At 51.7% G+C, this 230,686-nt stretch carries 177 protein-coding genes, 1 rRNA gene and 1 riboswitch (1 of these 179 cut by a window edge); of the genes, 27 read left to right on the forward strand and 151 right to left on the reverse strand.

The window, feature by feature from the left end; translation table 11 throughout:
• Positions 1 to 300 (reverse strand): 16S ribosomal RNA (locus J2Z18_RS00005); the annotation flags it as partial.
• Positions 301 to 783: 483 nt separating this feature from the next.
• Here J2Z18_RS00005 and J2Z18_RS00010 point away from each other — a divergent pair.
• Positions 784 to 2,040 (forward strand): MFS transporter, encoded by a 1,257-nt coding sequence (locus tag J2Z18_RS00010; RefSeq protein ID WP_210093939.1) that lies wholly within the window; start codon positions 784 to 786, stop codon positions 2,038 to 2,040.
• Between the two features lie 216 nt (positions 2,041 to 2,256).
• Here J2Z18_RS00010 and J2Z18_RS00015 read toward each other — a convergent pair whose 3' ends face one another.
• The 6 genes from J2Z18_RS00015 to J2Z18_RS00040 all read right to left on the reverse strand — a co-directional run bounded on the left by J2Z18_RS00015 (position 2,257) and on the right by J2Z18_RS00040 (position 13,756).
• A complete protein-coding gene (locus tag J2Z18_RS00015) occupies positions 2,257 to 2,451 on the reverse strand; it encodes a hypothetical protein (RefSeq protein WP_210093940.1) in 195 nt (64 codons plus the stop codon).
• A 135-nt stretch (positions 2,452 to 2,586) separates the two neighbouring features.
• The gene (locus tag J2Z18_RS30745) at positions 2,587 to 7,155 is read right to left on the reverse strand and encodes a S8 family serine peptidase (protein WP_276824970.1); all 4,569 of its coding nucleotides are present in this window, start codon (positions 7,153 to 7,155) and stop codon (positions 2,587 to 2,589) included.
• Between the two features lie 399 nt (positions 7,156 to 7,554).
• Complete coding sequence (gene ligA / locus J2Z18_RS00025; protein ID WP_210093941.1) at positions 7,555 to 9,570, reverse strand: NAD-dependent DNA ligase LigA; 2,016 nt, start codon at positions 9,568 to 9,570, stop codon at positions 7,555 to 7,557.
• A gap of 130 nt (positions 9,571 to 9,700) precedes the next feature.
• The gene (gene pcrA / locus J2Z18_RS00030; protein ID WP_210093942.1) at positions 9,701 to 12,031 is read right to left on the reverse strand and encodes a DNA helicase PcrA; all 2,331 of its coding nucleotides are present in this window, start codon (positions 12,029 to 12,031) and stop codon (positions 9,701 to 9,703) included.
• 174 nt (positions 12,032 to 12,205) lie between these two features.
• Positions 12,206 to 12,895 carry a heptaprenylglyceryl phosphate synthase gene (pcrB, locus tag J2Z18_RS00035; protein ID WP_210093943.1) on the reverse strand — a complete coding sequence of 230 codons (690 nt, stop codon included), beginning with the start codon at positions 12,893 to 12,895 and terminating at the stop codon, positions 12,206 to 12,208.
• 246 nt (positions 12,896 to 13,141) lie between these two features.
• Positions 13,142 to 13,756, reverse strand: coding sequence for a class I SAM-dependent methyltransferase (locus J2Z18_RS00040; protein ID WP_210093944.1), 615 nt, complete (start codon positions 13,754 to 13,756; stop codon positions 13,142 to 13,144).
• A gap of 147 nt (positions 13,757 to 13,903) precedes the next feature.
• Here J2Z18_RS00040 and J2Z18_RS00045 point away from each other — a divergent pair, with 147 nt between their 5' ends.
• The gene (locus tag J2Z18_RS00045; protein ID WP_210093945.1) at positions 13,904 to 14,182 is read left to right on the forward strand and encodes a hypothetical protein; all 279 of its coding nucleotides are present in this window, start codon (positions 13,904 to 13,906) and stop codon (positions 14,180 to 14,182) included.
• Positions 14,183 to 14,428: 246 nt separating this feature from the next.
• On the opposite strand, the gene J2Z18_RS00050 is transcribed toward J2Z18_RS00045, so the two are convergent.
• From J2Z18_RS00050 to J2Z18_RS00115, 14 genes are all read right to left on the reverse strand, one after another.
• Positions 14,429 to 15,301, reverse strand: coding sequence for a phosphatidylinositol-specific phospholipase C/glycerophosphodiester phosphodiesterase family protein (locus tag J2Z18_RS00050; protein ID WP_210093946.1), 873 nt, complete (start codon positions 15,299 to 15,301; stop codon positions 14,429 to 14,431).
• 130 nt (positions 15,302 to 15,431) lie between these two features.
• On the reverse strand, positions 15,432 to 16,832 hold the full coding sequence (locus tag J2Z18_RS00055; RefSeq protein ID WP_210093947.1) for an undecaprenyl-phosphate glucose phosphotransferase: 1,401 nt from the start codon (positions 16,830 to 16,832) through the stop codon (positions 15,432 to 15,434).
• Positions 16,829 to 17,740 (reverse strand): glycosyltransferase family 2 protein, encoded by a 912-nt coding sequence (locus tag J2Z18_RS00060; RefSeq protein ID WP_210093948.1) that lies wholly within the window; start codon positions 17,738 to 17,740, stop codon positions 16,829 to 16,831. Before J2Z18_RS00060 ends, J2Z18_RS00055 begins: the two co-directional genes overlap by 4 nt.
• 110 nt (positions 17,741 to 17,850) lie before the next feature.
• Positions 17,851 to 18,777, reverse strand: a complete 927-nt coding sequence (locus J2Z18_RS00065; protein WP_210093949.1) for a glycosyltransferase family 2 protein — start codon at positions 18,775 to 18,777, stop codon at positions 17,851 to 17,853.
• A gap of 133 nt (positions 18,778 to 18,910) precedes the next feature.
• Positions 18,911 to 19,786: a dTDP-4-dehydrorhamnose reductase gene (rfbD, locus tag J2Z18_RS00070; protein ID WP_210093950.1), complete on the reverse strand. Its 876-nt coding sequence runs from the start codon at positions 19,784 to 19,786 to the stop codon at positions 18,911 to 18,913.
• Positions 19,783 to 20,805 carry a dTDP-glucose 4,6-dehydratase gene (gene rfbB / locus J2Z18_RS00075; protein ID WP_210093951.1) on the reverse strand — a complete coding sequence of 341 codons (1,023 nt, stop codon included), beginning with the start codon at positions 20,803 to 20,805 and terminating at the stop codon, positions 19,783 to 19,785. Before rfbB ends, rfbD begins: the two co-directional genes overlap by 4 nt.
• Before the next feature lie 65 nt (positions 20,806 to 20,870).
• The gene (rfbC, locus tag J2Z18_RS00080; RefSeq protein ID WP_210093952.1) at positions 20,871 to 21,416 is read right to left on the reverse strand and encodes a dTDP-4-dehydrorhamnose 3,5-epimerase; all 546 of its coding nucleotides are present in this window, start codon (positions 21,414 to 21,416) and stop codon (positions 20,871 to 20,873) included.
• Positions 21,417 to 21,437: 21 nt separating this feature from the next.
• Positions 21,438 to 22,181 carry a sugar phosphate nucleotidyltransferase gene (locus J2Z18_RS00085; RefSeq protein ID WP_210093953.1) on the reverse strand — a complete coding sequence of 248 codons (744 nt, stop codon included), beginning with the start codon at positions 22,179 to 22,181 and terminating at the stop codon, positions 21,438 to 21,440.
• A 38-nt stretch (positions 22,182 to 22,219) separates the two neighbouring features.
• The gene (locus tag J2Z18_RS00090; protein WP_210093954.1) at positions 22,220 to 23,140 is read right to left on the reverse strand and encodes an NAD-dependent epimerase/dehydratase family protein; all 921 of its coding nucleotides are present in this window, start codon (positions 23,138 to 23,140) and stop codon (positions 22,220 to 22,222) included.
• Complete coding sequence (locus tag J2Z18_RS00095; RefSeq protein WP_210093955.1) at positions 23,137 to 26,448, reverse strand: glycosyltransferase; 3,312 nt, start codon at positions 26,446 to 26,448, stop codon at positions 23,137 to 23,139. The genes J2Z18_RS00090 and J2Z18_RS00095 overlap by 4 nt, the downstream gene beginning before the upstream one ends.
• Before the next feature lie 35 nt (positions 26,449 to 26,483).
• On the reverse strand, positions 26,484 to 28,205 hold the full coding sequence (locus J2Z18_RS00100) for a glycosyltransferase family 2 protein (protein WP_210093956.1): 1,722 nt from the start codon (positions 28,203 to 28,205) through the stop codon (positions 26,484 to 26,486).
• A gap of 10 nt (positions 28,206 to 28,215) precedes the next feature.
• Positions 28,216 to 28,857: a hypothetical protein gene (locus J2Z18_RS00105; protein ID WP_210093957.1), complete on the reverse strand. Its 642-nt coding sequence runs from the start codon at positions 28,855 to 28,857 to the stop codon at positions 28,216 to 28,218.
• A 40-nt stretch (positions 28,858 to 28,897) separates the two neighbouring features.
• Complete coding sequence (locus tag J2Z18_RS00110; RefSeq protein WP_210093958.1) at positions 28,898 to 30,112, reverse strand: ABC transporter ATP-binding protein; 1,215 nt, start codon at positions 30,110 to 30,112, stop codon at positions 28,898 to 28,900.
• A gap of 15 nt (positions 30,113 to 30,127) precedes the next feature.
• Complete coding sequence (locus J2Z18_RS00115) at positions 30,128 to 30,868, reverse strand: ABC transporter permease (RefSeq protein WP_245255796.1); 741 nt, start codon at positions 30,866 to 30,868, stop codon at positions 30,128 to 30,130.
• Between the two features lie 1,012 nt (positions 30,869 to 31,880).
• Between J2Z18_RS00115 and J2Z18_RS00120 the strand changes: the two genes are divergently transcribed.
• Positions 31,881 to 34,340, forward strand: a complete 2,460-nt coding sequence (locus tag J2Z18_RS00120; RefSeq protein WP_210093960.1) for an O-antigen ligase family protein — start codon at positions 31,881 to 31,883, stop codon at positions 34,338 to 34,340.
• 79 nt (positions 34,341 to 34,419) lie between these two features.
• Here J2Z18_RS00120 and galU read toward each other — a convergent pair whose 3' ends face one another.
• Positions 34,420 to 35,292, reverse strand: coding sequence for a UTP--glucose-1-phosphate uridylyltransferase GalU (gene galU / locus J2Z18_RS00125; protein WP_077568357.1), 873 nt, complete (start codon positions 35,290 to 35,292; stop codon positions 34,420 to 34,422).
• Positions 35,293 to 35,831: 539 nt separating this feature from the next.
• Here galU and J2Z18_RS00130 point away from each other — a divergent pair.
• Entirely contained in the window at positions 35,832 to 36,869 is a 1,038-nt protein-coding gene (locus J2Z18_RS00130) for an acyltransferase family protein (protein ID WP_210093961.1), read from the forward strand.
• A gap of 383 nt (positions 36,870 to 37,252) precedes the next feature.
• On the opposite strand, the gene J2Z18_RS00135 is transcribed toward J2Z18_RS00130, so the two are convergent.
• The 15 genes from J2Z18_RS00135 to J2Z18_RS00205 form a co-directional block, all read right to left on the reverse strand.
• Complete coding sequence (locus J2Z18_RS00135; protein ID WP_210093962.1) at positions 37,253 to 38,260, reverse strand: LacI family DNA-binding transcriptional regulator; 1,008 nt, start codon at positions 38,258 to 38,260, stop codon at positions 37,253 to 37,255.
• 246 nt (positions 38,261 to 38,506) lie between these two features.
• Positions 38,507 to 39,307, reverse strand: a complete 801-nt coding sequence (gene iolB, locus J2Z18_RS00140) for a 5-deoxy-glucuronate isomerase (protein ID WP_210093963.1) — start codon at positions 39,305 to 39,307, stop codon at positions 38,507 to 38,509.
• 136 nt (positions 39,308 to 39,443) lie between these two features.
• Positions 39,444 to 40,478 (reverse strand): inositol 2-dehydrogenase, encoded by a 1,035-nt coding sequence (iolG, locus tag J2Z18_RS00145; protein ID WP_210093964.1) that lies wholly within the window; start codon positions 40,476 to 40,478, stop codon positions 39,444 to 39,446.
• Positions 40,479 to 40,503: 25 nt separating this feature from the next.
• Positions 40,504 to 41,949, reverse strand: a complete 1,446-nt coding sequence (locus J2Z18_RS00150) for a CoA-acylating methylmalonate-semialdehyde dehydrogenase (RefSeq protein WP_210093965.1) — start codon at positions 41,947 to 41,949, stop codon at positions 40,504 to 40,506.
• Between the two features lie 94 nt (positions 41,950 to 42,043).
• Positions 42,044 to 43,057: a 5-dehydro-2-deoxygluconokinase gene (iolC, locus tag J2Z18_RS00155; RefSeq protein ID WP_210093966.1), complete on the reverse strand. Its 1,014-nt coding sequence runs from the start codon at positions 43,055 to 43,057 to the stop codon at positions 42,044 to 42,046.
• Positions 43,058 to 43,271: 214 nt separating this feature from the next.
• Positions 43,272 to 44,186, reverse strand: coding sequence for a myo-inosose-2 dehydratase (iolE, locus tag J2Z18_RS00160; protein ID WP_210093967.1), 915 nt, complete (start codon positions 44,184 to 44,186; stop codon positions 43,272 to 43,274).
• Between the two features lie 340 nt (positions 44,187 to 44,526).
• A complete protein-coding gene (gene iolD, locus J2Z18_RS00165) occupies positions 44,527 to 46,392 on the reverse strand; it encodes a 3D-(3,5/4)-trihydroxycyclohexane-1,2-dione acylhydrolase (decyclizing) (protein WP_210093968.1) in 1,866 nt (621 codons plus the stop codon).
• A gap of 136 nt (positions 46,393 to 46,528) precedes the next feature.
• Complete coding sequence (locus J2Z18_RS00170) at positions 46,529 to 48,763, reverse strand: glycoside hydrolase family 88/105 protein (RefSeq protein ID WP_210093969.1); 2,235 nt, start codon at positions 48,761 to 48,763, stop codon at positions 46,529 to 46,531.
• Positions 48,760 to 50,535: a hypothetical protein gene (locus J2Z18_RS00175; protein WP_210093970.1), complete on the reverse strand. Its 1,776-nt coding sequence runs from the start codon at positions 50,533 to 50,535 to the stop codon at positions 48,760 to 48,762. The genes J2Z18_RS00170 and J2Z18_RS00175 overlap by 4 nt, the downstream gene beginning before the upstream one ends.
• A gap of 25 nt (positions 50,536 to 50,560) precedes the next feature.
• Complete coding sequence (locus J2Z18_RS00180) at positions 50,561 to 51,436, reverse strand: carbohydrate ABC transporter permease (protein WP_007132248.1); 876 nt, start codon at positions 51,434 to 51,436, stop codon at positions 50,561 to 50,563.
• Between the two features lie 25 nt (positions 51,437 to 51,461).
• Positions 51,462 to 52,364: an ABC transporter permease gene (locus J2Z18_RS00185; protein ID WP_007132249.1), complete on the reverse strand. Its 903-nt coding sequence runs from the start codon at positions 52,362 to 52,364 to the stop codon at positions 51,462 to 51,464.
• 96 nt (positions 52,365 to 52,460) lie between these two features.
• A complete protein-coding gene (locus J2Z18_RS00190) occupies positions 52,461 to 54,083 on the reverse strand; it encodes an extracellular solute-binding protein (protein WP_007132250.1) in 1,623 nt (540 codons plus the stop codon).
• Between the two features lie 520 nt (positions 54,084 to 54,603).
• Complete coding sequence (locus J2Z18_RS00195) at positions 54,604 to 56,910, reverse strand: helix-turn-helix domain-containing protein (protein WP_244869235.1); 2,307 nt, start codon at positions 56,908 to 56,910, stop codon at positions 54,604 to 54,606.
• A gap of 277 nt (positions 56,911 to 57,187) precedes the next feature.
• Positions 57,188 to 59,701 (reverse strand): U32 family peptidase, encoded by a 2,514-nt coding sequence (locus J2Z18_RS00200; protein WP_210093971.1) that lies wholly within the window; start codon positions 59,699 to 59,701, stop codon positions 57,188 to 57,190.
• Positions 59,702 to 59,998: 297 nt separating this feature from the next.
• A complete protein-coding gene (locus J2Z18_RS00205; RefSeq protein WP_210093972.1) occupies positions 59,999 to 61,096 on the reverse strand; it encodes a DNA alkylation repair protein in 1,098 nt (365 codons plus the stop codon).
• A 424-nt stretch (positions 61,097 to 61,520) separates the two neighbouring features.
• Between J2Z18_RS00205 and J2Z18_RS00210 the strand changes: the two genes are divergently transcribed.
• Positions 61,521 to 62,738, forward strand: a complete 1,218-nt coding sequence (locus tag J2Z18_RS00210; RefSeq protein ID WP_210093973.1) for an MFS transporter — start codon at positions 61,521 to 61,523, stop codon at positions 62,736 to 62,738.
• Between the two features lie 116 nt (positions 62,739 to 62,854).
• Here J2Z18_RS00210 and J2Z18_RS00215 read toward each other — a convergent pair whose 3' ends face one another.
• The 6 genes from J2Z18_RS00215 to uvrB form a co-directional block, all read right to left on the reverse strand.
• Positions 62,855 to 64,810 (reverse strand): GTP-binding protein, encoded by a 1,956-nt coding sequence (locus tag J2Z18_RS00215; RefSeq protein ID WP_210093974.1) that lies wholly within the window; start codon positions 64,808 to 64,810, stop codon positions 62,855 to 62,857.
• Between the two features lie 419 nt (positions 64,811 to 65,229).
• A complete protein-coding gene (locus J2Z18_RS00220) occupies positions 65,230 to 67,161 on the reverse strand; it encodes a copper amine oxidase N-terminal domain-containing protein (RefSeq protein ID WP_210093975.1) in 1,932 nt (643 codons plus the stop codon).
• Positions 67,158 to 68,186, reverse strand: coding sequence for a S1C family serine protease (locus tag J2Z18_RS00225; protein WP_373872053.1), 1,029 nt, complete (start codon positions 68,184 to 68,186; stop codon positions 67,158 to 67,160). Before J2Z18_RS00225 ends, J2Z18_RS00220 begins: the two co-directional genes overlap by 4 nt.
• Before the next feature lie 422 nt (positions 68,187 to 68,608).
• The gene (locus tag J2Z18_RS00230) at positions 68,609 to 68,815 is read right to left on the reverse strand and encodes a hypothetical protein (protein WP_007132258.1); all 207 of its coding nucleotides are present in this window, start codon (positions 68,813 to 68,815) and stop codon (positions 68,609 to 68,611) included.
• Between the two features lie 437 nt (positions 68,816 to 69,252).
• Positions 69,253 to 72,120 (reverse strand): excinuclease ABC subunit UvrA, encoded by a 2,868-nt coding sequence (uvrA, locus tag J2Z18_RS00235; protein WP_007132259.1) that lies wholly within the window; start codon positions 72,118 to 72,120, stop codon positions 69,253 to 69,255.
• Positions 72,121 to 72,296: 176 nt separating this feature from the next.
• Positions 72,297 to 74,288 carry an excinuclease ABC subunit UvrB gene (uvrB, locus tag J2Z18_RS00240; RefSeq protein WP_007132260.1) on the reverse strand — a complete coding sequence of 664 codons (1,992 nt, stop codon included), beginning with the start codon at positions 74,286 to 74,288 and terminating at the stop codon, positions 72,297 to 72,299.
• A 307-nt stretch (positions 74,289 to 74,595) separates the two neighbouring features.
• On the opposite strand from uvrB, the gene J2Z18_RS00245 reads away from it, so the two are divergent.
• Both J2Z18_RS00245 and J2Z18_RS00250 read left to right on the forward strand, forming a co-directional pair.
• Positions 74,596 to 75,390, forward strand: a complete 795-nt coding sequence (locus J2Z18_RS00245; RefSeq protein WP_007132261.1) for a flagellar motor protein — start codon at positions 74,596 to 74,598, stop codon at positions 75,388 to 75,390.
• Positions 75,374 to 76,186 (forward strand): flagellar motor protein MotB, encoded by an 813-nt coding sequence (locus tag J2Z18_RS00250; RefSeq protein WP_007132262.1) that lies wholly within the window; start codon positions 75,374 to 75,376, stop codon positions 76,184 to 76,186. Before J2Z18_RS00245 ends, J2Z18_RS00250 begins: the two co-directional genes overlap by 17 nt.
• Positions 76,187 to 76,368: 182 nt before the next feature.
• Here J2Z18_RS00250 and J2Z18_RS00255 read toward each other — a convergent pair whose 3' ends face one another.
• Genes J2Z18_RS00255 through J2Z18_RS00265 form a run of 3 tightly spaced genes read right to left on the reverse strand, consistent with a single transcriptional unit; the run spans position 76,369 to position 79,694 of the window.
• The gene (locus tag J2Z18_RS00255; protein WP_210093977.1) at positions 76,369 to 77,532 is read right to left on the reverse strand and encodes an ABC transporter permease; all 1,164 of its coding nucleotides are present in this window, start codon (positions 77,530 to 77,532) and stop codon (positions 76,369 to 76,371) included.
• A complete protein-coding gene (locus tag J2Z18_RS00260) occupies positions 77,525 to 78,703 on the reverse strand; it encodes an ABC transporter permease (protein WP_210093978.1) in 1,179 nt (392 codons plus the stop codon). The genes J2Z18_RS00255 and J2Z18_RS00260 overlap by 8 nt, the downstream gene beginning before the upstream one ends.
• Positions 78,704 to 78,746: 43 nt before the next feature.
• Positions 78,747 to 79,694, reverse strand: coding sequence for an ABC transporter ATP-binding protein (locus J2Z18_RS00265; protein ID WP_007132265.1), 948 nt, complete (start codon positions 79,692 to 79,694; stop codon positions 78,747 to 78,749).
• A gap of 183 nt (positions 79,695 to 79,877) precedes the next feature.
• Here J2Z18_RS00265 and J2Z18_RS00270 point away from each other — a divergent pair, with 183 nt between their 5' ends.
• Both J2Z18_RS00270 and J2Z18_RS00275 read left to right on the forward strand, forming a co-directional pair.
• Complete coding sequence (locus J2Z18_RS00270) at positions 79,878 to 81,041, forward strand: sensor histidine kinase (protein ID WP_007132266.1); 1,164 nt, start codon at positions 79,878 to 79,880, stop codon at positions 81,039 to 81,041.
• Between the two features lie 52 nt (positions 81,042 to 81,093).
• Complete coding sequence (locus tag J2Z18_RS00275; protein ID WP_028405456.1) at positions 81,094 to 81,747, forward strand: response regulator; 654 nt, start codon at positions 81,094 to 81,096, stop codon at positions 81,745 to 81,747.
• A gap of 190 nt (positions 81,748 to 81,937) precedes the next feature.
• Here the strand turns inward: J2Z18_RS00275 and J2Z18_RS00280 are convergent, their stop codons facing one another.
• The 6 genes from J2Z18_RS00280 to ftsE all read right to left on the reverse strand — a co-directional run bounded on the left by J2Z18_RS00280 (position 81,938) and on the right by ftsE (position 89,068).
• On the reverse strand, positions 81,938 to 83,065 hold the full coding sequence (locus tag J2Z18_RS00280) for a hypothetical protein (protein WP_210093979.1): 1,128 nt from the start codon (positions 83,063 to 83,065) through the stop codon (positions 81,938 to 81,940).
• A 143-nt stretch (positions 83,066 to 83,208) separates the two neighbouring features.
• Positions 83,209 to 84,528: a PDZ domain-containing protein gene (locus J2Z18_RS00285; protein WP_007132270.1), complete on the reverse strand. Its 1,320-nt coding sequence runs from the start codon at positions 84,526 to 84,528 to the stop codon at positions 83,209 to 83,211.
• A gap of 58 nt (positions 84,529 to 84,586) precedes the next feature.
• Positions 84,587 to 86,056, reverse strand: a complete 1,470-nt coding sequence (locus tag J2Z18_RS00290; protein WP_007132271.1) for a S41 family peptidase — start codon at positions 86,054 to 86,056, stop codon at positions 84,587 to 84,589.
• 126 nt (positions 86,057 to 86,182) lie between these two features.
• Positions 86,183 to 87,457 carry a murein hydrolase activator EnvC family protein gene (locus tag J2Z18_RS00295; RefSeq protein WP_028405454.1) on the reverse strand — a complete coding sequence of 425 codons (1,275 nt, stop codon included), beginning with the start codon at positions 87,455 to 87,457 and terminating at the stop codon, positions 86,183 to 86,185.
• Positions 87,458 to 87,483: 26 nt separating this feature from the next.
• Entirely contained in the window at positions 87,484 to 88,392 is a 909-nt protein-coding gene (gene ftsX, locus J2Z18_RS00300) for a permease-like cell division protein FtsX (protein ID WP_028405453.1), read from the reverse strand.
• Positions 88,382 to 89,068: a cell division ATP-binding protein FtsE gene (gene ftsE, locus J2Z18_RS00305; protein ID WP_007132274.1), complete on the reverse strand. Its 687-nt coding sequence runs from the start codon at positions 89,066 to 89,068 to the stop codon at positions 88,382 to 88,384. Before ftsE ends, ftsX begins: the two co-directional genes overlap by 11 nt.
• 208 nt (positions 89,069 to 89,276) lie before the next feature.
• On the opposite strand from ftsE, the gene J2Z18_RS00310 reads away from it, so the two are divergent.
• The gene (locus J2Z18_RS00310) at positions 89,277 to 90,722 is read left to right on the forward strand and encodes a VanW family protein (RefSeq protein WP_144868631.1); all 1,446 of its coding nucleotides are present in this window, start codon (positions 89,277 to 89,279) and stop codon (positions 90,720 to 90,722) included.
• Positions 90,723 to 90,870: 148 nt separating this feature from the next.
• On the opposite strand, the gene J2Z18_RS00315 is transcribed toward J2Z18_RS00310, so the two are convergent.
• Positions 90,871 to 91,599: a polymer-forming cytoskeletal protein gene (locus J2Z18_RS00315; RefSeq protein WP_028406896.1), complete on the reverse strand. Its 729-nt coding sequence runs from the start codon at positions 91,597 to 91,599 to the stop codon at positions 90,871 to 90,873.
• Between the two features lie 375 nt (positions 91,600 to 91,974).
• On the opposite strand from J2Z18_RS00315, the gene J2Z18_RS00320 reads away from it, so the two are divergent.
• Positions 91,975 to 92,751 carry an alpha/beta hydrolase gene (locus J2Z18_RS00320; RefSeq protein ID WP_210093980.1) on the forward strand — a complete coding sequence of 259 codons (777 nt, stop codon included), beginning with the start codon at positions 91,975 to 91,977 and terminating at the stop codon, positions 92,749 to 92,751.
• A 107-nt stretch (positions 92,752 to 92,858) separates the two neighbouring features.
• Here J2Z18_RS00320 and argH read toward each other — a convergent pair whose 3' ends face one another.
• The 86 genes from argH to cls form a co-directional block, all read right to left on the reverse strand.
• Entirely contained in the window at positions 92,859 to 94,274 is a 1,416-nt protein-coding gene (gene argH, locus J2Z18_RS00325) for an argininosuccinate lyase (RefSeq protein ID WP_028406894.1), read from the reverse strand.
• Between the two features lie 203 nt (positions 94,275 to 94,477).
• Positions 94,478 to 95,710 carry an argininosuccinate synthase gene (locus J2Z18_RS00330; RefSeq protein WP_210093981.1) on the reverse strand — a complete coding sequence of 411 codons (1,233 nt, stop codon included), beginning with the start codon at positions 95,708 to 95,710 and terminating at the stop codon, positions 94,478 to 94,480.
• Between the two features lie 156 nt (positions 95,711 to 95,866).
• Positions 95,867 to 96,823, reverse strand: coding sequence for an ornithine carbamoyltransferase (gene argF, locus J2Z18_RS00335; RefSeq protein ID WP_210093982.1), 957 nt, complete (start codon positions 96,821 to 96,823; stop codon positions 95,867 to 95,869).
• A gap of 51 nt (positions 96,824 to 96,874) precedes the next feature.
• Positions 96,875 to 98,113 (reverse strand): acetylornithine transaminase, encoded by a 1,239-nt coding sequence (gene argD / locus J2Z18_RS00340; protein ID WP_210093983.1) that lies wholly within the window; start codon positions 98,111 to 98,113, stop codon positions 96,875 to 96,877.
• Positions 98,114 to 98,312: 199 nt separating this feature from the next.
• Positions 98,313 to 99,092, reverse strand: coding sequence for an acetylglutamate kinase (argB, locus tag J2Z18_RS00345; RefSeq protein ID WP_210094168.1), 780 nt, complete (start codon positions 99,090 to 99,092; stop codon positions 98,313 to 98,315).
• An 87-nt stretch (positions 99,093 to 99,179) separates the two neighbouring features.
• Positions 99,180 to 100,406, reverse strand: a complete 1,227-nt coding sequence (gene argJ, locus J2Z18_RS00350) for a bifunctional glutamate N-acetyltransferase/amino-acid acetyltransferase ArgJ (RefSeq protein WP_210093984.1) — start codon at positions 100,404 to 100,406, stop codon at positions 99,180 to 99,182.
• 18 nt (positions 100,407 to 100,424) lie between these two features.
• On the reverse strand, positions 100,425 to 101,477 hold the full coding sequence (gene argC / locus J2Z18_RS00355; protein ID WP_210093985.1) for an N-acetyl-gamma-glutamyl-phosphate reductase: 1,053 nt from the start codon (positions 101,475 to 101,477) through the stop codon (positions 100,425 to 100,427).
• A 207-nt stretch (positions 101,478 to 101,684) separates the two neighbouring features.
• Positions 101,685 to 102,260 carry a GNAT family N-acetyltransferase gene (locus J2Z18_RS00360; protein ID WP_210093986.1) on the reverse strand — a complete coding sequence of 192 codons (576 nt, stop codon included), beginning with the start codon at positions 102,258 to 102,260 and terminating at the stop codon, positions 101,685 to 101,687.
• 213 nt (positions 102,261 to 102,473) lie between these two features.
• Complete coding sequence (locus J2Z18_RS00365) at positions 102,474 to 103,379, reverse strand: YitT family protein (protein ID WP_210093987.1); 906 nt, start codon at positions 103,377 to 103,379, stop codon at positions 102,474 to 102,476.
• A 24-nt stretch (positions 103,380 to 103,403) separates the two neighbouring features.
• Positions 103,404 to 104,517, reverse strand: a protein-coding gene (gene prfB, locus J2Z18_RS00370; RefSeq protein ID WP_100085298.1) for a peptide chain release factor 2 whose coding sequence is annotated in 2 segments (ribosomal slippage) — positions 103,404 to 104,444 and positions 104,446 to 104,517 — 1,113 coding nt in all. Because the reading frame shifts where the segments join, the coding sequence is not laid out codon by codon here.
• 555 nt (positions 104,518 to 105,072) lie between these two features.
• Positions 105,073 to 107,586: a preprotein translocase subunit SecA gene (secA, locus tag J2Z18_RS00375; protein WP_210093988.1), complete on the reverse strand. Its 2,514-nt coding sequence runs from the start codon at positions 107,584 to 107,586 to the stop codon at positions 105,073 to 105,075.
• A gap of 695 nt (positions 107,587 to 108,281) precedes the next feature.
• Entirely contained in the window at positions 108,282 to 108,845 is a 564-nt protein-coding gene (gene hpf, locus J2Z18_RS00380) for a ribosome hibernation-promoting factor, HPF/YfiA family (protein ID WP_007132289.1), read from the reverse strand.
• Positions 108,846 to 109,239: 394 nt separating this feature from the next.
• Complete coding sequence (locus tag J2Z18_RS00385) at positions 109,240 to 109,437, reverse strand: cold-shock protein (protein ID WP_007132290.1); 198 nt, start codon at positions 109,435 to 109,437, stop codon at positions 109,240 to 109,242.
• A 236-nt stretch (positions 109,438 to 109,673) separates the two neighbouring features.
• Positions 109,674 to 111,092, reverse strand: a complete 1,419-nt coding sequence (locus J2Z18_RS00390) for a glycosyltransferase family 4 protein (protein ID WP_007132291.1) — start codon at positions 111,090 to 111,092, stop codon at positions 109,674 to 109,676.
• A gap of 15 nt (positions 111,093 to 111,107) precedes the next feature.
• A complete protein-coding gene (locus tag J2Z18_RS00395; protein WP_007132292.1) occupies positions 111,108 to 111,764 on the reverse strand; it encodes a class I SAM-dependent methyltransferase in 657 nt (218 codons plus the stop codon).
• 19 nt (positions 111,765 to 111,783) lie between these two features.
• Positions 111,784 to 113,523 (reverse strand): glycosyltransferase family 4 protein, encoded by a 1,740-nt coding sequence (locus tag J2Z18_RS00400; protein WP_007132293.1) that lies wholly within the window; start codon positions 113,521 to 113,523, stop codon positions 111,784 to 111,786.
• A gap of 3 nt (positions 113,524 to 113,526) precedes the next feature.
• On the reverse strand, positions 113,527 to 115,410 hold the full coding sequence (locus J2Z18_RS00405; protein WP_167324134.1) for a glycosyltransferase: 1,884 nt from the start codon (positions 115,408 to 115,410) through the stop codon (positions 113,527 to 113,529).
• Between the two features lie 44 nt (positions 115,411 to 115,454).
• The gene (locus J2Z18_RS00410) at positions 115,455 to 116,558 is read right to left on the reverse strand and encodes a tetratricopeptide repeat-containing glycosyltransferase family 2 protein (RefSeq protein ID WP_007132295.1); all 1,104 of its coding nucleotides are present in this window, start codon (positions 116,556 to 116,558) and stop codon (positions 115,455 to 115,457) included.
• Between the two features lie 58 nt (positions 116,559 to 116,616).
• A complete protein-coding gene (locus tag J2Z18_RS00415; protein WP_007132296.1) occupies positions 116,617 to 120,855 on the reverse strand; it encodes an IPT/TIG domain-containing protein in 4,239 nt (1,412 codons plus the stop codon).
• Between the two features lie 21 nt (positions 120,856 to 120,876).
• Positions 120,877 to 121,218, reverse strand: coding sequence for a hypothetical protein (locus J2Z18_RS00420; protein ID WP_007132297.1), 342 nt, complete (start codon positions 121,216 to 121,218; stop codon positions 120,877 to 120,879).
• A 3-nt stretch (positions 121,219 to 121,221) separates the two neighbouring features.
• Positions 121,222 to 121,605, reverse strand: a complete 384-nt coding sequence (gene fliS, locus J2Z18_RS00425) for a flagellar export chaperone FliS (protein ID WP_007132298.1) — start codon at positions 121,603 to 121,605, stop codon at positions 121,222 to 121,224.
• 45 nt (positions 121,606 to 121,650) lie between these two features.
• Entirely contained in the window at positions 121,651 to 123,150 is a 1,500-nt protein-coding gene (fliD, locus tag J2Z18_RS00430; RefSeq protein WP_007132299.1) for a flagellar filament capping protein FliD, read from the reverse strand.
• 11 nt (positions 123,151 to 123,161) lie between these two features.
• Entirely contained in the window at positions 123,162 to 123,494 is a 333-nt protein-coding gene (locus J2Z18_RS00435; RefSeq protein ID WP_007132300.1) for a flagellar protein FlaG, read from the reverse strand.
• A 77-nt stretch (positions 123,495 to 123,571) separates the two neighbouring features.
• Positions 123,572 to 124,399: a flagellin N-terminal helical domain-containing protein gene (locus J2Z18_RS00440; protein ID WP_007132301.1), complete on the reverse strand. Its 828-nt coding sequence runs from the start codon at positions 124,397 to 124,399 to the stop codon at positions 123,572 to 123,574.
• A 169-nt stretch (positions 124,400 to 124,568) separates the two neighbouring features.
• Positions 124,569 to 124,769: a carbon storage regulator gene (locus tag J2Z18_RS00445; RefSeq protein ID WP_312889535.1), complete on the reverse strand. Its 201-nt coding sequence runs from the start codon at positions 124,767 to 124,769 to the stop codon at positions 124,569 to 124,571.
• Between the two features lie 13 nt (positions 124,770 to 124,782).
• Positions 124,783 to 125,247, reverse strand: coding sequence for a flagellar assembly protein FliW (fliW, locus tag J2Z18_RS00450; protein WP_007132303.1), 465 nt, complete (start codon positions 125,245 to 125,247; stop codon positions 124,783 to 124,785).
• Positions 125,248 to 125,321: 74 nt separating this feature from the next.
• A complete protein-coding gene (locus J2Z18_RS00455) occupies positions 125,322 to 125,897 on the reverse strand; it encodes a DUF6470 family protein (RefSeq protein ID WP_007132304.1) in 576 nt (191 codons plus the stop codon).
• 12 nt (positions 125,898 to 125,909) lie between these two features.
• Complete coding sequence (gene flgL / locus J2Z18_RS00460; RefSeq protein ID WP_007132305.1) at positions 125,910 to 126,803, reverse strand: flagellar hook-associated protein FlgL; 894 nt, start codon at positions 126,801 to 126,803, stop codon at positions 125,910 to 125,912.
• 12 nt (positions 126,804 to 126,815) lie between these two features.
• Positions 126,816 to 128,387: a flagellar hook-associated protein FlgK gene (flgK, locus tag J2Z18_RS00465; protein WP_007132306.1), complete on the reverse strand. Its 1,572-nt coding sequence runs from the start codon at positions 128,385 to 128,387 to the stop codon at positions 126,816 to 126,818.
• A 19-nt stretch (positions 128,388 to 128,406) separates the two neighbouring features.
• On the reverse strand, positions 128,407 to 128,907 hold the full coding sequence (locus J2Z18_RS00470; RefSeq protein ID WP_007132307.1) for a flagellar protein FlgN: 501 nt from the start codon (positions 128,905 to 128,907) through the stop codon (positions 128,407 to 128,409).
• A complete protein-coding gene (gene flgM, locus J2Z18_RS00475; RefSeq protein ID WP_007132308.1) occupies positions 128,904 to 129,200 on the reverse strand; it encodes a flagellar biosynthesis anti-sigma factor FlgM in 297 nt (98 codons plus the stop codon). The genes J2Z18_RS00470 and flgM overlap by 4 nt, the downstream gene beginning before the upstream one ends.
• 86 nt (positions 129,201 to 129,286) lie before the next feature.
• On the reverse strand, positions 129,287 to 129,697 hold the full coding sequence (locus J2Z18_RS00480; protein ID WP_007132309.1) for a TIGR03826 family flagellar region protein: 411 nt from the start codon (positions 129,695 to 129,697) through the stop codon (positions 129,287 to 129,289).
• Between the two features lie 122 nt (positions 129,698 to 129,819).
• Complete coding sequence (locus J2Z18_RS00485; protein ID WP_007132310.1) at positions 129,820 to 130,722, reverse strand: ComFC family protein; 903 nt, start codon at positions 130,720 to 130,722, stop codon at positions 129,820 to 129,822.
• Between the two features lie 25 nt (positions 130,723 to 130,747).
• Positions 130,748 to 132,637, reverse strand: a complete 1,890-nt coding sequence (locus tag J2Z18_RS00490; protein ID WP_210093989.1) for an ATP-dependent helicase ComFA — start codon at positions 132,635 to 132,637, stop codon at positions 130,748 to 130,750.
• Positions 132,638 to 132,752: 115 nt separating this feature from the next.
• Positions 132,753 to 132,905, reverse strand: coding sequence for a hypothetical protein (locus J2Z18_RS00495; protein ID WP_210093990.1), 153 nt, complete (start codon positions 132,903 to 132,905; stop codon positions 132,753 to 132,755).
• Between the two features lie 105 nt (positions 132,906 to 133,010).
• On the reverse strand, positions 133,011 to 133,433 hold the full coding sequence (locus tag J2Z18_RS00500) for a hypothetical protein (protein WP_210093991.1): 423 nt from the start codon (positions 133,431 to 133,433) through the stop codon (positions 133,011 to 133,013).
• Positions 133,434 to 133,621: 188 nt separating this feature from the next.
• The gene (locus tag J2Z18_RS00505; protein WP_007133256.1) at positions 133,622 to 134,344 is read right to left on the reverse strand and encodes a response regulator; all 723 of its coding nucleotides are present in this window, start codon (positions 134,342 to 134,344) and stop codon (positions 133,622 to 133,624) included.
• Positions 134,345 to 134,348: 4 nt separating this feature from the next.
• Positions 134,349 to 135,503, reverse strand: a complete 1,155-nt coding sequence (locus tag J2Z18_RS00510) for a sensor histidine kinase (protein WP_007133257.1) — start codon at positions 135,501 to 135,503, stop codon at positions 134,349 to 134,351.
• Between the two features lie 45 nt (positions 135,504 to 135,548).
• Positions 135,549 to 138,251 (reverse strand): phosphodiester glycosidase family protein, encoded by a 2,703-nt coding sequence (locus J2Z18_RS00515; protein ID WP_210093992.1) that lies wholly within the window; start codon positions 138,249 to 138,251, stop codon positions 135,549 to 135,551.
• A gap of 338 nt (positions 138,252 to 138,589) precedes the next feature.
• A complete protein-coding gene (gene metK / locus J2Z18_RS00520; protein ID WP_210093993.1) occupies positions 138,590 to 139,795 on the reverse strand; it encodes a methionine adenosyltransferase in 1,206 nt (401 codons plus the stop codon).
• A 571-nt stretch (positions 139,796 to 140,366) separates the two neighbouring features.
• Entirely contained in the window at positions 140,367 to 140,651 is a 285-nt protein-coding gene (locus J2Z18_RS00525) for an alpha/beta-type small acid-soluble spore protein (protein ID WP_210093994.1), read from the reverse strand.
• 166 nt (positions 140,652 to 140,817) lie between these two features.
• The gene (locus tag J2Z18_RS00530) at positions 140,818 to 141,342 is read right to left on the reverse strand and encodes a hypothetical protein (RefSeq protein WP_210093995.1); all 525 of its coding nucleotides are present in this window, start codon (positions 141,340 to 141,342) and stop codon (positions 140,818 to 140,820) included.
• Between the two features lie 75 nt (positions 141,343 to 141,417).
• Positions 141,418 to 144,375 (reverse strand): Ig-like domain-containing domain, encoded by a 2,958-nt coding sequence (locus J2Z18_RS00535; protein WP_210093996.1) that lies wholly within the window; start codon positions 144,373 to 144,375, stop codon positions 141,418 to 141,420.
• Positions 144,376 to 144,744: 369 nt separating this feature from the next.
• Positions 144,745 to 145,089: a hypothetical protein gene (locus J2Z18_RS00540; RefSeq protein ID WP_007133263.1), complete on the reverse strand. Its 345-nt coding sequence runs from the start codon at positions 145,087 to 145,089 to the stop codon at positions 144,745 to 144,747.
• A gap of 238 nt (positions 145,090 to 145,327) precedes the next feature.
• Entirely contained in the window at positions 145,328 to 148,990 is a 3,663-nt protein-coding gene (locus J2Z18_RS00545) for an S-layer homology domain-containing protein (RefSeq protein ID WP_210093997.1), read from the reverse strand.
• A 217-nt stretch (positions 148,991 to 149,207) separates the two neighbouring features.
• A complete protein-coding gene (locus J2Z18_RS00550; protein WP_007133265.1) occupies positions 149,208 to 150,332 on the reverse strand; it encodes a glycosyltransferase family 4 protein in 1,125 nt (374 codons plus the stop codon).
• A 113-nt stretch (positions 150,333 to 150,445) separates the two neighbouring features.
• Positions 150,446 to 151,204 carry a WecB/TagA/CpsF family glycosyltransferase gene (locus J2Z18_RS00555; protein ID WP_007133266.1) on the reverse strand — a complete coding sequence of 253 codons (759 nt, stop codon included), beginning with the start codon at positions 151,202 to 151,204 and terminating at the stop codon, positions 150,446 to 150,448.
• Positions 151,205 to 151,211: 7 nt separating this feature from the next.
• A complete protein-coding gene (gene csaB / locus J2Z18_RS00560) occupies positions 151,212 to 152,474 on the reverse strand; it encodes a polysaccharide pyruvyl transferase CsaB (RefSeq protein ID WP_210093998.1) in 1,263 nt (420 codons plus the stop codon).
• Positions 152,447 to 154,468 (reverse strand): DUF5693 family protein, encoded by a 2,022-nt coding sequence (locus tag J2Z18_RS00565; protein ID WP_210093999.1) that lies wholly within the window; start codon positions 154,466 to 154,468, stop codon positions 152,447 to 152,449. Before J2Z18_RS00565 ends, csaB begins: the two co-directional genes overlap by 28 nt.
• 131 nt (positions 154,469 to 154,599) lie before the next feature.
• Positions 154,600 to 156,318, reverse strand: a complete 1,719-nt coding sequence (locus tag J2Z18_RS00570; protein ID WP_210094000.1) for a phospho-sugar mutase — start codon at positions 156,316 to 156,318, stop codon at positions 154,600 to 154,602.
• Positions 156,319 to 156,448: 130 nt separating this feature from the next.
• A complete protein-coding gene (gene fabZ / locus J2Z18_RS00575; RefSeq protein ID WP_007133270.1) occupies positions 156,449 to 156,880 on the reverse strand; it encodes a 3-hydroxyacyl-ACP dehydratase FabZ in 432 nt (143 codons plus the stop codon).
• Positions 156,881 to 157,294: 414 nt separating this feature from the next.
• Positions 157,295 to 157,543, reverse strand: a complete 249-nt coding sequence (locus J2Z18_RS00580; protein WP_028405636.1) for a DNA-directed RNA polymerase subunit beta — start codon at positions 157,541 to 157,543, stop codon at positions 157,295 to 157,297.
• A 9-nt stretch (positions 157,544 to 157,552) separates the two neighbouring features.
• Positions 157,553 to 158,374, reverse strand: coding sequence for a flagellar hook-basal body protein (locus J2Z18_RS00585; RefSeq protein ID WP_028405637.1), 822 nt, complete (start codon positions 158,372 to 158,374; stop codon positions 157,553 to 157,555).
• Positions 158,375 to 158,447: 73 nt separating this feature from the next.
• Positions 158,448 to 159,329, reverse strand: coding sequence for a flagellar hook-basal body protein (locus J2Z18_RS00590; RefSeq protein ID WP_007133273.1), 882 nt, complete (start codon positions 159,327 to 159,329; stop codon positions 158,448 to 158,450).
• A 321-nt stretch (positions 159,330 to 159,650) separates the two neighbouring features.
• Complete coding sequence (locus J2Z18_RS00595; RefSeq protein WP_028405638.1) at positions 159,651 to 160,649, reverse strand: rod shape-determining protein; 999 nt, start codon at positions 160,647 to 160,649, stop codon at positions 159,651 to 159,653.
• Between the two features lie 195 nt (positions 160,650 to 160,844).
• Positions 160,845 to 161,129 carry a sporulation transcriptional regulator SpoIIID gene (gene spoIIID / locus J2Z18_RS00600; RefSeq protein ID WP_007133275.1) on the reverse strand — a complete coding sequence of 95 codons (285 nt, stop codon included), beginning with the start codon at positions 161,127 to 161,129 and terminating at the stop codon, positions 160,845 to 160,847.
• Positions 161,130 to 161,557: 428 nt separating this feature from the next.
• Positions 161,558 to 162,295 carry a M23 family metallopeptidase gene (locus tag J2Z18_RS00605; protein WP_028405639.1) on the reverse strand — a complete coding sequence of 246 codons (738 nt, stop codon included), beginning with the start codon at positions 162,293 to 162,295 and terminating at the stop codon, positions 161,558 to 161,560.
• Between the two features lie 205 nt (positions 162,296 to 162,500).
• Entirely contained in the window at positions 162,501 to 164,111 is a 1,611-nt protein-coding gene (gene spoIID, locus J2Z18_RS30300) for a stage II sporulation protein D (protein ID WP_245255797.1), read from the reverse strand.
• 671 nt (positions 164,112 to 164,782) lie between these two features.
• A complete protein-coding gene (gene murA / locus J2Z18_RS00615; RefSeq protein ID WP_028405641.1) occupies positions 164,783 to 166,129 on the reverse strand; it encodes a UDP-N-acetylglucosamine 1-carboxyvinyltransferase in 1,347 nt (448 codons plus the stop codon).
• A gap of 488 nt (positions 166,130 to 166,617) precedes the next feature.
• Complete coding sequence (locus J2Z18_RS00620; protein WP_007128772.1) at positions 166,618 to 166,875, reverse strand: DUF1146 family protein; 258 nt, start codon at positions 166,873 to 166,875, stop codon at positions 166,618 to 166,620.
• Positions 166,876 to 167,491: 616 nt separating this feature from the next.
• Entirely contained in the window at positions 167,492 to 167,773 is a 282-nt protein-coding gene (locus tag J2Z18_RS00625; protein WP_007128773.1) for a hypothetical protein, read from the reverse strand.
• A 229-nt stretch (positions 167,774 to 168,002) separates the two neighbouring features.
• Positions 168,003 to 168,407 carry a F0F1 ATP synthase subunit epsilon gene (locus J2Z18_RS00630; protein WP_007128774.1) on the reverse strand — a complete coding sequence of 135 codons (405 nt, stop codon included), beginning with the start codon at positions 168,405 to 168,407 and terminating at the stop codon, positions 168,003 to 168,005.
• Between the two features lie 96 nt (positions 168,408 to 168,503).
• Positions 168,504 to 169,904 carry a F0F1 ATP synthase subunit beta gene (gene atpD, locus J2Z18_RS00635; RefSeq protein WP_007128775.1) on the reverse strand — a complete coding sequence of 467 codons (1,401 nt, stop codon included), beginning with the start codon at positions 169,902 to 169,904 and terminating at the stop codon, positions 168,504 to 168,506.
• 95 nt (positions 169,905 to 169,999) lie between these two features.
• Positions 170,000 to 170,860, reverse strand: a complete 861-nt coding sequence (gene atpG, locus J2Z18_RS00640; RefSeq protein WP_007128776.1) for an ATP synthase F1 subunit gamma — start codon at positions 170,858 to 170,860, stop codon at positions 170,000 to 170,002.
• 228 nt (positions 170,861 to 171,088) lie between these two features.
• The gene (gene atpA, locus J2Z18_RS00645) at positions 171,089 to 172,603 is read right to left on the reverse strand and encodes a F0F1 ATP synthase subunit alpha (RefSeq protein WP_007128777.1); all 1,515 of its coding nucleotides are present in this window, start codon (positions 172,601 to 172,603) and stop codon (positions 171,089 to 171,091) included.
• A gap of 18 nt (positions 172,604 to 172,621) precedes the next feature.
• Entirely contained in the window at positions 172,622 to 173,167 is a 546-nt protein-coding gene (locus J2Z18_RS00650; RefSeq protein ID WP_007128778.1) for a F0F1 ATP synthase subunit delta, read from the reverse strand.
• Complete coding sequence (gene atpF, locus J2Z18_RS00655; protein WP_007128779.1) at positions 173,164 to 173,652, reverse strand: F0F1 ATP synthase subunit B; 489 nt, start codon at positions 173,650 to 173,652, stop codon at positions 173,164 to 173,166. Before atpF ends, J2Z18_RS00650 begins: the two co-directional genes overlap by 4 nt.
• A gap of 95 nt (positions 173,653 to 173,747) precedes the next feature.
• Positions 173,748 to 173,960: a F0F1 ATP synthase subunit C gene (atpE, locus tag J2Z18_RS00660; protein WP_007128780.1), complete on the reverse strand. Its 213-nt coding sequence runs from the start codon at positions 173,958 to 173,960 to the stop codon at positions 173,748 to 173,750.
• Positions 173,961 to 174,062: 102 nt separating this feature from the next.
• Positions 174,063 to 174,824 (reverse strand): F0F1 ATP synthase subunit A, encoded by a 762-nt coding sequence (gene atpB, locus J2Z18_RS00665; RefSeq protein WP_007128781.1) that lies wholly within the window; start codon positions 174,822 to 174,824, stop codon positions 174,063 to 174,065.
• A 35-nt stretch (positions 174,825 to 174,859) separates the two neighbouring features.
• The gene (locus tag J2Z18_RS00670) at positions 174,860 to 175,237 is read right to left on the reverse strand and encodes an ATP synthase subunit I (protein ID WP_007128782.1); all 378 of its coding nucleotides are present in this window, start codon (positions 175,235 to 175,237) and stop codon (positions 174,860 to 174,862) included.
• A complete protein-coding gene (locus tag J2Z18_RS00675) occupies positions 175,230 to 175,463 on the reverse strand; it encodes an AtpZ/AtpI family protein (protein ID WP_007128783.1) in 234 nt (77 codons plus the stop codon). The genes J2Z18_RS00670 and J2Z18_RS00675 overlap by 8 nt, the downstream gene beginning before the upstream one ends.
• Positions 175,464 to 175,638: 175 nt before the next feature.
• Complete coding sequence (gene wecB, locus J2Z18_RS00680; RefSeq protein ID WP_007128784.1) at positions 175,639 to 176,796, reverse strand: non-hydrolyzing UDP-N-acetylglucosamine 2-epimerase; 1,158 nt, start codon at positions 176,794 to 176,796, stop codon at positions 175,639 to 175,641.
• A 92-nt stretch (positions 176,797 to 176,888) separates the two neighbouring features.
• The gene (gene upp / locus J2Z18_RS00685; protein ID WP_007128785.1) at positions 176,889 to 177,518 is read right to left on the reverse strand and encodes a uracil phosphoribosyltransferase; all 630 of its coding nucleotides are present in this window, start codon (positions 177,516 to 177,518) and stop codon (positions 176,889 to 176,891) included.
• Between the two features lie 312 nt (positions 177,519 to 177,830).
• Complete coding sequence (gene glyA, locus J2Z18_RS00690; RefSeq protein WP_144868394.1) at positions 177,831 to 179,081, reverse strand: serine hydroxymethyltransferase; 1,251 nt, start codon at positions 179,079 to 179,081, stop codon at positions 177,831 to 177,833.
• 283 nt (positions 179,082 to 179,364) lie between these two features.
• Entirely contained in the window at positions 179,365 to 179,949 is a 585-nt protein-coding gene (locus J2Z18_RS00695; protein ID WP_144868396.1) for a TIGR01440 family protein, read from the reverse strand.
• A gap of 115 nt (positions 179,950 to 180,064) precedes the next feature.
• Complete coding sequence (gene rpiB, locus J2Z18_RS00700) at positions 180,065 to 180,523, reverse strand: ribose 5-phosphate isomerase B (protein WP_007128788.1); 459 nt, start codon at positions 180,521 to 180,523, stop codon at positions 180,065 to 180,067.
• 112 nt (positions 180,524 to 180,635) lie between these two features.
• Positions 180,636 to 180,717: riboswitch (ZMP/ZTP riboswitch) on the reverse strand.
• Positions 180,718 to 180,851: 134 nt separating this feature from the next.
• Positions 180,852 to 181,439, reverse strand: a complete 588-nt coding sequence (locus J2Z18_RS00705) for a low molecular weight protein arginine phosphatase (protein ID WP_028405647.1) — start codon at positions 181,437 to 181,439, stop codon at positions 180,852 to 180,854.
• A 179-nt stretch (positions 181,440 to 181,618) separates the two neighbouring features.
• On the reverse strand, positions 181,619 to 182,182 hold the full coding sequence (locus tag J2Z18_RS00710; protein ID WP_210094001.1) for a manganese efflux pump MntP: 564 nt from the start codon (positions 182,180 to 182,182) through the stop codon (positions 181,619 to 181,621).
• 89 nt (positions 182,183 to 182,271) lie between these two features.
• Positions 182,272 to 183,333, reverse strand: coding sequence for an L-threonylcarbamoyladenylate synthase (locus J2Z18_RS00715; protein ID WP_245255814.1), 1,062 nt, complete (start codon positions 183,331 to 183,333; stop codon positions 182,272 to 182,274).
• 391 nt (positions 183,334 to 183,724) lie between these two features.
• The gene (spoIIR, locus tag J2Z18_RS00720; RefSeq protein ID WP_144877966.1) at positions 183,725 to 184,420 is read right to left on the reverse strand and encodes a stage II sporulation protein R; all 696 of its coding nucleotides are present in this window, start codon (positions 184,418 to 184,420) and stop codon (positions 183,725 to 183,727) included.
• A gap of 345 nt (positions 184,421 to 184,765) precedes the next feature.
• The gene (locus J2Z18_RS00725) at positions 184,766 to 185,956 is read right to left on the reverse strand and encodes an FtsW/RodA/SpoVE family cell cycle protein (protein WP_210094003.1); all 1,191 of its coding nucleotides are present in this window, start codon (positions 185,954 to 185,956) and stop codon (positions 184,766 to 184,768) included.
• A gap of 282 nt (positions 185,957 to 186,238) precedes the next feature.
• On the reverse strand, positions 186,239 to 187,129 hold the full coding sequence (prmC, locus tag J2Z18_RS00730) for a peptide chain release factor N(5)-glutamine methyltransferase (protein ID WP_210094004.1): 891 nt from the start codon (positions 187,127 to 187,129) through the stop codon (positions 186,239 to 186,241).
• A 4-nt stretch (positions 187,130 to 187,133) separates the two neighbouring features.
• A complete protein-coding gene (gene prfA / locus J2Z18_RS00735) occupies positions 187,134 to 188,201 on the reverse strand; it encodes a peptide chain release factor 1 (protein ID WP_007128795.1) in 1,068 nt (355 codons plus the stop codon).
• 233 nt (positions 188,202 to 188,434) lie between these two features.
• Positions 188,435 to 189,535 (reverse strand): redox-regulated ATPase YchF, encoded by a 1,101-nt coding sequence (gene ychF, locus J2Z18_RS00740; RefSeq protein ID WP_007128796.1) that lies wholly within the window; start codon positions 189,533 to 189,535, stop codon positions 188,435 to 188,437.
• Positions 189,536 to 189,791: 256 nt separating this feature from the next.
• Positions 189,792 to 190,892, reverse strand: coding sequence for a type 2 isopentenyl-diphosphate Delta-isomerase (gene fni / locus J2Z18_RS00745; RefSeq protein WP_376773047.1), 1,101 nt, complete (start codon positions 190,890 to 190,892; stop codon positions 189,792 to 189,794).
• A 282-nt stretch (positions 190,893 to 191,174) separates the two neighbouring features.
• Positions 191,175 to 192,677, reverse strand: a complete 1,503-nt coding sequence (cls, locus tag J2Z18_RS00750) for a cardiolipin synthase (protein WP_099478226.1) — start codon at positions 192,675 to 192,677, stop codon at positions 191,175 to 191,177.
• Between the two features lie 203 nt (positions 192,678 to 192,880).
• Between cls and J2Z18_RS00755 the strand changes: the two genes are divergently transcribed.
• The 5 genes from J2Z18_RS00755 (at position 192,881) to J2Z18_RS00775 (ending at position 199,558) form a co-directional block, all read left to right on the forward strand.
• Entirely contained in the window at positions 192,881 to 193,462 is a 582-nt protein-coding gene (locus J2Z18_RS00755) for a TetR/AcrR family transcriptional regulator (RefSeq protein WP_028405655.1), read from the forward strand.
• A gap of 112 nt (positions 193,463 to 193,574) precedes the next feature.
• Positions 193,575 to 193,922 carry a DMT family transporter gene (locus J2Z18_RS00760; RefSeq protein WP_007128800.1) on the forward strand — a complete coding sequence of 116 codons (348 nt, stop codon included), beginning with the start codon at positions 193,575 to 193,577 and terminating at the stop codon, positions 193,920 to 193,922.
• Positions 193,922 to 194,236, forward strand: coding sequence for a DMT family transporter (locus J2Z18_RS00765; RefSeq protein ID WP_210094006.1), 315 nt, complete (start codon positions 193,922 to 193,924; stop codon positions 194,234 to 194,236). Before J2Z18_RS00760 ends, J2Z18_RS00765 begins: the two co-directional genes overlap by 1 nt.
• 1,022 nt (positions 194,237 to 195,258) lie before the next feature.
• Positions 195,259 to 196,188, forward strand: coding sequence for a TetR/AcrR family transcriptional regulator (locus tag J2Z18_RS00770; RefSeq protein WP_007128803.1), 930 nt, complete (start codon positions 195,259 to 195,261; stop codon positions 196,186 to 196,188).
• A gap of 55 nt (positions 196,189 to 196,243) precedes the next feature.
• The gene (locus tag J2Z18_RS00775) at positions 196,244 to 199,558 is read left to right on the forward strand and encodes an efflux RND transporter permease subunit (RefSeq protein WP_210094007.1); all 3,315 of its coding nucleotides are present in this window, start codon (positions 196,244 to 196,246) and stop codon (positions 199,556 to 199,558) included.
• Positions 199,559 to 199,697: 139 nt separating this feature from the next.
• Here J2Z18_RS00775 and J2Z18_RS00780 read toward each other — a convergent pair whose 3' ends face one another.
• Complete coding sequence (locus J2Z18_RS00780) at positions 199,698 to 200,375, reverse strand: TorD/DmsD family molecular chaperone (RefSeq protein ID WP_210094008.1); 678 nt, start codon at positions 200,373 to 200,375, stop codon at positions 199,698 to 199,700.
• Between the two features lie 346 nt (positions 200,376 to 200,721).
• On the opposite strand from J2Z18_RS00780, the gene moaA reads away from it, so the two are divergent.
• Positions 200,722 to 201,726, forward strand: a complete 1,005-nt coding sequence (gene moaA, locus J2Z18_RS00785) for a GTP 3',8-cyclase MoaA (protein ID WP_007128806.1) — start codon at positions 200,722 to 200,724, stop codon at positions 201,724 to 201,726.
• Between the two features lie 273 nt (positions 201,727 to 201,999).
• Here the strand turns inward: moaA and mobA are convergent, their stop codons facing one another.
• On the reverse strand, positions 202,000 to 202,668 hold the full coding sequence (gene mobA / locus J2Z18_RS00790) for a molybdenum cofactor guanylyltransferase (RefSeq protein ID WP_210094009.1): 669 nt from the start codon (positions 202,666 to 202,668) through the stop codon (positions 202,000 to 202,002).
• A 182-nt stretch (positions 202,669 to 202,850) separates the two neighbouring features.
• Here mobA and J2Z18_RS00795 point away from each other — a divergent pair, with 182 nt between their 5' ends.
• Positions 202,851 to 204,086, forward strand: a complete 1,236-nt coding sequence (locus tag J2Z18_RS00795; RefSeq protein WP_034274253.1) for an MFS transporter — start codon at positions 202,851 to 202,853, stop codon at positions 204,084 to 204,086.
• 158 nt (positions 204,087 to 204,244) lie between these two features.
• On the opposite strand, the gene J2Z18_RS00800 is transcribed toward J2Z18_RS00795, so the two are convergent.
• Positions 204,245 to 205,978 (reverse strand): glutamine--tRNA ligase/YqeY domain fusion protein, encoded by a 1,734-nt coding sequence (locus tag J2Z18_RS00800; RefSeq protein ID WP_210094010.1) that lies wholly within the window; start codon positions 205,976 to 205,978, stop codon positions 204,245 to 204,247.
• 318 nt (positions 205,979 to 206,296) lie between these two features.
• Between J2Z18_RS00800 and J2Z18_RS00805 the strand changes: the two genes are divergently transcribed.
• Together J2Z18_RS00805 and J2Z18_RS00810 are read left to right on the forward strand one after the other, a co-directional pair.
• The gene (locus J2Z18_RS00805) at positions 206,297 to 206,557 is read left to right on the forward strand and encodes a DUF2164 domain-containing protein (RefSeq protein WP_210094011.1); all 261 of its coding nucleotides are present in this window, start codon (positions 206,297 to 206,299) and stop codon (positions 206,555 to 206,557) included.
• Positions 206,558 to 206,597: 40 nt separating this feature from the next.
• Positions 206,598 to 207,146, forward strand: a complete 549-nt coding sequence (locus J2Z18_RS00810; protein ID WP_007128811.1) for a GNAT family N-acetyltransferase — start codon at positions 206,598 to 206,600, stop codon at positions 207,144 to 207,146.
• A gap of 209 nt (positions 207,147 to 207,355) precedes the next feature.
• Here the strand turns inward: J2Z18_RS00810 and J2Z18_RS00815 are convergent, their stop codons facing one another.
• From J2Z18_RS00815 to J2Z18_RS00825, 3 genes are all read right to left on the reverse strand, one after another.
• Complete coding sequence (locus tag J2Z18_RS00815; protein WP_210094012.1) at positions 207,356 to 208,009, reverse strand: MOSC domain-containing protein; 654 nt, start codon at positions 208,007 to 208,009, stop codon at positions 207,356 to 207,358.
• 292 nt (positions 208,010 to 208,301) lie between these two features.
• Positions 208,302 to 208,796, reverse strand: coding sequence for a GNAT family N-acetyltransferase (locus J2Z18_RS00820; protein ID WP_210094013.1), 495 nt, complete (start codon positions 208,794 to 208,796; stop codon positions 208,302 to 208,304).
• A gap of 191 nt (positions 208,797 to 208,987) precedes the next feature.
• Entirely contained in the window at positions 208,988 to 209,902 is a 915-nt protein-coding gene (locus J2Z18_RS00825) for a serine hydrolase domain-containing protein (RefSeq protein ID WP_210094014.1), read from the reverse strand.
• Between the two features lie 503 nt (positions 209,903 to 210,405).
• Between J2Z18_RS00825 and J2Z18_RS00830 the strand changes: the two genes are divergently transcribed.
• From J2Z18_RS00830 to J2Z18_RS00860, 7 genes are all read left to right on the forward strand, one after another.
• Positions 210,406 to 211,173, forward strand: a complete 768-nt coding sequence (locus J2Z18_RS00830; protein WP_210094015.1) for an alpha/beta hydrolase — start codon at positions 210,406 to 210,408, stop codon at positions 211,171 to 211,173.
• 11 nt (positions 211,174 to 211,184) lie between these two features.
• On the forward strand, positions 211,185 to 212,144 hold the full coding sequence (locus J2Z18_RS00835; protein ID WP_007128816.1) for an ABC transporter permease: 960 nt from the start codon (positions 211,185 to 211,187) through the stop codon (positions 212,142 to 212,144).
• An 18-nt stretch (positions 212,145 to 212,162) separates the two neighbouring features.
• Entirely contained in the window at positions 212,163 to 213,077 is a 915-nt protein-coding gene (locus J2Z18_RS00840; protein WP_007128817.1) for a carbohydrate ABC transporter permease, read from the forward strand.
• Between the two features lie 51 nt (positions 213,078 to 213,128).
• Positions 213,129 to 214,733: a type 2 periplasmic-binding domain-containing protein gene (locus tag J2Z18_RS00845; protein ID WP_007128818.1), complete on the forward strand. Its 1,605-nt coding sequence runs from the start codon at positions 213,129 to 213,131 to the stop codon at positions 214,731 to 214,733.
• Between the two features lie 252 nt (positions 214,734 to 214,985).
• The gene (locus J2Z18_RS00850) at positions 214,986 to 217,145 is read left to right on the forward strand and encodes a glycoside hydrolase family 3 N-terminal domain-containing protein (RefSeq protein WP_007128819.1); all 2,160 of its coding nucleotides are present in this window, start codon (positions 214,986 to 214,988) and stop codon (positions 217,143 to 217,145) included.
• Between the two features lie 99 nt (positions 217,146 to 217,244).
• Positions 217,245 to 220,595, forward strand: a complete 3,351-nt coding sequence (locus tag J2Z18_RS00855; RefSeq protein WP_007128820.1) for a GH36-type glycosyl hydrolase domain-containing protein — start codon at positions 217,245 to 217,247, stop codon at positions 220,593 to 220,595.
• Between the two features lie 48 nt (positions 220,596 to 220,643).
• Positions 220,644 to 221,618: a LacI family DNA-binding transcriptional regulator gene (locus J2Z18_RS00860; protein ID WP_007128821.1), complete on the forward strand. Its 975-nt coding sequence runs from the start codon at positions 220,644 to 220,646 to the stop codon at positions 221,616 to 221,618.
• A 235-nt stretch (positions 221,619 to 221,853) separates the two neighbouring features.
• On the opposite strand, the gene J2Z18_RS00865 is transcribed toward J2Z18_RS00860, so the two are convergent.
• The 6 genes from J2Z18_RS00865 to J2Z18_RS00890 form a co-directional block, all read right to left on the reverse strand.
• Entirely contained in the window at positions 221,854 to 223,128 is a 1,275-nt protein-coding gene (locus J2Z18_RS00865; protein WP_007128822.1) for an MFS transporter, read from the reverse strand.
• A 254-nt stretch (positions 223,129 to 223,382) separates the two neighbouring features.
• The gene (locus J2Z18_RS00870; RefSeq protein ID WP_210094016.1) at positions 223,383 to 225,227 is read right to left on the reverse strand and encodes a cache domain-containing sensor histidine kinase; all 1,845 of its coding nucleotides are present in this window, start codon (positions 225,225 to 225,227) and stop codon (positions 223,383 to 223,385) included.
• Positions 225,224 to 226,804 carry a response regulator transcription factor gene (locus J2Z18_RS00875; RefSeq protein ID WP_007128824.1) on the reverse strand — a complete coding sequence of 527 codons (1,581 nt, stop codon included), beginning with the start codon at positions 226,802 to 226,804 and terminating at the stop codon, positions 225,224 to 225,226. The genes J2Z18_RS00870 and J2Z18_RS00875 overlap by 4 nt, the downstream gene beginning before the upstream one ends.
• Positions 226,805 to 227,100: 296 nt before the next feature.
• Complete coding sequence (locus J2Z18_RS00880; RefSeq protein WP_210094017.1) at positions 227,101 to 228,780, reverse strand: extracellular solute-binding protein; 1,680 nt, start codon at positions 228,778 to 228,780, stop codon at positions 227,101 to 227,103.
• A 67-nt stretch (positions 228,781 to 228,847) separates the two neighbouring features.
• The gene (locus tag J2Z18_RS00885; protein WP_144877950.1) at positions 228,848 to 229,747 is read right to left on the reverse strand and encodes a carbohydrate ABC transporter permease; all 900 of its coding nucleotides are present in this window, start codon (positions 229,745 to 229,747) and stop codon (positions 228,848 to 228,850) included.
• A 25-nt stretch (positions 229,748 to 229,772) separates the two neighbouring features.
• Positions 229,773 to 230,686, reverse strand: partial view of an ABC transporter permease gene (locus J2Z18_RS00890; protein ID WP_007128827.1) — the 3' portion only. The gene runs 64 nt beyond the window's last position; the window shows 914 of its 978 coding nt (coding positions 65-978); its start codon lies off the right edge, out of view; its stop codon occupies positions 229,773 to 229,775.

Raw genomic sequence — 230,686 nt, forward strand, 5'->3', positions numbered from 1 at the left:
GCTACGCATCGTCGCCTTGGTGAGCCGTTACCTCACCAACTAGCTAATGCGCCGCAGGCCCATCCTCAAGTGACAGATTGCTCCGCCTTTCATAAACCCGCCATGCAGCGAATTTAATTATCCGGTATTAGCTACCGTTTCCGGTAGTTATCCCAGTCTTGAGGGCAGGTTGCCTACGTGTTACTCACCCGTCCGCCGCTAACTCTCAGAGAAGCAAGCTCCTCATCAAGTCCGCTCGACTTGCATGTATTAGGCACGCCGCCAGCGTTCGTCCTGAGCCAGGATCAAACTCTCCAATAAAGATCGTCCGAAGGACGATGAATTGAAAGAGCGATTAAGCTCATTTAGAAGCCAACGTCTTCACGTTGCTTGTGTTTCATTGACGTGTTCCATTTGTTCAGTTTTCAAGGAACTTGATGTTTCGTCTTTCGCTCCGATCAATTCAATCAGCAGCGCAGGTTTATATCATATCAAGTTATCGACGTGATGTCAACACTTTTTTTCGACGCCGTTCGACAACCTGCAAAAGCGTTTGTCAAAAGCGACAATTAGTAATATACCACCTGGGCGAAAAATTATCAAGGCCTTTGCTAAAAAAAATCGATCCCCTTTTTATTCCATCATGTTTGCCTTCCGAACTTCGGATTTATTTGCATTTTGTTATTCGAATTCATTGATTTCCACACGAAAAGGTTTTAATGTTAGTTCACTGAAACGGCGCATGGTTCATGATTATGCCCACTACATAACACCACTCTATATAAAAAGAAAGGAGTTCCTTCAATGGCGGACAGAAGCGTAGCTCTCCAGAAACCCTCTGCCCCCCCAAGCCCCGTCCATGGCGGGACTCAACAGGCGACGGTATATCGGATACTGCTTGCGATCAGCTTCGTACACTTATTTAATGATTCGATTCAATCAGTCATCCCTGCGATCTTTCCTATTTTAAAAGACAATCTATTTCTAACCTTTACGCAAATCGGCTGGATTTCCTTTGCCATCAACTTTACTTCTTCCCTTATACAGCCGGTTATCGGCTATGCCGCCGACCGCAGGCCGACACCGATTCTTCTGCCGATCGGTATGTGCTTTACGTTCGCGGGCGTGTTTCTTCTTGCGCACGCGCATACCTATTTGCTTGTCCTGCTCGCCGTTATACTCATCGGCCTTGGCTCGGCAACCTTCCATCCGGAAGGAATGCGGGTCGCCCATATGGCGGCCGGTATGCGAAAGGGCTTGTCTCAATCGATCTTTCAGGTTGGGGGCAATGCCGGACAATCCCTGGCGCCGCTGCTTACGAAGTTTATTTTTGTACCCTACGGGCAAATCGGAGCGATGGCCTTCACCTTCGTCGCGGGGGCCGGCATCCTCGTTCAGAGCTATGTTGCCAAGTGGTATCACGGGATGCTGAAAGCAGGCTATACCTTCAAAAAGAGAACAGCCGGCAGAACGCTGGACCCTGCCCGCCGCAAAAGCATCTGGAACGCGACCGTCGTGCTCGTCGTCCTTGTGTTTATCCGCTCTTGGTACGGAGCAGCGATCAGCAGCTATTACGCTTTTTATTTAATGGAGGCTTACCGAATATCCATTGAAAATGCGCAAATTTATATTTTTCTATTCCTGGCTTCAGGAGCCGTAGGCACCTTCTTCGGGGGGCCGCTTGCCGATCGATACGGACGGCGGAATCTGATCATCTTCTCCATGGTCGGGACAGCGCCGATTGCGCTCATTCTGCCTTTCGTATCTTCATTCTGGGCAGGGGTGCTGCTAGTCATCAGCGGATTCGTGCTTTTATCCAGCTTCTCGGTGACCGTGGTGTACGCCCAAATGCTGCATCCCGGCAATATCGGAACGGTCTCCGGGCTGATCACCGGTTTTGCCTTCGGCATGGGCGGCATCGGCTCGCTGGTGCTCGGAAACCTCGGGGACGTCTGGGGAATTGCCAATGTCATGATTGCCGTTGGCTTCCTTCCTCTGCTGGGGCTTCTTGCCCTCTTGCTGCCAAGTGACCGAACGCTCGATCAGTGGTCGAAGGAATAACCGTTTCTGGCGATCCCCTTAAATCACTACGAATAAAGAAACAATGGTTCACACGGTGGCCATTAGCTAGATTAAATGTCCAAGACGCTCGCCATTCGCATGTTTGCGGATCGGATGAGCGTTTTTCTTTTTTTAATGTTAGGGATGGCAGATTGTGAGGGAGCTTTATATGAAAAGAGGTCCCGGTGGTCACCAGTGTCTCAGGGACATGCTTGTTTACTTTATTTTACGGACCAGCTTAATAAACCAATAGAGAAAGATCCACGGCAAAACATAGGTTGTCACCCATTCTATGCTTCGCTGGATCCCACCGCCTTCCGCCCCTTCGCCAACGTCACCCAACACAGTAAGTAGTACGAATACGGGTACGATCGCTATAACAAAATAAATGATGATCTTTTGGGTTTTCAACTTTGTTCGCCTCCCGTTATGCTCGTCCATTATCCTTATTACAAGCATTCGTTCATTGTTCTGTCAATAAAAAAGGGCCCGGCTGCTGCCAGCCGAGTCCCTCGATAATGATGAGTCGTTGCATCAAAACTAGGATCAGATTTTATTCAAGTAATCCAGCAGGCGGTACACGATGACCGATACTTGCGCCCGGGTCGAAGTCTCTTCAGGTGCAAAACGGTTTCCGTTCATCCCTTTGACGAGACCCTGTTCAACTGCAAAAGCGACGGCGGCACGTGCATCAGCCGGAATTTGATTCGCATCGCTGAAGGACAATTGGCCTCCTTCGGACTCCACCTTCAATGCGTCGGCAATCATCGTGACCATCTCTACCCGAGTCAGCGGGTTCTTCGCTCCCGCTTCCTTGCTGCGGGTATCCCAATCGATGCCTGTCTCAAAGATGCGGACCAAGAGGGTAGCGAACTCTGCACGGGTTATGGTTGTGTTCGGTGAGAAGCGTCCGGCCCCTGTGCCGTACGTGACGTGCTGTGAGGCGGCAACTTCAATCTCATCCTTGGCCCAGTGACCGCTGATGTCATTGAAGGTTACGCTGTTCTCGGCGGCAACGTAGGATGCCGGAACGTAGATCCGGAAGGTAATGGAGCCTTTTGCGGCAGAATGCAGTAAGCCTGCGGACACCATGTCTCCTGTTGCCGACTGCATGTAGGCGCCAACCTTGCGCGCATCCTTCACCTTGGCCGAATCATAGTTTAGTGTCAGCAAAATCGAATGCTTGAACTTATCGGCATGCTTCACCGTCACGAGCGGCGAAACAACATTCAAGCTTGCAGGATTTCCTGCCTTGCCGGCAGCTACGGACACCGTCAAATTGAATCCGCTGGCCGTCGTGAAATCATCCAGCGCATCGGCAGGCACCGTCAACGCAAAGCCGTTGCCTTGAATGACCAGCGGCTTGCCGGAGGCTTTTAGCTTATCAACGGTTGCCTTGTTTAAAGTAAATGCAACGTCGCTGTACTTCGTGAAGTCCAGCTTTGATACATCCAGCTTCACTTCCTTGCCGTCTCCGGCAATGCCTGCACTCACTGCGGTTTCAGACAATGCAGCGGTGGCGGATTCGGTGCCATCCGTATTTTTCTTCGTTGTTACTTTGGCATCGCCCGATACTTCAGGAGCCGGTGTGGATGGAGTCGTAGAACCGCCACCGGACGATGATCCGCCTCCTCCGCCGGAGCCACCGCCTGGGTTACCCGGATCCGGGTTGCCAGGACCCGGAGCACCGGTCAGCTGCAGATCAACCGTTGCCGTTCCTTCCAGACCTTGACGGTCCTTGACCGAAAGCTCTACCGTATAGTTGCCCGAGGACAGTCCATCAAGCGGAATGGTAAATGCCCCATCCTGCTCAACATCAAAGCTTCCTTCCTTGGCTACGGATTTGTTGGCTCTCTTGATCGTGTATTTGGCATCGAGCCATTCGCTTACGTCGAAGTCGATTGCCCATTCATCCCACATCGCCGGAGCAGCAGTTACATAGAGATCCTCGATTGTACCGCTTAAGGCAGGCTTATCCTTGCCTGAAAGCTGTACATCTTGTTCTGTATGGATAACCGGCGCTGCTCGTTTGACGAAGAACGGGATGGTGGAGTAATCGGAACTTACTTGCAAATTTGTACCCAAAGCTAAAAGTTCAATGGAGTATAATCCATCCTGAACTTCCACCTCTTGCTCGGTTGCATAATCGCCGTATTTTCCGTTCCAACCGATTGTAAAGGACGTGTTAGCATCAAAGTACCCCTGATTCCCGAAAATTTGGCCAATTATTCCATCACCTTCTACCCCCGCTCCTGGGTTCAGGCTGTCGTACAGATCAGCAATGACGATCTGCATCGGATTATAGAATTCGAATGAAACATTCAATTTCCCAAGATTTCCGTACTGATCCAATGGGAAATGCGGAATATATACCTCTGTATCGTTAAATACTTTGGTGTACTTAATTCCTGTAATCTCTAAATTGAAGTACGCTGCATACGGTACAGAATACGTCCGCGTTCCATTTGTCAGCGTAATATAGCCTTGCTGCTCCGAAACACCCGTAATGCCCTCCGGCACTTCCAGGGTAACGACCAGTTCCTCTTGGCCGTTCAGCGCGAAGGAGGCTTTATCTACCGTCACCGAGACGCCCGGCGTCTCAACAGTAGAATTGACTGCGACCTTAAACTCTCCCCCGTTTGCCCCCAGTTGCTCTACCCGGATTTTCTTCTGGACCTTTTTAGCTGTCGTCCCCGTAAAGTTGCCGAAACTGATGCTGCCGGTAATGTTGTCATACTCTTTGCTGGTTCCTTTCTCCTGATAAGTTGTCTTGTCGATGACCTTGACCAACGTGTCCGCTTGAATCGTCTGGAGCGCTTGTACGCGGCCTGCCCCCTGATCATTGACTTCGTACAATTCAGTGTTCAGAACCTTCGCATTGTTCATGAGCGCGACCTTAACATCAAACGGCGACCAATGGCTGTTCTTTTCCAGGATCAGAGCAGCGAGACCAGCAACGTGCGGAGACGCCATGCTCGTGCCCGTGAAGCGATCATACGCTTGGCTGTAATCCGCCTCTGGCGAATCCTTGCCGTATGCCGGTACCGTTGATAGGATGCTCGTTCCTGGCGCTACGACATCCGGCTTGATATCCAGCGTTTTCTTGGCTGGTCCTCTTGAACTCGAGGTGTACATTTCATCCCCTTCGGTTTGGGTCCGCTTGAAATCGGAGAACCGAACTTGAAGGTTCGGATGTTCGCCAAGCAGTGACTTAATCTGCTCCCCCACATCCTTGCTAGTACGGAAGGTCGGGATGAATTGGAAGCTGTCTCCAAGATACGCGATCGGATTATTAGGGTCATCCGTATTGTTGTAAATGATAATACCGATGGCTCCCGCTGCCTTCGCACTGGCGATCTTGTCCACGAATGGAATGACGCCTCTCTGAATCAATGCGATTTTGCCTTCAGCGTTTACCCCTTGGAAATCCTCAGGATAACCAAGTCCGGCATAGACCAACTCGAAATCTCCTTGAAGTACAACTTCAGGATCCTCTGCCAAATTCCAGGCCATCAAATCCATTCCATAAGTTGCTTCAACAACAGTCAACGGTCTGTTCTGCTCATCAACAGAACCGTTCCCCTCCTGTTCAAGCGGGAGTTGTCCGTCGGTCGACTCGGTTCCTTCGTCTGTTGACGGGGAGTCTACAGGAGTTCCCTGTTCCGAGTCTTGCTCAGTCGATGTACCGGTTGCTGGTACGCTTGTGTCTTCTTCCGTATGACCGGATAGGTTCGATGCCTCTCCATGGCTCTCGGCCTCCGGTTCTGACGTTCCTGCAGATGGTTCTTGTCCAAGATCGGCTTCACCTGCATCCTCTCCTTCTTCCGGAACTGGCTGTTGATCCGGCTGCGTTGCATTTCCCAGCTCTGCCGGAGGATCGCTCGGTTCCGTATTATCCGGCTGATCGATTTCAAGATCCTCTTCCGCGTAAAAATAACCGGTGGCTGCAATCTCATCACTTGGTCCCGTCGAGTTGCCTACAGTTATGGCAAATGCGGAAGTGGCCGGTGACCCGGCCGTCCAGCGGTTCGGACCGCTATTGCCGCTCGCGACAACCGGTGTTACGCCGGCCAAGGCGGCATTGTTAACCGCAACCGATGTCACATAATCCGGATCATTACGGGAATTACCCAGGGATAGGTTGATGACATCCATGCCATCCTGAACGGCGCGGTCAATGCCGCCAACCACCCAGCTGGAATAACCGCTGCCATATGGCCCAAGGACACGGTAAGCATAGATGCTCGCTCCCGGCGCAATTCCCACAACACCGAATTCGCCTGCTTCCCGTGCAGCAATCGTTCCCGCTACATGTGTTCCATGATCAGTCCAATAGGTGCTTCCATTGTCATCTACCGGAGCCGGATTGGTAGGATCGTTCTCCCAATCAAGAGGCGTTGCTTCATAAGGGTCATTGTCATTATCAACGAAGTCATATCCCCCCTTATAGGCGTCCTTCAAGTTCGGATGCTCGTAATCAATGCCGGTATCAATGACACCGACCTTGATGCCCTTCCCGGTGTATCCCAAATCCCACACGTCTGGTGCCCCGATAAAAGGACCCGTATCCTTCATGTAAGGCTTGACTTCGTCAACCTTCGGACCCGCCGTTACTTCCAGATCCGGATACACACCAAGCACACCAGGGATCTCAAGCAGTGCTTCGACTTGGCTCCCTTCGATCTCCATGGAAAGACCGTTGAATGCATAGCTATATTGATTTGAAACGTCGTGATCGATATTTTTGGAGTCCAGGCTGTCTATAAATTTCTGCTGCTGCTGTTCCACTTGGGCTTCCGCCTGTGCTTCCATCGATGACGTAAAAGATCTGCCCGACAGTGCGGAAATTCCCTTCTTTAACGCAACAGGCTCGGCCGATAATTCAACAATGACTCTGGTCGGACCTCCCGTTGATTTCCTTAGACTCTGATCGAGTTCAGGAAACTCGGCCAGCTTCGCCCGATGCTCTAACATCTGCTTCAATTGGAATGCTTCTTCGGTGCTTAACGAACTGCTAAGCTCTTGCGATCCTTCCGTAGGAGCCGCAGCTGCAGGTACGACTAGAGATAGCGCCAATAGTAAACTTAATAGAATAGATAACCATCTTTTACTCAAAGCTTTGCTCCTCCCCGAAACATAATGTATAAAGCCATGAAACAGGGTCTTGAAACTAGCAGCAAAAACGCCTCTCTATCACCTCTTTCTATGAAAGACTGACCCGTGGTAAATTACTTCGAGGTGTAAATTTTATATTCCTTCATCCTTTTCTGTATTTAATTGTTAAGTATTGTCGGAAGGATAGGAGGTTTTGGCGAATGCTCGAATAGTAGGGTCCAGCATCATTTCCATGCCTATAAGGCTGCATGGAGTTGCCATCGTAAATCGTCCTCCAGAGATTTTCACTGCAAAAAAATAGCGACACAGGAACCACTCCTGCATCGCTATTTCAAACTAATTTATTGAGCTGTTGAATTTGGCGGCCTCATCTCGCCGAGTTCAATCCATTCAGCTTCCTCAAGCCTCGTTCAAAAGCCGCACAAACTCTTCTTCATTATCCAAAATATCAATCCCGAGCTGCTGCGCCTTCGCCAGCTTGCTTCCTGCCTTCTCGCCGGCGATCAGCAGGTCCGTCTTCTTGGAGACGCTGCCCGTCACTTTGGCTCCCAGCGCCTCCAGGCGTTCGGTGGCCTCCTCGCGGGTGAGCAGGTGCAGCGTGCCGGTCAGCACGACCGTCTTCCCGCTGAAGAACGAGTCGGTGCTCACCGGCTTCGGCGCTTCCGGTGCTTTGGCCTGCACGCCGAGCGACAGCATCTTCTCAATGCTCGCCCGGTTGAACGGATCCGCGAAATATCCGGCAATGCTCTCGGCCACGATGCCGCCAACGTCCGGCAGCTCCACCAGTTCTTCGGCAGTTGCCTCCATCACGCGGTGAAGATCCCGGTAATGGTCCGCAAGCATTTTGGTCGTGGATTTGCCGGTATTCGGGATGCCAAGCGCGAACAGAAACGCCGCGAGATCCCGCTCCTTGCTCTTCTCGATCGCATCCAGCAGGTTTTGCGCCTTCTTCTCCCCGAACCGCTCCAGCTTAACCAAGCTGTCGAAGGACAGCGTGTACAGATCGGCCGGCTCTCGTACATCCAGCTCCTCATACAGCTGGATCGCCGTCTTGTCGCTGAACGTCTCGATATCCATCGCATCCCGCGAAGCAAAATGCGTAATCCGCGCGACGATCTGCGGCTTGCACCCCGTCTTGTTGTTGCAGAACAGGTGCGCGCCGCGCTGCTCCAGCGGGAATCCGCAGGACGGACATGCCTCCGGATACAGAATCTCCTCGCCGTCGTTCTCTTCCGTTACCTTGCCGAGGATTTCCGGGATGACGTCGTTCGAACGGCGGATAAAGACGCGGGTACCGAGGGCGAACTTGAGATTTTTGCGCTCAATATCCCCGATATTGTTCAGCGTGCAGTTCTGTACCGTAACGCCTGCCAGCTCGACTGGTTCGACGCGCGCAAGCGGGGTGATTTTTCCCGTGCGGCCCACGTTCCAGGATACCGACTGCAGCACCGTAGTTGTCTCTTCCGCTTCGAATTTGTAAGCAACCGCCCAACGCGGGAATTTATCCGTATACCCGAGCGCCTCGCGAGTTCGGAAATCGGTCACCTTCACGACGGCCCCGTCGATCAGGTAGTCCAGCTCGGAGCGGCGTTTCTCGATGTCGGCCAGCTGCTCCATCACGTCATCGAACTGCTCAAAATAGAAAATATACGGATTCACCTTGAACCGGTTCTCCCGCAGGAAATCCATCATTTCCTTGTGGTCCTTAAACGCGACGCCGTCCGAGTAACCAATGTTGTAAAAATAAGCGTTCAGCTTGCGCTCGGCCGTTACCTTCGGATTCAGGTTGCGCAGTGCGCCAGCCGCGGCGTTGCGTGCATTTTTAAGCGGCTCAACCGCCGTCTTATTGTATTCCTCAAGCACCGACAGATTCATGATGCCCTCGCCCTGCACTTCGATCGTTCCTTCCGTGAACGGAATCGTGAGCGGAACCGATTTGATTGTCTTCACCTGGGAGAGGATGCCCTCGCCCACCACGCCGTTCCCCCGCGTCGAGGCTTGGATGAGCTTGCCGTTCTGATACGTCAAATTCAGCGTAAGCCCATCGAACTTCAGCTCAAGCGCGTAGCAAGGGGTCGGCAGCGGGCTGCCGGGATTCTTCGTATTGTAGTCATTAACCAGCCGGACGACCCGGTCATGCCAGGTACGAAGCTGCTCGATGTTCTGGGCTTTGTCCAAGCTCCAGAGCGGCGCCAAATGGCGATGCGGCGTAAATCCCTTCAAAATCTCCCCGCCCACCCGCTGGGTAGGGGAATCCGGAAGCGTGACCCCGGTCTCTCTCTCCAATGCTACCAGCTGGTCATATAAGGCATCATATTCCTTGTCGCTCACGAGCGGCTGATCCAGCGTGTAGTAATGGTAATTGTATCGGTTGAGCTCCGCGATGAGCTTCTCCATCTGTTCCTTGAACTCCATGCAGGGGGAATCCTCCTTTAATATAATACGGGCATCATTCTTCGAACCGTCGAAGCAGGTTATTGCGAGCTTATGCTTGCAGTTACAGTGCTTCCTGCTTTCCTATCTCTTACGTCTCTAATTCTAGCCTTTATTCCACTTTCGTAATCGGAGCGAAGCCGGCCAGCAGCCGTTTTACGCCGACCGGTGCCGGGAACGCGATCTGCAGCTCCATGTCGTTGCCGCTGCCTTTGACCGCGACGATCGTGCCGGTGCCCCATTTGCCATGGGCTACTTTATCGCCGGCTTTGAAATCCGAGCTACCGCCGGCTGCAGCCTGACGGGCCGCCCCGCCTGTCGCCATCGTCACACGGCTCTTCGAAGCGGTCTGGGCGGATGCGGTTGAGCCTCCAAGCGACAGATCGCTCGTGCGGGATGCGCCGAAGTTGCTGCCTCCCCCGCCGCCAAAGCCGCGGCCGGCATACGAGCCGCCGACATTGCCGCCGCCTCCGCGGCGGTAGCGGTCATGGGCCATCTGCGTGTCTTCCTTCAGTTCATCCGGAATTTCATCCAGGAAGCGCGAAGGCGGATTGGCCGTGGTCCGGCCGAACAAAGTCCGCATGCGGGCACAGGACAGGAATAATTGCTTTTCCGCACGCGTTATGCCTACATAGGCAAGGCGACGCTCTTCCTCCAGCTCTTCATTGTCCATAAAAGCACGGCTGTGCGGGAATACGCCCTCCTCCATGCCAATAATGAAAACAACCGGGAATTCAAGTCCCTTGGCGCTGTGCATCGTCATCAGCACGACCGCATCGCTCTTGTCTTCCTCGTCGTCATTCATCGTGTCGATATCCGCGATCAAGGCGAGATCCGTCAGGAAGGAGACGAGCGACTTATCCTCATTGTTCTTCTCGAACTCCTGGGTTACCGACAGGAACTCGTCGATGTTCTCGAGCCTGGAACGGGATTCGAGCGTGTTTTCATTTTGCAGCTCAAGCCGGTATTCCGACATCTCCAGCATTTTCTCGGTAAGCTCCGTCACGGACAGGTACTCCACCATTTTGTTCAGTGCGTCAATCATATCGTAGAAGTTAACGAGCGCATTGCGCGTCCGCCCGGCGAAGCCGAGGTCATCCACAACCTCCAGCACACGGAAAATCGAGATGCCCCGCTCTCCGGCGGCAGCCGCAAGCTTCGCTACCGTCGTATCCCCGATGCTCCGCTTCGGTACGTTAATGATTCGCGTCAAACTGATATCGTCATCCGGGTTGGAAATGAGGCGCAGATAGGCCAGCATATCCTTGATCTCTTTGCGGTCGTAGAACTTGATGCCCCCGACGATCTGGTACGGAATATCCGACTTGATCAGAATTTCCTCGATCACCCGCGACTGGGCGTTCGTCCGGTAGAGAATCGCATGGTCCGCGTAGTTTTTGCCGGCCTTGATGTTCTTGCTGATCTCCGAAGTCACAAAATATCCCTCGTCATGCTCCGTATCCCCGCGGAACACCTTGATCTTCGGCCCTTCCCCCTGCTCGGTCCACAGGTTTTTCGGCTTGCGGCCGGTATTGAGGGCGATCACGTTGTTGGCGGCATTCAGGATGTTCGATGTGGAACGGTAATTCTGCTCCAGCAGAATCGTCCGCGCCTCCGGATAATCCTCCTCAAAATTCAGGATGTTCGTGATATCCGCGCCGCGCCAGCGATAGATGGACTGGTCGCTGTCGCCGACGACGCAAATCCGGTGATGGCTGTCGGCCAGCATCCGGCACAGCATATACTGCGCCCGGTTCGTATCCTGGTATTCATCCACATGGATATACTGGAATTTGCGCTGGTAGAAATCAAGCACTTCCGGCACTTCCTTGAACAGCTGGATCGTCGTCATGATCAGATCGTCAAAATCGAGGGAGTTGTTGCTCTTCAGACGCTTCTGGTAATCCACATACACCTTGGCGACCAAGCTCTCGAAATAATCTCCCGCTTTCTGCTCATATTGCTGCGGAGTAATCAGCTCGTTCTTTGCCGCGCTAATGGCGGCTTGTACCGCCTTCGGTTCAAATTTCTTAGGATCTATATTGTGGTGCTTCATCACATTCCGGATCACGGATAATTGGTCGGTCGAGTCCAGGATGCTGAAATTCGACGTAAAGCCAAGCCGCTCAATATCCCTGCGCAAAATACGCACACACATCGAGTGGAACGTCGATACCCAGATATCCTGCCCTTCCCGGCCGACGAGCTTCGAGACCCGCTCCTGCATTTCGCGGGCGGCTTTATTTGTAAAGGTAATCGCCAGGATGCTCCAAGGCGCCGCCTTGCGCGTGGCGATCAGGTACGCGATCCGGTGCGTCAGCACCCGCGTCTTGCCGGAGCCCGCTCCGGCCATGATGAGCAGCGGTCCGTCAGTGGCCTCCACGGCCTGCCGCTGCTGGGGATTGAGGCGCTTGATCGCCTCATGTATGTCAATGGAATGCATAAAGATTGCCTCCTAGGGTGTAAATTTGAGCAATGTGCGTCGTGGTGTGCTTTTTATAAAATAGGGTTGTACAAAAAATCCGGGGTCTGTTTAAGGAATGTTCGGCGGTCTAATTTGGCCTCTGTGGACTAATACTCATGTGCATCAAGACTATAGGAATCAGGTGTCAGGTTGTCAGCCCTTCACCGCATTGACCGTCGCCAGTGCCTGCTCCAGGTCATCATATACGATATTGCCCACGATGATGGTATCGGCGCATGCCGCAGCCTCAGCAGCCCGCTCTGCGTTCGTGATTCCCCCGCCGTAAAATAGACGGGCCTGATCAAGCGATCGGCGCACCTTGCGGACGGTCTCCATATCGCCGAACGCACCGCTGTATTCCAAATAGACGACCGGCAGCTGCATGAGCTTGTCCGCCACTTGGGCGTAAGCTGCGGCAGAGCTTGCATCCAGCGCGGTATTCGCACCTGTCAGCTCGGCAACGGCCGCATCCGGATTCAGCACAATATAGCCCTCCGCCACGACCAGCTCCCACGGAATCATATAACCATACCGCTCGATTCCTTCATGATGGCGGCCGAGTATCCATGTCGGATCCCCGGTATTCAGCACCATGGGAATCATGTATAGATCAAATCCGGGTACAACGGCTTCCAGATCGGACACCTCCTGCACGCACGGCAGCTCATAGCGGCGAACACGGGACAGGAGATCCACCGTATTTTCATAGGTAACGCCGGTCGAGCCTCCTACCATAATCGCATCGGTTCCTGACATGCATACCGCATCAAGGGCATCGTCGGCGATCTCCTTGTCGGGATCCAGCTTAAACACATGCCGCCAGGATTGTATCAAATCTTTCAAGCGTCATACCTCCACGTTCACGGGTTACTATTATACTAAATTAAGTCTATGCCAGCACGGTATGCAAGTCAATTTATGTTCGCATAAAATACGAACATTTTTTTGGTAATGGCGGGGAAGCGAGGGATGTGCGCTCAAACCGTTTCATGGCGGTTGCAGGGAACGGGACGCGATGAGCATAAAAATCCCAACCCTTCCCGTTAGCGGGAGAAGATTGGGCAAAGCTTCAAGCATCCGGTTATTGTGTTACTTTTTCGCGGTGTTGTTTGGTTTAAGTACGTGGATGTACCATTTTAAACCGGCTTTATGATTGAACAAGCTTACCTTATCCACTACCTCAAACGACCCGCAGGTCTCCATCTCTTGAATTTTGTGTTCCACCATGGCGTAATCGGGATCCTGCTGGTTTTTGTGCGAATACATCGATGTGACGATAACTCCGCCCGGCGTAAGAAACTCGGCGTATTCCAGCAGCTTGGCCGGCGTGTTCGGGACATACTGCAGCGATTCGTTAAAGACGATGACGTCGAAGGATCTCGGCGGCGTGTAATGATTGATGTCGGCGCAATGGAAAATAGGGCTGTCCGTTTTCCCCGAGGCGATTTTGATCGCTTCCTCCGACAGATCGACGCCTACATATGCCGGCTTTTCCTGCTCCGTCAGCAGATCGTACAGATTGCCCGCACCGCATCCCATATCCAAAATCCCCTCAGTCGCGGCAAACTTCCGAATGTAGCCGTATACGACGGAATACCGGGCGTACTCGGTCATATCGGATAAGTAATCCCACATCTGCGCTTTATACTCTTCGTCCCATTGCTGTTTGCTGCTTTCAATGAAATCTTGAATCATTTTTTCCATGGATGGATTCCCTCCCCATACGGAATGAATAGTAAGTCTTCAAGTATTCATGCTTGGACAAACGTACTGCAAAGTAACCAGTAACATCTGGATGTTAAGGAGCCTTCTCAAAAACATGGATTAGCGGGTTCTTAGGAAGCGTAGAAAGTGCAAAAAGTGCAAGAAGTGCTAGAAATGTTAGAAATGCTTGAAATGCTAGAAGAGCAAGAGGTACAGGAAGCACAGGAAGTTCAGAAAGTTCAGGAAGTTCAGGAAGTTCAGGTGGTTCAGATAGTTCAGGTAGTTCAGGTAGTTCAGGTAGTTCAGGAAGCACAAGAAGTTCGGAATTACAAGAAGTTCGGAAGTACAAGAAGTACAGAGTGTGATCAAACTTGCAGGATGGCTGCATGTGGGCACATGGCGAAGGTAAGTCGAGATTCATGCTAGTGAGGAATAAACATAGAGTCACATACTTTATTTTCGGTACAAACAATGCTTGCGGCTTCGTTATAATATCACAATCATCCATATTATGTAAATCGTACTGAAGTATGGAATATTAGTCGGCTGGGCATTTTTCGGACAAAGGTTTCGTCCAGGTTAAAATCCGGTAAGGGCTATGACCGGAAGGTAAGGGGAGAGGCGTCAGGGTCGCGAGCAGGCTCAGCACGAGGAGTCGCACAAGCAGTTCGGTTACTTTTGGAGTGCATAGCGCAGGCTAATCTTTTCCAGCTCCGGTTCGGTTAAAAGGTCGGAATAGACGCCGTACACGCCCCATTTTTCATAATTGTTCACCGTATTGGCGTCGTTGATGGTGTGCACATACGTGACTGCCCCCGCATCCTTCAGCTTCGCCACAAAGTTGGGATTTACCCGGTGCTCCGGCATGGTTACGGCGTCAATATGATTCGCTTTCACAAACGCAATGATCCGCTCCGGCGAGTCTGTTGTCGCATACAGCGTGTAAATGATGGAGGAAAACGGGTAGATCTCCCTCACCATATCCAGCATCGGTTCATTGTAAATCTGGATCACCACCCGATCAAGCAATGCCGGATCCCGAGCCAAGGCAGCCTCTGTCAGCTCCGTCAAGAGCAGGCGGATGTCTTCATCCTTCTGCTCTTTCGTATCGGTCACGATATAGATATCCGGAACGCCGGCCATCAAGTCCATCACCGCATCCACATCCATCGGCTGGTACCGCTCCAATATCGGTGTCTCCATAAACTCCTCGTGGGTCAGACGTGCCCCCTGCTTCTCCTTCGGCAACTGATCCACCTGGCCAAGCTGTTCGCTCATGCTCGCCGTCCACTCATGCCGTGCTACGACCTTTCGATCAGCCGTCAGCATAAAGTCGATCTCGAATACCCGGGTGCCCTGCTTATAATTAGCGACCATCGCCTCATATGCATTCGTATACGGCTGATCTCCGATACTCCCCGCTGCATGGGCAATTAGACGATAGGCCGTAAAGCCCTGCCGCTCTTCCGAACCATCTTGGATATAGCTCAGCATAAGTATCACTATTAACGAGAACAATGCACCAACCGCCGTCATTCGCCTCATAATATCCCCGCCTCACCGTAGACTAGTTGCGTATTGGTCTATTTGCTAGGTTAATACCCGTCAGTACGGGGAACCAAACGGAAAAACCCGCATTCGGCTTGTGCCAAATTGCGGGTTTTGGTTGAGATGATTAGTAAGCATTCTTGAAGCCATTGCGGATCGTACGAAGAATAATCTTGATATCAAACAGAATGGACCAGTTTTCAATGTAAAAAATATCATGCTTGATCCGTTCCTCAATCGACGTATCGCCGCGCAGCCCATTGCTCTGCGCCCAACCGGTAATGCCAGGCCGAACATGGTGCTTCACCATGTATTTCGGAATTTCCTCTTTGAACTGCTCCACGTAGTACGGGCGCTCCGGTCTTGGGCCGACGACGCTCATATGCCCAAACAGCACATTGAAGAACTGCGGCAGCTCGTCGAGACTGGTCTTGCGCAAGAACGAACCGAATTTGGTGCGACGCGGGTCATTTTCCACGGTCCATCCGGTGTCGACTGCGCCTGGCGGCAGCGGCTTCATGGAACGGAATTTATACATGTTGAACGTGCGGCGGTTAAGCCCTACCCGCTCCTGCTTGAAGATCGCCGGCCCTGGCGAGGTCAGCTTGATGCCGATGAAAATACCGACCATGACCGGGAGCGTCAGGATAATCGCCACCAGTGAAAAGACAATATCGAACGCCCGCTTAAATAGCCGGTTCGCGGCCAGATCCAGGGGAATATCCCGCACATTGATCATCGGCATGCCCGCAAAGTTGTCGAATACCGGCCGGGCCGGAAGATAATCGAAAAAGTCCGGAATAATGAGCGTACGCACGCCCGCCTTCTCGCAAGCTGCGATGATCTCGGGATATTTGTGATGGGCATTGAGCGGCAAGGCCAGCACAACTTCGTCGATGAGCTTTTCGTTCAACACATTGTCCAGGTCGCTGACCGATCCAAGGATCGGTTTGAAACGCCTCTCCTCCAGCTCGCTCCATTGCTGGTAATCGTCCAGGAACCCGATCACCTCGTAACCGAGTTCAGGGTACTGCTGCAGATTTTTATAGAACCGCTTGCCCAGCGTTCCAGCACCCACGATGAGGACGAACTGGCGATTGTAGCCTTTTTCCCGGAAATGCTTCAGCGTCTTCTTCAGAAAATAGCGGTACAGGATGATCGACGCTACGTTCAGGATCATGTAGATGGCGAGATACCAGCGGGAGATATTGACCTCCTTCACGAAGAACATCAAGCTGAGCAGGATGAACATCCCAATAAAATGCATTTGGAAGATCTTCATGAACTCGTCGGCAAAACGTTTCTTTCGCTTAGGCGAGTACAACGAAATCATGATGCCGACCGCGACGGCAACCCCGCCGTACACCAAACTCCACATTCCGTACGATTCGATGGGAAGCGGCCTTTCATATGGGAACCAGCCGCTTTCGAATTTGATCCACCATGCGAGCAGGAACGACAGCTGGATGAACACAAAGTCGGTCAGCATATAGACTCGGGTCAAGAAGCCCTGATTCTTGCGGATCATGATTTCACCTCCACTCCGCCGGAAGATGAGGGCATCGATGCCGGCCGAATCGGCTTCAGCCGGTTCGTGAGCAGGGCCAGAAGCATTTTCAATCCGACGCCTGCATATACCGCTCCGTTAACCAATATGTTGTACTTCTTCCGGTAATGCTTCCGATGGAACAAAATCATCGCCCGATGGAATTCATAAATAATTTTGAAGGGACGGCGCCGGGCGCTTCCGCCTTTGTAATGCACGATGGTCGTACGAGGATAGTAGTGGATCCCCCACCCGGCCTGCTTGATCCGGTAGCACCAATCGATATCTTCTCCATACATGAAAAATGTCTCGTCCAACCCGCCTACCTGCTCAATCGTCTCCCGCCGTACCAGCATGAACGCGCCCACCAGGCAGTCCACGGGATACTCCTGATCGGGATCGAGATAGCCCAGCTGATACTGATTGAAGCGCGGATGATGCGGAAACAGCTTGCTCAGGCCGAAAGCATAGTAAAAGGAAGCGGATGGCGTTGGAAAGCCTCTCTTGCACGCTTTGTCCAGGGAACCGTCCGGCAGAATGATTTTGCAGCCCGAGGCGCCCGTTATCGGATTACGGTCCATAAAAGCGACCATCGTTTGAAGCGTATCCCGCTGGATCACGGTGTCGGAATTTAAAAGCAGCACATAACGTCCCTGCGCCGCTGCCATCCCCTGGTTGTTGGCTTTGGCAAAGCCGGTATTTTCTGTATTCTCAATCAGCTTAACGAGCGGGAACTCCTGGCGAATCGCCTGCACGGAATCGTCCTTCGAATCGTTATCAATGACGATGACTTCATATGTAAATTCGGTCTCCGATGCGTATACCGATCGCAAACAATCCAACGTCAGCTGACGGGTATTGTAGTTCACGATTAAAATGCTAACATCCATTGCTGCATGGCTCCTGACAAATATAGTAATCTATCGACATTATAGCACATAGACGCATGGTTGGCAGGAATAAAGCACTTTAATTACTAGAATCTAGTTATCTTTCACTCTTATATGTAGCCCGCAAGTATTAAGAAGCGAAACAGTGATTGCTCTAAAATCGATTGACGATAAAGTTTCGATCTTTGAAGGAAATGTATTTTCTCCCTGAACCGTTGTCTAGGTGCAATAAAAAGTTCAAGTTGCTCCCTTTTTTCATCATCCAACAAATGACCATAAACTCGGTAGAACTCCCTCGCTTGACTGACAAGAAGATGTTCCCCTTTATGTTTTAAGTAACTGCGATACTTCTGGTTTAATTTGTCGAAAAATGAGTTGCTTCCTCCAACAACGTTATTTCCATGTTGTCTATAAAGCATGGAAGGACTTTGATCATAAATGACGTTACCGAATGCAGATACCAATAGGTAGAACCACCAGTCGTGCATAATGATCCTGCTAGGATCGACTCGGTATCTGTTAACAAACAAATCTCTAGCAGCCCGATTTATTGTTATCGTGGCCCCGACTGCAATGTTTTGAATTAATGCATTATAGAATGAAGGCTGCTTCGAAGGGGCCTTTGGCCAAGTACCCAAGGAATGCAGTTCTTTATCGACGAGCTTCGTTGCAGTGAATACCATAGCTGGAATATTGTCCGATTGTGAATCCAACATATTCACTGCCCGTTCAATTTTATGATCCAACCAGACATCATCCTGATCACAGAAACAGTAATAGTCAGCCTGGGGATCGGAATGCATAACAAGTTCAAAAAAACTTGGGACCACCCCTATGTTGCTTCCTTTAATCTGTTGGATCCTGTCAGGGTGGGATTCGATAAAAGGTTGAAGCTGTTCTCTCGTTCGGTCGGATGACCCGTCATCTCGAACGAGAATGGAAATGTGGGGATAGCTTTGGCGTAAAATACTCTTTATTTGTTCAGCTATATAGTCCTCTCCATTATAGGCGGACAGCAGAACCTGAACCTTTTTCATAAAATAAAGCCTCCAGGATAACGATTAACGGATCACACGAATATTACCATACGCCGATCGATAAACAAAGGCCTGCTCTGCTTCCGCAGTTCAGGCCCTAAATATTATTGATTTGTGGTGATATGATTACATGTTAGCGTATATCGTTTTGTTCCATTTCCAGTATAAACCGTTTCAAGCCGTCTCTCCAATGCGGAAGGTCTTCAAATCCGTTCAGACGTATGGCTAGATGCTCCAACACGGAATTAGCCGGTCTTGGCGCAGGCCGTGGAAACTGTGCCGTAGTGCAAGGTTCAAGCTTAGCAGTAACTGTTATGCCTAGCCGTTCCTTACCTTCCGCAAATATCGCCTCCGTAAACTCAAACCACGTGCAAGAACCACTGTTGGACGCATGATATATGCCGTATCTCTCCGTTGTTATCAATTGGACAAGAAACCGCGCCAGGTCAACGGTGTACGTAGGCGAACCCTTTTGGTCATTAACTACCTGTAACTGGTTTTTTTCTTGTCCCAGACGGAGCATGGTTTTCACAAAATTGCTTCCAAATAGTCCATACACCCAGGATGTCCGCACCACATACCAGCGAGAACAAAAATCTTTAACCATCTGTTCTCCAGCATATTTAGATTTTCCATATATCGTTCTCGGGTCCACAAAATCAAACTCCTGGTATGGCTTGTCGCTCTCACCGTTAAACACATAATCTGTACTTATGTACACGAGTTTCGCACCAACCATCTCCGCAGATAAGGCGACATTGCGTGTGCCTGTCGCGTTCACCAAAAAGGCTCCATCGATATCTGATTCAGCAGCATCAACTGCAGTATAGGCTGCACAATGAATAATACAATCCGGAGTGTAAGCCGATATCACTTGCCGGCATTGTTCCTCGTCTGTTATATTCAGCTCGGTCTTCTTGCAGCCTATTACCTCATGTCCTGCTTGGCTGAAAATGTTGACAACATCCTGCCCGAGCTGCCCATTTGCCCCTGTTACTAAAACCTTCATCCGATTTCACCTAACCGATTCCCGTACTGCCGGTCCAAGTAGTCGCGGTAAGCCCCCGATTGTATTCTAGTCCACCAGTCCTTGTTATCTAAATACCATTGAATGGTCTCCTTAATCCCGCTTTCAAAATGATACTTAGGCTGCCAACCTAACTCCTTCGTAATCTTCGTTGGATCAATGCCGTACCGGCGGTCATGACCTGGACGATCCTCCACATAAGTGATCAACGATTCAGGCTTACCGAGCTCCCTCAAAATAGTTTGAACAATATGCAGATTCGTGCGTTCATTATTCCCACCAATATTGTAAACCTCACCCACACGCCCTTTGTGGATCACGAGGTCAATAGCACTGCAGTGATCCTCAACATACAGCCAATCCCGGATATTTAAACCATCTCCGTAAACCGGCAATGGATCATTATTCAAAGCCCTTGAGATCATGAGAGGAATTAGCTTTTCGGGAAATTGATAAGGGCCATAGTTGTTGGAACAGCGAGTGACATTTACCGGCAAGCCAAAGGTCTCATGGTACGCTCTAACAAGTAAATCCCCGCCGGCCTTCGACGCCGAATAAGGACTGTTTGGCGCAAGCGGTGTCGTTTCGGAAAACAACCCCGTTTCCCCGAGAGATCCGTATACCTCGTCCGTTGAAACTTGAACGTACTTGGTTACACCATATTTTTTGGAGGCATCCAAAAGCACCTGGGTCCCGAGAACGTTCGTATTCACAAATACTTCTGGCTCCAGAATACTGCGATCCACGTGAGATTCCGCCGCAAAATTCACAACCACATCAATGCCTTGTTGGAAAATGCGATCAACCGCCTCTTTATCTGCGATATCGGCATGGACAAAAGAATATTTGGGTTCATTTTCAACGGACTTCAGATTCTCCAGATTTCCCGCATACGTCAAGGCATCCATATTCACGATCTGATAATCGGGATGCTGTTGCATCATATACAAAATAAAATTGCTGCCAATAAATCCGGCACCGCCGGTGACCAGAAGTTTCATAAGAGCCTCCCTAATACACTTTAATCAAATTATATTCATCGAGCGTATGAATGAGTGAATAAAATCTAGAAGTTCATTTCTGCATCTGCCAAAACCGGGTGCTGCTTATCCTTTTCCGAAAGAATGGGGTTAAAAGTTGGCCAGTCGATTGCAAGAGCAGGGTCATTCCATAAAATCCCTCTGTCATTCTCAGGAGAATAATATTCATCAACTTTATAAGTAACTTGCGTGTTCGGTACTAAAGTACAAAACCCATGGGCAAACCCCTTAGGCACAAGAAGCTGCCTCTTATTATATTCACTTAAAATGACCCCCACCCATTGTCCAAACGTAGCGGATTCCTTTCGGATATCAACTATAACATCATAAATAGCTCCAGAAATAACTCTCACCAGCTTTGTCTGAGCTTTGGGATTCAATTGATAATGAAGTCCACGAACGACCCCAGGCTCTGCCGACAAGGATTGATTGTCCTGTATAAAATTATGATTGATTCCATTGGCATGCATAACCTGTTCGTTGTAACTTTCCATAAAAAAGCCACGGTGATCTCCATGGACCACCGGCTCAATAATTTTTGCACCTTCCAGTTGCAAAGGGATCACCTTCATAACTACGAGGCCTCCTTGTCATTACAGCTTAAGTTTTCCAAATTCTTCTCCGAATACGATATCCTTAGCCAATTCGTTAGCTCTTGCTAGAGAAGCATGTGTACCTGCATCTGTCCACCAGCCTTTAAGAATATCAAATGTAAGAGTCCCCTTCTTAATATATGCATTATTTACATCTGTGATTTCCAATTCTCCTCGACTGGATGGCTTAAGTGTTTTAACAATGTCAAACACTTTATGATCAAACATATAAATGCCTGTAACTGCAAGATCACTCTTCGGCTCTTTCGGTTTTTCTTCAATAGAAACAATGCGGTCTCCTTGAAGCTCTGCTACGCCGAAACGATGAGGGTCATAAACCTTTTGCAATAACAGCTTTGCCCCTGTAACCTGCTTACGAAAGTTGTCGACAAACGGAGAAATGTCGTCCTTAAATACGTTATCACCGAGAATAACCACCATCTGATCATCGCCTACAAATTGCTCAGCCAAATCAAGTGCCTGCGCGATTCCACCGGCTTCATCCTGAACCTTATATGTAAAGGTTACTCCCATTTCATTACCGCTTCCCAAAAGGTTAACAACATCGCCCATGTGATCTTTACCCGTAACAATTAATATATCAGTAATATCTGCCTGCTTAAGTTTAAACACTGAGTGAAATATCATTGGATATTTTCCTACAGGTAAGAGATGTTTATTAGTTACTTTAGTTAGGGGATATAAACGTGATCCTGTACCACCAGCTAGTATGATGCCTTTCATCAAAAATCCTCCCGATTTCCTGTTAGTCATATCATTCATTAAACACAAATATTCTGATAGTAGTTGATTGTTTCTTTCAAGCCTTGGTATAAAGTGAACTGACTGGTCCAACCAAGGATGGATCTCGCCTGACGATTGCTTAATGAGCTGTACTTTATATCGCCTACACGCTCATCCATATATTTAGGAGACGCATCAATTTCCAGTATCTTACACATCATTTCAAACAATTCTTTCACCGAAATTTCTGTTTGTGTACTGATATTTACAATGCAATTTTCCCCTTTAGTAAGAGCAGCGATATTGGCGTTCACGATATCTTTCACATAAATGAAATCGCGAGTTTGGGTACCATCACCATGAATCTGAATCTCCTTTTGGGTAAGAAGATTATCCAGAAAAATCGAGATCACGCCACCTTCACCTCTAGGATCCTGCCGTTCACCGTAAGCGTTGCTGTAACGTAGAATCGTATATTTAAGTCCATGAAGATTGGAATACAACTGAATATAAAATTCAGGAGTTAACTTGGACAGTCCATAGGGCGACAGAGGAGAAAGCTTGGCGCTCTCTTCCACAGGAAGTTCTTCCGGATAGCCATACACTGCCGCAGAAGAAGCGTAGATAATTTTTCGCACGCCGGTTTTATAGCAACAATCCAAAATGTTGATCGTTCCGTTAATATTAATTGATGCGTCCAGTGAAGGATCGGAAACAGAATGCGCCACACTAATCTGGGCCGCATGATGTATTACAATCTGCGGATTAAAGTCCTCAAAAACTTCCAAAACGTGTTCACTGCGAATATCGAGATTATAAAATATAGCAGCAGGATTAATGTTTTCTTGCTTTCCAGTGGACAAGTTATCTACGATGCATACTTCATGTTGTTCAGCAATCAACCTGTCAACAATATGAGAAGCGATAAACCCAGCTCCTCCGGTCACTAATATTCTCATACCTCTACCTTTCCAATAATACTATGATTTTTGTAGTACAGTTCTTCCAAAATATCGATGCTCGGCTCCCATCTCCATTCTTCTGCTGTCTTTTTGCCATTCGCAGTCAGACGCTGTCTAAGTTCAGTATCTTCGATAAGCTTTTTAACCGCTTGCTTTGCTCCTTCAACATCCCCGATCTTCACAACCAGTGCGTTGTGGTTATCAACAATATACTCATCATGGCCTGTCACATCTGCAACTACGCAAGTTCCTCCACAAGCCATCATTTCAAGCGGTGGGCCAAAAAATCCTTCTACCCGACTCAGTTTAACGAGGATATCACAACTGGAATAGATTTGATTCATCTGACTCATTGGCACCTTTTCAAAGAATACGTCGCATTTCCATTCTTTTTTCGGTTTGCCCGCTGAGCTTACACACCATACTTCACAATCCAGATCACTAATAGCATTAAAGGCATCCTCCATACCTTTAAACGGTATATCGATTGGTCCTTCTAGCAGTACTCTTACTTTATCGCCTTTTTTTGTAATTGGATCCGTCTGGAAAATAATATTCTCATCTAATCCGTTAGGTACATAGGTAGCATCGTGACCAAACTTTTCTTTCAGCCATTTTTGAATCCATTTGGCTTCGGTCATATATTCATAATCAAATTTATACGAATCCCATGCTTTTTGACTTTCAAAAGATCCTGCAGGATAAAAGCGGCTCTCATCGGATTGAACAAAATATACTTTTCTCTTTGCAGGAATATCAGCGATGGTATAAGCAGTGCTCCAACCTGTTGCAACAAGAATATCCAAATTGTCCGGTGCTTCATCGACCCCGATAATCTCAACTTTTTGATTCGGGAACCAGTTGATTTCCCGCTGAATATCCTCAGTAATAAGCAACACATCATATCCACGATTTAACAAACGGTTGGCGTGCTGACATACTACTGCGATTCCGCCCGATATGCCGCATCCGGGAATAAGATAGGCAATCTTAGGCTTCATCTCTACAATGTTTTTGTGCTCTTCCAGCATCAGATTAAACCAGCGATTATCGTCATCTTTGAACGAAAGTTCTAGGTTGTTGCCATGTAATCTAAGATTGGTTAATATCAAAGGAATTGATTTGAACTTATATCCTTTATACGCCATTCTGAGCCATAATTCGTGATCCTCGCGATAACGCATACTTGTTTTTAGTCCACCTACTGCTCTGACAGCATCCAGCCGCAACATTACAGTACTTTGGCAAGGGACACACATTTTGAGCAATTCATCGTATCCGCAATCCGGGCTAAATACCTCCTGTCCATCCTTAATATCAATCATGCGTGATCCGTCCACAATAGCTCGCCAGCCGCCATAAACGACGTCCGCTTTAAATTCATTAATATAATTCAAAGAAATTTCCAGGCGATTCGGTTCTGCAATATCATCGCTATCCTGAAAAGCCAGAAACTCCCCGCGCGCCTCACGAATGGCTTTGTTCCGTCCGCGTACCGCGTTGCCGCTGTTGTTATAATATTTAAAAATACGAACTTTCTCGTGATCTGTATACTCATCTACAATTTTCAATGTTTCAGCCGGAGAACCATCACAAACGATGATCAGTTCAAAGTTTTGATACGTTTGATTCAAAATCGAATCTATACTTTGTCGTAACACATCTGTTCGGTCATATACAGGAATGACCACACTGATGCGAGGAATATCTCCAACTTCTTGTTCCACATCATTTTTAACGGGGATAGGAGCGGGAAGCGGCTGATTCCGATTGATCAATTTTTTAATCGCCCACTTTGGATCAGCTATGCCTTTTTTGACCCAACCTCTATATTTTTTGACTTTGGTAATGAATTTCCAGGAACGAGAACTATAAATACTTTCCAGTTCCATATCTTTTTCCCTTGTGAGATCAAGCAAGTATTTAGTATTGTTCTCTTTTTGTTCCAGCTGTTTAAGAAATCCTTCTCTTTCAAATTCCAGATTTTGAATTTGAGTATCTTTGCTGGTTGCCATCTGTGTTAGTGTAATAATCTCGCGATTCAAAGCCGCTTCAGTCGTTTCCAGTTCAGACTTTAATCGGGCCTGCTCCTTCGCTGCCTCGTCTCGTTCTTGCAGCAAAGTTGCTTCGGTCGTTTCCAATTCAGACTTTAATTGGGCCTGCTGCCTCACTGCCTCTTCTCGTTCTTGCATAAGTTTTGCTTGCTCAGCTTGCATCTTCGTCAGGCTTTCAGTCAATCTGACTTCATTGGCCTCATTGACTTTTTTAACTTCCAGCAAATACTTTAAGTTTTTCTCTTTTTGTACAATCTCTTTTCCAGCAAAAGTATATCCTTCTATAAGATACTCCATAATCTGCGGATCAATAGTAACAATACTACCTCTTTCTTGCTCTCCAAGTTTATAAAGCTCAAAATACTGTGCCGCACTTGTTCTAATGTCGTGGAATTGTACAGCAAGTTCCAAATTGGCTTCAATAGTCTCACGTGTGTAGTATTTTTGAATTAATTCAATAATTTGATCAGCAGTGTACTTTTCATTGTTTACTCTTCCAGAAAAATTCTTCTGACGAAAATCATAGTAAGTATCAGGTGTTACAATACCGTCGCCGCCATTATAATCAAACACAAGAGGAAGTCTGCCACAACTCATGGCTTCCAGTATGCCTCGTCCCAATGAAACAACCACATCGGAATTTAAAATTTCATTTTCCACATTCCACACATTGTTGTGTGATTGTCCAACAATTTTAAACTCCATGCTCGCTTTATTGGCTGCTTCTTCCAAAACCTCTTTAACATCAGGAGTATAACGGTTAGACAACAATAAGATGGTTTCGGGTTTTTCGTTAACCAGGGTTCTAGGATAGAACCGGGTTTGATCGATTCCATTACGGATAATAGATATTTTATCTTCTTGAATGTCCCAGTTTTGAATCAGGTGTTGTTGTACCTCTTCACTAACCGCTACGTACTTAACAATTGATGGAATAAAAACTGGCTTCTCTTGCCACGGAATAATGCCATGCGAAGTAAATACCATAGGTACAGAGGGATATTTATAATAAACGGAGATGGCTTCTGCACGATGCTGGGCATGGATAATGTCAACATCATCAGGTAAAGAAGCGATTTCGTCTGTGACAAATACACCGAGCTCGGTATATTTGTCTGCTAACTGACCAATTCGAGTCGAATAAAGAAAGATTTCATGGTTTTGCCGCAAAAATTCCTTGATGAGGCTGTAAGTGAAGGTTTCCGTCCCTCCACTGTATTGCAAATCATGAAGAGTAAATAAAATTCTCATTTGACCAGGCGCTCCTATCAAAATAAAGATTATATTCAAAGTTCTACATTTTTATATAAAAAATCAAGGGGATAATAATGATCCCTATCTAGCAGATAACCTTTATATTTTTTTAGCATAACATCCCGTTCATTTTCAGGCCACGAATAGGAATGGGGTTGTCGAGTATATAAAAGCTCATGATTCACCAGCTTTACGTGGCCTGAGTGAATATTGACACGCAGGCAATAATCCACAATGGTCAAATCTGTAGCATAGGTTTCATCAAAATCCCCATAATATTTGTAGGCATCTTTTTTCAACAGGAACAATTCGGGACTGATTGCCGTAACATTTTGCGCGATTTTGAGTCGACCAAAATATCCAAAAAAGCCGGGATTGATATTATCATACAGATTTATGATCCCTTTTTGGTTAACTGCAAGTCCATAACTGCTGATTTTATTTTTTTTGTTCAAAACTTTGGGAGCTATAATGGCAGACTTGGTAGTAGCAGCTTCTGCAATTAAAATCTTATACCAATCATCAGCCAGGGTTCGAATATCCGCATTCAAAACGATAAAATAATCAGCATTGCTCGTTTTAAATAAACTATTTAATGATTCAGCAACATTTTTATCACTGCAGTCATAGACCCTATAGTATGAGGACCGCTCTGCAATACTGTCTGAATCTTTATGAAAAGAAGCAAAATTCATCATCACTACATCAAGTTGCCGGTATTCAGAAGAGATATTCAGACTGGCATAGTACTCTTTTATAGATTGTGTATTTCCCCAATTGCCCAAGCAAAACAAAGTCGCTGTCTGTATCTCATTGAAAACTGGAGTTATATTAAAAGCACCATGAAATGCACCTTCATTCACTATCAATAATTCATTTCGGTTTGAAATATAATTCTGCAGGGCATTCTTCCCGGCCTGCAGAGCGTAAGACTTGGCTGAATAGCTGGCAGCTGTGGAACTTTCACTGATCCGCCAATGGTACAAAACTTTTGGAATATGATAGATACACTCTGCTCGTTCAGTCAATCTTAAAATAAAATCGTAATCCTGACTTCCATCGAATTGACTATTAAATAATCCCGTGCTTTGAAGCAATGAAGCTTTAAAAACCAAAAAATGACAAATATAATTATAGCTTAGCAGTGTATCCGGAGACCAGTCCGGTTTTTTATGGACACTTATATGTTGCCCGGTATTACCGACAATTTTGTCTTCATCGGAATAAATGACGTCTGCACCGTATCTGTTAATAGCATCTACGCATTCAAATAATGCATCTGGCGTTAATAAGTCATCATGATCAAGCAACCCTATATATTCTCCCGTTGCCATTTCAAGTGCACGATTGGTATTTTCAGAGATTCCATAATTAGTTTCCGAGCACGCATAGACTATTTTATCACTTCTAGCTATAAAATGGCTTATTACTTTCTCGACATCTTCATCAGTACTCCCGCCATTAAACAGGCACAATTCAAAATTGGAATAAGTCTGATTGATTACAGAGTCAATCATTTTTCCTAAAAACAGGTTATTCGTATTATAAACAGGGACGACAATACTGATTTTGGGTTGGTAGTCGAATATTTTGTTTTTCTGCTCTTCAAGCTGCTGTTCAGTCAAAGGCACAAAAGGGGGCTCTGAAAAAGATAAATGAAGCCATTTTTCATGAACCTTATCGATAAAGCTTTTTATGCCTTTATCTCGAATCAGGTGAACAGCACGCATGATTGCTCGGAACTTATTAATCATTAATTGTCCCCTACTTATTTTTTATGAATCGCAACAATTCAAACAGAATAATATTCAGAAAACTAAAGAAAAGACCGTTAATTATAATATCGATAACAGTGAATTGGTTCTGGTAAATAAGTTTTCCTACCAGACTGCCTTCCTGGTGCTTACCCGCAAATGACAGATTTCCGTCCGCCAGACTGTTGTTGTCCTTCCAAAAGGTTACTGCTTGGGATGGATCGTTTGTATTGGAAGTTATTTTCAAAATATACATTTTACCCTTTGAATTCTCTACAGGAGCAAAGGACAATTCGCTATATGCATTATCTTTGGCCTGAGCGTTATTGAGTTTTGCCTGTCTTATTAATTGGTTGGTATCCGCTTCATAAAGTGATAACAACGTTTCACTGTTATTTTTTCTATTGAATGTAGAAAAAAACAGATCGACTTTAGTAAGACCATCCTGCTTGGCGGAAAAGGACTGTTCAATTACTTTGCCATCTGTAACCTCACCAAAGTTAGCATTCAGATTTGTTCCCAGGTCAATCGTCTTCAGCTTAAATACTTCTGGTGCAAACAGGTTACTATTTTGGATAGCATACACCGAAGATACAAAAGCAAACGTGACGATTATTACAATAACATAGCGCAACATTCTTTTGATCATCATACACACCCAAACTCTCTAAATTATTCTGACTGGCACCATATCACTCCAGTATCTCCCATTCATGCTTGCATCTAAAATATCCTTCCGCAACAGGCAATCCGCGCCGGTTCTTTTTAGGCAATACTCTAAATTCGGATATATAATCATTACGATCATACGGATACATAACCATATCATCAGAGATATGAACGGAAATGAAATATCGTCCATCCAGAAAATCATTATTCTCCACTTTGATTTTGAATACGGAATAAGGCCGCTCTAATTTCATATCGTCACGAACAGTATTAAACAAAGTGACAATATCGCCCTTCTCATTATAAATGATCATCCCCACACCGTATTTCAAGCCGGATTCTCTGAATCCGAGTTCAATCGTGAATACAATATCTTCTCCGGTAACCACTACGTTTTTATTCATTTGAAAGTCTTTTACAAAAATCTTATTTTTAGCTTTACCGGCAGGAACATCGGCTGGTTCTTCTGCAACAGCGGTCTTTACAATTTCTTTTGTCTCTTTTTGTTCGATAAAATATTTGTATTTTTCGCAAATTTCGTCTGCCGGTCCCTCTTCTCTCAGTATGCCTTTTTCAATCCAGACTGCACGATTGCAAAAATTACGGATCGCGCTTAGACTGTGACTTACAAACAGGATGGTAGCTCCGCTTTGTACCATTTCCTTCATTTTTTCATAACATTTCTCCTGAAAAAACATATCACCGACAGCCAGCGCCTCGTCCACAATCAATATATCTGGCTCAACATTGATGGCTACTGCAAAAGCCAATCTGGCAAACATACCGCTTGAATAAGTTTTTACGGGCTGGTAAACAAAATCCCCAATATCAGCAAAGTCGAGAATTTGCTGCAGCTTCTTATCAATCTCGTCCTTCCCCAGATTCATCATGCTTCCGTTCAAATAAATATTTTCAATGCCTGTGAGCTCCTGGTTAAACCCTGCACCCAGTTCCAAAAGCGCGGAAATTTTACCATGAACGCTCACTGTACCATTCGTTGGATTCAATAGACCGGTAATAATTTTCAGAATCGTTGATTTACCGGAGCCATTTGTCCCAAGTATGCCTACAATTTCCTTTTTTCTGACCTGAAATGAGACATTGTCAAGAGCTGCATAATCGTTATGATATTTCTTTTTCATCGGATGTAATGCTTCTTTAAGCCGGTCAGATGGCTTGGTATATAACTTGTATACTTTGCTGATATTTTTTACATCAATGACAACTTCTGCACTCATCTTAACACTCCATCCTTATAAAACGTCAGCAAAATGAGGTTTTAATTTTTTGTAGAACAATACTCCGACCAGAAAAATAATAAAGGAAACACACCAGAAGTACAGCGTCATCTCTGGCTTTTGCCAGAACCAGACTTCACTTACCAGCGAGTCTCTGTATCCTTCTACAATGTAATACATAGGGTTCAGTTTCAATAAAGTCAAGTAATGGGCCGGAAACAAAGAGGGTTGCCACAAAATAGGAGACAGCCATATTCCAAATTGCAATACGATAGCCACAATTTGATTCAAATCTCGGAAAAAGATAACGCAGGAAGCCGTAATGTAAGACAAGCCCAGCAATAAAAAGCACAGTGCAAAAAGGTAATATAGCAGCTGCACAATATAAATAGTAGGCTCATAACCATACAGAAAATACACATACAATAAAAAAGCCATAAAAAATACGTGTACAAACAGCGCCGACATAATTTTGATGCTTGGCAAAATGCTGACTTTAAACACAACTTTTTTTACCAGATAACTGTACTCAATCAAGCTGTTGGTCGAGTTGCCAAGAGCCTCGGAAAAAAAGAACCATGGAATAAGACCACACATCAACCATAAAATATACGGGATATTGTTAAGCGGAACTACACGGAATCCTATTTCGAAAATGAACCAGTATACGAGAATCGTCATCAGAGGCTGGACAAAAGCCCATAAAATCCCAAATTGGGAATTGGCATATTTAACCCAAAAATCATTTTTAGCCAATCTTAAAACAAGGCCTCTGGAATTATAGAATTCTTTAAAAAGAGTTAAAATCTTAATCACTTCTTTCGCATGATATAATCCAATCATTTTATAGTTGGATATTATTAAAAGAACAATACGAATATTGTCCTCTTCACATAAAGACTAATAAACTATTGCTTAATATTATTGCACCAGTAAAAAGCTCATACACTATATAATGTTTGAGAATAAAATTGGTTGTGGGAACTCTTCTGCTCTCCTCTCCATCGTAGCTTGTGGGAACATAGGAGAATGATTCGAAACTTGATATGACTGTTATCCCTGCGTTACCGTTCCCCTGCTTGGATTTGAACATTGGTGTGGACAAGGTAAATCTGATGGATCAAGGGCCTGGTCGCAGCATTTTTAAGACGAAACTAGATGAGGAGTTCACGTGCCGCTTGTACCAAAGCGACGTTAGAAGGTCAATAAAAACGTATTAAAGTGTTTCAGAGCCTTCATTACTTTAAACGCCAGCCTTATCTCTATAAAGCAGGAATTCTCATCGTATGCAACCGTTACCGACTGGCTGGCTAACAGTCAAAAAATAACTTCTCCAATTTTGTCGTCTAGCAATCACTCGGGTTCCTTAAGAGCGTTTTTTAAACTGATCTATAATCTATGATAATATGAGTTATTTACTGTACAGCTGTAATAAATTGTTATGTTAAATTACACACGTATCTATAAGAAGAGGAGATTGTAAACCTTGTCGAATCCGGTATACGAAAACACAGTATCGACCCGTAAAGAAAAAGCTCGCCAGAACTTGGGAACTTCTAGGATTATGCGCTATTTTACTAGTTCCCCTATGTACAGATCAAATTAGACAAACCCCGCCCCCGTATAACCCAAACTTGCCTGGTCATAAACAGCGCATAATAAAATGGTAAAACCGATCCTTCTGACCGTAGTGTTAGACAAAATATAGCCCCTTCCTATGCATTATGCTAAAATATTGTCGTATCTACAAGAAAAGGAGCTAATTACGTTGTCGAAACCAGTATACGGCAAAAAAGCCGCGGAGTCGAGGAAGAGAGAGACAAGATCGGCATTATTTTGGGTGCTAGTAGCAGGGATCATCCTTTTTCTGGCATGGACGCCATTCCAAACGGCATTATTTAACGGACAAGAGATGAGTTTTGAAAAACCTATTTTTTGGGCATCGATTCTATCCTGCCTATTGCTGTTCCTATGGATCGCTCATTCTTTCAAAAGCATTCAATTAAAAGATCAACGTGACTGGTTAGCCGTTGGCGTAATTCTACTGCCTCTGACATACTTAATATCGTTACTCAGTGCAGCATCCCAGGTTCTTGCGATGAACATGGTGATCATCAACTGTATTTACGCGACGATGTTTGTCATTGGGTTATATACGCTTCGTGACAAGTTGGGAAATCGAATTATCCAGAATACGATCATGACGGTTGCCTACCTTATTGTTGGTTTTGGCTTCCTCCATTGGTTCGGCCAGGGCAAGACAGCCGGTGCCATCGCAAAATGGTTCTCCAACACAGTGCTTAACGGTACATACACTCATGCCGTCATGACAGATTCCAACGGTTTGCGTCTTACCTCTGTATTCCAGTATGCGAATACATACGCTGCCTTTTTGATGGCATTCCTATTTGCAGCTGTATTCTGCATTACGGCTTCACGAAAATGGTACGGCAAAGCGTTCCACAGCTTCATGATGGTACCGATCATTGTGTCGCTACTCTTGACGCTATCCCGTGGGGGCCTGGTCATGCTGCCGGTTGTATTTGTTCTGCTGCTCTTGTTCCTGAAGCCTGCTCAACAGCTGCTGTGGATCCTGTATTGCGGCATTGCCGGCATCGCATCGCTCTTAATCTCTAAATCCGTGACCGAACTGGGGCTTCAGCTTAATGAAACGTTTAGCGGCAGCAGCGCGTTAAAGGGATGGGGAATCCTGATCGGCATATCCGCGGTCGTTGGGCTAATCGGGTGGGCTATCCAAAGCTTTGTCGCTCCGAAACTGGACAAGATTCTGGGGAAATGGTCCTCTAAAAAAGGCTCAAGCCTATGGATTCCGATCGGATCTACGGTGATCGGCGGACTCTTGATCTTCCTGTTTATTGGGACAGGCCTCAAAAATATTTTGCCGCAAAACATTAGCGTCCGCTTGGAGAACATCAACTTTAATCAGCATAGTGTTCTCGAGCGTTTCACTTTCTATAAAGATGCGATGAAGGTTCTTGCGGACTATCCGATTATCGGTGCAGGCGGGGGTGCCTGGGCCTCACTTTATGAGCAATACCAGAACAACCCGTATACGAGCCGTCAGGCTCACAACTTCTTCCTGCAGTATCTCGTTGAGGTTGGTATTCTCGGCTTTGTGATTTTCATGGCATTTATCTTGTATATTTTCTATAAATATATTCGCGGTTACATGAAGGGGACCGAGGAGGATCGAAACAGCCACTTCCTGTATCTCATTATCGTACTTTCCATTCTGATGCATAGTATTTTGGACTTTAACATGAGTTACGTGTTCATGGGGATTCTCGTATTCCTGGGGCTCGGCGGTATGGCCGCAGTCATGGAACATAAAACGCTCGCCAAGTGGAAGGTAAAAGATTCAACGGCCAGAGGTGTTTATAGTGTAGTTGTCGGTCTCGGAGCCATTCTTGTCTTCATTACGTCGATTCGTTATGTGCAAGCAGCCGATGCAGCAATGGAAGCTCGCAGAGTTGTCCAGGTCAGCACATCATATGAGGAGATTAAAGCACCGATCGACAAGGACCTAAGCATTCGTCCAAGTCACCCAGATTCCGTGTTGCTGTTAGCCTCACTTTATCAGGCTGTATATCAGCAGAATCAGAACGAAGACTTCTATAACGCATCAGTTGGTTTATTGAATAAAGCACTGAAAGATGAGCCTCACAACAAAGCAATGCTTCGCAGCTTGATAAAGACATATGAAATGAAACAACAGCCGGAGCAAGCATATGATGTCTTGATTCAGAACGCGCCTAAATTCAATTGGGACATTGAATGGTACCAGGATATCATCCTGCAAGGTTACGAGCTTGGCATGAAAGCCCTCGGAACAGGCGACCACGCTAAAAAAGATGAGTACTTTAAGCACGCAACCGATGCTTTCGCCAAAGTACAGGAAGGTATTCAGCACCTGAAGACGCTGCCGGAAGGTCAGCTCCAAGGGAATCCTTTTGAAAATAGTCCGGAAATGATCCTCCATGCAGGCAAGATGCATTACATGATGAATCAGCCGGAGCAGGCAGTTAATGCGCTCAAAATCGGCATTCAGGACGATCTGTCACAGCCATCTGCTCAAGAGATTGTGAGATGGTACCTCGCTGCACTTCAGAAGCAAGGTCAGAGCGACGAAGCTCTGCTTGAGAAGTTAAAGCAGGCTGATCCGAATGCGGAGCAAAACATCAAGCAATTGGCGGAGCTTCAATTCTAAATCAAATAGCGGGCACGTTCCCGGTAGATCCTGTTCATCTACCGTAACGTACCCGCTATTTCTTTATTCATGTTAGAGACTATCTTACTTTCTCCATTATTTTACTCATGTAAGCTAGCAAGTCTTCTCGTAAATCCTCACGCTGCAGTGCATAGTGAATACCCGTCTCTATAAAACCAAGCTTGTCCCCTACATCATGCCGAAGGCCTTCAAAATGGAACGCGTAAATCGGATGCCGCTGAGACAGAGAATACAGCGCATCTGTCAGCTGAATCTCGCCATTCTTTCCTTCCTTCTGCCCTTCAAGCAGATCGAAAATATCCGGCGGCAGAATATACCTACCCATAATTGCTAGATTGGAAGGCGCCTCATCTCTCGAAGGCTTTTCCACCAGTTGGGTCGTCTTATAGATTCGATCACTCACCCTTTCACCATCCACAATTCCGTACCGATCCACTTCTCCCCAATCGACCGTCTGGACGCCTACAATGGCCGATTGATATGTATCGTAAACCTTCATCATTTGTTTCAGGCACGGCACTTCCGACTCTACAATATCGTCACCGAGCAGCACCGCAAACGGCTCGTCCCCTATGAATTTCCGAGCACACCAAATTGCATGCCCCAGGCCCTTAGGCTCTTTCTGCCGGATATAGTGAATATCGGCCATATTCGATGGCTTCCTTACTTCCTCTAGAAGCCCCCACTTCCCCTTTTCCGCCAAGTTATGCTCGAGCTCAAAGGAGGAATCGAAATGATCCTCGATCGCCCGCTTCCCTTTACCGGTTACAATAATAATGTCCTCGATACCGGAAGCGACCGCTTCCTCAATAATATATTGAATGGTCGGTTTGTCCACAATGGGGAGCATCTCTTTCGGCATTGCCTTCGTTGCCGGCAGGAAGCGCGTGCCGAGTCCAGCTGCGGGTATAATCGCTTTACGAATGTTCATCCTATCTTCTCCAATCCCGTGAATCTCCCGATTGATGACATTGTACCATGATCCGGCATCTCCTTCGATCATTATCGATTTTTAGACCTTCATGGATAATCCTTCACTTAAGAGACGTTAAATCCCCCAAACTTTTCGCCTCAATCTCCTCCCTCTCTCGTCCCCTCCATCGATCTCACCGTTTACAACAACCAACAAATTGGTTATTAGACGGTAACACGAAACGCCTGCAAACAAGTCGCAACCGACGAAGCATCTGTCTAGAAGACGATGAGTCTTAAATGGTGAACCCGTTGTAGGATACCTTCTCAAGGGTGGGCCACTCTTCACCAAACTCTGATGAGCCGTCACGAAATTGTTTACCTATCTTTTAATGGATATCTTCGCATATTCGTACATTACAGCTTAGAACACAACCCAAGATCAATACCGTAATCCAATCCACCCTTCCAACTTCAACCATGGAAAGCCCCACTGCCATCCGATATACTAATACGAAACTTCATTGGAACGTCAAACCCAAAGGAGCTGGTTGCCAGATGAAAGAGAGAGACGTCTATTTCGATAACCTCAAATTCATACTGATCCTGTTGGTGGTCGTGGGGCACCTCATCGAGCCATTTAACAGCGAGCGCTGGATGGGAACGGTCTATCAGTTCATTTACTCGTTTCACATGCCGCTGTTTATTTTCACGGCCGGTTATTTCTCCAAACGTATCCAATACCCCAAATACTACATTAGCCTGCTGTCGGGATTGGTCGTGCCATACTTCATTTTCGAGACGCTGTACACCTTGTTTGACTATTACATGCAGGGGCTGGATCGGCTCGACTTCACGTATTTCTACCCCTACTGGATTCTGTGGTTCCTTTTCAGCATGATGCTATGGAAAATGCTCCTACCGTACCTGCTAATGCTCAAATATCCGCTGATCATCTGCATCGCGTTGTCGGTCCTGCTCGGATACTCGATCGATGTGGATTATTACGCGAGCATTTCGCGCACGCTGTATTTTCTGCCTTTTTTTCTCATCGGATATTATTTCAAAAGGGAGTGGCTCAGCGCCTTCAAAACCCGATCATTTCAGCTGCTGTCCATTGTCATCCTCACCGGCGGATTTGCCTTTCTGTATGGCCTGTCACCCATTCTGCAAACAAACGCCAGCTGGTTCTACGGCGCGATGCCATATCTGGAATTTGGTTTGGATTCTTGGTACGCTGGGCTTTACCGAATACTGACCTATGCCTTCACAGCCCTGATGGGTCTATGCTTCCTTTCCATCATTCCGGAGACGAGGCAGCCCTATTCGGAACGGGGACTTTATACCATGTACGTTTTTCTGCTGCACGGATTTATCATTAAAACAATGCAGTATAACGGGTGGCTCGAGACCACCTTCCAGTCGACGGGAGGTAAACTGCTGCTGATTCTTCTCGGCGTCATCTTGACCTGGGTGCTGTCCTCGCCATGGATCAAACGCGGTTTCGGGTGGATCGTCGAACCGAACGTCGAGCCGCTGTTCAAGGAACAAATCCGCCGCCGACCGAAGAATGTCCTTAAACAAGAGGAATATTAGCATGAGGCATGACGCCGACCACCACACGCCGGGAACTCCGCCAATGCCTTATAAAACCTGAATTAGCCTGAGGTTTGACGCCGACCACTACACACTGTGAATTTCGAGGTACCCGAATAACCTGGTCACGTGTTACACCGATCCGTGTATTTGCTTCAAAGCCCCTACCAGCCCACGCAAAAAAGCCTTCCTGCAGCTCTGCTTTTACGCAAGCTTTGCGGGAAGGCCTCACCTGTCGAGGCGTAGAGTCAAGCAGATCAGCGCTCCAAGAACCCTGTAATACGTGGGTAATCCCCATTCATGCATCGTCTACAACGATACAAGCTGACAAGCTGGTAAGAGGAACGTGCATTGGAAGGCTACTTTAGATTATTAAAAAGTTTCTATGATAGCCGCGCTGTTGAGCCGCGGACGACCAGCTCCGGAGGAAGCACCATTCGCCGGGCAGGATCGCTCTGTCCGGACAGATCCTGTACCACCAGGTCGACCGCCAGACGGCCCATCTCCTCGATCGGCTGGGCGATCACGGTGAGCGGCGGATCGGTGACACGCGCCAGAATCGTATCGTCAAAGCTGACGACCGAGCAATCCTCCGGCACGCGCAGCCCGAGCTCGCGAATCGCCTGAAGGGCCCCGATCGCCAGCAGGTCGTTACAACAGAACAGCCCCGTCGGTTGCCCCGCCAGCTGCAGCATAGCTTTAGCTCTCCGGTATCCATCCTCGATCTTGTGGTCGCAGACTGCAATATGATCAGGAGGCAGTTCCACGCCGAACGAGGCTGCAGTCTCGACAAACCCTCTTACCCGCTCACCGCTGCTCGTCACCCGCTCATTCTCCGCAAGCACCGCCAGCCTGCGGTGGCCGAGGCGAAGCAAATGCTCGGCAGCCAGACGCCCGCCGTCGAGATCATGAACCCGAACGCAGCTCGCCCCAAGCTCCGGATGGTCCCGGGCGATGAGCGTGATCGCCAGCGAATGCTCCTGCAGCGGCTTAAGCAGCTCGCCGTGGGATACACCCGTGCCGATAATGACGCCATCCACTTGCTTTTGCTTCAGCAGACTGACATAGCGTTTTACCTTTTCTTCATTGTTGTCCGTGCTGCAGATGATGACGCTGTACCCAAGCTGATGTCCGCGGTCCTCAACGGCGCGCGCAATCTCGGCAAAAAACGGGTTGGAGATATCGGGAACGAGCAGGCCGAGGGTATAAGTTCTTTTGCTGGCGAGGGCGGAGGCAATCGCATTAGGCCGATAATTCAAGCGCTTCATGATATTCAAAATCTCTTCACGCCGTTGGCGGCTGATCTTGCCCTTGCCGTTAATGACATGAGAGACGGTCGCAATGGAGACGCCGGCTTCGCGCGCAACGTCATAAATAGTCGCTTTGATCATCCCTTGTGCTCCATTTGTTTAATTTTGGCATTTAAATCATTATGCGCTCCCAGCCCGCTTCGCGCAAGGCCATTTTAGCGTCGATCCCATTGATGCGGACCAGTCTCTTAAAACAATAAGTTAAAATGTATTTCACGATGCTTATCGTACAAGCATGGACTCCACTATCCTCGTTGCAGCAACCATCCTTTTGACAACACATAACCGAGGAGCGGCTGACGGGAAAAATAGACCAGCTTCTACCCCTTATTTCATTAGCCAGTCATGATCCGGATCGTTGCGGAACTTCCAAATCCGCTTCGGCCCCGCCATGACGTTCAGGTAGTAGACGTCATATCCGGGAGGTGCCGAAACTGGATGATAGCCCTCGGGCACCATAACCGCCTGGCCGTCCTTGACCGCCATCGTCTCGTCCAGCGAACGATCGTCGTTGTAGACCCGCTGTACGGCAAAGCCCTGCTCCGGCTGCACCCGGAAGTAGTAGGTTTCCTCCAGCCGGGATTCCTCAGGCAGCTCATCGCGGTCATGCTTGTGCGGCGGATAGCTGGACCATTTCCCTCCGTCCGTAAACACCTCGACCACCAGCAGGCTGTCCGCCGGCTTTTGCTCCGGAAGAATGTTGTGCACCAAGCGCGACATGCTTCCACTGCCGCGGTTTTCGACGCCGACGTCCTCCGGCGCGATCAGCCGCGCCTGATGGTTGCCTTGCCCCGGGGCAAGACAGACCGCCAGCTCCAGCTCGGTAAGCGCCGTGACTTCGTACTGTTCCTGCGAAGGAACATAAACCGTATAGGGCGGCGTCTTTTCAAACACGCTCATTCGCTGGCCAATGTTGTCCCAGCGCTCTCCTCCAGTCTTCACGTCCGCACGGCCGGACAGCAGAACAAGAGCCGCTTCCTTATCTCCCGTCCCCCGGCTAAGCGTCTGTCCTTCGCTTAAACGGTATACTTCAAAGCCTATATATTCCCAGCCTGCTCTTTCCGGCGTTATGGACAGCACGCATCCGTACCCGTCCGGAGCCGTAGAAGGCACAATTAGGTTCGGCATGATTCTTCCCCTCCTCTAAAATATCCTTTTTTGCAATTGATGAATGGAGCGAGACTGAGCGGACACTCATGTCATAGGATCGGTGTTCATCCCGCAGGCGCAGGCCTAGTGCCGCTCCGATACATCCTCTTCAGGCTTAGCTTACCGTGGAAATGCCGCTGCTTAGCTCGGCCAGCTTCACCGGGCGGCCTTGCTCCAGGGAGCGCTTAGCCGCCAAGGCAATCAGCTCCGCCTGCAGGCCGTCATGGCCGCTGACCGGCACGGGCGTACCGTTTTGCAGGCTCTCGATAAACTGACGCGTTTCGTTGATGTACGCTTCTTTATACCGCTCCAGGAAGAAGTACAACGGCTTGTCGCGGGTGACCCCCTCCGGGCCGCTGACGACAGCGGTACTCGGATAATCATTGTCGGCGGAAACGCTGCCTCCGGAGCCGAATACCTCGACCCGCTGATCATAGCCGTAAACCGCTTTGCGGCTGTTGTCGATGACGCCGAGCGCCCCGCTTGCAAACCGCAGCGTAGTAACGGCCGTGTCGATATCGCCCTGTTCTCCGATCGCAGGATCTACCAGCACCGCCCCCTGGGCGTACACTTCGACCACTTCACTGCCCGAAAGAAAACGGGCGATGTCAAAATCATGAATCGCCATATCCATAAACAGCCCGCCGGACACCTTAATATAATCCGGATGCGGCGGATTCGGATCGCGGGAGGTAATCTTGATCAAATGCGGCTCCCCGATTTTTCCTTCGGACACAATCTCGCGGACCCGGCTGAAATTATGGTCGAACCGGCGGTTGAAGCCAATCTGCAGACTCACGCCGGCAGCCTCCGCGGCCGCAAGCGCCTCGCGGGTTTGCTCTACGCTCATGCTGACCGGCTTCTCGCAAAAAATATGCTTGCCGCTCGCCGCAGCCTGCTTGATCAGCGGGACATGTGTATCCGTCGAGGAGCAGATGAATACGGCATCGATGTCCGGATGCTCCATGATCTCGGTACTGTTGTTCGTAACCAAGGGAATGCCCCGCTCCGCGGCCCAGTCACGCAGCTCGCCTCCGGCGTATAGATCGCTGATGGCCGCAATTTCTGCGCCCGGCATGTGCAGCAGATGATCCGCATGGATTTTGCCGATTCGTCCGGCACCGATAATGCCGATTTTAATGGTTTTCATATGAATGTCTCCTCCGCTTATGAGCTTACCAGCGTGCCGTTACCATTTTCTTTCGGGTATAGAATTCCACGCCGTCGGTGCCGTTCGCATGCAGGTCCCCATAGAAGGAGTTTTTCCAGCCGGAGAACGGGAAGAATGCCATCGGCGCAGGAACGCCGAGGTTCACGCCTAGCATGCCGGCATCAATATGTTCGCGGAACTGGCGCACGTCGCTGCCGTCCTGTGTGAACAGGCAGGCACCATTGGCGAAGTCCGAGCGGTTGGAAATTTCAATGGCTTCCTCCAGCGTTTCTGCACGCATGACGGATAGCACCGGCGCAAAAATCTCGTCCCTCCAGATCTTCATCTCGCAGGTCACTTCATCAAAAATCGTCGGTCCGACAAAATACCCCTTACCGTTCGCGGCATCATCCCTCCGTCCGTCACGGACCAGCTTGGCTCCTTCCTGCTCGCCTGCCTCAATGTAAGAGAGCGTCCGCTCCTTGTGGGCTTGCCGGATGACCGGCCCCAGGAAGACGCCTTCATCCGCCCCGTTGCCGATGGAGATTTCATCGGCCGCCTGCTTCAGCTTCCCGATCAACGGCTCCGCTACGTCCCCAACCGCTACCACCACGGAGCAGGCCATACAGCGCTCACCGGCCGAACCGAAGGCCGCGCTGACGATTTGGGTGACGGCTGCGTCCAAGTCGGCTGATGGCATCACGATGCTGTGGTTTTTGGCTCCGGCCAAGGCCTGGACACGCTTGCCGTAGGAGGAAGCGGTTTTGTAGACATACTCCGCCACCGGCTGAGAGCCTACAAAGGATATGGCAGCAATGCCCGGATGCTCCAAAATGCCGTTGACCACGTCATGCGCGCCATGAACAACGTTGAGCACGCCGTCCGGAAGGCCGGCTTCCGCGAACAGCTCCGCCAGGCGCTGGGCCAAGAGCGGCGTGCGCTCCGACGGCTTCAGCACGAACGCATTGCCGCAGGCGATGGCGAGCGGGAACATCCAGCACGGCACCATCATCGGGAAGTTGAACGGCGTGATGCCCGCTACAACACCGATCGGATAACGGTACATCCCGGACTCCAGATTGGTGGCGATGTCGGGAAGCTGTTTGCCCATCATCAGCGTGGGCGCACCGGCTGCAAATTCCACGCACTCGATGCCGCGCTGCACCTCGCCGTAGGCTTCGGCATAGCTTTTGCCGTTCTCCGCCGTAATCAGGCGGGCCAGCTCCTCCCAGTGCTCCACAAGCAGTTGTTGATACTTGAACAGAATGCGCGCGCGGCGAGGCACGGCGGTCTTCGCCCAGGAGCGCCCCGCTTTGGCTGCTGCCTGCACCGCCAGGTCTACCTCCTCCTTGGTCGAAAGCGGCACGTAAGCGAGAATCTCCTCCGTCGCCGGATTGTAGACGGGATCGGTTTTTTCGGATCGGGATGGCACAAATTGTCCGCCGATATAATTGCTCAGGGTTTGCGTCATGGCTGGTTGGCCCCTTTCGATTGAATCAGTTAGCGTTTTTGATTGGATCCGTTAGAATATTGGTTAAGATCAGTCAGGTGCACGTGCACGGTATCTAGGTATTAGCCGTGATTTCCCCGCGTTTGCAGCGCTCCATATAATCGTGAACCGCTTCGCTTGTCGGCATCGCATCGGAGCAGCTGTGGCTGGAGATGACAATGCTTGCCGCCGCGCTGCCGAATTCCATGGACCGCTCAATGGTCCAGCCCTGCATTAGACCGTACAGAAAGCCTGCGGCGTACGAATCCCCTGCCCCGAATGTCTTGATGACCTTTGCCGGAAAGCTTTGAGCCGTATGGCTGGTGCCGTCCGGTGTATATGCGATGGAGCCCTCCTTGCCGTGCTTGATAATGACGATCCTGGCGCTGTAGTCAAACCACTTGGCCGCCGTGATGCGGTCGCTCCGCTCCGGGTTCCCTCCAAATTGCTCCATCATGTCGAACTCCTCGCGCGTACCGAGGATGATGTCGCATTTTTCAGCCGCCAGATTATAATAGGTCGCTGTTTCCTGAGGGGATTTCCAAGTGTACGGACGGTAATCCAGATCAAACGCAATTACAGCGCCGTGGCGCTTGGCATATTCCAGAGCCAGAAACACCGCTTCCCTGGAAGGGCTGGCCGCAAGCGCGGTTCCGGAGATTAGCACCATTTTTGCGGTGGCGATCAATTCCTCGTTCACGTCCCCCGTCTCCAGCAGCAAATCCGCAGCGTTGTCGCGGTACATCAGGATGCTGCAGTCGGTCGGACTTTTAATTTCGGTAAAAGCCAGCCCCGTCACGGCACCGGTACGGTCGGTCGTTACGCCCTGCGTCACGATTCCGTTATCCTTCAGGTATTGGGTAATAAAACGCCCCATCTGATCGTCCGCCACCTTGCCGATGAAGCCCGTATTCAGGCCCAGTCGGGCCATCCCGATACAGATATTGGCCGGGGAGCCGCCCACATACTTGGTAAACGTGCTCGTCTCTTCCATCGGCCGGTTAATCTCATTGGCGTTCAAGTCGATGCACAATCTCCCCACGGCGACAAAATCCACCGGCTTTTCGTCGTTAAACGTGATTTCACTCATGGATGAACCTCCTTGATCAGATCGGCCCACGCTGAGCATTCATAGGAAAATATGGCTCCGCTTTTCAATGGCCGTAATCACTTGCAGCTCTTAATCCTAGATTTCTAAAAGAAACGGTTGTCTGGTGTCCGATAAACAAGCTAGTATCCTGCATTACATTTTGAACCTTCCGAATTAGCATCAGCCTGGTTTCGACTCACGACCGGGAACGCCTTCAGACCTGCGGCTTGAGCTGGCCTTCCAGACGATCCAGGTATTCGATCGCCCGCTGAGCATACGCCTTGGCCGGATGCAGCGCAGGATCCTGTTCTCCTTCCAGCATCGCCCAGCCGTTATAACCGCGCTCCATGAGCTCTCCGATAATCGGCGCAAAATCGATGCAGCCATCGCCGGGAACCGTGAACACGCCCCTGCGGATACAGCTCACGAAATCGCAGCCATCTAGACGTGCCTGCTCCAAGATTTCATGCCGGATATCCTTCAGGTGGATATACGCGATCCGGTCATAATGCTTGCGGAGCAGCTCGAGCGGATCGCTTCCCCCGTAATAGGCATGGCCGGTATCGTAAAGGAGAAGCACGAGCGAAGGGTCGGTCATCGCCATCAGCCGGTCGATTTCGGCCGGCTGCTCCACGACCGTGCCGCCATGGTGATGATACGTCAGCTTCATGCCGTAGCTCGCCGCAATTTCGCCGGCCTGGTTGAGGCCCTCCGCCAGGCTTTCCCACCCGGCGTCATCCAGGCGTAGAACGACACGCTCGTTCGGCGTCCGGCGGGGATCGAAGTGCAGCGAGCCTCCGACCTCCGCCGTGCTGATGACCTTGCTGCCAAAACCGGCCAGAAACTCCGCATGCCGGCGGTAGTCCTCCAGCTCCTGCTTCCGGTAAGCGGGATCGGAGAACAGCACGGACTTCCACTGCGAGACCAGTTGAATGCCGCGGGACTCCAGCTCCCGCTTCAGCACCGCCGGATCCTTCGGAAATTTCCTGCCCATCTCCGTGCCTGTCAAACCCAAAGCCGCAATATCATCCACAATCGTTTCAAACGTTGTGTCATCTCCATGCTCTCTGACATCCTCGCCGACCCAGTTGATGGGGTGGATCCCCAGCTTGAACAGCCTGTTGCTCATATCCAGCGCTCCTTTGCTTTGTTTGGTAGAGTGGCTTCCTTGCTCTAGACCCTTAGACCCTTAGTAGGGCCTTGCTTCCTTACTCCGGGCTCTTAGTCGAACCGGCTTCCTTCAGCCGAGATACTTGTAAAGCCTTCCTTGCCCGGACTTCTCTGCGCGAAGCTGCTTAGTACAGCCTCTGCCGCGCGTTACTAGGATCCTGCTCGCTTAGTTGCTCCAGCTGGCAGTATTGAGTTGCTTCCTCACTCCAAATCCCTTAGTCGGACCATACTTCTTACAGCGCGGCAATCGTATTACCTTCCTTGTTTCAGGACAATGAACATCGCTCCTATTCCAGCCGCTAGTAAGGCCTTGCTTCCTTGCTCCGGGCAGCCATCTCACGCTGGGCCTCCGTCACCTTGCTCGATACGGATACCTCCGGCACCTCCACACGCCACCAGGACTCGTAACCGTCGGTATTCGTTCCCGGAACGACCGGAATCTCGATCAGGGTCGTGACGGTTTCCTGCCGGGCCTGAAGCAGCGCTGCCCGCAGTTCCTCAGGCGTGCTGGCCTTGTAGGCTTTGGCGCCGAGCGCCCGCGCGTGCGCGGCGAAATCAATCGGGAGGTATTCGCCGGTCAGGCGGCCCGTGCCCTCCTCGCGGCGGCGGAATTCGTTGCCGAAGCCGTCGCTGCCGTTGCTACGCTGCAGATTATGAATGCATTGGAAGCCGTGGTTGTCGAACAGCAAGATCGTAATCTTGCGGCCTTCCTGCAAGCTGGTGACCAGCTCCGAGTGCATCATCAGATAACTGCCGTCGCCGACCAGCGCATAGACCTCGCGGTCCGGTTCTGCCAACGCCACACCAAGGGCGCCGCTCACCTCATACCCCATACAGGAGAACCCATACTCCATGTGATACGTCTTCGCTTCGGCGGCTCGCCATAACCGGTGCAGATCCCCCGGAAGACTGCCTGCCGCACAGACGATGACCGAGGACGAGGGGATGACCTCATTGATGACGCCAAGCACCCTCGTTTGAGATAAGCCGTCCGGATGCTCGGACGCGTACAACCGATCCACCTCGCGGTCCCACTCCGCTTTCAGCCCGGCGAGCTCGTCTTCTTCATAGGTGGCTTTATAGCCGTCCCGGGACAGCTTAGCATGCAGTGCCTTCAGCCCTTCCTTCGCATCGGCGACCAGCGCCTCACCGCCAAGCTTAACGCTGTCCGCACCGTTGACGTTCAGGTTCAGGAACGAAACATCCTCCCGCTGAAACGCCCATTTGGAGGACGTCGTAAAGTCCGTATACCGGGTGCCGATGCCGATGATCAAATCCGATTTTGCCGCGGTACGGTTAGCCGCCAGCGAGCCGGTTACGCCAATCGCTCCCAGGTTCAGGGGGTGATTCCAGGGAAGCGCGCTTTTGCCGGCCTGCGTTTCGGCGACCGGGATCCCGAAGGCCTCTGCAAAAGCAGCCAGGTCGCCAGTTGCATCGCTGTAATGCACGCCGCCTCCGGCGATGATCAGTGGGCGCTTGCTCGCGGCAATCCGTGCAGCTGCCCGCTGCAGCCCTTCTGCCGACGGCGGGCGGCGATCGATGACATGCACGGTTTTCTCGAACAGCGAATCCGGATAGTCATACGCCTCAGCCTGCACGTCCTGCGGCAGCGCCAGCGTCACCGCCCCCGTCTCCGCCGGATCGGTCAGCACGCGGATCGCCTGCCGGGCCGCTGCGATCAGCTGCTCAGGCCGGGATATCCGATCCCAGTACCGGCTCACCGGCTTGAATGCATCGGTGGCCGAAACGGTATAATCCGACGGAGCCTCGATCTGCTGCAGCACCGGATCAGGCTGACGGCAGGCGAAATTGTCGCCTGGGAGCAGCAGTACGGGAATACGGTTCACCGTTGCCGTAGCTGCCGCGGTAACCATATTCAAGGCACCGGGCCCGATGGATGAGGTGCAGGCCCAAATCTGCCGGCGATTCTTCTGCTTGGCATAGGCCGCCGCCGCATGCACCATACCCTGCTCGTTTTTGCCCTGCACATAAACCAGATCCCCCGCGCTTCGCTCCAACGCCTCGCCAATGCCAGTCACATTGCCGTGTCCAAAAATCCCCATCACCCCGTGCACAAATTTCGTCTCCACTCCGTCGACAGAAACATACTGTGCATCCAGAAACCTCAACAGCGCCTGTGCCATCGTTAATCGTGTCGTCGTCATCCGGTTCATCTCCTTTTCGCCTTTATCATCGTCTTGAATCCAACGGGAAAGCCATCTATGAATTAAGCGCTTAACCTAGTGCACCGAAGCGCTTATATCCTTTAGCGGATTAAGCGCTTTAACGAAAGTGTATGCCTTACTTAAGGCCTTGCATGCCTTTCATTTTCATAATTTCCACGCACGACAGCATCATGATGCCGATCCCGTGGTTGTCGTTCAGCACCGTAAGCAGATCATGCTTGTAATAGTCCCCCGTAAAGGAATAACGGGACCCGCTGCACACCCCATGCACGCTGCCGCTGCGATCGATGGCGTGCTCGGTCAGCCCCTGCCATGCCCGAATGGCGGCCTCGGCGAACCGTCCGGGATTCTCCAGCCAGCCAAACCTCACGCCTCTGGCAAAGGCGTAAGCGAACATCGCCGTGCAGGAAGCTTCCTCATAAGCCTCCGGATCGGTAATGACCTGTCTCCAGAGCCCTGACTCGCCCTGATAGGAAGCGATCCCGGCGCACAGCTCGCGGAAAAATCCAAGCAGCGCCGGGCGGTCCTTATGATCGTCCGGCAGACGCTCCAGCAGCTCGGATAGGGAGAACAGGCTCCAGCCGTTTCCGCGTCCCCACGGTATCCGGGTCGCCTTCCCGTATTTGAAATCAAATACGTGACTCATCACGCCTTCCTCCGGCATGAACAGATACTCCCGGTATCTCAGAAACTGCCTTGCCGCTTCGTCCAGATAGGTGGAATCGCCTGTAATCCCGGCGTACCGCGACAAGAACGGCGTGCTCATGTACAGATCGTCTGCCCACATCGTATCCGCGGAATACTCGGAAACGCACAGCCGGTAAAAAGCCCCGTCCTCCCGGCGTTCCAGGCGGTTCGCCATAAAATCCGCAATGACCTCCGCGACCTTCAAATCCTCCGGACTGCCGCCGCTTTCCGCATAGGCTTCCAGCATCGCGGAGCCGAAAGAACCGCAGTTGTCCAGCATTTTAATCAGCACCAGCTGATGGTTAATGGACGGAAAGCCGTACGTATCCCGGTCCCAGACCGCGTATTCGTACCATGACGTGCAGATGCCGATATGTGCCCGGGCATATTCCGCAATATCCGGCCGTCCCAACACTCGCGCGGTCTGCAGCAGACCGTACATCGTCACGCCCAGCGGATAGTCCCAACGCCCGAAGTTGGTGGCCGAGCCGGAGGTCCATTTGTTGCTCAGCATGGCGTTCTCATAGAACGGCCTGACCCGGCAGCCCGGCGCATCCAGGGACCATCCGGTCAAGCCGCGGCCGTCCGCGAGCCGGAACAGCCTCTTGACCGTGCACACCTCCTCCGGCGTTTCCTCCTTCGCTGCCGCCAGCGGGCCGGCATACAACCAAGGAGACGGCGCCCCCTGTACCGGAACCGGGAGCACGAATTCCAGCTCTTCCCCAGCATGATAGGCCTGAAGCTGAAATCCCCATCCGGACGGCCCGCTGGAGCAGCGGACCAGCAAATCCCCTCGGCAGCTCGCGGCAGGCAGCTCACAGCGGAAGTCTCCTCCCTCTTGAAGGTCTAGGACCGGTACAGGATGTCCGCCGATCCAGACCTGCAGCCTGCCCCAAGCACGGCCTCTAAGCTCAATCGGATCGTCTGCGGCAGGCACCTTCAATCGGCTCCAGGCATATCCCGATACCGCTGCCCCCGGCAAGCCGAACATTCGCTCAAAATTCGGCTTCATCGCTTCCTGCGCGCTCCAGCCTGTAACCGGGAGCCAGCTCACGCCCGTATCGTCTTCGCTTCCGTGAGCGTTCGGAAAGCGGCCGCTTTCGCCGAAAAGGCCGGCGGTCAGCGGCCCGGCATACGCCCAGCCGGCGGCCCCCTTCCGGTCCGCAAACGGGGACAGCACCTGCAGAATTCGGACCTTGCCCTCCTGAGCGCCAAAGCGACAGCCGAATCCGGCCTCAGTCCTGCGCGCCTCAATCAACAACGTGTTCCAGCCCGGATTCAATACCAGCGGAACGACAATCTTCGCATCGGGCTTCATCTCGTCCTCGGCTCCTGAACGGTACATCAGCTGCTCGTTCAGATAGAAGCGGACCGGGCTGAACGGCATGATCGCGGCATCCAGCGACCGTTCATCGTCGCTCCACACCAGACCAAGCGCAAAGGCAGCGTCCCCCTGCTTCGCATCTCGAAACCGGTCGCCGAAGTTAAAGTCGTAGAACCCTTCCTCGGTCTGAAGAATCCCCGTATCGGCGAACGACCGCAGCGCGAATGGAATTTCCGGGTTCGCCCCGATGTAGCGCCCGGCAATCGTCTTCAGAATGCCGGCATCATCATCGCCCAGCCAATACCGGATGCTCTCGCGGGCCTCGATATAGCTTGTCATGAAGATTCGCCTCCTTCCGTTCGGCCGTGCGCTGCCATCGGAGAAAGCTTGATGTCAATCTCCTTCACGAACGGAGTCACCACGTTCAGCAGTAGCGTACGGAACCCGAGCGGATACGCCGCTTCCCGGACGCCTGCCGCCGTGTGCTCAAATCCGGCGCCGCTGATCTCCATCCAGTCGCCGCCAGCTTCATACCGGATGCTCCCTCCCATCCAGAACTGGGTATCCACGCCCGCAGGAGCAAGCTCACCGCCGCTAAGGGCTCCGGCAGCCGGAAAAACAAGTGAGATTTGCGACACGACGTCCTCCGGCTCTGTCGAGGAAATGATAAGCCTCCAGCCTTCGCCCGTCTCCACTACATCCACCTCCACCTTGTGCCGCTGGACATGCGTCTGCGGGCGGCAGTGATGCGGCAGCAAATACCAAGGGCTGACGTCTTCGCCTGCGCTTGCAGGCAGATCGGCTTCCGGCACCGGGCCGTTGTAGCCCTTTTCCTGTTCGCCGGATAGCCGGTATCCCTGCTCCAGCGCTGCCATCCGGCTCATCTTGACGAAGCCGGGCTCGAAATACGAGGCAAACTGCACGCCGAGCAGGCGGGCCGCACCATGTCGAAGCGAAAAGAAGGAAGACATCTCCGTGCTTACCGTCACACTGGTATGGCCCTCGCGGATTCGCGCCACCGGAGCGCCAAAATCCGTGTGCATCCGGCTGTAGCGGATAACGCCGTGATGGCCGGCGTCTGCGAAGCCGGACAAATAGCGTTCCCTGGGAAAATCACCGTTCAGCACGATTCGGTAGTTCTCCGGCATCGGCTTCGTCTCCGCACCTTCACGCAGAAGCCCTGGATCCAGCAGCAGCCGCACGGCGGCATTCGTCGGCGCTCCGCCGGGATGCTTCAGCAAAGCCAGCGACTGTTCGGCCATGCCTTGGAATACCGGGTCCTGGTCCAGTGAAGCCATCATCAGACACGGCAGAAAATACCCCGACATATCGAAGCTTTGGCCGAAATCCTGCCGTCCGGAATATTCGGTGACGATCTCTCCGTCCGGGTGGACCAGATAGGACATCATCTTCAGGTTGGCCCGGACCGGCACCAGAAGCTCCGGACGCTTCAGCAGCCTGGCCGCATGAATCAGCATGACATCGCTGACGACGTTGTAAATCCCGTTGCTGCGCTCGGTCCACTCCCCGTCCGCCGTGGCATCCATGCCTTCCGCGAGCCACGCCCGGGCCCGCTTCAAGGCGTCCGGCGAATCAAAGAGCTCGTTCAAGAAGCCCAGCGCTGCGCAGATGACCCACCGATGATTCGGCGTATGGCAGCCTCCGGTAATCAGCGCGGGCAAGGTCCGTTCCAGGAACAGGAGCATATCCGCAACCGCACCCTTCAAGTCCTCCCAGCCGTCAGCCATAAGCAGCTGCGCGGTTTGCGCGTAACCAACCACCACGAAGGCGGTATCCGGCGGGGAATGGAAATTCGTCCAGCCGGGCGATATCGTGCCGTCGCTATGCTGAGCCGCAAGCATGTAACGCGCGGCAAGCGCAAATCGACGGGCCAGCTCGTGATTGCGGTAATATTCGGAGGCCGGATTGCAAAGCGCGGCGGCCCAGATGGCCATGGCGGTCGGCGTCCCGCTGTTATGGTTGGGCGAAGGCAGCCCGTTCTCGATCGTGCGGACCCCGCCGTACCAGCGGTGCTCCGGCTCCATGATCTGGCGGTCCATCGCCTCCCGCACCCAGCTGTCGTTCACTTCAAAAACCCTGTTATACATCATAAGCTCCCCCTGATCTCCGTCATCCTTAACCTTTTACCGCTCCCAGCATAACGCCGCTGACAAAGTAACGCTGCAGCCAAGGGTACACGATCAGAATCGGTACCGTGGCAAACACGACGCTCGCCGCTTTCAAGCTTTCCGTGGCTGCTCTGATACCTGCGGAAGGCCCCTCGTTGCGGGTCAAATCCGTAATCATGTTATTCTGCACCAGCTGGTACAGCTTCAGTTGCAGCGGATAGAGCTCTTCCTTCGTGATATACAGGAGCGTGTCCTGGAATCCGTTCCAGCGCCCGACGGCATAGAACAGGCTTAGCGTCGCGATCACCGGCAAGGATAGCGGCAAGATAATCCGCAGCATCGTCCCGATCTGGCTCGTGCCGTCAATCTCGGCCGCTTCCTCGAGGCTTTCCGGAATACCGTTGAAGAAGGAGATCAGGATGATGAGATAGAACGGACTGATCAATCCCGGAAGTACCAATGACCAGATCGTATTCAACAAATTCAAGTCTTTTACGAGGATGTACTCCGGGATGATGCCCCCGCTGAAGAACATGGTCACGATGATAATGAACATGAAAAATTTGCGGCCCTTCAGCTTCTTTTTCGTCAGCGGGTAAGCGGCAATAATCGTCATGATCATGCACATCACCGTCGTCAGCAGCGTCAGCATCACCGTAAAGCCAAGAGACCGGATCATGCTGGAATCGGAGAATACGGATTGATAAGCCTGAAGGCTGAATTCCACCGGAAACAACGTCACGTCCCCCGACGTTACCGCCCGGTTGGAGCTGAAGGATATCGCGATAATATGGAAGAAGGGTGCCAGGCAAATAAGAACGAACACCGCAAGCAGGATAATGTTTACGGTATCAAAAACACGGTTCGACACACGCTCGCTCATGAGTGAAGCTCCTTTCTGTACAACGTTAAATGATGGATTCGTCCGTCAGCTTTTTCGATGCATAGTTCGCGCCCAGCAGGAAGATCAGACCGACCACCGCCTGGAACAAGCCGACCACCGTCGCCAGCGTATACTGTCCGGATTCCAGACCCGTCCGGTACACATAGGTGCTGAGCACGTCGGAATAATCCATGACCGCTTTATTGCCGATGACGAACGGACGGTCGAAGCCGATCGCGATCATATTGCCGAGGTTGATGATGAGCAGCGTGACGACCGTGGTCTTCAGGCCCGGCAGCGTGATATGCCGTATCCGCTTGAACCGGCCCGCTCCGTCCACCTCCGCCGCTTCATACAGCTCCTTATTGATGCCGGTCAATGCCGCCAGATAGAGAATGGTTCCCCAGCCTGCGCTCTGCCACACGCCCGTCGCCAGGTAAGTAATAAGCCACGTGTCTTTGTCCGTCAGGAAAGGCACCGATTCAAAGCCAAGCGCCATCAGCACGTTGTTGATCATGCCGGATTGCGTGCCGAACACCTGGTACACAATGCCGCCTATAATAACCCATGAAATGAAATGGGGAATATACAAAATCGTTTGGGATAACCGTTTAAACCATCGGATCCGGAGCTCATGCAGCATAATCGCCAGAATCAAAGGCGCCGGAAATGAAACCAGGAGGTCTAACAGATTAAGCATCAGCGTGTTGCGCAATGTTTTATAAAAATCCTGGGTTTGGAAGACTTCACGGAAGGCATCCAGCCCGATCCATTCGCTTCCGGTAATGCCCTGGAAGAAGTTGAAATCCTTAAACGCGATCTGAACGCCCCACATCGGGCCGTATTTGAAAATGATGAAATAAACCAGCGGCAGAACAAGCAGTGCATATAATTGCCAGTACCGGCGCAGATAAACGGTTCCACTCATCTGAATCATCCTCTCCTTGCTCATGACGCCGGGAACGAAGGAACGGCCTCAACGTTGACAGCCGTCCTTCCCCATATCCCGCTGCGGATTATCTTGTTATTTAGACTGCATTTCCTGATAAACCTTGGTCCGCTCGTCGAGGATCGCCTGACCGCCGCTGACCATGTAATCCTTCATCGTGGTTTCGAAGGTTTTCTCGAAGTCTTCCGGTTTGGCCATGGCCGTCTTGACGATCATCTCTTCGTATTTCGCCTGCAGGTTCGTGCCGTACTTCGCTTCCGATTCGATCGGCCGGTCAAAGTTGACCGGCTTGAACGTATCCGTCGCGGCGATTTCCACCGCCTTGCGGTGCAGATCCTGGAATCGTTCCGGGAAGTTGGTGGTCAGCTTCTCCCGGTTTTGCGCATCGTCGCCGACAAAGTTGCCGTTGGCAATAATGGCAATATCGCCGGAGTTATACAGACGGTCAATCACATCCTGAGGGGCGTCCGGCTTGATGACGGGAATGCCGTCGACCATTTCGTAGTTTTCGCCTTCCACGCCGTTTTGCAGAGCCAGCAGATTCTCAGGGGCGGCCATCCAGTTCAGGTATTTTATCGCTTCGACCGCATGCTTGCTTGTTTTCGGGATCATGATGTACATGCCGTTTGGCGCGTACTCAGGCTTTGCGTGCTTGCCTTCGGAGTTGGTGAACGGGTCCACCGGCTCCAGCTTGGCATCCGGCTGGTTTTTCAGCAGCGTATCATAGGTGCCGTCCGCGTAATACAAGTTCGGATAATCCTCTGTCAAAAAGCCTACGAGACCGTTTGTCACATCCTGGGTCAGCTGCTTCTTGTCCTCGTCCAAGCTGAAATCGCGGCTCATCAGCCCCTCATTGTACAGCTTGTTCATGAATTGGAGCGCATCCTTGAAGCCCGGCAGCAGAGTCGGGTAGTCGTTGGCCCCGAGCTTTTGAATCAACGTGTACTTCTGCTCCTCCGTGGTCGGCTGGATAAAGGACCAGATCAGCGGATCATATTGCGCCGGTTCGATCGTCATGCCGAAAGGAATAACCTTGCCGCCGGTTTCCCCGGGATCCTTTTCTTTAAAAGCCTTCAGCACCTCGTACAGCTCCTCCGTCGTTTGAGGAACATCCATGCCGAGTTTATCCAGCCAGTCCGTGCGGATAAAGGAAGAATACTTACCCAGGAATGCCCGTTTTCCGGGAACGGCGAACTGCTTGCCCATGTACTGGCCGTAGCTCATCGCGTCCTCATCGAGAAACGCCTTCAAGTTCGGGCCATGCTCGTTGATCAGATCGGTCAGCTCCGTCAAACCGCCCTGCTCGGCATAACGGTTGAAGGTGGGCGTGTCATACGTAAACACGATATCCGGCACGTCGCCGCCGCTGGCCATGAGAACATTCAGCTTCTTGATTTCTTCCGAACGGGGTACCGGTACGAATTCCATCTTAATGTTGTTAGGGGTTCCAAAGTTGTCCTGGATATATCTCGTAAGGTAACTGTCGGTGATGGTGTAAGGCTCCGGCGTATTGCCGCGGTCGAAGATCTCGACCTTCAGCGTGACCTGCTTACCATCATTGGATCCGGAGCTTCCGCCTGAGGTATCGGTGCTGCCGCCCGATTTTGATGAGCATCCGGATAATACGACCGTTCCGGCCATCAGCATCACGAGCGAGAGCTTAGCGAGCTTGCCCCACGTTTTCTTGCTTGCCGCCATAGTTACATCCCCTTTTCGTTTAAATATGTCCCTGCCGATTCGCGCCGATCTTTTTTTAATGAAAATGTCCTGCGGGGACAGTCGGGAATCCAGCCTCGCCTGCCACCAGTGTAAGCGCTTAACCTTTTGGGTGTCCTCAGTATGCCTTAGCGGCCGGCGAATGACAATAAACCAAATTCCAAACGCTACAACCCCCGCGGTTACAAGGTTTTTCGGATATCGAATGACTGTTTTCGCATCATAAACCGATTTCTAATGATGGCTGAATGCCCTGCTGCACCGGCGTTTGCTGCCAAGCTGCGACTCCCGATCCAGTGTGATTGACAGGCTACGATATGCCCGATATTCGTAAAATACGAAACGGGTGCAGCTTCCGCTTTGGAATGTTCTGCACCCGTTGCTTGATCCATATATACGATAAACCGTTTTCGTAATCCAAACCGCTTTCTAGGAATCCGAACCCTTCGTCATCCAAACCGCCTTCTAGGAATCCAGAACGTTTTCTTCATCCAACCGCCTTCTAGGATTCCAGCTCCGTACCCGGCGAGACCTTCATCTTGAGCTTGCGGTAATCCCCCGGCGTCATCCCCACCGTCCGTTTGAACACCCGGCCAAACGTTATGGCGTTGGCATACCCGATTTTCTCCGCAATTTCCTGGGTTGAAAGCTCGGTATTCGCCAGCAGCTCTTCCGCCCGCTCCATCCGCAGTTGCACCAGAAAATCGACGAACTTCATATTGTATTCCATTTTAAACAGATAGCTTGCATACTTTCCGGAGATCTGGAAACGGTCGCTGAGATGCTTGAGGGATAAATCCGGATCCTCAAAATGCTCCTCGATATAATGCTTCATCTCGCTGATCATGGCACGATAGCTTTTCGTTTCGCTGAGCGCTACGTAAGTGCGGTATATTTCCGTTAAATGGTCACTGATGCTGATCTGCAGCTCATCCAGGGTCGCTGCGCCGGCAAGAACTGGCTCCATGCCTTCCGACAGCTGGCTGCGCAGCTCGTCGGATAACGCGCCGACCTCCCGGGAGAGGAGCTGAAGCATGCTTTTGACCAGAGAGCGGATGATATCATCCTTCAGCCGCTCTTCCTTGAACGAAACGAACATGTTCTTCAGCCGGGTTCTCCACCCTTCGTTATTTAAGCGGAAGTCCTTCACCAGCTCCGAAATCTCCGTCAGATAAGGAAGCAGATGGCTTAAATCGCCTTTGGACAGCTCGTCGCCGACCAGCACGGCGTGCTTGCCCATCGCCAGCCTGTGTCCAAGCGCCTCGGAGGCGGAGCGGTACGATGCTCCGATCTCATGGAGGCCGGCAACCTTGCCGCCCAGTCCGAAGCTCACCGACATGCGGAGCTTGTCCTCGACCCAGCCCCTGCATTCCTCGGCAGCGTGGATCAGACCCTCGCGATAGTCGCCTTCATCTTCGGGCAATGCAATCAGAATACCGATGCGGCTGCCGGTAATCCATTCAAGCCAGCTGTGGAAGCCGGCGTTGCGTGAGATTTCCTGGAACACGTTCATCAGCGCAAACTTCAGCACGTTCTGGTCACGGACGGTATGAACGTCCCGAAAACCGCTGTAATCATTGATTTCGCCAAGCAACATGGCATAACCGGCCGTCTTCGCCGGCAGCTGCATCGGAGCCAGCTCGGCCATCCGGGATTGCAGCTCCTCCTCGGGCTTCTGCCCGCTGATCAGGTCCATAAACAGCTGGCTGCGCTGAAGCTGAAGATTCTCGTGCTGCTTTTTGTCATAATCCATGGACCGGCTGATCAGGCTCTCAAGCGCACTGTCGATCATGGACAGCTCATCCTTGGCCGCCTGCGGCATGCTGAGCTGAATGGACTCCACGCGGTTCATCAGCGCTTTGATCGGCTGATAGTTCCGTCTGGTAATATACACGATGTAGATAATGGCGAGCACCACGGTCACAAAGCCGATCACGATCCAGATGTAGGACACGACCGACACCCAGGCATAGAGCTGGCCCGCCCGGAGGCCGCTTTCAAACGTCCACCCCAGCTGATCCGATTGCAGCGTCGTCAGCACCTTGCCTTCTTTGGCCCGGTTATCCCCTCCCATTCGGGACGCTTCGAAGATCAGCTCTCCGCCGGAGTCCAGAATATTCAAAAAGGAAACGCTGTCATTTATCATCGGATTGATCATCTGCTCCACCCGGTAGATGCCGACATTGATCACAAGCAGACCCTGGGTGCCGAAGGGAAGCGGCAAATTTTTATGCATGGAGATAACCTGCTTCGGCTTGTTCTCGCCCAGGCCCGTCATGGAGCGCACGGCCGACCAGCCGCGGTAATCGGGCTCCTTCAGAGCTTGCTCGATGAACGACCGGTCCGGGAACGATTGGAGCGGACTCTGGCCGCTTGTGGTTAGCACCGACTGATCCGAGTGTCGGTACAAATAGACCGATTCAATCAGACCGCTTCCCGTCTGCAGTCCGCGCAGGCGCTTCACCAGCGAGTGCATCAGGTTCTGATCGGATGAAGGGTCGCTGAACAGATAGCTGGAGTAGAGGGAGCTGGTCTCCACTTCGTTCAGCACGTCCATTTCAATGGCATTGATAGAACGGTCCAGGTCCTCCATAATAAACCGCGTGGAAATCCCGTTCGCCTTGGCCGCCTCTTCACGCGAGGCTTCGTTGAACATAATGAAAGAAAGAAACACGATGATCGTAATCGTAATGAGGAAAATGGGAAAATAGGAGAGAAGCAGCTTGCGATACCAGTTGTGCTGCAAAGGGTTCAGTCCTTTCTCTTCCAGGTTAAGCGTTTTACTTATGCTTGTGCTATATTGTAGCACGTTCTTGTCTCTCTCTGAAAGAGGGTGTCCCTGGTGAAAGGACCTCTGGATGAAGCTGCTGCCTTCAGACGACAATCTGGACGCTAAAAAAAGGAGTGATGCCCGCACCGGCATCACTCCTTCTTATTCACACGCTTGGGATCGCTTGGTTCGAACGTTGTGCGTCCTCGCGCTTTATTTCCTTTATGGGATCGCTATGCTGCAAACGCTGCGCGTCCTCTTATCGTTCAGGGGATCGCTCACTCGCTAGCTACTTACACACCCTTACAAGCTTCCTTTATTTCACTAGCTGCCCCCGCGTTACGCCGAGCTGGTTGGTCGCCTTCAGCGTTTTCCACACCTGGGTTCCGCTGATCTCTCCGCGAAGAGCACGGTTGTACAGATCGATGACCTGATGAACCTGCTCCGGCGTTTCTTCCAGGAATTCCACCCGGTAGCGCGGCACGCCGAGCTCCATGAAGTTCGAGAGGTATTCCGCACCGGACTGCTCAATGGCGTTGTATACCGTGTTGCGGCAGCCTTCGTCCACGCGCACCGGATGGGACATGCCGATCCGGTCCTGCAGCGATGCCCGATGCGCCTCGCATGGGCGGCCGCAGTTCGTGTAGTCCGTGCCTTCGCTAAGGAAGGTACAGTACACGCAGTGCTCGGTATGGAACATCGGCAGATGCTGATGGATGACGATTTCCATCTTCGACGTGTCCGCCTTCCGAAGAAGATCCACCATCTGCTGGATGTTCAGATCATACGAAGGCGTGACGACGTCGCAGCCGACTTCGGTGAACAGGTCAACCGTTTTGTGGTTGGCAATGTTCAGGGAGAAGTCGCCGATCAGCCGGGGATGCTTCGCCCCCGGGTTCTCCATCCGGTGACGCAGGTAGAAATACAGCGCCCCGGTGTTGCGCACCAGCACGGCGTCCGGCTGGAGGCGCAGGATGTTGTTATGGTAGCCGTTCTCGCCCGGCATGTGGATGCGCGGCGTAGCCAGCGCAATCTGCTTGCCGGCTGCCCGGACGGCTTCCACCGCTGCCGGGAACTGCTTGATGAATTCGAAGTCGGCGTAGATCATCTCGACGCCGGCTTCGAGCGCAGCCTGCACCTGCGGCAGGCTGCGGCACAGCGCGGTCAGCTGCGCTTCCCCGCGCTTCACCGGCGCTGCAGGCGCAGCTGCATCGCCATACACCTCCACCGCCCGCTTCACATATACGGGCGGCTTCGGCCGCTCGCCGGCAAGCTGCTCCACCGCACGGCGGCGGATGCTGTTCAGCTCGCGAATCGGCACGATGACGTCGCCGTACAGGTCGACGTCCAGTTCCTCGAGCTGGAACACCGTTCCGCCCAGGCGGCCCAGCTGCTCCTCGAGAATCTCCCGATTCAGGGGCCGCTTCTGGGCGACTTCCAGCTCCAGCTCCGAATCCACCTGGACCGTCGTGCCCTTCTGCACATCGGTCCACCAGGTCGACAGCGGCTGTCCCGGACGTCCGCTCACCCGCACATGCACCGGGAACACCCGGTACGGCTTGTCCGTCTCGAACGTCTGGCGAAGGCGCTTGTCCAGCGCCGGATCGCTCGTCTTCCAGATCCGGTCGCCGACATGAACCTTGCGCAGATCCACATCGCTGCGGCCCGGCACGATATCGATGATCCAGCCCTCCTGCGCCTCGCCCTCCAGCTTGACGCCTTTGCGGCGCACGTCATAGACGCGCCCGCCTTCTTCCTTCTTCGTCGGATCGCCTGCATCGAATACGATGCCGTCGCCGCGCTTCAGCGGCGCTTCCAGCTTGCAGACGACGCCGTCGCGCAGGATCTGCTCCACCCGGCCGAGATACACGCCGCGGCTTTTCGGGAATGTGCCCTCAACCAGCTTTTTATTATTCGTGCCTTCCAGGAAACCATGCGTGAAGCCGCGCGAGAAGCTCTGCTGCAGCTCGCGGACCTCTTCCTTGCTCGGACGCGCATCCTCGCCGTCGAAATAACGGTCAATGGCTTTCCGGTACTTGCTCACGACGTTCGCCACATATTCAGGGCTCTTCAGACGGCCCTCAATCTTGAAGGAAGTCACGCCCGCTTCAATCAGCTCCGGCATCAGATCAATCGCCGCCAGATCCTTCGGAGACAGCAGGTATGCCACATCGCCCATCGGCTTCTGCTCCCCGTCCACGATCAGATCATACGGCAGGCGGCATGCCTGCGCACACTCGCCGCGGTTTGCCGAACGGCCGCCCCACATTTCGGAGGTCAGGCACTGTCCCGAGTACGACACGCACAGCGCGCCATGCACGAACACTTCCATCGGCAGCTTCGCTTGCTCGCCAATTTTTTGAATTTGCTTCAGATTGTTCTCCCGTCCCAGCACGACCCGCTCCATATTGAACGGCTTCGTGAACTCGACCGCCTCCGGCGACGTAATCGTCATCTGGGTAGAGCCATGGATCGGGAAATCCGGCGAGATTTCGCGGATCAGCTTCACGAGCCCCAAATCCTGCACGATCACCGCGTCCACGCCAGCGTCCACGCACGCATCGATCAGCTCTTTGGCATCCTCCAGCTCGTTCTCAAACACCAGAATATTAAAGGTCAGGAACCCCTTAACCCCATAGCTGTGAAGGAACGCCATAATCTCGGGCAGCTCGTCCATCCGGAAATTGTTCGCCCGCGCCCGGGCGTTAAACTTCTCGACGCCGAAAAAGATCGCATCCGCGCCGTTCGCCACGGCCGCCCGCATGCAGTCCCAATCGCCTGCCGGCGCCAGCAGCTCCACGTCTTCTCTTCGCAATGCTTTTATGTCCATCGATATCCTCCATCAACCGGCGCCAGGCCGGCATGCTATATATACTTTCTTCTTGTGCTCTACGAACAAGCGAAAGCAGTAAGCAAGACTGTTCTCCTGTCTCTTCCCTGCATTCTGCCCCTCATCAAACACCGTTCATTTTCATAGAATATACGACGATTCGTTATACCATCTATTGTAAAAGCATTGAAAGCTTTTCAACTTATCTAGTGTACCAGAAGTCGGGCCTTGCTTCTACCTGCTTGCTTGATTTCCACCGTTTTAATAGTGTTGCCAGAATCCGCACACAGCTATCTCCTACTCCGTTCCCTCCAGCACAAAATCCATACTCGCCAGCCGCTTGCCGTTGACGATAATATGAAGCCGATGGTCGCCGGAATAAAATCGCCGCGTGGAAATCAGCTTAAACGATTGCTTCTTCTCCACCGTCCAGCATCCCGGAGCATACCGCTTGTCTGAGCATTTATAGCGCTTCGGAGCCAGCTTGCCGCTCGCCTTCATATAATCGATCTCATAATCGATTCGCAGGGATACTGGACTTCCCGTATCGTTCACAACCTGAAAGCTGAATTCCAGCTCCTCCCCTACCGCGATCAACGGGCGTTTGATTTTGAGCTCGCGAACTTCGATGCCCTCCAGCTCCTCGAGCTCCTGATAGCCAAAAATCGCAAGCGCCCGGATATCCCCCTTGCGCAGCAAGCTCCGGAGAGCATGCCGGACGATCCAGTCCGTCAGCGGATGCTTGCCGTACCAATTCGTGGCCAGCTCCAGCACCAGCTCGGGGTGATCCTTCGATATATCGTTCAGATGGTTCGCCACGCTTTTTCTGACATACAGGGACGAATCCTCTTTAAGCCGCTCCAGGATCGGCAGCGCCGGCCGCGGGTCGCGGATCAGGCTTGGCAGCTGAGAAGCCCAGGGCAGACGGGGTCTGATGCCTTCGCTCGCAAGCCGCCGCAGATGCTCGTCATCCGACTCCGCCCACGTCGCCATCTGCGCCAGCATTCGCTCCTGGTCCCGGATAACGAAGGGGCGCACCGCAAATTCGGCAGTCGAATAATGCGTGAATACCGCCAGAGCCTCCATCGACGTATCCCACTGATCCATCCCGTTCAACTCCACGTAATCCGGGAAGAAAATATACTCCACGCCCCGGAAAAACGGAGCAGCCTGCGTCAATATCGTAACCGCCTCCGGATAAGAACCAGGCAGCACTTCGGTTAGCGCCACCGTAATATGGCGGACGCGCTGCTTGAACTCCTCTTGCTCCCAGGCTTCATTATGAATCAGCCCCAGAAACCGGCCTTCATCGAACTCGTTATATACCTCTCCGATTCGTCCCGCCACCGCTTGCAGCAATTCCGCTGTATATAAATCCTTTAAGGTTTCTCGCATGTCGATCTCCTTATGAAAAAAATTTTCGCTATCATTTCCTGCCCATTTTCGCTCAATCCAAAGGGCGGTAATCGCGCCAGCCATGCGGCTTCCCGCCCGTATTCCCTCACGCCTTGCGACCGAAAGCGCCGTGCTCGGTGCCCTTCCCATTCCATATCATGTGGTGTAGGATGAAATTATTAGACGCCTGTCGCTGAGGAAGGTACCTGGATGCTTGGGATGATTCCAGTTTACCAAATTTGGGGGGCGTTTTGCTGTACGGGTCTTGTTCGGGGCAAACTCGATTGCCATTTTCTTTAATCTTTTTTTATCAGGAGTTCCAGAGCTTTTTCATACATACCGCATTTTGCATAGGAGACAGGGGGGGATTCAGCATCCGCAGAGGAAGATGAACGAATCATGCACATCAGGAGATGAAGAAGACATGGAAAGTTGGAAGAAAAATTTATGGATTTTATGGTTCGGTTCTTTTATCGTTTCATCAAGCTTCTCGATGGTCATTCCCTTTCTCCCGCTGTTTCTGATTGAGCTCGGCGTTACCAAGCATACGGAAATGTGGTCGGGCCTGCTGTTCAGCTCGGCTTTTTTTGCCGGCGCGCTCTCCTCGCCGTTCTGGGGAGCGGTCGGCGATAAATACGGCCGTAAACCGATGATTATTCGGGCGGGCATGGTGCTCTTCGTCATCTATGTGCTGATGGCGTTCGTCACGAACGAGTATCAGGTGCTGATCCTGCGCCTGCTTCAGGGGCTGCTGTCCGGGTTTATCCCGGGGGCCATTGCCATTGTCGGCACGAATACCCCTGAGAAAAAAGTCGGCTACGCGCTCTCCATGATGTCGACGGCAACCGCGACCGGCGGCATTATGGGACCGATGATCGGCGGTACCCTCGCCTCCCTCTTTAGCAACCGGATGGCGTTCGGACTAGCCGGGGGGCTCTGCTTTATCGCTACGCTGCTCGTCATTTTCTGGGTCAAGGAAGAGAAATTCGTGCCGAGCAAGGAGCGGGTGTCAGTCGTGAATACGTTCAAAGTCGCGGGTCATAACAAAGCGCTGCTGACCGTGCTGGCGCTCACCCTGCTGACGCAGTTTTCCGTCATGACGATTGAGCCCGTATTGCCGCTGTATATCGCGCAGATCGGCGGCTCGTCGAGCCACACCTCCATGATTGCCGGCTTCGTCTTTTCGATCGTAGGGATTGCCAGCATTCTGTTTGCCGCCCGTTGGGGGCGTCTTGCCGACAAAATCGGCTTTCATAAAGTGCTTCTGATCGGTCTCCTTGCCAGCGGCATCGGGTCTCTGGCACAGATGCTGTTCAGCAATATTTGGGCATTCTCCGCCATCCGCTTTGTCTATGGGGCCTTCTTCTGTGCCGTCTTCCCGGCGCTGAACGGCCTGGTCGTCCGCAACACGCCAAGCGAGTTCAGGGGCCGGGCGTTCAGCCTGAGCCAGACGGCAAACCAAATCGGCGGCATGGCCGGTCCGCTCTTCGGCGGCCTGGTCAGCGGCATCTTCAACATTCATTCCGTATTCATGATGACCGGCCTATTGATGCTGATTACGACGGTGATCACGTACTGGACGATGCGCAATTCGGGACAGTCTCCCCTGCCCGCCAAGAACAAAACATCCGCATCTTCCTAAGGTGTAAAACTTATTATACAGAGAAGGAACGAGGCGTCTTTCATGCGCCCCGCTCCTTCTTTTTACAATGACCCATTCCGTGACTTCCGCATGCTAATGCTCGGCCACTTCCACACTTACACATGCATAAGCTTGTCCGCCTCATCCCATGGTACCGCATAGCCCGCTCCCTTCGCGCAGAAGATGGAGGATGAGGTGTACTCGGGGTCGGCATTTTTGTCGTACCCGATTCGGCGGATCACTTCTTCTTCGTTATGGCAGCGGTCATAACCGCCGTACGTCAGGGTGATCGCTCCCCTCCCCTTCGTATAGGCCGCCAATTCCATCGCATAATTCATCAGGGTAGAGACCGGGGCGGTGCCTGTTACCGTCACCTTGTCTCCCGTCGTGTCCGGCGGCTCGAACGTCGCCTTGGCCTGTGTCAGATCCGACAGCAGCCGGCCGATGTGCTCGAGCTCCACTTTGATTTTGAACTGATAATACGGCTCCAGCAGCAAACTCGTCGTTTTCTCCAGCCCTTGTCTGAGCGCGCGGAAGGTCGCTTCGCGAAAATCCCCGCCATGGGTATGCTTGTTATGCGCCCGTCCTTTTAACAGCGTGATCTTCATGTCGGTCAACGGAGAGCCCGTGAGCAGCCCATGATGCTCCCGCTCGCCGATGTGCTGGGCGACAAGATGCTGGTAGTTCACCGGCAGCATGTCGGGATGGCATGCATTCGCAAACACGATGCCGCTGTTCCGCTCTCCCGGCTCCAGCTTCAGATGAACCTCCGCATAATGCTTGAGCGGCTCGAAATGCCCGCTGCCGATGCTCGGATGGGCGATCGTTTCTTTATATAAAATCTCCGGCTCGGCGAATTCGATCCGGTGTCCGAACCGTTCGTCCACGATCCGCTGCAGCACCTCCAGCTGAATGGTCCCCATGACATGGAGATGGATGCCCTGAGAAGCCTCATCCCACTGGACGGACAGGGAGGGATCCTCAGCATCCAGCAGCCGGAAGATCCGCAGCATGTCCTTCGGATGGACCGAGGAATCGAACTGTACCTTCGATTTCAGCGTAGGCACGAGCTCATAGACCGTTCTGCCGCCAAGCGCCCCCAAGCCGTCCCCGGCCGATGCCGATGACAGCCCGGTCACCACGAACAAGTCCCCGGCGCTGACCTCATCGACCATGGTAAATTTCTTGCCGTGAACCAGGCGAATTCCGGTGATCTTCTCCCGCATGCCGGCAGGGCCGCCGTGATAGGTCACTTCATCCCGTACACGCAGCTTACCGCTCAAAGCTTTTATATAGGTCAGCCTGGTTCCCTGATCGTCATGGCGAATTTTGTACACCCGGCCGGAGAACTCCGCCTCTCTGTCATAATCGGTATGAAGGAGACTGTCCAGCTGGAGCAGAAAGTGGGACACGCCGATACTTTGCAGAGCCGAGCCGCTAAAGCACGGGAAGCATCGTCCATCCTGAATCATCTTTCTCATTGCACTAAGCCATGTGCCCGCATCGAACCCTTGGTCGATATACTGCTCCAGGAGTCTCTCGTCCCGCTCGGCAACGGCCTCTGCCAGAGAGGGCGACATCCCGCCTTCATGCAGCTTGTCTCCCTCGGAAATCAAACAGACATCTTCAGTAAGCTCCCGTCTGATCTCTTCGAGCACCCTTTCGGGATCTGCTCCCGTTCGATCGATTTTATTCAGGAAAAAGAAGGTCGGCACCCCATACTTGCGCAGCAGCTGCCACACCGTCTCCGTATGGCCTTCCACGCCTTCCACCGCACTGATCACGACGACGGCGGCATCCATAACCTGAATGGCCCGCTCCATCTCCGGCGAGAAGTCGACATGGCCGGGCGTGTCGATCAGATAATAGGTTGAGCCTTGAAACGGCATGATCGCCTGATCCGCAAATACCGTGATGCCCCGCTCTTTTTCAATATCGTGGTTATCCATATAAGCATTCCGGTGATCCACCCGTCCGCGCTCCTGAATGGTATGTGTTAAATATAGAAGCTGCTCCGCCAGCGTGGTTTTGCCTGCATCCACATGGGCGAACAGACCGATCGTTTTGTTCAATGCGATCCCCTCATTCCTCTACCCGGTATTCGTGCCTAGCAAGTCGGTGTTATTGTATCACAGCGGGCAGTCGGCAGGAACTGTCGTAACGGCAGTCGTAATCGCTATTGCCAGCAGGCGCCCAGGCATCTTTCACTTAGAACGCATTCCGTTTTGATGGCTTCGATCGGTTCGATTGGATTCTTCCGAATCCATTCCCTTTCTCCCCCTCATCCTCCCGGTTCACCCAACACAAGCTCCATAGCAAAAAAATCGCTGTTCCTGCACAAAAAAAATCGCCGTCCCCGCACCAAGTGGTGATCTTTGGGGACAGCGATTCGGCCCGGGCCGAGATCGCCCTTATTTACATCCAACTCATCATCTCGGAAACTCATAAGGTTAACTCATTATCCCGGCACTCCATAAGCCCTGCCTGGACATTACTTGACGAACTCAAAGGAGGACAGCGTCCGTTCGAGTGCAGCCTGCTGGGCTTCCGTTGCATTGGCATCATTCAGCGTGGTGATGATCGTATAGGTGTTGCCCCCGTTCTCGAACACCAGCTCCCGGGTCGTATATTCAATGCCATTCTTGACCTGATGCACATTGAAGGACACCGCCGGAACACCGGCAACCGTCATCTGCTCGATCCCCAGCAGCTTAAGCGATGCGCCCGGCACGGACGCGGCTTCATTGTAGTAACGCTTCAGCTGGCTAACCACGTATTCCGCGGTTGTGTCCTGCTGAACCGCAAGCTCGAACCGGCCTCCGGCAAATGCATATTCGATATTCTCCTGCTCGAACTGGTCGCGCACCGGCTCCCAATATTTTGGAATATCAATATGATAGCGATATGTCCGGGAGCTCTTCGCGCTCATCCGCGTTTTGTCCGTGAGGAAGCCTTCTTCACCGATTCGTCCGAAGTTCTCCGGTACCGCCTCATAATCGATTTCCACCGATTCCAGCACCTTCTTCCAACTCGCGGCCGTGGCTTCCTGCCCTTCCGGCACCGCATATTCCAAATAGTAGCGGTAGCCGTTCTTCTGAACCATCACTTCATACTCCGTGATCCACTTGTCGCCGTACGTATACCGCACTTCCTGAACCTGTCCCCGGACCCCTGAAATTTCGACAGGCGTTACGCCAATAATCTGGTACGCATCCTTCACGAACGACTCCGCGAACCAATCCTGAAGCCGCTGCGCCCAGGCTGCCAGCGTGCCGTTCGCTCCGGCCGGCGCCGATGTGACCGATACGGACAAGTATCCCTGTTTCTCGGCCCCGTACAGCATCTCCCGATTGTCGATCTGCCAGCCGGCCGGCACCATCAGGCGGATGCCGTATTCTGCATTGCCGGCCTCGCGCAGCCCGTTCACGACCGTCGAGATATCTTTAAGCGACTTATCCGATCCGTTATACGAGGTACGGAACGAACCGAGCAGCCCTGCATGCTTATCCATATCACGATAGTGGACCGCCTCCGCATCCGCAAAATACAGCTCGTACAACTTCTTGTTGTCATAATACTGCCGGCTTTCCCACAGCACGCCGTCCACGTCGCGGGAAACAATGCGGGCATAAGGCAGCGCTCCGGCTTCGACCTTCTCCTCGTGCAGCACGATGTCGCCGGATGCCTCGACCTCCTTCACCAGCTGTTCGAGGAGATCATCCGTGTCCAGCTCCACCTCTTGCGGGGTTACATGCACCTCCAGGTAATAGCGGCCCGTGGTGTCATTGAACGCAGTCCCGCTCTCATCATCCGAGCCTCGCCCGACCATCATCCAGGACGGGTAATTGATGCTCCAGCCGTAATAGCTGTTGCCGATTCGAGTCTTGCCGTTGCTTGTGTTGATCGCATCCTCATCGCTCTTCTCTTCCTTATCGGTAACGGTCAGGCTGATCGACAGCTTTCCTTGAGCCGAGGTTACCTTAGCGCCGATCCCTGAGGCCACATTCCGCAGCGGTACCATGAGCGTTCCCGAGACCATCGTCGGGGCAGCCGGCAGCTGCACCTTCTTGCCGTCGATCCAGGCCGTCTTGTTATCGATCACAAGCACGACCGTGTGGGGCCCCTGCAGCAGCCGAACCCGATTCTCTCCTTCAAGCCGAATCTCGGTGCCAAACGCTTTCTTGAACACGCTTAGCGGCACCATCAGCACGCCTTGCTTCACAACCGGCTTCGCGATTTCGTACGCATTGCCGTTGACTGAAGCCTTGCTGCTGCCGCTCTGAATCGTCAGCACCCGCTTCTCCGATGCCGCATCGCCCCATGCCGGAATCGATAATGCTGCCAGCAGTACCGCCGATGACAAAGCTCCGACAGCCATCTTTCTCAGCCCGCGCGATATTCCGGTTCTCTCTCCCTTGATCATGCGCTTTCGCCTCCCTCATCGTCAGTCGATACAGCGGAAGCGCCGTCCCGGCTGAGCTTCAGGCTGACGTTTACAATATCCCCGTCCCGCTGCATCAGCAGGCGAACCTGCTGTCCCGGCGTGTAGGACTTCAGCCGCTCATTAATATCCACCACGGAGTAGACACGCTTTCCATTGATGCCATACAGCACGTCTCCCTCCGCTATTCCAGCCTTCTTGGCCTCGGCGGACAGCACCTTGGTGACCGTCAGCGGGTCATCCGAAGGCAGCCCGACAATGGCGGACCAGCTTTCCTCCAGCTCCAGCCCAAGCGTGGCTCTCCGAACCTCGCCGTACTTCAGCAGATGATCGACAACATACCGGACGGTTTCCGCCGGAATGGAGAAGCCCATGTTTTCGATGCCGACAGCGGCGAATTTCTTGCTATTGATGCCAATGACCTCGCCCTTTAAATTGACAAGCGGTCCTCCGCTATTTCCCGGATTGATTGCGGTATCCGTCTGAATCAATCGGTAGGAGCCGTCAACGCTCCGGTTCAGCCCGCTGACCACCCCGACCGAGGCGGAGTTCCGAAGCGAGAACGAGATCGGCGTACCGATTGCAACGACCGTCTCACCAACCACTGCCTCCTGGGCGGTTACCGCGAACACGGCTGGCTTGAGGGACTTGGCGTTGATTTTGACGAGTGCGATATCACTCTTCGGATCGCTAAAAACAGCCTTTGCCTTATAGGACTTGCCGTCGGACGTAACGACGGTAATGCCGCTTAGCCCGTCCACTACATGGGCGTTCGTTACGATCCAGCCGTCCGCTTTCCAGATGACGCCCGTTCCGTGCGCCAGATTATATCGATCATCCACTTCGCCCGGTGTTCCCTGGGCCACTTTACCGATAATGCCCACTACCGACGGCGATAATCGGCTAATCACGCTTGGTACCGTTTCTGGCTCGTATGTACTCTTGACTATAAAACTTTCTGTCGCTGCAGCCTCCCCTTCCAGAATGGCCCCATGGCTTCCTAGCATGAGCGCAGTGCTCAGCAGCAGCGCCGTTGATACTTTGTATCCGCGTCTCTTCATTTGTTCACCTGTTCCTCCCCGGTCCCATCCTCGATCCCGTTTCACGGTCACTCCTATAATTTATCATATTTTTCCATATGCAACCATGACTTTAAGACCTATATCATGTGCACTATTGAACGGAATGCAAGACAGGTGCGTAATAATTTCTGCAAACATAATCGCATGGCTGCATTACACTGGGTTTCGGTACAACTAGCACAATGTCAGCCGGTCAAGGCGCATTCGATCAGTCGCCGGATCCTTGTCCGGTACATGGACGAACAGAACACAAAAAGACGCTCTCCCTGCTCCATGCAGGCGGCGTCTTGTTTGTATGTATTATCCCTTCGTCATGACCATTCATTACGATCGTCCGTACGGTTTAACTATTTGAACCAACCGGTAACCATCGCGTAGTCCGAGTACAGGAACACGAGCAAGCTGACGATACCGAAAGCGATTGCGAATTTATTTTTTTGGCGGGCCATCAACAAGCGAACCACACCAACAAAAATGAGAATGGTGAACAGGATCATAAAGATATCGAAATACTTGAACTTGGCAGTTGCATCCGATACAGCTGCAAGGAACATGAGACGTACCTCCTCGTGAGTTTCTTTCTCGGGCAAATTTGCATATCTTCTTCTATGTTATCCGTGAGTCCGCCAAGATGCAAGTCCCAGTGACCACAAAATGAAAAAAAGTCATAGAAATTTCTCATATTTAACCAGTCACTTCGTTTTTGTCGTGAAAATAATCATATTCTTGGGGCTTGGTAACATAACACAAAGGCCGCTACAATGGCGGATTGTTCTTCGATCATTGTTATATCCTGGAACAGGAATGGCCCTATCCTGAAGGTAAAATCAGCATAAGCTGCCATCCTTAGGATGACCGCTTATGCCGGTCATTTATTCGTTTGGCTTCAGGCCAACGTTCGGATTCTGAATCCATTCCGCATCCTAATAAAAAGAGCACCCGATGATCCATTCATCGGGTGCTCGGCAAGGATTCGAGAAGCGGCAGCTCCTTAACGGGCAGCCTCTACCTTATTCAGCTCCGCCGTCCGCTTCGTGTCGCGTTCCAATACCGGCTTCAGATATTTGCCTGTGTAAGACTGAGGCACCTTCACGATGTCCTCCGGCGTTCCGGTAGCGATGATGGTGCCGCCGCCGCTTCCGCCTTCCGGACCAAGGTCAATGATATAATCCGCCGTCTTAATGACATCCAGGTTATGCTCAATGACCAGCACCGATTCGCCGGAATCGACTAACCGGTGAAGCACGGTAAGCAGGCGGTCGATATCGTCCACATGCAAGCCCGTGGTCGGCTCATCCAGGATATACATCGTCTTGCCCGTGCTCCGGCGATACAGCTCCGAAGCCAGCTTCACGCGCTGTGCCTCCCCGCCGGAGAGCGTCGTGGCCGGCTGCCCGAGCGTAATATACCCGAGACCGACATCCATCAGCGTCTGCATCTTTCGGTGGATCTTCGGAATGTTCTGGAAGAACTCGGTGGCATTCTCCACCGTCATCTCCAGCACTTCCGATATATTTTTGCCTTTATACTTAACCTCAAGCGTCTCCCGGTTATACCGTTTACCCTTGCATACTTCGCATGGCACATAAATATCCGGCAGGAAGTGCATCTCGATCTTGATGATGCCGTCGCCGCGGCAGGCCTCACAGCGGCCGCCCTTGACGTTGAAGCTGAAGCGGCCTTTCTTGTATCCGCGTATCTTCGCTTCATTCGTCTGGGCGAAGATATCCCGAATATCGTCGAACACGCCGGTATAGGTGGCCGGGTTCGAGCGCGGCGTACGACCGATCGGCGACTGGTCGATATCGATCACTTTCTCGACATGCTCAAGTCCCTTGATCTCACGATACTGACCCGGGCGTACTTTCGCTTTGTTCAAATCCCGAGCAAGCGTCTTGTACAGAATCTCGTTCACCAAGGTCGATTTCCCTGAACCGGACACGCCGGTTACCGCCGTAAAGACGCCAATCGGAAACTTAACGTTGATGTTCTTGAGGTTGTTCTCCTTCGCTCCCTTGATTTCGAGCCAGCGTCCATCCGGCTTCCGGCGTTCCAGATTAACCGGGATGAACTTGCGGCCGCTCAAGTATTGGCCTGTCAGAGAATTCGGGTCCTCCATAATTTCCTTCGGCGTTCCTTGGGCAATAACCTGCCCGCCATGAATGCCTGCACCCGGACCGATATCGATGATATAATCGGCAGCCATCATCGTATCCTCGTCATGCTCAACGACGATGAGCGTGTTCCCTAGATCCCGCATATGCTCCAGCGTGGCAATCAGGCGGTCATTATCGCGCTGGTGAAGACCGATGCTGGGCTCGTCCAAAATATAGAGTACGCCCATCAAGCTCGAGCCGATCTGCGTGGCGAGCCGGATCCGCTGCGCTTCGCCGCCGGAGAGGGTCCCTGCCGAACGGCTGAGGGTCAAATAATCCAGACCCACATTGACGAGGAAGCCCAGCCGGCTGTGAATTTCCTTCAGGATCAGATTCGCGATCTGCCGCTCTTTCTCGGTCAAATCCAGCGATTCGAAAAACTTCAGCGACTCTCCGATCGACAGGCTGGTGACATAAGCCATGTTACGGTCATTGATCGTAACGGCCAAGCTCTCCTTGCGGAGGCGGTGCCCTTTACATACATCGCATGGCTTGCTGCTCATGTAGCCTTCGATATATTCGCGAATGCCCTCGGAATTCGTATCGCGATAACGGCGCTCCAGGTTCGGGATGATGCCCTCGAAGGTGACGTACGCTTCCTTTCGCTGTCCGAAATCATTCTCATAACGGAAGTGCACCTTCTCGTTGCCCGTTCCGTACAGCAGCTTATTCATCTGCTCCTGGCTTAATTCGCTCACAGGCACATCCTGCGGAATGCCGTAATGCTGGCATACCGATTTCAGGAATTGCGGGTAATACGTCGATGTGCCGCCGCTCCAGGCCAAAAATGCCCCTTCCTCGATGCTCTTGCTCGTGTCCGGCACCAGCAGCTCGGGATCAACGATCATCTCCACGCCCAAGCCGTCGCAATCCGGACACGCGCCGAACGGGGTATTAAAGGAGAACATTCTCGGCGTCAGCTCTTCCATGCTGAATCCGCAGATCGGGCAGGCAAAGTTCGAGCTGAACCGCAGCTCCTCCTGGCCGATAATATCGACCAGCAGCTGCCCGCCGGACAGGTTAAGCGCGGTCTCGATGGAGTCTGCCAGGCGCGCCTCGATATCCTCTTTAACGACGATGCGGTCAACGACAACCTCGATGGTATGCTTCTTGTTCTTCTCGAGCTCGATGCTCTCGGACAGGTCGCGAAGCTCGCCGTCGACCCGCACGCGGACGAAGCCCTGCTTCGCAATGTCCGTGAACAGGTTCTTATGCTCGCCTTTTCGTCCGGAAACGACCGGGGCCAAAATTTGCAGCCTTGTCTTCTCCGGGTACTGCATAATGCGGTCCACCATCTGCTCTACCGTCTGGGACGTTATCTCCACGCCGTGCTCCGGACAGTGGGGATGCCCGATCCGGGCAAACAGAAGCCGCAGATAATCATAAATTTCGGTGACCGTACCTACGGTCGAACGCGGGTTGCGGCTGGTCGTCTTCTGGTCGATCGAGATGGCCGGGGACAGACCGTCGATCGAATCCACATCCGGCTTCTCCATCTGCCCGAGGAACTGCCGGGCATATGCGGAGAGCGACTCTACATACCGGCGCTGCCCCTCGGCATAAATGGTGTCAAACGCGAGGGAGGATTTGCCCGAGCCGCTAAGTCCGGTCAGCACAACAAACTTGTCGCGCGGGATCGTGATGTCGATATTCTTCAAATTGTGTGCGCGGGCGCCTTTTATCACAATATTCTCACTTGCCAAACGATATCATCTCCTACTCCGTGCATAAAAATATAAGCCTGTATATATGAACCAAGAAGAACGACCGCCCGGGCCGTCCTCCTTGTTATCCAAATCCAAAATCCAGCATAATGCCCGCGGGAAGCTAATTGCCGGGCATGACTCGCCTAATGCGGAGCTCCGATAAGATAAGCTCCTTACTCGGCTTGAAGCTCCAGCAGCGCATCACGAAGCTCTGCGGCACGCTCGAACTGGAGATTCTTCGCGGCTTCCTTCATTTCGGCTTCCAGACGCTGAATCAGGCTTTGACGCTCCTTCTTCGACATCTTCTGCTTGTCGCCGGCCAAATAGTCCGCCTTGCCCTCGGCCACCTTCGTCGCTTCAATGACGTCCCGCACCTTCTTGCGGATCGTCTGCGGCGTAATGCCGTGCTTCTCGTTGTAGGCAACCTGAATGCTGCGGCGGCGCTCCGTCTCCTTGATCGCCCGATCCATCGAATCGGTGATCTTGTCTCCGTACATGATGACCTTGCCGTCCGAGTTCCGGGCAGCGCGGCCGATCGTCTGGATCAGGGACCGGTCGGAGCGGAGGAAGCCTTCCTTATCCGCGTCCAGAATCGCTACCAGGGACACCTCCGGCAGGTCAAGGCCTTCCCGGAGCAGGTTAATTCCGACCAATACGTGGAACGTCCCCAAGCGCAGGTCGCGCAGGATCTGCATCCGCTCTAGCGTCTTAATATCGGAGTGCATGTAGCGGACCTTGATGCCAATCTCCTTGAGGTAATCGGTCAAGTCTTCCGCCATCTTCTTCGTAAGCGTCGTAATCAGCACACGTTCGTCACGGTCAACCCGTTCCCGGATCTCGCCGATCAGATCGTCGATCTGACCTTCCGTCGGCCGCACGTCAATGATCGGATCGAGCAGCCCGGTCGGCCGGATGATCTGCTCCACCATCGTATCGCAGTGCTCGAGCTCATAAGGCCCCGGCGTTGCGGATACATAGATAATCTGGTTGACCTTCTCCTCGAACTCCTCGAACTTCAGCGGACGGTTATCGAGCGCCGACGGCAGGCGGAACCCGTGCTCCACGAGCACTGTCTTCCTTGCGCGGTCGCCGTTGTACATGGCCCGGATCTGCGGCAGCGTCACGTGCGATTCGTCGATCACGATCAGCATGTCGTCCGGGAAATAATCGAGCAGCGTATACGGGGTTGCCCCCGGCTCCCGGAACGTCAGCGGCCCCGAATAGTTCTCGATGCCGGAGCAGAATCCGACTTCCTTCATCATCTCGATATCATAACGCGTACGCTGCTCCAGCCGCTGCGCTTCGAGCAGCTTGCCCTCAGAGCGGAGCTGCTCGAGGCGCTCCTCCAGCTCCCGCTCGATATTGATCAGTGCAACCCGCATCGTCTCTTCGCGGGTTACGAAGTGGGACGCCGGGAAGATCGCAATATGCTCGCGCTCTCCGACCAGCTCTCCCGTCAGGACGTCAATCTCCGTGATTCGCTCGATCTCGTCGCCGAACAGCTCGACGCGAACGGCATGCTCGCCCTTCGAGGCAGGAAATATCTCGATGACGTCTCCGCGGACGCGGAACGTGCCGCGCACGAAATTGATATCGTTGCGCTGGTACTGAATATCAACAAGCCGCGCCAGAATCTGATTGCGCGGCTTCTCCATGCCTACCCGGAGCGAGAGCAGCAATTCCCCGTATTCCTTCGGCGATCCCAAGCCGTAAATGCACGATACGCTCGCAACGATGATGACATCCCGCCGCTCGAACAGCGAGCTCGTGGCCGAGTGACGAAGCTTGTCGATCTCTTCGTTGATGCTGGAATCCTTCTCGATATACGTATCTGAAGAAGGGATGTACGCTTCCGGCTGATAGTAATCGTAGTAGCTGACAAAGTAATCAACCGAATTGTTCGGGAAAAACTCCTTGAATTCGCTCGCCAGCTGTGCGGCAAGCGTCTTGTTATGCGCAATGACAAGGGTCGGCCGGTTGACTCTGGCGATGGTCTGCGCGATCGTAAACGTCTTGCCGGTTCCTGTTGCACCGAGCAGGGTCTGGTGCTTCTTCCCCTGGCGCAGCCCTTCAACCAGCTGCTCGATCGCAGCCGGCTGGTCGCCTTGCGGCTGGAACTCGGACTCAATCTCAAAGGATTTGGTACTGACAACTAAATCGCTCATTGTCCATCATCACCCTTATGCTCTAAAATGTAAATCATACTAAAAGATATGTCGAAATTTCCCGATGATATAGATATTGGGAAATTAGTGGTGTCGGTTAACAGGAATAAGAATATCTGTTCCCGTCTCATTATACCCTTTACGTTTTTTTGATGCAAACAATTTCATGGAATATTCAGCAGCCCGCGATCCGGTAAATTTAGCGCGGGCAAACGCGCGCTTTTCGGTCCGTTTTAAATTGCCTTAAACGGTTTCTATTGAGTTCAATCATGGTTCAACTATAAATAAAGGAGATGATTACAGCATTATGGATATAACAATCATTATCGGCATCCTGGCCGGACTCGCGGCCCTCATCGGAGGCTTCCTCTGGGAAGGCGGACATATCGGCGGGCTGATGCAGGGCGCGGCAGCGCTGATCGTGTTCGGCGGAACCGTGGCCGCTGTCCTCATCAGCTTCCCGCTCTCCCGTCTCCGAACCATCCCCGCCGCCCTCCGGCTGGCCTTCGGCCGCAGCGTCCGTTCACCGGGCGAGCTTATCGATTCGCTGGCCGATATGTCGGTCATTGCGCGAAGAGACGGCGTTCTGGCCTTGGAGCGCGTCTCGGACGAGCATGCCGATCCTTTTCTGAGAGAAGGGATGCAGATGGTCGTCGACGGCACCGATCCCGAAATGGTCCGCCAAATCCTTGAGCTTGAAATCCAGGCCGCCGAGCAGAAGCACGAAGGCTACGCTAAAATTTTCGAATCTGCCGGAGGCTATGCGCCCACGATGGGGATAATCGGAACCGTCATGGGATTGATCCATGTGCTCGGCAGTTTGCAGGAGCCCACGAATCTCGGCCCTTCGATTGCCGTCGCGTTCACAGCTACCTTATACGGTGTTGCCAGCGCCAATATTATCTTTTTGCCCATTGCAACGAAGATTAAAGCACGTTCCGAAGAAGAAATTGTAAATATGGAGCTCCTGCTGGAAGGCATTCTAGCCATTCAGAACGGAGAGCACCCGCTTATCGTCCGCAAGAAGCTGGCCTCCTTCGCATCGGCGGGCAGGTTGGATGGACCGGCATCAAGGGGGTTCGCCCATGAGTGGACCGAATAGACGGAGGCGGCGCTCCCGTCCGCAGGCTGGCGGCGATCAGCGCGACCGCTGGATGATCACCTATGCGGATCTGATTACTTTGCTGCTGATATTTTTTGTCGTCATGTATGGGATGAGCCGTTTGGATCCGGAAAAATATCAATTGGTCACCGAGTCGCTGCAGGCCACCTTTCAGAGCGGGGACAGTATTCTGGAGATGGGCTCCGGCATAACCGGCACGGCCGATACGGAGAACCACAAGAACCCTCCTTCCAAGGCTGAGGAAGACAGCGCCGATGATGCCGAAGACGCCGGGCCGTTAAGCGAGCGTGAGCTCGCCTTCCGCGCCCAGGAAGAGGAGCTGGCGAGTTTCATGGGACTCATTCAGCAATATGTGAAGGATAACCAGCTCGAGGACGATATTTTCATCTCGGACGAGCCCCAAGGAATCGCCATTACGTTAAGCGACCGCTTCCTGTTCGATGTCGGCCGGGCGGAATTGAAGCCGGGTGCAGCTCCCGTGCTCGGCAAGCTGGCGAGCCTGTTCAAAAATTTGGATTCCACCGTCAGCATCGAAGGCCATACGGACGATGTGCCGATCGGACGCGGCTCCATCTACAAGGATAATTGGGAGCTTTCCGGCGCACGCGCCATGTCGGTGCTTCGCTTCTTCTTAGAGAAGGAAGGGCTGGATCCAGCGGACTTCCAGTATGCGGGATATGCGGATACAAGACCGGCCGCGGACAATACCACTCCTGAAGGCCGACAGAAAAACCGCCGGGTCGAGATCACCGTGCTGCGACAGCTTCGCCAGTAGCAGGCACCGACTCTCAACGTAGCACGGCATTCAAATCTTGCGAGTTGCCGATAAAGCACTCCCTTTCACATCATCATCAAAGGCCAGGCCGCAGGTTGCGGTCTGGCCTTTGATTTTCTTAGCTATCACGATCGGTACTCGTCAACGAAGCTCGACAGACGAATCATTACAATTAACCGGCTCTAAGCGGCGGTTCCTGTCCCGCTCTCGCTTGGCCGCAGAACGGCAGAGCCGACGGCGAGCAAAATGATCGCCATCAAGCCGAGGACCGCGAGCGGCAGGCTGATATCAGCGAGCGTGCCGCCGGTGGCGGCGATCTCCACCGCTTCAATTGCCCACTTTTGCGGAATAAAGTTGGCGAGCTTCTGCATGAACTCCGGCATGATGGCCAGCGGCCAGAAGCAGCCGCCCAGCATGCAGCTCGGAGTGACGATCATGGAATTGATCATCGCGGCATTCTGATCGTTGCGGATGAGTCCCGCGATCGTGCTGGCAAGCCCGAGCGACACCAGCATGAAGGCCATCAGGATGAGAAAGTGCAGCATGAACGGAATGCCGTACTCGTAACGCAGCACATACCGGCTGAGCAGAAGCACGATGATTACCTGCAGCGATCCGACGACAAGGCTCCCCAGAAAGTTGCCGAGCGCGATCTCGTATGCCCGGACCGGTGCCGTATACATCCGCGACAGCGTGCGCTGCCTCCGGTCGTCCAATATCATCGCCACGACGCTCGAGATCAGGGTCATCATGAACATAAGCGTAAATCCCGTCACATTCGACAAGCCCGGCTTGGCGTACAGATTCAGATCCGTCACCTTCGTATCCACCCGCTTCTTGGCGGATTGCTCCAGCACCCGGCTCAGCGCTTGCATGCGGACCTCACCCGAGTCAGACATTTCCCGGGTTGCCGAGACCGATCCGTTCAGGCGCTTAACCGTAGAGTCGGCGGTCATGCGGATCATGACCGATGCTTCCGACGTTGATACTTCATACACCTTGACGCTCGGCGATCCCCCTTCCATGATTCCGTCGCTGAAGCTTCGGGGAACATAAACGCCGACCGTGCTTTTATTCTGAAGCAGCTCCTCGCGCAGCACATCCTCGGAAGCCGACTCCTTCAGCACATATTGTCCGCTGTGCTCCAGCTGCTCCATCAAGTATTGCCCTGCAGGACCTTCGTCCTCATTCACATAGGAGACAATGATACCGGCTGCCGTCGTCCTGCCCAGCAGAAACACCGTCAGCGTGACGACGACGCAGGGCACCAGGACAAAGACAATCCAGCCCCGTCTCCGCCCAAGCGTCCGTTTCACCATATTCCAGGCGATAATCAAGCTAGGCATGGTATCCCACCTTTCGGTACGTGATCATGGCAAAGGCCGACAGCACGGCCGTTATGATCGCCAGCATCCCGATGCAGGAGAGGACGAGGCCGGTCTCGCTGTCCAGCATCATCCGCAGCATGCTCTGCATCGCCCAGTGGTTGACCGTAAAGGCTGCGATCTTCTGAAAAAACTCCACCGGCAGCGGCATAAAGCCTCCGCTGACAAACGTCATGGCGATGATTATGGCCTGCATCAGGCCCCTGGCTCCGGCCGCCGTGCGGGACACGAACGTAATGAGCGCCGCAATCGTCATGGAGGACAAGGTGAGCAGGACGCAGACCGTGATCAGCAGGAGCGGATGCCCTCCCCACTTCACGCCATAAAGCCACATCGATCCAAGCACAATGACAGCAGCTTTCACAAACGTGATCAGACTGCATCCAATGATTTTGCCGGCAAAGATCGTGCCGGGGGATACCGGTGCACTTTGCAGCCGGTACAGGGTCCGGCTCTCCCGCTCGCCCAGCAGGCTGCTGCTTGCCATCAGGCCTGAATACAGCAGAAACATGACCAGCATGGAAGCCGCATAGTATTGAGCGGCAGAATAAGACCCGCCCTTTTCGCTCAATTGTCCAACCTCCACGCTAGCTCCGCCTGGTTTCCCATCGGAAGCCGATGCTGGTACTGCGAGCGCCTGCACGCCGCCGAACACGATCGCCTCCGCCTGTTTATGATTCGCGTCCGCCATAAACGTTGTAAAGACGGTATCCGCCACGAGATTCAGATTATGGTCTCTGCCGGGAAGCAGCTCCAGCTTCACCGCTTCTCCCCGTCCCATCCGCTCGTCGAACGCTTCCGGGATCACCACCGCATAATCCAGCTCTCCCCGGCGGAGCTTTCCTACACCCTCCTCGCGATTCGATAGGATGTGCTGGATAACAATATCCTGAATTTCCGGCGCATTCACGAGTTCCTGCATGCTTGCAGGAAGCTCCCCCTGCGCTTCGGGCAATATGAAGCCCACATTCACCGGCGGCTGCTCAAATTCCTTTTCGTTTCCGAACCAGCCGGATAGCGCGTTACCTAATATAAAGATCAGTATAAGCGGCAGCAAAAATTGATTGATCAGCACCGTCCGGCTCGTAGCCATCCGCTTGAGCTCAAACCAGGCGATAATCGCAGTGTTCATGGTTTGTTTTCTCCCTTCATGTATCCGGAGACCTCCGGCCTGTTTAGTCCCGCAGCTTCCGTCCAGTCAGGCTGAGAAACAGCGTCTCCAAGTCAGGCTCCTCGCACTGCAGCGATCGGAGCGTCGTGCCGTGCTTGCCGCAAATGAACAGAATATCCTGCAGCTCCTCTTGCGCCGATGGAACATAAATCTCGAGCCGATGATCATGTTGCGTAACGCGCCCGACGCGCGGATGAAGCTTCATCTCCTGGATAAGCTCCTCCGTGATCCCATCTGCCGTGAGGATAATGCGCTCCTCTTGAGCCACCCGGGCCCGCAGCTCCTGCTGCGTACCGCAGGCGATGACATGGCCTTGGTCCATAATGGCCACCCGATCGCTGATCGCGGCAACCTCCTCCATATAATGGCTGGTATAAATGACCGTCGAGCCCATCTCATTCAACGTCCGGACAGATTCAAGGATATGGTTGCGCGACTGCGGATCGATGCCGACCGTCGGTTCATCCATGATGATGAGCTTCGGGCGATGGGTAATCGAGCAGGCGATGTTCAGTCTTCGCTTCATCCCGCCGGAAAAGGTCGACGGCCGGTCCTTGGCCCGATCCTGCAGTCCGACGAACGTCAATGCCTCCTCCACCCGTTCCTTCAGCTGCTGTCCCCGGAGTCCGTACAATTTTGCAAAAAAGGCGACGTTGTCCATCGCGGACATTTGCTCGTACAAGGCGAGATCCTGCGGAACCAATCCGATTCTTCGCTTCACCTCAAGCGGCTGATCTTCAATCGATATGCCATCGACCTTGATGCTCCCTTGATCCTTCGGCAGCAGGCCGCAGATCATGCTGATTGACGTGCTTTTGCCAGCCCCGTTCGGGCCGAGCAGTCCGAAGATTTCCCCCTCTTGCACCTCGAGATTCAGGTGATCCACCGACAGCTTGCTACCATATCGTTTCACGACATCCTTCATTTCCAGAAAGACCGCCATACGTACCATCCCCGTTTCCTTAATTCAGCTTTCTGACATTCATTGTATACAAGTTCGTCGTTTCTTTCAGGTAGAAGAAGTCACCTTATGGGGTGACCAAAGTCATCTCCTATCGCTCGAATGTCCTGTGATATAATGAAGCCACTGATGGACCGGGAGCTATAAGTTTATAAAAAAGGTTGCTGATCGCGCATGTCTTCTCCTCTCGCTTATCTTCGTTACGGCTTGATTCTCCTTCCGGCCGCGGCTGATATGTTCCTTCAGCAGCTGGATGACTACGGGGAATATATGGTGTTCGTCCTCCTGTTTCTCGCGGTGACGGTGCTGAGCCGTTTCCTGCCCACCCCGTCCGCGGCCAAGGCGGCTGCGGTGGTTGAAATCGCGTTATCCTTTTGGCTGTGCCATCAATACGGATTTATGATGGTGTTCTTGTCCGTGTCGACGATGTGCGTCTATCTGCCCCTGCTGGAGCGTTCCTGGCGGTGGTGGTTTGCGTTCGCTCACCTCGGGCTGCTGAACATCGCCATTGCCGGCTGGGATCCGCTCTTGACGACAACGGCCAATTTGGTATTTTTGTTCTTCGCGGCGGCTTTCGGCCAAATCCATCAACTGTTTGAAAAACAAGCCGATCACATCAAGCTGTACGATGAGCTCAAGCGGCTGCATTTCCAGCAGGATGAAGCGGGCAGACAGCTGCTGCAATTCGCGCACCAGGTGGAACGGGCGGCGCAAGCCGAGGAACGGAACCGGATCTCCCGCCAGCTGCATGACGATATCGGCCACCGGCTGATCCGCATCAAAATGATGATGGAGGCGGCCGTCCATACCGTCCCCCGCGATTCCGCTCGCGGCATGGAGCTGCTGCACCAGATCCGGGACCAGCTGGGCGACAGCATGGAGCAGCTGCGTTCGGCCGTTAAGCAGATGAGCCCGCACCGGCGCATGGCCGATGATTATTCCCTGGACCGGCTCCTTGCGGAGACCGGAAAGGAAACCGGCATCGAAACCGACCTTGAGCTGCAAGGAATGCCCTATCCGCTCTATCCGAGCCAGCAGGTGGTATTATATAAGAACGCCCGCGAGGCGATCACGAATGCCCTCCGTCACGGAGGCGCCACGCATGTCCGAATTTTTCTGCACTATGGGGAAGATGAGGTTCGCATGGAGGTCAGCAACAACGGCAAAGTGCCGGAGCCGGCCGATGGGCCGGACCCGGGCCAAGGCAAGCAGGGCATCGGCTTCAGCGGCATGCTGGAGCGGACCAAGGTCGTTGGCGGAACGCTTACGGTGCAGCAAAGCGCTCCGTTTACCGTGATCACCCGGCTGCCGGTTTACCGAAAGCGTGAGATCGTATAAATCGATCGCTGAAGGAACAAGCGTCCAATTAAAAGAAAAGGTAGTGCTTACCATGATTTCCGTACTGATTGTCGATGATGACCCGTTCATTCGGGAGAGCTTGAAGCTGCTCGTGGGGATGGATCCGGATATCGAAATAACCGGGGCGGCGGCTCACGGCGGGGAAGCGCTCGACTTGCTGGAAGGCGGGCTTGTGGCCGACGTCGTGCTGATGGACATCCGCATGCCGGTATGTGACGGCGTGGAAGGTACCTTGCGCATTAGGGAGAAATATCCCGACATCCGGGTGCTGATGCTGACCACGTTCGATGATGAGGATTATATTGCGGAGGCTTTGCGGAATGGGGCAAGCGGCTATCTGCTCAAGAACATCCCGCCGGACCGGATCATCCAGGGTATCAAAACCGTCCATGACGGCAATATGCTGATTCATCCCGATATCGCCCGCAAGCTGACCGGCATGCTCCGCCCTGCCGCGCAGCCCGATCCGCAGACGCCGGCCAAGCTGGAGGCGTTCGGTCTGACGCCGGCGGAGTGCAACATCGTCACCCTCATTGCTGATGGCCTGTCCAACAAAGAAATTGCCGGCCGGCTCTTCCTTAGCGAGGGCACCGTCAAGAATTACGTGACCGATATTTTGGGGAAGCTGAGTCTGCGCGACCGGACGCAGATTGCGATCTTTTATTTGAAGAAAGTTCAGAGTTAACAAATAATCGATTTAACCGTCAATAAGGCCTGCAAAGCGGAGTCTTCCCTCATGGAAAGCCGCGCTTTGCAGGCCTTGGTTATGATACTGTTGGGTTTACGGTTTACGGTTTACAGTTACAGGCTACGGTTAGAGGTTACGATTACGGGTTACGGGTTCCATTTACGGTTTGGTTACGCGACTCTATGCTTCAGCGCTGCTCGGAAGCTCTCAGATTGAACCAGCGCTGCAGCTCCTTCACCGATTCGGTACGAAAGAGCAGGTCATCACGGTCGAACACGAGATAGGCCGGCAATCTATCCAGCCCGAGCTCCAACTTATAATCGACAGCATCTCCCTCACGGTATTCGATGGCGGAATAACCGCCATATAAAGCTCCAGGCACTTGTGCCGCAAGCTCATCCCATAGCTCGCTTGCGTCACTTCCCGCTTGATACATCAGGACCGTATGGATTCCGCCCGGCCCTTGGGCAATCAACCTCCGGAGCTTTTCCTTCCTAGCCTGTTCCAGCCTTGTGATCTTATCTGCCCGTAAAGGCTGTTGACCGCCATCTCGGTTATACTGGTAGCTGCCGCCCGCCGGTACGACATTCAGTTTATCTCCGATCTTGATGGAGGACACCTCCAGCCTTCTCTCCTGCTCGCCACGAAGCTCTGTCTCCTCATCAATGCTCAACCCTATCACGTGCCCGATGTCATCAATAGCACCCTTCTTATCCCGGTTCACCCAAGCCGAAACGTCCAGCTCGATCCGCCTTGCATTGACGTCCAGTGAACGCACCGTACCCGTTATGACATCATCCAGATAATAAAAATGGAACATCCCTTCCGGTTCCTGCAGTATATCCACGGCTTGTGCCGTGCGAACGGGTGGACGCATATCCAGCTGCTCGTTCGTCGATGCCGCCTTTACGCGCTGACCGCGCCGGATGAGATCAAACTGCTCTCGGCTTACCTCATACCACGCTCCATTTGAAGCTACCGCCAGCCGCTCCAGATCGCGCTGCCTGCCGTTCACTGCCGTCTGTTCATCGACCTCACGAAGGATCAGAACTCGGTATTTGATCTTATTCGTGCCCAAGATCGTATTTTTTCCGGCTACCAGCCCTTCATACACGACCGTTTCCTCGGGCCCTTCCGCAGTTTCGGAATCTCTCGTGTCTGCATGGCTCGCGGTAGACCCCGTTGCCGGACCCTGTGGGACTTCGTGCGCCGGCTTCGGCTGGGAAGATGATCCTCCCGACTCGCATCCAATGATCGATAGCACCCCTGCGACGACAACGGTCCAGATCACAGCTGCCTTAGATAATGAAGCCACTCCATTACCCCCTCTACGCCATCACTGGCTATTTGTGGATACAGACGCACATGACTTCCATTAGGTTGCAAGTGAATTGAAGGACAGCCTGAAATGAAATAAAAAACGATGCTTGTCTCTTCGACAAGCACCGTCATTTGCATTTATGAATCAAATCCCGCTTCTTCCGATCGGAGAGCCTTCTCGCCCGCCGGATCCTTGCGAAACTTTTGGACATGCAGCTTGTTCGCCAGCAGCGTAATAAGACTTACCGGCTTCAATCGGGCGGCAATGCCATCGCGCGGATCCGGGGCTACGATCGCTCCCAGCTGATGATGGTCCCCTGCATAAATGGCGCGCTGCAAAAACTTGCTTTCGCCCTGATGGTTCTGAACCTCCAGCTTGCAAAAAGCCGGGTTTTGCCGGAGAGCGCCGTGAAGCTGCTCCTTGCTGTGAACCAGGGTGCCGTTCACCTTCAGAATCGTCTCGCCCGGCTGAATGCCGAGCTCATGGGCCGGGCTATCCGGCAGAACAGCCAGCACCCGTAATCCGCGAACGGGATGCACAAATACCGGACTGCGCTGCTGCTCTTCATACCGGCTGTACCATACCAAGCCTTCATGCAGCAGCAGAGCGGCCAATGCCGCAATCAGGGTCAACGGCGACCACCATTCGGCAAGCATGCTCAATGCGAGCACGACCGCGGCGTAAATGATCAGCCGCTTGGAGGTGATCGCCGCCTTCTCCTTGGGCAGCATGCTCTGCGTCATCTCGCCGAAGCCGATGACGACCGGCAGCGCCATCATCATAAATCCGCCGCTCCACGCATCCCCGCCGAAGAACGGCGTCCACGGAAGCACGGCCCCTCCGCCGGCGGCAGGAACGAGCATGAACAGCGGCAGCGGCCAGAAGCTCTGCATATGATAGCCGCCGACCAGCTTGCCCCGCTTCCCTTCCAGGAACAGCGGCGTCGCAAAGCTTGACCCCTGCAGCTTGACCAGAACGGCCTCGGCGAAATGCAGCACGGCAGCCAGCGCCAGCAGGGCCGGAATATCCAGGCTGCGGATGGTGGACAGCACCGCATGAGCCCATCCCTCCGTTGCCAGATTCGGAAACCAGCTCAACACGAACTGGAGGATGCCGAGCAGTCCGATGGAATAAGCAAAGCACAAATACCGGATATGAAACAGCATCAAGATCAATGAGGTGACCCAGATGCAGATAATCGCCCCCAGGCTTAGGCTTACCCCCAGGAAAGCGACTGCGACAGACACCGCAAGCCCTGCCAGCAATCCGCCGAGAAATGTCCGCCAGGTTTGCAATCCCCAGGAATGCAAGCGTACATGAAACAGCTTACGCTCCAGGAGCACCTGCCTCCGGTAGAGCAGCATTACGAATAGGATCGAAATATAATAAAAGGGCTGCGTCAGAAGTTGCAAGCCTGCATCCATCCCACGCATCAGCAGTTGTACCAGCGTTTCCAACAGCCAGCCACGCTCCTTTCTCGAATCAAAGAAAAAAGAAGGCTAAGTTGCAGCCTTCTTATGGTTTCGACGCTCTTGCCGCGATTTCCTTCCGAACTTCGGAAAGTCCGCGATTCAGTTGATTATCCACTTTCGGATCCTGAATCTTCTCGATCAGTGCTGCCTCCAGGCTTTCCGCCGTCGCACTGTTAAGGACGCCGTCGGATTTCAGCTTATGCTTGCTCTGGAAGCTCTTGACCGCCTTCTCTGTCGCCCGGTCGAAATATCCGTCGGTGCGACCCGGATCAAAGCCGAGCGCCTCCAGCATAATTTGGGCATTCTTGACGTCGCTGCTGTTCGCGTCATACTTGTAGGTCTTCTTCTTGTCAATCGGGGCGACCGTAAAGTATTCCGGCTGGTCTACTTTAATATCCGGTTCAATCCCTTTCTCATGAATCCAGGTGCCGTTCGGCGTGAGCCACTTCGCAATGGTGACCTTCAACAGGCTGCCGTCGCCAAGCTGCTTCTCGAAGCTGGTCTGAACGGTCCCTTTGCCGAAGGAATGCTCGCCGACCAAGGTCGCACCTGCCGATTCCTGAAGCGCTCCGGCCAAAATTTCAGATGCACTTGCGCTGCCCTTGTTCATCAGAACGGTGATCGGATAAGGCTTCGCCTGCCCGTTCGACACATGCTTTTCCCGTTTCTTGTCTTTGTCTTCAACTTGGACGATCAGCTTGCCTTTCGGCACAAAATTCTCGGTGATCCCGATGACCTCGGACAGAACGCCGCCCGGATTGTTCCGCACATCGATCACGAGGCCCTTCATGCCCTGCTTCTCCAGCTTCTCAAGCTCTTCCGTAAAGCGTTCACCGGTATTTGATGAGAATTGGGTAATCTCGATAATGCCGATGCCGTCCTTCTCCATCCGTGCCGTCACCGTCTCCAGGCTAACATCATCCCGAACAATGACAAGCTCGATCGGCTCATCGGAGCCTGCGCGCTTAATCTTCAGTACGGCTTTGGAGCCTTTCGGACCGCGGATCTTGGCTACCGCTGCGTTCAGGTCGAGGCCCTGCAGCGATTCGCCGTTCACGGACAATATGGTGTCCTTGGCTCGAATGCCTGCTTTATCTGCCGGGGATCCCTTGATCGGCGATACGACGACGACATTGCCGTCCTGCGAGGATACTTCAGCGCCGATCCCGCTAAAGGACCCTGCGATGCTCTCCGTGAATTGCTTCGCGGATTCCTCGCCCATATAGTTGGAATACGGATCGCCAAGGGCTTCCATCATTCCGTTAATTGCCCCGTCAACCAGCTTCGACCGGTCGACGTCCTTATAATAATTGTCTTCGATCAAATCCAGCGCCGTGCCGAGCTTCCTGGCCTCCGCGTCATCAAGCCCGCTGCGGTTCGAAATGCTCGCCAGAAGACCTTCACCGTTTCCGGTCTGCTGCGCAGCCGGCAGCTGGGTCAATGCCATGGTTATGAGTACACCGCACAGCATAGCGGCAACCATTAGAAAGACAACCGTTCGTTTTTTCAGCATGTACTTCACCGCCTTTGTACATTTCAACTGCTCTTTCGGGAATCCCGTCCACCTAGTATATGATAGGCTTACCGGGAATATTTATACAGCGGTACGAAGCATGTGTGGCGCAGATGCGCCCTGCCGTTACAGGTAAGGCCCAGGATTAACCGGCGATCCGTTAACCCGTACTTCGAAGTGAAGATGCGGTCCGGTACTTTGACCGGTCGATCCGACCTCGGCAATCTTCTGGCCTCTGGACACCTTGTCGCCCTCACTCACCATGATGCCGCCGTTGCGGATATGTCCGTACAAGGTCCATACGCCGCCCCCATGATCAACAATAACACAGTTTCCGTAACCGCTCCACCATTCGGCCAGAATGACGGTGCCGCTCTCGGCTGCCCGGATCTCCGTTCCTTGCGGAGCAGCAAAATCTTGGCCGGTATGCATCTTGCCGACCTCGCCCGTTACCGGATGCACCCGCGGACCATAGCCCGATGAGAGTCTTGCCCCCGATACCGGAAGCGCAAACGGACCTCCGTTGCCGGTAAATCCGCCTCCCTTGCTTCCGCCAAGCTTGGTCGCCTTCGCCCGTTTCGCCGCCGCGGCGGCTGCCGCTTTCGCAGCAGCTGCTCTGCGTGCAGCCTCTTCAGCCGCCAGCTTGTTCTTCTCTTTCTGCAGATCCGATCGTTTGCTGGCCAAGGCCACCAGCATCTGGTCCTGCTCCTTGGTCAAAATCTCTGCATCCTCGATCTCTTGATCATACTGGGCGAGAAGCACGCGCTTCTCCTTTTCCTTCTCATTCAGGAGGCTCTTGCGGTCTTCCATCTGTGCGTACAGATCTTTCGCCGTCGCATACTGGGTCTCGAGCTGTTTCTTCTTCTCGATGACAAGGAGCTTGTCCTGTTTATGCTGCACGAGCAAATCCTGGTCCTGATTGACGATCGTCTTTAAGGAATCCGCCCGCTCCAGAAAATCGCTGAAGCTTGTGGAGGAGAGCAGCACATCAAGATAGGAAGGCTGCCCGTCCATATAGATCAAACGAATGCGGGATTCCAGCAGCTTCTCGCGGGAAGCGATGCGCTCCTCGGCCGCTTCAAGCTCCTTCGTCGTCGTTCTCAGATTATCCTCGGTTTCCTCGATCTTCATCGATATCTTCATCAGCTCGTTGCTGACGATGCTGATTTGTTCCATGACATATTTCAGGTTTTTGGTCGTCTTTTTCTTATAATGCTGCGCTTCCTTCTTCTCCTCGGCAGCCTTGCTCTTCTGGGCTCTGGCCTCGCGGACCTGCTCCTGCAGCACTTTCAGCTCACGGTCGACGTCGGCTGCGGTCTTCTTCTCAGCTTGTCCGTCAGAGGGTTGGATCATAACAGAGGCCAATAATAAGGCTGCTACTCCAGCGGCGATTTTCTTCAACGTTCGCTCCCCATCCTTTACCTGGTTTAGACTTTCAAAAACTTACGGATCGACATGGTGCTGCCCCAGACTCCGATCGCAACGCCGAGCACAATGATGATTCCGCCGAGCCACAACCACAGGTCTCCAAGCGGGATCAGGCTCTTGGCAAGCGTCATATCGGTCTGAGCGGCCGCATACAAGCGTCCGTATCCGACAAACAACAGGGTCACCGTGACAATCGAGCCGACGAGGCCGATCAATGCCCCCTCGACGAAAAACGGCCAGCGGATGAAGCTGTTGGTCGCACCGACCAGCTTCATAATGCCGATCTCACGTCTGCGGGCCAGAATGGTAACACGGATCGTATTCGAAATCAGGAACATCGACATCAGTCCCAGTCCGGCGACGAATATGAAGCCGATATTCCGGACCGTCCGCGTGATTTTGAACAGCGTTTCCACCGTTCCTTCGCCGTACTTGACGCGCATGATCGGCTCCTCCGCGTACTTCTCGTTCAAAGCGCTAATCTTGTCGGCGACGAAGCCGACGGTCGTAGGCTCGATGACGGATACCTCAAACGCATCCGGCAGCGGGTTCTGGTCCTCTTCGCTGAAGCCCTCCAGCCATTCCGAGCCGAGGCTCTCCTCCAGCTCCTTCATCCCGTCTTCCTTGGATACGTATTTAATCGAGCTGACCTCCGGCATCGTCTCGATCTCGCTGCGGATCTTCTCCCGAAGCGCCTCGTCGACATTCAGATTCAAGTAGGTGTTGATCTGCACATTACTATCTGCTTTATCGGCTAACGCGTTTACGTTCATTACAAGCAGCATGAACACACCCAATATAAATAACGACACCACGATGGAAGTTACCGATGCGACAGACATCCAGCCGTTGCGAAATATACTCTTCGCCCCTTCCCGCAGGTGCCGCAAGAAGGTTCTAAAACTCATACCCGTATTCTCCTCTCAGCTGGTCGCGCACGATCTGTCCGCGCTCGATGGCTAGTACGCGTTTGCGCATGGTGTTGACGATTTCCTTGTTATGCGTGGCCATGACAATCGTTGTGCCGCGAAAATTGATCTCGTCCAGCAGCTGCATGATTTCCCAAGATGTCTCCGGATCCAGGTTCCCGGTAGGCTCGTCCGCAATAATGACCGACGGATTGTTCACGATCGCCCGCGCGATTGCAATCCGCTGCTGCTCGCCGCCGGATAGCTGGGAAGGCTCGCGGTTCGCCTTGGCCTTCAGCCCGACAAGCTCCAGCACTTCCATCACCCGTTTCTTGATGATTCGCTGCGGCGCCTCGATGACTTCCATGGCAAAAGCTACATTTTCGTAAGCTGTCAGCTTTGGCAGCAGGCGGTAGTCCTGGAAAACCACCCCGATATTGCGCCGAACATAGGGGATTTTGCGCTGCTTCAGCTTCCCGATATTGAATCCGTTCACGGAAATTTGCCCCTTGGTAGGCACTTCTTCTCTATAAATAAGCTTCATAAACGTCGACTTTCCCGCACCGGACGGTCCGACGACATAGACAAATTCATTCCGGTTGATCTTAACCGACACGCCTTGCAGCGCATGAGCGCCGTTCGGGTAAGTCTTCCAAACGTCTTGCATTTCAATCACTAAGAATCACTTCCCAATCCATAATTAGCCTTTATAATTTCGACAGCTTCCATTGAATTCCTTTAAAATTCCTGAAAAATCCTCACAACACCACCTATTGTAACAAATTTGTTACCTTTTGAGTACCCGAAAGTTTATCCCCATCGTGACATATACATGAACAAGCGCATGAACGTCGGCCAATACGAAGTTAAGAGGGTGGTTTTGCATGAAAAAAATTCATCTTGGTCTCATCATTGTCAGCAGTTTGGTGCTGGTCCTCTCCGTAGGATTCGGCATGCTGACCCTGTACGTCAATCAGAAGGAGCTTCCTGAAGGGGTTGTCGTGTCCGGATGGGATGTCGGCGGCAGGCCCGCCGATGAGGTACTGGCCGAGCTCGATCAGCGGCTGGCTGCCCTGGCCGGCACGAAGGTCAAGCTGCAGGCGGCCATGCTGAAGGGGAAGACGGAGACGTTTACACTGAAGGAGGCTGGAGTTCGATATGATGCGGAATCGTTCCGGGAGGCTGTAAGCAAGCTCCAGGACAACTCCGGCACCTTATGGGAACAGATGTGGTTCAGGCGAAACTTTCGGTCAGAATGGGAAATTTCCGCCGCGTGGAACCGGGACCTGCTGAAGAAGCGGCTTAATGAGGAATGGGAGAAGGAGCGATTCGGAGAGCCCGTCAATGCCGTGCGGAGCATTTCCGAGGATGATATCGTCAGATACATGCCGGAGAAGACTGCTTACCGCATCGATTGGGCCATGTTATATGATCGGCTGGGGGCAGCGCTGCCGGGCGACCTGTCGGCGGCCGGGAAGCAGGCGGGCACCGAGTTGGTGCTGGAATTGCCTCTAAACCTTGAGAAGCCCCCCGTGACGCTAGAGTCGCTTCAGGCGGAAGGCATAGCGCGCAAGATCGTCGAGTTCTCAACAAGCCTTGGAGCCAGCGGGCCCGGAAGGGTCCATAACGTAACGGCGGCGGCCAAGGCGGTAGACGGCATGATCTTGAAGCCGGGCGATGAATTCAATTATGCGCACGTCATCGATACCGCCAAGAAGGAATACGGCTTCAAGGAAGCGCCTGTTATCGTAAACGGCAAGCTCGTGCCGGGAATCGGCGGCGGCATCTGCCAAGTATCAAGCACGGTGTATCACGCCGCCCTCATGATCGGGCTTGACATCACCGAGCGCCGGAATCACTCTCTGCCGGTCAGCTATATGCCTAAGGGGCAGGATGCCACTTTTGCCGAAGGGGCGATTAACTTCCGCTTCCGCAATAACACCGGGAAGCATCTGCTCATTCTCTCCGAAGTATCGGACGATGCGCTGACGGTCAAAATGTTCGGAACCTTTCCCGAAGATACCGTCTATGAGCTGGAATCCTCGACGATCGAAACGCTGCCATCACCGGAAAAGATCATCCACAACAAAGCGCTGCCGCCAGGCTTCAAGCAGGTCATTCAGCAGGGCAAGCCCGGTTATGTAGTCGAAACATTCCGGACCAAAAAGGTGAACGGCAAGCTTGTGGAACGCGTTAAAATTTCCACGGATACGTACCGCGCCCAAGACAGCATCGTTGCCATCAATCCGACCCATGACGACGGGATGCCGGTACCTAACGAAACGCCTAAGGAAGAGGTGGTGGAAGACGGAATTACGGCCGCGCCTTAACATGCTTGACTAACTTCATGCGATACGCGTGACTCTTCTGTGCGTGCAGGGGATCTATAGACATGAAAAAAAGAACTGCCCCATAGTAGAAAAACTACTTATGGGGCAGTTCCCTAGCGTATGATTTCAGCATGCCCGTCTTGCCGGCTTAAAATCTGTGCGCCGTCCCGATCTCCGCCTCGGGATCCCGGCTCAGCTCATCCCGGAACTCGACCTGCCGCACCTTGCATCCCTTGCCGAGAATAACCCGGTTACCGCGAACCATATCGGCTTCAACGTATTCCAAATCCAGAACGTCTCCCTCAATTACCCGGGCCTCCAGCCTTGGCCCGCTTAAGGAGAACGACAGCATCTCCCACAGCCGCTTGCCCTTACGGCGCACCGTTATCCGGTCGCCGATGACCTCCAGGGCCTTGCAGCGTCCGAATAGACGGATATCTCCGTTACCAAGATGCAGCCGGCCGCTGATGTTAAAGCTTCCTCTAAGCTCCGCCCATTCGCTCCGAACATCGCCATGTCCGCGGAGATTGCCGCTTAACGTGAGCCGTTCGGATTCCGAATCGCCATGAATGCTGCAGTGCCCCCCGATCTCGATGAAACGGCTGCGCAGCTGATCCTTCAGGTTCAAGTTGCCGGCCACATTTAGGCTTTCCGCCTCAACGGCCCCATGGACGGTGCCGGATCCGTTCACGCGAAGCTTCTGCGTCATCAAGGATCCGTTCACGCTCATATTCCCGTTCGCAACCAAGTCGACGCATTCGATATCGCCGTTGATTTGGCCCGAGCCGTCGATGCGAACTTTGCCGTACCGGCCGCCCGTTGCATTCCCGGTACCGGCAATTTTCAGATCGGACAGCTTCTCTTCATAGGGTATCATGGTAGTCCTCCTCCAATATATTACATAGGGTGAAATCACCTTATATAGTCGTTATAGTCGGTTATTATAAGTCGTCGAATGGTATCTTCATTCTATCGTTACATTAAGAATTCCACCCTTGTCGGCGGAATCCTCTGCCGGATCACAAAAGGAGCATCAGCTCTACGCTGGTGAGCTCCGTTCTCTTAGTAGATTATCACAACAGCATCCCTCGCTAAACCGCCTGATGGCTGAATCTTTCCTCGGTCTTGAGACCGAGGCGTTAAAAAGAATGGCAGGGAAATTTTACAGCTGCAGCCTGCTAAATTATGATATGATCCCATATGTAAACGCATTAGCTATTTCTGATCCTGATGATGAAAGGGGATACATACCATGGCTTTGATTCAATGTCATTTCTTCTCCGAAGTGCTTGGGCTCAGCACGTCCATGACCGTCATCTTGCCGCAGCAGACCTCCGCACAGATCGGCATGACCAATACGGCAGGCAGCGGCCTGCATCCAACGCTGTACCTTCTGCACGGCTTGTCCGATGACGATTCGATCTGGCTCCGCCGCACCTCTATTGAGCGCTATGTGGCCTCCATGGGATTAGCGGTCGTCATGCCGCAGGTACACCGCAGCTTCTATACCGACATGGAGCACGGCGGCAAATACTGGACCTTCATCAGCGAGGAGCTGCCGGCTCTCGCCCGCTCCTTCTTCCCGCTCTCCCATGCCAGGGAGGATAATTTTGTCGCCGGCCTGTCGATGGGCGGTTACGGTGCGTTCAAGCTCGGACTGCGCTGCCCGCAAACGTTCGCGGCGGCTGCAAGCCTGTCCGGTGCGCTTGATATGGTGAGCCGGATCGGCCCTGCCGAAGACCGGCATTATGACAACAGGCTCATCTACGGGGACCGCGACATTTCCGGAACGGACGACGACTTGCTGCATTTGGTGAGCAAGGTGGACGCCAGCGATGGACCGAAGCCGATGCTGTACCAGTGCTGCGGAACCGAGGACTTCCTGTATGAGGATAACCAGTCCTTCCGCCAGGTCTGCGAGCAGACCTCGCTGGACTACACCTATCAGGAAGGACCGGGCGGTCATGATTGGGGCTACTGGGACACCCATATTCAAGATGTGTTAAAGTGGCTCCCTCTGAAAAAGTAAACCCAAGTAAAAAAATGCACTCTTAAGCGAGGGCCCCTGCGGCTGCAGCCGGCGCTTTCGCTCCATGAGTGCATTTTTTCATTATTGCATGTATTCAGCTGATGGGATTACTCCACATTGCCTTGCCGAAGAGCAAGCCACTCCTCGGTCGCCTGCAGCAGCTTCACGCTGCGCTCGATCGCATCCTTCACCTGAGCGGTCGCCGTGCCGCCGTATACGTTTCGGGCGTTAACCACCGTCTCCGGCTGCAGAACGCCGTAAATGCTGTCATCAAACAGCTCCGAGAACTGACGGAATTCCTCCAGCGTCAAGTCCAGCAAATATTTGTTATTCTGGATGCAGTACAGCACCGTTTTGCCGATCACCTCATGCGCCTGCCGGAACGGCAGTCCCTTGCCGACCAAGAAATCCGCAATGTCCGTCGCATTCGAGAAGTCCGTATTCACCGCTTCGCGCATGCGCCCCTTGTTGACCTTCATCGTGGCAATCATCGGCGCGAACAGTTGCAGCGCTCCTTCCAGCGTGGCTACCGTATCGAACATGCCTTCCTTGTCCTCCTGCATGTCCTTGTTGTAAGCAAGCGGAAGCGACTTCAGCACGGTGAGCAGGCCCATCAGATTGCCGTATACGCGTCCGGTTTTGCCGCGAACCAGCTCCGGCACGTCCGGATTTTTCTTCTGCGGCATGATGCTGCTGCCGGTGCAGAATGCATCGTCAAGCTCAATGAAATTGAACTCCGTGCTGCTCCACAGCACCAGCTCTTCGCTTAAGCGGGACAGATGCATCATGATGATCGAAGCGTCCGCCAAAAATTCGAGAATGAAGTCGCGATCGCTGACCGCATCCAAGCTGTTCTCGTACACGCCGTCGAAGCCGAGCTGCTCGGCGACATAGTGCCGGTCGATCGGGAACGTCGTGCCGGCAAGCGCTCCGGCGCCCAGCGGCAAGATATTGATCCGTTTGTAGCTGTCGATCAGCCGGTCGATATCCCGCTGGAACATCGACACGTACGCCATCAGATGATGGGCGAACAGAATCGGCTGCGCGCGCTGCAGATGCGTATATCCCGGAATGATCGTATCCAGATTGTCCTTGGCCTGTCCGATCAGCGCCGTCTGAAGCTCATGCAGCATGCCGGTCAGTGCAACGACACGGTTGCGCAGGTACAGATGCATATCCGTCGCTACCTGGTCGTTCCGGCTTCGTCCGGTATGGAGTTTCCCGCCGACCGGCCCGACTTCCTCAATGAGATTTTTCTCGATATTCATATGAATGTCCTCGTCCGAAACCGAGAACTCGATGCTTCCTTCGCGGATGCGCTCAAGCACTTTATTCAAGCCCGCTTTGATCGTCTCCACATCCTCGACCGGCACGATGCCGCACTTGCCCAGCATGGATACATGCGCCAGACTGCCCTGGATGTCCTCCTCCGCCAGCTGCTTGTCAAAACCGATGGAAGCCGTGTACTCCTCCACCAGCGCGTTGGTCTGCTTCGTAAAACGTCCGCCCCATAACTTGCTCACAACACTTGCCCCTCTCTGTTTGAAGGCAGAGGGCCGCTTCCCGCCGGGGATGGCAGCAAGAGCACCTGCTTAAAGGCTGCTCCTGTCCGCGAATCCCAAGCATGAAAACGGCCTTCAGCCCCTTCATTACTTGCATAGCTTTGCGTGGCTTACAATGCTTATCTTGCTTGCATTTTATAAAATGAACTTTTGAACTGGATTGCTTACTTATTCTGGTTTACGCCCGCCGCCACTTTCAGCCGCAGCGCGTTCAGGCGGATAAAGCCGGTAGCATCGCCTTGATCATAGGCTTGCGTTGGGTCGGCCTCCATCGTGGCGATATCCGGATTGTACAAGCTGACCGGGCTCTTCACGCCGGCGCCGATCACATTGCCCTTGTACAGCTTCACGCGCACCGTGCCGGTGACGTTCTTCTGGCTTTCCGTTACCAGCGCCTGAAGCGCCAAACGCTCCGGCGCAAACCAGAAGCCGTTGTATACGAGCGTGCTGTATCGGGTGATCAGGCTGTCGCGCAGGTTCATTACTTCGCGGTCCATGGTGATGGACTCCATTTTGCGATGGGCGGTGAACAGAATCGTTCCGCCTGGCGTCTCATAAACGCCGCGGCTCTTCATGCCGACGAAGCGGTTCTCCACCATGTCGACGCGGCCGATGCCGTGCTTGCCGCCAAGCTCGTTGAGCTTCTCCATCACCTGCAGCGGGCTCATCGCCTCGCCGTTGAGGGCAACGACATTGCCCTGCTTGAATTCCAGCTCCAGGTATTCCGCCTCATCCGGCGCGTCCTCAGGCGAAACGCTGAGCAGATATATATCCTTGCTTGCCTCCGCGCTTGCGTCAAACCAAGGATCTTCCAGCACGCCGCTCTCGTAGCTGATATGAAGCAGGTTGCGGTCCATCGAATACGATTTCGCCGCAGAAGCCGTGACCGGAATGCCGTGCGCTTCCGCATATGCGATCATCTCGGCGCGTCCCGGGAAGGAGTTACGGAACTCCTCAAGGCGCCATGGCGCAATTACATCAATGTCAGGAGCAAGTCCGGCTACGCCGAGCTCGAAGCGCACCTGGTCATTGCCCTTGCCCGTTGCCCCGTGAGCGATCGCCGTAGCGCCTTCCGCGCGTGCAATCTCCACCATGCGCTTGGCGATAAGGGGACGCGCGATGCTTGTGCCGAGCAGGTATTGCCCTTCATACATCGCTCCCGCTTGGAACATCGGGAAGATGAAATCTTTAGCGAACTCGTCGCGCAGGTCGTCGATATATACTTTGGAGGCGCCGGTAGCGAGCGCTTTTTCCTCCAGGCCGTCCAGCTCTTCTTTCTGGCCGATGTCCGCCGTGAACGCAATGATTTCAGCGTCATACGTTTCCTTGAGCCATTTGAGGATAACGGACGTATCCAGACCGCCGGAATACGCCAATACGATTTTTTGCTTTGCCATGGTTAAACTCCCTCTCCTTGTAACTAACAAATCCTATTCTTGCGTCTTTCACAAGCTAGACCAACAAACGGTCCAATCTTCGTATTTCAAGATTCGATGCCGAATTGCTCCTTGACTCACTTCATGACCCAAGGATGACTTTTTGAACAACCTCTATTATGCCATTAATGCAACCATTAACGCTTTTTGCGCATGCAGCCGGTTCTCGGCCTGATCAAAAATGACGGAGTTCGCGCCGTCGATCACGCCTTCGCTAACCTCTTCGCCCCGATGGGCCGGCAAACAGTGCAGGAACAAGTAATCCGGCTTCGCCGCCTTGACCAGCTCCTCGTTCACCTGAAAATCCGCAAAAGCGGCCTCCCGTTCGGCTTGCTCCTCTTCAAAGCCCATGCTCGCCCATACATCGGTATAGATGACATCGGCATCCTTGGCAGCTTCGATCGGATCATGCGTGATCGTGATTTTTCCACCGGTTTGCGCCGCAATCTCTTCGCTCAGCTTCACAATGCCTTCATCCGGCATATAACCCTCAGGGCTCGCTACCGCCACATGCATGCCCATCTTTGCTCCGCCGATCAGCAGGGAATGCGCCATATTGTTGCCGTCCCCGATAAAGGCCATTTTCAGCCCCTTCAGCTTGCCCTTATGCTCCAGCACCGTCTGCAGGTCAGCCAGCACCTGGCAAGGATGCGCCATGTCGCTCAAGCCGTTGATCACCGGAATGGATGCATGCTTCGCGAGGTTGATGACATTGTCGTGCCCGAAGGTACGGATCATGATGCCGTCCAGATAACGGGACATGACCTGCGCCGTATCGCTGATCGGCTCCCCGCGTCCGAGCTGAATATCGTTCTTGCTCAAGAAGAGCGCATGGCCGCCCAATTGGAACATGCCGACCTCGAAGGAGACCCGGGTCCGTGTCGAGGATTTCTCGAAAATAAGTCCGAGCGTCTTCCCCTTTAACGGCTGGTACACCTCTCCGTTCTTCTGCTTACGCTTTAGCTCGATCGCCGAGTCCAGCAAAAACTGGATTTCCTCGGTGGAATACTCGTCCAATTCGATCATATCCCGGCCTTTCAAGCTGATTCCCTGTAGTTGTCCGCTAGCGGTCATCCCCTTGTCCTCCTTGCTGTTTGCTGTATTTTTCTATTGTATCATGACTTTCTATGCTTGGTTAACCGCCGTATGGGCATGAATAATATCCGTAAGGATCGACACCGCCTGATCAATTTCCTCCCGTGTGACAAGCAAATTCGGAAGGAGGCGGATCACATTCGGTCCTGCGGTTACGAACAGCAGTCCGCGGCGCTGCCCCTCCAGCACCAGCTCGCCAACCGGCTCCGCGCATTCAATGCCGATCAGAAGGCCTTTTCCGCGAATGCTTTTCACAAAAGGAATTCCCGCAAGCTTCTCTTGCAGCTGAGCCGTCAAGTATTCGCCCGCTTCCGCTGCGCGCTGAGCCACGCTGTCCTCCAGCATCGCCTCGATCGTAGCGGCTACCACCGCGCTTGCCAGCGGCGTCCCGCCAAAGGTCGATCCATGGCTGCCTGCCGTAAAGGCATCGCGCAGATAGCCCTTCCCGAGCATCGCGCCGACCGGGAAGCCGGAGCCAAGCCCCTTGGCTACCGTGAAAATATCCGGCTCGATGCCGTAATGCTCATGCGCGAACAGCTTGCCGGTCCGGCCCATGCCGGTCTGCACCTCGTCAACGATGAGCAGCAGCCCGTGCTGCTTGCACAGCTCCGTGACGGCCTGTAAGAATTCAGGTTCGACCGGATGCACGCCGCCTTCGGCCTGCACCATCTCGATCATGATGGCCGCGGTGTTGTCGTTAATCGCCGCTTCCAGTGCCGGCAGGTCATGCAGCGGAACGCTCAGGAAGCCGGCAGGGAGCGGAAGGAAGCCTTCCTTCACCTTGTCTTGTCCCGTAGCGGTCAGCGTGGCCAGCGTCCGGCCGTGGAAAGACTGCGTAAAGGTAATGATCTCATAACGGCCGCTGCCCTTCACCTTCTGGTGATAGCGGCGAGCCAGCTTGATCGCGGCTTCGTTCGCCTCCGCGCCGCTGTTGCAGAAGAAGACCGCGTCCGCGCAGGTGTTTGCGGTCAGCAGCGCCGCTGCTTTTTCCTGTCCCGGAATATGGAACAGATTCGAGACGTGCCACAGCTCATCCAGCTGGGCCTTCAGCTTCTCCTTCACCTTAACCGGGGCATGCCCGAGATTGGTTACCGCAAGCCCGGCCATAAAGTCCAAATATTTATTGCCTTGATCGTCCCACAACCAGCTGCCTTCCCCTTTGACGAGGCTGAGCGGGTATCTCGCATAGGTCTGAAACAATGAGCTCTCATGGCCTCCCGCTGCCGCATTAGCCGCTGCGCTTCCGCTTCCTTGTGCATCTTTCCCCATGACCTGTTACACTCCTTTACTTATGGCTTTGCTTAATTGAAGAAGTTGTTCAAAAAGTCGGCTTTTGATCACGAAGCCAATTAAGAAGTAAGCTCGGCATCGAATCTTGAATTCGGCCCGGCCTTCCGATCCTCAAGGGGTCTTACGAAGACCCCGTTCTATGATTGTGATTCTTCAGCTATCCGTACGGTGTTGGCGGCTACATCCGAACAATGCGCGTCCCGAGCACTTCGCCTGCGACTACGCGGCTGAGTACATTCGGCTCGCTGCCGTCCACAATGACGACCTCGCGCACCTTGCCGTGAATGCAGGCAATGGCTGCCCTGACCTTCGGAATCATGCCGCCGTAGATTTCACCCGTACCGATCATATCCTCGATCTCCTGCACCGTAACGGTCGGCAGCACCCGCTTCTCGCCCCCCGCACTCTTCATGATGCCGGGCACGTCGGTTACGACGATCATCCGGGCTACGCCGAGATGAGAAGCGACTGCGCCTGCTGCCGTATCCGCGTTAATGTTGTAGCGCTGCCCTGATGCATCGACGCCGATCGGTGCTACAACGGGCATATAGCCCATCTCCATCACGCCGTTAAGGATGGAGGACTTCACAAGCGTGACATCACCAACCCAGCCGACCTCTGCGCTGTTCGCAACCGGCCGGGCTTCAATCAGGCCGCCGTCGGAGCCGGACAAGCCGAGGGCCGAGCCGCCGACGCTCTGAATCCGGCGTACGATCTGTTTGTTGATCGTGCCGGCCAGCACCATCTCCACCACATCCAGCACGTCCTCCGTCGTCTTGCGCAGACCGTTCACGAACTCGGTCTCGATCCCCAGCTTCTCCAGGTTTCCGGAGATGGCAGGCCCGCCGCCATGCACGATCACCGGCTGAACCCCCTTCTCCTGCAGTCCCTTCAAATCCTCAAAGAAGCTGTCCGGCAAGGCGGCCAGCGTACTTCCGCCGCACTTCATCACAAACATGTCTCCGCCCGCCTTATTGCCGGGCGTGGTCGCCTCCTGGTTCAACGTGCTGTTCACATCCGTCTCCTCCCGTCACTGCTTGAAGTATTATGTGCGGTAAGCCGCATTGATTCGTACATAGTCATAGGTTAAGTCGCAGCCCCAAGCGGTGGCCGATCCACTGCCTGTATGGAGCTTCACTTCGATATTCACCGTATCTCCCTGAAGATAGGCCAGTGCGGCATCCTCGTCAAAAGCCACCGGCCTCGACTGCTCCAGCACCGATATCGGTCCGATCTTAATATCGACCGTCTCGGGATTCACCGGCCGGCCGGCTCGACCTACGGCTGCAATGATACGTCCCCAGTTGGCATCGGCGCCGAACACCGCCGATTTGACCAGGCTGGAGCCGATAATCGTCTTCGCAATGGCCTGGGCGTCCTCGTCGGTCTCCGCTCCGTTAACATGGACCTCGATCAAATGCGTTGCCCCTTCGCCGTCCCGGGCAATCGCCATTGCGAGCATCCGGCACACATATTGAAAGCCGGAAGCAAAAGCTTCCCAATCCGGGTGCGCCGGCGACAGCTCATCATGCCCGGCCAGACCGCTGGCCATGGCAATCAGCATATCGTTCGTGCTCGTGTCCCCATCAACGGTAATCATATTAAAGGTCAAATCGGCCGTCTGGCGAAGCAGCTGCTGCAGCGCCTCCTGCCCGATGACCGCATCGGTGGTGACGAAGCCGAGCATGGTTGCCATGTTCGGATGAATCATGCCGGAGCCTTTCGCCGAACCGGCTATCGTTACGTTCACCCCGCCGACCGAAACGGTTACGCAGGCTTCTTTTTTCACCAAGTCCGTTGTCAGGATCGCTTGGTTAAAGGCTTCCGCTCCTTCGCGAGCGCCGCTCAGACGGCCCGGCAGGCCCTCTATGCCCGCAATCACGCGGTCCATCTTAAGCAGCTCGCCGATAACGCCTGTGGACGCCACCGCAACGTCGCTCTCCTCCACGCCAAACTCAGCGGCAGCCCGGGAACGCATCGTGTACGCATCCTCTTCACCTTGCTTGCCTGTGCACGCATTAGCATTCCCGCTGTTGACCACGATGGCGCGGAGCCTGCCGTCCGCAAGGCTTTCCCGCGTCACCTTCAGCGGAGCCGCTTGAAATACATTTGTCGTATAAACAGCTGCCGCGACAGCCGGCACCTCGCATACGATGGCGCCCAGGTCGTGGCGGTCGGTCTTCTTCAGTCCGCAGTGGAGACCGGCAGCCTTGAAGCCTTTCGGCGTCACGATGGTGCCTTCCTCCAAAATCGCAAATAAGTTATCTCCCATGTCCGTCTCCCCCGTCTGTTACGGATACACTGGCGTAAACGTAAGACCGAGGCTTTCCTCCCATCCCATCATCAGGTTCAAATTCTGGATTGCCTGCCCGGCCGCGCCCTTCACGACATTGTCGATGACCGATATGACGGTCAACCGGTTCGTTCGGGCATCCACCGCAAAGCCGATGTCGCAATAATTGGAGCCGCTAACCTCTTTCGTCGCCGGCCATACGCCGTTATCGCGAATGCGGACAAAAGAGCGATCTTTATAGTACTCGCGATACAATCCGATGAAGTCCTCTTCGGTATACGATCCCTTGAGCGTTGCATACATCGTGCTCATAATCCCGCGCGTCATCGGTACGAGATGAGTCGTAAAGGTGACGGTAACGGGCTCGCCCGATACTTGGCTGAGCACCTGCTCGATCTCCGGGATATGCTGATGCTTGTTGACCTTGTAGGCCTTGAAGTTTTCATTGATTTCCGCAAAATGCGTCATGAGGCTCGTTCCCCGTCCCGCCCCGGATACGCCGGACTTCGCGTCGATGATCAAGCTGGCCGGGTCAATCCAGCCGGCGTTAATCGCCGGGATCAGTCCAAGGAGCGTAGCGGTCGGGTAGCAGCCGGGATTCGAAATGAAATCGACGCCCTTCACTTCGTCTCCGAATACCTCGCACAAGCCGTATACGGCTTTTTCAAGAAGCTCGGACGAAGGGGCCGGATGCTTATACCACTGCTCGTAAGCAGTACCGTCCTTAAGCCTGAAATCGCCCGAGAGGTCGATAACCTTCAGCCCTGCCGCTAGGAGCTCCGGAACGAGCTTGGCGCTTACGCCGGAAGGCGTCGCCGTGAACACAAGATCCGCAGCCTGCGCAATCTCCGCAGGATTAACGCCATCCAGATTCTTCGCAACAATATTCGTCAAATGCGGGAATCCGTCCGATATCGGGACCCCGCTGCTCGATGATGAAATCACCGAAGTAATCTCGATGTAAGGATGCGCCTGCAGCAATCGGATCAGCTCCACGCCTCCATAACCGGTGGATCCTACAATGGCAACTCTCAGCTTGTTGTCTGTCATATCCTCATCCCTCTCCCACGGAACATCCGATAGACCGCGAGTGGAAAGGCGCCTGCTTGTTTGTAAGCGTCCTGATCAAGCGGTCTTATGCACGGTTGCATGATTCCAAATCCATTATCCGTCTCATAAATATGTATTATTATACGACTGTATTCATATAAATACAATGGATTCTCATAAATTGGCTGGAAATGGGTCAATCTCCCCCTATAAGTCGGACGCCCGTTCATATTCTTCTTTTAATATCGAGAATACTTTGAGATTCCAATGCCGGTCCTTCACCTTCATCGCTTTGCGCAGTGTCCCCTCATAACGCATGCCGATCTTCTCCATGACGCGTTGGGAGCCGATATTTTCCTCGAAGCAGCGGGCTTGGACCCGAATCAGATCCATTTCGCCAAAACCAAGCTTCAAGAGCGCGGAAGCCGCTTCGGTCATGATCCCCCGGCCCCAATATTCCCGAGCAAGCACATAGCCGATTTCCGCGCTTTGATGCTCAGGCTTCCACCACACGAAATCGACCGTGCCAACCAGCCTGCCGTTCTCCTTCAGTTCTATTCCCCAGGGTGCGATGTCGTGCTTGGCATATTGGGCTAATATGTATTGAATAAATCGCTTGCTGTCCTCAATCGAGCGATGAGTTTCCCATGTTACGTATTGGGCCACCTCATCATTTGAGGCATAGGCGTACATATCCTCCGCATCCCGCATCGATATTCTGCGCAAGCGCAGACGGTCGGTTTCTAGTTCGGGCAGGCTTGCATAGATCCGTTCAATCCCCATTTTTCGTAGCCTCCTCCAAGATATTAGTTTCCATTATAGGCGCTTCCCCTGAAAAAGAAAGAAAAAATTCCCTGTCGTTATTTCGACTGCGTCTTTAGTCTGCCGGGCTCCTGAATAGAACCTGTAACGGCCATGAACCGGCTCAAGGTAACAAGCCATATCCATAAAAAAAGAACGGCGCTCATACGCCGTTCTTGCATCATGTTATATGATTTAGGTTCTAATATTCCGAAAGCCTTCACCCAGCACCTCGTGTGCATTATGGATAATGACAAACGCATCCGGATCCACCGATTGGACCACCGTCTTCAGCCGGGGAATCTCGCTCTGGCCGACGACGACCATCAGAACGGTCCGGTGTTCGCCGGTATATCCGCCCTCAGCCGTCAGCTTGGTCAAGCCCCGGTCTAGATCCTCCAAAATCGCCTTCGTAATCGGCTCCGTATGATCGGAGATAATGTAAGCGACCTTGGTGAAGCTGAAGCCCAGCTCGATCGCATCAATCACCTTGCCCGTTACATATAATCCGATTAAGGCATACAGCGCTTGCTCCAATGACAGCACCATGGCTGCCGAAGAAATGACGATCGCATCCAGAATGACGATGCATAAGGAAAATGCAAGCCCGCTGTATTTATGCAGCAGCTGCGCGACAATGCTGAGTCCCCCTGTCGAGCCGCGGCCGCGGTAGACGAGCCCCATGCCGATGCCGACGCCAATCCCTCCATAAATGGAGGCGAGCAGCGGATTAGAGAGCGGAATTACCCAATCCTTGGTCAAAAACACGAATAGCGGCAGCACCACGCTTCCCAGCAGGGAGCGGACGCCATATTCGCGGCCGATCAGCCCGAAGGCGAGAAACAGCAGCGGGATATTGAGCGCCCACTGCGTGAAAGCCGGTTCAATGCCAAGCCAAGCTTGGACAAGGACGGATAACCCGGACACGCCTCCCGAGGCAATGTGGTTCGGCAGGAAAAACAGATTAAACGCCAGCGCCATAATGAAGGAGCCGGCGATAATAAAGATCGTATCGACGGTCTGACGGAGCGGACCGTTGATCGGAATGATAGGTTCCCGCCTTCTCTTGCTGGCGGATGGTTTACGAACGGACTGCGCCATGTTCTTCAAATCTCTCCTCGCGGCCTATTCGACTTCCTGTTTGATTTGACTGCGCAAATATCCGTCGATAAAAGCATCCAGGTCTCCGTCCATCACGGCGCCCACATTCCCGGTCTCCACCTGGGTGCGATGGTCCTTCACCATGCTGTATGGATGGAACACATACGAGCGGATCTGGCTGCCCCATGCGATTTCGGACTGCTCACCGCGGATTTCAGCCAGCTCCTTTTGCTGCTCCTCGATTTTGCGCTCATAGAGCTTGGAGCGGAGCATCGTCATCGCGCGCTCGCGGTTTTTGATCTGAGAGCGTTCGTTCTGGCATGTTACGACGACGCCAGTCGGAATATGCGTAATCCGTACGGCCGAGTCGGTCGTGTTGATATGCTGACCGCCCGCGCCGCTTGCGCGGTACGTATCGATCTTCAGATCCTCGGTCCGGATTTCCACCTCTACGTCATCGGTAATTTCCGGTACGACATCGCAGGATACGAACGACGTATGCCGGCGTCCCGAGGAATCGAATGGCGAGATGCGGACGAGTCGGTGAACGCCTTTTTCCGCCTTTAGATAGCCGTAAGCATTAAAGCCTTTAATCAATAGCGTTACGCTCTTGATGCCCGCCTCATCCCCCGGCTGGTAGTCCAGCGTCTCCACCTTGAAACCGCGTTTCTCGGCCCACCGGGTGTACATCCGGTGCAGCATCTGGCCCCAGTCCTGCGACTCGGTACCGCCCGCGCCGGGATGCAGCTCGAGGATGGCATTCATTTTGTCATAAGGCTGATTCAGCAGCAGCTGGAGCTCAAACGCCTCCACGCGTCCGACCAGTTCCTTAATGGTATCCCCGATCTCGCCGGCCAAGGAATCGTCTCCCTCTTCATCCGCCAGCTCGATCATCACGACAGCATCGTCATAGTCCTGCTGCAGCTTCTGATATGAATCTACCGCGGATTTGACCGCATTCATCTCCGAGATAATGCCCTGAGCTTTCTCATTGTCGTCCCAAAAATCCGGAGCCGCCATCTTCTCCTCAAAATTCTCAATTAACTCCTGCTTGAGATCTAAGTCAAAGAGACCCCCTAAGATTGGTTAGTTTCTTGCTGATTTCACGCAGGTCCTGCTTTACGCTTGGATCGATCATAAGTCCTCGTCCTTTCTGTCTTTGCATCTTATCTTCTTCCAGTATACCCTCTCCGTCCGGGAAATCGTTCCATTCGGAGGATAAATTTAGCTGTTAACTTGCTCAACTACGCGACTAGGCTAAAGCTTTTTAGCTCAAATCGTTCAGCAGCCGTGTCGTTACGGGAGCATGTGCCGTCTCGTATGGGAGCATGTGCCGTGCTCTCAACCGGGATGTCGATACGTTCAGATAAACTCCCTTAATCGCTGCCGGGGCTTTGGAGTCATGGCCTTAGCCACCACCCCGACTGCCCAAGCAGCTCTTAAGGGAGTTCAATGATTGCCGGTCCATCGACAAGTCCGGCATGATATGCAGTTACCATTCTTTAAGATTGACTATACCGGGATGTGGGACAAGTACGTAAAATGTTCCTACGATCACTGTTGCTCTCGGATTTCTTGATCAAATGAATTCATAGGTTGAAATCCGATCACAAAGGCGACCGCTGCCGCTTCTTCGAAATCATTTTACTCCCTTGTCCTGCTACCCGCTCTTTAATTCGTCCTATATCGAATGTTACGCGTTCTGCCCATGGCAGTGCTTGAATTTCTTGCCGCTGCCGCATGGGCAAGGATCGTTGCGGCCGATCTGTTCACCGACCTGAACCGGACGCTTCTCGGCAGGCTCGCTGCTGCTGTTCGTGGATACCTTGTTCTCGTCCACTACCGCTTGGCGCTCCTGGTTCGTGGCGATTTGAGCTTTCATGATATACGTGGCGACTTCCTCTTGGATCGTCGCAATCATGGCGTTAAACATTTCAAAGCCTTCGAACTGGTATTCACGAAGCGGATCGGTACCGCCGTACGCACGGAGGTGGATACCCTGACGCAATTGATCCATCGCGTCGATATGATCCATCCACTTGCTGTCTACCGCGCGGAGCACGATAACCTTCTCGAACTCGCGTACCATTTCCGGACCGATCGCCTGCTCGCGCTCGTCGTACTTCTGCATGACACGCTCGAAGAGATAATCGGTAATCTCTTGGGCTTCCTTGCCCCAGAGATCTTCGCGCGTAACCGCACCTTCGTCCAGCAGCTTGCTGTTGATGTAATCGGCAACGTCCTGCAGATCCCAGTTCTCCGGAATATCATCGCTGCAATGAGCCTCTACAACCCGCTCAATGACCGGCTTGATCATATCAACAACGATCTGTTTGATATCCTCGGACTCCAGAATCTCCCGGCGCTGCTTGTAAATGATTTCGCGCTGTTGGTTCATTACGTCGTCATACTGGAGGACGACCTTACGCATATCGAAGTTATTGCCTTCTACCCGCTTCTGGGCGGATTCGACCGCACGGGTGATCATCTTGCTCTCGATCGGCTGGTCCTCTTCAAAGCCAAGGCGTTCCATCATGTTCAGCACGTTGTCCGTACCGAAACGCTTCATCAGCTCATCGCCCAGGGACAGATAGAACTGCGTAGAACCCGGGTCGCCCTGACGGCCGGCACGACCGCGCAGCTGGTTATCGATCCGGCGCGATTCATGGCGCTCGGTACCGATAATATGCAGACCGCCGATCTCTCGCACGCCATCACCCAGCAAGATATCCGTACCGCGTCCCGCCATATTGGTGGCGATGGTAACGGAACCCGGCTGGCCTGCGCGCGAGATGATCTCCGCTTCCTCAGCATGGTATTTCGCGTTCAGAACTTTATGCTGAACCCCTTTGCGCTTCAGCATTTCAGACAGTCGCTCAGAGTTCTCGATCGAAACGGTACCGACGAGCACCGGCTGATTTTTCTTATGGCGCTCAACGATCTCGTTCACGACCGCTCTGAACTTGCCTTCCTCACTCTTGTAGACCACGTCCGGCATATCAATCCGCTGGTTCGGCCGGTTCGTCGGAATTTGAAGCACTTCAAGACCGTAGATCTTCTTGAACTCCTCTTCCTCTGTCTTCGCCGTACCGGTCATGCCCGCCAGCTTGCGGTACATCCGGAAATAGTTCTGGAAGGTGATGGTCGCGAGCGTCATGCTCTCGTTCTGTACCTCGATGCCTTCCTTTGCTTCGATCGCCTGGTGCAGACCGTCGCTATAACGGCGTCCGGCCATCAGGCGGCCCGTAAACTCGTCGACGATAACCACTTCATCGTCCGTCACGACGTAGTCAACGTCACGGCGCATGATGACATTGGCCTTCAGTGCCTGCACAATATGGTGGTTCAACGTGACATGGTTGTGGTCATACAGGTTGTCGATACCGAAGATACGCTCTGCGGTAGCCACACCTTTTTCCGTAAGGGATACGGATTTGACCTTGATGTCCACCGTGTAGTCCTCTTCCGGAACGAGACGCTTCACGAACCGGTCAGCTGCATAGTACAGCTCGGTGGATTTCTGCGCCTGACCCGAAATAATCAGCGGCGTACGCGCTTCGTCGATCAGGATGGAGTCCACTTCGTCAATGATACAGAAGTACAGCGGACGCTGAACCATCTGTTCCTTGTACAGCACCATGTTGTCCCGCAAGTAGTCGAAACCGAACTCATTGTTCGTTCCGTAAGTAATGTCGCAGGCGTAAGCATGCTGTTTCTCCGGATGCTCCATGCCGCTCAGGTTGAGCCCGACGGTCATGCCCAGGAAATTATATATCTGCCCCATCTCTTCGCTGTCACGCTGCGCCAAGTAATCGTTGACGGTAACCACGTGAACTCCTTTGCCAAGCAGGGCATTCAAGTATACCGGCAGGGTACCTACAAGCGTCTTACCTTCACCGGTCTTCATTTCTGCAATTTTACCTTCGTGGAGGGCCATCCCGCCGACCAGCTGCACGTCGTAATGACGCTTGCCGAGCACCCGTTTGGAAGCCTCGCGGACTGTCGCAAACGCTTCAGGAAGCAACTCCTCAGGCGTCTCACCTTTCTCGATCCGCGCACGGAACTCTTCGGTTTTCGCTTTAAGCTGCTCGTCTGAGAGCGCCTCAAATTCCGGTTCCATTTTGTTGATTACATCGACCGTCTTCATGAGACGTTTGACATCACGTTCATTGGTGTCGCCGAAAATCTTTTTGACAAGTCCTAGCATGGTTAACCCCTTTCGTGCAAAACAAGTGATAGAATCAACTTCATTAAATGCCAAAGGGTTAAATGATGAAATCGATTCATTGATTCCTTATGATGGTCCCATTCCTGGCAGGGTTCACAGCCTGTCCCAGAGAATGAGGGTTTGCCTAAATTGTAACAGTTTGTAAGGGATGCCGCAACAAGTTGCTGCTTCTGCTGCCCGCATTCGTCTGGCGCGAATCCCTGCTTTATAAGACGAAGCAGCACGCATAAAAGTTGCGTGGAGCATTTACCCAGTACCTTATGACCCGATGACAGATGGCATCGACCCGATCCTGCTTGATTCGAAGGGCGTTAGCATTGACCCTGCGAACCAGGACATCTGTATATTTGAAAATTCGAAGTGACAGGCAAGAACCAACAGCTAAATCCAAGCATACTTAAGGCCAAGCACCATGCGCCCATTTAGTAACTAAACCACAAATATATTCGTTAAACGCAGCCAGATTTCGAAACAAAGCCATCCAATATTATCGACAAAAAGAGGGCTCCTATTTAGCCCTGAACGGCCTCCAACCAAATAAAGAGCCCCACCCGCGGGTGAAGGCTCATCTTGCATGTTCATTTCAGCTTAAAGGTTTCATTCGTTTTCAGTATGATTCGTTCCGGTCGCTGCAAGGTAAACATCCGCTGGCCCCAGGGACCCGCGTCCTTGCCTTACTCGCGCTCGATCAATCCGTACTTGCCGTCATTGCGCTTGTAGACGACATTTACTTCCTGTGTGTCAATGTTGGAAAATACGAAGAAATTATGACCAACCATGTTCATCTGCAGAATCGCTTCCTCAACGTCCATCGGCTTCATCGTGAAGCGCTTCGTGCGGACCACTTCATAATGATCCTCATACTCGTCCTGCTCGACTTCCGTCTGAGTCGCCGTAGCTGCGCCGTTCCCGGCAACGAGCGTCTTCAAGCCGCCCTCTTGCCTAATCTTTCGGTTCAGCTTGGTCTTGTGCTTGCGAATCTGGCGTTCCAACTTGTCCACAACAGCGTCAATGGAAGCGTACATATCATCGCTTCGGTCTTCCGCACGCAGAACCACGCCTGTGAGCGGAATGGTCACTTCCACTGTGTGCAATCCTCGAACGACACTCAATGTAACGTATCCTTCAGAGGTGGGGGGTGCTTCAAAATACTTATCAAGCCTGCTGAGTTTCTTGTCAACATAGTCCTTCAAAGCATCGGTCACTTCAATTTGTTGACCTCGAATACTGAATTGCATAGGGCACTCCTCCTTTGCACCTTTAGTATACCATTTTGTTAACGCTGTGTAAAAAGACAAATATGTGAATTTCGGCACAAATATTCGAGCAACAATGGCGAACTCCATTGCGGGATAAGAAAAGACCGTTTCAATGACCTTTAGGGACTAGATCCTCATCCTCTCATCGAATTTAAACACGGGTAAAGGACATTAAGCTGGCCACCGCCATGTAACGCACATCACCCAACGTTAAGTCCGCGGTTCAGAAGGGATAGCCGCTTCTGAAGCCATCAAAGAACCAAACAGCTACCCGCAAAAAGAAAAAGACCCCGGATTTACCGGAGTCTCCTCGCTAGCGAATTCAATTCTTAACCATCGATACCGTTTATGTAGGTCGGCTATGCCGGGATGATTATAATTTGATTACGTTAGCTGCTTGCGGGCCACGTGCACCTTCAACGATTTCGAATTCAACGGATTGTCCTTCTTCCAGCGTCTTAAAGCCTTCAGATTGAATCGCGGAGAAGTGTACGAAAACGTCGCCGCCTTCTTCAGTCTCAATGAAGCCATAACCTTTCTCTGCGTTGAACCATTTAACTTTACCTTGCATGCCCTAACATTCCCTTCATTGTCAAATAAAGTGTGACACTAATTGTCCACATTTCCGACTATAGCACCCGGCCTTACTAGTGTCAATCGCCCTGAAGACGGTTTTCTGCTGAAGAAAACGTCTAATCTTGTCGACATGGCTTAAACACTGAGCTCGGGGGTACTGCGGAAAATTGCTTTATCGATAATTACCCAGCAGGGGAGGGGGTGAAACAGGCATTAGCATAAAATAGTTTCTTATCTCTTTTCTATATATTCTTGTAGAATTGACTTCACTCTTAAACCAGCCTCATATATATCTGAGTAATTCTCAGCCAGCAAATCAATAATTATTCCATATGAATTTAGTAATGATTGACGGTAACTTACACCAAATCTTACTTTTGCAAAGTCTGTAATTTCCTTTATTTCCTCAACCTCATCAAGAATAGTCAAAAAAATCATCTGAAGTACTTTTGCACTAAAACCATAGAGAATAAATGGTGTGACGTGTGTGGGAGCATACTGAGTAATTGTGGACTCGTACAACTCGACAATTTCCGGTACTATTTTGCTTGCCTCAAAATTTGCAGCTCTCTCAGCGGCAAGTTTTTTATAGTGGAGATTCCTATCCCTAGACCCTAGCATTTCTATAATACCCTTTTCTAGAGCAACGCTGTCTTGCATCGGAACAAGCTTCCCCCAACTACTAACAACCTCACTAAGGCCACCGACATCACTAGCAATAACAGGGACTCCCATTAACATGGCTTCAATCGCTGTGTACGATGACGTTTCTGTTTTCACGCCAATTTGAATAGAAGGAATAGCACATAAGTCCGATGCATTATATAAAGAGGACATTAATTGGTTATCTACCGGTTCAATAATTTTAACTCTATTGTTTAGCTGACGATTGGCCACGCTTTCTTTCAATCCCGTTTGACCATTATCGATAAGTAACAATGAATATTCGTTGGGCAATGCCGCTACTGCATCCAACAAATAGTCAATGCCCTTGATATATTCATAACGGCTTGGACAGAAAATAAGGAATTGGTCATGATCAATACCTAATTGTGATCTTACATCGGATATTTTCACATCAGAAAATGAGTGGTGCAAGAAATTCGGAATATTAACCACATTAGCGTCTTTGTTTATCATTTTCAAGTATTTCAACAGTCCTTCTCCGACACTTACGACTGTCCCAACTTCCTTCAGTGCAAACCATTCACTTTTTCTCCAATACTTATATTCCAGCGAATTATTCTCAATGTGACCATTGATTACCTCTTCCTCCGGAATATGTCCATGAATTGTTAATAGAATGGGTATGCCCCACTTTTCAGCAATGACTTTAATTCGATTATATGCGATAACGTCCTGGCAATGAATAATGTCAGGTTTTGATTCACCCAACTTTAATCTTAAATTCATTTCTAAACGAACAGCCCATGTTTCAATCACATCGACCGACAAATTATTGGGGTATTTATTAAAAAGTTGCCGATTGGTATTGATTACTATATTAGATATATGCTCTGTAATTTCACCTCCGGGAGTTATCCATTCAACACTATGACCCATTTCGATTAATTGTTTGGTTAATGCACTTATGTGAGTTGTTATTCCGCCTTTTCCGTGTGCATCCAAAGCCGCTATCCAAATATTCATTATTTATCTCCTCACCTAGAAAATATCAATGTGTTTACATTTCTCAAAATAGTTTCTTTCTTCTTGTGAGGCTAATTCCGACACAACCGGTTCGGAAAAAGTCCGGTTTAGTTGAACCTTGGAAAATAACATCCCACCCATATAATTAAACCTACTTAATATCTCATGGTCTTCTATGACATCAAATCCTCTATTCGCAAATTGTTCATACCACCATGATTTAGGATACAAAGTTACATGCGTTTCATCCAAGTCCCAAGGATCATAAAAATGTGGCATTTTAAGAAACACAGTATTCCCTAATCGAGATAACTCATCTATAGCTTCAAAAACTTCTGGTTCTGGTATATGCTCCAAAATGTCAAAAGCTATAACAAGGTCGAATTTTCCTTCGAATGGGATTTTTGTTGCACTTGAGCAAACAACATGGCCTATTGCGTATTCATCAGCATTTTCAATGGCATAACTACTTATATCGACTCCCTTCGCATCAACGCCAAGCAATCTTAACGATCGGACTAGATATCCTTTTGCACACCCAACATCTAATAAGGTTTTTGGATTTAAATATTTTTTTATATCGTAAGACCATTGGATAAACCGAGTATCATATTGGTAAGACGTATAATTACTATTTCCGCTGTAGTACTTTTCATCAAAATGATTCATCATTGTTAAATCCACCTTCAGATTAATAGTTTTCTACCTTTTTGTATAAATCAAAAAACCATTCATGTTGGTCTAATCCTTCTCCTATAAAACGTATTAGTTTTTTTAAGTTTGATACATTCTCGTTACCATTCAGTAGATTTATTTGCAAGTTAAGATAATGGAGATCCACAGCGTAAGGGTACAATTTATGGCTATCCACAAGAATCTGCGAGGCTTCTTTATCTCTTTCCAACTCTATCAAACATAGAACTATCCACTTTGTACAAATTAGTTTCCATGATTCTTCAACATCTGGATATGTTTTTACAAAATATTGCAAGGCTTTTTCATACTCTTGTTCTGTAACTAGCCCAATTCCTTCACCTAAATATATCGAGTCTAAAGAGACTTTATCATTTGATAAAAGAGAGTACACTTTAATAAAACTATCATTATTTCTTGCCACTCTTCTCGCGGCTACCTCCCACCTTGCTATTGGATGGCCCTCAAGCCAATTGTAAATAACAGGTACGTAAATAGTATCGTCGGAGACAATATTCAATGCGCTTCTGAATTTTTGTAAGTCTTCATCAGTAAAGAATCTCTGTTCATCAATCATAATTTCCCAATCTGTTGTACACGACTTTCTTACATTGTAAGTTGAAACTAGCTGTAGATAATTCATAAGATCCAGGGTTACTTTATCCCAGTTATATTTTTTTGCGGTCTTCATGCCATTAAAAGAAAGTCTTCTTCTAAGAGAAGGACTTTCTATCACCAGTATTATTTTTGTTATAAGTTCTTCAAGATCACCGATTTGAGTTAAGATGAGATTTTTTTCATGCTCTCCATATTCTAAGACACCACTATTACGTGTTGAAATTACCGGGCAGCCCGTTGCCATGGCCTCTAAGACAGGAAGCGAAAATGATTCATACTCTGAAGCTGAAACATATACAAGAGCATCCCGAAATAACGCTGCTATTACTTCTTGAGATGGGTTTACAAAGACTTCATCTGCTAGGTTACCCCACTCTAAACTTGGCATTTTGGGATTAATCCAGAACAGTTTAAGATCCGGATAAACTGCCTTAACTTTTTCAAAAGCTTTAACTATATTATGGATACCCTTAAAGCTAAGATCCTCGTTCCCCATCATAAGAATATACTTTTCTTTAGAAGCAACACCCTCCATGTCTTCCCTAGGTTTAAAAATACTATGATTTATAGCATTTGGGATAACTACGGATTCTCTGCCGAAATTTTGTTTTATTAACGAAGACGCTTGGTTTGATACTGTCATAATGAATTTAGGTAATTTCATTTGAGTTTCTACAAAAGTCCTCAATTCATCAGATAAACGCTCAGGATGAAATAGATGTTCATCTCCTTGTTCGAAATAAACAACAGGAGCAATACCAGTCTCTATACAAGCCTGTATATGATCCCAATATGTTGCAATAATAACATCACACATCGGAATACCTTGAGCTAGGTCAATACCAAAAGGTACTTGCTTATAATCTGCCGTAATCGGATACCAATCAGGTTTGGGAAAATGAGAAATGATACAAACATCCCATCCTTGCTTGTTTAATCGGTTTGCATGCTCTAGAATAATTTTAACTCCACCGCAGACACTTACATGTGTCATAACAAACGAGATTTTTGGGTTTTTCCGGACTTCACCATTTCCAGAACGCTCAAGGATTTGTGGTTTAGCCAATGGAAGCCTAGAAACTCTGGCTAAAAGTTCTTTATTTCTTAGTGTAGCTATCATCTCTTATCTCCTTACCATCTCACTCTTACCTAATTGCATCTCTATCGTCTGTTTAGCCCATTTCGAATCAGGAAACTTATTTACCATCAATTGAAGAACATTGATTTCTTCCTCTTTGTTATAAGCACTATATATCTTCCATTGTTCAAATAATACGGGAAAGTCTGTTCTTAATTTCTCTGCCTTTTTTAAATAATACAAAGCATCATCCCAAGCCCCAAGTTTACTTAACGACTTTGAAGCTGTTATGAAAATCTCTCGATTAAGCCTCTGGCTGTTGCTCTCCACAAGTACTTCTAGTACTAAATCGTCAAACCCGAATGATTGTAATTGCTCAGCAATTAGCAGTCTCAATTGAGGATCATTAGTAGCGTTTATTAAAAGATCTAGCAGGTCATATTTATTCAAGAATATAGCATCTTTAACCAGTTGGTTCCAAATCGATAGAATGGCTTTCCCAGAAGGAACCTCGTTAACGGTTTTATTCCCTACTAAGTCTCTTAACCACTTAATTTCTTTTAAGGATAACGGTAGCTCATCTTTGAACACATTTATTAATTCTTTATTGTCAGTTGTTAAAGCTAAAAATACGACATTGTTCACCAAAAACGGATCAGTGTTTCTTTGCTCTCTGTTATTTAATAATTCTGTAACAGCTTTATCATATTTCCCTTCAACTAAGTAAACAAACACAGAGACCGGGAATAATAGTTCCAAGTTAAAAAAAGTTATGAATTCTTTTAGAAGAGGCTTTCTCTGACTGTACAGATAACTTATTAGCTCAACATATCGTTCTTTTGAAAAAGGCCAAATACTACTTATTGTTTGAAATAGATCCCTTCGGTCTACAATAGGGAAAATTGAAAGGAATATATCAAACAAGGCCAACGTATTGGGAGAAGCCTTGACCGCTAGTAAAATATAATTTTGTGCATCCTTTGGATTACCAAGCATTACACTGATTTCTGCCAGTTTAGCCTGCGCCAAATAGGAGCCTGTTCCATCATAGTGTTGGACCAGCTTACTAGCGTTCTCCTCCCCTATCTCTAAGCATTTTTGTAAACACAACTCTGCGTCCTTTAGTAATCCCCATTCGGTATAAGTAAGACCCATTTGATACCAAAAATCTGGAACATTCTCATAAAGATTAACTGCATCTTTACCTACCCTAATCGCATCAGCGTATTGTCCCAGAGCGTGTAAACATTTCATAATATCCAGAACTACCTTAGGTGAAAACGCATAATGGCTTCCCAACGAATAGGACTTCTTAAGTGAGTTTAGTGCTTCTGAATATCTCTTATCTATGAGATACTGCATTCCTAAGTTGTAATAATTAAATGCCGTTGGTTTTTCCCTAATTTCTTTTAACAGTATATTTAAGTTTCGTTGTGTTTTTTGCTTGTTGTTAACAATATGTTTTTTATATCCCTCGTGTAAAATAACTGTAGAGAGAAAGCCTGTCTGCTCATTGCCGGTTGGAAGAACTTGTTCATGCAGGGCTCCTTGGTAACGTATTTCAGGGGTATTTCGGAATAATCTAATAAATTGATGTGTTAGATATAATCCTGAACCGAGATCATTCTTTATCCGGATATAGTAAAGGTCTTTATCTAACTTTCGCTGAAGCTCACCTTCAGGATCCTCTAATACTTCATCTGCATCAAGGTGAAGAATATAGTCTGAAGTCGCAAAATTCAGTGCATAATTTCTAGCTGCTGAAAAATCATCTACCCAATTAAAATCGTAGACGTGATTAGTAAATCTCCTGGCTATTTCCTTTGTTCTATCCGTTGATCCAGTGTCGACAATAATAATTTCCCTTACAATTCCCGAGACACTTTGAAGGCAACGTTCAAGGCAACCCTCTTCATCTTTTACAATCATACACAATGACACCGAACTCATATTCATGACTCCAAAATCCTCTCTTAGTGCAATATCTTCTGCAGTCTTTCGAAAGCAGGTTGGTAACTGTCCTTGTAACTTAATCGATAGTGGAATTCAGCTTTATCTAATTGCCTAGTTAACTCATAATAAAGCCCCAAATTGAAATGGGCCTTAAATGAGCCCACACCCTTAACAGTTTCATATTTAAAAGTTGGAGCTTCCCCAATATTAATACATTTTTCGAAAACATCAGGTATTAATTCAAATGAATTGATGTTTTTTGATTCAATTAAGCCAACTCCATACATAAAGTATAAATCGGTAAAATCGGGGAATAATTCAATCCCTAAGTTAAAAATATTTTTAAGCTCATCAAATTTCTGCAGTTTAATATTGCAATATCCCAATGTAAGCAACGCCGAACTTAAGAAATTTCTTCTCATACTCCTTAATTCAGCTTCTATAGATCTATATAAAAAATGTTCCGCTTGAACATAGTCTTTCATAACATAATAAGTTCTACCGATCTGAAACAAATTGTAGCTAGTATCAGAATCTGTACTGAGTTCGCTTAGTAGAAGTTGTAGGTTACGCTCATACTTATTTTTTTTTGATATTACCTGTGCACTATACCCAGAATGGCTCAAAATAATCCCGGTATCTATTACTCGATCGATCAAATTTCCTGAATACGTCAATTGCTCATGAATTTTACCAGTGTATCTATACCGTCTATCTCTTGGAAATAGTCTTGTGACTGAAGATGAGGAAATATCCCCGGAGACAGTCTCACTAACAATTGTGACTGAACCAGCAGATCCCTTATGTTCCTGGATATATTTGTATCGTTCTTGGATGGCACTGAGACTTCCATTTACTATGATCTCATCAGCGTCCATTACAAATATGAATGGCTGACTTGCTAGATCGAGGGAAAAATTTCTTGCATCTGAGAAACTGCCATTCCATTCTCTATTTGCCACTATAGCGCCTAATTTACGAGCAATCTCGGGTGTTTGATCCGTGGATCCTGTATCAACAACAATAATTTCGTTAACAAATGGTTTTGCTGTATTTATCGCTTTTTCTAGTAGTTCTGATTCATTCTTTACAATCATGCATAATGATAAGCCAATAGTATCCATAACTCCTCCAGTAAAGAAGGAGCAGGCAAAACGCCTACTCCTAGAGATAAAAAGAATATCATTGGTACGAATACCCGCCTACCAGTAATACAAACTGACCGTCGCTGTTTTCAACTTTAATATCCACCGGACCAGTAATTGAGCTGGCTGGTACTCGTGCCCTTACCTCCCCAGTTGAATAGAATAAAGTTTGTACATTGATGTTGTTTATATACACCTTCGTTGCGGATTCAAAATTTGTTCCTTTAATGGAAATAAAGGATCCTCCAGCTAGTGGACCAGAATTAGGAGTCACACTCGTGATTGTTGGTGCCGGCTTCTTTGGAGGAGCCTCATAAGTGAAGCCACCTATTTTTTCAGCAAATTGACCATCTTTATTAACAACTCTTACATCGACAGACCCGCTTGTACTCGAAGCCGGAACTCGACCTCGAACTTCACTTACGCTATAGAATATTGTCTGTACCTCAGTGTTGTTGATCCATACTTTTGTGCTAGCATCAAAATTCGATCCTTTAATAATAATGTAATAGCCTCCTGTCATTGCCCCTTGAGAAGGGGAAATGGATGAAATAACAGGGGCTGGTGGTGGTGGTGGACTATTGTAACCAAACCCGTTAGTTACCGTCACCTCTTGACCATCACCGTTTAATACTCGTACATCAACAGGTCCAGACTGAGATGTTTGAGGAACTCTTGCTCTTAACTCATTAGCGGAGTAAAAGAGTGTCTGTGCGGCGACATGATTAATATAAACTGTCGATGTTGAGTTAAAGTTAGTTCCTTTAATTACAATGTAGTACCCTCCTGACATATCTCCAGAATTCGGGGTAATCTGCGTTACCGTCGGCGGAGGGGGTAACAGATAGGTAAATCCGTTGGCAAGTGAAGCTTCTTGTCCATCGGTATTCACAACTTTAACAGTTACAGGTCCAGCGGTAGTGCTAGCTGGAACGACCACCCTTATTTGTGACGTTGAGTAAAACGTTGAATTGACTAGAGCATCATTAAAGTAAACTTTTGTACCGGCATTAAAGTTCGTTCCATTAACGTAACTATAATATCCTCCTGTCATAACGCCACTATCAGGGGAAAGAGAAGATAGCGTTGGTCCAGGCGGGGGAGGTGGTGCAACATAAGAAAATGCAGCAGAAGCGACTGCTGACTGATTTTCAGAATTGACCACCGCAACATCCACTGTTTTTTCTGTTGTCGATGCAGGAACCCTTCCTCTTAGCTCGCCCCCTGAATAATAAATTGTTTGGACCGGCTGGTTATCCATATGAATAACTGAGGAGCTAGTATAATTGGATCCTTTTACGACAATAAAATAGCCTCCGTCAAGGTTACCCTCTTTGGGAGTCACTGATGTTATTGTCGGAGCAGGAGGTGGTGGCGGAGCCAAATAAGTAAACGCATCAGCAGCAACGTACTCCTGTCCATCAGCATTGACAACTTTGATGTCCACGCTTTTTGAAATTGACGATGCTGGGACAGTCAATCTTATCTCTGTGCTAGAATAGTATGTTGATTGGACAAGCACATCGTCTAAATAAAGCTTTGCGGTTGAGTCAAAATTAGTTCCATAAATTCTAATAATATATCCACCTTGCATTGCTCCCTCATTTGGAGTTACAGATGTGATTGTTGGAGCTGCCTTAGGTGGTGGGGCTAAATAAGTAAAAGCTTTAGGTGCAATAGCTTCTTCACCGCTTGTATTCAATACCTTTACATCAACCACTCCACTTATACTAGATGCCGGAACAGTGGCACGTAGTTCAGTGCTGCTGTAAAATAGAGTCGCTGCTTTAACGTTATTTATAAACACCGACGAAGTACCTTCAAAATTAGTACCTTTTATCGTAACGATATACCCACCTTGCATAGTTCCTTCATTTGGAGTCACGCTACTTATAGTAGGGGTAGGCGGAGGCGGCGGACTCAAGTATTCAAAGGCTTGTGGTAATGTAGATTCTCTACCGAATTTATCTACAACTTTAACATCTACTTTACCTGGGATATTCGATTTTGGAGTAGTAAACGTTAATTCCGTACCACTATTAGATTTAATATCAACTCTTACAGAATCCAAATATAGTTCGGTAATTCCAATTAAATTAGAGCCCGTTACTTTTACCAAAGTTCCTCCGCTTTGAGGCCCTTCAACTGGAGTTAAACCATTGATCTCTGGTGGAGCCGGGAGAACATAAGTGAATGCATCAACTATAGCATCTTCTTGTCCATCAGGATTTACTACCTTTACATCAACCGTATCTGCGTTCTGCCACTGTGGAGTTCTTACTTTCAGTTGATTTCCACTATAGAAAATAACATTTTGTAGCTGTATGTCGTCAAAATAAACCTTTGCACCATTCTGAAAATACTCGCCTCTAATATCAAGCGTGAGGTTCCCGGTTACTTCACCTTTGTCAGGTGAAACACTTTCAATTACCGGCTTAGGATAAACATATTGATACCCGTAATCCAATACCGCTTCTTGACCATCAGGATTTACAACCTTCACCTTGACGGATTCCGCTTTGGCCCAACTAGGGGTTGTGACTGAAATTTCAGTATCCGAAACAAACTCAGAGGTAATCAATGTGTTGTTAAAATAAACTTTTGCCCCATTAATAAAATGGTTACCGTATATTGCTACACTTTCATTCCCTAGCGTTAGTCCTTGATTTGGGGATAAGCTTTCGACTTTAGGTCCAGGCACATAAGAAAACGCCTGATCCGCAGTTACAACCGTTTCATCTGGATTTGTTATTGTCACATCTACGGTTTGAACCGAAGCAGATGGAGGCGTATTGACCACTATTTGCTTCGATGTTGTAGAGACTACCGTTCCTGCTTGATCACCAAACTTAATTTCAGCTCCTGGAAGGAAAAAGTCCCCGGTTATTACGACTCTAGTTCCGCCCGCTAATGGACCGATATTCGGGGTAATGGAGGTCAGAACCGGATTAGCAACGTACTTGTAACCCGCTGTCGCAAACTGCCCATCCGCATTTGTTACTTTAATCGTAGTATCACCTTGGACACCTTTTGGAGCCGTAACAATCAGTTGGGTCGAATCGATATATTGAATATTTGTTGCTGAATTTGATCCAAACACAACTGTTGGATTTGGCCTAAAATGCTGACCAGAAATAACTACACTCTCCCCACCGTCGATTAACCCTCTATCCTTTACAACTGAAGTGATCTCAGGGGCAGGATACGATACTTTAATGGAAGGATGCGGAACACTAAACTGATGTGGGGCTCCGGCGTAATCCTTGTAAGTTACATTTATATCTTCTGCTCCAGTGGAAATATTCCCCGTTTTCCCACCAGTTTTATGGCGAATTTTGTAGGTCAAAGTCAACGTTTGTTCTTTTAATTCATTAAATTTGAATGTGATAGTATTTCCGTTGACTACAGGTTGAGGAATATTATGAGAATAAGAATCTGGGACAATTTCAAATTCTGAACCTACACTATCGGTTACAGTTACATCGTAAGCACTGGCTACCCCTATCTCATCAACAATGGCTTCATATATCTCTGCAAGTCCAACCGATCCCAATACAAAATGATGATGGTGAGCTGTTGTAGCCATTTCTTTCATTAACTGGTTTGGAGCGCTTGAATCTGGATTTTCATTTACTTTTAATAAGGCAATCGTATAAAATACAATTTCTTCACTTTTAGCTAAGTTTGCTTGCTCCAAGGCTTTTAACCGGGCATTTTCCACAGGGGCAGGCTCTGTTGCTTCCCCGTCAGTCAAAAGAAGTATAACCGGTTGGGCATCTGGTCGATGATTGCTTAAAAGCTCCCGCGATTTAGCAATAGCGCTTGTTGTATTTGTTCCTCCGCTAGCACGAATACCGTCGATGTAGCTTTTTAATTCATCCGGATTGTTAGAAAGATCCTTAAACTTAACATCGCTAGCAAAATCAACGATTCCGATTCGGTGTTTCGAAAAATCCACCAAGTCTATAAACCCTTTTGCGGCAGCTTTAGCGTTAGCCATTTTATCTTCGCCATTATTGTTACTTGGCAGCATACTACCGGAGCGGTCAATAATAAGTATAACATCATTTGGTTTCACAAAACTTGTGTCCCCAGAGCCTGTTACATTAAGTTGGACGTCTGTTTCACCACCCTCGAGGATTTCAGTGGGATTTACTGTTTTAGTAACCTTAACAGCCTCTGGATATCCCGCAGCTTGTGAACTAATGGGAAATTGCGTCCAAATTAGTACTGCTGCCAAAAGTATGTAAATATACTTGGCCAATGACCATTTCATTTAGCGAGCCTCCTTTTTTCTTCACTTTTTATAATCCACGAAAAAAGCATCCATTCTTTCATAATCGGATACTTTTCCGTATTGACTGGATGCATTTTTCTTTCTATTAAACTTAGTAAATTCCTCACCTAAGCCCTCTTTTTCTGATAGAATCATGCTAACGATTTGTTCATGCAACGTTTTGATCTCGATCAATTTCCCTCGGTCATGCTGTATGTTCCCCCGCTGTTGCAGTTGCGAAAAGAGAGCATCAATTTCACCGGCATTTGCCTCATAATTTTCAAATTTCGGTTCTCTTAATACCTCTTTATACAAATGTATAAGACGATCTTCAAGCGACTGGGATTCTTTCGAACTAACCATCCTCTAATTCCCTTTCCCGCTCTTCACTAAGAGAACCGCTTGTTTCCATGTCTCAAGCATCCCTTTAGCAAAATCAAGAGTCTCATCCAACAACGTCTCATCTCTATTTATGATAAATTGAGCTAAATAGTTATTGTAGAAGAGGTATAACTCCTTTAAGTTTTGAGAAATTTCATACTGCAGATCCAACGTTATAATCAATTCGTTAAAAATGCTCCTCACCTTGTGCAATACTTCGACCATTCTTTCATAGTTGCCTTGGGCGTATAGCTGCTTTGCCTTCAGTAATGACCTTACCGTTTCCTGATATAGCAAAAGAGTCAACTCTCCCGGACTCGCCGTTTCAACCTGAACTTTCAAGTATTGCAGTTGTTGTGCATTTTGCATGTCCAATCTCTCCATAGTTCTTTTTAATTGGGCTTAGAGTTCAAATCAACCGCCGAGTTGTGAAACTAGCCATGAGCTTTGTGAGTTCATTTTCTGAATGGCCTGCTCCATAGCGGCAAATTTTTTGTAATACCGAGTTTCAATATCCTTTAATTTTCGTTCCAAATCGGATTCCTTGTCGCCTAACTGCTTTAACTCTCGACCAAGTACACTGTCGTCAATAGCTTCAATAGATCCGCTACCAATTTTTTTAGTAAATTTATTAAGCTGGGCCGTAACTTCCTCATAAAGTCTATCAGCAAACCCCAGCTCTTGCCTTCTTTTCTTGATGTTTTCCGGGGTATCCGCGGGTGTATCCGAAGATTGTGTAAATAGTTGCTTCACTTCATCAAAACGGTTGTTTATCGCGTCTTGAAGTTTTGCTTCATCAATCTCCAGCTTACCGTTCTCTCTATAATCCTTTTTTACAGTGATACCAATCTGAGATAACATTTTCAATTGATCCCCGGTCGGTGTATCTAGCGGCAAATTTAAAGCCGATCGAAGAGATGAAAGTGTACCCGTGAGTAGATTGTCATTGTACAGCGTTCCGGCACGCGCCTTATTCTCCCACAATTCAATTTCCTTTTCGGACAAACTGCTTTTTTCTTCAGAAGTTAGAGGCTCATAATCGCGATTTTTTTTCGTTGTTGCAGCGGTTGAAAACAAATCAACAATTTCATTGTATTTTTCAACGAAATTTTTGATTTTATCTGCAATCCCGGATCGGTCAGTAGTGGCACTTATTGTTGCTTGTCCGCTTCCCCGGAGAGTTACTTGAACCCCATTGATCGAAACATTATTGGTGCTAGACTTAATTACATTACTTCCATTCACGGTATACTCCGCGTCCTCACCCGTTTTAGAAAGTTGAGCAGCGTCTAGGTTAAACACTTGCGCTAAAGCGTTTGTTGTTCCCTGCGGGGTTATCTCAATTTTCGAGGAAGAACCCGTTGTCGTAGAACTCAGATACAGTACGCCAGAGCTTTGATCAAAACTTGCTTTAACGCCCGTCGTTTTCGAGTTATTATTAATATCTTTTACAATAGAATCCAAAGTCGAGGTACCCGCCGTAATGGTAATATTAGCCGAACCGCTCGCCCCTGTGATGGTAACAGTCCCACCTGTTGTGACCGGATCCGAAGAGGATTGGGAGACTTTATTCCCGACAATCGTCGCTGAAGAAGCCAATTTAGTCACCGATATTGTACTTGTACTCGGATTAGCCCCTCCTGATATAATGTCCAGTACGCCGGTATTCGAAGAAGTAGCCTTTACGGTTTCAAAATTAGATTCAAAACGCAATCCATCTACAGCACTTCGAAAGGATAACAAAGCAGTATTCATTGATCGATAGTCTTCCCGTTTCCAAAGTGTGTACTGTTTCTGTTTCAATACCTTGTCCAACGGCATTCGTTCGGCTCTCATTAAGTCCTTAATCAATGAGTCCGTATCAAGTGTACCGCTAAAGCCCGTTATCCTTATAGGTCCATTTATCCCCGCCATAACGCACCTCCCTACATTTTCTCGTCCACGAACACTCCAACTTGAAGACACATGTTATACACCATATCTAATAGTTTCTCCGGCGGAATTTCGCGAATAACTTTATTAGTTTCATTTTCAACGACAGTAACCATAATGGTATTCGTCTTCTCATGCAACTTCACCTGAATATGGGTCCCCATATCAGATAGCTTCTTGTTTAATTTATCCATAAGCTCAGGAACTGTATATTCTTCCTTGTTCTTGCCGCTTACCTGCTCTGATTGACTTGAAATTGCGGAGGTAAGATTATCATTTATCCCAGGGACCTGGAATGGAAATGAAGAGTTCGGTCCAACCTTCATTAGAGCCTCCAGTTCACATCAAAAATGGTTCTATAGTAAAAAAGCCGACCGGTTTCCCGGCCGGCTTAATGTAAAGATTAACGAAGCAATTGCAGAACGCCTTGAGGCTGTTGATTCGCTTGAGCCAACATCGCTGTTGCAGCTTGCTGAAGAATATTGTTCTTCGTGAATTCGGACATTTCTTTTGCCATATCAACGTCACGAATACGAGATTCAGCAGCTTGCAGATTCTCGGAAGTCGTTCCGAGGTTATTGATCGTGTGTTCCAAACGGTTTTGAACAGCACCGAGGTCAGAACGAATCGCAGAAACCGAGTTAATAGCAGCTTGAACGGAAGCCAAGTTTGCAGCAGCTGTCGAGTTCATTTCTGCAGATCCTTGCAAGTCAGTCAGACCGGCAATATCCAAAGAAGTTGCAAGAGCAGCTTGCAGATCAAGAGTGATCGTTTCTCCGCCGTTAGCACCCACTTGGAAAATCACGGAGCTTGTAGAGCCATCAAGCAATTTTTTAGTGTTGAATTGAGTTTGCGAAGCAATCGAACCAATTTGCTCAGTAAGTTGAGCAATTTCCGAGTCGATTTTAGCAGCATCTGTTGTTGTCAATACTTCGTTCGCACCCTGTACATACAACTCAGCCATACGTTGCAGCATCGCATGAGTCTCGTTCAGTGCACCTTCAGCTGTTTGGATCAGGGAAATACCGTCCAAAGCATTCTTGGAAGCTTGCTCCAAACCACGGATCTGATTGCGCATTTTCTCGGAGATTGCCAGACCAGCAGCATCGTCAGCTGCACGGTTGATTCTGTAACCGGAAGACAATTTCTCCAGAGATTTGCCTTGTTGTGTGTTGTTGAAAGACAATTGGCGTTGCGTGTTGTAAGAGCTGATATTGTGGTTAATACGCATGATAAAATTCCTCCTTGGAATGTGTTGGTGATTCGCATCCATGCTTCACCCATTTGTGATCGAGACCATAGCGTTCGGCCGTCACTGCTACGTCTTTCGACCAACTATTATATTTATCGGCGTTTTAACCTCAATGTTTATAGCATATTGATATTTTTTAATAGATTTTTTATTCCCTTTTTTGTGCTGCTACTTGATTTAAAATATTCTGGATGTCTGTGTTAAACTCTATAGCATGCTGATTCTGCTGTTTAATTGCCTCATAAATTTCTTCTCGATAAATCGTAACATTCGAAGGCGCATCGATACCGATCCGGACCTGATCTCCGTTGATTTCAATGACGGAGAGGACGATATTATCATTGATCATAATTTTTTGCCCCTTATTTCGCGACAGGATTAACATCAGACCCCTCTCCTTTCTTCCCTCCCAACAGCGGTTGTTTGGTTGTATAGTTTCCATGATCCAAAATGATCTGGGCAGCGATGTTTCTGGCTTTGTTCAGTACGATCGGAGCCTTTAAGTTACAGGTAATATCTTCAGCAGAACGGACGGTTACGATCACCATCACCTGAACCTCCTCCTCGCTTTGCACCCCCAAAGCTTCAATCCAATGAGGGTCCAGTTGAAATTCATACTCCTTGAAAAAAGCAAACGGGTCCGTCACGATAAACGTCAAATTTTCATCCTCAATGGATTGCAAAAATTCGAACGGATGTTGATTACCCTCAGATTGAATGATCACGTAGTTATGCAAGTCATTAAAGCCTAGTATAGGTCCTATAAAGGTTATTAATTGTTCTTCATCGATTTGGATAGGCCCAAATCTCTTGGTATTAACAATCATGCCTTCCGATCCTCCCTTTCTAACAACAATAGCTATAATGACACCTGTCCATTATAGCTATTGTATACCTGTCGTCAGACAACTGCATCCAGCTGTTTGCCCGTCGCAGACATAAATATAAAATTTTGATGAACCAAATACGGATTGACCTTGCCGGGATAGTAATCAATGATCGGCTTATGGGTCTCGGGATTAAAGGTAATTCCGCCCGGCGTGTAATTTGTATGCACTTGGCCCGGTATATAAGTAACATCCACATTGTCGTACCCCGGCTCCCCCGTAACCTCAACTCTCGGCCGATCTCCAAATACGCTGTCCCTTGCAATCTCTGCAAATGCGTTGCCGCCTTCATGAAAAGCCATCATTCGATCCCCGTTACGGGCAATATCTGCGATATTATGCATGGAGATTTGAAGAGAAGATTGCGACACACGATCCGTCATCTCCTCGAATCGGGCCTTGCCGAGTGCAGACCAAGCCTTTCTCGAATCAATCTCTAATACAGGACTAGTCCTCTCCATCTCAAGTTGACCGCGCTGCTGCTTCATGTTAAGTGATGGTCTTGGCTGCTCGATGCTTTGTTGCCCCTTGGTTATTTCAAGACCGATTATTGAATATCCTTGCTGAATCTGAATACGGGGAATATTCATTGGTATTCCCCCTTATCTTAGGAAGTCCATTAAGCTCGGACGAATAATCCGGGCCATCGTATCCAGTGATGCCTGATAAATACTTTCCGATGTTTTCAGGTCAATAATGACCTTGGAAATATCGGCGTCCTCCACCTTAGACTGGAGATCCATATAGTTAATATTCAAATCGCCTAGCCGACTGAGTGTAAACTCCAACCGATTCTGCTTTCCTCCCATTTCGGCCTGGGCCGTAATGGTTGTCTCCAAGTTTTTTTGCAAAGCCGGGATAGCATTCTGAATGCCAGCCGTATCATCTGCGAGCAGGGCCTTTTTCAGGTTATCCACGACGGTAAATATACCGGATGGGTCACCGTGAGCACCGAATACTTGCTCTCCGAGCGTATTAACAGAGACAGTAATCCCCGCACCAACCTGATACCTTACTTCACCGTCGTCTAGCTTATAAGCCGTTGCAATCGGGTCATCCGGAAATGGTTTCTGATCGGTCCGTTCTCCGTTAAAGATATACTTCCCTTTAAATTGGGAATTCCCAAGAGATATCAGCTGTTGATAGAGCTGCTCTACTTCAGCTGCTATATTTTCTCGTGCATCTTTCGGTACTGTATCCGTTCCACCTTGAACGGCTAACTCCGATAACCTCTGAACAATCTGCGTAACCTCAGTCAAAACCGTATCTCCGTACTTGAGCCAAGCATCTGCGTCATCCGCATTTTGCTCAAACTGAGTTGTCGCAGTAATTTGGCTGCGGTATTGCAGAGCGCTAGCTACGCCAACCGGATCGTCGGAAGGACGATTGATCCGGCGCTGGGTCATCATCTGCTCCTGGTATTTGTCCAGGCGTTTATAGTTACCCTGCAGGCCGCTCATCATGGTGCTAGTCATCATGGATTGCGTTATCCGCATCGTTCATTCCTCCTATCTGCCGACGATGCCGGTGCTGTTGATTAATTTATCCAGCATCTCGTCGATTGTCGTAACAACGCGCGCGGACGCGCTATAAGCATGCTGGAAGCGAATAAGATCGGACATTTCTTCATCAAGCGAGACGCTGCTGATCGACATACGGAGCGTGTCGGCGTGCTCTACAAGCAATCCCCCGTTCTCCACCATTTTCTTAGCGTTACTGCTGTCCGTACCTAATTTGGAAATGACCGACTGCAAATATCCTTCAAAACTTGTAACATCCGTTACGCCGCCGTTATTGTTGTTCGGGTTAAAGCTGAATGTGCGTTCCGACAAGCCGGCGATCAATAAGGCCATACCGCCATTTCCCTTTAGAACGACTTCGGCCGTACTGCCGTCCGGGTTTGTCTTCATCTCCGTCCGTAGGGACGCTGCGATATTTTTCAAATCCGCTTGAATGGTGGTGCTTAATCTCATGTTCCCCGCTGTAATCGGTCCGCCGTCTGCCGACACGAAGAAATCCGTCCCTGCGGTTGCCGGTTCATTCAATGTATAACCCAGCTTATGCAGTCCGTTGAGACCATCCACCGTATGCTTCGTGTCTTGGGCCAGCTTGCGCGGATTGGTTGGATCCATCACCGCATTCGGGATCGAGACACCTGGAGGCAGAATCGTGCCTGCCGGAAGTGTTACTTCCACTTTTCCGGTCGCGAGCGTATTTGCCATAATGTTAAGCTGGTTGATGTACGTTTCAACATGAACATCGCGGGACGTAACGTAGCCGGCAATCTCACCGCCCGTTAACGTAGTAGCAATCGCTGCGGTTACCGGGGTCGACGCCATATCATCAACTACGACCTGGTTTCCGAACGTCACCTGATACACATCGCCCGTTTCGGTCACGCTGACATTACCGAGAACGGAGAGCTGATCGACCAGTAAGTCCCGCTTATCTCTCAGGTCATTCGCGTTGTCGCCAAGACCCTCGATCCGTTTAATGCTTCGCGTCAGCTCCGCAATCTGATCGATATAATTGTTAGCTTCCTCCACCTTGGTGTCGATGCGGGAAGTCAAATTGTTTCGAAGCGTATCCAGTTGGGAGTATATGTGGTTAAACGTCTCCGTCAATGCGATCGCTTTCTGCTGAACGGCCATGCGGGCCGATAAATCCGTATCGCTCGGATTTTTGCTCAGCGTCTGCCATGCAGTCCAGAACTCTGCAACGCTTGCGCTTAAACTGCTCTCCGAAGGTTCGTTGAAAATCCCCTCGATATTCGAAAGCGTCTCCTGCTGAACGTTCCATGTTGACAAATTCGTGTTTTGATTCCGATATTCAATATCCAGTAGATAATCGCGTACCCGCCGGATGCTCTCAGCTTCCACGCCCATACCGAGCTGGCCCGCTGCCTGCGAGCGCTGCATTCCCGGAAAGGCAATCGGGTTAGATGCAACCAGACGTGTCGTCTGCCGGGAATAACCAGGGGTATTCGCATTCGTTACGTTATGGCCGGCCGTGTTAATCGCAGCCTGCTGGGCAATCAAGCCCCGTTTTCCGATTTCGAGCAAATGAAATGTAGATCTCATCGTACCTATTCCTTTCTTCTTATGCCCTGGTATCAAACATGCTTCGGACTTTGCCTGCCGTACTCGGCTGGTTCGGATTCTGATATAGCATGTCATCTTCTGGACGGCTGACCAGCAGATTCAGGCTGTAGTCTATAAATGCAAGGGACTGTTCAATCAGTTCCCGGTTGATCTGATTCAATTCCTTAAGCTCCGTCAGCCTGTCCATTAATTGACGTTGTACATCCAGCAGCTCCGTCTTCTCATCCGGGTTAAATACAAGACGAGTCATTTCAGTAACCGTCAGCTGAAGCTGGGAGCGGATGCCCTTCTCGCGCAAAAAATCCTCTGCAGCGCCTTGTCGCAGCGCTTCCGTTTCCGCCACCTGCTTCAGCAGGCGGTTCTCCCTGTTCATGACTGCTGCCAGGCGTTCCACATCGTTCGCTATAATGGCTTGCTTCTTATCATTCCCCGCCTCGATCAGCTGCCGGTGCAGCTCGTCCTGACGCTTCATATAATCAATAATGGATCTTGCACTCACTTGGATTCACCCGATTTATTGTAGGTTTGAAAATACGGGAGCAATTTATCTACAAGACGGTCTGCCGGCACTTCATAGGTGCCGTTAGATACGGCTTCCTTCAAGCGCTGGATTTTCTTTGCGCGCTCCGGATCCTGTACCTTGCTTTGTGCGCTCAGTTCCATCGCCTCCGGTGAAATCGATACTTCGTCTTTCTTGCGTTTCTTCTTATCGATATGCTGTAGCTCCCGAGATTCTATATTCCGTTGATACGAATTGACGCCGTTCACGCGTCCCGATTCGTTAATCTTCACGTTCAATCACCTCACTTAAAATAAAAAACCGATAAGCTTTACTAAGTTTATCGGTACGAAATGGAGCATAGTTAATAGTTCAAAAGTTAGTATTTACGCAGTTTATCGACTGCGCGATAAGTCTCTTTTCCTTTGCCGGACCCGGGCTGATGTTCCTGGTCGGTCTCAGCCGCTTGACGAAGCTCCCGCGTCAGTCTTGTCCTGCAGGACTCGCACATATTGCTCTCACGGATCAGCGTGCCGCATACCTCGCACGGATAAGCCATGTTGGGCGCATTGGCAATCGATATCCGGCCTTCCCTGATAAACCGGGTAATCTGGCGGATCGAAACCTCTGTCGCCTCTGATACTTCATGGATCGTCGCGCCTTTCTGCTCCCGCAAAAAAGTAGCGCATTTCTCGTATTCCTTCTCAATCTCTTTCAAGCATTCCGAACACATATCCCGAAAATTCAATGCATACAATCTGCCGCACCGAGGGCAATTCCCCAGATTCATGCTAAACGACCTCCATGCTTATCTAGAACCTTTGATACCCCTAGATTACATGATATCAGGCCTTACGTCTATCTTCCGAATATAGAAATCATGAGATTTCCCATGCGCTCCATTCTAACCTCTTAAGATCGGGCCCAAGTTAAGCAATAAACTTCTATCGGTTGACCCAGGGCTTTTTCATGTTTTCGCAACGCCTCCGCGCAGGCGTGGACCGTGCTCCCGGTAGTATAAATATCATCGATTAACAAAACGCGAAGTGGAAGCAGCGCATCATTGCTCCTGTCCAGGACCATGTTCATCCGCTTCTCCGCTGAAGCTGCTGCGAGAGCCCGAGACAAAAGCTCGATTGCATGCGGGCGCGTAACAAATGCGTCCTCCATATCCCTCATTCGATCCATTCGGGTTTTAAAGCTCTGCTTATCGGTATGCCTTTTCCGCTGAAGCAGGCGAAGATACGGCACCTTTATCTGCCGGGCGAGTTCCGTTGCCATCACCTCTGCCTGATTAAACCCCCGTTCCCGAAGCCGGACATCGCTGACCGGAACCGAAGTTACGGCATGGACCATCCAGCGGCTCATCTGCCCGACCCGAAGATGACGATTACGTCCCTCAGGGCTGAGCTCCCGCTCCATAAGCGCATAAGCCCGGGCCAGCATTCCCGCCAACAAACCGGCATACCGTTCATTTCCCCGATATTTGTATTGGGCCAGCCATTCGCGCATCAGCCCATTATACATAACCGCGCTCCGATTCAGGACAAAAGCCCGTTCGTTCGGCCCTGTACGGCTGCAATCCGGACACCCGATCGCCCTCCCGCAGGCCAAGCAGCGGGGACGGACGATCCAAGGAATCGCTCTGGCACAGGCATCGCATATGCCGGCGAACTCCCGGTTTAATGGAGCGTTCTTCCCGCAGGCAAAGCAAATCTGTGCAGCCGTGCCCAAAAAGCCGTGAGCCTTATCCAGAATCTGTTTGAGGGAGTGCAAAATCACATCGATCGTCTCCTTCCAAAAAAATCGGTTCATGCACGCATCCGTTCACGTAAAATCCCTATCTAAACTCTATCCGCAGGTAACCCCCTTTACCCGCAATCCGGTTCATCTGCTTGATCTGGCGTACGGCCAGGCTTTGGCTCCGGGTCCATTGCGGAGCGGCGAACACCACACGCCCCGCCGGGTCATCCTTCGATCGCCCTGCCCGTCCTGCCATTTGGATGAGCGCGGCCTCGTCAAACAGATCGCTGTTGGCATCCACGATGTAGACGTCGCTCTTCGGTACCGTTACGCCCCGCTCGAGAATCGTTGTCGTGACTAGCAGCCGAATCTCCCTTTGGCGAAAAGCCATGACCTTGTCCGCACGCGCGGGATCGACGGAAGACGTTCCTTCCATCGGCATATCCGGCATCGATTGCTGCAGCAGCTCGAGGAAGGGGGCGATATGGCGGATCCGGGAGACGAACAGGAACACCTGAGCCCCGCGCGACAACGAAGCTCTCAAGCTGCGCACCAAGGGGAGCGGCAGCCGGCGCTGCTGCAAACAGCGGTGCACCGGAAAGATCTTTAGCTTGCGAGGAACCGGCAGCGGATGTCCATGGAAACGGGCCGGAACCTTGGCATGGGGCAATCGTCCCCTGGCAGCCTCCCGTTGGAGAGGAGCAGGAGGCGTCGCCGACAAGTAAATGTATTTGCCCTCTTTCTTGCAAGCATTCCGGGCGGCATAAGCCAGCATCGGGTCGTTATGGTAGGGAAAGGCATCGATCTCATCAATAACCACGAGATCGAACGCCTCCCGAAATCGTAACAGCTGATGCGTTGTTGCCAGGGTGATGCTCCCCCGTTTCCATCGCTCGGGGCTGCCGCCATACAGCGTAATGACCTGCTCGTCCGGAAAAGCCTTGGACAACCGCGGGGCCAGCTCCAGCACGACATCACGTCTGGGGGCCGCAACCAGAACGCGGCCACCCGCGTCCAATACGGCTTGTAGCAGCGGAAAGATCATCTCGGTCTTTCCGGCGCCGGTGACCGCCCAGATGAGAAACCGGGCGGGCCCCGCGGAGCTCCCTACGGGCGGCTCCGCCAAGAACCGCAGCGCAGCGCCGGCGGCGGCGCTCTGCGCTGCACTCAGCCCCCATCGGCCCAAGGCCGCGGTGGGGGAACCCCCGGCCGTGCCCCGCACGGCCGGCCCTGCTGCGCCATGCAGCAGCAGGGTGCAAGCGCGGCTGCGCCCCATCGCGAGGCAGGCCTCGCAATAGGCGCAAGCCGCCGAGCCGCACGCGGCGCATGCCGTGCGGCTTCGGGCCTCGCTGCCGCATCGCCGGCAGCGAGGGGCCATGGCCCGGCCGCGGCGGAGCCGGCCGGGCGGCACCCGCGGGGCGGGCTGCGCCAGCCCCGCTTCCATGCGCAGGCGGCCCAGCAGGACGCCGAGCTGGGCCGCGGAGCGCCAGCCGCCGGTGCCCCCGGCGGCTTCCGTCAGAAGAGCCTCGATCTCGCCGGCAAGCAAGGCTCGGCCCTCGATGGCGCAGATAAGCTGCTCAGCCTGCCTCATCAGCGCCTTCCATTCCTCGCTGCCCCTTGGCGTCCAGCCGGACAGCACTGCACGCTCGTCGAGCACGCGAACATCCTGCGTGACGGTCCTCCATCTCGCTTGATTCCGCTCGGGCTCCTCGCTGATGTAGCTTGCAATTTTTTTATCCACATAGCCCTGCCACTCGTCTCCCCCCCATTGATCCATTTCTTGAAGCGGTCTGAACGTATCCCGGATCACGGCGGCCCACCCCAGAGGGATCGAAGAAGCAAGGATAACCATACGATGCGGACGGTCGCTGATCTCTCTTTGCCCCTCTCCGTCTCCATACCACCATTGCAAATCCACCTGCATATCGAGTGAGAGATAGCATCGCCATGCATCCGTTGTCCGGACAGCATATACAATCATCTGCATATCCACAAACCCTCCATTTTCCACCGCTAAAGTTTCTGATAAATCCAAACCACGACGAGGAATCATCCATGCAAAAACTCGAGCCATATTAGAGATCGTAAATTCCATTCCACGCCTATTCCACCGGAAGGCATTTGCCATCCCCCATCTTCACTGTACCGAGCGAGGCATGCAGCGAGTGATGCTTGGCGTTGCCGCCAGGCAGATTGTATGTATACCATTCGCAGACGCGTGACCAGAGCATCAGCAGCCTGAATTTTCTCCCCAACGCAAAAAAGCACCCTCCTTCCATCTGGAATCGGAGTGTGCTTCACGCCTCTTGTGTTCGTATTCTATTCCAAAGCATCTTGGGACGAGTCGGCATCTTGATCGTTCATCCTTGGACATAAGGAATCCGGATCGCCTCGAGCGGGTTGCGCAGATCGATCGTCATGATCGGGGGGTCCCCCGACTCCCCATTGGTGTCAGATAAGGACGAATTGCCGGAGCGCCAAGTTCCGTACACCAGCTCAATGCCGGACATAGGCGTTAATCGTTCAACAATCCGCAACGTATCGTCATGCGACTGGTCATCAAGGACGGTGACGCGAATCCGCGTCCCGCTCATCAGAGCATATAATGAAAGGGCTCTCAAGTACCATTCCACCTGCCGCTCATGGTTGGACGTGATCAGCACGTAATGCATGCGCCGCTTGGTGTCTTTTCCGTTTCTACGTAGATGGCGAGCGTGAATAATATGAACCAGAAGGGCAGCGATGCCGTACACCGCAAGGATCCACAGCAAATGGGCAACCATGAGGCTCACCTCCTTCTCATATCCACACTATATGCCGATATGGAAGGGACGGTGACAGTATGTAACGAACAGCCCACACCGAAGCCTGCCGTGGCGGCTCAAAAGGCGTTCGCTTTCCGTTAAGAAAGGAATCCGCCCAGGCAGCCCTCCTAAGTTATACTCGTCCATGCGCTCCAAATGAGCGAAAATTACAGCGTTACCCAGCCATATTTAATGGAGTTGATAACGGCTTGCGTACGGTCGTCAACCTCCATCTTCTGCAAAATGCTGCTGACGTGGTTTTTAACCGTTTTTTCGCTAATGAACAGATATTCACCAATCATCTTGTTGCTCTTGCCCTCGGCCATCAGTCTCAGCACTTCGGCTTCGCGGCGTGTCAGCGGATTATTCTCCCCTGCCACAAATTTGACGCCCGCCTCGCGTGTACCGCTCTCAGCCATGGCGCCTGCCTCGTTCACGTAGGTCATGCGGCGGAGCTGGTGAATCAGTTTGCCTGTCACCTTCGGATGGATAAACGCATATCCTTCATGTACGGAACGAATGGCGTTGATCAGCGATTCAGCCTCCATATCCTTCAAGAGATATCCGTTAGCTCCTTTGCGAAGCGTCTCGAACACGTAGCTCTCGTCGTCATGAATGGAAAGAATGATGACCTTGATCTCCGGGAACATTTCACGCAGCTTTTCGGTTGCTTGAACACCGTTCTCGGTCGGCATATTGATGTCCATCAATACGATATCCGGCTTCACTTCGTTGCAGAACTCCAGCACCTGGATGCCGTCTCCGCATTCGCCGATGACGTCGATGTCGTCCTCCATATTTAAAATGCGCTTGAGACCCTCCCTAAATAACTGGTGGTCATCCGCTAATAAAACTTTAATCAGTGTATTCTCGTTTTCTAAGTGTTCCATCCCATTACTCCTTTCCCTTTTCTACGTTCGTCGGGATATGAATGATGATCTTCGTCCCTTGATTCTCGGCAGATTCGATCTCCATTCTCCCTTCGAGCAGCTCTACCCTCTCCCGCATGCCAATTAACCCAAAGTGGTCCTTGCTCTTCTGTTCCAGCAAGTCGACATTGAATCCCAGGCCATTGTCCTGTACGACAATCTTGACCAATTGGGCCTGGTACGTAATTTCCACCAATACATAAGTCGGGTAAGCATGTTTTGCAGCATTCGTAAGTGCTTCCTGCACCAAACGGTAGATGGCCGCCTCCATCGCAGAAGAGAGACGATGCTCTTTCCCCCGTGTTTCGAAGATCGTGCGGATTTTGGATTTTTCTTCAAAATCATGCACATATTTACGCAGCGTGGGAATTAATCCTAGATCATCGAGTGCCATTGGACGCAGATTAAAAATAACCTTTCGCATTTCCTCCAGGCTAGAGCGAACCTGCCCCTTCAAATCTACTATTTCGTCCTGCACCATCTTAAATTCCTGCTTAGCTAGCATTCTTTCTACAATTTCCGTCCTAAGAACCAGATTGGCAAGCAACTGTGCAGGACCATCGTGAATTTCCCGGGATATCCGTTTGCGTTCTTCTTCCTGGGCCAGGATAATTTTCAGACCGATGACCTGCCGGTTCTTCGCAGATTCGATAATGCGGGACACCTGCCCCAGCTCACCGGACAAGTACTCCAGCACCACGCCCATCTGGGATCCGATCGATTCGGCTCGTTCGACGGAATTCTCCACGTTGCGGACGCGCTTTTGCAGCTCATCCCGTCTTGCCTTCAGATACATTTCCTTCTCCCGGTAGATCATGAGATCCAGCTGCAGCTGTGTCGCCTTCTCGTACGCCTGCTTGATATCCTCTTCCTTATACCGGACGAAATCCCGGCTGACTTCCGTCAGCCGGATCCGGGAACGGCGATAGTTCAGTTCGAGCTGGTCCACTTTCTCCAAGGTTTCCGTCGTTTCCTTCAAAGTCCGCTTTAGTTCCTGATTCAGAGACACGAGCTCCTGCCGAGACGCCTCCAAAATTTCGAACATCTGGTATTTGCTGTCCTCCATCACTTTGATGGCATTCTTTATGACACGGTCGATGGCATCGGCTTGATAATCCACGCACTCTACTCCATTTCTAACGTTTCATATACATATCATACCATATCATGATTCGATCGTAACGGTCTTCGTGTTCTTGTCCCATTTTACTTTAAGGCCTAATTGCTCGGAAACGAGGCGAAGAGGGACCAAAGTCCTACCCCCTTGAACCATAGGAGCCACAGCAGCCGAATGACGCTTGCCGTTCAAAATAAATTCCTTCTTGCCGACGGTCAGCTCAAGCAGCATGCCGCCTCTCAATACGCCTACCCGCTGTGCGGATTGATTCCACGTTGCTTGTCCGCCAAAGGCGTCCAGCACATGCTTGATCGGAACATACGTCGTTCCGTTCTTCAGGATCGGCGCTGAATCAATCGCTACCTTGGAGCCGTTAAGCACGAGTGATTTTTGCCCGATCGTCATGACCGCCTTGCCTGTCGGAAGAACTTCGTTGCCCGCAACAGCCGGCATCGTAAACCGTATATCATCAAAGGATACCGAGCCTGTCAGGGCCCGCTCATCCTGTCCCTCATCCACGTTCACGACGTACATGCGCTTCAATTGGGCAGGGAATGCGATATTGTAACCGGTCAAGTCGACATTCAGCGTTTTCCAGCCGGTCCAGTCGATAGCCTTGGCCAAATCAACATAAACGGTCTTGCCGTTGTTGTCCTTCAGCTCAGCCCGGAGCCAGTTCAGGCTGCTGTCGCCTTCCACGTCGATCGCCATGGACGTTGCCTGTGCCGGAATCGTTTTACCGGTCGTTCCGTTGAACTCGGCGTATGCATACATCTTCTGTCCAAGCCCGCCGGTCATATCATAGGTCAGCTTCAGCACCTTCGAGTCGGCGTGGCTTCCGCTTCCCTTCACGATGGAAGCCGTACCGGTTACGGCAGGCACATTTGTTGTGAATTTGATCGGATAGCTTACATTTTCAAAGTTCTCCCAAGTGCTCTCACCGGCCGCGGACAAAATGACAACCGTGCTAAAGCCGTCATATCTAGCGATCGCATATCCTACCTTGGTGTTGCTGTTTACGGATGTAACGGTCAGGCGGCCGTCTTTGACGCTGCCCTTAAACCCGATGAATTCCCACTTCAGCGCACTGCTTGGAACCTCCAGGCTTTGCCCTGATCTCGTTACAGCCGTTACTGGAACGGACACGCTCGTTCCTGCCTGAAGCGGCGCACTGGATACCGCCGTCGTCAGCGCTGCCAGATCATCGGCTCCCAGTACGTTCACCTGCATCGTTGCCTTCGTGCTGCCGCTAACCGCAGTCAGTGTGGATGTGCCCGGCTTCACTGCCTTAATGCTTTGGCCGTTGATCGCGAGATTACCGTTGCTGGATTTCCAGGTCGGTTTGATGGATCCCGCATCAATCGGGTTGTAATAGGTGTCGTAGCCCTTCAGTTCATACGACCCTGTCTGGCCGATCAGGAGCGTGCTGCTGCCGCTAACCTTTAGGCCCTTTAAGTTGCCCTTAGGCGCCGTGGAGAACACGCCGAGCGCGTTTACGACGCTCCGCTGCGTGGTGCCGTATTCCGTAGGGAATGTCAGCTCCGTATTCATCTCGGCCAGCGGACGATTGACCATCGTGGTGGATCCGCCGCCATCCAGATTCATGCCCTTCCATACCCCGATTTTGCTCATGAAATCCTGCAGCTGCTGCAGGGTCATACCCGTGCTGCCGTCATTGCGCTCGGTTGCAATCATATACGCATAACGGCCATCCTTCGAGTAGCCTACAGCCGTGCGGGCGCGCGTGCCGCCGAGATCGTTGACGTTGCGGGAGAACGAAGCGGCTTTGCCGTTATCCACCAGAATCGTATGACCGCCGATCATCATTTGGAGTGAGGAAGGGTCCAGCTTCTGACCTGATTTTTTAGATACTAGGGTGTAATCCGCCGTCAGCTTCTGACCGACCTCCAGGTTATTCTTCACGAATTCGGCAGCTGCTCCGTGAGTACGAAGAACATAGCTGCCTTCCGGGACTGCTGTTGGCAAGCCTGCCATAACGGATATGTCCGTAATGACGCCGTCCGTTACCATAACCTCTGTTGGTGTCGTCGAGCTATTTAATGGACGGTCAATGGCCTTCCAGGCGCTAGTGTACAAATACGCTGCGTTCACATGACTGAAGGTCGATCCGGTACCCTCCGGGTTGTAAGCTGTTTTGTTAATGCCTGCGAGCGGGAACGTTGCTCCATTCTCAGCCGTGATGCTTCCTGAAAAAGCAAACTCATCCAAGATCGGCTTGCCATCCTTTGTGACGGCAAATGCATACATTCCCTTCAGCGCGGATGGAGAGGACATGAGATCGCCATTGGACACTTGAGGACCCATTGGAGCCCCTTCGCGATTCGTAATGAAGAAGTCGCCGTTAATCGCGGCAACCGCCCCATGCTCCTTGGCCATACCGCCTGTGCTCTGTCTTGTTGTAAACTGGTTCCCCTTGCCTGCCATCACATCCAGCTTCACATACGGGTTGTTTAAGTCGACACGGACGACATTGGCAAGCGATTTCGCGCCGGTGCTGCTCGTATATTGATACTTCATCAATACAGCACCAGAGGTGATAATCTCTTCTCCAAGCTTCTTGACCGACGTCGTTGCCGCATAGGCGACGGAGGCTGGTGACAGCTTGTCTATCACAGGCAAACTGCCGCTAAGTACGGGGCTCACCCAGATGACCCCTGCCAACGTAACGATTAACCATTTTTTACCTACTGTCGTTTGGTTTGACTTCAGTGCTTTCCCCTGTCTTGCCATGTAATCGTAACTCTCCCATCTCTTTGTTCAACACATATGCCGAACATGTAAAGTCTCTAATTAATAGACTTCATTTTTGAGGAAAAGTTACGATTTTGTTATAAAAAAACGCTTGGGCGTATTCTACACCAACTCTTTCTGATTTCACAGGTGGATTTTTTGGTGGGATTGGATTCCCTGTCCTATTCTACTATATATTCGTGCAAAAATGACAGTTTTGTCATATAACCTCTTCCTATTTTACCATAAATTAAGCCAAAAAAGCTGATACCCTTAGCAGGCATCAGCTTTTTAAAAAGTTACTTTTTTGTATTAATCATTGTTTCAAATGATGATGCTTAGTTGGCTTGAGCTTGCTCCTTCAGAGCCTCAGCCTTGTCTACGCGCTCCCATGGCAGGTCGATATCGGTACGGCCAAAATGTCCGTAAGCCGCTGTTTGCTTGTAGATTGGGCGGCGAAGATCCAGCATGCGGATAATGCCGGCTGGACGCAGGTCAAAGTTATTGCGAACGAGCTCAACGAGTTTCTCTTCACTGACTTTACCGGTACCATAGGTATCCACGCTGATCGATACCGGATTTGCGACACCAATCGCGTAAGCAAGCTGAATTTCGCATTTGTCCGCCAGGCCGGCAGCAACGAGGTTTTTAGCCACGTAGCGGGCCGCGTAAGCCGCGGAACGGTCGACTTTTGTAGGATCCTTGCCTGAGAAAGCACCGCCGCCATGACGAGCGTAGCCGCCGTAGGTGTCGACGATAATTTTACGTCCGGTCAGACCGGCATCCCCTTGAGGACCGCCGATAACAAAACGTCCCGTTGGGTTAATGAAATATTTAGTTTCCGTATCCAGCAGTTCGGCTGGAACGACCGGAAGAATGACGTGCTCTTTGATGTCCTTCTGGATTTGCTCCAGCGTAACTTCCTCGGCATGCTGCGTCGATACGACAATCGTGTCCACGCGAACCGGCTTGTCGCCGTCGTATTCAATCGTAACTTGCGTCTTGCCGTCCGGACGCAGGTAGCTAAGCGTACCGTCTTTACGTACCTCGGACAAGCGACGAGCGATGCGGTGAGACAATGCGATCGGCAGCGGCATGAGCTCAGGCGTCTCGTTAGTTGCAAAACCAAACATGAGGCCTTGGTCGCCGGCACCGATGTTCTCGGTTTCCTTATCCACTTGGGAAGGATCACGACTCTCCAGTGCAGCGTTTACTCCCTGTGCAATATCGGCCGATTGCTCATTCAGCGATGTCAGCACCGCGCATGTATTGGAATCAAAACCGTATTTTGCACGTGTGTACCCAATTTCCTTCACGGTGTTACGAACGATGGATGGGATATCCACGTATTCTGAACTTGTACTAATTTCACCAATGACCAGTACCAGACCTGTAGCAACGGAGACTTCGCAAGCCACGCGCGCATTCGGGTCGTTAGCCAAAAATGCATCGAGTACCGCATCGGAAATCTGGTCACAAATTTTATCCGGATGTCCTTCAGTTACGGACTCTGATGTAAATAAACGTCGCCCTGTTAAAGACATGAGATCAACCTCCCATATAAATAGTATGTGAATATTCAAGAGGTCCTACACAAAAAATGAACCTTTTCCGACAGGAAAAGGTTTGAAATGTACAATCCTCAACATGCATATTAACGTATTTGTTACCAGGTGTCAATCCAGTTACCCGCCTGTTTTCAAGGATTTTCTTGGATGTTTTCAATGCGAGGCAAGTACGTAAATTTTCCTACATCGCTGTTGCTCCTGGATTTCTTACTAAGAATAAATAAGTTGAACTTAACGAGGTAGAGCAGCCGTGTGAAATGTTCTTACGATCGCTGTTGTTCGCAGATTTCTTTAATTTATCTGAACTCGATTGTGGTAGAAATCCTCTTACAAAGGCGACCACTGTCGTTTTCTTCAAAATCATTTCACACTCTTGCATTTCCCTCGTATTTCTTTTGCTCAACTTATCTTAATCCAGTTCAAGAACGATCACAGGCTTGTTCCAGATGAAGCTTTCTTTTAGAAATCTTTTACGGAAGTATTTTACTCCCTTGCTTGCATCTGTTTCTTGGTCCCTTCAAAACATCAGCTAAAAGTTATGAGGCCATTACAATCTGCCGAACAGACTCTGCTCTGCATTTCGTACAAGGCGCTTGGTAATTTCTCCGCCAACGGATCCGTTCTCACGGGAAGTGAGATGACCCCATCCTGGACGGCGGCTTGATGAGCTGCCTCCAATTGCTCCAAGTTCTGATCCAAATTCGGTATCGGCTCCATTCGAACCGCCATATCCCACATTCAAACCAAACTCAGCGGCAATTTCATATTTCATCTGATTCAGCATATGACGGCTTTCCGGTACAACCTGACGATTACGATTGCTGCGTGGCATAATGAAACACCTCCTGTAAATGTGATTACAGAAGTATTATTTGTTTAATATAAGGTACGCACACGTATTAAAGCTTGTCACTGCTGGCAATAATTATAGGAAGACCATTTATCACATTTAATTTGGCATGATGAAATTGAACAAGATATTTCATCCCTTGATTGCTTTATTTTATGGTATAACCGCCTCGTACCATGACAATGAGACCGTTCTTTTGCCCTTCCTTCACCTGAATGCCACGACCTTCACGCGGGAAGGAGAGCAAATGGTTCTTCGGCGCAGCTTGTCCATTGAGCAGGTCCTTACCATCCGTCAGATCGGCAACACCGTTGGAATCCTCGGTGTAAATAACGGCGTTACCCGAACGAACGATAAATTCTGCACCAGCATCAGCAATCAGAATTTTGCCAGGCTTCAAGGCAACGTTCTTCACTTCATCCGATCCTTGGGAAGGTTGCGTTGGAGTGGTTGGGTTCGTTGGGGTAGTAGGGTTTGTTGGAGTCGTTGTCCCTCCACCGCCATTTAGCGCTTTTTGGATTTGTTGATCGACGTAGCTCTTGGTCACGACCGGGTCGTCGGCTGTGCCGGGGGTGGTGCTGGCTCCGGATACTTGAAAGTTCCAAAGAGTTCCGACAAGAATACTACTTCCTACAACCAGTGTCCCGAATGCCATTTTATACATTTTTCGCATGATACTTCTCCTTCAATGAGTGTAATAAAAAACTGTCCGGAATTAATTCCGGACAGTTTAATAAGAACAAACAAATTAGTACTTAACTTCTTGGTAAACAGCATCTGCAGAATTGCCTTTGCTATCTACAATATACTTACCTTTTGCAATGGAGACTTGACCGCCAAGAGTTCGGTCCGTTGGGTTGAATGGCTTAGCAAGTTGTACTCTAACAACTGTATCGGATGCGTTGGTTGCACCTGTTACTTCAACAGCAGTACCATCAACATATACTTTAAATGCATCAGGTGTGTAGTAAACTGTAACTTTTTCATCAAACTCGATGTCTACATAAGTATTTCCTGTTACAGTTTTAGCTTCAACTGCTTTTGGTGCAATACCGTCTTCAATATCTTTACCAGTGAGTACCTCAATTTTGTGACCGAGGTTATCGGAAGTTTGAGGGTCTCCAACAGTTGTCACTTGACCAAGATTTGCTTTGTTCAATTCGCGGTCTAAAGTGAATTCAACAGTAGTCACACCGTTGTCATATTTAGGCTCGCCTGCAGTACCATGAATGTTTCCTGCGAAAGTGAAGTCGCTCGAAACAACCGAAGTAATGTTTCCGCTAAACTCAACCTTCACTTTATCAAGTGCAGTTGCTTTAACAGATTTCACAGGGATAGTTACTTTATCCGAAATTTTAACTTGAGAATCTGTCAAATAGTTTCCGTTAAGATCAGCAACGTTAACTACACGCAAGAAATTACCTTCCAATTCAGTCTTCCAGTTGCTGAAGTCCTTCTTAGGAATAGTAAGACGAACTGTCTCAGCATTTCTCAACGTAGGTTGTGGAGCATTCTTCGTTGGGAATACTTTATAAACATTGTTGACAACATAGCTGTATTTGTTGATTTCCAACGCAGATCCATTTCCTTCTACTGCAACAGCTCTGTTAAATTGAACATCGATGTAGAGATCATCGTTATCGGAATCAGAACTAATCCAAGCTCTCTCAACCTTAAGTGCAGATGTGTTAGTTACATCAATAGAGAGAGTTTGTGGCAACATTGTGTTTCCGATGGAAGCAGTATCGCGAATGTTCGCAACATCCAATGTGTACTTGCCAGCAGGCAGGGTACCGATGGACTTGATAACTACATGGTTTTTGTAAGTTTTACCATTCTTGACTTCGTAGGTTGGTACTGTTACTGGTTTACCGTTGTTGAAACCTTTATCAGTAACAACTTCGCCTTTAGAATTCTTCAGGACAAAGTTGTCGCGATTTTGGATGTCAGTCAAGTTTACATCTTCAGAGAATTCCAAAGTGAAGACTGTAGTGTTTCCATAAACGTCAGATTTTACGCTAGAAACAGTTGGACGCTCGGTATCAAGTACCGGTGTAACCTTAACATCACGGTTTGCAGAGTTGTCGCTGTAATCTCTTACACCTTCAAGGTAAATTGTGTTTTCACCCAGGCTAAGTTTCTTGCTGTCAGTGCTGAAAGTCAAGACAACAACGTTATCTTTAATTTCCACTTTATCAGCAGTCTTAGCGGAAGAAGTGTGGTAAACCTTGTCTACGGACTTCACGGATTCGTTGAACTCAACTTCAACTTTAGTCAAGTCTTTAGTTTTAACGGATACCACTTCTGGAGCTGCCTTATCTTCAGCTACAGTAAACTTCACGTCAACTGGGCTAACTTTAAAGTTAGCGTAGTCTTCAACGCCTTGGAGGCTCAGCGTGTGCTCACCAACAGCGAGATCAGTTGTAATGAAGGCAACGTTAGGATAGGTGAATTTCACCCAACCAGAAACTGCTTTGCCATCGATTTTGTAGTTCGAAATATTCGAAGCTGTTGTGGATTTAACCGGCTCAGAGAATACTACTTTGAAAGCTTTTGTTCCAAGACCTTTAACCTCAGTCACTTCAGGAAGTTGAGTGTCAACCGCTCTGAAAGTCAGAGTTTCGTTGAATGTTTTGGAACCATCGGAGTTTTTAACACCTTTGATTTCAACTTTAGTATCTTTCTGGCCTGGCAAGTTAGCGGAGTTTTCAGCAACCAACAATGTTACAGTACGCTTGTCAGCGGAAAGCTTAGCGGACTCGAAAGTAACGCCAGTAACTTTGTAGTTGTCTTCGTTCTCTGCAGTTTTAGCTTCTACTTCACCGTCGAACTTAACAACGAGTTCTTTGTAGTTAGTAGTAGATACAGATTCGATCTTAGTAGCTGCAGTCACAACCCAAGTTACACTTTCAGTGTAGTTGTAGTTGTTATGTGTAAATTTAACCTCAGTAGCCGTGTTAGCTTTCAGAGGAGTTTCAAGGGTTACTTTCACAACTTCATTGTTAGCAAGTTTGAACTCAACCACTTTACCGTCTTCTTTAACTTCGTAGGAAACTACTTTTGGTTTTTGTTGGGACAGGTAGATGTCATAAGCAACTTCAACCAGTTGAGCACGGGTAGCGTTCGCTTTAGGGTTAGCTTTAGCGTCTACCAGACCAGCGTTGATTGCTGCTTGAACATAACCTTTAGCCCAGTCAGAAGCGTTGTTGTTAGTTTCTGTTGGAATTTCAAGTTTTTGAGCAACAACGAGAACCTTCGCCATTTCTTGAACGGTGATTTTACCGTTGAAGTCGAAGATCATTTTCGTTGTGTTCTTACCTTGCATCAAACCAGCAGAGTAAACAGCTTCTACATAAGGAGCTGGCCATTTGCTAGCTTTGTAGTTCTTATCTTTGAAGGAAGCTTTGCCTTGGATTGGCTCAAGACCCATGATGCCAACCAGAACTTTCGCGAACTCAGCGCGAGTCATTTCCTTGTCAAGACCAGCAGATCCGTCTGGGTAGCCAGAGAAGATCTTAGCTTCTTTAAGTACGTCATACTTTTGTTGCGTGTTAAGTGCGTCGTCACCGAATGCAACAGAAGCAAACATGGAGAATGCCATTGCTGTAGACAGTGCTACGGATAAAATTTTCTTCATAACCTTTTTTTCTCCTCCTTGAATCATCACTTGATTGTTTTCTTTAATTTGGTAGCTCTTGTCACTCATTAGCCCTGCACCTCCTTTCCCGAGTTGAGCATAAATCATAAATGATGTCTGTGACGAGATCACAGAATCTTGTTAACGAGAGAACACTACATACTAGAATAGATTCCTAATCCTACCTAGGTATTATACAACGAGTCCCCAGCACCGTAAAGAACAATTTTCTAATTTATAGACAAGTTTCTTCTTCAGGTTAAACTTGGTTGCCTCATTGGGTTCTACATTATAAACGTTTAATTTTCCGAAAAGTTGCGGGGGTTGCAAAGTTTTTTTAAAAAAATTTTTCGAAGTTTTCGCACTTCCTCTAACAACAAGGGTTCTCCATGTTACGACAACAAAAAAAGACGCCCTAAAGGCGTCTCTTGTTGAATTCTATCGAATCTTCATGGCAAGCTGGATAATTTTTGCACGCATCTCCGGATCCTGATTCAATCTGCTGTACATTAAATCGATCTCCGCTTTATTCGAACGATATGTCTTGTCGTGTTTAATGGTTGTATGGGACCACTCGATCAGCGCATTCTCGGCTACGGTCAGTTCATTGAAGGAATCATGAAAGCCAGTCTCTAGTACGAGCCCCTCCATAATTTCTTGCGTTATCTCATTATGAGCGGCACGTGCCAGCTCAATTTTCTTCTCCATTACTTTGGCTTTATCTTCGAACTTCGTCTTCGCCTTCATGTAGTCGAGCTGCGCTTTGGATAAAATCGGCTTCATAAATTCATCTTCACCCTCTAAAAATAGTATGTGCTTTCGCTATTGTAGCGTATTCCATGCGAAATTACAAAAAATAGATTTTGGTAACCGCTTCTATTTACCGCTTATCGGAAGGCGCAATGCTTATGTCTGTCCTAGCATAGTCACCTTCAACGGATACAGCTGCTCACGAAAAACGAGAGCATCACCTGGAGATCCAGGCATATGCTCTCGTTCAACTGCAATCAGCAATTCTGGCTTACAACAGCTTCAATTTGCTCATCATGCGTTTCACCACAGTTGCGGTATCTGCTCTATTCATGACTGCATCCGGGTTAAAGTTGTACGTAGGTTTTTTCTCGCCTTCTTTCAGGCTATTGGCAACCCCAGTCAAAATGCCTGCTTTTGAAACGGCAAGAATGGCTGGATAAGAATAGTTGGACTTAATTTTGCCCACATCCTCAAACTGCTTCTGTAGCGTTGCCTTGTCTTTCTCGATCTCGCCCATTTTCAGGTTGAGCGCACGGGCAATAATGTTCGCCGCTTCTTCCCTTGACAGCTCCATATTTGGCGCAAAGCTTCGCGGAGCAATGCCTCGGATGATCCCTTTCCGTGCTGCTGTTTCGATATAACGATAATCCCACAAGGCATTTGCCGGGATTGTCTCCTGGTAAATGTCATCGAAGGTCAGCTTGTTCGAGCTGTTGTTAATCGGCACATCGTAATCCAGCGGAATATCGAGCAGCTTCACAACGATGGTTGCGAACTCACCGCGGGTCATCGGGTCATATACACCGAATGCGTCCTGCTTGGCCGCCTTCATATAACCTCTTGCCAGCATCAGCTCAATATCGTTCCGGGCCGTTTTATGTGAAATCGCATCGGAGTAGCTGTAACGCAGCGACTTGACGGCATAATAACCAAAACCTTTAAACGTAGCGGTGACTGTCTTTTTCTTGGAATCGACCTTGCCGCCGATATTGGTCCAAGTGCCCTGGGACGGGTTGTACCACCAGATACCCAGGTTGCCGGCAGCTGCATTAACCAACGCGGAATCATATTTTAGTGTAATAGTGCCTTTCTGGGAAAGCTCCATCCAGTTTTGCGGAATCAGGCGCTGATGGAATTCATGGCCCTTCGCGTATGGATGCGTAGCTTGCTTCACGTTGAAATCTTCAACATTGCTGCTGTAAGCGTTCAGCGAGCCCGCATCCAGCCAGTACAGCGGCGAAGCATATCCGAAATGAGGAGCCGGCGTGAAGCGGAACGCATTGCCGCTGTCACCAGGGATCAACGATAGACGTCCATCCATCTCTACTCCGTTTTCGATTTCTCCAATGCGATTGTATGCCTTGATTGTACGTCCATCAATCTGGTTCGCAATTCCGAATAAAATGTCATGCTCGCCAAGTAGGTTAATGGTCGGCACTTCGGCTTTCGGGTTGGAATTCGCTTGTTGGAGAACCGTTCCCTTCGGCAGTTGCAAGGACAGTCCACCCTTAAATACATTGATTTTGCCTGATTTCGAGATGCTTGCTTTATATTGAGAACCTTCTGTTGCATCATCCACATACTGCACGACAATTTGGCCGTTTGTCTTCTTGCTGCCTTGCTCGATCGTAAACTTAATGGTGTTTTTGCCGTTCTTCAGGTTTTTAACTTCCAAACGGAAAATGTCGCTGATTTCGGATTTTACCATTGGCTCTTTGCCGATGGTAACAGAGTCAGCTCCTTCAGCCTTAATGCTGACTTCTACGAAGTTCTGCTTCAGTACTCCTTCGTTCGGCAGCTTCGGTGACAACACTTGATAAGGCGCCCGTTCACGCGTGATTTCAATCGTATCCGTTGTCGTGACGGATTGAATGCGGGATCCAATCGAAATGGCCTGCAAACCTACCTCGGGCAATGCCAATTCTTTAAGCACAACTCGTACATTACTTGAGCTTGTGCCGGTTGTAATTGTGTAATACAAGTTGTGATCTACTTGGTTGATCGCATCAAGCTGTGTTTTCAAAGCGCCACCGGTGAGTCTCCATGTTCCGGTATTGTCTTGCGTAAACACGGCAAAAATCGTTGATGAAGGATGACTTAGCGTTACGGTCACTTCATCCGTATTATCGACTTCGAACCGAAGACCCATTTCTTTTTCGTAAGTTGTGAATGCATTTTTATCAGTTTCCGTGAACAGCTTGTCCGGATCAGATTCCGTTGGAGAGCCGACTGGGAACGGAATCATGTTTTTAATAACAGAACGGTTGTCACTGAAATACAGAAGCGTTAATCTCGTAGAAATTTTACCGCTTTTATCGGCTACAACCAAAGTGTTCGGTCCTGGAACCAGCTGTAAGAATCGATTTGCGGCTTGAGGTGACTCAACGTAATTGAATTCGCCATTGCTGCTAACTGGCAGATCAATCGTGTTGCCGTTCAAGGCCAAAGTTAGCCCTTGGGTACCGGTGTAATTCACGATACGGCCAGACACCTGGGTGAAGTCGGTGCTGTTTTTGAATAATTGGTTGTTGTACAGGTTATAAACATCAATATAGGAAGAGGACAGGAACGTTACCGGGATGACCTTCGTATCCGATACGCCGGATCCGTTGCTGACCTTAATGATCAGATTTTGCTGTCCGGAAGGCAAATTCGTAATTTTAAATACGGTGTTTCCGTTATACGTAAAGGTTGAAGCTATGTTTGCGCCTTTACTGGATTCAATCGTGGCGGTTCCCGCGTTTACTTGTTCTACCATTAAATAGAGAGGCAGTTCATTTAGAACCGTGTCGTTGCTGCTTGGAAAAATCGATTGCGAGCTAAAAGACACCGTACTGCCGCTCTCGGTTACGCCATATAATTGGTGGACCTGTTTGATCGTCGGCGCATTGGCATCGCGATACGTGAATGTCTTTTGTACATCATATCCGGTTGCGGTGTCCTTAATGTAGACCAGGTACTCCCCGCTTTGCGTAATGCTGACAGTTCCGTTCGTCGTAAAAGGATACATCAATGTATTGTTAAGAATGGAAGCTTGGCCCACGGTAGCTGTCAAATTCGCAATCGGTACGGTGGACCCAACCGGGAATACCCCTACTTCAAGCACCGGCGGAACCGGAGTAGCACCTGCAGCGGGAGCATCCACCACGACATAACCGGTGATTGTGCCGTTGACGTTCCCTGTTACGACAGCCTGTCCGTCAATGCTGGTGCCGCCGATTCTTAGGTCATTCGCCGTCAAGGATCCTGTCGGATGATATACGACCTGACGATGGATGGTCTGCGTCCGGGATTCGGAATTAACCACGATGACCAGGTCGTTGACGCCTTTCTTCAATTGAATACCTGCGGAATAGAACATATCGCCGCCGCCTGGATACATCGACTGTCCGTTTACGGTCACGCCTTTGGATCCGTTTGTAGCCTTAACGGAGATGCTTATCGTTTCGGTTGTAACGACAACAGGTCTCGAGCTGTTTTCCTCAAGAACCCGGCCGTCGCTCAGCGCGACTTCATAAACAGCCGGAACATCCGAAAACTTGACATAGGCTGTTGCGCTTACTTGCTGCCCTTGAGTGCTCATGCCCGAGACGATAATTTTGTTCACGCCCTGATTCAACTGAACGTTCAAGAACTCGAATGTGTTGGCCGCTTCGTCCAGAATCGGCTTAACACCCGTTCCGCCCGTCGTCGTATCATCAAAACGCTTAATTTCATAGGAAATCGTATTAGGGTTAACGCCGTTATACGTGCCCGACACCTTGATGGAGCTACGGTTTTCGGGCGTTGGCGAATTTGGATCTGTGCTCAGATTAGAAAAATGGAAAAATAAAGCCCCGTTTGCGGCGGAAGCCGGTAGTGCCGGTATCAATGAAAAGAACATCGCTACAGCCAGCAGCAGGCTAGCCATAGTATGAAATGGACGTCTCAACGGTTTTACCTCCTTGTTCGTTCGGACCTGCGGGTCCGCTTTGGGTGTTCGATCTTTCACTTGCTCCCCTCTCTTTCCCTGACAGTTGGTATTAACGCATAGTTCATATATCGGTCCCATACATTCAATTTTTTAGAAAAAAACACAAAAAAGCCTCACCCCTTTTCGGGTGAGGCCTGCATGTCCAATCGTATGCAAAAAGAATTAGAATAAGTTCTTATTTGGAGCGGCTTTCGGGATTCGCCTTCATCCTCATGCGGTTGATCAGGCCCAGGATCGGCCGTTTGGTCTTGCCTACAAGCCCGATAACCTCTGCGCCGATCTGCATGAAGCACATCATGACACAGATGACGACGAAGGTTACCCAGTTCGCCTCATACATGGCCGCCGAGGATTGAATGACGGCCAGAACGCCGAAGAAAGCGGCAATCACATAAATGATCAGCACCGTCTGGCGGTGGCTGAATCCAAGCTCGCGCAGGCAATGATGCAAATGACCTTTGTCCGGCGCGAAGATCGGCTTCTTCTGAATTTTGCGGCGCACGATCGCGAAGAACGTATCCGACAGCGGCACCCCGATAATAATCAGCGGCGTAATGAACGATACGATCGCAATCTGCTTGAAGCCGAGCAAGGACAGCATGGCCAAACTGAACCCAAGGAACAGTGAGCCGGTATCCCCCATGAAAATCTTGGCGGGATGGAAGTTAAAGAACAGGAATCCGATAATTCCGCCCAAGAGCAGCAGGCAGAGCAGAGCTACGGTCGTATTTCCCATCAGGAACGCCATGACGGAAATCGTCCCGATCGCAATACCGGACACGCCCGCAGCAAGACCATCGAGGCCGTCAATCAGGTTGATGGCATTGGTCACCCCGACAATCCAAAAGATGGTGAGCGGAATCGACACCCAGCTCTCGAGCGCCGAGTACCGGTCCTGAAACGGTATATTTACAAAATCCACAGTAATATTAAATCCGAACACGACAACGCAGGCCGCTGCAATCTGTGCCAAGAACTTGACTTTGGCCGACAGCTCAAATCGGTCATCCAGGGCTCCGATCAGTACGATCATGGAACCGCCGATCAGAAAAGCCTTCATAAAGTTGGCATCCCGCGGCGAAAGGCTATCCGGCAAGAAAGGAAGCACTGCAATGAGTCCGAGCACAAAAGCCAGATAAATGCCAAGCCCGCCGAGACGGGGCATGATTCGAGTATGAACTTTACGGGCATTCGGCACGTCGACGGCACCGATCTTGACCGCGAATTTTTTCACCAGCGGCGTAAGAACCAGAGCCAAAGCAAGCGCCACGATAAACCCGATGATGTATATCATTAACATGTAATCATTCGACCCCCAATATTGTCTACCGGTTGAATTATACTCCCTTCGGGTCCGAAATCCAATACCAATTTCCGGTGAAATCCCGGATATTCGCCATAGAAATAAGCGATTTAGCTTGTTTTCGTTACGTTTTCTCTCTCGCGCAGCACTTTCACTACGAATTTCGGCAGCGCAAGCATTCTTTTGTAACGGGAGGGCTCCTTCAGAAGCCGGTAGAACCACTCAAGGCGCAGCTTCTGAAATACCTTCGGAGCGCGCTTGAGCTTGCCGGAAATAATATCGAAGGATCCGCCGACGCCCATAACGACAGGAACCTGCAGCGCCTGCTTATGCTTGGCGATCCAAGGCTCCTGATTGTCCGCACCGCGAGCGACAAACAATATGTCCGGCGAAGCGGCCCGGATCTCCTCGATGACGGCGGCATCTTCCTCAGGTCCGAAAAATCCGTCCCGATACCCGCATATAATTGCAGCCGGATATTGCATTTGTAACCGATTGGCGGCTTCCTGAATCACTTCTGCCGTGGTTCCGAGCAAGTAAAACTTCCATCTGTAGGTTTCCCCGACCCGGAGCAATTCATGTAACAGATCGAAGCCCGTAACACGTCCCTCCAGCGGATCGCCCCCTACTCCGGCAGCCCATACGATTCCGGTTCCATCCGGTACGATGATCTCGGCGCTTTGCATCATGGCTTTATACTCGGGATTATTCTCTGCGGTCATGACCATAATCGGATTGGCTGTAATGACCTGATGCGGTTTCCCGGACTTTACGGCCTCCGTCAGATATTTGACGGTATCCTTCATGTCCATCTTGGAAAATGGAACCCCGAACACGGAAACGGTTGGAAAAGGTTTTGTCTGGTTCATGATCTAATCATCCTCTGTGGCGTAAATATTCGACGATGCGGCGGGCCGGCAGAGCAGCCTCCCGCTTCAGCTCGGCGATGGGTGCTTCATGCTCCGTCACCCATGCTTGCCCGCCGTCAAGCAGCTTCGCAATCTCGCTCTTCAGCCGGTCCGGATCCAGAGCCTCGCTGCTTCCGACAGGTTCGCAGCCCAGCCGCTTCAAGAAATGGTCAATCTTCGGATCATAGGAGATGCCGAGCAGCGGCACACGCCGATTCGCCGCATAGATCAAGCTGTGGAGGCGCATGCCGAGCACCACATCGCATCGGCTGACCTCCCTCAGCATATCCTGGGGCTGCTGCTCCTCAACATAGTAGCTGATCTCGGAGCCGTTCGACCTAACATCGCCGATCAGCTCGGCAATATACCGGGAGGCTTCCAGATCATCCGGCTTGTGGAACGGAAGGAAGCGAAGATGCACCTTCCGGCTTGCAGCCAATTCCTTCAGTCCATCCGCGATGCTCTGAAGCTCCTTGAGCTCAGGGTGCCAACGGCGAACCGAAATTCCAATCGTCGGAAGATGGCCGTCACCCTGATCAATCTGACCAGCGGATGCTCCTGCACCGGACGCCGACGGATCAGCCTCGAGCGGAGCAGCTTGTCCTTCATCCGCTGCGATCCGTCGTTCACCTTGAGTATCTTTCAGAGCCGCTTCATCCAGAACTCCATGGCTATGCTCCTGCTTGTCATCGGGGAGCGGAAGGCCCATGACCGGATCGGGAACAACCTGAATCGCATCTGCCGAAATTCCCATCGTCTGAAGGAGCTCGCCCGATTGGGTATCGCGAACAGAGATATACGAGCATTTTCGGAACACCGAGCGGATCATCGGATGGAAAAGCTTTCGGTTTACCGGTCCGACGCCCTGTGCGTAAATAAACGTCGGCTTGCCCAGCCACTGGGCAATCTTCAGAATGCCAAGGTAATATGGAATCGTCTTCGGACTGGTCGCATCCTGCAGAAGGCTGCCTCCCCCGCTGATCAAACCATCGCTCTCCTTGATCGCTTGCCTGACCTCGCCCAGCCTCATCCGATGCACGGATTTCACGCCGTACATCGCCTCCGTCCATTCCGGATCGATCGAAAGGACGACCGGGTTGATGTTCACGCCGGCAGCCTGACCTTCCTGCTCGAGCGCGGTCAAAATCGACTTAAGCACGGCCTCGTCGCCGCTGTTTTTAAATCCGTAATATCCGGAAATGACTATCGTCTTAGAAGTAGTGGTGACCATCGTTTCCAGATCCTTTCTAATATCTGCCACGCCGCAATCGCAATCAAACCGATGATCAGGCCGAGTCCAAGGCCGAGCACCACGCGAATCGCCGAAATATAGATTGGCGTATGAATATGCGTAAACGTTCCGACCATCGACAACTGCCCCATGACGCCAATAATAAGCAGGTAGACCGCATGGCGGTATTTAAAGGATAGGAAGACGCCAAGCACCATCATGGGATGGGCCAGCAAAAATTCCTTGTTCCGCGGACGAACCCCAAAGGTGTTCTCCAGGAACGAGCGGAAGGCCATCTCGATCGGAGAAACAGCGCCCGCGTTGCCGGTCCGGCTTAAGTAGTACATGCCGACGATTCCAACGATGCCGGCCGCGATCACCCATGTGAGCGTAATCGGTGCCTTAAGCAGCTTCTGAATCGAGCTGTACGTAGATCCGCCCCGGTACAACACGACATAAACGGCAATCAAGGCGATCGGTGCCGCCGCCAGAAGGCTTACGCCGCGGAACTGATCCAGTACGAGCATATAGGTCACATTGTTCAGCAGCGCAACCACGACCGGAACTGCAGCGAGCGATATGATCGTTGTTTTCACCAACAAAACAATGGAATGCGACACTCTTCGGCCTGCGCTCATGTCCGGAATGATCTTCTGCGTATCGTTGACCTTCCGAATGGCCAGTATGACGGCAACGGTCGGCGCACTGATGGCGGCAAACAAAGCGAGTGCCTGCTCGAGCAAGGTAGGCTTGAGGACGTACAGACCTGCGCTGCCAACCAAGCCAAGCAAGAAAGCCGGTACCGTCAGGAATGGGATGTAATACGAAATCATCAGCGTGATCAAGGCGATTGCGCCTATAACCGCTCCAAGCTTGAAGTAACGCTGCATGGAGGAGTCGGTGACTTTAAACGGCTCTGCAAGACCCATCGTAAATCCGTTGTCTTCCATCTTCTGAATCGCTTGTCCCGTACCCGTCAATGCGTCGATCAGATTATCCATCGGATGGGTGATCGATGCTTTGGTCATGTCCCGGCTCGGCTCGGCATTCAAATAAAACATGCGGATATTCCGGTCCTTTGATGCGAGCGCAAACCGGTCCCCGATGGTTTCCGGGTCAAGATTAGCATCCCGCTCACTGAGGGAATAAATACGGGTGACGTTATAATCCGTCATATAAGCAAGCTGGGTAAATCCTTTTTGCGGACGCTTAATGTTTTCGATAGCCACAAGGCCGATATTGTACTGATTCAGGAGTTTACCGAAGGCGTTCAAACTCTTCTTATCGGCATTATCATTGAAGCCCTTGGCTGCATCACCTTCAAACAAAATCCGCTTCACGCCGATATCGGAGAAATACGCCATCAGCTGCTCGACGTAAGCCTCGTCATACGGCAGACTGTCGGATAGACGCGGCACTATGGTAAAGCCCTTGTCCCGCAGCATCGCAATCGTTATCGGATCCGGCGTCATCGGTTTAATGACGGCATTGGAACGAGGCGTTTCAAGAACAAGACCGTCCATAGCCTTTTCATAGTTCCATGCTCTCACCGGAATCCCCAGTCTCGAATAGGTCTCCTCAATGATCGGCTTAATCAGAACTGCGCTTTCCTCGCTATTAAACGCAATATACGTAAAGTTCTCATTCGGCGAAATCGTCGTTCCGGTTAAATCCGCTGCTTGCTGCGCGTCATAGACGGTAATTCGGCGGGATTTCACCAGCTCGTCGAGCGTGCTCTCGTAGAGCGCCATGCTCATAACGCCATTTTCCTTCAAGCGATCCAGCTGCTCGGATATGAAATCCTCCGGCTTGGCTTGGTATACCGACACATCCAATAAATCACGGTAATCAAATACCAGTTCTACATTCTTGGATGTTGATTCTGTCTGCAGCCGGTCATAGCCCACCGGCAGAGACGCTGCAACGCCCAGAACAACCAGAATCCACAGCCACTTCCGGGCTGCCGTGTTCCAGCGTTTCCATTTCTGAACCACGAAAGTACCTCCTCATTGAACCTACAGGGTTAGCGAAGCGAATAGCGATGCCCCTAATCGATCGGCATACGCTCCATTCGCTTCGCTGATATCCTAAGTTTGTCCATCTCTAATTTGTTCGATTTAATCCATTAGGCGTCGACGCGGGCCATTACGTGCTCAACCAGCGTTTGAATTTTCTCCTGCGCATCTGAAGCGGAAGCTCCGCGAACGGCGAAATATACCTTAATCTTCGGCTCGGTGCCCGATGGTCTCAAGCAGAACCAGGAGCCGTCCTCGAGCAGATACTTCAGTACATTTTCTTTCGGCAAGCCGTCGAGACCGTTCGCGTAATCAAGCACCTGCTCGACCCGTATTCCGCCGATTTCCTGCGGAGGATCGTTGCGCCAATCCGACATTTTTGCCGCGATTTGCGCTACGCCATCCTTCCCTTTCAAGGTTCGGGACTCGAGCCTTTCCAGGAAATAACCGAACTGCTCATACAGCTCCTGAAGTACATCATACAAGGTCTTTCCTTGCCCTTTATAGTAAGCGGCCGCTTCGCAAATCAGCATGGAAGCCAGCACCGCATCTTTATCGCGGGCATAATTGCCTGCGAGGTAGCCGTAGCTTTCCTCATAGCCGAACAAGAAGGTGTGGCTGCCGGACTGCTCAAACTGAGTCATTTTCTCGCCGATATACTTAAAGCCCGTCAACGTATTCAGCACTGCTGCTCCGTAATGCTCGGCAATGGCCGCGCCCATTTCGCTGGTTACAATCGTCTTGATAACCGCTCCATTGTTCGGCAGCTTGCCCGCATCCTTCAGCTGGCTCATCAGATAATGAATCATGATCGCACCGGACTGATTGCCGGTCAGCACGACATATTCTCCCTGACGGTTCTTAACGACGGCCCCCATGCGGTCGGCATCGGGATCGGTACCGATCAGAATATCAGCGCCCACTTCCTCGCCAAGCTTCATGGCCAGCGTAAACGCCTCGCGCTCTTCCGGGTTCGGAGACTTCACCGTGGAGAAATCGGCATCCGGCTGCTGCTGCTCCGGCACCACATAAATATGCTTGAATCCGATCGTTTCGAGGACACGCTTAACCGGCTCATGACCCGTGCCATGCAGCGGAGTAAACACGATTTTGAAATCATCGGCAAGCCGCGATGCAATCGCCTCCCGATTCACGGAAACAGCGGCAACCGTATCGATAAAGGCTTGATCCTCAGCTTCGCCAAGCCATACGAGCAGACCCTGCGCTTCCGCTTCCTCCCTCGAAAGCTTCTTCACGGCGGCAAAGGAATCCACCTGCTGGATCAGGGCGATGACCTTCTCCGCTTCATGCGGCACCAGCTGGCCTCCCTCCTGATTGTATACCTTGTAGCCGTTATATTCCGGAGGGTTATGGCTTGCCGTAATTACAATTCCCGCCGAGGCACCAAGATGGCGGACGCTGAACGATAATTGCGGCGTGGAGCGCAAAGACGGATACAGCTTGGCTACAATGCCGTTACCGGCAAGCACCAGAGCGGCCTCAAGCGCAAACTCCGGCGAGAAATGCCTCGAATCATGAGCGATGACCACCGAAGGCTTCCCTTCCTTTTGACCATGGGTATCGAGAATATATTGGGCGAAGCCTTGCGTAGCCCGTCCTACGGTATATTTATTCATCCGATTGCTGCCGGCGCCGATCACGCCGCGAAGTCCGCCTGTACCGAACTCCAGATCGCGGTAGAACCGCTCCTCCAGCTCACGGGTATCATTCTCCAATGCGCGAAGCTCCCGTTTTGTCTCCTCATCGACATAAGGGTCATTTAACCAGCGCTGAACCGTATCCTTCGTTCTCTGACTCATCTCTGACATGAAAAAATATCTCCCTTCAAGCAAGAATTGTCTGCAAGAGGCTGTTCAAAAAGCCGTCTTTTGATCACACGGAGTGAACATGAAGACGCAATACTGATAAAACCGGCTTTTTGAACTCGCACTGCATGGGCTATTCCTTGTCCGCAAGCGCGAACATAATTTCCCCCTCGGCAACCACGCGTCCGTCGACCGTTGCTGTCGCTTTTCCTTTTCCGATCATGCCCTTCAGGCGAATGATTTCAACTTCCAATCGGAGCGTATCCCCCGGCACGACTTGACCGCGGAACCGGAAGCCGTCGATCCCTGCCAGAAATCCCAGCTTTCCGCGGTTGCTCTCCACATTGAGAATAGCGACCGCACCGACTTGTGCCAAGGCCTCCACAATAAGCACGCCCGGCATCACGGCATATTCGGGAAAATGGCCGACAAAGAACGGCTCGTTGATCGTTACGTTTTTGATACCGACTGCGCGCTTGCCGTCCTCGATCTCCACAATTTTATCAACAAGCAAAAACGGGGGGCGATGCGGAATAATCTCTTGAATCTGTTTAATATTCAACATTCTTCAAAATCCTCCTTATGTACGTACCCGCCAAGCACAGCATTTGAAAACGCGGGCCTCGAACTGACGGCTGTCTTTCGTGCTATGCTCTTGCCAGCGGGCATTAGAGTAACCTTCATTGTTCATCTCTAAGTTGAGCTTTTCTTTTCAAGTATGCATAAAAAAACGGGCATGCGGAAAAAATGATGATATCCTTCACCACTGCAGAAGTGAAGGTTTCACATAAGGGGCTTTTTTCGCAGGACAGCTTTGTCGTTGCGGAGAAGGCCCTTTTTACGCATATGTGATTTCCTCATCAAAGAACCGATGTGCAAGTCCCATCCCATTATACCGTTTTACCCTAAAAAAAGAAAACTCCCGGATTGGGAGTTTCAGCTTATATTAACACATTATTTCCATCACGTACTGCACCGGCTAAGGTGCGAAAATCAGGTCAAAAACATGCCTCCAAGTGTCCCAATTAAACACTTCGCTAAGCTCCTGCTTGCCCAGCACGACATAACCGAACGTCATGCCGCCAAACAATGCCAATATGAGCAAAATCGGGATCATGATCCGTACGGCAATTTTCCACCCGGAAGTTTTGGAGCGCGGCTTCGCTGCTTCCTTACTCTTGGATTCCGCCTTGGTTTCACGTTTCGCCCCGCTTTTCGGTTCGCTCATGATGCCCACCTACCCTCGCATAGTGTTGGCAAGGTTCATCATAGTGTCGCTCGAGCTGAGTGCCCGCGAAGCCAGCTGGTAAGCCCGCTGAACTTCCATCATTTTGGTCATTTCCTCCGTCAGGTTGACGTTGGATTGCTCTACATAGCCGGACAGGACCTTGGATTTTGCCGGATCAACCGGATTTCGCGGCGTCAGGTCGAAGACATCCCCTTCGGCGAGCCCGTTGCCGAGCACGAACTGATTATCCCCTACGGATACAAGCCCCTCCGGACGATTCAGCTCGACCAGTTTCAATGTAGCCCCAGGTCTCCGACCAGCAGGCGTATCCAGGATGATCTGCCCGTTCTCATTGACCGCAACCTTGCCATTAGCCGGCAGCGAAATCGGACGATTATTAACGTCCAGCACCGGATAGCCCTGGGAATTCACAAGCAGCACATTCTCGGCGTTGTTCGGATCCGGCGAAACATCAAAAGCGCCTTCCCGGGTATAGACGATCGTTCCGCCTGCCTGAACGGCAAACATGGCTTGTCCCTCAATCATCAGATCGAGCGGGTTGCCGGTTTCCCGCGGAGCCCCTTGATCCATATTCATCCCGAGGGAGGATAACCTCATCCCGTAGCCAAGCGTATAGCCTAGCGGCGTTGCGCGCCCGGGCCGGTCAAAATCCTGATGATGCCGCTGCACCTGAGTCAGGACATCCTCAAAGGACGCCTCTCGCTTCTTATATCCGACTGTATTCACGTTCGCCACATTGTCTGCAATTACATCCAGCCGCTGCTGGAGCGCATTCATCGAGACCATGGCACTAATCATGGAGTTGTTCATTCCTTACCTCCTGTAGGCTTACCTAATCCTAAAACGAAATCTGCCGTCAGACCAGTTGGAGCTGCAGCCCATACTAGACTCGGCCAATCTCATTTACGGCCTTCTCCAGCGTCTTATCGTAATATTGCACGATCCGCTGATTCGTTTCATACGCCCGTAGCGCAGCATTCAATTCCACCATCGATTGCGTCGGATCCACATTGGAACCCTCAATGAAGCCTTGGCGGATCTCTCCGTTATCCGCAGCCGTCATGAAACGAACCTCGCCGTCAGGATCGGCCATGCGAAACACGCCGTTTCCTTCCCGGATCAGGCCATGAGGCTCGCTTACAATGCTAATGCCGAGGTAGGTGCCTGTCCCATTGCCGTCCGCGTCTATGATTTGCCCTTGCTCATCCACTGTAAAGTTACGGGCCGAGCCTGTCAATACAATCGGAGTGTTATTGTTATCCAGCACTTGATAACCGGCCTCGCTCAGCAGGCTGCCATCCGGGTCAACACGGAAGCTCCCGTTACGGGTATAACGGATATCCCCATTCTCGTTCCGAACGGTGAAAAAGCCTTCCGGCCGGTAAATAACGTCCCCATTCTCGTCCACATATCGACCCGAGGCGTCGAATTCATAATTCTCCCCCGTGGCCGGATTCTGGACGTTGAAGGATGATACCAGCGCAAAATCAGTGCTTTTCCCGGTCTCGCGTAGCGCTCCCTCGGTATATAAGGAGATGCTCTCCTCCGCATAGACACCGGTGTTGAACTTGCCGAGCTTCCGGTTCGAATTGGAGGGATCATTTCCGCCGATCATGGAGACGAGCACTTCCGGGAATGAGCGCTGTACGCTATTGACCGCCTTATAACCGGTCGTGTTCAGGTTCGCAATGTTTTGGGTCACGGTATTGTGGCGCTGCTCCTGGGTCATCATCCCTGAAGCTGCGGTATAAAGTCCTCTTAGCAATGAAGACACTTCCTTCCATATTAACGAATGTTAAGAACCCTGATGTCCAGCCATGGAGATGGCATATTCTTCACTGCTTGTACACCGGTCCTTATCCAGATCCAGTCATCCTATCATCAATATAGATGAACAAACGAATTGGAAATCGGGCAAGTACGTAAAATGTTCCTACAATCGCTGTTGCTTCCGGATTTCTTGTTCTTATCAATTCAACAAGGTAGAAATCCGGTCACAAAGGCGACCACTACCGTTTCTTCGGAATCATTTTTCTCCCTTGCCTGTATCTCATTCTTTAGTACATCCTATATTTATATCGGAAGGTTAGAATTTTTTCTTAACGACCTTGTCCAAATTATCCAGCATAATGCCCGTTCCCTTAACCACACAGTGCATCGGATCCTCCGCAACGAGAACCGGTACCCGGAGCTCCTCCGTAAGCAGCTCGTCCAATCCGTGAAGCAGTGCGCCCCCGCCTGTCAAAATGACGCCGCGGTCGATAATGTCAGCCGACAGCTCCGGCGGTGTGCGTTCCAATACGGACTTGGCGGCCAGCACGATCGAGGATACCGGATCCCATAGCGCCTCCTGCACCTCTTCGGAGGATACCGTTACGGTTAACGGGAGTCCCGATACCATGTCCCGCCCCCGGATGTCCATTTCCGCTTGCCGTCCCCCCGGACGAACGGTGCCGATCGCAACCTTGAGATCTTCCGCCGTACGTTCACCGATCAATAATTTATATTTATGCTTAATGTACTTCGTGATCGCTTCGTCGAACTTGTCCCCCGCGACTTTAATCGAAGAAGCGGTGACAACATCGCCCATGGACAGGACGGCCACATCTGTCGTGCCGCCCCCAATGTCCACAACCATGTTACCGCTAGGCTGAAAAATATCCATGCCAGCGCCGATGGCCGCTGCCTTCGGCTCTTCTTCCAGGAACACATCTCTGGCGCCGCTGCGCTCAGCCGCTTCCCGAATCGCCTTCTGCTCCACCGACGTAATATTCGTCGGCGCGCAGATCAGGATACGGGGCCGGCTGTGCCAGCTGCGCGCCCCCACGCGATCAATAAAATACTTCAGCATCATTTCCGTTATGTCGAAGTCGGCGATGACCCCGTCCCTCAGCGGGCGGATCGCCGTAATGTTGCCGGGAGTGCGTCCGACCATACGCCGAGCTTCCTCACCGACCGCAAGGACCCTCTTCATGTCGGTCTCAATCGTGACTACGGAAGGTTCGTCTAACACTACCCCCTTCCCCTTAACGTGTATTAGCACGTTTGCCGTCCCTAGATCGATTCCTATATCCTTGCTCAACATCATGAAAAGCCCCCAAAGTGTTATTTTATGGTAAAGAGTCCTCATTCACTGCCCCGATATTCAATCGACAATTTCCAGCAATCCATGATAATTTACGGCAAGGCAGGTCCCATGATTCGATCCTATACCAGCATTTAACATATCATACTTTAGGGGAGGGATTCAACGTCATTCTAGCGACCTAAGCACTATTTCTCAGGATTTTGCCGTGGCCACCGGTTCACGATTGCTGCCGGATTTTTTGTACTTGATCTTCGTGGCTTCCCCGCCTCTTAGATGGCGGATGGATTTGTGGTATTCGAGAATGTGCTTCACCTGATCCGCCAGGTCCGGGTTAATTTCCGGCAGACGTTCGGTTAAGTCCTTATGCACCGTGCTTTTGGACACGCCAAATTCTTTGGCTATGGTTCGAACCGTATGCCTCGTTTCCACGATACAGCGTCCGATTTTAATGGTCCGCTCTTTGATGTAATCGTGCACGCTCCCGCCTCCCTACTGTGTGGATAGTTTGGTACATTATATGAGGGGCATGACGGGATATTCGCGGTTTCACGGGCTGACAAGCTTAAGCAGGCCCATTTATTTTCTGGACATGCCGGGACGAGGCCGGACCAAAAGCACGAAAACGCAAGGCGCAGCAAGGATTGGACTTGCCTTCACAGCACGCTAGGAGAACCTGCCGGATCCCCCGTTATGTTTCACCGGATATCCACGGCCCCATATGCTTTTCCTTCGGGACTTATTCGTAAAAAAATCAACCGATGCTAAAGGGTAAAAGCGTAGCTTTGTCCATAAGCTCCTTTTGCCGTCAATATGTCCTGGTTCATTTCAAGCAGATAAAAAAAAGGACAGGATCTGGATCCTGTCCGGTGTCGAGCGCGGTGGGCGCCGTTAGCATAATATTCAAATTATTTTTGCGGGAGCAGCTTCTCCGGGTTCACCAGCTTATCGCCTTCATACACCTCGAAGTGCAGATGATTACCGAGGTCCTTCTCAAGCTCATTGCGGCCGGCGGTAGCAATCGCATCGCCCTGCTTCACTTCAGCACCCTCGGAAACCTTCACCTCATTCAAGCTTTGGTACACGGTTCTCGTGTCACCCGATGTAACTTCCACCACGTTGCCGTTCAGCGGATGATTCTCCACGCGTGTCACTTTACCGGAAAGCGCGGCTCTGACTTCAAATGCTTGATCGTCGGCGGTTGCCAGATCAATCCCCAGGTTCGGGCTGAAGGTGTCGTTATATTGCACCATCGCCTCTTGATGCGTTTCCGGGGACTCCTCATCGAAGTAAGGCTTAACCACACTTACCGCAACGTCATCCGCTACAGGCCAAATCATCGATTGCGCATTCGCGGTCACTTCAACAGCTTCTCCGTCTTTGCCTTCCGCAGCCGGCGTCTCCGAACCTACTACCGATCCGGATACCGTACTGTTTTCCTCTTGTGGCTTCAGCGTTTTTTGGCTGGCGTCCTGGTAGACCCACACGAGGGTTAGTATAATTGCCGCTGCTGCTAAGTATGCTGCCGGGAACACCCACCGTTTGGATAATGCTTTCTTCCACGAAGACGACGTTGCCGACGAATCTCCCTGCACAGTTTTAGGAGCTTCTTCGTGGGGTTTAGTATTTTTGTTTTGTTCATTCATTTGCAATCACCTCAGTAACCTATTGTTACCGGGGGGAAATCTTTTATACGTTATCTCACTATTATTTTTTTAAGAGGTTGTTCAAAAAGTCGTCCTTTGATCACGAAGTGAATCAAGAAGTAACTCGGCATCGAATCTTGAATTCAGCCGGGCCTTCCGGTGCTCACGTACCTAAAACGTACGCTCTGCTCCTCAGTCCCTGGCTTCATTCAACCTTCTCGGTGCTGAAAATCCGACTTTTTGAACTCTCTTTTAAAGACAGAAGATTGGAAGTTTGGTCAAACGAAATATCCGTATAGTAGTGCTTCAGGATGTCCTGGGCCTTGTAGCCTTCCCGGGCCATCCCTTCAGCCCCGTACTGGCTCATGCCAACCCCATGCCCGTTGCCGTAGGTCGTAATCTCGATTTTCCCGTCTATCATCTTAAAGCTGAATTGGCTGGATTTCAGCCCAAGCTTCTCTCTCACTTCACGCCCTGTAAACGTCTTGCCTCCAACCTTCAGTCTCTCGATCCGATGACCTTCCGTATATGAAAGAATCTTCACGATCGGCGAACCGCTCCCCTGCCCGCCTGCCGATACCGGAACTGCGCCATCCGTAAGCCCTAGCTTGTCTATGAACTCCGCTCGGGACATTGTCACGGTCGTTTTATACTTTGGTGAAATCTTGACATCCCACGGGCTCTCCACGCTTCGCAGATAGGGAATCTCATTCTTCCAATAATCCTCTGAATTTTCCGTAAAGCCGTTGCTTGTCGAGAAAAAAGAAGCCGTAATCGGCTCTCCCTGGTAGGTCATGACCATTCCCCTCGTCTCGTCCACGGCCCGTTTGAGCTTCGCCAGCTCCGCTTCCTTCCCTGCTTGCTTCCATTCCTTCTCCAGCTGATCCTTAGACAGATAGGCCTGGTGGCTAATCGTATCCGTCACCACGGCCTTGGGGTCCGGTACACCGCTGCGGTCGCCGGACAACAGCCGCTGCACGATATAGGTCCGTGCAGCGATTGCCTGTGCCTTAAGTGCCTCCGGCTGGAATTCCGCCGGCATTTCGGCGGCGAGTACGCCGACCAGGTAGGTTTCCAGCGGGAGCTCCTCCACGGTGTCCGTCCGCGTTAGATAGACGGACACCGTGGGCTCCTCCGCCGCCTGCGGCTCGGCGGAAGGTACGGGCGCCGGGCCCGGCGGGAGCGGCTCTGGCTGGCCGTTGCCGGGGGCAACGACCAGCAGCGGCAGCGCAAGCGCCAGGGCCAGGAGCCCGGCTATGGCCCAGACGGCAGGGTGCACCCGCACCCGCCGTCTTCCGGCCGCCGGGCGGCGCCGCGCGGCAAAGCCGCGGCGCCACAGCCCCCGGGGCCGCGCACGGAACGCGCGGCCCCCGCGGGGGGCGCGGCCGTCCGCCGCCGCAGTGCGCGGCGGTCCGGCCGCGGGCTGCGGGCCATGCGGCATGGCCGCCGGCCCGCCAGGGTCCGGCGCAGCGCCGTGCGGCGCACGTGCGCCAGCAGGGCTGCCGGGCGGCGGCGTCTGCGCCGCCCGAAGGGGCCGGCCGGACTTGCCGGAGGCGTCCGGCCCGGGGCCGCGGTGCCCGCGCTGCCCCTGTGCCGGCTCGTATTGTTCCTCCTCGAGCCGGCCGGGCGAAGGGCGGCCCCCCTGGGCCTGCGGCTCAGGGGCTGCCGGGAACGCCCACTTCAATACCGGTGCGGCCGCGCCTTCCGTGAATTCACGATGCGCCTGAACATCATCCTCATTCGCTTGCACCGCCGGACCCAAAATTTGTTCCTTATCTGAAAGATGGACATTCATCCGATACTTGGAATCTTTCATTTGCGTTTCCCTCCTGACATCACTCTTCCAGCACTTTCGTTTCTACCTTTCGTACGCTCTACTTTATCTGTATGAAGCGAAGGGAATTGCTAGAACTGTTCTGAGAGAAAAGAAAGGGATTCAAATGGGGAGTAAACTGTCGGTATTAGAAACGGGGAGAGATCCTCTATCTGAGATCACATTCTTGTACGGGGCCATCAATAAATAAGAACAACCAATGTCGTATAAGAAGCTCCATCCCTACTTGTGAGCCCCATTATTGACGCTGCTTGAAAAATTAGATGGCATAGGCCTCCAGTACGCTTGCTTCAGTTATCTTTTTTATTACTAAAACATAACGCCTTACCAGTGATGAGAGTTCTTGCTGGATCGACGGAGAATACGAAAGCTCGCTGGACATAACAATTCTCCTAGAACTTCAGTATCGTTTCCGCTAGACCCACGCGATTCCGGATTAATCGAGCATAAGCTCCGATCCATAAACCATCCGGAAAGAAAGATCCCTGCGCGTTTCCCTGCAGCTGCGATCACTGCCTGGGCAAGTGCCTTTGCCGATTTGCGCATTTTTTGATATATAAACGACAAATGGCCTTGCCCTCAGGCAAAGCCATTTGCTACTCCGTATTAAATTCATGAATCTTGAATTAGAGAGTCTTCAAAAAACGAGGTCATTAAGCCCAGGTAGGCTGAACATTAAACAGTTTGCTGTCTTCCGCGTCGTCCGCAGGCTTCTTCGAAGCCTTCTCGGTGCCCGGCTCCTCCGTGGAAATTCTCCAAATGTCTGCGCCAAGACCCGACAGCTTCTCGGCTAAATTGACATAGCCGCGGTCGATATGCTGAACGCCGCCAACCTCCGTCGTGCCTTCCGATACCAAACCGGCCAGGATCAGAGCAGCTCCCGCACGCAAATCGGTAGCGGTCACTTTGGCTCCCTTCAGCTTGGCTCCACCGGTAACGATGGCAGAACGTCCCTCAACCTTGATTTCCGCATTCATCAGTTGGAACTCATCCACATGCATAAAGCGGTTCTCAAATACGGTTTCCGTCACGACACTTGTACCTTCCGACACCAGCAGAAGCGCCATCATCTGAGACTGCATATCCGTCGGGAAGCCAGGATAAGGCAGCGTTTTAACGTCTACCGATTTCAGCGGTTTGTCCGCAATAACGCGAATGCCGTTCTCATCCGGCAGGATCGTAACGCCCATCTCCTCCATTTTGGAGATCACTGGCCCCAAATGATCCGCAATTGCACCCTCGACGTACACATCGCCCCCGGTAATCGCGGCGGCAGCCATAAATGTGCCTGCCTCAATCCGATCCGGTATGACATGATGCTTCACGCCGTGCAGCTGCTCAACTCCCTCGATCCGGATAATCCCTGTTCCGGCACCGCGAACTTTAGCGCCCATGGCATTCAAGTAATTCGCCAAATCGACAATTTCCGGCTCTTTCGCCGCATTTTCGATAACCGTGACACCTTCAGCCAAGGTTGCGGCCATCATAATATTTTCCGTTGCGCCTACGCTTGCGACGTCCAGATATATCTTCGCGCCGCGAAGCTTACCATTGCTCTTTGCTTCGATATATCCTTGTCCGAGGCTGATCTCAGCCCCGAGTGCTTCAAATCCTTTTAAATGCTGATCGATCGGTCTTGTGCCAATCGCGCAGCCCCCCGGAAGAGAGATCCGGGTTTGTCCGCAGCGTGCAAGCAAAGGTCCCATGACCAAAAAAGACGCCCGCATCTTCCGCACCCACTCATAAGGTGCTTCACATGTCGTTATGTGCTCTGCATTCACACGAATGACTTCATCCTGATATGTAATGCCTGCACCAAGCGACTCCAATACTTTACTGATTGTAATTACATCGTCAAGAGGAGGAGCGTCAATAATAACACTTTCCCCAACTTCCCCTAGTAGAGAGGCAGCGATGATCGGAAGAACTGAATTTTTTGCTCCGCTGACTTTGACGCTTCCGGTCAGTCTTTTGCCACCGCGGACGATAAATTTGCTCATCATGGTTTCCCTCCGCGTCCATAATATTCCTCAAGCATAGTTGTAGTGCATTTCCTTGCTAATTCCCTAAATTTCATCTTATCATTGTTATTTTCCGCTAAACAAGCGATCTTTGAACTATTTATGACATCTGATACGGCGTTTAGTCCAGGAACTGAAAAACTCATGATGCACTTCCAAGACGCATCTGTTATCCACAGTATGGACCTATCGAAAGGTACCACGACTGACATGCAATTGTCAATGTGTAACCATTACCGGGAGAACAAGATAGTCCGGAAGTCATATCGTCCGCCCGATCGAATCCTTAACCTCAGTGTTCACATAATAAAATGTGTTTATTCGACATCTTCTTCAAGCAACCTAACAGAGATATAACCATTCGCACAATCATTCAAACAGGGGAGATATTTACAAATACCTAACCTTATGTACGGTTCAAAATTTCTTTCCCTAAGCTTGATGATGATACGCGGCTCACTCTTGCTTTAAAGCATATATCGGATCATTTGACTCCATGTAATATAGTCAATTAGAAATTCAGCAACAAAACGTCCTAATACGATGGCTAGCAGCAGATGCAGAAGCTTCCCCTGCGGTCCCTTCGGATGTCGGACGACCAAATCCAGTTTCAGATGTTGTAACGCCCACCATGCCAACGCAATACAAGCCAGGGAAACGATAATGGACATTAGTCCGTTAACCCCTACAGCACCGGAAATTGAATTGGATAAATCCTGATTCATGTTCCCTCCTCCATTCTTCAATTATCTGCCCATAAGGCTCGACTATTCTATAATACTTTGCCCGGACCGAAGAATCCAGCACTTTCTATCCGACATTTCCTCGGAAATAATAAAGATTGTCGACAAGATGATCAAATGTTCGGTCCAACGCAATTAGCAGAAGTCTAATCCCGGTATTGGCGTTTCTATTATGAACATTCATATTATGCGTATTTCCTCACAATTTAGCCTGTAACATCAACTATTCGCCTAGAATATACCATTGTTTGATCTTTTGATCATGGAACTATAATCCTTTTCTGATTAATTAGATTTCCAAATACTAGTAAAAATTGTTTTAAGTTCTTCCCTATGCAACAGTAATTATCCGTCACAAAAGATGCCGTATGCTTAAGCTCCCATTGCAGCATTCCCTCAAATTGCCTGTAGCTCCTGGAAGTGTTTTGCTCTCCCATGCCTGCAGTTCATCTTCTCCTATGCGTTCTATTGAATCTGTCTTAAGCTCTTTTTTTATGAAAAAAGCCTTGTTTTGATTCTTTGGTCACATGATTTCATTTATTAAAAAGAACCTCATTTCGAGGTTCCCATTGAAATTTCGGCTATTTATTTCTTTCAATTATACTGCCGTGGCAATATGAATCGTTCCGAAAGCAGGCACTGTTCCCGTCAGAAGCGCGGCCACCAACAAGTTGTCGACTGTGAGACTAAGACTGTTAAATCCAGGAATAACATAAGTGGTTACCGGTTCATTGACGCGGGTTAGGACGAGCCCCACCGCTCCTTCAGAAAAGTTGTTGACGATTATGGTGGCAGGATCGCCTCCTGTCAGGTTCTCGTAATAGGATTTACCGACTTGCGGCGCCAAATCAAATATTTGTTCCGGAAGCAATATAGCCATTGGAGTTACCTCCTCTCCTATTGGATGCTACAGTTTATGCTACGAATCTAGCAAAAGTTATGGATATTTGGTGCCTTATACCGGCATATTTTCATAGATTCATAATTTCCCCCTATCCGTTGGCTGATATTGTAGCTTGGGTCTAATCGTTCTGTAGCTTCTCCGTTTTTCGCGCAAAATAAAAAAGACAGCCCGCCGCAATAGCATTGCAGCCAAGCTGTCTGTACGATTAACCTTGGGTTACCTTAATCCGGTTCATCGCTCTTTGCAGAGCGAGCTCTGCACGGCGATGGTCGATTTCGTCCTGTCTTCCTTTCGCGTTCAAGCGGGCTTGCGCGCGCTCTTTCGCGGCTTCTGCACGCTCCCGATCGATTTCGTTCGCTCGCTCGGCGCTTTCAGCCAGGATGACAACCTTATCTTTGCGGACTTCGACGAACCCGCCTTGTACCGCAAACGGGGTGCGTTCATTACCGATCTTCACATAGACAGGAGCTATCTGAAGAGGCGTCACGAAAGGAATATGCCCAGGCAAAATGCCCAGCTCCCCTTCCACCCCGCGCACCGTAACACTGTTCACTTGCTCGGAATAAACGACGCGGTCCGGTGTTACGATTTCCAACAAAAAGGTGCTCACTTCCATCCCTCCTCACCGTTATCCGCGAATCACTCGCATACCAGGCTGCATGGCTGCAGCCCGATATGGTCAGATACACCCGCGAAGGTGTCCGGCTTACAGTGTTTTCGCTTTTTCAACTGCCTCTTCAATCGTGCCTACGAACAGGAAGGCAGCTTCAGGAAGGTGATCGTGCTTGCCTTCCAGAATTTCTTTGAAGCTGCGAATCGTTTCTTTAACCGGCACGTATTTACCCGGCATGCCGTTGAACTGCTCCGCAACGTGGAACGGCTGGGACAGGAAGCGCTGTACGCGGCGTGCACGAGCAACGATCGCCTTGTCTTCCTCGCTCAGCTCATCCATACCGAGGATGGCAATGATATCTTGAAGCTCGTTGTAGCGGGCAAGAATTTGCTTAACGCCTTGAGCGACATTGTAATGCTCTTCGCCTACGACTTCCGGAGTCAGAATCCGGGAGCTGGAAGCGAGCGGATCTACCGCTGGATAGATACCCATCTCGGAGATTTTACGCTCCAGGTTTGTCGTAGCATCCAAGTGAGCAAACGTTGTTGCAGGAGCCGGGTCCGTGTAGTCATCCGCAGGTACGTAAATCGCCTGGATGGACGTTACCGATCCTTTTTTCGTCGATGTGATCCGCTCTTGCAGACGTCCCATTTCGGTTGCCAGCGTTGGCTGGTAACCTACCGCGGACGGCATCCGTCCAAGGAGGGCGGATACTTCGGAACCCGCTTGCGTGAAGCGGAAGATGTTATCGATAAACAGAAGCACGTCCTTACCTTCTTGATCACGGAAATATTCCGCCATCGTCAGACCGGTCAAGGCTACGCGAAGACGAGCGCCCGGCGGCTCGTTCATCTGTCCGAATACCATGGCAGTTTTGCTGATAACGCCGGAATCGCTCATTTCATGATACAGGTCGTTACCTTCACGGGTACGTTCACCAACACCTGCGAATACGGAGATACCGCCGTGCTCCTGCGCGATGTTGTTGATCAGTTCCTGGATGGCAACCGTTTTACCTACACCCGCACCACCGAACAGACCGATTTTACCACCCTTTTGGTATGGAGCCAGCAGGTCGATAACTTTAATACCGGTTTCCAGCATCTCCGCTTGCGTCGAAAGCTCGTCGTAAGCAGGAGCTTCGCGGTGGATTGGATTGTTAACTTCGGAAACAACGTCTCCCGCATTGTCGATTGGCTCGCCAAGTACGTTAAATACACGGCCAAGCGTTGGGGCACCAACAGGTACCGTGATCGGAGCACCCAGGTCGACTGCTTCGATTCCGCGTACCAGTCCGTCTGTGGAGGACATTGCGATACAACGTACCAGATTGTCGCCCAGATGGTTAGCTACTTCCAGAGTCAGGTTTATAGAACGGCCGCCTTCCAATGCGCCTTCAATTTTGATGGCGTTAAAGATCTCGGGAAGATGACCGCGTTCGAATTCAATGTCAACAACAGCGCCTTGAATGCTGACAACGCGTCCTTTTTTCATTGTTTGATTTTCCCTCCTACACACTCACTATGGCAAGTGCTCTTCTTAAACCGCATATTTCATGATCGATAGATTCCGATAAAATATCAATGATATTACTGCTGCGCGTTTGCACCAGCGACAATCTCCGAGATTTCCTGCGTAATCGCTGCCTGGCGGGCACGGTTGTACGTCAGGGTAAGCTCCGAGATCAGCTTGCTTGCATTCTTCGTAGCCGCACCCATTGCCGTCATTTTCGCGCCAAGCTCACTTGCTTTGGCATTTAACATCGCGCTGAAAATGAGGGTTTCGGCGTATTTCGGAAGAAGCACTTCAAGCACGCGCTCCGGTGAAGGCTCGTATTCATAGCTCGCTACCGAGACGCCGCCGCCGATGTTCTCCATCGGGAGAAGCTGATCGACCTGCGGATCCTGCGTCAACGCATTAACGAAGCGGTTATAGCATACGAACAGCTCATCGATCTTGCCGTTCTCGTATTGGCCGACAGCCGCATTCGCAATCGCCTTGATATCGCCGAAGGTCGGGCTGTCCGACAATTCGGTCAGCTCTTCCACAACCGGCATTTCTCTGCGGCGGAAGTAGTCGCGACCTTTGCGTCCGATGACGAAAATGCAGTATTCGTCCTTGGATTGGTGACGTTCCGCAATGAAATTAGACACTTTACGCAAAATGTTGGAGTTCGACGCACCGGCAAGACCGCGGTCGGACGTAATAACGAGGTAACCGGTCTTCTTCACCTCGCGTTTCTCCAGCATCGGGTGGCTGATTCCTTGGGTGCCGGCGGCAATGCTGCCAACCACTTCTTTCAGCTTATCCGAGTATGGAAGTGCAGCGGTTGCTTTCTCCTGAGCTCTTCTGAGCTTGGCGGCGGCAACCATCTCCATCGCTTTGGTGATCTGCTTCGTGTTTTGGATACTCTTGATTTGCCGTTTAATATCACGTAATCCTCTTGCCATGATTTCACCACCTTAAAGCTTTGGCGAAGCCAAAGCTAACTTCGTAAGCGTAGACCTAACTTTGGCGGAGCCAAAGTTACTTCGTAAGCGTAAACTTAACTTTGGCTGAAACCAAAGTTGCTTGTTAATCCAGCTCGCTTTGGCTTTAGCCAAAGTTACATTCCATATGATGAAAGAGGATACCGGACATTGCCGCCCGGTTCCCCTCCTTGTGCCAAACCCAGGAGCTTAAACCGAAGCGGCAAAGCCCTTCTTGAATTGATCGATGGCTGCTTTCAGCGCGTTCTCGTTGTCTGCTGTCAGGTCTTTTGTATCCGTAATGGACTTCAGGATTTCTGGCTTGTTGCTCTCGATAAACGCCAGGAATTCCTTCTCGAAACGGCGGACATCCGCTACTTCGATGTCATCCAGATATCCTTTAACAGCGGTGTACAGGCTGACAACCTGCTGCTCAACGGACAGCGGCTGGTTGACGCCCTGCTTCAGGATTTCCATCAGCTTGGAACCGCGGTTCAGACGAGCGAGCGTCGATTTGTCCAGATCGGATCCGAACTGGGAGAACGCTTGAAGCTCACGGTATTGGGCAAGGTCGAGTTTCATACCGCCCGCAACCTTCTTCATCGCTTTAATTTGTGCGGAGCTACCAACCCGGGATACGGAGATACCTACGTTGATCGCCGGACGCTGACCCGCGTAGAACAGGTCGGACTCCAGGAAGATCTGTCCGTCGGTGATCGAAATCACGTTGGTTGGGATATATGCGGATACGTCGGAAGCCTGCGTCTCGATGAACGGCAGTGCGGTCAAAGAACCGCCTCCGAGCTCGTCGTTCAGCTTCGCAGCGCGCTCCAGCAAGCGGGAGTGCAGATAGAATACGTCACCCGGATACGCTTCGCGGCCCGGAGGACGACGGAGAAGCAAGGACAGCTCACGATAAGCTGCTGCTTGTTTCGACAAGTCATCATAGATGATAAGGGCATGCTCGCCTTTGAACATGAAATATTCGCCCATCGCGCAGCCCGCATAAGGAGCGATGTACTGCAGCGGAGCAGGCTCGGATGCGGAAGCGGTCACGATAATCGTGTATTCCAGCGCGCCGTGGCGGCGGAGCGTTTCCACAACCTGTGCAACGGTCGATTGCTTTTGACCGATCGCAACGTAAATACATTTAACGCCGCTGCCTTTTTGGTTCAGGATCGTATCGATCGCAACGGTTGTTTTACCTGTTTGACGGTCACCGATGATCAGCTCGCGCTGTCCGCGGCCGATCGGTACCATCGCGTCAATCGCTTTAATACCGGTTTGAAGCGGTTCATGTACCGATTTCCGGTCGATAACGCCAGGAGCGTTGCTTTCTACCGGACGGAACGCTGCAGCTTCAATCGGTCCTTTGCCGTCAAGCGGCTGGCCGAGCGGGTTTACAACGCGTCCAAGCAGCGCTTCACCGACAGGAACCTCCATGATCCGTCCTGTACGCTTAACCTGATCGCCTTCCTTGATCTCGGAGTAAGGTCCAAGGATAACGACACCGACGTTGCTCTCCTCGAGGTTGAGTGCAAGACCGGATACGCCGTTTTGGAACTCGAGCAGCTCCCCGGACATTGCATTCTCCAGGCCATATACGCGAGCAATACCGTCACTAACTTGAATAACCGTACCTACTTCGGAGACCGTGATATCGGATTTGTATTCTTCGATTTGACTTTTAATTAAAGTACTAATTTCTTCAGGTCTGATACTCAACGTTTTCACCCCTATCTACTATGCTCGTCTATTAAAAGACTTTTCGAGACGCTCCAGCTTGCCGGCGAGGCTTCCGTCATACAGCTTGTCGCCGATCACGACTTTCAAGCCGCCGAGCAGGCTTTCGTCTACCACATTGGTCACCCGGATATTCTGCTGAGCCAGCTGTCCGAATTCCGTGGCTACTTGTTCTTTTTCCTGATCGCTAAGCGGGTAGGTAGAATAGACTGTGGCATCCGCCATTCCCAGGCTGGCACCCTGAATCTTCACGTAACTGTTCAGAAGCTCGGCAAACATTTCCGTACGCCCTCTTTCAAGAAGCAGCTCGATGGTATTCAGCACAGGCTGCGAAACCTTTCCTGCTAACGCCCTTTTCAAAACGTCCATTTTTACGGACAGCGGAATATTCGGCGTGGAGATGAACTTCTGAATGTCCGCGTCTCCTTCGATCGCCGATACGACGGCGCGCAATTCCGCTTCCACTTCCAGACCCTTCTGCTGCTGAGCCGCCACGTCGAACAGCGCCCGCGCATACCGCTTGGCTGCTACTGTATTTTGGCTCATGGTCTGCCTCCTACCTCTTTAAGGTATTGGTCAACCAGTTCTTCCTGTGCTTTATCATTCTTAACTTCCCGTTCAATCAGCTTGGATGCAATCTTGACGGAAACGCTGCCCAGCTCGCTGCGGAGCTCTTCGACTGCCTTCTTCTTCTCGTTCTCGATATCCCGGACCGCTTCGGATTTGAGACGAACCGCCTCTTCCTTGGCTTGCTCCAGAATTTGCTCAGCCTGCTTGTTGCTCGTTTGTCTGGAACGCTCGATAATATCGTGAGCGTCTTGACGCGCTTGCTCCAGTGCCTTCTTCTGCTCTTCTACGTAAGCAGCCGCCTGCTGGCGGGTCTGTGCCGCTTCGTTCATCTGGCTCATAACCAGCTCACGACGCTGCTCCATGATGCCGAACAATTTGCTGAATGCAAATTTTTGAAGCAAAAAATAAAGAACAATAAACGAAATGATCGTGATTACGATATTTTCCCATAGAATGTTCATTGAGGTCACTCCTTTCCATCAACACGAAGTGCGGTGCCTAACAAAACGAAGGCGCGGATGGCATCGGCCCTCCCCGCCAAACCGTTGTATTGTTATTAAGAAAACATGATCAAGAACGCGATTACGGTAGCCGCCAAAGGAATAACCTCGACGATACCAACACCGATAAACATCGTCGTTTGCAATTGACCGCGTGCTTCCGGCTGACGAGCGATAGACTCAACTGTTCTGCTTACGATCATACCGTTACCCAAACCTGCGCCAAGAGCGCCAAGACCTACTGCAATAGCTGCTGCCAAAAATTCCATTGTTAAATATCCTCCTTAAAATTGGTTCATAATAGAGTGGTAGTGCTATAAATATATCTCTTTCGAAAAACACCGCTGTCACGGCGGATTCGTCCGAGTGAATCAATGCTCTTCATGAATCGTTGTTTGCGAAATGTACACCATGGTTAAGATTGTAAAGATAAACGCTTGCAGTGCTCCGATGAAGATACTGAAGCCTTGCCATGCGGCCATGAACGGAATACCGAAGAAGCCGGTTTTCAGAATGACCGTGATCAGAACTTCCCCTGCGAAAATGTTCGCATATAGCCGGATCGCCAGAGCGATTGGCTTCGCCAGGTTCTCAATGATGTTAAGCGGCAGGAAGATCGGGAATGGTTCGATATAGTGCTTCAGGTAATGCTTGCGGTTCAGCTTCAGGCCCAGGTAGTTCATGAGCACAAATACGACAAGCGCCAGCCCCGCAGTAACGGAAATGTCCGCTGTTGGTGATTTCCACCACAAGACGTGAGCGTAGTGTCCCGGCTCGAGACCAACCGTAGCCTCAATTGTCTTACCGAAGACTTTGAAATCTGCCGGCAAGTCGGTGATAACCGAGAACGGCAAGCCGAGCAGGTTCGCTACGAAGATGAATAGAATCAGAGTCAGGCCCAGGGATATGTACGCCTTCCCCTTCTTCAGATCCATAGCGCTTGCTACGACACCCTGCACAAATTCCACTACCCATTCCATGAAGTTCTGCAGTTTGGAAGGGTTTTCGACAGATAGATTCCGAACAGCCAGACGCACAAGCACAAAGACAATGATCCCTGTAACCAGCAGCATCATGACAGCGGATAGATCCAGACGGAATCCACCTAAATCAATAATCGGTGATTCATGCATAGAATTATTTTCACCCCTTTCCAAGTTAGCGCTGATCAATGATTGTTTCTCAAACTGAATACAATGCTGACAGGAATGGTCAACAATTGGGGGATGAACAGACCGGCGATAGCGCCGCCGAGCGACACTTGTTCGAGCTTCGCCGCGAAGACGACGATCAGAAAGCCGATGCATAGTCTCGTGATGAAGCCGAAGTTGTATCTCTTCGGTTCAGGATTGACAGCCAATTGTGCCAGCTGCTGCACTTTCATGGAAAGGAAGCGAACATTAAACAATCCCGCCGCCATGCCCATGATCATCCCCACGATGACGGGGCGATATTCCGGGTAAAGAGCCCATCCCAGAAACAAGGCAGACAATAAGAGCAATGATACTCTAAATACAGCGTTCACAATGGAAGTCAGATCATTCACTTTGTGCCCCCAGAAACTTTTTAATGAGAAGAGCAATATTCAAAATCCCTATAAAGAGCCCTAAAACGGTTCCAATCGCCAACCAGTATCTGGGCCCGTCCAGCCATTCGGCCAGCCACTTGCCTGTCAAAAAACCGATTACGATATACACGGCCAGTAATCCACCGGCCCCGCTGATATACAGCGCTATCAACCAAGGGTTGTCTTGACTATTCGGATTTTTCATATAAACCTCTAATCCCAACTCATTTTACTGAATATGACAAGACTTTGTCAATGAATCGATTTTTTGATTTTCCGTGTAAAATCGGGCGTTTTGGGCTCCCTAAACTGCGCAAAACGCCGCGGTAACCGTACAGTTCAACTGTATGCTGTCCCCTTGCGAATCAGAATGCGGCAAACTATGCCTTTGTGAACATTCTGTGAAATTCTTCGGGGCGTTCTTTGAGGATGCCAAAATGGTGCAAAATCGCATTGACAATCCGCTGGGAAGCTTGTCCATCGCCATATGGATTCGCCGCCTTGCTCATCTTCTCATACAGCGCATCATCCGTCAGAAGAGCCTTAATCCGACTATATACCTGCTCTTCTTCCGTCCCTACCAGCTCCAGCGTTCCGGCCTCAATGCCCTCCGGACGCTCGGTCGTATCCCGGAGCACCAGCGTCGGTACGCCGAAGGAAGGCGCCTCCTCCTGCATGCCGCCGGAATCGGTAATGATGAGGTGCGTATGCGGGTAGAAATTGTTCATATCCACCACATCCAGCGGATCAATCAGCTTGATGCGCGGATGGTCGCCCAGAATCCGGTGAGCCGGCTCCTTCACCGCAGGACTCGGGTGAACCGGATAGACGATCGCAATATCCTCGAACTCATTGGCAATGCGCTTCACAGCCTCGAAAATTTGACGATGCGGCTCCCCGTGGGATTCCCGGCGGTGCGCCGTCATCAGGATCAGTCGCTTGCCCTCGGCCCAATCCAGCACCGGATGCGTATAGTCGTCACGCACCGTATATTGGAATACGTCCGTAGCCGTATTGCCCGTTACATAAATGCGCGACTCCGGCTTGTTCTCTCTGCGGAGATTGTCCGCGGACCATTCGGTCGGCGCGAAATGGACATCCGCCAATACGCCGGTCAGCTGCCGATTCATCTCCTCCGGATACGGAGACAGCTTGTTCCATGTCCGAAGGCCGGCTTCGACGTGGCCGACCTGGATCTGCTGCAGGAAGGCCGCATAGCTCGCCAGGAACGTCGTCAGCGTGTCGCCGTGCACGAGCACGATATCCGGCTTAGCCTCGCGCAGCACCGGCTCAAGACCTTCCAGAACGCGAACGGTGATTTCATTTAATGTCTGGCGTTCCTTCATGACGTCCAGGTCATAGTCCGGAACAATCTTGAACACCTCAAGCACCTGATCCAGCATCTGTCGGTGCTGGGCCGTAACGCACACCACGGATTCAATATGCTCTGGGTGACGCTGCAGCTCCAAAATGAGCGGCGCCATCTTGATCGCTTCAGGGCGCACCCCGAATATGGTCATCACTTTCACTTTAGACATGGCTGATATTACCTCTCCTTATCATCCTTGCTTCCGATCCCGCCGGCCTCCCTGGTCAGGCAAGCCGGTTAGCGGACAGTCAGCGGATTCTATTATTTCGTCCCGTAGAGCCGGTCTCCCGCATCGCCTAAACCAGGTACGATGTATCCATGGTCGTTGAGACCCTCGTCCAATGCAGCAACATAGATGTCCACATCCGGGTGCGCTTCCTGGACCGCCTTAACGCCTTCCGGCGCGGCTACGAGATTCATCATTTTAATCTGGGTGCAGCCCCGCTTCTTCAAGACGTCGATCGCAGCAATCGCGGAGCCTCCTGTTGCGAGCATCGGGTCGATTACGATCAATTCTCTTTCGGTCACATCAGTCGGCAGCTTCGTGTAGTATTCCACGGGCTGCAGCGTTTCCGGATCACGGAACAAGCCGACGTGCCCGACCTTTGCTGCCGGCAGAAGCTTGACCACCCCGTCCAGCATGCCTAAACCGGCACGGAGAATCGGCACCAGCCCGAGCATGCGGCCCGAGATAACCTTGCCTTCGGTTTCGGCGACCGGGGTTTGGACGGAAATCGTTTCAAGCGGAACCTCCCGCGTGATTTCATAAGCCATTAATGTCGCGACCTCATCTACAAGCTCGCGAAAGTCTTTTGTGTTAGTCCGCATATCGCGAATAAATGTTAGTTTGTGTTGAATCAACGGGTGATCACAAATCACCAATTTTCCCATGTCAGGTCCCTCCGGTTGGATACAAATATGTTTTCAATATGGGCGTATAATATGGTAAGCTCCATAAATCCTGTCTATTATATCATTCCCTCCGGCCATTTGACACCCGCATAGGTCATGTTTCTTTCGACTCGAAGGGCACGTTAAAGCTCCTCGCCACCCACCCTATATACGGTTCCCATTTTTTCCAACAAAGATGCTCCTTCCAGGATTCAAACGACCTGCCTCTCGCAGCCGAAACCCTCCATATGCAAAAAAAGGGTATTCCTGCAGGTTCATAACCCTGAGGAATACCCACCCCGTCGATCCCGATTAGTACTTGAGGTCCGGATACAGCGGATACTGATCCGTCAGCTCGGCAACCATACGGCCTGCTTTCTCGAGCGTCGCCTCATCCTTCGGAGCCTTCAGCGTCATCGCGATGATCTTCGCGATGGTCACCATGGCCTGCTCATCCATGCCGCGCGACGTAACCGCCGGCGTACCGATCCGAATGCCGCTGGTAACGAACGGGCTGGTCGGGTCGAACGGAATCGCATTTTTGTTGACGGTGATGCCGATCGAATCCAGCACCTTCTCCGCATCCTTGCCGGTGATATCCAGATTGCGCGTATCCACCAGCATCAAATGGTTATCCGTTCCACCGGAAACGATGTTCAGGCCTTCCTCAATCAGCGTGTCGGCCAGTACCTTCGCATTGTTCACGACATTTTGAGCATAGATCTTGAAGGACGGATCCAGCGCTTCGCCAAGAGCAACAGCCTTCGATGCGATGACATGCATCAGCGGTCCGCCCTGCGATCCCGGGAATACGGCCTTGTCGATCGCTTGCGCCCAAGCTTTTTTGCACAGAATCATGCCGCCGCGCGGCCCGCGGAGCGTCTTATGCGTCGTTGTGGTCACGAAATGCGCGTGCGGAACCGGATTCGGGTGAAGACCAGCCGCAACAAGACCTGCGATATGAGCCATATCGACCATAAACAGCGCGCCGACATCACTCGCGATCGCGGCCAGCTTCTCGAAATCAATGATGCGCGGATAGGCGCTGGCACCGGCAACGATCAGACGAGGGCGATGCTTGAACGCCGCTTTGCGGACTTCATCATAATCAATGAGGAACGTGTCCTCTTGAACGCCGTAAGCCACGAAATTGTACAGCAGACCGGAGGCATTGACCGGGCTTCCGTGCGTCAGGTGACCGCCATGGGCAAGGTTCATGCCAAGAACGGTATCGCCAGGCTTGAGCGCTGCAAGGTATACCGCCATATTCGCCTGCGCGCCGGAGTGCGGCTGCACGTTGGCATGATCGGCTCCAAACAGTTCCTTCGCACGGTCACGAGCGATATCCTCGACAATGTCGACACGCTCGCATCCGCCGTAGTAGCGTTTGCCTGGGTAGCCTTCCGCATATTTATTGGTGAGGACGGTGCCCATCGCTTCCATGACCGCTTCGCTGACAATATTCTCCGATGCAATCAGTTCGATATTGCTGCGCTGGCGCTTCAGCTCCAGCTCCATCGCTTCAAGTACAGCAGGATCGTTCTTACGCAAATGTTCCATCATTTTTATATCCTCCTATGATCCAAAATCTTACTATAAATATCCTGTTTCCGTATTACACAGGGCCAACTACCAAATGGGATGTGGGGCAAGTACGTGAAATGTTTCTACAATCGCTGTTGCTCCCGGATTTCTTTGATCTATTGAATTCATCCAAGGTAGAAATCCGTTCACAAAGGCGAACACTACCATTTTTTCGAAATCATTTCACTCCCTTGCCTGCATCTCTTTCTTTAGTTAACCCTACAAACAAACAAAACAGGATGTCCAAGCCGTTCCAATCGAATCAATTGCATGATCCGGAATCCGCATCCGGCACCTGGCGATAAACGGCCCGCTCTCCGCCGATCAGCTTCGGCCGGGTATAGGCGGCCGTAACCCGAGCCTCGCCGATATACCGCTCACTCGGCCTGAAGGGAACCGCCACGCTGCGCAGATGCATGCCGATCAGCGTCTCGCCGATGTCGATACCCGCATGCGCCTGAATGGATTCCGCCAGGCAAGGCTGCTTCATGCTGCGGTAGGCGCTGGCTGCCATGGAGCCGCCGGCTCCGGGAATCGGCACAGCCGCCACTTCCGTCAAGCCAAGCCGCTCAAGCAGCTCGCGCTCAACGACCAGCGCTCGGTTCAGATGCTCGCAGCATTGGAAGGCCAGCGAGAATCCGTACTCCGCCTGAACCTCGGCAATGCCTTCAAGCAGCTGCTGCGCCGTCTCCAGCGCGCCGCCTGTCCCGATCCGCTTGCCCGCAACCTCGCTCGTGCTCGCGCCGATGACCAGCACCTTGCCCGGTCCAAGCTTCGCCGTCTCGGCGAGCTCGCGGACGATGCGGGCGGTCTGCCCGTTTAAGGAAATGTTGGAAGCATCGCTCATGCCACAGTCCTCCCTTAATAGTCTCTACGTCGCTTCATGCCCTAAGTCCCTCACAGCTTGTATTGCGAGGAACCGTCCGGAATACAGCCCAAATGGCCTTACGGAAAGAAACGTCCTATCCGTTCTTTAGGTAGCGTTCCTCGATCGCCTTGATCTTGTTGACGCGGCCGACATGACGCTCGCCGTGACTGAACTCGGTTGTCAGCCAGGCGCTGACGATTTCCGCAGCAAGACCAGGGCCGACTACGCGTTCGCCGAGCGCGATCACATTGCTGTCGTTATGCTCGCGAGTCGCTTTGGCCGAGAACACATCATGCGTCAGGGCGCACCGGATTCCCGGCACCTTGTTCGCCGCGATGCTCATGCCGATGCCGGTTCCGCAGATCAGAATGCCGCGATCGGCTTCGCCGGACACGACCTTCTCGCATACCGGCAGCGCATAGTCCGGATAGTCGACGGAATCGGAGCAGCCGCAGCCGAGATCCTCCACCTCATGTCCAAGGCTGCGAATAACCTCCATGATCTCCTCTTTCAGGCGAATGCCCGCATGATCCGTGCCTAGTGCAATTTTCATCGATGAAACCCCCTCATATGTTCGCTTTCGCGTGATTAGCTTGTTTCATTATAACCCAAATATCCCGCAAAAGACGAAAAAAGAGCAGTCGGCGCACACGTAGTGCTCCAATGCTCTTTGCCCAGGCGACCGGCCGTATACTCCGGTGCTCCACCGTGGTTTCATCCACTTCGTCGCCAGTTACACCGGATCTATTGTTGTTTCCCCTACATCTTAAATCAATCGTCCGGGAAAGGCAAGCGGCTTTTTTAGCCACGCCTGCAGCTGTGCCTTTTCCACTCACGCGCTCGGATGCCAGAGTCATAATTCGTCCGCCCGCAGCAAGCGATTACGCCGGCCCGCCCGCATTCAGCTTGTCCAACAAACGAAAGAGCGCCGTCCGAATCTCGGCCGCGGTCGCTTCATACTCTTCCTTCGTGCCGCCGAACGGGTCCGAGATATCAAAGCTCGGAATGCGCTGGCGAAGCTCAATCAACCGTTCGCGATCCTTATCGCTGACATTTTGACCAAGCGCTCGGGCCAGCTCAATCGATGCGTACAGACTGTCTTGCTCCTGCAAATCTGCAAGCACCTTGCTGTCATTCTCAACATATTCCTTTAAGGTATGCATTTTATCGGCCGCGTGAGGAAACTGCCGAATGGCATATTGCTTATGCGATTGGGTCAGAGTCAGAACGAGATCAGCCCATTCCACCAGCTCTGAGGTGAGCGGCTTGGATACGAGCTCGTCCCGGATATCCTGATCCCGCAGTACGGATTCCGCATGATGGGACACCGGCATGCCATCTATCGCCGATACGCCGGCGGATCGCACCTCCAGCGGAATGCCCCGCTGCTTCGCCAGCTTGCGCAGCATCCCTTCGGCCATCGGACTGCGGCAGGTATTTCCGGTGCAGACAAATAGTATCTTTTTCACAGTCTTAAGGCTCCCTCCCGTCAGTATTAGGTCACTAGGGATATTGTATCAAATCTCATCACAAATTTCGCAACTTCTATATTACTCGGACAAATGATTCCACAAAAGTTACTACTCTGCCGGTCAACGAATTCCCGCATTCATCCTCATTTCATATCCGGTGTGCCTTACCGCCCGTATCAGACAATAAACATCACGCCGAACACAACCAAAATAAGTCCTCCCAGCATCTCGCCGTACTCGCCCAGCTTGCTGCTGACCTGACGGCCCAGCATCAAACCGAGAATCGACATCAAGCCGCCGACAACCCCGAAGGTTACAACGATCAGCGTTACATCATGCACGAACATGCCCAGCGATAATCCGACCGAGAACGAATCGATGCTGACGCTAAGCGAGAACAACAGCATACCCAGCAGTGCGGATGGATGAACGAGCTTGCCCTCGCCTCCGCGAAAAGCGTTATGGATCATATGGCCCCCGAGCAGAACCAGCAATCCGCCGGCGGCAAGCCCGGTAACCTGTCCCAGCAGCAATCCGACATAACGGCCGGCAGCCAGCCCCAGCAGAGGCATCAGCATATGAAACAGGCCGATCAGAAAGCTCATGCCCAGCATATGACGGTGGCGCAGCCTACCTCGCAAACCGACGCCGATGCCAAGCGAAAACGCGTCTAGCCCGAGTGCAACCGCCATGAGCAGAATCGCCGCAAGCTGTCCCGATTGGACAGACGCCTCCAACATGCCCATTCCCCCAAGTCTCATGGTCTTGTACACCATATGCGGACAAGGGATAAATGATTCCTGATCGGCTTTGGAAAAAAAGGCTGCGGTTAAAGATCCACGTCGATAACGCGATGCCCTGCCGCCTTCAGCAGCCGGTTCATCACCGCGGCGCCGAGGCCCTCTTCAGGGCAGGCTTCCGCAAGAATGAAGGTGGCGCCGGCCTCATCGAACCGGCGCAGGCCGGCGTACAGCCGGCGGGCCGCTTCCTCCGGCGCGGCCTGGCGGCCGAGCGGGACTGCCACGTCCGCGCGGTAGCGACCGATGTGCTCGTCGAACGACAGCACTCCGGTCACCTCGCCGCGGCGGGCGGCGGCCGCAAGCTCGGCCGCGATGCGGGCCGCTACCGCTTCGGCGTCGCGGCCCTGCACCACGCACATCGCGCCCTTCGGCGCGTAGTGCGTGTATTTCATGCCCGGCGAGCGGGGCGCCGGGCTCTCCGCCTCCCCGGCGGCGCTTGTTAGCGCCGGGTCGAGGCGCACGCTTGCCGCCACCGCGGCAAGCTGCTCGGCCGTGACGCCGCCGGGACGGAGCACCGTCACGGCACCGTCCTCGCCGGCTTGCACGACCGTCGACTCGACGCCGACCCCGGCAGGGCCGCCGTCAAGCACGCCGTCAATCGCGCCGGCCAAATCCTCCAGCACATGGCCCGCAAGCGTAGGGCTCGGCCGGCCGGAGCGGTTCGCGCTCGGCGCGGCCAGCGGGCATCCGGCCGCGCGAATAAGCGCGAGCGCAGCCGGGTGGTCAGGCATTCGCACCGCGACCGTGTCCAGCCCCGCCGTCACACGGGACGACACGGCACCCGGCTTCACGGGCAGCACCAGCGACAGCGGGCCCGGCCAGAACGCCTTCATCAGCGCACGCTCGGTATCGTTTACCCGAAGCGCCAGGTCATCCAGCTGGGACAAATCCGATATATGCACGATCAGCGGGTTGTCCGAAGGCCTTCCCTTCGCCGCAAATATACGTTCAACCGCTTCCGTGCTTCCCGCATCGGCGCCCAACCCGTAGACCGTCTCCGTCGGGAAGGCGACAAGCCCGCCGCCTGCAAGCACCCGGCCCGCTTCAAGCAGAGCCTGCTCCTCTTCCGGAGTTCGGCTGCCGGATTCCATCGATTCAATACCGATACGCCACACCTTCGTCGGTTGTGACTGCGGGTCAACAGGCTGTTCGTTATGTTCCAATTGGCGGCTGTCCTCGCGGCCGCTTGCAGTATGTTCCATTTCCTATCCCAAGCTTTCTGTTTATGAAGTATATTAACCATCAAGCACGCGCCTTGCTCAAGCTAATCCCAATGGCTTTAGAGTTGATACTTTTTGACATTTAAAAAAGCGCTTCGATTCTTCAGTCCCGTCCCGGGTCCCCACCCGGGCAGCCGGTCGCGCTAAAGAGAAAGCACTCTTCTAAATGAAAGTGTATCACACTCGACTCGAATTGAAAATCAAACAGCCTGCATGTCTTCCTAATCAATCTTTCCGAATATCATCCTATGCATCCGCTAGATTATCCAAACAATCCTGCCACCCAATTCCAGATCCCGATAAACATATCCCATAAGAAAAACCGGACTTCAGGCTCGGTATCGCCCGCATTGACTGGCTCATCCGCCTGGCTCTTATCGGCTTGCGCCGAGACGGTCTGGACGCCGGCATCCGCCGGCTGCGCCGCCGCGTCTCCGCTGCCCCCGTCGATGAAGCACAGCGGCGGGAACAACACGCACCACCAGTTCTGTCCCTGTCCCTCGCCAAGCGTGATGCGCACCGCATCATAATCGCCTGCCGGATAGACCGTGCCGCCGTACAGCTTTGTCGGGAACGGTACGACGCCGAGTTCCACATTGTAGCTGTAGGTGATTCCCCGTTTTCTCAGCTCTTCGCCGACCAGCTGGCGAATTTCCGGCAGATGCCGGCTCGTCAGCGCCTTAGCTTCCTCGAGGCTCTGCGGGTTATCCAGCTGCTGAACCCATAGCTGCATTTGCTCCACGACCGCATCGCGGATTTCCCGCTTCACAAGCTGATCGGAGGGACTGTCGGAATTGGCCAAGATGCGCAGCCGGATCGATTCCTGAGGAATCGGCCCCCCCACAACAGAAGCATCAATTCGCTGACCTTCCCACACGGTAATGACCATAAACATACAGGATAAGAGCAAAATCATTTTTTTTACGATAATACGGAGGGTTTCGCTATAATGGTTCATCTTGGACAACCGCCTCTCTATCAACCGATAATCTATGATGCTATCAGTATGTCCGGCCTCCGAAGATCTAAACGTGAATCTAGCAATTTGTTTAAAAAGATGATAGAGACACCTGTCGCAAGGTCTTTCAAACCATATCCCCCGTTACCCTGTCAGCCCTCCAATAGGTTACTTCCCTGCCTAGGGCTAATCACAGGCTCATTTCTTGTCCTTACAAAAAATAAAAGATGCTGCCCCCTATGGACAACATCTCTTCATAAATGTATTTGTAAATTTCGGATATCCTGGTTCAAGACAGGCCATTTCGAATAGGATAGCCCCCCACCAGTGCACGATGGCTACGGCTTACGCCTGTTTCGCCACCGTCGACCGGTGGGCATGCGGATCCGGCATATCCTCCTCGATTTCCCGGCCGTGCAGCTTCACGCTCATGGCTACCCCGAGGCTCGCCATGCTGATTACGAGCGATGTTCCCCCGTAACTGATAAACGGCAATGTAATCCCTGTCAGCGGCATGAGGCCGATAAACATCCCGATATTCTCAAAGATTTGGTATAAGAACATGGACACGATCCCTATGATGAGAAACGGACCGGCACGTTCACGCGATTCGAGCGATATCAGAATCATCCGATGGATCAGAATGAAATAGAGCAGGAGCAGCACGGAAGAACCGATAAACCCGTATTCCTCCGCAATCTGCACGAAGATGGAGTCGGAATAGGTATACGGTACCCGTCCCGATTGCACCGAGGTCCCCTGCATAAAGCCTTCCCCGGTCATGCCGCCGGAAGCGATCGCCAGCTTGGCATTGTGGGTGTGATAGCCGGCACCGGCGTTGTCCGTCGTCTCGGGCATCAGCCACGGATCGATCCGGTCCAGCCAGTGCGAGCGGCTCCCTTCCTTCATGAAGGCTGTAATCTCGTCATGGTAATGAATGTAAGCCTGGATTCCGCCGAAAGCGGTGCCCGCAACGAGCACCAGACCGATCAGCGCATGCGATAATTTGACATTACCAATCCACAGCAGCCCCATCAAAATGATGACGTAGCTGAGCGCATTCCCCAAGTCGTTGATGCCCATGACGAGCACGAAGGGAATAAACGCCAGGAAGCCGACCGGAATGACATCCCGGATAAAGGAAAGCTGCGATTTATTTTTCTTCACCAGTATAAAAGTCAGGAAGATAATCAAGACCAACTTAAACATTTCCGCCGGCTGCAGGCTCGTAAACCCGAGATTAATCCAGCCCTTCGAGCCGTTAAGCGTTGACCCGAAAAACATAACGTACACAAGCAGCAGCAGGCCGCCGATATAAATGTAGGTCGCGTGTTTAATGAGAACGCGGTAATCCAATAGGCTCATGCCGAAGAAAGCGATAAAGCCCGCAACGTAAAAGATGAGCATCTTAATATGGTACCCGTTCCAATCAGCCGATCCGATGGTTACGCTGTATAAGGAAGTAACGCTGATGATCATCAGCATGACAAGGACGGTTACGACAACAAAGTCTATTTTTTTTAATTTCTGAAGCATGCCTTTGATCCCCCTGTGCCGGAGCTTATCGCTCCGATGTGCCTTACCGGCCATATAACGATCTGCCCGGATAAAAAGTTTGGGCTCTCCCGGCCCATACCTGGCGCATTAGCCGTCGCCCCAACAGCCTTTCAAGGATGCGGGCGGACGATAAGACAGAATACGAACCTTATGAGCACGAACGGATCATGAGCATGAGAAGCCTGCACGGGAAGCGGCGGATTTCCGCAAGTAAACCCATGATCATCATATATTGTAAAAGAATTTCCCTCCGAACACAATTTAACGGGCAATTCCCAAAACATGCCTGTCGATTCCCGCCAAATCCGGGATCGTAACGATCTCGTCCCAATGACCGGCAGCCCGCAGCATATCCGCTACATCCTGCGCCTGGCCCATGCCCAGCTCGAAGGCGATCAGTCTCGGCGGCGTCGCAAGCAGCGGGAGCTGATCCATCATCACACGGTACGGATAGAGGCCGTCGGGCCCGCCGTCCAGCGCAGTTCGCGGCTCATGATCCCGCACCTCGGGCTGAAGCTCTTCAATGTCGCTGGCCGGAATATACGGCGGATTGGAGACAATCATATCCGGCGCCAAGCCGGCGAACGGCTCGAGCAGATTGCCCTGCCTGAACTCCACGTCGGCTCCGAGCCGGGACGCATTACGCCGCGCAACATCCAGCGCCTGCGGCGAAATGTCGCTCGCCAGCATGCGCAGCCCTTTCGCCTCCAGCGCCAGCGTTACGGCGATGGCACCGCTGCCGGTGCCGATGTCGACGGCGGTCAGTCTTTCGCCAGGCTGCGGTGCCAGCTGGTTTCCGTACTTCAGCACGGCCTCGACGAGCAGCTCCGTTTCAGGACGCGGAATCAGAACGGCCGGCGTCACCCCGAACGATCGCCCGTAGAACTCCTGCTCCCCGATGATGTATTGCGCCGGGACGCCGTCGGCCTTCCGGTTGATGACGTCCTCGAAATCGCTGCGCCGGTCCTCGGGAAAACCGTCGCCGAGGGCCAAGTAATACGCCGTGCCGGTCAGCCCCAGCACATGCTCCAGCAGCAGCTGCGCATTTCGCTGCGGCTCCAGGACCCCGACCCCGTCTAAAAAAGAAGAAGCCTCCAGAAAGGCTTCCCGTATACTGCGCTCCGGCGTCAATGCAAATTTGTTTCGCTCCAAAGCGTTATACTCCTTTATCCATCATTTCCGCTTGCTCTGCGATGGTCAGGGCGGAAATGATCTCCTCGATTTCGCCGTTCATCACCTGATCCAGCTTATGCACGGTAAGCCCGATCCGATGGTCGGTCACCCGGCTTTGCGGGAAATTGTACGTGCGGATCCGCTCGCTTCGATCTCCGGTGCCGACCTTGCTCTTGCGCTCGCCGGCGTACTTCGCTTCCTCTTCCTGGCGCATCATGTCGTAGATGCGCGCGCGAAGCACCTGCAGCGCCTTCTCCTTGTTGGAGTTCTGGGACTTGCCGTCCTGGCACGTAGCCACAATGCCGGTCGGGATATGCGTTACGCGAACCGCCGACTTCGTGGTGTTAACGGACTGACCGCCCGCACCGCTGGAGCAGAACGTATCCACGCGGATATCCTTATCCAAAATCTCGATATCGACTTCCTCGGCTTCCGGCATGACCGCCACTGTTGAAGTGGAGGTATGGATACGACCGCCGGATTCCGTTGCCGGAATACGCTGCACCCGGTGCGCGCCGCTCTCGAATTTCATTTTGCTGTAAGCACCGCGGCCGTTGATCATGAAGATGACCTCTTTAAAACCGCCGAGGTCGTTCATGTTCACGTCCATCAGCTCAACCTTCCAGCCCTGGGAATCGGCATAACGGGTGTACATCCGGTACAGATCGGACGCGAAGAGCGCCGCCTCGTCTCCGCCGGCTGCGCCGCGAATCTCGACGATAACGTTCTTGTCGTCGTTCGGGTCCTTCGGCAGCAGCAGAATCCGGATTTTCTCCTCCAGCTCCTGTTGGCGGGCGGAGAGCTCCTCGATTTCCATTTTCACCATTTCGCGCATTTCGTCATCGAGCTTCTCACCCTGCATTGTTTTTGCAGCTTCAAGCTCTTCCATTACATTTTTATATTCAACATAAGCCTCATAAGCAGGCTGCAGATCGGATTGTTCTTTGGAATAATCCCTTAGCTTCTTGGAGTCATTCGCGACATCCGGATCGCACAGCAGCTCGCTCAGCTTCTCGTAACGGTCCGCCAGGGATTGCAATCGGTCTAACAAGGAATTCACCTCTCTTACGTAATATTCCTGATTCTAGCGCCTATCGCTCCCTCGAATATGCGAAGCGTAAACGACTGTTTATTATACCATGAAACGGCGTATTTGACTAGAAGGGCATACGCCCGGGAAACACGGGAAACGTTCCCTGCACCATATGAGATATCCGCTTGGCAAAAAGACCATGATCCCATGCATCAACTGGCATGGAGCCATGGTCTACGTATCATAATATGCTACACGTTGAAGCGGAAGTGCATGACATCGCCGTCATTGACGACATAGTCCTTCCCTTCAAGCCGGAGCTGTCCGCGCTCCTTCGCGCCGTTCATCGATCCCGCGGCAACAAGATCGTCATAGGATACGACCTCGGCCCGTATAAAGCCGCGCTCGAAATCGCTGTGGATGACGCCGGCCGCCTGAGGGGCCTTCGTGCCTTTGCGGATCGTCCATGCGCGCACCTCCTGCACGCCTGCGGTAAAGTAGGTGTACAGACCGAGCAGGCTGTATGCCGCTTTAATGAGGCGGTTCAGGCCGGATTCCTCCAAGCCCAGCTCCTCCAGGAACATGGCCTTGTCTTCGCCTTCAAGCTCGGCGATTTCGGCTTCCACCTTGGCGCTGATCGGAACGACGGCAGCATTCTCGGCAGCCGCGAACTCGCGGACCTGCTGCACATACGGATTGCTGTCCGCGTCAGTCACGCCGTCCTCGCTTACGTTGGCCGCATACAGCACCGGCTTGAGCGTCAGCAGATGCAGATCGCGGACGATCAGCTTCTCCTCATCGGACAGCTCGACGCTGCGTGCCGGCTGATCATTGTAGAGGGCTTCCTTCAGACGCTCCAGCAGCTCTACTTCCTGGGCGTACTGCTTGTTGCCGCCCTTCATGTTCTTCTTCGTACGCTCGATCCGCTTCTCGACGCTGTCCAGATCCGCCAGGATCAGCTCCAGGTTGATGGTCTGGATGTCGCTCACCGGGTTGACCTTGCCGTCTACGTGGGTGATATTCTCATCCTCAAAGCATCGTACGACGTGCACGATCGCATCGACCTCGCGAATATGGGCCAGGAACTTGTTTCCGAGTCCCTCCCCTTTGCTCGCACCGCGAACCAGTCCCGCGATATCGACGAATTCGAAAGCGGTCGGAACGGTTTTATTCGGCTGCACCAGCTCAGTCAGCTTATCAAGGCGTTCATCCGGCACCTCAACGACGCCGACGTTCGGGTCAATCGTACAGAACGGGTAGTTCGCCGATTCGGCGCCCGCCTGCGTTATCGCATTAAACAATGTGGATTTGCCGACGTTCGGCAAACCGACGATCCCTGCTTTTAAAGCCATTTATATGACAACTCCTTATCAGGTTACTCTATCACTTATATGCATTTTCTTTCAGAGGCTGTGGGGAGTTGCTCCCTTAAACCTCAGGGCCAAAACAATCTTATTAATTATAGCAGATACCCGATAGAGTTCAACACGTATTGCTGCATATACTTCCGCGTGTTCCATAACGTTTCCTGCATGGCGATCAGTCCTGTCGTTATCGACCTTGCTTTGCGGTCGTTAGAGCTTTCAGTACAGACCACCTTGCTTGTCGTTACAACCCTTGCTTGCGGATCAGGCGAGTCGTTGACCTTAACGACTCGATATCTGGAGCCCCGATCCCCAGCATCGCGGTTCGAAGCTCCAGCTCCGTCTGAGCGAGGCGCCGGTCCAGCGCTTCCTCGGAATCGACGGCAGGCCCGAGCAATCCCCGCCCAAAGCCCGCCAGATCAGCGCCCAGTGCAATCGCTTTGGCGGCATCCACGCCGCTGTTGAGCCCGCCGCTGCCGATCATCGGAAAATCGGGAACAGCTTCCCGCACCTCGACGATACATTCCGCCGTCGGATTGCCCCAGTCGGCAAAGGCCTCCGCTGCGGCGCGACGTACCGGATCATTCGCCCGGAATTTCTCGACCTGGCTCCAGGAGGTGCCTCCCGCTCCCGCCACATCGATGAAAGCAACGCCCAGCTCCTGCAGCGTCCGGGCCGTTTCCCCGTCAATGCCCCAGCCGACTTCTTTAACCCCGACAGGAACCTCAAGGCTGCTGCACAACTCTTCAATCCTGGAGGCAAGGCCGCCAAATCGCGTATTCCCTTCCGGCTGGAACACTTCCTGCAGGGCGTTGAGATGCAGCACCAGCATATCGGCGCCCGCAATGTCGACCGCCCGGCGGCAATCATCCGTTCCGAAGCCGTAATTGAGCTGAACCGCCCCAAGGTTCGCGATGATCGGCACGCTTGGCGCCCGCTCTCTCACGCGAAAGGTCGGGGCAAGCTCTTCCTTCTCCACCGCTGCCCGGATGGAGCCGACGCCAAGCGCCCAGCCCCGGCGCTCCGCCGCTTCCGCAAGCCGCATATTAATCTCCCCGGTTGTCCGGCTCCCCCCCGTCATGGAGCTGATGAGAAACGGCGTCCGTGTTGGAATGCCAAGAAAGGAGGTGTCGAGCCTGATGTCCTCGAAACTCACCTCAGGCAGCGCGCTATGCCGGAAGCGGTAGCGCTCAAAGCCTGAAGTAATGCCGACGGAGCCGACCTCTTCCTCCAGGCACAGCCGCACATGCTCAATCTTCCGCTCGCCGGTGGGGACATCCGGAAGCAGCCGGCCGCCGGATGACTCCAAGCCGTCTGCCCGATTACAAATTGCGGCAGGCTCCATCGTTCCGGCCCTTATTTTTTTCCATGCATTCATTTCCATAGCACCTCCTGTTTAAAAATTTTTGTGATCGATATTATGGCGGCTGTAGGCTTGTCGAACCGATGGGTGCTCAGCCAGAACGATAAATCCGGACCGGACGAAATGCCTGTCCATACTGCGCCGCATCTGTCCGGCTTATTCGCGAATCTTCACGTAATAACGGGCTCCGCCCATGTTATCCATATATTTCTCTTAAACGGCTGTTACACATCAGCCCAAATATTCCCTTACCCCCGAGCAACGCTACAGCAGCGGCGACATCAGCCGCGCCGCGGATTCGAGCAGCCGGGTCATGATGCGCTTCTTCCTCGTGCGGCTTCGGTCATACAGCACCGCGTGCTCCAGATCCTGCTCAAAATCGGCTACCAGCTGATTGACGCTGTCCGTATGCACGAGAAGAGCGTTCACTTCAAAATTCAGGTGAAAGCTGCGCATGTCCATATTCGCCGTTCCGATCGTGGCAACCTCTCCATCCACAATGAGCAGCTTGGAATGCATAAAGCCCTTCTCGTATTCGAATACCCGCACCCCCGCATCCAGCAAAGCCGGGAAATAGGAATGCGAGGCCAGAAACGGCAGCCACTTGTCCGGTTTCGACGGAAACAGGATCCGGACGTCAAGGCCGGACAAAGCCGCGACCCTCAGCGCCGTCAAAATATCTTCATCCGGGATAAAATAAGGCGTCGCAAGCCATACGGAACGACGTGCCGATGCGATCATGGAGAAGAAGATATGCTTGAGCGCCCGGCGCTCATTATCCGGTCCGCTGGCAATAATCTGCACGGCTCCGGAGGAGTGATCGACGAGATCCGGCGAGAAATACACCTGGTCTGTAGGCTGCTCTCCGGTCATATATTCCCAGTCCTGCAGGAACACAATTTGCAGCGTCCTGACGGCCTCGCCCCGGACCAGCATATGCGTGTCCCGCCAAAACCCGAAAACCTTGCTGCGGCTCAAATACTCGTCCCCGACATTCAGGCCGCCGATGAAGCCGACGGTACCGTCGATGACAACGATTTTCCGGTGATTGCGGTAATTGACCCGGCTCGTGAAGAATATCGCCTTCGGGCTGCCGAATACGGCTACCTTAATCCCCGCGGCTTTCATCTCCTCCAGGAAAGCGGGCGGCAGCTGCAGGCTGCCTACCGCATCGACCATGAACCGGACGGCAACCCCTTCCCTGGCCTTTCGCACCAGAATGTCCCGAATTTGGGTCCCGATGTCGTCAGGACGATAAATGTAATATTCCATATGAATATGATGCTTGGCCAGCTCCAGCTCGCGAAGCAGTGCCGCGAACGTCTCCTCTCCGTTCGTGAGCACCTTGGTATCCGAAGAGAACGAAACCGGCGCACGCCCGAGGCGGGTGGACAGCTGCAGGAGCTGCTGGTGCTCCCTTTTAAAACGGGAGATATCTTGGTTGCTGCGCCGAAGCACTTCGCTGGTATAGGCCAAGCCGTCCTTTTGCGCCTTCTTGTCATATTTTCTGCGTTTAAAATAGTTCTGCCCGAACAGAAAATAAAAAACTAGCCCTACGATCGGTACTAGTGCAAGCAGTAGAATCCAGGCCATTGTACTGGTCGGATGCCGGTTCTCCATGAAAATCATGAACCCGATCGAGACGACGGTCAGGGTCGAAAATATCCCGATGATAGTTCCTGTCGTCTTGCCGAAATAATCGATGCCAAAATAATAAAACGCGAATAATAACGCGGTAATCAGTACGGCCTGTATTCCCTTTCTCATATCCTTCTACCCCTTGCTTCATCGCTTCATCTCTCTTTTGTATGTACGATGCTGGTCAACCCATATTCTACATGATAAGTCTCGGGAACTAAAGCATGAACTAAAAAGCCCCGGTCCTCGTTAGGCCCAATAAAAAGACTATTGACAGAAGCAGCCCCGTTTGCTAAAAATATGACTAACGACCGTTAGTTAGGAGGATTGCGATGAGTGCCGCTGAGATAAAACAGTCCGCTCTGGCCCGCTTCGCCCAAGACGGCTATGAAGGAGCCTCGCTTAAACATATTGCCGATGATTGCGGAATAAAGAAGCCATCGATCTATGCTCATTTTTCCAGTAAAGAGGACCTGTTCCTGCAGGTGCTGGCCGATGTATTCGAGCGGCAGAAGCAGCGGATCGAAGACTATTTCGAGGAGCACGCCTCCCTTCCGCTGGAAGCGCAGCTGAAAGGATTTGTGGTGGATTGGCAGCAGATTTACGAACGGGATGCGGAGAGAAAGTTTTTCCTGAGAATGGTTTTTTTCCCGCCAAGCGCTCTGTATGACGATGTCATGAATCTCGTCTATCCGTTCCTGGATGAGCAGGAACAGAAGCTGTCGAGGCTTCTAGCCGCAGGCTGTCCGGTACAAGGACGGATCATTCGGCACCCTAGGCAGGCCGCCATTGCCTACCTTACCTTGCTCGACGGCATTGCCGTCGAGATGCTGTACGGCGGGGAAGCCCGCACCACTCGGCGGCTTGAAGCCGCATGGCCCGTGTATTGGTCCGGCGTGTCGAGAGAAAGATAACGATACTTCCCGATCAAACATCGGCCTGACGCTCCAGCGCGAAATGGCACAATCCATAAAATTTGCGCAAAAGGAGCACTTCGTGTTAGTCAAGAAAAGGAGAGGAATCATCATGAATCGGAATTGGGTTTTTGTACTTTTGGCCGGCTTGGTCGAAATATTGTGGGTCATCGGCTTAAAACACGCTTCAAATACGTGGGAGTGGCTAGGAACCGCTCTGGCGATTGTCGCCAGTTTCTTTTTGATCATTGAGTCGGCTAAACGGCTCCCTGTGGGGACGGTATATGCGGTTTTTACCGGGATCGGCACGGCTGGAACGGTCGGCACTGAAATGCTGCTGTTCGGCGAACCCTTTAAGCTGATTAAGGTGCTGCTGATCGGAGTGCTGCTGGCCGGAGTCATCGGACTAAAGCTGGTCACCGCTGACAATGCCGAGCAAAACGGGGAGGTGAGCCGATAATGGCCTGGATCGCGCTTATTTGTGCAGGATTGCTTGAAATCGGCGGGGTGATCGGCATTAAAGGAGTGTCTCAGCGGAAGGGCTGGATCTATCTGTTGCTGATGTTCGCTTCGTTTGCAATCAGCTTCTCCCTGCTGTCGTTTGCCATGGAGAGCATCCCCATGGGTACGGCCTATGCCATCTGGACCGGAATCGGGACGGTCGGCAGCACCGTCACGGGCATGGTCCTGTTCGGCGAGCCGAAGGAATGCCGGCGTATCCTGTTCATCGCCATGATTCTGTGCTCTGCCGTCGGATTGAAGCTGATCACTTAAGCTACTTCCTTATTCGTAAATGTACGGTGGTTGCATGGGTTAGCCATTGATGCTTGCGAGCGGATGTAGCTTTTATGCGGCGGAAACAAGTCCCTTTTGAGTACTTGTGAGGCGAATATAGCCTCATGTGACGGTAACAAGTCCCTTTTGGGTTCTTGTGTGGCGAGTATAGCCTCATGTGACGGAAGTAAGTCCCTTTTAGGGACTTGTGAGGCGAGTATAGCCTCATACGGCGGAAACTAGTCCCTTTTAGGGACTTATGAGGCGGATATAGCCCCATGCAGCGGACTTTTCGGGACTTGTGAGGCGAATATAGCCTCATGCGGCGGAAGCAAGTCCCTTTTAGGGACTTGTGAGGCGAATATAGCCCCATGCGGCGGAAGCAAGTCCCTTTTAGGGACTTGTGAGGCGAATATAGCCTCATGTAGCGGAAACAAGTCCCTTTTGAGTACTTGTGAGGCGAATATAGCTCCATTGTTGCAAAATAAGTCCCTTTTGAGTACTTGTGTGGCGATTATAGCCTCATGTAGCGGAAACAAGTCCCTTTTGGGTACTTATGATGCGAATATAGCCCCATACGGCGGAAGCAGGTCCCTTATGGGTACTTGTGTGGCGAATATAGCCCCATGTGGCGGAAGCAAGTCCCTTTTGAGTACTTGTGATGCGGATATAGCCCCATGCAGCGGAAACAAGTCCCTATTCGGGACTTGTGAGGCGAGTATAGCCCCATGTGACTGAAACAAGTCCCTTTTGAGTACCTGTGTGGCAAATATAACCTCATACGACGCAAACAAGTACCTTTTGAGTACTTGTGAGACCGATATAGCCCTATACAGCGGAAACAAGTCCCTTTTGGATACCTGTATGGCGGAAGTAAGCCCTTATTCATAACTAGTATAAGATCTTTAAAAAGAACGGCCTTTCACGAAAGTTGAAACGGCCGTTCTTTTTCCTTTATAATCGGAAATGACCGCAAGGTCAATAACGGAACTCTCAAGTTCCCAAGTGAGGTGAAATCAGGCTTGGCTGATAAAACGGCAGATAAAAGGCAGCAAATTCTCATCACTGCGATGCAGCTGTTTTCCGCGAAGGGCGCCTCGGAAACCTCCATGCAGGAGATCGCCGAAGTATGCGGGATGTCGAAAGGCAGCCTATATTTACATTTCAAATCCAAAGAGGAATTGGAAAAGAGCATCTACGAGCATATCATCGGCCGGATCAAGGATGAGATTTTGCGGGTGGATAACGATCCGCTCCTTGAACCGAGGGAACAGCTTCGCAAGCAGGCCGAGGTGCTACTTATCCATTTCATGGAGATTCGCGAATTTCTGCTGAAGCAGTTTCACGATCAGACGGTGCCGGGAAAGCCGCCGTTTGACAAGGATAACGCCCAGCAGGAAATTGTGCAGGCATTGCAGTGGTTTAACCATAAACTTCAAGTCATCTACGGGCCTGAAGCCGCTCCCTACACGATGGAGATCGCCATGCTCATGGGCGGTATATTGGGCACCTACATCCGGTTCCTGTTCATGCCGGACTTCCACCTGAATGTGGGACAAACAGCCGAACACCTTATTCAGCTGATGGACGACGTGATGGCAAGCATGCTTCGCCGGCGGCCGAAGCCGCTTATTCCGCTGGAGGTCGTTCTGGGGCAGAAGGATCTGTGTCAGGTCGACCTGCGGTCGCCGCGTCACCCGCTTATCGTGATTAAGGCAATGAAGAATGAACTAAAGCAGCTGAAGCTTGATCACGAGCTCCGGCAAGACACCCTGGAGTCCCTCGGGATTATGGAGAAGGAACTGATCACCCTCCAGCCGAGCCGGGCGGTACTGAAGGGAATGCTCAGAAACCTTGAAGGAATCGAAGGTCTGGAAGACTTATATGAAGAGCTGAAGAATACCATCACGACCGTACTGGAAACCTACTTAGCACCTGGCGGAATGACATAGGAAGATTTGTTCAAAGCTAGAGACATAAGTTATGGAGAGGGGAGAAACCCGACGCATGAAAGGAATTATTAATTTTTCGCTGCGGAACAAATTTGCCATCTGGCTGCTAACCATCATCGTAACCTTCGCCGGACTATACAGCGGGGTGACGATGAAACAGGAAACAATCCCGGATATTAACGTGCCGTTCCTTAGCGTAACCGCTGTTTATCCGGGCGCCGCACCCGAAGGCGTTGTGGAGGAAGTTACCAAGCCGCTGGAGACGCGTCTCCGGAATATCGATGGCGTAAAGACCGTCACTTCCACCTCAATGGAGAATGCGGCAAATGTCATGGTCGAATTCGATTACGGAACCGACCTCGACAATGCGACAGCGGCCGTTCGCGAAGCCATCCAAGAGGTTCAGCTGCCGGATGAGGCCCAGAAGCCGACCATCTCGAAATTCAGCATGAGCTCGATGCCGGTGGTCTCGCTGAGTATTTCGAACAGCAATAACATGAAGCTCGACGAATTGACCCGCATTACCGAGAATGACATCGTGCCTGCTCTCGAGGATCTGGACGGCGTAGCTTCCATCCAGGTTGCCGGCCAATACGTCAATGAAGTCCAGCTGAAATTCAAGCAGGACGAAATGGATAAGCTTGGCCTCACGGAAGATACCGTGAAGCAGATCGTCCAAGCTTCCTCGCTGTACGTTCCGCTCGGCATGTTCGAGATGGATAAATCGCAAAAGGCCGTTGCGATCGACGGCGGGATCATTACCATTGATGATCTGAAGAACTTGGCGATCCCCGTTATTCCAGGCGGTGCAGGCGCGCAAGCCGGTGCAGGAGCAGGGGCTCCGAACGCAGGCGGCGCTGGTCAGCCGGGAGCTGCTGCCGGTCAAGGGGCCGGAGCAGGGGCAGGCGACCAAGGAGCTCCACAGAACGGCACGGGTGCCCAGGCAGCAACGCAGACAGGCGCAGGCGCTCAAGGTCAGGGACAAGGCGCCGCAGGTGCCCAAGGTCAGAGCCAGGGTGCCGCAGGCGCTCAGGGACAAGGCGCTCCAGGCGGACAAACCGGCGCTCCTGCCGGCATCCCTACCGTGAAGCTGAGCGAAATTGCCGATATTAACGTCATCGGCACCTCGGAATCGATCTCCCGCACCAACGGGAAGGAATCGATCGGCATTCAGATCGTCAAGTCCAATGATGCCAACACCGTTGACGTGGTCAACCTCGTGAAGGATAAGGCCGAAGAACTCGGCAAATTGTATCCGGACATGGATCTGACCATTATGCTCGACCAAGGCAAGCCGATCGAAGACTCTGTGCATACGATGCTTTTCAAAGCGTTGTACGGGGCGTTGTTCGCGGTCCTGATCATTATGATCTTCCTTCGCAATATCCGTTCGACGATTATTTCGATCATCTCGATCCCGCTGTCCCTGCTGATTGCGATTCTGTGCTTGCAGCAGATGGATATCACCCTGAATATGATGTCCCTCGGCGCGATGACCGTTGCCATCGGACGGGTTGTGGACGACTCGATCGTTGTTATTGAAAACATATACCGGCGCATGTCGCTTTCCACCGAGAAGCTTTCAGGCAGGGAGCTCATCAGCGCCGCCACCCGCGAAATGTTCGTGCCGATTATGTCCTCGACCATCGTAACGATCGCGGTATTCCTGCCGCTCACCCTGGTCAGCGGCATGGTAGGCGAACTGTTCATGCCATTCGCATTGACGATGGTATTCGCGCTGCTGGCTTCTCTCGTCGTTGCGATCACGCTCGTGCCGGCCATGGCACACAGTCTCTTCCGCAAGGGACTGAAGAACAAGCATGACCATGCGGAGAAGCCGGGCGCAATCGCCAAAGGCTATCGCTCCATCCTGAAATGGTCCTTGAATCATAAGGCCATTACCTTCCTGATGGCGGTAGCTCTGCTGGTCGGCAGCCTGTTCCTTACGAAATTCCTGGGCGTCAGCTTCATTCCGGAGCAGGAAGACAAATACGTAATGGTGACGTATTCCCCTGAGCCGGGCGTCCTGCTCGAGGATGTTGAGCAGCGTGCGCTGAAAGCCGAGAAGCTGATCATGGATCAGCCGGGCGTAGAGAAAATGCAGTATTCCATCGGGGGCAGCAATCCGCTTGGCATGGGCTCTGCTAATTCGGGATTGTTCTATATTATGTATGAATCGGACACCAAGAACTTTGAGGATGTCAAAACAGCCCTGATTGAAGACCTGACGAAGGCCGTTCCGGAAGGAACCTGGGCCAACATGGACATGGCCGGCGGCTTTGGCGGCAACCAGCTGACGGTGAACGTGTTCGGCGATTCTCTGGATCAGATCAAGCCGGTAGCCGATCAGATTGTGGAGCTCGCCAATAAGGACACCGCGACATTCGATAACGCCGAAACAAGCTTGTCCGAGGCGTTTGAGCAGTACACGCTGGTCGCTGATCAAGAGAAGCTGAGCTCGCTCGGTCTCACCGCCGGACAGCTCGCCATGAAGCTTAGCCCGGTACGCGAACGTCCGGTGCTGACAGAGGTAAACATTGAGGACAAAACCTATAATGTCTACATCGAAGCCGATACGACCACTTACAAGAGCATCAAGGAGATTGAGAACGAAACCGTAACATCCCCGCTTGGCATCGAGGTGCCGATCAAGGACGTTGCCGAAGTCGAGGAAGGAACGACTCCTGATACAATCACACGCATCGACGGTAAAATGGTTGTGACGGTAACTGCCGACATTTTGACCAATGACGTTGGAACAGCATCCAGCAACTTGGAAGCTGAAGTCGATAAGCTGGAAATTCCGGACGGCGTCTCCGTACAATTCGGCGGAGTTACGGAACAGATTAATGAAACGTTCGGGCAGCTGGGTCTCGCCATGCTGGCCGCGATCGCCATCGTGTATTTCGTTCTCGTTGTCACGTTCGGGGGCGCGCTCGCTCCGTTCGCGATTCTGTTCTCGCTGCCGTTCATCGTCATCGGGGCGATTATCGGTTTGCTGGTGACCGGCGAAACGCTTAACGTTTCCTCGCTGATGGGCGTGCTGATGCTGATCGGTATTGTCGTCACCAACGCGATCGTTCTGATTGACCGCGTGATTCACAAAGAGCGCGAAGGCCTCAGCACTCGCGAAGCGCTGCTCGAGGCAGGGGTCACCCGTCTTCGTCCAATCCTGATGACCGCACTCGCGACCATCGGCGCTCTGCTCCCGCTCGTATTCGGATGGGAGAACAGCGCAGGAATTATCTCGCGTGGACTCGGCATCACGGTAATCGGCGGCTTGATCAGCTCCACGCTGCTGACGCTTGTCGTCGTACCGATCGTGTATGAGTTCTTGATGAAATTCCGCAAGAAACAAGTTGCCGAATAAAACGGCTCGTCTATAACAAAAAGGGCACCATTCAGGTCTGCTAAGACTCGAATGATGCCCTTTTGTTCATTCTATAGCATGCTTTCGGACCGAGCGCAGCCATCCAGACTTTCACATTCGCTCCATTTTATCCGCTTGGTTAATGTACAAGCTCCGCCTCACGGGATTGCCTCCATACCTTCAGCATCCGCAAATCCTGCATAAGAAACTCTTCCAGCAAGCGGAACAATGCCCGATAAAGCGGGCTATCCGTCGAGGCCTTCATATCCTCACAGAGCGAGGGCACCCACGCCAGCAAATGCTCCTCCAAAAATTGTTCCTGTGCGGCCATCAGCTTCAGCAAGCCGTCTTCGCCATAGCAATTATTCAGCATCCGGTCGTGGAGCACCGTCATGAATTCCAACTCGATCGCCAAATGATCGTCGGCCTCTCCGTGCAGTTTGTTAAACGCGACGCCGACCGTCTCATAACACTCGGCAACATCCCGAACGCAGCCGCTCTTCGTATACTGCGATTCGGACAGCGGGCGCTGCTTGTTCCGCTCGAGCAAACGGCGGTATTCCACCCCTTCGTACTCGCAGATCTTAACCAGCTCCTCGGGTGACCGGCCGCATAAATAATTCACCAGGTCGGCTCCCCCTTGGGTGCCTTCCGCTGCTTTGCCGATCCCGCTTCCGCGGCTCCATTCCGCAATCATAGACAAGCTGGGCGAGTTGCCCATAAAATCGATCAAAAGCTCATAAACCGTCCCTCGGTTTTCCAGCCACCGGTGACAGACGTCAGGTACCTCCAATGTTTGAACAGGTGATATCGCCATTTCGAACCTCCTAATGGTAACCTCTCTTGTTGGATGTGATATCCATGACAGTATAGCTTAGATGATTGTCTATTGAAAGTGATTTGAAATGATTTCCGAAAGTTTCGGAAAATTAAGGAAACTTTCGGAAAATGAGAATGCCGCGACTTCCTGCTTCCAAGGGGAGAAAGCGGTTATCTGCAGCTTCATTATAACAGGCAATGGTAAACGCTTTCTGTGAGACCGATCACAGGCTCATGAAATCTGATCCCGGCTTGTCCTATTAAAAACAGGGCTTACCCTCATTGACTCCTGTTCGGGGAATGGCTACAATGTGACCATGTCATGCAACTAAAGGGGGATTTCAATGATTGAGCCGCTGACAGACTCCTTCGGTCGGATCCATGATTATATCCGCATCTCGGTCACCGATCGATGCAACCTGCGTTGTGTCTATTGTATGCCGGAGGAAGGAATGGAATTCCAGCCCCACGATCAGATTATGAGTTATGAAGAAATTGCAGCTGTCTTGCGCGTGCTAGCCCCCATGGGTGTATCTAAGGTTCGCTTGACCGGCGGCGAGCCGCTGGTGCGGAAAGATCTTGAATCCTTAGTCCATATGATTGCGAGCATTGATGGAATTAAAGATATATCTCTTACCACAAACGGGTTGCTACTGCCCTCCAAAGCCAAGCTTCTGAAGGAAGCGGGACTGACCCGCATCAACATTAGCCTGGATTCGCTTCAGGAGGAGCGCTACGCCCGAATCACTCGCGGCGGTAGTGTGCATAAGGTGCTGAAAGGCATCGAAGCCGCTTATGAAGCCGGACTCGACCCGATCAAATTGAACATGGTGCTGATGAAGGGCTTCAACGAGGATGAAATCCGCGACTTTATCGCCATGACGCTGGATCGCCCGCTGCATGTCCGGTTTATTGAATACATGCCGATCGGCCATGCCTCCGAGGAATGGCGGGACTCCTACCTGCCGCTTAGCCGGGTCAAGGAGGTGTGCGGCGAGGCGGGCTGGGAGGTTCGGGAGGAGAAGGGTCCTTCCGGCAACGGCCCGTCCCGCAATATGAAGGTGGCCGGCGCCGTCGGCACCTTCGGCCTGATTCATCCCGTCAGCGACCATTTCTGCGATTCATGCAACCGGCTCAGGCTGACGGCGGACGGCAACATTAAGGCCTGCCTGTATTGGTCCGACGAATTCAACGTCCGCCGGGTCATCGATGATCCGGTCGCGGTGGCGGACCTGTTCCGCAAGGCCCTGGGCGCCAAGCCCCTCAACCACGAGATGGCGCTCGCGCTCGAGAAAAAAACGCAAAGCCATACCCCGACCGTACGGCGCATGTCGCAAATCGGGGGATAATATCGAACGATAAATTTATCAACGATGGCTGCCGCACGATGCTCAGCATCGACGTTTGGACGGCAAGCCAATGACACGTCAAAGCTTTCAACATTTGCAAAAAGCCCGGCTGATATCCAATCAGCCGGGCTTTCTTTGATTCCCCTGATCTGCGCTGCCGCCTTCGGATCCATGTACGGACTTTTCGTTGATCCGGCTCCAGAACATTTTCCCTCTTTTCCTTTTCCCCTTCCTTTTCCCAGAACCTGAACTTTCAGCGGCTCATCGCATCTTTTAATCCTCTGCATCCATACGACAAGCTTCCTCGTAATCCTCCGGGCGGTTCATGTTGAATACCGCTTTGCGTGGGGAGCATCCCATCAAGGCTTCCAGCTGGTCCTCCGGCACGAGCAGGGCATCCAGCTCTTCGACCCAATCGGTCATGCGCAGCTCCCCCTCCTGCAGTCTTCGCTCGAGACCAGCCGCCGTTTCCTTCCGGTACAAGGCCAGCAGCGGATGAATTCTCCCTTGGATCACCGGAATAACCGCTCCCGGCCCGGCTGCTGCCGGATCCCCTTGGCCTTGCCCAGCTTCAGCGAGACCGAGCAGCGCACCTAACAATGCCGGACTGATGAACGGCATGTCACATGCTGCGACCATATTCCATGGGCGATCGGACGCCATCAGGGCAGCATGAATCCCTGCCATCGGCCCTTGGCCGGGATAAACGTCCGGCACGCATTCCACTCCGAGATGCCGAAACGAATCCGGATCATTGGCCGATAGGAGGATTCGCCCGCAGACTTGTTCCAGGCACCGAACGGTTCGCTCAATCAGGCTTTCTCCGTTCAAGGACAAAAGCGCTTTGTTTGCCCCCATTCTACGGGAAGCCCCGCCTGCAAGAATAATGCCTGCCACCCGCTCGGACGGACTGCTGCGTCTCCACTCCCCAACCTCCATCATGTTTTGACCCCTTTCTGATATACAAGTTGACTACAGAATCCTCCAATTGGTAATTAAGTTAATTAAGGTTAAACTAACAAAAGATGGTTTGTATCCCTTTTCAATGCGTGATACATTGGAGAAGGTAAGCGGTGTGGTTATGCCGCAAACATAATGCATTCGGTTTGAAAGGAATGACCTGCTTGCGGAATATGGATAAAGATCAACCTTCTCTTACATCGCTCAAGCTGTTCAACTTCTTCATTTACGGAACGATGGTCATATTCACCGGTTTCTTTCAGCTGTATTTGCAAGATATCGGCATGAGCAAAATCGAGATCGGCAGTCTGATGGCCATAGCTCCCTTCGTGTCGATCTTCGCCAACCCCTTCTGGGGTTACTGGGGCGACCGGACAGCGAATATCAAGCGCGTGCTTCTGATGATGATGACCGGCACGCTGCTCCTGGTTCATTTTGTCTTCCAAGCGAATACGTATGCCATGATTTATATGGCCATGATTCTGTTTTATTTTTTTCAGACCCCGATGTTCTCGCAGACCAATTCGCTAATATTGACCTATATCGACGGAACCCGGCACAAATTCGGCTCTTTCCGGCTATGGGGCTCGCTCGGCTGGGCCCTGACCGCGATCGCAGCCGGCCCTGTCATTGATCAGCTTGGCTCCGGACGTATTTCCATCGTCTTCTCGATCATGCTGTTCGTGGCGGCCATCTTCATCTTCACGCTTCCCGGCGTGCAGAAGACGACCGGGTCAGCTACCGTAACGCTGAAGGGATTAAGCCAGCTGTTTTTGAATTCGTATTTTGTCTGGTTTATCGTTTTGGGCATTTTGGTATCCATCCCGAATACGGCCAACAATACGTTCATGTCGCTGTATATTTTGGAGCTTGGCGGCACGACGCAGACGGTGGGGCTGGCCATCTTCTTTTCTTCGGTGTTTGAAGTTGTCATTTTCCTTGTCCTGGACCGGTTCTTGAAACGGAAGATCCATGTGCTGGTCGGCTGCCTGGCGGTCGTGAGCCTGCTCTTTGCCCTTCGCTGGCTTCTGATGGCTGAAGCGAGCAGCCCGGTTCATGTAGCCTTGATCCAGCTGCTTCACTGCGTTACCTTCGGCGGCTACTTCTATGTCGGCGTCCAGCTTACGATGCTGTTCGTCCCGAAGCCGTACCGCGCATCCGGACAAGCGATCTATACCTTAAGCTGGAGCGGGATTTCCGGCGTCGTCGGCGGTCTCGCCGGCGGCTGGATGTTTCAAAACTTCGGCGCCCAAACGATGTACCGCACCGGGATGATGCTCGCGATCATCGGCGTCATCGGCTTCGGCTGGATGTGGTACAATCTGCACAAGCACGGGTATCAGCCGCGGCAGCCCGATGAACTGCCGGACGACGCGGAGGAGGAATACTCCACCGTCTGATCCTCACACTTGTACTTTCATCTCAAGGCTTGCCCTTGGCACGGGATGTATCCTGCTGTATATGACAAGACTCGAAGACGCCGCCCAGCGGAATCTTCGAGTCTTGTTGGTTAAGGGGGGCTGTGGTAACCGTTCTGCATCACAGTGCCCTGAGATGCTTATCTTTTCGGGAGCTGGAACGAGCTCTTCAGCGAGACGACCCGGTTAAATACTGGACGCCCAGGCTGCGAATATTTCGTATCGACATTGAAGTAGCCATGACGGAAGAACTGGAATTTATCCTGCGGCTTGGCATCCTTCATATTCGGCTCCACGAACCCGTGCACGATCTGAAGCGAATTCGGGTTAATATCGTCAAGGAAGGATTTCTCCGCAGCAGCTTCCGTGCTCTCCTCCGTTTCACCGATGGCCTCCTGCGTCAGTTCCGGCTCGGCTTCAGCCTCCTCGTCCTTGAACAGCGGCTCATACAGGCGGAATTCGGCAGGCACGGCCTGGCTCGCTTCGACCCAATGGATCGTCCCCTTGACTTTACGGCCGGTAAAGCCGGTGCCGCTCTTCGTCTCCGGATCATAGGTGCAGTGTATTTCGATGACCTTCCCGTTCTCGTCCTTGATGACATCGTTGCACTTGATGAAGTAAGCATGCTTCAGACGGACCTCGTTGCCCGGGAACAGACGGAAATACTTGCTCGGAGGATTCTCCATGAAGTCCTCCTGTTCGATGTATATTTCACGGGAGAACGGAATTTGGCGGGAGCCCATTTCCGGATTTTCCGAGTTGTTCTCCGCCTCCAGCCATTCCACCTGACCTTCCGGGTAATTGGTGATCACGACCTTGAGCGGATCCAGCACCGCCATCGTCCGCGGCGCCTTCAGCTTCAGATCCTCCCGGATGAAGTGCTCCAGCATTTGACGGTCCACCGTGCCGTAAGCCTTGGAGATCCCGGTCTCATAGACGAAGCTCCGAATCGCCTCCGGCGTGTAGCCAAGCCGGCGAAGGCCGGAAATGGTCGGCATGCGCGGATCGTCCCAGCCGTCCACATACTGCTCGTCCACCAGCTGCTTCAGCTTGCGCTTGCTCGTTACGGTCTGGGCAACGTTCAGCCGTCCGAACTCATATTGGCGCGGCGTGCATTCCATCTCGCATTCGGCGACCACCCAATCATAGAACGGGCGCTGATCCTCAAATTCCAGCGAGCAGAGGGAATGGGTAACTCCTTCAATCGCATCCTCGATCGGATGGGCGAATGCATACATCGGGTAGATGCACCACTTGTCGCCCGTATTGTGATGATGCGCGTGGGATATGCGGTAAATAACCGGGTCGCGCAAATTGATGTTCGGCGATGCCATGTCGATCTTGGCGCGCAGCACCCGCTCGCCATTGCCGAATTCGCCCCGGCGCATCCGTTCGAACAGCTCCAGATTCTCTTCCACGCTGCGGTCGCGGTAAGGACTGTTTTGACCCGGCTCCGTCAGCGTGCCGCGGGTCTGCCGAATTTGGTCGGCGGTTTGATCGTCCACGTATGCCTTCCCTTTCTTAATGAGCAGCACCGCGCGATTGTACATTTCCTCGAAATAGTCCGACGCAAAGCGCAGCTCTTCCCAATCAAAGCCGAGCCACTTTACATCCTCCTTAATGGAGTTGACGTACTCGATGTCTTCCTTCACCGGATTCGTGTCGTCGAATCGAAGATGGGTCCGTCCGCCGAACTCGTCGGCCAGCGTAAAATTAATCCAGATCGCCTTGGCATGTCCGATATGCAGGTAACCGTTCGGCTCCGGCGGGAAGCGGGTGACGATCTCCTTCACCTTGCCGGACTTCAGATCTTCGGCGATGATATTTTTTATGAAGTTGGAGGGGGTGCCCCGGTGGTTCTCCACGTTGATCAACCTTTCGTCCTGTAATTTCCGTCTATCTCCTGTATAAACGTGTTTCCCTTAAATATACCTGTAATATCCCGATTGTTCAAGGAACGCGGGCGCTTCCAAGGGATAAGGCAGTCCTTTCAAATAAACCGGATATATCCGCTGGGAGCCCTTATAGCCCCTGCTGCCCAGTGGATGTGAAGCTTCGCTGGGCAAGCCAGCAAAAAGCGGGCAATCCGCGAGTAAGCCAGCGCGTCTGCCGCGGCACTACATATGCTTTGACGGGTGCGGCTTGAATGAGGTAGCATGGATACAAAAACAGCCGACAGGAGGCAATCCTTCATGAGACCGATCAAGCTTGCCAAGGAACAGCGCGATCTGCTGGTCGAAGAAGTCCGCCATTATTTCGAAACCGAGCGCGGCGAAATGATCGGCCATCTAGCTGCGGAAGGTATCTTGGACTATTTTGCGGCAACCCTGGGACCTTACATTTACAATCAGGCACTCAGCGATTGCAGGCAAGTCGTAAATGAGCGGATGATTACGCTGGAAGAAGACATTTACGCGCTGGAAAAAAACACGAACACGAAGCGAACCCGCTAAAGCAGCGGACTAGGATCAATACAAAAGAGGGAGATACGAGATGTTTGGATATGCGCTTGACGAGCACGTCGAGCTGCGTCCGCTTGCGATCGAGCATGCGCGGGCGCTGTTCGAAATCACGGACCGTTCACGGGATCGGCTGCGGAAGTGGCTTCCCTGGGTGGATTCCGTACAGGAGGTTAACGATACCGTCAACTATATAAAAGGAGCCATGAAGCAGGCTGCGGAAAACGGCGGCTTCTCCGCCGGCATCTGGGTGAGAGAAGAGCTGGCGGGAACGATCTCCTTCCATGAGATCGATTGGAACAACCGCTCCGTCGGCCTCGGCTACTGGCTTGATCAGCAATTCACCGGACAAGGGCTGATGACGAGCGCTTGCCGGGCTTTCACGGACCATGCGCTCATGCGGATGGGGCTGAACCGGGTGGAGATTCGCTGCGCAACCGCCAACCACCGCAGCCGGGCAATCCCGGAGCGGCTGGGATTCGTCCTGGAGGGCGTTATCCGCGAGGCGGAGAAGCTGCCCCAAGGCTACGTCAACCATGCCGTCTACGGCATGATTCAGAGCGAATGGAAGCGGCTAGGCTAGATTGGAATTTTATTTTATTATCGAACGGGGGCAGGACGCAGCATCCAGACATCCGGCGAATCGCCAAGGTCATGGATGGAGGCGCCTGTCCCCTTTTACTGCCTAAGTCATAGCCTGGAAACCTATCCAGTAAAACTTCGCGGACCGCTTCTAGCTTGAGGGTGCGGTCGGCAAGCTGCAGGGTGCAACGCAATCAAGCTTTCGCTGAATTAGGATTCCCTTAATTTCTCCAGCGACTTTGCGAACTGCCCCTTCAAGCTTGCAGCCAGCTCCTCCAGCTCCAGCATCCGGCTTAGCGCCTCCTCATCCTTGCGGCCTTCCTTCATCACGCGCAGCACTTCCCGCACCGTTACACCGGAGCTGCGGCGATCCAGCCGGGTCACAGGGGAATCCGCGCTAACCTCGCCTTCCTCCAGGACGCGGAAATAAAACCCGCTGTAGCCCGTGTTCAGCACCCTGGCCGGCATATCCTTCACCCCGTGCTTGTGCGACAGCTTGAAGCACGGATATCTGGGCTGGCTGACCTGCAGGACTGCTTCGCCAATCCGAAACACATCGCCGATGCATACCTGGTCCTCCAGGAGGCCTTGCAGCGTTAAATTTTCCCCGAAAGAGGCATACTGCATATCCTTGCCCAGGGATCTTCGCCAATATGGATAGTGCTCGTATGGATAAGCGCACACCGCCTTGTCCGGACCTCCATGATTCACGAGATCGGCCTGACCGTCCCCTTCGAAATTCACATTGCTTAAAAATACCGGTCCTTGCACAGGCTGCTTATAGATTCCGGTTGTCAGAGCCTTGCCCTCATAATCCACCGTGACCGGCTTCCCTACATTCAGCGAAACGATTCCCAACGTCATGGCAACTTTACCTCCGTCTATCTGATCTTTTCATCATACTATATGAGGTTGTTCAAAAAGTCATCATTTGATCACGGGGCAACTCTAAAAGGCATATTCACATCGGCGCTTGCTCAACCTCCAGAGTCCGACACGCATACCGGTTATGACGTTGCATAAGGCCTGTACGCATACCGGATATGGCAATGCGTAAGGCCGGCCGGATACAGCAAACGGCCCGGCAGCAAGCGCCGGACCGTTCATCCCAAACCGCGCCCATCGCCGGGCCGGATGCTGAGCATTCCTGATATTTTTATAAAAAGCAGCACATCCATATATCATCCACATACCGGCCATCCACATAAAACTCCCGGACCAGCCTTCCCTCTTCCCGGAAGCCGCAAGCGCGGTATAAGGATAAGGCCGCAAGATTCGAGGACAGCACCCGGAGCCTCAGCTTGGCAATACCTTCTCCACTCGCCAGCTCCTTGGCCGCCTCGATCAGCTGCAGGCCGATGCCTTGGCGCTGATAGGACGGATGGACCGCAATATTCAGCTCCATCACATGGCGATGGCTTGCCAGCCCGCTGGGAGAGCGAAAGCCGACATAACCGCATAATATATCTTCGCAAGCCGCTACCAGCTGGCTTCCGGGAGGGCAATGCAGCAGAAACTGCTCCCTCGAGGTCCAATGCAGCGGCTCGGGGGCCGTATTCCTGTTCCACACCAGATGGTCCAGCTCCATCAGCTGGGCGGCGTCCTTCATCTCCGACAAGCGGATGGTGACGATTTCCTGACTGGCTTTCACCCTAGCATCCCCTCACTTTAAACAGCGCGTACCTCTTTATTATAACAGGTGGGGGCAACCGCTGCAGGGTAAGCTCGGTATGCAACAGCCTATCCTATATCGTTCGATCCGGCCGAGAGAACAATGGCAGCGGGGACCCTATGTCCAAGCAGAACCGGAATCCCCTACACACGGTATCTCATTGTACTCATCTATAACAACGGGTAAATTTCTGTCCAAATTGCATCCATGATCTCCTGCATTCGATCTTCCCGGCTATTCACCGCGATGACCGCATCTTTGCCGGGGAGAATGATGCATAGCTGGCCGGATGCCCCATCTGCACGATAGGCATCGTGAGTGCACATCCAAAATTGGCAGCCATACCCCTGAGCCCAATCGGGGCTGCCCTGCGTATCGATCTGTTTGGAGGATGCGAATCGTATCCACGCTTCAGGCACAATCTGTTGTCCTTCCCACAATCCGCGCTGCAGCAGAAGCTGGCCAAAAATGCTGAGTTCCTCATTGCTGATAGATAAGCCCGCACATCCCAGCGTCACACCCAGCGGGGATGACTCCCAATGAACATTTTCTATACCCAAGGGCTCAAACAGGCGTGGAGTCAGATAGTCCCTTACCGTCTCGCCTGTCGCCGCCTGGAGCATAGCCGAGATCATAAACGTATCTCCACTGCTGTATGTAAACATGTCGCCCGGCGTCCGGTCAAGCGGTAGCGACATATAGTACTTAGCCCAATCCTTCTCTTTCAAGGATGCTCTTTCGTTTGCCCATAAGGGCGGCGAATCATGGCCCGAAGACATTCGAAGCAAATTGTATAGTGTGATGTTGCCGGGATCGAGAGACGGCTCCAGATTGTCAACTATCGAAGAGTTACTATTAAAAAATTCACCCAGCCGGCTGTTCAGCGCGAGCTTGCCTTCCTCAATGGCCAGGCCGACGGCCATACAAGTAAAAGATTTGCTAATGGAATGCTGAACACGCCGTTTGTCCTCCGTCAAATCGTACTTCCCCCACAGCCGGCCGTTTTGACGAACCCGCGCTGAGTGAACCTGCAATCCTCTGTCTGCGATGTAATCAATAAAGCCGGTTAATGAATGATTAGACATGGATTTACCTCCTATCCGATTAGGCATATTCGCTTCGGTCTCGTAAGACCGCAGCCCCTGAAAGGGTCTTCAGCAAGATTCATGCTCTCATCTCAGAATAACATGTTTCAACCCCAATAGAAACGTTTCAACAAACGATGATTTTTTTGCCAATACACGATTACAGGAATCCCTTGTATCCCCAATGAAATGAAAGCGTTTTCTATGGCGAAAACACACTCCATTTAGGGAAAAATATAGATTTCAGTCCTTAACTGGATCATTTCACATGAAAAATTATAATTTTTAAAAACGATATTGACAAAGATTTGATGTGCAATTATGATGTTATCGAAACGATTCGATAAATCGCTTTCATAAAATAACGATCATATCTTGAATCACATCGGTAACGGAACTGACAGGTACCTTCAGCAGTCCCGCTTGGATATTGCGAATATCGGGGGATGCTTAGATCCCTCCGCCTATTTGCCTAGATCGTTCACACTTGAAAGGGGTTACTTATGGCGCATATTACGATAGAGACCGGCTCCCCCACTTTATGCATGACGACAAGCATCCATGTCGTGTCGCCCGTGGAATCAGGCAAACCGCCGGATTACACACTCTATCTTCTTCATGGAGCAGGCGATAACGCAAGTACTTGGCAGCGCCTGACTACCGTTGAGCAATACGCACATCAATACAACTGCACCGTCATTATGCCGGAGGCAAACCGAAGCTACTATACAGACATGACGTATGGGCTTAACTATTTTTATTACATTACCCAGGAGCTCCCGAAGTTTTGCAGCCGATTGTTCCAACTGAATGAGGACCGGGCCCGTACCTTTATCGCCGGCTTGTCCATGGGCGGATACGGAGCACTTAAATGTGCGTTAACTTATCCCGGACAATACGCAAAAGCCGTTTCGTTATCCGGTGTAACCGATATTCGGAAGAGGATTCACGATATGGACATGCCTGCCGGTATGGTCAAGGAAATGCAGGCCGTATTCGGTCCGGAGCTCGACATCAAGCCGGATCAGGATCTGTACAAGCTCGCGGAAACGGCACTTGCGCAGACCGGAAAGCTGCCCCCGATCCTCTGCTGCTGCGGAACGGAAGATCCCTTTATCGAGATGAACCGCGAATTTGCCGCGTACCTGAGACAAAGCGGTTCCGACTTCCACTACGTGGAAGGACCCGGAGCGCATGAATGGCGATTCTGGGAGCAGCATCTGGAAACGGCATTTGATTTTCTTTTTAACGACAAGACTCAAGAAGAGTGAGGAGATGCCACTTGAAACCTGCAGCCTTAGGGCCCACCAAGAAACCGCACGGACGCTCAAAATTCAAGAAGCTTGCGTCTGAAATCAAAAAAAACCGAATGACCTACACCCTGCTGATTCCGGGGCTTGTCTGGCTGATCATCTTCGCCTACATGCCGATGGGCGGCCTGTCCCTCGCATTCAAGGACTACAAGGCCAATCTCGGGATCCTGGGGAGCCCTTGGGTCGGATTCGAAAACTTTAAGTATGTATTCCGGGATCCGACCTTTATCGATGCCGTCTGGCGTACGCTCTACATTAACATTATCAAGCTGGCGGTCACGTTTCCGGTTCCGATCATTCTCGCACTGATCCTGAACGAGCTGCGGATGAGCCGGATGAAAAAGGCCTTCCAGACGGTGCTGACCTTCCCGCACTTCCTGTCCTGGATTATCGTCTCCGGTATTGTCATCAACGTGCTCGCTTATGACGGCCTGGTGAACAGCACCCTTGCGATACTCGGTCTGCCGACCATCAACTTCCTCGGTTCGGAAAGCAACTTCATTCCGATGATCCTGCTCACGGATATCTGGAAATCCGCCGGCTGGGGAGCGATCGTCTACCTCGCCGCCATATCCGGTATCGATCAAGACCAGTATGAATCGGCTCAAATCGACGGAGCTACACGTATGCAGCAGATGTTCCGCATTACGCTGCCTAATATTATGCCAACCGTGACGATCATGTTCATCCTTTCGGTAGGCGGACTGATGTCCTCCGGCTTCGATCAAATATTTAACCTGGCGAATGCCGCGACCAAGAACGTATCGGAAGTGCTGGACGTCTACATTTACCGGATTACGTTCCAGTCGTCAACGGACTTCTCGTTCTCTACGGCGGTCAGCTTGTTCCGGTCTCTCGTCAACATGGCGCTTCTGCTTATTGCGGACAGAGTAGCCAAAAAAATGGGCGGAGACGGTTTATTCCGTTAAGAAAGGAGTCGAAAAGAAATGAGCACCATTACTTCAAGTCCCAAGAGGACGAAGATTCGCAAGAACAAGATGAAGATGACTCTTCTCGATTATATTTTGCTGGCCGTGCTTGTCGTACTGGCTCTGCTGATCGTGATTCCGTTCTGGAATGTCATTATGATCTCGTTCTCCACGCCAAAAGAATACGCCGATAACCCGCTCATGATGCTGCCTGCTAATCCAACGCTGGAGAATTATAAAGCGCTGTTCGCCGACGGAAGCATCTTGACCGGCTACTGGAACACCTTCAAGCTCCTGATTATCGGTTTGCCGCTCAGCCTGTTCTTAACCATTACGATGGCTTATGCGCTCAGCCGGAACAAGTTTCCGGGCAAAAAGCTGATCTTTATGCTGGTCCTGTTCACCATGATCTTCAACGGCGGGATTGTTCCGCTCTATCTCATCATGAAGGCTCTGCACCTGACCGGAACGCTCTGGTCCGTTATTCTCGCAGGCAGCTTCAGCGCCTTCAACATGATTCTGATGATGAACTACTTCCAGGGGCTCCCGGAATCCTTGATGGAATCCGCCCGGCTTGATGGGGCCGGAGAATGGAAAATCCTCTTCTCCGTCGTCCTGCCGCTGGCCGCCCCGATTATTGCGACCATTACGCTGTTCTACGGCGTAGCCATTTGGAACAGCTGGTATGACGCCATGATCTTCCTGCGTAAGGCGGATCAGCTCCCGCTCCAGAACGTGCTGCGAACGATCATCGTCGAATCGCAGACCAACGCCTCCAACGCTTCAAGCGTGGATGCTGCCGGAAAGTCCAACTTCTCGACCGGTATGAAAATGGCGGCGGTATTCGTCAGTATGGTACCGATTATGTGCTTCTTCCCGATGCTTCAAAAGCATTTTGCCAAAGGGGTATTAACAGGGGCTATCAAGACCTGATTAATGCATAGATTTCAGCCAAAAAAATCTAATCATTCATGGGGGTAGAACATGAAAACGAACAAACGGCTGTCGGCTAAATCCATTCTGTTGCTGCTGCTGAGCATGAGCCTTGTGCTTGTGACCGCATGCTCGAAGGGAGACTCCTCAAGCAGCGGAGAAAGCGGGAAAGACGAGAACGGGAACTACAAAGATAAGCTGAAAATTTCCGTAGCAAGCACTGTTACGGTCAAGGACGGCGATATGGACAACGAGTTCCACAAGTACTGGATGGACAAGTACAACATCGAGTGGGATTACAACTTTGTCGAGTGGGATTCCTGGGGCGAGAAGCTCCGTCTATGGATCAACTCGGGCGATTTGCCTGATGTGGCTGTCTGGGATTATGTTCACGGCGATGCCATGAACTACATTGATCAGGGTCTCTTGTACAAATTCCCTGATGACTGGAAGGAACGCTGGCCGAACGTTGCGAAGGCTTACAGCCTGACTGGACTTGGCGATAAGCTGGAAGAACTGACTGGTGGAACTTACATTCTGCCAAGACCGGTATACTTCGAGAACAAACCAGCTGATCCGCTCACGAACCAGATTGGCGTTATCGCTATTCGCAAGGACTGGGCAGAAGCAGTCAATTTTGAACTCAAGGATGCTTACACAACGAGCGAACTCATGGAATACGCCCGTCTGGTGAAAGAGAAGGATCCGGGCAAGGTGGGATCGAAGCTCGTTCCGATTTCCTACAAGCCTGATGATGTCCTGACGAACATCATGATGCCGAACAGCGCACATTCCCGTGTGGAATCGGCGTTCTATAAAGGTGAGGACGGCAAATACAAGTGGGGTCCGGCAGATCCGGAGACACTTACCGGCCTGAAGCTGGTTCAGGAAGCATACAAGGAAGGCCTTCTGAATCCTGAATTCTATACCTGGAAGAGCAGTGAAGCCAGCAACAACTTCCGTGTGAACGGCACGGCTGCTGTCATGAGTCTCGGCGGACTGGCTTCCTACCGTCAAGACGTGGACAAAGACATGAAGAAGAACCTGAATCTGAACAGCGATGACGTTGTTCATACCGCTATCGTCCTTGGCGAAGACGGCAAGTACCGCAATCTGGAGCAGGTTAACTTCTGGTCCGCCCTGATCTTCTCGCCGGATATCAGCAAAGAGAAATTCGAGCGCGTTATGGACCTTGTTGATTTCTCCGTCACAGAAGAAGGACAAATGATTCTGAACATGGGCTTTGAAGGAACCGACTGGAAATACGGTGAGAACAAAGAATTGATCAGCCTCCTTCCCGAAGGAACGAGCGTCGGCGACAAATATCCTGGTCGCTTTGAAGGTCTTTACTTGCTTGGCGACGATTTCAGCATGATCAACCCTGCAATCAAGCAAGAATACCGTGATACGGCAGTCAAGCATTACCAGAACAAAGCGAAGTTCGGCAAGGAAGGCGGCGCGCTCGCTCTGTACGATTGGGATGTCCAGCTGTATGATTCCAAGGCTAAAAACCAGGCAACCTTCAATTACGCTGAAGAATACACCAACCTGATTCTCCAAGATGGAGATTTGGAAACGAATTGGAAGAAATGGGTTGAGAGCAAGCAATCTCTTGTACAACCCGTCTTGGATGAACTCAATAACTTAAAAAAGTAAAACAAACAGCTTCAAACTAGAGTTGGCCTGAGGCATTCGCCAGCGGTACAAGTCCTTTGAACCCGGTGTGCAGGATTTCGAATGCAGCCGGGTTCTTGACTTCTGCCCTGCTCATTCTTCTGAATGAGGAGTTTGCACAACTACATGCCCATCCATGTTTTGTGCATGCTCCTGAGAAAGGAGATAGAGACATCAGTCAACCCGTTCTCATTCTATTTATTCTCGTAGATATAAAGAAGTGGAGGGAAATACATGGACCAGAAGCAGTTAACCGACCTTTTAACAAAGATGACGCTAGAAGAAAAGATAGCACAGTTGCTGCAGCTTACATCTAATCTCCATGAAGGCACGGAAGATCAGGGTCAAATTACAGGGCCCATGGAGGAAATGGGGCTCACCACAGACATGGTCCGTGCCAGCGGTTCGGTTCTCGGTCTGTCAGGAGCCGCTTCGATCATAGCATTACAACAGAATTATATGAAGAACAGCCGTCTCGGGATTCCGCTCTTGTTTATGGCTGATGTGGTGCACGGGTTTAAGACCATCTTTCCGATCCCGCTTGCCATCGGCTGTTCCTGGGATCTCGAGCTTGCCGAGAAAAGTGCAGAAATTGCCGCACGGGAGTCCGCCGTCTCCGGCATCCATGTCACGTTCGCTCCAATGGTTGACCTGGTACGGGATCCGCGCTGGGGACGAGTCATGGAAACAACGGGCGAAGACCCGTATTTGAACAGCTTGTTCGCCAGAGCTTTTGTGCGCGGGTACCAGGGAAGCGCGCTGGCGGAGGATAACGAACGCCTGGCCGCCTGCGTCAAGCACTTTGCCGCGTACGGGGCTGCGGAGGGCGGCCGTGATTACAACACGGTGGACATGTCGGAGAGACAACTGCGCGAATATTATCTCCCTGCTTATAAGGCCGCACTGGATGAAGGCTGCGAAATGGTGATGGCCTCTTTCAATACCGTTGATGGCATTCCTGCTTCCGGCAATGAGAAGCTGATGCGCGGTATTTTGCGTGATGAGTGGGGATTTGACGGGATTCTCATATCCGACTGGGCATCCATTCGGGAAATGATCGCCCACGGGGCCGCAGAGGATGACCGTGAAGCTGCCTACCGGGCGATGCGCGCAGGCGTCGATATCGAAATGATGACCCCTTGCTACGTCCATCATCTTCCGAATTTGATCAAAAGCGGGCTCATCGATGAATCGCTGATTGATGAGGCCGTCATGCGTATTCTGCAACTGAAAAACAAGCTGGGATTGTTCGAAAATCCGTTCCGGGGAGCGGATCCGGAACGGGAGCGCGAGCTGCTCTTCTGTGACGAGCATCGCCAGGCAGCTTACGATCTGGCGGTGAAGTCCAGCGTCCTGCTAAAAAATAACGGTGTTCTTCCTCTTCAACCTGATTCCAATGTCGCTTTGATCGGCCCTTTTGCAGACCAGGAGGACATCCTCGGATGGTGGTCCTGTGTCGGCGCCAAAGAAGATGCCGTAAAGCTGGGCACGGCCATGAAAGAACGCATCAGCGGCAAGCTGACCATCACCGCCGGATGCAATTTTGACTCGATGGACGCAAAGCAGCTGGAATTGGCACTGGACGCTGCCCGTGAAGCGGATGTCATCGTTCTGGCACTCGGCGAAGAATCCGAAATGAGCGGTGAAGGCGGTTCACGCACGGATATTACGCTGCCGAAAGCGCAGCTTGAGCTGGTTCAACATCTGAAGCAGTTAAACAAGCCTATTGCTGCTGTCATCTTTAACGGCCGTCCACTGGATCTGCAAGGTATTTTCGATGAAGCGGATGCCGTGCTTGAAGCTTGGTTTCCGGGCAGCGAAGGCGGTGCAGCCATTGCCGATCTGCTGATCGGCCGCATGAATCCGTCCGGAAGGCTCACCATGTCCTTCCCGCAGTCCGTCGGTCAGGTTCCGGTTTATTACAACGTCTTTAACACAGGCCGTCCTATGGACCCTTCCAAAACCGGCGAACGCTATGTATCTAAATATATCGACAGTCCTAATGAGCCTCTGCTCCCGTTCGGCTACGGCCTGTCTTATACCACCTTTGAATTCGGTGAGCTTCAATTGTCCAGAAGCGAGATCACAGCAGATCAGCACCTTACGGCGCGGATTCGGGTGACCAATACGGGTGCAAGAACGGGTGTTGAAACCGTTCAGCTGTATATACGGGATATGACAGGCGAAGTCGTTCGGCCACTGCGCGAGCTGAAAGGGTTCCAACAGCTGAAGCTTCAACCGGGCGAGAGCAAAATCGCCGAATTCACCATTAGCGAAGATATGCTCCGTTACCATCACAGTGATCTCAGCTTTACTAGTGATCCGGGCCGCTTCCAACTGTTTGTCGGTCCTAACAGCCGGGATTGCCTGCAGGCTTCCTTTAAGCTTGTATAAATATATTACAATATCGATTTTTTAAACTACATCACAACTGCCTTGGCATAGCCGCCGGACTTGGCGGTTACTGCCAGGATAGGAGGAGTGACCTACTTTATGACAACCATTACACAGGATCTGATTCACATTCAGGCGGGCGATCTTTGCTTTAGTTTCTGGCAAAGCGGTGACTTATATAAAGCCGTAAGCGGAAATACAATGATCAATCAGCTGATCTCCAGTCCGCTGGACGGCTCCATGAACAATATCTATTTGCGAATTCACAATGAAGCGGGCATAACCAGTTATCCCCTGCTCGGTATTCATTCCTCCAGTAAAGTAAGCACGGGAAAAGGAATGATCGTCTGGGAGGGTACAGCGGAAGACGTGGAATACAAGGTTTCGTTCGTACTCCAGCCGGAGGGCATCTGGTTCTGGGATGTTCAGACCCGTGGACAAGGCCAAGTCATTGACATCATCTACGGACAGGATGTAGGAATTGCTGACATTGGAGCGGTTCGCAGCAATGAAGCTTATCTGTCCCAATATATTGATTACCGCGTCTTTGAGCACAGTGAACAGGGTTATGTGGTATGTTCCCGCCAAAACCAACCCCAAGGCGGTGCCTTCCCTTATCTCCAGCAAGGTTCACTTTCGGGAGCTTCAGCATATTCAACGGACGGCTTTCAATTCTTCGGACTTTCGTACAAGGAAACGAACACGCCGGTCTCCCTGAATCAGGAGAAACTGGCCTGTGAAGTGTACCAATATGAATTTGCCTATACCGGACTCCAGTCTGAACAGAAGACCTTGAACGGTGAAGAGCGTTTTGTATTTTATGGCCTCTTTAAAGGAGATCACCCGGCTGCTGTTGAGGAGCTTGAATACTTAACGGAGGTTCAGCAAGCTTGGCAGTCCTATGAGAATCAGACTTCCAAGCATAAGCTCGAGCCCCTCCCCGCCACTCGTCTTAAACCGTACATCGGCGAACCGCTGCAAGCGCTCGAGTTGTCCGAAGAAGAAATCAGTGCGCGTTTTCCAGTAGGCAGCAGACATCAGGAGGAGCGAAATCAGGGTAACCTGCTGGCTTTCTTCACAGATACCTATGAACATATCGTTCTGAAGCAAAAAGAAATGCTCGTTGAACGCCCGCATGGGCATATTCTGTTGAGCGGCGACAACCTGAAGCTCGGTGCTGAAGTGATGGCAACTACCTCTTTCATGTACGGCATCTTCAACTCCCATGTCGTGGTTGGCAACACGAATATGAATAAAATGATGAGCAATTCCCGCAGCGCACTCAATGTGCCAAAAACGTCGGGCCAGCGGATTTATGTAGAAAAGGACGGAACGTATCATCTGCTGACGATGCCGTCTATGTTCGAAATCGGCTTTAACTATGCTCGCTGGTACTATAAAACGGAAGACGACATGCTGATCATTACGAACTATACGGTGCTGGATGCCCCCGAAGTGCGGCTGCATGTCCGATCGGAGAATGGAATCCCGTACAATTATCTAGTCACGAATCATGTGACGATGAACGTTAATGAGTACGAAACTCCGGTACACATGACAGAAGAAGCCGGAGTGCTGACGTTCCACTCCGATACGAATCCTGTATCGGCCAAAGCTTATCCGGAATTGCAATACCGCCTTTGGGTTGACGGTGCAAAGGTAACGGTTGGAGATGAAACGACGATGGCTGACGGTGTGGCACCGGGCTCCTCTTCCCTGGTAACCCTCCGTCTGGATCGCACAAGCGATTGGACACTTACGATCCAAGGCCTGCTGGAGGGCAAGACCATTCCAGACCGGCCGCGCAGCGCATCCGAAGAAATCATTCGTTACCGCGAATACTATCGCCGCGTCATGAACGGCTTCCATCTCTCGCGTCCCGGAGATGATGCAAATTCATTATTCAAAGTAAACGCACTAGCCTGGTGGTATACGCATAATATGTTCGTCCATTACTCGTCTCCTCACGGCTTGGAGCAATACGGAGGCGCAGCCTGGGGAACACGTGATGTCTGTCAGGGACCTGTCGAATATTTTATGGCTACACAAAAATATGAGCAGGTGAGAGATATTCTCAAAATGGTATACTGTCATCAATACGAGGATGGCGGAAACTGGCCGCAATGGTTTATGTTTGACCGGTATTTCGCCATACAGCAGGAAGAGAGCCACGGCGACATCATTGTATGGCCGCTGAAAGTACTAAGCGACTATTTAACGGTCACGCAGGATTTCAGCATCCTGGATGAACAAGTTCCTTATACTTTGAAGCATTCTTTCCAGTTCACGGAGAATAAAGCGTCGATTCTGGAGCATGCCAAAAAAGAAATCGAATATATACGCAGTCATTTTCTGCATGATACCCATCTATCCTCCTACGGAGACGGTGACTGGGACGATACCCTCCAGCCTGCCAATGCGCAGCTTAAGCAGTTTATGGTCAGCAGCTGGACAGTAGCCCTGACTTATCAAACGATGAAGCAGCTCTCTACAGCTCTGCAATCGTTTGATCAAGAACTGGCAGACACAATATCTGATATTGCAGCAAATATCGGGCAGGATTTCAAGAGGTACATGCTGAACAATGATGTTATACCTGGATTCCTCTACCTCGAGGATCCGGAACAACCTAAGCTTATGTTACACCCTGAGGACCAGGACACCGGTATACAGTACCGGCTGCTCCCCATGACCCGCAGCATGATTGCCGAACTCCTCGAACCGGAGCAAGCCCGTTCCCATTACGAGCTTATTCAGAGTACATTGCTGTTCCCGGACGGCGTGCGTCTGATGAACCGTCCAGCCTCTTATAAAGGCGGCGTTAGCACACATTTTAAGCGGGCGGAACAGGCTTCCAATTTCGGGCGCGAAGTAGGCTTACAATATGTCCATGCCCATATCCGTTACATCGAAGCGATGGCGAAGCTTGGACATGGAGAGGATGTATGGAAAGGGCTTGAAACGATTAACCCTGTCGGTATCCAAGAGGTGGTACCGAATGCGGCAATTCGCCAGAGCAATGCTTATTTCAGCAGCTCTGACGGCAAGTTCAATACCCGCTACGAGGCTCAAGAGCATTTTGATGACTTGCGCAGCGGAAAAGTGGAGGTCAAGGGCGGCTGGCGAATTTATTCCAGCGGACCGGGGATCTACATGAACCAGTTAATTTCAAACGCCCTCGGCATCCGTCAGGATCGCGGCGACCTGGTATTGGATCCGGTTATACCCGTCAGCATGGACGGACTTCATTTTGACTATGAATTCGCCGGCACCAAGGTAACCTTTATCTACCACGTTACGGGCAACAGCATCAGCCGCGTTGTGATGAACGGGACCGAGCTGACAGCTGAGCGTATCACTAACCCTTACCGAGAAGGCGGTCTACGCGTTTCCAGACAGCAATTCGAACAGATGATTCAGGGACGGAACAGGATTGAAATCTTCATGTAGTCTGCAATCCCGCCAGGGATTGGTTTATGAACGAAGGAGCGAGCAAAATTGGTAAGTATTAAGGATATCGCAAAAAAAGCCGGTGTTTCGATATCGACCGTATCTTATGCCCTCAACGGCAGCAGTAAAGTGACGGATGAGACGAGCTCTCGAATTTTGGCCATCGCTCAGGAACTGAACTATATACCGAATGCGGCAGCCAGAACGCTTAAAAAGCGAGAGTCCAAAATCATAGGCGTCTTTCTGACGGATTTCAAAGGAGAAGTGTACGGAGATCTGCTGGATGGCATGAAGGAAGTCGCCAACACGCAAGGCTATGATCTGATTGTATGCAGCGGCAAGCAGTCCCACCGAATGCTTCCCGAGCGGATGATTGACGGTGCCATTATTCTTGATCAGGCCTTCGAAAGCGAAGAGCTGCTGGAATATGCGGATCGCAATCACAAAATCGTTGTTTTAGACCGCGAGCTCGATCACAAAAACATCAATCAGGTGCTTCTAGACAATAAAGCAGGCGCTACGCTCGCTATGGAATATTTGATCGAACGCGGGCATCAGAAGATGTATATCGTTACCGGTCCGCCGGGATCCTTCGACTCCATGCAGAGAATGAAGGCCGTTAAACAGGCCCTGGACCGGGTAGATCACATCGAGTGGATCGAAATCGAGGGAGATTTCAAGAAAAGCGGCGGTGAAAAAGCGGCTAAACAAATCATAGCGGACTATAAGGATCCGGTAGCCGTATTCTGCCTAAATGATGAGATGGCCATCGGGCTTTGCAACCAAATAACCGAAAATTCTTCTCTGGTCATTGGCGAGCAGATTCATTTAATCGGCTTTGATAATATTGAGCTGACCCGCTATATGCAGCCGCGCTTGGCAACGATCGATTACTCCAAACGCAAGTGGGGGGCCCTTGCAGCCGAGCAGCTGATCAAGTTGATCGCTGGGGATACCGTTGAGAATGAACGCATCTACGTCACCCTGGTCGAAGGCGAATCGGTTGGATACGCCGTCAAATAATTTAACAGTACTAATATAAATATCTAAAGAGGGGTGTCCCAAAAGAAAATTTGGAACCCCCACAGCAATAAAGTAGGATGGTATTCGAAAGAAATTAAGGAGCTAAGCGATTTATTCTCGCTTAGCTCCTTGTCTTTTGGCGTCGACGGAGGCATTGACGACTTGAAATTCAGCAGGCCACCCGGCCTGCTCTCTATCCAACCTTATTAGCATTCGTCTTGCTTGAAGCAATCACTTATAGCGGCAGGGTTTCCTTCGAAACGCCTCGCTGCCCGTCCACCTGTAAACGGCCGTCATCACCCAGGATGACGCTGCGGCTGATCCGGGCATGGACAACAAACGAGGCGAATGACAGCACCGCCGTGGCTGCGGCCAGCCAAGCCACCGGCGTCAATCCGCCGCCGTCATACATCGTGCCCATCGCGTACGGGCCAAGCACCCGCCCGGCTGCCCCCATTCCTCCGGCTACGCCTATGTAGAACGGGGCCGCCCGGCCGGCCCGCTCCGATATGAACGCCGGAATCGCCGGCGAGATCAGCATTTCGCCAAGGGTCGCCAGCACCATCGCCAGCACCATGCCCGGATAGCTGTGCATGGCGACGATGACAAGGTAGGCGGACAAATAGAATAAGGCGCTGACGGCCATCTGGCTGCTCTCCGTCCGGGCGAACCAGCGCTTGATCAGCTTGGTTACGGGCTGTGCCGCAAAGATCAGAATGCCGTTAAGCGTCCACAGATAGCCGTAAGCAGTCTTGGACATCCCTTCCGAAATGATGAAGGGCGACACGCCCGTGTTCCAGATGGAATTGCCGAACCAGAGAAACAGCGAGCCAAGCCCCATATAGAGGTAAATGCGCGTGTGCCCGAGAAGTGCCCATGTCCCTGGCCCTGCTGCGAGGGGCGCCCTCAGCTTCGGGTGCCGGTCTTCCTGCTGCACGGCGCCGCCATCCAGCTTGGTCAGATAGGACAAGAAGAAGATAGCGAAGCCGAGCGAGGTCACGCCGTTCAGCACAAAGCTCAAGTGATACGAAATTTCCGCCAGAAATCCGCTCATGGCGGTGCCCAGGGCAACGCCGATATTATTCGCTACATAGATCACGTTAAAGAGCTCCCCGCGCCGATCGGCAAACCGGAATCCGATAAACGCCTGGATCGCCGGCATCGATACGGCATTGCAAAAGCCGATGAAGCCCATCATCGCCACGAACAAGCCCCATAAGCCGTTAATGAACGGCAGGGTGAACAAACCCAGCGCATTCAAGAGGAGAGAGCCCACGATAAGCCGTTTCACGCCGACCCTGTGATACAAGCCCCCGCCCACCAGCTGACCGGCGATTCCTCCAAGCGATTGAATCAGGATGACGAAGCCTGCATCCTGCATGCTCCGTCCCAATTCGTCGAACACGTACATCGTGGTGAGCGGCCACATGAGCGAGCCGCCGGCCGAGGCCACGAGACTTGCCACAAGAAAACCTTTTACTTCCTTAGGGTACTGCTCCAACCATTTCATCGTCTCAATCTCCCAGCAGCCTCGCAAGCAGTATTCAGCAGTTAATGCCATGATCATTATCCAAATAAAAAAGCCCTTGGCGGGCTTGAATAGGTATCACTCGCAGGGCAATGGGCAGGATGCCACTCCCGCTTCTGCTGCAGCTTACATAACCTGTAACTTTGTGCTTGCCCAATCTCTAGTATCGCCGAAAGCGATGTAATTTCGCAAGCACATTTAGTGACGCTTTAATCGAGCAGCGAAACAGGACCGCTTCAGCTGCCCTGCTGCTCCGTTTTCCGCTCATCGCTCCGGTGCCCCCGTCTCCTCTTCGCAGGAATCCGGATTTGTACCGAGGTTCCGATGCCGACCCGGCTAAAGATGCTTACGCCATACTCGGGGCCGTAATGCAGCTTCACCCGCTCGTCGATATTCCGAATGCCGCAGCCGACATGGCTGTGATCCCCCGGATCGAAGATCTCGCGGATGCGTTCCGGCTTCATGCCCAGACCATCGTCGATGACCCGGTAGAGGATCGTGTCCCCCTCCTTCTTCACCAGCACCCGGATATGAATCCGGTCTCCGCTCCAAGCATGCTTCAGCGTATTTTCGATGAATGGCTGCAAAATCAGCTTGACGGTCTCGTAGGGCCAGATGTCCGGATCGATGTCGAAGGCAACCTCCATGCGCCTACCGTATTTCACCTTCTGGATATCCAGATAAGCCGAAGCCTGTTCGATCTCCGCGGCGATCGGAATCATCGTTCGGCCGGAATTCAGCGTCAGCCGGTAAAACTGCGCCAGCTGGACCACCATCTGCTGAAGCTTCTCCGTCTCGCCGAACTTGGCCAGCTGATTGATGGACGACAGCGTGTTATACAAGAAATGCGGATTGATCTGCGCCTGCAGCATCTCCAGCTCCGCCTCCTTCTTCTGAAGCTGGGTAAGATACACCTTATTGATAAGCGCTTCGATATCTTCCCCCATGGCGTTGAGCGCATCGGCGATCTGCGGAAATTCTCCCCGTCCCCGGTATTTGATCCGCTTGTTCAGGTTTCCTTCCCGGAAGGCGTTCAGCACGGATACGATCTTCGTAATTCGAATGGACAGATACCGGGACATGAGAAATCCCGTCAGGACGAATAGAATGACGCACGCCAAACAGATAAGAATAAAGACGGTGCGAACGCGCTTGGCCTCCTGCTCGATAATGTGAAGCGGGACCTCCGCAACGAGTCTCCAGGACTGCTGGGGAAGCTGTTCCTCCAAGACCAAAGCATTGTTCTTGGCGTCTGCCGCCGGTAGCGGGTCCATACCGGTTTTAAGACCATGGGCTTGAACGCCCCCGCCCGGTCTCCCGGAGGAATAAAGGACGTTCCCGGAGGCATCGACCACCGTCAGCGTGCTGCCTTCTCCCAGCTTCTTGTAATCTACGCTTTCGAACAACTCGGACAGGCGGACGCTGAACCGCATGATTCCCACTTCCTTGATCTCGAGCAGGTTCCCCATATCCACGATCCGCCGGATCAGCGAAATTCTGCCGTCCGTTTGATCCTCCTCGACCTGCCGCCACAGCATGGTTTTATTGTAGCTCTCTTCAGGAAGCTCTTCATACCAGCGCTTATTATAAATGCGATCCATATGATAGACATTGTAGGTTTGTTCACTGTAATCTTCGCGTCCTCCCCACAGCCGGTATATTTCGTCCAAGCTCTTATTATGGAAGTATACGGACAGCCTTAGATTCAGTCCGATTGCTTTGGAGGCGCTTTCCAATTTCGGGATGATGACCTTATTCATCCGGTTATAATTGTCCATCCGCTCGTCCATCCGCTTCACGCTTTGGATCAGGCTTGAGTCATTGTATAAAGTCGCGGAGGTTTGAACGATATCATCGACCTTGTAAGCCACATTATCCCGGATCTGTGCCAGCGTCCCCTGAATATTCTTCCGGGTCTGCCTCCGCATGCTCTCGTCGTACATGGTCTGGGATATATAAAAGTTCGCGGAAACCAAAAGGATAATAAACGCCAGATACGACAGCATCAGCTTGTAACCGATCGGTATGTATCCCGTCCCGCTGCCTTTGCGTTGTCCGGGTTGAAGGAATCGGCGGATCATTCGCTTTCTCTCTTTCGGTATTCCAGCGGTGTGATGCCGAATTTTTCCTTAAACTGCCTGCTGAAATAAGGAAGATACCGGTACCCCACCTGATCGGCCACTTCATAGATTTTCATGCCGGGCTGCTTTAACAGCTCGCAGGCCTTCTCCATCCGAAGCTGCACCAGCAGCTCATTGAACGTATGGCCCGATTTTTCCTTGATTAAATACCCGATATGGCTCGGTGAAAAGGAAAAATGCTGGGCGATATCCCGAATGGTGATATTTTCGCTCATATGCTCCTTGATAAAGCTGATCACGCTCCGGATGAACTTGCTGTCCTTGCTGTTTGCCTTCTCATACAGCTTCTCCGATATTTCGAACATGCGCCGGACCAGCCAGCCCCGGATATCGTTCACCGTCTCAAACTGCATCAGAATATCCAAGTGCTGCATCTCCATGCCGAGCAATTCGAACAAATCCTCATCTTTGCTGCTTAAATATTGATCAAGCTTCCAGATGATATAGCTGGACATATTGTGTACGGTAAATCGGGAACGCAGTCTCTTGACCGAATCAAACCATTTATCGAGCTCATCGCAAATCCGGACCAGCTCGTAATCCTCCATCGCTGCAAGCAGGCTCTTCATCCGTTCATCCAGCATCCGGGCATCCAGCATGGCCGGCTCGGCCCGTACATCCTCGTACTTGATCACGGTGCCCTTGCCCAAAAACATTTTGCCCTCCACCGCCTCTACGGCCTGCCTGTGCGATGCTTGAAGATCATCCGGCCCTTTAGCGGTTCCGCCGATTCCAGCGGTGACGGTTGCAGGCAATTGCCGACGGATCCGGTCAACCAAGTCCCGTACCATAGCGTCGGACTCGGCTTCCTCCAACAGCAGCGCGATCCGCTGGGAGGACAGCTTGCACCAAGTGACGATCCCGAGGGCCAATACGCTGTCCTGCACATGCTGCAAAAACTTGCGGGTCGTCTCCCGCTGCGAGGACATCCCTCCCGCCTGCTCCCACGGCAAATTGTCCAGCTCGATGACCGCTACCCGCACCGGCCAATGCATCCGGTCAAGCCCGTACGATACCATCTGTTTGGCCAGTGCTTCGCTGTCATCACTGTCCTCCCGTTCCAGCAGCCTTATCAGAATGTCGCTTTTGACAATCGGGATCATTTCCTGATAGGCCGTTTCCACTTCGCGCTGCTTGATCTCTTCATCCAAATCCCGCTTTGCTTTCAATAAAGAGGATACCAGCTCGCTATCGTTCATTGGCTTCAGAACATAGCTGTATGCCTTGAGGGATAACGCCTGCTGAACATAACTGAACTCCTGATAGCCGCTGACGAATATGATCCTGATGCTCGGCTTGCGTTCAAGCGCGATTCGGGCCAGCTCAAGCCCCGACATATAAGGCATATTTACGTCACTGACAAGAATGTCGATGTCTTCCTTCTCAATGATGTCGCATGCCGACAAGGCGTTGTTCACACTCCCCCTCACCACCATATTCAGGTCGGACCAAGGGATAAACCTCCTCATTCCCTCCAAATCAAGCTCCTCATCATCGACCAACAGAACCTTATACATGCCATCCCCCCTGTTCGAAATCGATCACAAAAGGAGGCCGCGGCGCTTCTGCGAAAGCCGCTGTGCTTTCCTGCCTGCGCCTGCGCCTGCTCCTCGCTCTTCCGTTCGTCTCTCTCTGCCTGTAAATTCCGTGATGTTTAACGCTCTCTTGCCGAAACCGGCAGTTACGTCTAACCACAAAGCCCTGTCTTTTGAAGCATCCTCCATCAAAACGGAGATATCCCAAAGAATCCACCCGCGGATTCTTTGGGACGTTGGGATAAGAATGGATAATATGTCCAGCAAGAGAAACTAGATTATTTCTGCATTTTGGCGAGGTTTTCTTGCCATTTGACCGTACGCCATTCCAGGAGCCTGTCATAACCCAGATCCATCAAGTCTTTATTGCCCTGGTCGAGGATTTTGTCGACTTCCTCGTCGCTTGCAGCCATGGACGACTTGGCATAGATCTCAAGGAACAATTCATCCACCGAAGTCCGGATAATGCCTTCCTCGGAATCGGTTGGCGGATTCAGTCCGGTAAACTCGGTCACATTCAATTGAGTCGGCCAGGTGATGGTCTGCTGATAACGTGCGACCCAGTCCTGCTCCTCAACCGGAAGGCTCTCCATGTACTTCCATTTGGCAGGGTCGATATAGCTGGTATTGCCCACGAACATCACTTTATCATTCTTGGTTTGAATCTCCGCCACTTCTTTCGGATCATAGTTCTCCGTGAAGTTCGGCTTGCCTTCTTCATCAAATCCTTTCCAGTTCTTCCCTTCCGGACCGAAGAACTGGACATTCATGCCTTCAGGTCCGGTATACCAATCAAGGAATGCAAAAATGGCTTCAGGGTCTTCGGCAGCCGTCGTGATATAAGCGGCATTCCAGCCGAAGCTGGTATACGTTCCCGGGTAAATTTTGTTCTTATCCAAACCTTCCTTCCGGATCGGCCAAATCATGAAGTAGCCGGCATTCGGATCCGTCTTGGTTAATTCCTTGTGCGCCTCGCTGGCGAAGAGCGTAGGGTTCGCCGAAGCATAGACGGCTACTCTTCCGGTCATGACCTTCTCCTTAACCTGATCCTCCGTCTGGTTGAACGCATCCTGGGAGATCAGCTTTTCCCGATACAGCTTGGAAATATATTTCTGGGCTTCGCGGAATACCGGATCGGTTAGCAGCGATGTCAGCTTGCTGTCTTTCGGAACCGCCAGCAGATTCGCGTTCAGGTTCGTGTAGCTTGCTCCTTCTCCAAACGCGGTGTACAGCACGCCCAAACCTTGTCTTTCCTGGGCCCGATGCGGCTCGAACGGCACCACTTGGTCTCCGTACTTTTCTTTTACCTTGACCAGGTAGTTGTAGAGATCGTCGGTTGTTTCCAGTTTGGGTGAACCAAGCTCCTCATAGATTTTCTTGTTCACGGCATATCCCGCATTTCCGAAAGGACGGGAGGAGTACCAGTTCGGAAAGCGGTACAGCTTGCCGTCTGCCGAACGGAGCAGGTTCAAATCATCTCCCATCCAGGTCTTCAGATTCGTGTACTTATCCAGATAATCATCATAAGGAACGAGCTTGCCGGCCTTCTCCAGCCGGTCCATGTCCGGGTGGTCCCGGTCCGTCCAGATCATGTCAGGCAGATCATCGGAGGCCATCATGGCGCTCAGCTTTTGCGTATGGGCTCCGGCAGCTTTGATCATGTCAATCTTGACCTCCTTCTCCTCGCTGAGATATTTACCGATCGGCGTGCTTTCCCATTTAGGGAAGTCGGTATCCTGGTAATGGGCGTATGCGCTGAACTGGAGCGGCTTCTCTCCCAGCACCCACTTATCTTCTGTATTTTCTTTAGGCGGTTCATTCGGCTGTTCATTGGTCTTCGGTGGATTGTTTGTTGGCGGCGGCGAGCCTTCGTTGGACTTGGTGCATCCCGTCATGACGGTAACGAGCACCAGCAGCGCCGATGCCATGACCAGGAGCGGCTTTTTCATCTTGCTCATTCTCTTAACCCCTCTCATTCTCGAATTATATATGTTCAAAGCTGTTCGCCTTAAACCGATGCCAGGATTACTCTTTCAGCGAGCCTACGAGCACGCCCTTGACAAAATACTTCTGTACGAAAGGGTACACGAGGATAATCGGAGCGGTGACCACGATCATCATCGCCATCGTCAGCGATTTCGAGCTGGTGTTCTTGGAGCTTTCGATCAACGCAAGCGCGCTGCTGTCGATAGCGGAGCTTTGCGCGGTTTTGATATTGGCGTTCAGGGTCTCCCGCAATATCGTCTGGATCGGCAGCAAATCCTCGTTGGTGATATAGATGCTTGGCAGGAACCAGTCGTTCCAGTGACCGACCGCCGTGAGCAGCGCCAAGGTCGCGATGACCGGCCCCGAGAGCGGAAGCACGATCCTGAAAAAGGTCCCCCAATTGCTGCACCCGTCAATATGCGCAGACTCTTCCAGGCCGACCGGCAGCCCTTTAAAGAACGTGCGGAAGATGATCATATTCCAGACGCTCACCATAGAAGGAATGATAAACACCAGGAACGTATCCATCAGGCCGAGGGACCGGATCAGAAGGTAGGTCGGGATCAAGCCTCCGCTAAAGTACAGGGTGAATATAAAGAAGGTCATGTAGAAGCTCCTACCATACAAATAAGAGCGGGTCATTCCGTATGCCACGATAGCCGTCATCAGAATCGAGGTGGCGGTTCCGACGACCGTCCGGGCGATCGAGATCATAAACCCGTTGATCAGACGCTCATCCTGCAGGATCACCTGGTAATTCTCCAGCGTGAATTGACGCGGCCAGAACGTGATGCCTCCTTTGGAGGTATCCACGCCGACGTTGAAGGAGATCGCCACCGCGTTCCAGAATGGATAGAGCGCTGAGAAGGCCAATAAACCAAGCAGAACGTATATGACGGCAAGCATGACCTTGTCTCCGAAGCTGATTCTTTTTAACATGCTGTACCTCCTAAGCTTGCGAATCTTACCACAGACTGTTGCCGGATCGGCGGGCCATGTAGTTGGCAATCGTCAAGAGCGTGACGCTGACGATGGCTTTGAATAGCCCGATGGCGACAGCATAGGAATAGCGGTGTGTGCCTAGCCCCACGCGGTAGACGTACGTATCGATAACATCGGACACCGGCCTCAGCACCGGATTCGTTGCGAGAAGCAGGATATCCTCAAATCCCGCATTGACCAGGTTGCCAATGGCAAGAATCATGAAAATAATGACAACCGGCATGATGGAAGGCAGCGTAATGTTGAAAATCTGCTTGAATTTGCTTGCGCCGTCGATATCGGCTGCTTCATACAGTGCCGGGTCGATCCCTGCGATGGCAGCCATAAACACAATGGAGTTGAACCCGATTTCCTTCCACACATTCGCCGAGATTAGAATCGACCAGAAATATTCCTTCATGCCGAGGAAGTTAATCGGCTCGTTGATCAAACCTACGCTTTTCAGAAGCATGTTGACGCTTCCATTCTCTGTGGACAGCATCGACATCGTCAGACCGGCCACGATGACCCAAGATAGAAAATGAGGCAAATAGGTAAGCGTCTGGACCGTCCGTTTAAAGAACATATGGCGGACTTCGTTCAGCATAAGCGCCAGCAAAATCGGTGCCGGGAAGCCGATAAAGAACTTTAGCAAACTGATGACGAGGGTATTGCGGATCAGCCGCTCAAACTCCGGCGCGTTGAAGAAGGCTTCGAAATGCTTGAAACCGACCCATGGATTCTCCCAAATTCTCGAGCCCGTAAACAGGTTGTAATCCATAAATCCGGTAATCACCCCGTACATCGGCAAATATGAGAATATGAAGACGAGGATGACTCCGGGAATGACCATAAGCTGGACATCCCATTGTTTCATGAAGCGGCGCAAGAAGCTGG

Origin of the sequence: Paenibacillus lactis, from assembly GCF_017873605.1 — a bacterium.
GTDB classification, from domain to species: domain Bacteria; phylum Bacillota; class Bacilli; order Paenibacillales; family Paenibacillaceae; genus Paenibacillus_AQ; species Paenibacillus_AQ lactis.

Bases quoted from the DNA above. Each gene is read 5' to 3' on its own strand.
- J2Z18_RS00840 (WP_007128817.1), top strand. From the start codon at position 212,163: ATGAGCACCATTACTTCAAGTCCCAAGAGGACGAAGATTCGCAAGAAC.
- J2Z18_RS00420 (WP_007132297.1), bottom strand. From the start codon at position 121,218: ATGGTTAGTTCGAAAGAATCCCAGTCGCTTGAAGATCGTCTTATACAT.
- J2Z18_RS00880 (WP_210094017.1), bottom strand. From the start codon at position 228,780: ATGAGCAAGATGAAAAAGCCGCTCCTGGTCATGGCATCGGCGCTGCTG.
- J2Z18_RS00865 (WP_007128822.1), bottom strand. From the start codon at position 223,128: ATGAAATGGTTGGAGCAGTACCCTAAGGAAGTAAAAGGTTTTCTTGTG.
- J2Z18_RS00255 (WP_210093977.1), bottom strand. From the start codon at position 77,532: ATGCCTAGCTTGATTATCGCCTGGAATATGGTGAAACGGACGCTTGGG.
- J2Z18_RS00400 (WP_007132293.1), bottom strand. From the start codon at position 113,523: ATGATAGCTACACTAAGAAATAAAGAACTTTTAGCCAGAGTTTCTAGG.
- iolB (WP_210093963.1), bottom strand. From the start codon at position 39,307: ATGCCGAACCTAATTGTGCCTTCTACGGCTCCGGACGGGTACGGATGC.
- J2Z18_RS00190 (WP_007132250.1), bottom strand. From the start codon at position 54,083: ATGGCGGCAAGCAAGAAAACGTGGGGCAAGCTCGCTAAGCTCTCGCTC.
- iolD (WP_210093968.1), bottom strand. From the start codon at position 46,392: ATGACGACGACACGATTAACGATGGCACAGGCGCTGTTGAGGTTTCTG.
- J2Z18_RS00210 (WP_210093973.1), top strand. From the start codon at position 61,521: ATGGAAAGTTGGAAGAAAAATTTATGGATTTTATGGTTCGGTTCTTTT.
- galU (WP_077568357.1), bottom strand. From the start codon at position 35,292: ATGAACATTCGTAAAGCGATTATACCCGCAGCTGGACTCGGCACGCGC.
- J2Z18_RS00525 (WP_210093994.1), bottom strand. From the start codon at position 140,651: ATGCCACGCAGCAATCGTAATCGTCAGGTTGTACCGGAAAGCCGTCAT.
- J2Z18_RS00250 (WP_007132262.1), top strand. From the start codon at position 75,374: ATGAGTGGACCGAATAGACGGAGGCGGCGCTCCCGTCCGCAGGCTGGC.
- J2Z18_RS00010 (WP_210093939.1), top strand. From the start codon at position 784: ATGGCGGACAGAAGCGTAGCTCTCCAGAAACCCTCTGCCCCCCCAAGC.
- J2Z18_RS00535 (WP_210093996.1), bottom strand. From the start codon at position 144,375: ATGAGTGACAAGAGCTACCAAATTAAAGAAAACAATCAAGTGATGATT.
- J2Z18_RS00415 (WP_007132296.1), bottom strand. From the start codon at position 120,855: ATGAAATGGTCATTGGCCAAGTATATTTACATACTTTTGGCAGCAGTA.
- moaA (WP_007128806.1), top strand. From the start codon at position 200,722: ATGATTGAGCCGCTGACAGACTCCTTCGGTCGGATCCATGATTATATC.
- atpB (WP_007128781.1), bottom strand. From the start codon at position 174,824: ATGCATGAATCACCGATTATTGATTTAGGTGGATTCCGTCTGGATCTA.
- J2Z18_RS00780 (WP_210094008.1), bottom strand. From the start codon at position 200,375: ATGGCGATATCACCTGTTCAAACATTGGAGGTACCTGACGTCTGTCAC.
- J2Z18_RS00395 (WP_007132292.1), bottom strand. From the start codon at position 111,764: ATGATGAATCATTTTGATGAAAAGTACTACAGCGGAAATAGTAATTAT.
- J2Z18_RS00515 (WP_210093992.1), bottom strand. From the start codon at position 138,251: ATGGCAAGACAGGGGAAAGCACTGAAGTCAAACCAAACGACAGTAGGT.
- wecB (WP_007128784.1), bottom strand. From the start codon at position 176,796: ATGTCTAAAGTGAAAGTGATGACCATATTCGGGGTGCGCCCTGAAGCG.
- J2Z18_RS00595 (WP_028405638.1), bottom strand. From the start codon at position 160,649: ATGTTGAGCAAGGATATAGGAATCGATCTAGGGACGGCAAACGTGCTA.
- J2Z18_RS00810 (WP_007128811.1), top strand. From the start codon at position 206,598: ATGTTTGGATATGCGCTTGACGAGCACGTCGAGCTGCGTCCGCTTGCG.
- fliS (WP_007132298.1), bottom strand. From the start codon at position 121,605: ATGCAAAATGCACAACAACTGCAATACTTGAAAGTTCAGGTTGAAACG.
- J2Z18_RS00490 (WP_210093989.1), bottom strand. From the start codon at position 132,637: ATGCAGATGATTGTATATGCTGTCCGGACAACGGATGCATGGCGATGC.
- J2Z18_RS00040 (WP_210093944.1), bottom strand. From the start codon at position 13,756: ATGGAAAAAATGATTCAAGATTTCATTGAAAGCAGCAAACAGCAATGG.
- J2Z18_RS00555 (WP_007133266.1), bottom strand. From the start codon at position 151,204: ATGAACCAGACAAAACCTTTTCCAACCGTTTCCGTGTTCGGGGTTCCA.
- glyA (WP_144868394.1), bottom strand. From the start codon at position 179,081: ATGATGGAACATTTGCGTAAGAACGATCCTGCTGTACTTGAAGCGATG.
- J2Z18_RS00220 (WP_210093975.1), bottom strand. From the start codon at position 67,161: ATGATCAAGGGAGAGAGAACCGGAATATCGCGCGGGCTGAGAAAGATG.
- J2Z18_RS00095 (WP_210093955.1), bottom strand. From the start codon at position 26,448: ATGAGAATTTTATTTACTCTTCATGATTTGCAATACAGTGGAGGGACG.
- atpD (WP_007128775.1), bottom strand. From the start codon at position 169,904: ATGAAAAAAGGACGCGTTGTCAGCATTCAAGGCGCTGTTGTTGACATT.
- fliD (WP_007132299.1), bottom strand. From the start codon at position 123,150: ATGGCGGGGATAAATGGACCTATAAGGATAACGGGCTTTAGCGGTACA.
- J2Z18_RS00100 (WP_210093956.1), bottom strand. From the start codon at position 28,205: ATGATTAATAAGTTCCGAGCAATCATGCGTGCTGTTCACCTGATTCGA.
- J2Z18_RS00185 (WP_007132249.1), bottom strand. From the start codon at position 52,364: ATGAGTGGAACCGTTTATCTGCGCCGGTACTGGCAATTATATGCACTG.
- J2Z18_RS00650 (WP_007128778.1), bottom strand. From the start codon at position 173,167: ATGAGCCAAAATACAGTAGCAGCCAAGCGGTATGCGCGGGCGCTGTTC.
- J2Z18_RS00760 (WP_007128800.1), top strand. From the start codon at position 193,575: ATGAATCGGAATTGGGTTTTTGTACTTTTGGCCGGCTTGGTCGAAATA.
- J2Z18_RS00455 (WP_007132304.1), bottom strand. From the start codon at position 125,897: ATGAATATTCCCCGTATTCAGATTCAGCAAGGATATTCAATAATCGGT.
- J2Z18_RS00620 (WP_007128772.1), bottom strand. From the start codon at position 166,875: ATGAATCAGGATTTATCCAATTCAATTTCCGGTGCTGTAGGGGTTAAC.
- J2Z18_RS00175 (WP_210093970.1), bottom strand. From the start codon at position 50,535: ATGATGTATAACAGGGTTTTTGAAGTGAACGACAGCTGGGTGCGGGAG.
- J2Z18_RS00265 (WP_007132265.1), bottom strand. From the start codon at position 79,694: ATGGTACGTATGGCGGTCTTTCTGGAAATGAAGGATGTCGTGAAACGA.
- J2Z18_RS00805 (WP_210094011.1), top strand. From the start codon at position 206,297: ATGAGACCGATCAAGCTTGCCAAGGAACAGCGCGATCTGCTGGTCGAA.
- J2Z18_RS00270 (WP_007132266.1), top strand. From the start codon at position 79,878: ATGTCTTCTCCTCTCGCTTATCTTCGTTACGGCTTGATTCTCCTTCCG.
- upp (WP_007128785.1), bottom strand. From the start codon at position 177,518: ATGGGAAAATTGGTGATTTGTGATCACCCGTTGATTCAACACAAACTA.
- flgL (WP_007132305.1), bottom strand. From the start codon at position 126,803: ATGCGGATAACGCAATCCATGATGACTAGCACCATGATGAGCGGCCTG.
- J2Z18_RS00710 (WP_210094001.1), bottom strand. From the start codon at position 182,182: ATGTTGGAGGCGTCTGTCCAATCGGGACAGCTTGCGGCGATTCTGCTC.
- mobA (WP_210094009.1), bottom strand. From the start codon at position 202,668: ATGATGGAGGTTGGGGAGTGGAGACGCAGCAGTCCGTCCGAGCGGGTG.
- J2Z18_RS00550 (WP_007133265.1), bottom strand. From the start codon at position 150,332: ATGTTAATGATATACATCATCGGGTTTATCGTGGCGCTTGCTTTGGCT.
- J2Z18_RS00815 (WP_210094012.1), bottom strand. From the start codon at position 208,009: ATGACGTTGGGAATCGTTTCGCTGAATGTAGGGAAGCCGGTCACGGTG.
- argJ (WP_210093984.1), bottom strand. From the start codon at position 100,406: ATGGGAGATAACTTATTTGCGATTTTGGAGGAAGGCACCATCGTGACG.
- J2Z18_RS00885 (WP_144877950.1), bottom strand. From the start codon at position 229,747: ATGTTAAAAAGAATCAGCTTCGGAGACAAGGTCATGCTTGCCGTCATA.
- J2Z18_RS00200 (WP_210093971.1), bottom strand. From the start codon at position 59,701: ATGGACATAAAAGCATTGCGAAGAGAAGACGTGGAGCTGCTGGCGCCG.
- fliW (WP_007132303.1), bottom strand. From the start codon at position 125,247: ATGATTGTTAATACCAAGAGATTTGGGCCTATCCAAATCGATGAAGAA.
- J2Z18_RS00315 (WP_028406896.1), bottom strand. From the start codon at position 91,599: ATGATACCCTATGAAGAGAAGCTGTCCGATCTGAAAATTGCCGGTACC.
- ychF (WP_007128796.1), bottom strand. From the start codon at position 189,535: ATGGCTTTAAAAGCAGGGATCGTCGGTTTGCCGAACGTCGGCAAATCC.
- J2Z18_RS00360 (WP_210093986.1), bottom strand. From the start codon at position 102,260: ATGGGGATTGAACGGATCTATGCAAGCCTGCCCGAACTAGAAACCGAC.
- J2Z18_RS00695 (WP_144868396.1), bottom strand. From the start codon at position 179,949: ATGAGCGATGCTTCCAACATTTCCTTAAACGGGCAGACCGCCCGCATC.
- J2Z18_RS00725 (WP_210094003.1), bottom strand. From the start codon at position 185,956: ATGCTTCAGAAATTAAAAAAAATAGACTTTGTTGTCGTAACCGTCCTT.
- J2Z18_RS00245 (WP_007132261.1), top strand. From the start codon at position 74,596: ATGGATATAACAATCATTATCGGCATCCTGGCCGGACTCGCGGCCCTC.
- rfbB (WP_210093951.1), bottom strand. From the start codon at position 20,805: ATGAAACTTCTGGTCACCGGCGGTGCCGGATTTATTGGCAGCAATTTT.
- metK (WP_210093993.1), bottom strand. From the start codon at position 139,795: ATGTCTTTAACAGGGCGACGTTTATTTACATCAGAGTCCGTAACTGAA.
- J2Z18_RS00540 (WP_007133263.1), bottom strand. From the start codon at position 145,089: ATGAAGCCGATTTTATCCAAAGCGCAGCTCGACTACATGAAGGCGAAG.
- rfbC (WP_210093952.1), bottom strand. From the start codon at position 21,416: ATGAAGGTGATCCCTTTGCAACTGGAAGGTGCAAAAATTATTGAGCCG.
- J2Z18_RS00310 (WP_144868631.1), top strand. From the start codon at position 89,277: ATGAAAAAAATTCATCTTGGTCTCATCATTGTCAGCAGTTTGGTGCTG.
- ftsX (WP_028405453.1), bottom strand. From the start codon at position 88,392: ATGAGTTTTAGAACCTTCTTGCGGCACCTGCGGGAAGGGGCGAAGAGT.
- J2Z18_RS00085 (WP_210093953.1), bottom strand. From the start codon at position 22,181: ATGAAAGGCATCATACTAGCTGGTGGTACAGGATCACGTTTATATCCC.
- J2Z18_RS00110 (WP_210093958.1), bottom strand. From the start codon at position 30,112: ATGAGTGCAGAAGTTGTCATTGATGTAAAAAATATCAGCAAAGTATAC.
- J2Z18_RS00870 (WP_210094016.1), bottom strand. From the start codon at position 225,227: ATGATCCGCCGATTCCTTCAACCCGGACAACGCAAAGGCAGCGGGACG.
- J2Z18_RS00435 (WP_007132300.1), bottom strand. From the start codon at position 123,494: ATGAAGGTTGGACCGAACTCTTCATTTCCATTCCAGGTCCCTGGGATA.
- J2Z18_RS00365 (WP_210093987.1), bottom strand. From the start codon at position 103,379: ATGGCGCAGTCCGTTCGTAAACCATCCGCCAGCAAGAGAAGGCGGGAA.
- J2Z18_RS00050 (WP_210093946.1), bottom strand. From the start codon at position 15,301: ATGAGGCGAATGACGGCGGTTGGTGCATTGTTCTCGTTAATAGTGATA.
- J2Z18_RS00060 (WP_210093948.1), bottom strand. From the start codon at position 17,740: ATGGATGTTAGCATTTTAATCGTGAACTACAATACCCGTCAGCTGACG.
- hpf (WP_007132289.1), bottom strand. From the start codon at position 108,845: ATGCAATTCAGTATTCGAGGTCAACAAATTGAAGTGACCGATGCTTTG.
- spoIID (WP_245255797.1), bottom strand. From the start codon at position 164,111: ATGAAAGATTCCAAGTATCGGATGAATGTCCATCTTTCAGATAAGGAA.
- J2Z18_RS00850 (WP_007128819.1), top strand. From the start codon at position 214,986: ATGGACCAGAAGCAGTTAACCGACCTTTTAACAAAGATGACGCTAGAA.
- fni (WP_376773047.1), bottom strand. From the start codon at position 190,892: ATGGAGCCTGCCGCAATTTGTAATCGGGCAGACGGCTTGGAGTCATCC.
- argD (WP_210093983.1), bottom strand. From the start codon at position 98,113: ATGGGGAAAGATGCACAAGGAAGCGGAAGCGCAGCGGCTAATGCGGCA.
- J2Z18_RS00260 (WP_210093978.1), bottom strand. From the start codon at position 78,703: ATGAACACTGCGATTATCGCCTGGTTTGAGCTCAAGCGGATGGCTACG.
- J2Z18_RS00570 (WP_210094000.1), bottom strand. From the start codon at position 156,318: ATGTCAGAGATGAGTCAGAGAACGAAGGATACGGTTCAGCGCTGGTTA.
- J2Z18_RS00775 (WP_210094007.1), top strand. From the start codon at position 196,244: ATGAAAGGAATTATTAATTTTTCGCTGCGGAACAAATTTGCCATCTGG.
- J2Z18_RS00150 (WP_210093965.1), bottom strand. From the start codon at position 41,949: ATGACGCAAACCCTGAGCAATTATATCGGCGGACAATTTGTGCCATCC.
- J2Z18_RS00875 (WP_007128824.1), bottom strand. From the start codon at position 226,804: ATGTATAAGGTTCTGTTGGTCGATGATGAGGAGCTTGATTTGGAGGGA.
- J2Z18_RS00290 (WP_007132271.1), bottom strand. From the start codon at position 86,056: ATGCTGAAAAAACGAACGGTTGTCTTTCTAATGGTTGCCGCTATGCTG.
- J2Z18_RS00225 (WP_373872053.1), bottom strand. From the start codon at position 68,186: ATGCTAGGAAGCCATGGGGCCATTCTGGAAGGGGAGGCTGCAGCGACA.
- J2Z18_RS00205 (WP_210093972.1), bottom strand. From the start codon at position 61,096: ATGCGAGAAACCTTAAAGGATTTATATACAGCGGAATTGCTGCAAGCG.
- csaB (WP_210093998.1), bottom strand. From the start codon at position 152,474: ATGGTCACCACTACTTCTAAGACGATAGTCATTTCCGGATATTACGGA.
- iolG (WP_210093964.1), bottom strand. From the start codon at position 40,478: ATGAAAACCATTAAAATCGGCATTATCGGTGCCGGACGAATCGGCAAA.
- J2Z18_RS00855 (WP_007128820.1), top strand. From the start codon at position 217,245: ATGACAACCATTACACAGGATCTGATTCACATTCAGGCGGGCGATCTT.
- rpiB (WP_007128788.1), bottom strand. From the start codon at position 180,523: ATGAAAATTGCACTAGGCACGGATCATGCGGGCATTCGCCTGAAAGAG.
- J2Z18_RS00170 (WP_210093969.1), bottom strand. From the start codon at position 48,763: ATGACAAGCTATATCGAGGCCCGCGAGAGCATCCGGTATTGGCTGGGC.
- J2Z18_RS00505 (WP_007133256.1), bottom strand. From the start codon at position 134,344: ATGGAACACTTAGAAAACGAGAATACACTGATTAAAGTTTTATTAGCG.
- J2Z18_RS00390 (WP_007132291.1), bottom strand. From the start codon at position 111,092: ATGAATATTTGGATAGCGGCTTTGGATGCACACGGAAAAGGCGGAATA.
- J2Z18_RS00755 (WP_028405655.1), top strand. From the start codon at position 192,881: ATGAGTGCCGCTGAGATAAAACAGTCCGCTCTGGCCCGCTTCGCCCAA.
- fabZ (WP_007133270.1), bottom strand. From the start codon at position 156,880: ATGTTGAATATTAAACAGATTCAAGAGATTATTCCGCATCGCCCCCCG.
- secA (WP_210093988.1), bottom strand. From the start codon at position 107,586: ATGCTAGGACTTGTCAAAAAGATTTTCGGCGACACCAATGAACGTGAT.
- ligA (WP_210093941.1), bottom strand. From the start codon at position 9,570: ATGGAGTTCAAGGAACAGATGGAGAAGCTCATCGCGGAGCTCAACCGA.
- J2Z18_RS00580 (WP_028405636.1), bottom strand. From the start codon at position 157,543: ATGAGCGAACCGAAAAGCGGGGCGAAACGTGAAACCAAGGCGGAATCC.
- pcrA (WP_210093942.1), bottom strand. From the start codon at position 12,031: ATGCATTCCATTGACATACATGAGGCGATCAAGCGCCTCAATCCCCAG.
- atpG (WP_007128776.1), bottom strand. From the start codon at position 170,860: ATGGCAAGAGGATTACGTGATATTAAACGGCAAATCAAGAGTATCCAA.
- J2Z18_RS00485 (WP_007132310.1), bottom strand. From the start codon at position 130,722: ATGAACCGATTTTTTTGGAAGGAGACGATCGATGTGATTTTGCACTCC.
- argC (WP_210093985.1), bottom strand. From the start codon at position 101,477: ATGACAGACAACAAGCTGAGAGTTGCCATTGTAGGATCCACCGGTTAT.
- iolE (WP_210093967.1), bottom strand. From the start codon at position 44,186: ATGAGCAACAGGCTGTTCAAGCTGGGGATCCACCCCATCAACTGGGTC.
- J2Z18_RS00625 (WP_007128773.1), bottom strand. From the start codon at position 167,773: ATGGCTATATTGCTTCCGGAACAAATATTTGATTTGGCGCCGCAAGTC.
- J2Z18_RS00275 (WP_028405456.1), top strand. From the start codon at position 81,094: ATGATTTCCGTACTGATTGTCGATGATGACCCGTTCATTCGGGAGAGC.
- murA (WP_028405641.1), bottom strand. From the start codon at position 166,129: ATGAGCAAATTTATCGTCCGCGGTGGCAAAAGACTGACCGGAAGCGTC.
- J2Z18_RS00480 (WP_007132309.1), bottom strand. From the start codon at position 129,697: ATGAATCTGGGGAATTGCCCTCGGTGCGGCAGATTGTATGCATTGAAT.
- J2Z18_RS00130 (WP_210093961.1), top strand. From the start codon at position 35,832: ATGAAAGAGAGAGACGTCTATTTCGATAACCTCAAATTCATACTGATC.
- J2Z18_RS00135 (WP_210093962.1), bottom strand. From the start codon at position 38,260: ATGATCAAAGCGACTATTTATGACGTTGCGCGCGAAGCCGGCGTCTCC.
- J2Z18_RS00825 (WP_210094014.1), bottom strand. From the start codon at position 209,902: ATGTCTAATCATTCATTAACCGGCTTTATTGATTACATCGCAGACAGA.
- argB (WP_210094168.1), bottom strand. From the start codon at position 99,092: ATGTTTGTGATGAAGTGCGGCGGAAGTACGCTGGCCGCCTTGCCGGAC.
- J2Z18_RS00320 (WP_210093980.1), top strand. From the start codon at position 91,975: ATGGCTTTGATTCAATGTCATTTCTTCTCCGAAGTGCTTGGGCTCAGC.
- J2Z18_RS00530 (WP_210093995.1), bottom strand. From the start codon at position 141,342: ATGCGAAAAATGTATAAAATGGCATTCGGGACACTGGTTGTAGGAAGT.
- uvrB (WP_007132260.1), bottom strand. From the start codon at position 74,288: ATGAGCGATTTAGTTGTCAGTACCAAATCCTTTGAGATTGAGTCCGAG.
- J2Z18_RS00385 (WP_007132290.1), bottom strand. From the start codon at position 109,437: ATGCAAGGTAAAGTTAAATGGTTCAACGCAGAGAAAGGTTATGGCTTC.
- J2Z18_RS00180 (WP_007132248.1), bottom strand. From the start codon at position 51,436: ATGAGCGAGCGTGTGTCGAACCGTGTTTTTGATACCGTAAACATTATC.
- J2Z18_RS00500 (WP_210093991.1), bottom strand. From the start codon at position 133,433: ATGGTTGCCCATTTGCTGTGGATCCTTGCGGTGTACGGCATCGCTGCC.
- J2Z18_RS00830 (WP_210094015.1), top strand. From the start codon at position 210,406: ATGGCGCATATTACGATAGAGACCGGCTCCCCCACTTTATGCATGACG.
- J2Z18_RS00230 (WP_007132258.1), bottom strand. From the start codon at position 68,815: ATGTTCCTTGCAGCTGTATCGGATGCAACTGCCAAGTTCAAGTATTTC.
- J2Z18_RS00410 (WP_007132295.1), bottom strand. From the start codon at position 116,558: ATGGATACTATTGGCTTATCATTATGCATGATTGTAAAGAATGAATCA.
- iolC (WP_210093966.1), bottom strand. From the start codon at position 43,057: ATGAGTGAAATCACGTTTAACGACGAAAAGCCGGTGGATTTTGTCGCC.
- J2Z18_RS00055 (WP_210093947.1), bottom strand. From the start codon at position 16,832: ATGATCCGCAAGAATCAGGGCTTCTTGACCCGAGTCTATATGCTGACC.
- argF (WP_210093982.1), bottom strand. From the start codon at position 96,823: ATGACCGCTAGCGGACAACTACAGGGAATCAGCTTGAAAGGCCGGGAT.
- rfbD (WP_210093950.1), bottom strand. From the start codon at position 19,786: ATGAAGGTTTTAGTAACAGGGGCAAATGGGCAGCTCGGGCAGGATGTT.
- atpE (WP_007128780.1), bottom strand. From the start codon at position 173,960: ATGGAATTTTTGGCAGCAGCTATTGCAGTAGGTCTTGGCGCTCTTGGC.
- J2Z18_RS00845 (WP_007128818.1), top strand. From the start codon at position 213,129: ATGAAAACGAACAAACGGCTGTCGGCTAAATCCATTCTGTTGCTGCTG.
- J2Z18_RS00065 (WP_210093949.1), bottom strand. From the start codon at position 18,777: ATGAAAAAGGTTCAGGTTCTGCTGTCCGCCTATAATGGAGAGGACTAT.
- cls (WP_099478226.1), bottom strand. From the start codon at position 192,677: ATGAGAAAGGGAATACAGGCCGTACTGATTACCGCGTTATTATTCGCG.
- J2Z18_RS00440 (WP_007132301.1), bottom strand. From the start codon at position 124,399: ATGCGTATTAACCACAATATCAGCTCTTACAACACGCAACGCCAATTG.
- J2Z18_RS00605 (WP_028405639.1), bottom strand. From the start codon at position 162,295: ATGAATGAACAAAACAAAAATACTAAACCCCACGAAGAAGCTCCTAAA.
- J2Z18_RS00445 (WP_312889535.1), bottom strand. From the start codon at position 124,769: ATGATCAATGATAATATCGTCCTCTCCGTCATTGAAATCAACGGAGAT.
- J2Z18_RS00675 (WP_007128783.1), bottom strand. From the start codon at position 175,463: ATGAAAAATCCGAATAGTCAAGACAACCCTTGGTTGATAGCGCTGTAT.
- J2Z18_RS00330 (WP_210093981.1), bottom strand. From the start codon at position 95,710: ATGGCAAAGCAAAAAATCGTATTGGCGTATTCCGGCGGTCTGGATACG.
- J2Z18_RS00715 (WP_245255814.1), bottom strand. From the start codon at position 183,333: ATGGAATCCGGCAGCCGAACTCCGGAAGAGGAGCAGGCTCTGCTTGAA.
- J2Z18_RS00105 (WP_210093957.1), bottom strand. From the start codon at position 28,857: ATGATGATCAAAAGAATGTTGCGCTATGTTATTGTAATAATCGTCACG.
- J2Z18_RS00765 (WP_210094006.1), top strand. From the start codon at position 193,922: ATGGCCTGGATCGCGCTTATTTGTGCAGGATTGCTTGAAATCGGCGGG.
- J2Z18_RS00090 (WP_210093954.1), bottom strand. From the start codon at position 23,140: ATGAGAATATTAGTGACCGGAGGAGCTGGGTTTATCGCTTCTCATATT.
- J2Z18_RS00405 (WP_167324134.1), bottom strand. From the start codon at position 115,410: ATGATTGTAAAAGATGAAGAGGGTTGCCTTGAACGTTGCCTTCAAAGT.
- atpF (WP_007128779.1), bottom strand. From the start codon at position 173,652: ATGAACATTCTATGGGAAAATATCGTAATCACGATCATTTCGTTTATT.
- spoIIR (WP_144877966.1), bottom strand. From the start codon at position 184,420: ATGAACCATTATAGCGAAACCCTCCGTATTATCGTAAAAAAAATGATT.
- flgK (WP_007132306.1), bottom strand. From the start codon at position 128,387: ATGAGATCTACATTTCATTTGCTCGAAATCGGAAAACGGGGCTTGATT.
- J2Z18_RS00585 (WP_028405637.1), bottom strand. From the start codon at position 158,374: ATGAACAACTCCATGATTAGTGCCATGGTCTCGATGAATGCGCTCCAG.